The following is a 230,686-nucleotide window of genomic DNA, read 5'->3' on the forward strand; positions in this document are numbered from 1 at the left end:
TTCCATTGCAACAGTAAGCGGAGCAAGATTGCTCATTGCTGATGAGCCTACTCCCGGATTGGATGAGGCGGTAATACAAGAGACGCTTCTATCGTTCAAGGAGCTAGCTACGAGAGGATCGGCTATCATATTCATTACGCACGATCTGGAAGCGGCGCTGAAAATCGCTGATCGAGTAGCCGTGTTTTATTCCGGCACTACGGTGGAAGTAGCTCCTTCGACAGACTTTGAGGGAATGGGAGAGAATCTGCGTCACCCGTACACCCAGGCATTATGGAATGCATTGCCACAGAATCAGTTTTCCGTCCTGCAACAAAATTTCGGCGGAAAAGGGGAACCTCTCTCTATCAATGGTTGTATGTTTGCAGATAACTGTGGCAGTGCGACATACGAGTGCAGTCAGATATTTCCGGAATTACGACCTTTACGCAATGGGATGGTGAGATGCTGTCATGCAACTTGAGGCCAGAAACATAAGCAAGCGTTACGGAAAAGATCAGTGGTTATTTCGTCATGCGACCGTTCAGGTTCACAGTGGTGAAGTGGTTGGAATGATAGGTCCAAGCGGTTGCGGCAAAACAACCTTCTGCCGCATCCTTGCAGGCTATGAAGCCGGGAAAGAAGGAGATGTTCTATTAAACGGACAAGCTTTGCCTAGTTCGGGCTATCGGCCGATTCAACTCATCTTTCAGCATCCTGAACGGGCAATAAATCCGCGTTGGAGAATCGAGCAGATCCTCAATGAGGGCTGGAATCCGGACGAAGAATTGCTTGAGTTATTAGGAATCAGTCAACGCTGGTTCGGACGTTGGCCTTCCGAGCTTTCCGGAGGGGAATTGCAGCGAATTTGTATTGCGCGAGCGCTTGCTCCGCAAACCCGATTTTTTGTTGCGGACGAGATGACGACGATGTTAGACGCGATAACGCAAGCGCAGATATGGAAAACGGTGCTTGAGGTCGCTGAGAAACGTTCTATGGGATTGCTGATCGTCAGTCACGACAGACATCTTATCCATCGAATTTGCACTAGAGTCGTTGATTTCACTCAATTTCTAACAAATTAAGAGGTGATGAAATGAGAAAATATTGGAAGAGAATCGGAATGCTTCTTATCGCGTACCTTGTGCTCGCCGGACATTCATCTTGTGAAGATATAAAAACGCGTCCTGGACAAGAGAAAATTGAAGAAGGTACGCTGGATTCTGAAAAGATTCCTGCAGACGCTCAAAAACCATTTCAAAGTTACAAGGAGAAGGAGAGGGGGCAATAACGTGGATATTATAAATAACGTGGATATTATGCTGCACGAAGGTAATCACGGTATTTTAACTCGTCATCATCATAATAAGAATAATCCCAGGGGCAATTACCGGCCATTAGGCGGGGGAAACGAGCCGGATGATGACGATTATAACGATTCCGATAAGAATGAAAGGAAAGATGGCAGCGAGGTCAGAAATAAAATCATCTCAGCCGTGATCGTGATCGTCTCGTTGAGTTGTTATATAGTCTGGGAGTTTGGTCAGCTATGAACATGGAGCGAATTCGAAAAATTTATATTTGGTTTTTGCCGGTCGTGGTCGGGTTTGCATTGTTGCTTTCATATATTCCTAGCGTTGGAAACATAGCAGGATTTCCCCCAGCCTTCTATGCGATGCTGATGGGGGGCGGCATTATCGCGTACCGCGCTTTGTTGGCAATTCTGGACACGCGCACGATAACGGCCGGAACGCTGGTTGTAATCACGATGGCAGGCTGCGCTTATCTAGGATTTTACATAGCAGCGGCGCTTGTTGCACTTATGATGCTTATCGGCGAGCTACTGGAAGAAATTACTCTCTATAGAACGAGACAGTCTTTTGATGAATTGCTGGCGATGGTTCCTGACGAAGCTACCGTGTGGAGAAATCATTCGTGGGAGCGAGTACCTACCGACATGCTGACGGAAGGCGACCGTGTACTCGTCAAAGCCGGGGAGCGCATCCCTGCAGACGGCGTTGTTGAAGCGGGAACCGCATCTGTGAACGAATCTGCCTTGACCGGAGAGCCTATGCCTCAAGATAAATATATAGGCAGCACAGTGTTCCAAGGAACGATCAACGAATTCGGGTCCATGGAGTTCACGGTTCAAAAGACGGGTGATCATACGACGATGGGGAAAATCATCACGTCAGTGCTTGAGGCGCAAGAAACGAAAGGCTCGATGCAACGGCTGGCAGACAGGTTTGCAGTATATTTCACGCCGTTAATTCTGGGTATTGCTTCGCTAGCTTGGCTAATAACGGGCGACCTGATCCGAACAATGACTGTGCTGGTTATCGCTTGCCCTTGTGCGCTCGTCTTAGCGACACCTACTGCAGTGGTCGCCAGCGTCGGAAACGTAGCGAAGCGAGGCGTGCTTGTGAAGGGAGGGCGTGCAATGGAGGCGCTGTCCAAAGTCACTATTGTTTGTTTCGACAAAACGGGCACGCTTACCGAGGGGAAGCCAAAGCTGAAGAAGATTGTGCCCTTCGGCAATTACACGGAAGCGGAGTTGCTTCGTTATGCGGAAGGGGCCGAGCGTTACTCGGAGCATCCGATCGGCCATGCGATACTAGAGTCCGCCAGGGCCAATGGTTTCGTTTGCGCTGAGGAGCCGCTGGATTTCACTCAAGAAATAGGGGTAGGCGTAAGAGCGAAGATCGAGGACAAACTGGTTTGGGTAGGCAATGAAAGGCTGTTGAAGCATATCGACGGTATTTCGGAAGAAGCGAAACTCTTTCTGCAGGAACATAGAAGCGGGACCGCATTACTGGTTATTGCGGAGGGCGCCGCGATCGGGGGGCTTGTAGTTGGCGATACGGTAAGGGAAGGCGCCGTCAAAGCTCTTGAGGACATTCGCAGGCTCGGTGTTTCGAAGGTCGTTCTGTTAACCGGCGACAGCCATGGGGCGGCTGCGGAATTACAACGTGATTTGAAAATGGATGAAGTTCATGCGCGTCTCCTACCTAACGATAAGCTTGCCGTAATAAAACGATATCAACGGGAAGGACATACGGTATCGATGGTCGGCGAGGGGATTAATGACGCTCCTGCGCTCATGGCTGCAGACGTTGGAATTGCGATGGGAGCGGCAGGGACGGACCTTGCGATCCAATCCTCGCAGGTTGCACTTATGGGCGATCGTTTAGAGAAACTGCCTGAGGTTATGCAAATCAGTCGTAGAACGATGTTTATCGTCCGACAAAATATTTGGATCTTTGCCGTAGCGTTTAATGTAGTCGGCATATTGCTTGCCGCAGCCGGCTTCATCGATCCGGTCGTCGGAGCAGCCATCCATAACGTTGCTTCTCTGTTCGTCGTCATCAACTCCGCCAGATTAATTCGATACGGCCCGAAAAATAATCCCCTGAACAAAGGTAAAACGTTACTTGGGAATAGAACAAATTATGTGTGAGAATAAAGTGAAACCCTTGAGGCATCGAAATACTAATGAATCAATGTCCAAGCCAGCATGTTCATGGAACATTATCTAAAAGGTTACAATTTGGAATGTTCCATTGATTATTACTTGCTAAAGCAAATCCCCAAGTTCAGACCGCGGAGGAGTTTTTCAAAGGATTTCATATCGATACATTTTTTATGAGTATCAGCGGCATTTCGTTGACGGAAGGACTAACGGATTACGGATTAGGTGAATACCAAGTAAAAATGAAGATGCTGGGGAATTCTCGAAATTGGTCTTAGCAGACAGCAGCAAATTTGATGTTGTATCCTTATTGAAGGTTTGCCAGTTTGATAGGATTGACCGTATTATTTCCGATTCCAAGTTGTCGGAAAAAGTATTGCAGAAGTACGAAAAAGAAGGAATCGAGATCGTAAATAAATAGAAATGATATAATTTTACGTTGAGGAAAAGTGAATGTTGGCTTTTCCTCTTTTTATTTGGTTAAAAATGTGAAAATGTGATTATTTGTGTTAATTAACACTAAAATCAAAATAGGTGGAAACGGGTCAGTTCATGGTACTGTGTCTATTACTGCCTCTCTTGATTTGGCTGCGAAGGTTCCCATGGTATCGTAAAATGATGATCTCAATGTCTTGCCTTATTTTTGTTTTAGCATTTTATTGGTTGATTCAACGCCTGCAGTAAACCATAGCCCAAAACATGAAAAGATTGCCAACCATATGGCCGGGAAGGCTCGAGAAGTGAAATCTTTTTATTTTGTCTATGTGGTTACCCTGCAAATTGAGCCATTCCTATGAGGGGATGCGTAATGCAAGTTTACAATGCGTTTGTTATTTTGAATATTCGTTAAATCCTGTCTACACAGGATTTAAATTTTGGATTATATAGCTATAACAATATATCAATATTACAAAATATTTACGTTGGATTTACACTCTGTTAAAATGTGTCACTTACTATTAAGCGGATAAGCAAATTTGATTCTGGAGGGGGTGGAAATCTTGTAGAAAGAGTTGTATAGGATCAATGCTTACGAATTTAGCTCAAAAACTTTACGACGAGGGAGGGACAACAAGATTCGACGTTAACGGGGTTTCGCCTTCAAAACGCGAATTTTTCCAGCTAAGCGATCAAGTAATAGAAAATCCTGATTTTCAACCCCTCTAAGGGACCCCTTAACGGGCTAAGCAAGACGACAAACGGCCATTTCATATTGAGTATTACAAAGAATAACAGGAGGTTTAATTATGCTATTTCTTAAAAGGTTAAAAATTCTAACACTAACGATGATAGCTATTCTAGTAGGCCTTAGTGCTGTGCCTTTTCAGGGAAAAAGCTATGCAGAAGGGACAGAAAACACTACGGAAGAACCTATCTTCAGCTTCATGTCAATGTCGGACACGCACAGCGATACGGGTAAAACGGCTAAAGCTGTAACGGATGCTAAAAATAATAATGCAAGTGCAATCGTTTTAGTCGGGGATATAACCAATCTCGGGGATAGCGGTGAATATGACGCCATAAAAAGGGCTATCGATTCTGTAAAAGATCATCCGCCGGTGCATTATACAATGGGAAATCATGAATATGATTGGCAGTCGGATTATAATGTGGCGAAGAACAGATTTATACAAAAGGCAGGAATACCAGAAAATAAGGTGTATTACCACCGGGAAATACAAGGCTATGACTTCTTATTTTTAGGGTTTGATAGGAAACCGGCCAATATCGCGTATATGTCCGACGAACAGTTAGCCTGGTTGGAAAGCAAGCTTGCTGAAAATGCTGAACCGGACAAGCCGATTTTTGTGTTCACGCATAATCCTATTTACCAGACCGTATCCAAGTCATTTTCGGATAATTATGGTCAAAATATGATACAGGAACAGAAGTTCAGAAATATCCTTGAAAAATATCCACAGGCTATTTTAACAACAGGACATCTTCACGACGATGTTAAGATACAAGGCAACATGTACACCAATAGATTTACTGCATTAAGAGATGGTGCCGTTTTAAATAGTCAAGCTATGATGTTTGATGTATATAAAGACAAGGTGCATATAAAGGGAAGGGATGTAACTACACAAAAAACCATATGGGAAGGTACTATGAGTCTGCACCCGAATACAACCGGCATGTATGAAGCCGAGGATAGTGTATTCGCATATGCAACCTCTGGCGACGACATAAATCCGTCCGGCGGCAAGTATGTGAATATGAACAATGGAAAAGCATATATCGAGTCGCTCAAGGTTGACGGAGGAGCTTCTGGCGGCAATAAAATATTGAAAATAAGGTATGCTACCGATGCTGCCAATGCTACCGAGGGATTATATGTAAATGGAGCCAGAGTACAGACGCTCAGCTTTCCGACTACCGGAAGCATGAGTTCGTATAACGAATTGGCGGTACCTGTTGAGCTGAATCCGGGTTCAAATAACAAGATCGTCATAAAAAGCGATGGCAACGCAGCGGGCGTGAACATAGATAAATTCCAAATTATAGATAGTGCCGATCCCAGCACGATGTGGGGATTTAACGGCAATGGCAACGACAGTATCAAGAATGGGTTTAATGCAACCTTGCATGGAAGTGCTGCCTATGATACGACGGATAAAATGGAAGGTTCCGCTTCGCTCAACCTGAACGGTGCTGACGGTAATTATGCAAGTGCAGATCTTGTATCCACAAAAACAGACAATGTAACGCTAACAGCCTGGGTGAAGTGGAATGGCGCAGCTTCGAAATCGCAGCGGATCTTGTCCAATGGCGATGGCGATGACAACGGTTATTCTATTATGCTGGATCATGCCAATGGGGATAAGGTATCACTCGTGGTCAACGGTAAGCCGATTGCGAGATCGGAGACTGCTTTGACTGCAGGACAATGGACCAATATTACTGCGGCAAGAAGAAGCGGTACCTGGGAGCTTTATATCAATGGCAACAGCGTACCAGTAACCAATAAGGAAGCAACTCCTGCCACACCTACAAAGGGAACGTATATCGGTGCAAACAGTCAAGGCAAACAAAGCTTCAATGGACGTATTGATGCAGTAAGGGTTTACAATCAAGCATTGTCTACCGATCAGATCATGGCAATGGCCAACGAGACTTCTAACGTTAAGTTACAAAGCATCGAAATAACTAAACTGCCAACAAAGTTGAATTACCTGTATGCAGATGCGCTTCTTTTAAATGGGCTGGTTGTGACAGGCACTTACAGCGATGGAACAACAAAAGTGGAGAACGTAACGGGTGATCATATTACCGGCTTTGATAACGCCAATCTTAAAGCAGGATTGCCACTGACTGTGACTGTAGGTGGAAAGACAGCCAGCTTTAATGTAAATATTTTAGATGAATTGCCTGGTTCAGCATCGGTGCCAGGAAGGATAGAAGCTGCAAACTACAATAAGAAACAGGGTCTTGTATTTAGATATCAAGGGACTAATGATGGCGGACCCGCATATCGAGTGAATTATATAGAAAAAGACGACTGGATGGAATATAACGTAGATGTGGCAAAATCGGGATTCTATCAATTAGATTACAAGGTGGGAACAGCACCGGGTAAAACGGGAGAGGTTGAATTCGAGGTAGATGGAGTACCTCAAACGAGAACCTCATTCTCAACCGGGGGTTGGGACAACTATGTTATTAAATCCGAAACGGTCGCACTGAGTGAAGGCTCACATAAAATAAGGCTGAATGTAACTCAACCTTTTTGGGTTTTTCGCTGGTTTGAATTGACAGAGGTTCAAGAAAAAAAATTGAACAGCATCACTGCGCCTGCTGACATAGACGCAGCCATCGGAACGGCGAAGACAGCGGACGCCCTTGGACTGCCAAAGACAGTAGACTTGGTTACCGATTCAGGCAGCTTGAATGGGAAGGCCAAGGTGACATGGAATGTAGATGCTTCAGACTATGATCCTACGGTAAAGACTGTACAGACCTTTACTGTAAATGGAACTGTAACTTTGCCAACTGGGGTGGCAAATCCCAATAACGTGCCTTTGACAACAAGCATTAGAGTAACTGCTAATAGGATCCCAGTGGGGACCGCCGCAGTTACCGCTTCATCGATTTACAATGCCAGTTTTACTCCCGACAAAGTGTTTGATGGCATAGGGCAAGCGGTTAATGGCGAATGGGCCTCCAAGGGAGAAAAGAATCCATGGATCCAGGTGAATTGGACGACGAATCAAACGTTCAACAAGATTATCTTCTATGATCGGCCTAATTTAGTGGACTGGGCGACCGGCGGAACGCTTACCTTCAGCGACGGAAGCACTTTGACGGTTTCAGGAATCCCGAATGACGGGAGCGCTTATTCTGTAACTTTCCCTGACAAGACGGTGACATGGGTCAAATTCCAGGTATCCGGTGGAAGCGGATCAAATGTCGGTTTGTCGGAAATGAAAATTTTAGCGCCGGTGGATAAGTAAGTTCCTGAGGTCGAGATGACCGTACTGGGAGACAACAGCATTTATAAAGATTCCGTGGATTTGACGTCTAAGTTTGCATTAACCGACAACCTGTCGGGGGTCGATAACAGCAAAACGACGATGACACTCGATTCGCATTTTTACAAAATCGGAATGACGATCCCGCTTCAATCTAAAGGGCTTTGTGAATGAATTGAATGCTCAAAGCGGGAAGCACATATCAGGTGCGGCAAAATATTTGCTACGGGACGCTCAATATTTAGACGCTCAATATTCATTGACACAATTACGATTCGCTCAAGGGATTAGATTTAAACTTTGATGAAAAGAGGTCCCGCGGCAAAATATTTGCTGCGGGACGCTCTATATTTAGACGCTCAATATTTATTGACACAATTACGATTCGCTCAAGAGATTAGATTTAAACTTTGATGAAAAGAGGTCTCGCTTTGAAAATACGTGCATTCCTGTCCTTGTTCATAGTCACATTAATATTTTGTGCGAATGCCAGCACTTCATTTGCCCATACCGACAAAAGTAGGGGTTACTCGATTTTAAACATTAAAGGGAATACGATTGACTATGAACTTTTTCTTGATCAAATAGACATGCTGGAACAATTTGATACCGACAAGGATAAACATCTGGAGAACGAGGAACTGTCCTCGCAGAAAGAAAGAATCGAATCGGTATTACAGAAAGATCTTCGTATAGATGTGGATTCGAAGCCATTAACGATGGAAATACTTTCGATGGAGTTGGGAGAAAAGGCTTCCACGATCGGCGTAATGTTTAAACTAAGGTTAACCGCCGATGAAGCGATCGAACAATTTAATCTTCATTACAATCTGATGTTTGAAGGTGCGCCTCTTCATACGAATGTACTTTTGGTCCATGCAGGGGAATATTTCTATCAGAATATTCTTGATACCAAAAAAAGAGATGTTCAGATCACCATTGCTCAGCCTGAAAATATTGCTCAGCCTGAAAGTGAATCCGTCCTATGGAAATACTTTGTACTTGGAATCGAACACATTTTGACCGGGTTCGATCATATGCTGTTTTTGTTATCCTTAGTATTAATCGCATCTCGCTTCAAGGATGCGTTGAAAATTGTTACTGCTTTTACAATCGGCCACAGCATAACACTATTCTTGGTGACCACCGACCGTATTCAGGTCAGTTCGCATTGGGTCGAAGTTTTTATAGCGCTGACCATCTGTTATGTGGCAGTAGAAAATATGTTTGTTCAAAAGGTGAAATGGCGGTGGCTATTGACAGCCATATTTGGCCTGATTCACGGTATGGGTTTCGCCGGGGGTTTGACTGAAATAGGACTTCCAAAGAGCAATCTGATTGGCACACTCCTTTCGTTTAATTTAGGCGTGGAAACGGGTCAGTTCATAGTACTGTGTCTATTACTGCCTCTCTTGATTTGGCTGCGAAGGTTCCCATGGTATCGTAAAATGATGATCTCCGCGTCTTGCCTTATTTTTGTTTTAGCATTTTATTGGTTGATTCAACGTCTGTAGTAAACCATAGCCCAAAACATGAAAAGATTGCCAACCATATGGCCGGGAAGGCTCGAGAAGTGAAATCTTTTTATTTTATCTATGTGGTTACCCTGCAAATTGAGCCATTCCTATGAGGGGATGCGTAATGCAAGTTTACAATGCGTTTGTTATTTTGAATATTCGTTAAATCCTGTCTACACAGGATTTAAATTTTGGATTATATAGCTATAACAATATATCAATAATACAAAATGTTTACTTTGGATTTACACTCTATTAATATTTATCACTTATCATTTAGCAGAAAAGCAAATTTGATTCTGAAGGGGGGGGAAATAATGTTCGGCCGTTTGTAAAAAAGTTGTACCGTTTATAAAAAAGATTGATTAAAATACAGTACATATTTTATAGAACGTTGATAAAACAAGATTTATGAACATTTTTACTCGAACTTTATTCTAAAATATATAGTCTGAAACATCAGAGGATTAAAAGTTTTTGATCAATCTTTTTTCCAAAAATAAAACTAAGTCGTACTGATAAATCAACGTTCATAGCGTATTTTTAATCAAAATTTTTTATAAGGCAACACTTACTAGGCTTACGGGTCCGTCCTCGGTTCAGATAGGATCTTCATTCAGCACAATTTCGGCTTTGATAATGATTCTGATAGCGCAAATTCTGTGGTACATGTGGCGGATATCTTATTAAGCTTTGGTACCAATGCCATTGATTTTATATCGGTGGAACCGTTAAAGCCCGGATTTACAGTGTCGAATAATAGCTGCTAGCCAAGGCGTAACATTTTGTTACTTAATCCTTACAAAATTTCAATTAATGCTTAAAGTTCCCAAGTTAAACTACTAATAGATAGAAGAAACATTCATGAGGAGGAATATTTATTATGGAAAATCAAACATCTAAAAATGGCTTGAACAGAAGAGATTTCTTAAAAGCGGGAGGAATGAGCACACTTGCTCTTACCCTAGGATCAACTGGTGTGTTATCACTCGGTTCAAAAGTATTGGCAGATACTACTGATAATCCAACCAGTGGTTTTGGCGGTTATGGTCCTTTGGTTCCAGATCCAAATGGTATTCTTGATCTTCCAGAGGGCTTTCATTACAAAATTATTTCTAAAGAAGGCGGTCTAATGACTGATGGGCGAAAAATCCCTGGAGCCTTTGATGGAACGGCAGCTTTTGAAGGTCCTAACAATACGACCATCCTTGTTCGTAATCATGAATTGGGGGCAGGCGCAGCATTTGGAAGCAATCCTTATGATGCCGCTGCTCAAGGTGGTACAACGGCTGTAGTTGTAGGTCCAGATCGCGAAGTTATCGAAGAATATGTCACCTCTTCAGGTACAATCCGAAATTGTGCTGGTGGAGCGACTCCTTGGGGCACTTGGCTGACTTGTGAAGAAACACGTTCTGCGACACATGGATATGTGTTTGAAGTGGATCCGACACAGCCGGAGAACGAAATGTCCAGAACTCCAATCAAGGAAATGGGACGCTTTTCACACGAAGCCTGTGCAATTGACCCAGCGACAGGATATGTATACTTAACAGAGGATTCAAGCCCAAGTTACCTTTACCGTTTTATCCCAAATGACTTAAGCCAAAAACCGGGCGCGTTACAAAAAGGCGGTAAGCTTTATGCGGCGGCGATTGAAGCGGTAACTGATCCATCAGCAAGCACATTTAAAACAGGACAAAAATTTCAGATTGTTTGGAAGGAACTAGATCCTCATCTCTGCCGTGAGGATGCCGCTAAACATAAATGCATTCAGTTCAGTAGACTAGAGGGAGCGTTCTTCCAAGCGGGTGTCTTCTGGTTCGATGATACCTCTGCCGGCGAGAAAAAACTTGGGCGTATTTACCGCTATTTCCCAGCAACCAATACCTTGGAGCTTTTCTATGAGGGAACGGATGCACATGACATGGAATATCCAGATAATATCTGTATGACTCCTTGGGGCGACCTTTGGTATGCAGAAGATGGTTCAGGACAAGATCGACTTATGGGAATTACCCCAGAAGGCAAAGTCTATCCTTTTGCCGCCAACCGTCTTAGTGATACTGAATTGACAGGCCCGACCTTCTCGCCTGATGGAAACACGCTTTTTGTCAATATTCAAAGCCCAGGTCAAACCTTTGCCATTTGGGGACCGTTCCAACGCAGAAACTCTGCGCGCGCAAGGGAAATGTCCTATGCTGCTCCTGCGAAGCAATTTGCACCGCAAGTTTCGGACAAACTGGCTCAAGTTGCCGAGAGTCAAGGGATGTCCATTCTAGAAGCTGCAGCATTTGAGCGCCACGGAGTAAAGATGATTTAAACTGTTTTACAGGATTCATCCATAAAAAGATGTAAGCCGGCCCGCGTTAAAGAAAACCAATCTTCTTGATAAAAGAAAGGTGTAAATGGGTGATCTCGTTTACACCTTACCTTATTTAGTATGGGAGGGGCACCTCAGATGATGTTTGCTTGTACAAAACACGTTAAGGAAGCTTTAAAGATGATGTATCTTCCACACGTTCTTGTCATCTCGAACCAAGATAAATTAAGTGAGAGTGTCAGATGTCATATTTGTGGTTATAAAGCTCATTATAAGTTGTTTAACTATCTCTCTCAAAAGAAGCGGGATTTGAAAAATGTTCTATAAATAGGAGGTTAATTATAATGTTACAAAACATAGGGATTCCTGGTTTGATTTTAATACTTGTGATTGCTTTAATTATTTTCGGCCCCTCCAAGCTGCCGGAAGTCGGACGGGCTTTTGGACGCACGTTAACTGAATTCAAGAGTGCGGCCAAGGGGTTAGTATCCGATGAAGAGAAAGAGGAAGCGAAAAAGCCTGAATTAACAGCTGTTGAAAAGAAGCAGGAGAAATCAGCAGTTTCATAATCATAGGTAGACGAGGCAACTCGTCTATTTCTTTGTGATGTTCTTAACGAAATTAGGGATTCTTAACCCAATCAGACTGGCTAAAGCGAGGAAACTCTCATATTTTGCTCTTATTGTAGTATCGATCTTGATTACGCCACCTGAAGGCACAAAACGGGAAACACATTTCAAGAAGCTGCAACCATTTTGCTGCGAGACGCTCAATATGTGTTGTCACAACAATAGCGTATTTATGAAAAGATAGAGGAAACGGATTCCAGCATGACTTGAGTTATAAACTTAATATCTACTCATTATTATTAATATTGTGAAAAATAATACTTTGTTAGAAGGGAAGAATATTCAATGAAAAAAATTATGAAAGACCAAAACGTATTAAACGAAGAAGTAAAAACGGTAAAAAATGATCCTTTTAATGTGGAAATGGATCGCCGCACCTTTTTGCAGAAGACCACGATTTTTGTTGGAGCTGCTGCCATAGGATCGACTCTAGTAAACTCAATTCCTGGTTTACCAGCTAGTGCGGCATCTAGTGCAGCATCTAGTTCATCCATCATGAATTCACCTAATATGACATTAAATGTGATCAGTGACTTACACATTACTAATCAACAGACTTATGAAAAGTTTTCGGCTGCACTTCAAGATCTTTACGAAATCGACCCGGAAGTAGATGCCATGGTTATCAATGGAGATATGACGAATTACGGTACAGATAAGGAATATTCAAAATTAAGAGAACTATTAGAGCAATCTCCTAAACCAGAGAAAACGTATATGACCATTGGGAACCACGAATTTTTTAACAGACAGGGCAACGAAGTGAATATTAAACGGTTTACAGACTTTATAGGTGAAGATCACGTATATTATGAGAAAATGGTCGAAGGTTATTCTTTTATTTTTCTTGGCTCTGAAACCTGGGGACCAGATGGGCCATTAAAAGACGCAGCAAATTTAAGCGAGGAACAATTGAATTGGCTGGAAGATACTTTGGAAAAACGTAGTAAAAACAAAAAACCTATTTTTGTATTCCTTCACCAACAAATGGAAGAGACTTTTGATTGTCCTTTGCCAATTCTAATAATTCAAAATAAAGAACTGAACGATATTCTCTCGAAATACCCACAGTCCATTTTATTCTCAGGTCATACCCATCAAGATCTACATCGTCCAAGTATAATCCAGAAGGATTTTACAATGATTAATACTGCATCTGTCTATTATACAACTTTTTATGGTCAGGAAAGCCAAGGTTGGCATTTGGAAGTTTACGATGACAAGATCATCGTCAAAGGACGGGATTTCTACCGTAAACAATGGATTCCAGAAGCACAGTACACGATTGATTTTCAAACAAAAATAACCAGCCTCACTGCGCCTGCTGACATAATGGTGGCAATCGGAGCGGCGAAGACAGCGGACGCCCTTGGATTGCCAACGACTGTAGACTTGGTTACCGTTTCAGGCAGCCACCCCATTCGAGCCAAAGTGACATGGAATGTAGATGCTTCAAACTATGATCCCACTTTAAAGACTGTGCAGACCTTCACTGTAAATGGAACTGTAACTTTGCCAAATGGGGTGGAAAATCCCAATAACGTGCCTTTGACAACAAGCATTAGAGTAACTGTAAAGCCTGCCGAAATAGTAGCCCACTGGAAGTTCGATGAAGGCTCCGGTACAACCGTCGGCGATTCTTCAGGCAACGGCAACACCGGAACTCTGGTTAACAACCCGACTTGGACCGATTCGGGCAAAGGCGGAGCGCTTGCTTTCAGCGGCGGCTCAAGGGCCGAGTTCAACTCTTCGACAACTTTGAATAAAACAGGTGACGAGTCCGTGTCGTTGTGGTTCAAGACTTCTCAGCCTGCAACCGGCACCACGAGCATTTTCCGTCACAGTAATCGTTTCACGGCCCTTCAGTTGACAAGCGGGGGTCAAGCTCGCGTGGCCTATTGGCCCAATGCTTCAGCCGGTTATACAGCGCTGGCATTTCCATGGACCTACAACGATAACAATTGGCATCATTATGTGGCTTCCTACAATCATTCAACTGGGCTGAAGATTTATGTCGACGGTAACTTAGTGGCAAGCGATACAACGAATCTCGGACCGCTTTCGACTGTGACGAGTAAAATCGTACTGGGAGCCACCGAAACCGGCGGAGAAGCTTACAATGGACTGCTGGACGACGTTCGCGTATTTGACCTCCCGTTGACTCAGGACGAGGTAAGGCAATTGAGTGATCAACAAGCTTCCAAACCATTCACTGTTGGCAGTAAAGAATAGTATAGCAATATTTTAATCATTTCTTAAAATAGGATCGTATGACAAATTTAGGTTAATAGATCATAAGTCTACAATCAACAATAGGAGGTCAACTTTATGTTACAAAATATAGGGATTCCCGGTTTGATACTAATCCTTGTTATTGCATTAATCGTTTTCGGTCCATCAAAATTGCCAGAACTAGGTCGTGCAGTCGGTTCAACATTAAAGGAATTTAAAAAGTCAACACAAGATCTGGTTTCAGATGATGAGCCAGAACAAGAGCAATCGAAAATTAAGAACGAAAAAAGTATGTAATAATATAAATCTAGTAAGATGTGAGTATATCATTTAACTCGCATCTTCTTTTTTTAACTAGGGGTATTACTAATGGGCATATATGAAATGAATCTTATTGCCATTTTGATGAGATGTGCAAACGACACATCATTACCTTTGGTTACTTCTTTCTGTACTACCTCATTAGTGGCCTTTATCGTTTATCCCAACATAAGAAACAAAGCAGATCGAACTCATATAATTAATTTTCATACCGTCTCATTTGCGTCACAGTTTGTGTCAACTCGTTACTGAGGCTGCCTTTTTCTTATGGTAGGGAATGCCTCATAAATCCTTTATTTATAAGGCGACTCAGTAACTCTTGGTTTCCTGAATAATACCTTAGCGTATGTTTTCAGCGTTTTGCTGGTAGGACCCCATGCCCATCAAGCTAAGGTAATTTAATACCCCAATAACGAAAAAAACACGATTCTTTCTGTAATTACGATAGAAATTATTGACTCATAATAATGTTGATTCATTTCTTATGCAGATAACTGAGCAGGATAGAGAAGGAATATTGGAATCACTAACGAAATGTTCAATGAGTGGCGAGGGTGTCGGCTATTCAATAATATTTTTCAGGAGATGATTGATTTGAAGTTGTTGCAAATAAGACTTTTGGTCAAAGATTTTAAGAAAAGCGGCATGTTTTACCGAGATTTATTGGAGTTTCCAGTAAGTTGGTACGATGAAGACATGGAATATGCGCTATTCAATAATGGGGAAACAAAAATTGAGCTTGTATCTCGAAAAGTTATGGCCGAATTGGTCAGAGAAGAAAATAAGCCTTTAGAAGCTGAGTCTCAATCAAGATTTTTACTTCAATTTCAAGTAGAAGATGTCGATAAGACGTATAACCGTTTCAGAGAAAAAGAAATTGAATTTGTTAATGAACCTCATGATCGCAAGGAATGGCAAGCGCGTGTTGCACATTTTCGTGACCCTGATGATAACTTAATTGAAATATATAAAATGCTGTAATTGATTGGTCAAAAGATAGGACTAGGCCACAGACTGAGCGGTAAGGATGAATGTTGACGATTAAGGTTTTATAATCTCACTCAAAAATTGAATGTCATTATAAAGATGCTTTTTTACCTGTATATCCTCGCATCTTTTGAAAGCTTTAATAAACAAATTGATTTCCTTAATAGAAATATCATTTTTCATTAGAAATCATTATTATCTCCTTAGGCCATTATTAGAAAGTACAGAATGGCTATAGGTCACTAGAACCTAGAGAATTTGGGTATTAACTTTGGAACGAAATTAGAGAAAAAATTCTATTATTTGCTTCAACATATTAACAAAATGAAAAATCAACTTAAATAAACGTTTGTTTAAAACTTATAAGTATAAAAATGAGGATTCTTTTTCCCTATGAAGATGCCAGATGGCAGCATAGCCTTTTTTAGTTCTACTTGACAGGGATAAGTCCATAGAGCAAAGGGGCATAGCCCCTTTGTTTATATAACATTAAAGTGTCGGTTTATGAAATTGATAAACCTATACAGATGGAAGAAAAAACATTCGTTTTGTATTTTATATGGCATAACTGCAACATCAACCTTTATCATTCCATTTTTTTGAATAACCTTGATGGTACAACTTCATTTTTTGTTCCCTTCCCATTCTTAATCTCCTTGGACATAGGTCAAATATCCTTATTTATCATATTTCATATAGTTCATTTATTATTTTTTTATGCTGCATTTCTTTACGTTAAATTAATGATAGATTAATATTTTTCTATTATTTTAAAGATATCGTCGAATTTTAAACAAAATCCCCGAAATTTGACGAAATACATTTACGATGGAGACTCAAAATGAGGAAAAATTGGAAAAAAAGGCTAGTACTCTTTACCCTATCTTTTGTTTTGGCAAGTAGTATCATTTCCCCAAGCTTTGCATTAGCCTTGGGCAATTTCGATTTAAGCTCTGTTGTTGTACAAACACCTATCAACGAATATCAAGCTGATCTAGCACCGGGTGTAAAAGAAAAGCACTACAGTTTTGAAGGAAAAGACGGAAAAATGATTGAGAGTTTCGTAGTAGATGTTGATACAGATAATCCGACGGTATCTATAGAAGCAGGCACACCTGATGACGGAGAAGCATTTGGTCTTCAGCCTGTTAGACAGCAAGCGAATGCAGCCAATGGGGAAAATCATAAAGTCGTAGCAGCTGTGAATGCAGATTTCTATAATATGGCCACAGGTGAACCCGTTGGTGTTGTTTACAAAGATGGAAAAGCTGTAAAAGCACAAAGTGGACAAGAGTGGAATTTCTTTGGCATAAAGAAAACCGGGGATGCAGTCATTGGTAACAATGCGGAATATGAAGGAATGAAGGACCAATTACAGGAAGCTCTTGGCGGAAATGCAATTCTAGTAAAAGATGGCCAAATCTATCAGACTCCACAAACAGGAGCAGACAAAGAGCCGCGAACGGCTGTCGGCATTAAAGAAGACGGCGATGTTTTTTTTGTTGTAATTGACGGGAGACAAGAGCCTTATTCAAGTGGAATCTCTATGCCAGATTTGGCACAATTGATGATCGATTTAGGAGCAGTAAATGCTTTAAACCTTGACGGTGGAGGCTCTTCTACCTTTACAACTCGTGAACTAGGCGGTGACGATCTCGAGGTAGATAATAAACCATCCGACCGTAATGAAAGAAGTGTAGCAAACACTTGGCTGATTGTTTCTAAAGAGCCATCAGATCATCTTTTCAAATCGGCTCATATCGAACCGTATGATAAATCCTTTACCCCTGGCTCAACCATTCAATTCAGTGCTAAGGGAAGAGACAATTCTATGGCATCTGCTCCTCTGCCTGCATCTGGTTTAACTTGGGAACTAGCCGATTCTTCATATGGTACAATCGATGAAAATGGAAAATTTATTTCAAACGGGAAAACTGGTCAATTTTATGTTTTATTGAAACATGAAGGTAAAGAGGTTGGAAAAAGTATTATTGAAATCGCCAAGCCCGACGAGATGTACTTCACCTCATCTGAATTAACAGTAGCTAGAAATAGTGAGACCTCGTTAAATCTAGTAGCAAAATTTCAAAAGAGATTTGTAGACTGGAGTTTACGAGATATTGAATTTGAAATTCCAGAAGGTATGGGAACAATTGATGAATCTGGAATCCTGCACACAGGAGATCAAACTGTTTCAGGGACAATCACAGCTCGCTTAAAGGACTCAAATCATACAGCTCAAATGAATGTTTCTGTTGGAAAGCTTCCTGAAGTTTTATTTGACTTTGAAAAAGAGCTTGGCGGATGGAAGACATCGACTGCAAATCGCGGTGAAAAAGGGACGCTGAGTTTAACTAAATATCCTGCACCAGTAAGATTTGGTGATCAGTCATTAAAAATGGATTTCGATTTTACAAATGCACAAACAGGAACAACACTTGGTGTTTATGCCGGCTCTGGTACAAATACAGACATTGATGGAGATCCATCAAGTATAGGAATGTGGGTTTATGGAACTCCAGAAGCTCAAGGCTATTGGCTGAGAATGTTAATAGTAGATGGAAATGGTAAAAGTCAGACACTTAATCTTACTCAGGAAAAACCAGGTATTGACTGGACTGGATGGAAATACATTGAAGCGGAAATTCCTGAATCGTTTACAGGCCCTTACAAATTATCTGGGACCCAAGCGATACGATTGATGTCTACAAAATCTGGAATTACCGGACCTATGACAAAAGGCTCCATTTATTTTGATAATATCCGGGCAGTTTATGGAGAAAAAGTGGATGATCTATATCCTCCAGTTATTGAATCCATTAACGTAGACGGAAAAGAATTCACGAGAAATGCTGTCAATCTGACTGCAAAGGTTCATGAGTATGAAGACGATCCTTTTAAAACAGGAATTGATTGGGATAAGATTAATATTTTCGTAGATGGGAAAGATTATTCCAAATCGGAAGGTCATTTTTCATACGATATGGATGGATCTGTCTCATTAAGTGGTTTCAAATGGGCGGATGGAACACATAAGATCACGCTTATGGTTCCTGATAAATTTGGAAACCAAGCGATTAAAACTGGCTATTTTACAGTCAATACAGGTTCAGCAAAGATTGAAGTCATTAAGAAACAAGAGCAAGCATTCCTAGGGGATGTATTTGAACTTGCAGTTAAAGCCACGAATCCATCGGAAATCTCGGGGTCTGCTATAAAAATGCACATTGATAAAAACTATCCAGTGGAAGATATCAAGTTTTCTAATGGATTTAACACAAGTACTTCAAGCTATGAAGCTGAAACAGGCATCCTTACATTGAATCTGGTGAATAACGGTGAAACAGCTGTAACTTCAGATGCTGCAACCATTCAGATTAGAATTCCTGAATCGATGAAAGAAGACAGTAAGTTAAGCTATGAAATAATGGAAGCAAACTTAACCTACAAGGATCCTAAAGAAGAAAACTTTGTCACCACTTATTCAATGGAACCAACTAGCGTGGCAATTGAAAGTGCTTACGACATTATTCCACAGCCTATATTAATCGGGAAGCCAGTTGTCATAACTGCAAAAAATATCCATAACGAATTAGTAAGTGATATGGAAATCTTCGCAATTATTGAAGGCAGCACAGAACCGGTTTTTCTAGGAAAAACGGACAAAGATGGTACCCTTCGTGTTGATTCGATCACTAATGATGTAAAGAAAATCGCTTTATATGGAGTTAAAGATGGGAAGTATTCGTTTAAAGTGAACACGCAAACTTATCCATCTCTTACAACTGCAACAGAGATAAAAAATGTAATTTCAACTCCTACAGGTGACCCTTATAAGTCAAAAGGCTTCACATGGATGTCGAGTCCTTTAGGAAAAGAAAATTCATCCTTCATTCAATATGCAAGAAAACAAGACTATTACAATAAAGGTGAGGAGTCCCTTCGAACAGTCGCTGCTTCCTCAAGTGACCAGGTATTTTCTGGTGAACAGGATATTACGAAAAATGGAATTGTCAGAGTGAATGAAGTGACATTAAAGCTTTTACAGCAAGATACGACATATGTTTATCGTGTTGGTGACGGAGTGAACTGGTCACAAATGCAAGAGTTCACCACATTAAAAAGGAAGAATAGCTTTGAGTTTGCAATTTTAGGTGACACTCAATCACCTTCTGATTTAAGTCTCTTTCAAACAATACTAGGAGATTTAGATAAAAAAGATTTATCGTTTTTGATTCATGTTGGAGATCTTATTGATGAATCCGCTAAATTCAAGCAATGGGATGATACACTAGGTATCATGAGCCAATATACCAATATTCGTTCAACAGATCTTGTTGCGACTCTCGGAAACCATGAATACATGGGAGATCCGGATGGACATTTAGCTAAAGCCATTTTTAACTCTCCTGAGAATGGACCAGATGTCGACAAAGGCGGTACGTATTCTGTTGATTACAATAATATTCACATTAGCGTTTTAGGGTATACAAGTGATAGCGAGGATCTTGACAAGCAGCTTGAGTGGCTTAAACAAGATGTGAAAAATTCGGACAAGCCTTGGAAAATACTTGTAACCCACAAGCCGCCTTATTACACAAATCCGTTTGGCGGGAATGAAATTATTAAGGAAAAATTACCGCCAGTCGTCGATGAATTAGGGATTGACATCGTTTTCTCCGGCCATGATCATGCCTATGGCAGAACGAAGAAACTGAAGGCTGGCAAAGAGGATCCAAACGGAGCTGTTTATGTTCTCGCTGGTACGAATGGAACTAAACACTATGATGCAGTTGCAGATGAGAAATTTGAATTTGTAAACATGGAAAACATTGCCGTTTCAATAACTGCAAAGGTTGACAAAGATCAAATCACCTTTACAACAACGACTTCTGACGGTGTTACAATTGATCAATTTACTGTTGTAAATGAAGATTATGATCTTGAAGAAGTGCAATAAATAGTGAGTGTGTGCGAGGTACCATCTAAAATAATGGGTGGTGCTTTGCACTTTTTTTATCAATCAATTTTAATCAAAAAATTTGGCTCTGTTAAAGATTACTGTTGATTTCTTATTAAACTAACAAGGCAGAGTTTTAGAAGGATTTATAATAGTCTACATAGAATTCCTTTATTCTATTGTTCCAATATTTTAGAAGGCTCCAAAATGTGTACTAAATACTGTAATCTCTTCAACTTAGAAGAGGTTATTTTTAATGAGCGTAAAAGTGATTCCTTTTAGTTGTCTAAGCTAGTGAGGCGAAGAGAAATGATAAGGATCCCCTGAACCCCGTTCGCAAAAGTACACTTTTTCGAACGGGGTATTTTTTAGGTATCCACTGGAAAGTATCTTGCCTATGGTAAGTCTGAACCACGCAATATTGCTTGGAATTGATCATGAAGTCGGCAGACTAGACGTTGGAAAAAAGCAAATATCGTCCTTATTGATAGTCAATTAAATGCAACGTTTATCAATGGACATTTAGTTTATATGAATGAGGAAAATATGTGTTGCGAAGAAAGATGATTGAAAAATAGTTTTTGTATTTAACCTAAAACGTAGAGTCCCATTTTTTAAAAGCCGCCTTTAGGCGTGCTTTTTGTTTTTATCCCTACTGATCTAATATCTTCGTAAAATAATTGGAAGGAAATGTACTATTCAACTCTAAACAAATACGAAAAAAGTCCTTAACTTATCCTATTTCTATATGTAAAGTGAGGGCATAATGCCTATTCCCATTATCTTGCTATCCAATTACAGTAAACATATTAAATGAAGCACTTATCATCGTCTTGACAGCATAAAAATCCAATTAAAAGGAGTGGCAGGTTTGAAAAGGAAAAAGTTGTTGTACTAGGTTCTATCGTTGTTATTGATTGGGTTCATAGGACATACGGTGTATGCTACAGGCCAACAGGAGACACTTAAAGCCCAAGAAAATAACGAATTAAAGGGAAAATTCCACCTTGATGACGAGGTGAAAATTCATGTGCCTTCCGCCTATAATGTGGACCAGCCTATTGATAATCCCCCCTTATGTAAATCAATCACTCGAGACCTTCTCGAAGGTATTCGGCGGAGCAACAGCTATTGAAGGAAAAGGGGCCTAGGGAGAAGGTAACGATCAGCTAGTTAAAGAAAAAGTCACTATTGGTGTATAGTTTTACCGAAAAGTTAAACAAGAAGAAAATAAACGAAGTAGTAACTTATGCAAAACCCTTAAAAGCAGAAATTAAGCAATCTTCGTGTCACTTGAAGTGTTATATAGACCGATATAGTAAAATAAGGATAAAAAAAGTCCGAATTTTGCAAAAAGTTTGATGCGATAGGAGGCTGCAATATGGAAGTGCTGATTGAAGAGTACATTAAAAGTCTATAGTTAGAAATTTACAGAAAGAAATGATTCCTATGTCGTTTATTACTGGGGGGTTGGTAAAGCTCTCAGAAATGCTTCCGATGCTTCCGCCATCCGAAAAAAATAGCAGCATTATTTTAGAGAGCCGGCGAGAGACCATTAACTTACATTTTATCGTTATTCCAGAGAGAAATACGCTTACTCGGAAACAGATATGGAGATTTAATTTTGTAATACCTATTTGTAAGCGCTCTCTTTAAATTCTCATCTGCTTTTAATTTGAATCTTATTACTATTTTGAGGAAGACTCCAAAAGTATACGTACAATTCCTTATCCTATTTGACTTTGATTCTGCCATTTTCAGTAACCTGATAATATTAACATTATTACTGAGTCATCAGATTAAAGAAATTGAAATTCTTTAGACAGAAATAACAGATAAGTTTTTAAACATAATAGGAGGTGAAAGCACTTGAGGAAAGGTAAGTTTTTTTGGAAGCTTTTTTCATCTTTTATTATTATTATCATTATCTATACTCTTGTTTCAGTGTTTATTTTTAACTTTAAAAATAGTCAGATAGCTGAAAATGAGAGAAGATCAAAGTATAAGACAATGATCATGCAAACAAAAGAACAAATTGACAGAACAATGGAAATGGCATTGCTTCAGCTTATACAAATAGAATCTAATCATGAATTTATACAATATACAAAAAATACAGACGAGAATCCAGATTACTATGATATATCAAGAGTTTACAATCTATTGCAACAAGACATAACCTCTTTTTCAAATTATGAATATAAAATTTCAATTTATAAAAATAAGACAGGCCTTGTCATAACACCGAATGCAACTATGTCGTACCATCAATTCCTTAGTAATTTAAAGCTACCAAATAAAGAACAAAAGAAATTAGACCAATATCTTGAAAAGACGAAAATAAACTACCGTAATCAGGAAGCATTAGTTCTACCCAATGAGCACCCTAAAGATTCTTTTACAATCATAAAAAAAGAATTACTTGATACAAACAAAGATGTGGTGTTTTTTGTAACGTTCAATACCAAAGGATATTTTCCATATTCAGAGTTAAACAATAATGATTCCTTTTCCATTTTTTACGATAAGAATCATATATTTAATTCTTCAAATACAACATATCCTAAGAATATATTAAATAAAGTATCGAAAGAACTAGAGGAATATCAATATATTGAGAATAAAGAAAATCAATACCATTTGATACCCTCGGATACGATAAATGAGATTAATTATGCGATTAAATCTCCCGTTGTAGAAAATGGTATTATTCATCCTCATTCGATTACTAGTCTGCTATTTTTATTAGTGATTTTATTGACGGTAGGATTTGTTCTATCTTTTATGTTTATTTCTAGATCCTATCACCCTATTAAAAAAATAGCAGAGATGTTCTCTTCACATCCTGAAAAAGATGAATTAAGCCATATTGAAAAATCCATCTACAATTTAAAGAATACAAATGAAAAGTTAATAGAAATCATACAAACGAATGAACAATCTTTAAGAAATAATTTTATCCGTGAGTTACTAATGGGTATATTAACGTGTCAAAAAGCTGATTACTTTATTAGGAAGTATGATGTAACGGTTTTAATGAAGCCCTTCAGGATTATTATTTTTGAATTGGATTTCCAAAGAGAGCTCCATGATACTACCTTCCAAGAACGATATACAGTCTTAAAGGTGAAGGCAATTTCCTATTTAAAGGATTTATATAGCAATCACAGTGATTTTGAAATTGTGGAATTAAGTAATAATCGATTTGTTTTACTAATGTGCGATCAAGGTTTATCTGATATGAAAGAATTGATACAATCTTATATTCTTGAAATGGAAAAAACGTTAAAATTACCTGTAATCGCTTCGATTGGTACCTCAGTGAATACCATTGAAAAGATTGAAACTGATTTTCAAAATACTTTAGAATTACTGGAATATAAGTTTTCTATTGAGAAGAAAACGATTATTGCAAAGGAAGATGTTCAGCATCTTGTAGAAAGCAATTATTATTATCCTTTAGATTTGGAAAGGGAATTTATCTATTTTTCAATATCAGCAAAGGAAAAAGCAGAAAAAATAATCGACTTATTAATAAAAGAGAACTTGTATGAAAGAAAATTACACCAAGACACATTAACTTATTTTGTAGCTGCGCTCGATTCAACTATTCAGCGGATATTACAATCTAGGAATGAAAGGATTGAGAACCATGATAAACATAAATTATTTATTTCGCATGAATTATCTAGATTAGATAATAAGGAAACGTTAGAAATCATCATCAGAGACAAGTTCAACCAATTATTTGATATCATTACGATAGGAAAAGAAAAAGAAAGTTCCACGATGACCGAAAAACTTGTTCAGTATATCTATGATAACTACGAAAAAGATATATCTTTAAACGATCTAGCGGAGAATTTTAATTTGTCTTCTAGTTATATTAGTACCTTGTTTAAAACACATATCGGACAAAACTTTAAAGAATTTTTAAACCGTTACCGAATTGAAAAATCCAAAGAAATGTTCAAAAATCATCATTTCAAAGTACACCAAGTTTCGGAAATGGTTGGTTTTAATAATGTACAGACATTTATTAGGTTATTTAAAAAATATACAGGGATATCACCTGGACAATATAATGAATAAATAGAGTATGAATCCCAGATTATCAATTGTTGTGATGATAATCCGGGTATTTTTTGTTTTGCAAAAGAAAGTTTAGGAAATATTCATATACTAAATATTTATAATTTTTCGAATTTATATACAAAATTTTAAAAAATGATATTTTTTATCACGGATTTAAAAAAATGAAAGTATTCGCTTTCCATATTCTAATGTAAGGTAGGGACAGAAAGCGATTACAAAACAGTTATTTACAAGGAGGGGGGGGGGACATTTTTGAAAAGTCCATTGTCTACAACTAGAAAAATAATTCTTAATTTTCAAATGGAGAAAACAGCAAGTAAATGGTATTTAGTTAGAAGGAAGATTGCAAGAGATAAATATCTCTACTTATTATTGATCCCATTTATTTTATGGTTTTTAGTATTTGCGTATAAACCGATATTGGGATTGCAGATTGCCTTTAAAGATTATAGCTTGTTCAAAGGTATAAATGAGAGTCCGTGGGTAGGATTTGAAAACTTTGGACGATTCTTTGGATCTGAATATTTCATTAGAACATTAAGAAACACAGTACTAATCAGTTTATACAGTTTACTTTTTGCTTTTCCTGCACCTATTATTCTAGCGCTCACATTAAACGAAGTGAAAAATGAGTTGTTTAAACGATCTGTTCAAACGATTACGTATTTACCTCATTTTATATCAGTTGTAGTCATTGCAGGAATTGTGACCAACTTCTTATCCCCAACTAGTGGTATCATAAATCATTTCATTGAAATGATTGGGGGCAAGAGCAAGTATTTTCTATCTGAACCTGAATATTTTAGAACCATTTATATTTCTTCCGTTCAAATTTGGAAAGATGTTGGTTTTAATGCCATTATCTATCTTGCGGCGATTGCTGGTATTAATCCGGCATTATATGAAGCAGCAAAAATGGATGGGGCAAACAGATGGCAGCAAATGATTCATGTTACGATTCCAAGTATAATTCCAACAATTGTTATCTTGTTCATTATTAATATCGGCAATTTTTTGGAGGTCGGCTATGAGGCGATCATCTTACTTTACCAACCTTCTACCTATGAAACGGCCGATGTCATTAACACATATGTCTATCGAGCTGGATTAATGGAAGGTCAATATGAAGTTGCAGCTGCAGCGGGATTGTTTAATTCTGTGGTAGGCCTCATTTTAGTCGTTTTTGCGAACACAATGAGCAGAAGAATCACAAACAATGGGTTATGGTAGGTGTTAAGCTATTGAAAAATATCAATATTTTGGGTCGAATAAGCTCAATTTTCATTTATTTAATCCTGGGAATCCTAGCAGTTGCCTGCTTGTATCCTTTCATTTATGTTTTATCTGCTTCCATTAGTTCAGGAGATGCTGTTAGAACAGGAAAGGTCTTGTTGTTCCCAAAAGATATAAATTTTGAATCCTATGTCAGGGTTTTAAGTGAGCCAGGAATTTGGAAAGCATACGGGAACACCATTTTTTATACTTTGGTAGGTACCTTTGTGAACCTAGTGCTTACTACTTGCGGTGCTTACCCGCTATCTAAAAAAAGGCTCTCTGGAAAAGCTTTTATTGCTTTTTTCGTAGCGTTTACCATGTGGTTCAATGCCGGGATTATCCCAACTTATCTAAACTTCCGGGAATTAGGCCTTTTAGATTCTCGGACTGGAATCATTGTCGGTTTTGGGATTTCGGCTTTCTTGGTGTTTATTTTAAGAACATTTTTCCAGTCTATTCCCGATTCTCTTGAAGAGTCCGCGAAAGTAGACGGAGCAAACGACTTACAAATTTTATGGAAGATATTTTTACCTTTATCCAAACCTGCCCTCATTACTGTAGGTTTATACTATGCCGTTAGTAGATGGAACGGGTATTTTTGGGCAATGATACTCTTAAAAAATGATGATCTTATGCCTTTGCAAGTATTGTTGAAAAAAATGATAGTCGAGTTAAGTGTAAAAGAAGAGTTTATGACAGGCGTGGATTTATCTACGAAATTTTCTACTGAAACAATTATTTATGCAACAATTGTCATTTCCGTCATACCAATTGTTGCTGTCTATCCCTTCCTTCAAAAGTATTTTGTTAAAGGAACCATGATAGGCGGCATTAAAGAGTGAAAATCATTTCTTGAAAAATGGAGTTTGGTTGCCAATAAGCAATCTTCAAATAATTGAGTGGGGGTAGAACATGAAAGGGAGAAAATTTATTATTCCAATCTTACTTACTTCATTGCTGATGACGGGTTGTAACATGATGGCATCAAATGAAAAAAAGAACGAAACAACAGAGGAAAAAGTTGACCCAAATAAGCCATATTTAGTGTCCAAGAAACCATCCGAGTTAACGATTCACTACAATTATTTGGATGGGAAATACGTTTTTAATGATGATTGGGCAGCGTTCAAAAAAATTAGCGAATTAACTAATGTGTCATTAAAAGGGGTTAGTTCTAAAACATCAACGAACAGTCAGGAAGCTTTTAACTTAATGATTGCATCTGGGGAAATTCCAAATCTAGTGTATGGGTCAAAAGATGACATTAACAAATATTCAGTTGAAGGCGCTTTTTTACCTCTTGATGGCCTTATAAAAGATCACGCGCCAAATATTCAAAAGTATTTTAAAAAATATCCAGAGCTTAAAACACTTGCTGCATCGGATGGGAAGATTTATATGATTCCATTTATCTATAGTGAAGGTACGGCAGAAGGATATTTTATCCGTCAGGATTGGTTAGATAAACTGGGTTTAAAGATGCCTGAAACCGTTGAGGACTATTATAAAGTTCTTAAAGCATTTAAAGAAAAAGACCCGAATGGCAATGGGAAAAAAGATGAAATACCATTTTTTATGAGGGAAAACTTTGCATTTAATCAGCTTGTGACTTTATGGGGAGCAAGTGAAGGGTTGTATATAGATGATGATAAAGTTCGGTTTGGTCCAATGGAAAAGGAATTCGGAGAAGCAATGGAAAACTTAGCTAAATGGTATAAAGAAGGATTGCTAGACCCTGAGATTTTTACGCGTGGAAGTGCTGCAAGGGACTATATGCTGGGTAATAACATCGGTGGATCCACACGCGATTGGTTCCCGAGTACGTCTGCGTTTAATGGTAAATTACCTGAAAAGATTCCTGGTTTTCATTTTGTGACGATGGCACCTCCAGAAAATCCAAAAGGGGAACGGGTAGAGCCAACATCTCGCAGCCCATTAACAACCGAAGGGATTGCTATTGGTTTTAAAACAGAAGACCCAGCTATAGCCATAAAATATCTTGATTTCCTCTTTACAGATGAAGGAAGAAAAATCATGAATTATGGTATTGAAGGTGTCACATATGACCTCAAGGATGGAAAACCGGTCTTAAAAGAGGAAATATTGAATAGTGAAAGTATCCCTGAATCCCTAAGGGAATATGGTGTTCAGCACTCATTCGTCTATCATCATGATTCTGAATACGAAAAACAGTTTTTGCATGAGGAAGGAGTTAAGGGTGTCGAGCTATATGAAAAAGGTAAATACATGAGAGAAGCTTTCCCAGTTTTGAATTTTAATAATGAGGAAGAAAAAATTGTTGCTGACAGTGGTGCCCAACTTACAACCTATATTGAAGAAACCATGCAAAAATGGGTGCTGGGAAAAGAAAAAGTAGATCATAAAGGCTTTGTGGAAAAGTTAAAAAAACTAGGAGTCGAGAAATATATAGATGCCAATCAAGACGCTTATAACAAATATAAGAAAAATATGTAGAGAATCACCACATCCTTGTGTGTAGTATTATATGTCTACTTTTCATCAGTTTAAAATCAATCTAATAAGATGCCTGAAACAGGGATTCCCGAAAGGGTCAGTTCTTTTGAGGCATCTCTGTTTCATAGAAAGGGATACAAAATGACAAATGCTTTACAAGAGCTTCATTCCAACCCTTTAAAAACAAAACAAGATGTACAAAGAATTCTTTTGACCCTTATCAAACCTTTTGAAAAGCATTATTCAAGCGGTCATACCCGCATTCATTTAGGCGAAACTGGAGCAGTCCATTCAAGGGAAATAGCAGGTATGGAAGCTTTTATAAGACCATTGTTGGGAATCGTTCCCTATCTTGCAGGCGGTGGGGAGCCCCCTAATTCCCTAAGTGGGATACTAAGAGGGATTGCCAATGGAACGGATCCAAATCATTGCGAATATTGGGGGGACCCAAAAGATTATGATCAGCGTGTAGCGGAGATGCCCATTATTGCATTGGCATTAGCCTATCTTTCAAAAAAAGAGTTGAAGGAGCTTTCCGAAGGGGATAAACAAAATATTTATCGATGGTTATATAAAGCCAATCAAGTAAAAGTCGTTAATAACAATTGGAACTTCTTTAAAGTTGTTATTAATTTAAGTTTAAAAGAATCTGGATTTCCATTTGACCAAAATGTGATGGAAAAAAGCCTCGAAAACATTGAAGAGTTTTATTTGGGTGACGGGTGGTATTCTGATGGCCTAACGGAGCAAAAAGATTTTTATGTTCCGTTTGCGATCCATTTTTACAGCTTGATCTATGCAAAGTTCATGGAAAAAAGCGATCCTCAAAGGACACTGCTTTTTAAAGAAAGAGCGTTACAATTTTCAAAGGATTTTATATATTGGTTTTCAGAAGATGGTTCAACATTTCCATTTGGCAGAAGTATGACATACAGGTTTGCGCAAGGTGCTTTTTGGAGTGCACTTGCATTTGCAGAAATTGAAGAATTCAATTGGGGTATGTTGAAAGGAATGATATTGAGAAATTTGCGTTGGTGGTTCGAACGCCCGATATTTACTAGAGATGGATTGTTATCCATTGGTTACGGATACCCGAATTTAGCCATGGCGGAAAACTACAATGCCCCAGGATCTCCCTATTGGGCTTTTAAAATTTTTTTAATATTAGCTCTTCCCGATGATCATCCTTTTTGGACTTCACAAGAGGAGAAGATGCCTGATTTAAATGAAAAGTCCGTACAAAAGCATCCTGGTATGATCATTTGCCGTGATTCAAAGCATAAACACGTATTTGCCTTAACCTCTGGGCAATATGCCGATTTTGAACCTCATCATTCTGCAGAGAAATATTCGAAATTTGCGTATTCCAATGTTTATGGTTTCAACATTTCCAAAGGTGCTTATGGAATAACGAATACAGCACTTGATTCAATGCTTTTACTCAGTGAAAACGATGACAATTATAGGATGAGAAGAAAATGCGAAAAAGCTGAAATATACGAAGATGTGTTATTTTCAGTGTGGAAACCTTGGCGTGATGTTTGGATAAGCACTTGGTTAATTCCGGTCTCTCATTGGCATGTCCGGGTTCATCATATTTCCACCAGACGGATTCTGAACTCAATGGAAGGCGGTTTCGCCATACCTAATGATGAAATTGAAATTTTTAAAGATAAGAATAGCTTATATGTAAATACACAACTTGGTGCTAGCGGAGTTTTGAGTCTATATGGAGATCGGAAGCCTATCGAAAAACATGGCCAGCCTAATGCTAATTTAATAGATCCACGAATAACTTTAATACCGACACTGACAGGTAATATAACAAGTGGTGAAGCAACACTTTCTATGGCTGTCCTAGCCAATCCAGATAATGCCCTTTTCGATCATTATTGGGTGAGACCACCGAAATTTATAGAAACAAATGATCATTTCTACATTCATAATGCAGAGGATGATCTTGTATATAAAATTGGAAAAAAGGAGCTGGGTTTATGTCACAACTTATGAATGAATCCTTATTTAAAAAAATCCAGGATGAAGGGATTCAAAATAAAGGGCTTTTAGAAAGGCAATCAAATTTATCCCAAAAACAAGTTGAAGAAGCAATTCGATATGTCTTAAAAAAGATTGATGAAAATCTTTCTACATTCACACACAAATTCCCTTCATCATCTAGTGAACATTTGAACTACCGGGCAATTGAAAACATTGATTGGACGGGAAGCTTTTGGACTGGAATGCTGTGGTTGGCTTATGAGGTGACAGGAGACAATAAATATCGTGATGTTGCAGAGATCCAACTTGAGAGTTTCAGAGAGAGACTCGATAAAAAAATCCATTTGAATCATCATGATGTTGGCTTTTTATATACCTTATCTGTTGTAAGTGCTTATAAACTCACTGGGAACAAAGAGGCAAAACAAATAGCACTAGATGCCGCTGATTTACTTATGACCCGATATTATGATGAGGCGGGGATTATTCAAGCTTGGGGTGATTTAAATGACCCGAAACAACGAGGAAGGATCATTATTGATTGCAATATGAACCTCCCTTTACTTTATTGGGCATTTGAAGAAACAGGCAACCCAAAATATTACGATGCGGCATATAGTCATATTCAAAAAGCGGCAAATTATATCGTTCGTGATGACGCCTCTACGTACCATACCTTTTATATGTGCCCTGAGACTGGAAAACCATTAAAAGGAGATACGAAACAAGGTTATTCTGACGAATCTTGTTGGTCGAGAGGACAGGCATGGGCTATGTACGGCTTCCCGCTAAGCTATCATTATACCAAGGATTGGCGTTTAATCGAAACGGCAAAAAAAAATACCAACTATTTTTTAAATCGTTTACCAGATGACCTTGTTTGTTATTGGGATCTAATTTTTACAGAAGGAACAGAAGAGCGGGATAGTTCTGCAGCGGCAATTGCAGCATGCGGCCTGCTTGAATTATCTAAATATTTGCCATTATCAGATGATAATAAAAGGGTTTATGAAAATTCTGCATTAGGAATTATGAGTTCATTAATGGATCGGTATACAACAAAGGATAAACAATCAAACGGGATTTTATTACATGCTGTGTATCACAAAGGTGGAAACCTTGGCGTTGATGAGTGCTGCATTTGGGGCGACTATTTCTATTTTGAAGCATTAGTACGTCTTTCAAAAGATTGGAATTTATATTGGTAAGATCAATACTTTAAAGAGGGTGATAGATTTGAAAAAAATAAAAATTCCTGTTTTGGTATTAATAATCAATTTACTTTTCTTACAGTGTATATTTTCGATGGATCTTTCTTTTCCAAATAAGGTAAGTGCAGTTGAGAACTCCAGCTTCTTTTCAATATCATCAAAGGATTTAAAAGTAACATTGGATTCGGAGTTTCCGAGGGTCATAGAATATGAATGGCTAGCAAATGGAGCGAAGCTTTATGGTCAAAGTGAGAAATTATCGACTGTAAAAATAAATGGGGAAGAATATGACCCTGAAGTAAAAGTAAGGAAAAAGAAAAACCAAGCAGAGTATACGCTCTATTTTGAACCATTAAAAGTCGAAATAAATATGATCGTCCAAGTAAAAAATAATGTATTAGAAATAAAAGCACAAAAAATAAAAGAAAAAGGGTCCTTCAAAGTAGAGACTATAGAGATTCCTAACCACCGTCTATTATCGATTCGCAGCAACCAAGAAGAAGCGAAGGCGGCTACTGTTGACATAAAGTCATGGAATGGAACAGATGAAAAGTTTTTTGATTTGAAAGATTATAATCCAGATCCATCACCTGTTCCAAAAACATATATCATTTTAAATACATCAGAACTATCGGCTTCCATTTATAACAATGCATTTGACTTGCTTCCGGAAGATAACAAAGAGGCTTCAAATATATATGAGAAGCGATATTACTATCAAGTTTTACAAAAGGACAACTATAAGGAACTTGGGGTTTGGAATTATCCGTGGACGTATCGTGAAGTCCACAATGATAAGGAAGAAAAGATAGAACTTCCCTATTCCCGGATCGTCATTACAGCAGATCAAAATAAAGATGGAGATGTTTCTTGGCAAGATGGAGCCATTGGATACAGAGATATTATGGAAAAGCCTAAAGGAGCCGATGTAATCAGAAATACAATCCCTCATATTGCCTATACTCGTGCAAGTCTTGCACAATGGCCATTTACAAGAACATTAGATATGGTCAAAAAGCAATATCTATACACAGATGGCTTCGGTCAATTGCTTCAATATAAAGGGCACCAAGCGGAAGGACATGACTCTAACCACCCAGATTATGGGGTTAATATTAACCCTAAAGCAGGTGGATTAAAAGATTTTAATACTTTAGTAAATGTCGCTGAAAAGTACAATACTTATGTTGGTGTCCATTTAAATCACACTGAAATATATCCGGAAGCGAAGTATTTTTCATATGACTTAGCACGTCCGGTGGATGGTTGGAATTCACTTGATCTCTCTAAGAAAATTAATCGTTATAACGATGCTCTTGATTCAGGACCAACTGGTTTTGCCGCAAGAGTAAAAGAATTGAAAGATAATGTTCCAAACTTAAAATGGATTTATTGGGACGTCTACGATGGTGTAGGATACTCCCAATGGAAACTGGCAAAAGAGGTCATGGACAATGGACTGTTTATGGGAAGTGAGTTTGGCGGCGCCCTTGAGCGATACAGTATTTGGTATCATGTTCCGAAACAAACTAGTAAAGTTACTCGGTTTATAAAAAATCATGTAACAGATTCGTATTTCTACGATCCTATGCTATTGGAATCTAGACATGCAGGATCAATGGGATATGGGGATGACAAGAATGAGGACCAAGGGGTAACAGGACAAACAATAAATGAACAAATAGCTATGTTCTATACAAATAACTTAATTTTTAAATATATGCAGCATCATGAGATTGAGAAGTGGACCGAAAATCAAGAAGTTCTCTTTAATGAAGGACTACAGGCAACGGTCGTTGATAAAGGTCAACCAGAAGAAACAAAAGAATATCAAATGATAAATCCGATTGTTGAATTAAAGAAAGACGGCAAACTGATTGCAAAGTACCAAAAACAATTTAAGCGCTTTAAAGACAATAAGGGTGCCTTAACTTTGAATAAGGAAACCATACCTCAGTTCACACAAATTTTCATCCCTTGGAGCCCAGAGGAAGAAAATAAAATTTACCATTGGAATTCGGAAGGTGGAACAACGACATGGGAACTTCCTGAGAGCTGGAAGAAAGAGAAAAAGGTTACGCTGTATCAATTAACAGATACGGGTAAAAGGTCAGTGACTAAGATTGATGTAAAAGACCAAAAGGTAACAATTGTTGCGCAAAAGAATACACCATATGTTCTTTATAAAGAAAAATCTAATGACCCTATTCGGTCTTTAGAAAAAACTAATTTTGGCGAAGGTGGCCTTGTTAAAGACCCAGGGTTTGACAGTAGAACATTCGATAATTGGAAAGTGACTTCAACAAATGATAAGAAAGACCATGTACAAATCAAGACAAACGCAGCCGGAGATGCTTATCTTGAAGTGAAGGGGAATAATGGAGAGGGTGCAGTATTGGAACAAAAAATAAAAGGGTTAAAAGGAGGGAAAACATATCAGGCATCCGTTTGGGCTGAAGTGGAAAATGGAAGAACGGCGACTATTGGTGTAAAAGATTACGGTGATAAAGAAGTTTATAATGTAATGGAAAAATCAGATATTCCGAATGGGTACTATAATACGTTAATGTATTCTGCGAAAACAAAGCTGCAACGATTAAAAGTCGAGTTCACAGTTCCAAAAGGTCATGGTTCTGCTTACCTTTATTTAAAGGCTAATGCAGTAGGTGATTCCAATAGTGCATCAGCCAGCTTTGATAATATCAGAATAATCGAAATTGACAGGACGGCTAAAGGAGAACACTATTTCTTTGAGGACTTCGAAAGTAATGAAGAAGGATGGGGTCCATTCGTACCTGTGAAGTATGTGAATAGAGCGCATCTATCTGAGACGCACACAGGCTTCACATCGGATACGATCAATGGAAAGTATTCGTTTAAATTCCGTGAGACAAATGCGAATCCTGAGACAAGTGAAGCGGTTCGAACATTGCCAATCAATGTAAAGCTTGAACCAAATACAACGTATACGGTCTCATTCCCATATTGGCTAAAGACGGACAAATCTTATAGTATCGCTGTTACAAGCGGTTTTGGCAAAGAAGCCAAAGACTTATTTGAAGATAAATTAGATTACTCAAAATTTTATTATCATAAAACATTTACGACAGGACCTGAAGGTGACTATGTTTTCAGGATATTAAAGAATGTAACAGGAATGCATGATTTTGTCTTAGATGACTTCACAGTAGATAAAGGTTCTGTAGAACTGCCTAAGGAAACAGTACCTGATCAAGACTTTAACGATGGAGATCTCAAAGAGTGGACTGTTGCATATGGAAATGGAGATATTGAACCAGAAAATAATAAAATGCTGGTGAAGACAGACCGATATCAGACCGTTGCATTAGATGCCAATACAAATGATATTGCAGATGGGGAGGTTGATTTTACCCTCTCGCCAAAAAATAAGAGTATGTCGGGTGTCATTATCCGGTACACCTCCCCTGAAAGTTATACCCGAATCGGATACGATTCTGAATCTGATGGATGGAGATACTGGGATGCACAAGGTCATACAGGAATATTGAATATGCCTGGTATCCCGCTCAAATATGGGATTGAGCATAAAATTAAGCTTAAATATACTGGTAGCCATTACAAATTAGTCGTGGATGGAATTACCTTGTTTGATGGCGAGATTCCTGAGTTAAAAACCACACCTGGACGGTCAGGGTTTGAAGTGCGCAACAAGTCAGAAGTCTATATAGATAATGTCACGATAAAAAATATAGGCGAAGACACAGGGAAAGCAACCCCAATTACGCATGTTCCGATCGAGATCATCGATGAAGATGGTAAAATCAATATCGATTCAAGTGATGATGCTTTTGTCCGTGACGGGGGATTTGCCAGTATCAACTTTGGTTCAGACAGTAAAATGGAATCGAAGCTAGATAGCCCAGGTTATGTTAGAGAATCATTCGTAAAGTTTAATATTAGTCAATTAGAAGCAAAAAAAGATCGTATACTATCGATAAAATTAAAACTTTACATGACGATTGTCGGACAGAATTCGCCAAATCAACAAATAATGCTATTAAATAGTGATCAATGGGACGAAAGCACGTTAACATGGAGCAATAAACCGGAATCTATGGGTACTACCATTGCCCAGCTTATTCCGAAACAGGGAATACATGAAATTGATATAACACAACAAGTAAATGAGGCTATTCAACAAAATGATAAGGAATTGTCTTTCCGTTTATCTGGAACTGAGACAAGAGGAGGAGAGTCCTTCGTATTTTATGGTACTTTTGAAAACTCTAACAAAGAATTTAGGCCTGTGATAGAAGTGAAATTGAAAGAGTAATAGCTTAGAAGGAGGCAACATTATCTTTGTTTGCCTCCTCTCTATTAGATAAAACGCGGAGGAACATTTTATGGAAGAACAGAAAGTTTTAGGTGGTCTTTATATAATAATGAACTGGATTTCAAAGTTATTTATTCTACAGGTCTGCTGGCTTTTGTTCATTTTAATTGGTTTGGGTATATTTGGTATTTTTCCTGCGACTGCAGCCATGTTTGCTATTAGTAGAAAATGGATTCAAGGCGAACGAGATATCCCCATTTTTTATACCTTTAAAAAGTATTATTTTAATGATTTTTCCCATGCGAATTTTTCAGGTTGGAGCATGGTAACAGTAGGGTTTATTCTATTTTTTTATCTAAGGCTATTCAAGGGGTTAGATGGAGTGATCTTTGATTTATTATTTTTCAGTATAGTTATTCTGTCGAATATTTACATCTTCATGTGGTTACTTTGGGCACCTGTGTTTGTCCATTTTCAATTGTCAATTATCCAAATGTTTAAAACATGTTTTCTGCTTACGTTAGGAAACCCATTCCATGCAATCGCAATGTTATCAAGCTGCGGACTATTTTACCTTTTGGTGAAGATGATACCTGGTTTAATTCCTTTCTTGAGTTTTAGTGTACTCGCTTTTGTACTCATGTGGTTTTCCTTTCAAATATTTAATAGAACGAGACACAGCGGAGAAGGAATAACGTAATATGCCGGAGGAGATAGATTTACTGTTGAATAATCAGTGGTTATTAAAATAGAACCTATTCTAGGACTGAGCTAGGGAAAATTTATAGGACCATTAATATTTATCAAAAAAGGAGGATACAAATAATGGAAAGACGTTATTCGGTTCATCCAGAACATGCAAGAACTTTTAATACAGAGGAGCTTCGAAAACACTTCCTCGTCGAAGATTTATTCATCTCAGGTGAAATTAAGCTAACTTATTCAATGGAAGATCGCGTGATTATTGGTGGAATCACACCTTCTACTGAAGCACTTTATTTAAAGGGAAATGATGAGATTAAGGCTACTTATTTCCTGGAAAGACGTGAAGTTGGAATAATAAATGTGGGTGGAAGAGGTTCTATCAAGGTAGATGGAGAAGAATACGTTCTTGAAAAAAAAGATTGCTTGTATATCGGCCTTGGGAAAAAGGAATTGGTTTTCTCCAGTGATTCAGAGGATCAGGTCGCGAAATTTTACATAATATCTGCTCCAGCACACAAAGAATATCCAGTTCAAAAAGCATCCTTTAAAGAAAACCATGGAGATGAGTTAGGTACGAGAAAAAATGCCAATGAGAGAGTCATCCGTCGTATGATTCATCACGAAGGTATTCAAAGCTGTCAAGTGGTAATGGGTCTAACGCAACTGAGTGAGGGGAGTGTTTGGAACTCGATGCCGACACATGTTCATGACCGTCGTATGGAAGTGTACTTATATATTGATCTTGATAAAGAATCAAGAATGTTCCACTTCATGGGAGAGCCAGATCAAACACGTCATATTGTGATGAAAAATGAACAGGCTGTGATTTCTCCACCATGGTCGATTCATTGTGGAAGTGCCACTAGTAACTATGCGTTCATCTGGGGAATGGCTGGTGAAAACAAAACATACACCGATATGGACCTGGTGAAAATGGATGACATCCGTTAAATGATACTCTCCCTTAAACGAGAATAAGTTTGATTAAAAAAATGAAATCCGATCCTAATTTAGGAGGAGTTAAAGTATGGACTTAACAGAGTTTTCGTTAGACTTATTTAAATTAGATGGTAAAGTAGCCATTGTAACTGGTGGAGGGACAGGACTCGGTCAAGGATTTGCAGTTGCACTAGCAAAAGCTGGTGCCGATCTTTTTATCGTAACACATAAACACGAATGGGAAGAAACAAAGAGATTAATAGAATATGAGGGTTGTAAAGTAGAATTCCACCAAACGGACTTAAGTAAAAAAGAAAATATTGATGTTGTTGTGAAGCATTGTATGGATGTATATGGGAGGGTAGATATACTCGTTAATAATGCTGGAACGATTCGTCGCGCTCCTTTGCTAGAATACCAAGATGAGGATTGGAACGCTGTCATGGATCTTAACTTAAATGCTGTATATTATTTAAGTCAAAGAATCGCGAAAATCATGAAAGAGCAAGGTGGCGGAAAGATAATTAACATTGCCTCTATGCTGACGTTTCAAGGTGGGAAATTTGTGCCCCCTTACACGGCGAGTAAACATGGTGTAGCTGGATTAACCAAGGCCTTTGCGAATGAATTAGCGGAACATAATATTCAAACTAATGCAATTGCGCCAGGATACATTGCCACATCGAACACAGAACCTATTCGTCAAGATGAATCTCGTAATAAAGAAATTCTCTCTAGAATTCCAGCAGCGAAATGGGGTAATCCATTTGATTTATTGGGAGCTGTTGTTTTCTTATCTAGCCGTGCTTCAGATTATATGAATGGTCACATACTAGTTGTTGACGGTGGCTGGTTAGCGAGATAGTGAAATTGATGACCAGTGTAACGCTGCCTAAATCTATTCTGCTGCTATAGGAATGGATGCATTAACACATGCTATAGAAGCTTATACTTGCAAAGTTTCTCAACCTATCACAGATGCACTCAGTCTTTATGCAATTGAATTAATTGCTAAGTACCTTCCTTTAGCTGAAGAAAACGGTAATGACCTAGAGGCTAGGAAAAATAATGTTATTTAGTGTAAAAATACTCTGGGGATGAGATATTCTCCAGAGTATTTTTTCTTTATGGAAAGTTATAGGTTTTCACATAGGCTAATTACTATTGTTCTTGACGTAAACAATATGAAAAAAGTTGAGAGTAAGTTCCGAATCCAATTCATCTTGAATGAAGAATTTCTTTTCGTAGGGATCAAATTTAGTAATCAATCCGAATCTTGAAGTAAAAAATCCATCTTTCCATATAGTAGTGTTTTCCCACTAGGATTTCGGATAAAAGTCGTTCAAAGTCTTCAATTTGTGTTTCGTCCAGTTGAGGTTTAGCAGTTTTTACTCTTGGCCAGCATCCTTCAGCATTTTTATGTATTCCGGGCATGAAGGACCCTTGCCATTTCATCTTCCCACGGTCACGAAGAAAGCATCCATTCTATACTTATTTATCGATTGTCAGCCTCTTGGATAATAAGTGTCATAGAGGCCATGCATATTATGAAAAAAGGGCAAGTTCACCAATGGGTGAACTTGCCCAAAATGAAGTAGAATTCATACATAAGTTGTTTGGAATGGCATCATAACTCACAATTCAGCAGGTAATATAGGTTCTATTTTCTTATCAAATTATTTCCGCACCAGAACCCTTATCATATCCACCTGGCATTCCATATTGGAAAGGATTAATTAATGAGATTAAAGATATCTACGTGGATATGGGGCTAAAAAACGCTATTGATTTTAGTCTAAAACAGCATGACTTTCGGTTATTATAATAGGTTGATTCGGAGAAAACCGTAAATACAACCTCTACTTCAGGAAGATCAAAATTCATTATATATGCAGTAAGTGTTTGAGCAAATTGATCACGAATTTCCTGTCCACGCTCGAACCATTTAACCTCAATAGGAGGAAAGGCCTCTGTTTCTTCTCCATTAAATACAAATGTAGAGTTTGGTAGTTCCAATGTAATATTATCCGTTCCACATTCGCAAATCTTTGCGAGATCTTCTACTAATGGTTTGCTTATATTCTTTAATTGTTCGATAGTAATTGCAAGAAATACAATATGCGGTAAGTAAATCCCCTTCGTAATCTTCCTTCTAATTTTTATTTAATAATTGGGTGAACTAGGAATATTGATTACTTTATTTTATTTAAATATCTATAAATAGTAGCTTCTGATGCATCTAAATATTTTGCAACCTCACATACCCCGCCTTTAAGTAAAAAAGCTCCTCTTTCATTCAGTTTTTTTACCACATCTATTTTTTCTTGTGGAGACATCCGTTCAGGTGGAATATCATACTCAGATAAAACCCCTTTAATGAGAGATCGTAGAAGCTCTTCAATATTTTCTTCAAAATTCTCAAGAAGATTTGGGTGAAAAGCAGAATTTGATTGCTCAACATGATCATTTTTTTGATGATCAATCATGATAACATTATCCAAAATGTCTCGCGCTTTTATAAAATCAGTGATATCAATATTAACACAAATCATTCCGATAATTTCATTATTTTCATCTTTTATGAAATAACTGGAAGAGCGGAAGGTATTATTCGTTTTTGAGCTGCTTTTATAATTGCAGATGTAATTTCTATCTTGATAGCTTTTTTCTTTTAATATTTTCAAAGCAAGATCGGTTATTGGACTATTAATCTTTCTTCCGCTAATATGTCCGTTTACGATTTCAATAACTGAATTGTCAGGGGTTGTTACATCGTGCAAAACAACCTCACAATTTTCCCCTAATATATCAGCAATAAAATGCACCATAGGAACATACTTTTTTAGTTTTTCCATATTTTTCATCATTAAATCACACCTTTTTCCATTTTTTTCTTTAGTTTAACAACGATTCTTCAAAATTCAACAATTTTCTGAATTTTTAGTTGATGTTATGATAATTATATTGTATCATGAATAAAAAATATCATCATAATAATTTTTTATTAACAGGAGGTTATATACTATGTACTGCACGATTTCAACAAAAAATGCCCCAAGTGCAATTGGTCCTTATTCTCAAGCTGTAAAAATGGGAAACTTTCTTTTTGTATCTGGACAACTCCCGATTCATCTAGAAACAAATAAAATACCTGAAACAATTGAAGAACAAACGAAACAATCATTGGAAAATGTAAAAGCAATTCTAGAAGCTGCTGGAAGTGATTTAGATCATGTAGTGAAAACACTCGTCTTTATAAAAGATATGAATACTTTTTCGACAGTAAACGAAGTGTATCAAACCTACTTTACAAAAAATTATCCTGCAAGGAGTGCAGTAGAGGTCGCACGTTTACCAAAGGACGCTTTAATTGAAATCGAAGTTATTGCATCTGTTAAGTAATTGGGCAGCTGCTAAGTTGCTTAATATCTTCTATCTATTTATTAGGGGGTGAAAAAGTTTTTTTAAACGATTTATGAAAGCACTTTCATCTTATCTTTTGACAATTTAATAAGGAGGGGTTTAAATTGAAAAATCGAAATAGCAACACGAAGAAATGGTTTACCCTTGCTGTACTAATACTCGGTGGAGGAACGGTTTTTAAGCTGCCTTGGTTAAAAGATGCTTTCTATATCCCAATGATGGATTATTTTCATTTAACACACACACAAATCGGTTTTACACTGACTGTTTACGCTTTTATCCAAACCTTTGGCTACATCATATCTATGTATGTAGCTGACAGGTTTTCCAAGAAGAAATTAATGCCGGTATCTTTAATCGGGATTGGATTAACGGGATTTTACTTGACAACATTCCCAAGTTATTACGAAATCTTAGTCATTTGGGGACTTTTTGCTTTATTCGCAGAAATTGCTTTTTGGCCAGTATTAATCAAATCTGTAAGATTACTGGGAGATTCGGATGAACAGGGAAGAATGTTTGGAATCCTAGAAGCAGGAAGAGGAATCGTAGATACGGTAATCGCATTTACTGCTCTTGGAATCTTTAAATGGCTGGGAGAAGGAGCTGCAGGGTTAAGAGGTGCAATCATCTTCTTTTCTATAACAATGATTGTTATTGCGATTATATTATATTTTCTTCTTGAAGATGATGAAATTAAAACGGTTGATGAGGAAGGCAATAAAATCAACAAAAATAAGGTCGCATTGGAAGGTGCTTTAAAAGCAATAAAAATGCCAGAAATATGGGTAGTTGCATTTACTATTTTTTCAGTATACTCCGTCTACATCGGCTTAACGTACTTTATTCCATTCTTAAAAGAAATCTATGGAATTCCTGTTGCTTTAGTTGGAGTATATGGGATTATTAACCAATATGGTTTGAAAATGTTAGGCGGACCGATAGGCGGATTCCTGGCAGATAAAAAGTTTAAATCTTCATCTAAATATTTGAGAGTGGCGTTTGCAGCATCGATTATAGGGATGATTATATTTATTCTCCTGCCGCATCAAACACTTAATGTATATGTGGGCGTAACCTTTACTCTTGCTTACGGTGCGATCATCTTTTCTCAAAGGGCTGTCTTCTTCGCTCCTATTGAAGAAGTAGGAATCCCGCGAGAAATCAGTGGAGCAGCAGTTTCAATAGCCTGTCTAGTAGGATATGCTCCTTCTATGTTTGCATTTACTCTATATGGAAGTATGTTAGATCGATCACCAGGAATGGAAGGTTACAGACATGTATTTTTGACAATGATTGCGTTCGCGGTTATCGGTTTCATTATTAGCAGTTATTTAGTTAAAATCGTAAACAAGAAAAAACAAAGTCAAGAAAATTTAGAAGCCAATGATATCAATACTTAATTAAAGGTGGGTAAAAAAATGAAAATTGGATTAGAAACAGAAAGCTTTCACTTGCAGTTTATTTCAGGCCGAATGGATATTTTCGGTTTTATCAGAAAAACAGCTGAATTAGGATTAGATGGGGTCATGATCAATATTGTTCCATGGCCTGGATTGCCAGGATGGGGCACGTTAGAATCTTTTGAACCGGAGTATTTAGAGAGAGTAAGAAAAGAAATTCAAAAGTATGGATTTTTCGCTGAAATCGACACAAATGGAACAGATCCAGAACATCTAAAAAAAGTAATTTATGCAGCCCATAGAATAGGAGCAGATGTGATTCGCACATATGCATGTATGGGGGAGTATGATCCTGAAAAACTGAAAAGAGCACCTGAAGATATCAAACAAATTGTACCTTTATTAGAGAAATACAGAATAAAGCTCGCTGTAGAAAATCATGAGGAAGAGTTAACAGATGAAGTTATTCAAGTGATTGAGGAAGTCAACAGCCCTTGGGTAGGTGCTCATTGTGATGTAGGAAACGGAATGATGGCATGGGAGGATCCGGTTGAAGCGGTAAGAAAATTAGCGCCTTATGCATTTACAACCCATTTTAAAGATCATATTATCGTTCATGATGGTGAGGAATACAGGGTATGCGGCGTACCTGTAGGGACAGGCAATATCAATACGGAAGAAAGTTTTAAAATACTGGTTGAGAAATCTACTTTAACTAGAATCAACGTTGAAATGTGCTTCCCATACGCTATCAATTTTAAGAGAGAGCTTGGTGCGGGCGGAGTCTTTACGGTTGGTGAAGGAGCTTTCAAAGTTGAACAACCTCCTTATGATTTAAATGTCATTAAACCATTGGATTACTACTATCCTCCAAAAGAACTGTTAGAACAAATGATTGAAGATCAAGAAAAAGGTACAGAACAATCGGTTAAGTATACACTGGCTTTACGCGATAAATATTGCCGATAATAAAACTAGGATGTTTTTGCAAACTTTGTTACTTTTAATACCCTAAAAATATTAGTTATACACCAAACTTACGAGCTTATGTGCCAAAATAAATAATATATGCTAAATTTTGATTTTATGCGTCAAATCCTATAATGTTCACAAATTTATGCGTATTTGTAATTAGAGGTGAAAAAACAATAATCTTCTATAATAAGCATAAAATTCTGTATCTTAACTTTCTTATCAATTAGGACAAAACAAAAGGCTGCCTGCAAATGATGTGACCCCCAAAAGTTAAAGTTTTATATTATGCTGCTAATTGGCTGGTGTGGATACGGTATTGAACCGGACTCATGCCTGCCAATTTCTGCTTTATACGTTTGTTATTATAATAAATAATATATTCTTCAATCTTCTTTTTTAAATCTTCAAATGAACATCGTACCTCACCGTGATACATCTCTTGTTTCAACAGGCCAAAAAAGTTCTCCATAGGTGAATTATCAATACAGTTTCCTTTTCTCGACATACTCTGAAATACCTTGTTTTCTCTCAGTGTCTTTACCCATTTTATATGTTGATAGTGCCAACCCTGATCAGAATGTATAGTTGTCCTGTATTTTGAGTCTTTTACGATTTCAAGGGCTTCCTCGAGAGGTTTTAACGCAAGTTCTAAGCTTGGGCGCATACTAATCCCATACGAAAGAATTTCACCATTAAACATATTCATGATTGGATTTAGATACAATTTCACACTATATAAACACTTAAATTCTGTGATATCTGTTGTTAATTTTTGATGGCTTACATTTGTGTGAAAACGACGATTAATACGATTCTTCGCAATTGCTCCAACCGTTCCTTTATATGAACTATATTTGCGTGATTTTCGCCTGAACTTTTCACCTTTGAGTCCAAGTTTCTTCATTATACGTTGAACCTTTTTATGATTTACCTTTAAACCTCGGTTTCCTAATTCCAAATGGACACGACGATAACCATAATTGCCGTGGTTTTCTTCAAAAATTAATTGAATGCATGCTTCTAGTTCTTCATCAGGATTCTTCTTCTTCATCATTTTTATGTGATAGTGAAAAGTAGATTCTGGAATACCAACTATTTGTAAAACATCTTTTAATTGGAATTTTTCTTTGAGTTCGAATGATAGCGCTGCTTGTGCTTTTCGAGATAGCCTTCCGGATCCATCTGAAAAGCCCGCAACTTTTTTAAGTAATCTACCTCTAAACGAAGAAGTTCATTTTCTCTTTCCAACTTTTGTTCATAAGTCATTTTCGTTTCTTCTGTTGGTTTGTTCTGTCTTTTCTTAGTCTTATCAGACATAGGTGGCCGTCCTTTTGGTCTTTCCAGAAATTCAGCACCACCCTCCAGAAAAGCTTTTTTCCAAGAAGCGATCATAGGAGGATTTGTTAACCCGAATTGAAGAGCTGTTTCCGTTTCTGAAGAACCTGTTCATTTCATAAAGCTTAATACATCAAGTTTGAATTGAACAGAATAAGTTTCTCTATGCTGCTTTTTTGTCAATCCCTTTGCTCCAAACTTCTCGTATATATCTATCCATCTCTGAACTTGTGAATATGACTTTATACCATGTTTCTTAGCTAAAAGCTTGTGTCCAAGTTTTCCTTCTTGATACTCTCTTACAACCATAAGTTTGAATTCATCACTATACTTAGCCATAAAATAAAAACACCCCAAAGTCAGATTTTACTCTAACTTTTGGGGTGCAGTACCAAAGGTAGCCTTTTGTTTAAAAAGTAGTGCCAGCTTGATGACATGTTTGACGGGAATCCGTAAAAATCATCCCCCTTTGGGGAACATCAGCGCTTCGGCTTCAAAAGGGACAACCCAAGATTAAAAAGAAGAGGAGGAAAGGAAACAACCTAAAAAACACTCAAGAAAGAAGGAAAAGCAAAATCCAAAATCAAAATAACAAAGGGGAATGAAGAATGACTTTAGAATCTATTTTTGAAGTGGTACGAATCAGACAGGAAATCAGGGAAGCAAAAGAAGTTTTTGCCGCTTACAAAATAACTTCCCCAATGGATACAGAGAAGCTTGCGGCAAATGAGGACAGAGATGTATGATTGTGTCGAAAAATTTTATTACAATATAAGTAATATATTGTAATAAATCTATTACATTTTATCCGGTAAAAAAGTATAATATAGAAGTTTGCTAGATTACATACAGGGGGATCTTTTATGAAAAAAACAATTGTATTATCAGCTCTATTTGCTTTGAGCCTTCCTTTTGCTCAGGTAAGCGCAGCTGAAACAGCGCCTACTTACCGTTATGCAGGAGAGGACCGCTTTAAAACATCAGTTGCTCTTGCTGATGAATGGGATGAGTCAGATGTTGCTGTACTTGCTACTGGAAGAAACTACCCGGATGCCTTGAGTGCTACTCCGCTTGCAGCAAAGCACGAAGCTCCATTGCTTTTAACAGATACGAATGCTGTTCCAGGCAGCGTAATCACAAAATTAAAAGAACTTGGTGTGACAAAGGTTTACCTGATCGGCGGAACTGGCGTCATCTCAACTGCTGTTGAGACTCAGCTGAAAAATGCAGGAGTAAAAACCATTACACGTATTGCCGGGACTGACAGATACGATACGTCTGTCAAAGTGGCGAAGGAGGTAGGAATGGAATCAGGAGGTCTTGTGGTAGCTTCAGGTGAAAATTACCCGGATGCCCTATCCATTGCTCCGCTTGCCGGGATTATTCAATCCCCGATTCTGTTAACTCGAAGCACAGATCTTCCGGGTGCCGTTAAGAATTATGTCAAAGCAGCAGATGCAGATTTCGCCATTGTTGCAGGAGGATCAGCAGTCGTATCAGAGAAGGCTACAGAAACGTTACCGGAAACAATCAGATTGGGCGGAAGCAACCGTTATGCGACGAATAGCCAGATTGTAGATTTTGCTGTTGATGCAGGTATCTATGATATGGATTATCCTTTCATTGCGACAGGCACTAACTTCCCGGATGCTCTTTCTGCCTCTGCAGTTGCAGCAGGCTGGTTCAATGGTGTGATTCTGACAGATCCAAACGAGCCTAAAGCGACAACAAAACAGACTGTACAGAAATATGCAGACCTTGCTGAAGAATATGAAATCGTCGGTGGCGTACAAGCATTGCCTGACAGCACGATTGCAAAACTATTCCAATAATCTCGCTTAAAAAGCCCTGATTCTTATCAGGGCTTTTTATCTTTTGTTTCGATAAAAATACCTTTCCAGATAAAATGACTAATCGAATAAATTCATATTTTCTAGTAATAATTACATAACCTCACCTTATCCTATTACAATTGTGTTGTATAAAAAACGGTCATTTTTGTTACAAACTTATATACTTGTAACCTACAGCTTAAAAATCTAATAAAACGTGTAACAAAAATGTGTAACAATATAAAATGTAACTTTTTGATGTTTTGAGTATTTTTGATACAATATAAATAAAAAGGAGACACTAACTGGTGAAATTTGGATATATGCGTGTTTCTACAATGGATCAAAATCTTGACAGGCAAAAGAATCAATTGGAAGAGTTTGGATGCAAGAGAATCTTCTTCGAAAAAATCACTGGCACTAAACGGGACAGACCAGAACTGAATCGGATGCTGGAATTTTTGAGATCAGGTGATGAAGTGGTCGTTACAGATTTAACCCGTTTATCGAGATCAACAAAAGATCTGATTGAAATTACCGAAAAGATTTCAAACAGAGGAGCTCATCTAAAAAGCTTAAAGGAATCATGGCTGGATACAACGACTGCACATGGAAAAATGTTGTTCACTATTTTCGCTGGTATTGCCCAGTTCGAAAGGGACTTGACGTCAGAGCGGACAAAAGAGGGAATACTTGCAGCCAGAAAAAGAGGAAAACATCCTGGAAGACCCAAAGCAGATAACGAGAAAATACAATATGCGTTATATCTCATTTCTCAAGGCCACACCCACACTGATGCTGCAGAAAAAGCTGGCATTTCCCGAATGACATTGTACAGAAAATTACAGGAAAAACAGTTAAAATAATTTTATATTATAATAGTAGAAACACGTCACAAATCGAATTGATAAATGTTATTTCAATATGCAATTTGATGTATAATAAGCTTAAGGAGCACGATATGAAGAGACTTAGACCTTTAAATGATTTTATCTTTAAGAAGTTATTTGGTGACAATCAAGATAAAGAGCTATTAATAGGATTTCTTAACGCCATATTAGATGATGAGGTAAAAGATCTTTACATTGTGGAAGAGAAATTAACAAAAGAAAAGATTGATGACAAACAAGGAATTTTGGACATAAAGGCCATCTGTTACTCAGGAGAAAAAATCAATATAGAAGTTCAATTAGCCAATGAATACAATATGAAAGAAAGAACCTTATTTTATTGGTCAAAGTTGTATACAGAGAATTTTAAGGCATCTGAAAAGTATTCGGATCTAAATAAAACAATTACCATTAACATTCTTGGGTTTAAATTGCTGGATGAGGTTGAATCTTTTCATTCAAGTTACCACATATATGAGGATCATACTAAAAAACTTCTTTCTGATTTACTTGAAATTCATTTCATTGAGATGCCAAAATTTAATGAAGAAGAAGTTGACTTGCATAATCCACTCCATAGATGGTTATTATTTCTAAGAGGAGATACGGTTAAGCAGCCAAATTTAGAGGAGGTGTTTATCTTGGATCAGTTAGTAGCAAAAGCAGAAGATAAACTACGCCGTTTAAGTGCTGATGAGGAAACCATCAGGATGTATCAGCTAAGGGAAAAATTTATTGCGGACCAAAAAACACAAATTGATGGAGCAAAGAATGAAAAGGCGATTGAGATTGCTAAGAGCTTACTGAAAGTTCCTAGTATGTCGCTATTAGATGTTGCAAATCATACAGGCCTTCCTTTTGATATTGTGAAGGAAATTGCTAAAGATATAAGATAACGATAGCTATTATACTGACCAATCTTAAATGATTGGTTTTTTTGTGCTAAGAAATATTATATATGTTAAAATTGACATTATTTTTAATGTTAACATATATGTTGTAATATAGTTAACGCTGTATTTTAATAAGAAACAAAAATCATATTTTTTTTGCAAATCAAGGTAGAATAATGAATATTTATGTTAAATTGGAAATAATAGTTATTCCATTAAAGGGCAGTTTAACGGAGTAAGTGGATTCTGAAGTTCTTCTACAAAAGGGCCATTTAATGGAATAAGGGTTTACCTACGAAAAATCGAATATTCCCTTACAGAGCTCGGAAAATCTCTAGAACCCATTTTATCGGAGCTTTATAAAAGGGGTGGTAACTACTCGAAACTATTACTAGTTTTGTATAGGAATACAAGAATAGAAGAGAATTTGATCGCTATATATATCCATCAAATTCTTATAAAACTGTTTATCATAAAAAAACTTAAAAATCCCCTCAATCAAATTTCTTTTCTCAAATCCAACTTAAACAATATAAAATGTTTTGTTTGTTTTGTTTGTTTTACTTTTTTTAAGTGGGATTTACATATGATTTATATTTCATTAACATTTCCCATTTACAATTAGGTACGTACCAATAAAGTCTCATTAAATTAGGAGGATAAATTATTGTTATAAACATCAAGTTTTAACTTAAAATTATTTTCTGAACATCGACGAAATGAAACTGATGTATCTTCCTGCAGTTGAAATGGTTAAGAATTTATGATGAAAAGAGGATTAACATTATGAAAAACGACAAATCACAGAAAAAAATTAATAATAGTGGTGTTTTTGAAAAAGAAATGAATCGACGAGATTTTTTACAGGGGACAACGAAAACAGCTGGACTTGCCCTCGGCTTCTCGCTTCTCCCGTTTGGTGGTCTTCAATTGAATGGAGGGCAAACAGCCCTTGCTGCAGCCAATAGTAATGTCATCACGATAACGAATCTTGAACAAGGGACAGGCTTGTTCAAAGTTAACTTCCAAGGTACAGGATGGGAACATTGGTCCTCGCACTCTGTTAACAATAAAACAGGCGCCTACTTTGAATTTGAATTTATAGGAGATCAATTCCGTCTACTGGGAGAATTAGATGCCGGAGACGGGATTGCCGCTATCTCTATTGACGGGGGACCGGAACAAAAAGCAGACTTGTATGCACCTAGTAGACAAACAGGTGTTTATTATGAAAGCCCTGAACTTGAAGCGGGGAAACATAAAGTAAAAGTAACTGTTACCGGGGAGAAGAACGCAGTGGCAAGCAATGCGTTTGTCAGCTTAAGTCAAATTGAAGTGGACATTCCTGCGGATATTTCTTTCATCCACTTAGTCCAAGCCGATGTTCAGCATGCTGGATTTATTGAGGAGGGTACCCATACTCCTGTCATGATTCGATTGAATGAAGTATACAGCGATTTTGTACCGAAAAGCATGAACATTCATTTTGATACATCCATTCTCGAGGTTACCGATGTGACAGGAATGCAAGAGGGATTGCAAGCACAGATGACGGAAGTCTCCAAAAATAAAGTCGTAGTCAACTTCACAACTGGAAATCCTTTAAAACAACGAAAGACGGTCAATCTTGCGAAACTAAACGTACAAGCGAAAGGTAAAGTAGGTAAAACTGGCAGCATCACGATTAAAGACCTTGTCGTAGCGGATGCCAATGGTCGGGAAACTGTTATTTCGGAATTGAAAGTGGACATTTCCATCACGAGAAAATCCATCATGACTTTCAACGTCATTAGCGATACTCAAGGGGATACCGTTGATTTTGATACCGCATTGAAGCAAATGAATATCATCAACCCTTATTCCAAAGCGCTGGTTATTAACGGTGATATTACAAACTACGGCGATCCCAAAGAATTTGACGCGGTACGCAATATAATAAATAACAATGCAGTTCCTTTCAATATCATTCCTGCCATGGGAAATCATGATTTGTACAGAAGACAGGATAGCGTAGAGGTCAGGTTTCAGCGTTTTTATGATTTTGCTGGAGTGGACAAGCCATACTATGAGCGCAAAGTTCGAGGTATTCCATTTTTAGTGTTGGGTAACGAAAACCATGCAAATTTCAGCACAGACCAAGTATATTTTAGCGATGATCAATTGAATTGGTTGCGCGATCGATTGGAAAAGTATTCGAAAGAAGCCAAACCGGTTTTTATCGCGACCCACCATGTCCTTCGCGACACCGTCTCGGGCTCGTACAAAACGTATTTGGGAGACTATCTGCGGCAAGCAGAGTTTATGGATATTATCGGGGATTACCCGAATGTATTCGTGTTTACGGGCCATTCACACTGGTCTTTGGAATTGCCAGATTGGGCGGTAAATGTTAAAGTACCGGGCGGTAATAAGAAAGGCATTACAGTCGTTAACGCCGGTGCCATTCAAACCGGATGGATGCCGAAGAATCCGGAACCTGGAGAAATGATACACCCAGAAGGCGGCGCTTTTAGTCAAGGCTTGCAAGTACATGTATTTGAGGATGAAGTTGTCATCAAAGGCCGGAATTTTAGAACCAACAGTTGGATGCAGGAGTACATTGTGCAAATCGATAAATAACAGTTTGAAAAATGTTATATAAATAGGAGGAAATTAGAATGTTACAAAACATAGGGGTTCCTGGTTTGATTTTAATACTTGTGATAGCGTTGATTATTTTCGGACCTTCCAAGCTGCCGGAAGTCGGACGGGCTTTTGGACGCACGTTAACTGAATTCAAGAGTGCAGCCAAGGGGTTAGTATCTGATGAAGATAAAGAGGAAGAGAAAAAGGAAGAAAAAAAGCCTGAATTAACGGCTGTTGAAAAGAAGCAGGAGAAATCAGCAGTTTCATAATCAATATGTAGACGAGGCAACTCGTCTATTTCTTTTTTTCAAGATTGTTTATAAGAAAAAGCTTATAAGTAATTACTTCAATATAGGATATATCCCAATGAACTAAGAAAATATATAATAAAGCATTTTAATAATGAAAAGTCTCCAGTTTATTTAGGGGATATTAATTGAGACCTTGTTCAACAATCGGGCGCTATTCTTCGATAAGACAATATAAATGATATTCAACAATCGGGGGCGATTGCTTAACAAAGTGTCGCCTCTTCTTATTAAGGTAAAGGACAGGATTGTGGAGGATTCGATTTTCTATCTTCTTTAGTTAATGGACCAGATTGTTGAGGAACGTTTTTAATGAAATTAAATTTTCATCACTGAAATATATGGCTGACAAATATGAAGAAATATACAAAAAACTGCTGAAAAAAGCAATGTTTTCAGGATTAAAGGGAGGAAAAACTATGTCCAATAATGAAAGTCCAAGAAGAATAATTTTAGATTTAGCAGTTACTTTAGATGGATTTATTGAAGGGCAAAAAGGAGAAGTTGATTGGTGCATCATGGACTCTGATATGGAGTTCATTAATTTCTTAAATCATATTGATACTATTTTATATGGAAGAAAAAGCTATGATTTATGGGGACAATATACTCCAAAAAATGATGACTCTAATACCGAAAAAGAAATTTGGGAATTAGTTCATAGTAAAGAAAAATATGTTTTTTCCAGAACACAAAAAAGGACTGATAATAAAGTAACATTAATAAATGATAATATTTTTGAAGAAGTAAATAAATTAAAGAATAAGCCTGGTAAGGACGTCTGGCTTTATGGAGGAGCAAGTCTTATTACAACTTTTATAAACTTAGGACTTGTTGATGAGTTTAGATTATCTGTTCACCCTGTTATTTTGGGAGAAGGAAAACCCTTGTTTATTGACATAAAGCAAAGGTTGAATCTAAATCTGGTTAATACAAAAAGGTTTTCCTCTGGCGTTGTTCAACTATGCTATCACCTTAATGAGAAGAATCATAAGCATAATGATATACAAAATCCAAGGATATAGAAAAAAAGTAATATTAATTGTGAGATTGTTATATTGCATATATAAAAATTAAAAAAGGTGTAATTGCATTTCATATTTAACGGTTTCATTAAAATTTTTAAATGTCTTGTTAAACTAAAGGGCAGATGTTATTAGCACCACGCCAATTAAAGGGAGGAGTTGGAATATGTCTGATTGTTGTACTATACATGAACAAGTTCCTGAAAGTAGTGGTTCTGAGTTATGTCCGTCTTGCAATGTAAAAGGGAAAATAGTAAAAATAATTACGTTGAAATCAATGCTAAAACCATCTTCATTTGAAACATTTAATGCTAAAGAAAATCACTATTTTTGTTCAACCAAAGATTGTGATGTAGTTTATTTTAATACGAATAATAAAACGTACCTTGTATCTGATATAAAAGTACCTGTTCATCAAAAAGATGACTCAGCAACTACACCGATTTGTTATTGTTTTGATTGGACTAAAGAAAAAATTAAAAAATATGTAAAAATAGGAGTTACTCCAAATCCAGTAGAACATATTCGTGAAAACATAAAAGAAAACCGATGTGGTTGCGAGGTAAACAATCCTCAAGGTAGTTGTTGTCTAGGAAATGTTACAAAGTTTATTAATCAATTATCATAGGAGGGTTTTATGGGTTATTGTGAAGATATAAGAGAAATGATTGGAAATTCCCCACTGATAATAGTCAGACCAAGTGTAGCTATTATTAATAATAAGAGAGAAATTTTATTATGTAGATTTTCAGGTGCAACTTGGGGATACCTGGTGGAATATTACAATTAAATGAGTCAGTTGAAGATTGTATTAAAAGAAATGTTCAAGAAGAATTAGGATTAACGTTAAATTCATTACAATTATTTGGTGTTTATTCTGGTCTTGAATTATATAGGAAGCCAGAGAATGATGAAGATGAATATCACATCGTTGCAATAGGATATTTATGTACTGACTTTGAAGGAAAAGTAGCGCCTGATGAGAATCAAGCGATTGAAGCTGGATTTTTCAAATTAGACCAATTACCTGAAGAAACAGATTCTTTTATAAAGAAAAAGTTAGTTGAATTAAAAGTGCAACTTGAAAAATATTGATTTTAAAGGTCGATACTTTATGGGTAACGACACAACTCTTTTCATATTGGATAAATTTTGGTGGTAGCCTTATTAGGCTAAAGCAGCTAATAGAAGTTCCTCTGTTATTCAATTATAGGGGGCTTTTCTTGAATATCAGCTGGCCAAAAAAGTGGGTTTTGTTCAAAGGACGAGTAAGTATCAAGCCAAAGATTTAATAGCGTTGTGCGTGTGGGTAAGTCAAAAAGTAGCGAGTACTTCCTTGACTCAGCTATGTAGTTCTTTAGAATCTTCAACGGGTGTCTTGATAAGTCCTGAAGGACTCAATCAACGATTTAATTCTTCGGCTGTCAAGCTTCTACGACATGTATTCACTTCCTTGCTTACTCAAAAGCTATATACCTCTCAGGTTCTTCCTTATCGTTATGCTTCTCAGTTTCAGCGTATACGAATCTTGGATTCTACGACCTTTCAACTTCCAGATGTGTTTGCCTCAACTTATCAAGGATCTGGAGGGAGTAGCCATACGGTTGGCGTAAAGATTCAATTAGAATATGATCTTCTCAGTGGCCAATTCATGCATGTTCACTCAGGACCAGGTAAACAAAATGATCGAACCTACGGTTCTACTTGCTTACAAACAGTACAAACAGGTGATTTATGTATACGTGATTTAGGTTATTTCGACCTGAAAGATCTCCATCAAATGGATGAGAAAGGAGCCTATTATATCTCTCGCTTAAAATTAAACACTCGGATTTATTTAAGGAATCCTGCTCCCGAATACTTTAAAAACGGAACAGTCAAAAAGCAAACCGAGTATACTCAATTAGATTTGGAAGAGATCATGCATCAATTAAAGCCGGGGCAAACCTATGAGATCTCTGAAGTTTACATTGGTCATCAAAAGTTGCCGGCTAGAGTTATTATCCACCGACTTAAGGAAGAACAAACCCGAAAACGTTAGAAAAATCAAGAGCTAAAGGAGAAAAAGAAAGGGGTTGTTATGAAGGAACGGAGTAAACGATTGAGTGCTATGAATATATACATAACTAATGCGTCATCCAAAGATGTTCCAACGGAACACGTTCATGATTTTTACTCATTACGTTGGCAAATCGAATTACTCTTTAAAACATGGAAATCCTTCTTTGAAATCGATCAATGTAAGGAGATCAAAAAAGAGCGATTAGAATGTCATCTCTATGGCCAACTAATTGCCATCCTCCTTTGTTCTTCTACCATGTTTCAAATACGGCAGCTACTCCTCACCAAGAAAAAACAAGAACTCAGCGGTCTCGCCTGTACTTTCTTCCAGATTTACGCCTCTGCTTTTGACGGTTTTCTTCCTTATTATATAAAGAAGGTTTTCAAACTCATCTTCTGTTAGCACGTAAGGGTAGAGGGAGTACTTTAGTCTCTTTTCGGGAAAATTCACTAATTTTTGAAAATAAGCAAAAAAGTGAAAAAATGAATTGATTAGTGATTGACCTAGTAACATTTCTTTTTTTTAATAGATAACAAGAATTCATAATCTAAAGAATTCATAATCTAAGGAGGGAATGGACTATGCATTCATTCAAATATAATACGGAAAGTTTTATTTATGATGGAAAACCAATTACCATTATTTCTGGGGCGATTCATTATTTCCGCGTTGTACCGCAATACTGGAAAGACAGGCTTTTAAAGCTGAAAGCGTGTGGTTTTAATACAGTTGAAACGTATATTGCTTGGAATATCCATGAACCTAAAGAAGGGGAATTTCATTTTGAAGGAATCGCTGATCTTGTAAAGTTTATTAAGACAGCAGAAGAGGTTGGATTATTTGTTATTGTCAGACCAAGTCCATATATTTGTGCGGAATGGGAATTTGGAGGATTGCCGGCTTGGCTCCTAGCCGATCCTGGAATGCGTCTGAGATGTTTTCATAAGCCTTTTTTGAACAAAGTTGACGCTTACTATGATGTATTGCTGCCGAAATTACAGCCCTTGTTGTGCACAAATGGAGGGCCGATCATCGCCATGCAAATTGAAAACGAATACGGCAGTTATGGGAATGATACGAAGTACACTGAATATTTAAAAGATAGTATGCTTAAAAGAGGCATTGATGTACTTTTGTTTACTTCAGATGGCCCGACAGATTCTATGCTTCAAGGAGGTATGGTCCCAGGGGTGCTGGCGACTTTGAATTTTGGTTCAAGACCTCAAGAATTTTTTGGAAAATTGGATGAGTATCAAAAAAATGCACCCCGAATGTGTATGGAGTTTTGGAATGGATGGTTTGATCATTGGGGGAACGAGCATCATACTAGAGAAGCCGACGATGTTGCCCAAGTTTTCAACAAAATGCTTGCAGCTCAGGCATCGGTTAATTTTTATATGTTTCACGGTGGAACGAATTTCGGCTTTTATAATGGGGCAAACTACTCCGACAAATATGGGCCAACGATTACAAGCTACGACTATGATTGTCTCTTGGATGAGTCAGGAGAACCAACTGATAAATATTTTAAGGTTCGGGATGTCATATCGAAATATAAAGATTTAGAAGAATTAAATTTACCAGAGCCTATCCGTAAAAAGAGCTATGGAAAGGTTAGGATAACAAATCAAGTACAGCTCTTTGAAGCACTTGATTCATTATCTGTACCTGTTGAAAGGACTTGTCCCGAACCAATGGAGCAGCTTGGGCAGAGTTATGGATTTATTCTCTACACAACAAGAGTATCAGGACCGAGATTTGAATCAAAACTTACTTTACAGGATGTGCATGACCGTGCGCTGATTTACCTTAATGGTGAGTACAAAGGAGTTATTGAACGCTGGAACAAGAATGATCAGATTATTTTAACGATCCCTGAAGAAGGAGCGGAATTACAAATACTCGTAGAAAATATGGGCAGAGTAAATTACGGGCATATGCTGAGGGACCCTAAAGGTATTACAGAAGGAGTTCGTTTAGGAGGGCAATTTTTATTCCACTGGACGATTCGTTCTCTTCCTTTAGATGATCTTTCGAGACTCTCATATAAATCTATTAATGATATCGGTAGTAATCGGCCAGTATTTTATAAAGGTGTTTTCCATGCCGAAGAGCTGGCTGACACATTTTTGCAGTTTGATGGCTGGAAGAAAGGGGTGGCCTATATAAATGGTTTTAACCTTGGTCGCTATTGGGAAGTTGGGCCACAGCAAACCTTATATATACCAGCTCCGCTTTTAAAAGAAGGAGAAAATGAAATTGTTTTATTTGAATTGCATGGAACAAAAAAACAGGAGGTATTGCTAATAGATTCACCTAAGCTAGGGTAAATTCATATGAATTTAAAACGGGAGGGAAGCTAGTGAACTAAAACCCGAATAATAGATAAATAAAAATAGTCCTTATCGGGTTTTTGTATGTTCATAAAGAACACTCCGGCTAACCGGAGTCACCTTCTTATACAGTAACAAAAAATTTTAATGTGTTTAAAAGAGGGTTATAGCTCATAACCTTCTTTCTCGTTTTTTTCTTTAACATGAATGCTTAACTTCTGCTTTATCCTATACTGACTAGGAGTAACACCAGAGTACTTCTTAAACATGCGGTTAAATGAATTTAAATTGAGATATCCTACTGCTCCGGCAATTTCATTAATTTTCATTTGTGTATCAAGTAATAGCTCTTTCGCTTTGTTAATCCGCACCTGATTCACATAATCCAAAAAGTTGGATCCCGTTTTTTCTTTAAAGTAGGTAGATAAATAACCTCCTGTAATATTAATTTTCTCAGCTAATAGATCAAGAGTGATTTCATTTGAGTAATGGTTTTCAATATAATTCTTTACAAATCCTATGAGATCATCTTTATTTTCGGTAGTTTTTCTTATTTGGGTGCAAGCGTTGGTTAACAGCGTCTCAATAAATTGCTCCAATTCATCAACTGTATATAAGCTAAAGCTTTCAGACTTAGGTAATTGATCATAATCAAGGTTTAATGAGTGAAACTGTTTTTTTATCTTGTTTTCGATTTCCTCCTTAAATTGGTTAAAGCTTATCGAACTTAGATTTTTTTTCTCCATTTGGCCCACTATCCGCCTTAAAAGCTGCAAAAGTTCATTTAGGTTTCCTTCTTTTAGGTTTAGATCCAATTCCTTTTCATAATTATAAGGCAGCACATAGCTTGTCTTGATTGGAGCTTCTTCAAAGCAAATAACTGTATTTTCATTAAATGGACGATACTTTGAAAACTCAAGCACTTGTTCATAGGCAACTGTTAGCTCAGAGGAGTTTGCATGCAGAGAACTGACAGTAATCGTAAAGAAATAAAAGTCTGAATCTCTTTCAAGCACATTTTTAATTTCTGCCAATGTTTGTTCAAGTTGTTTAACATTATCATCCATGTAGATAAGTGATAAAATTTCCCTTCTTTCAATTTGGAGGGTATGAGAATCTCGAAACTCCTTTCCTATAACATGCTTAATGTATTCTTTAAAATATTGTAAAGCTTTATCTTCTTCCCCATTCATGTCAATTTTAAATCTCCTTTTAAAGGAAGGCTTAAAAAGGACGATAAGAAACGGTTGATTTTTTTCCTCTAGCTCCTGAAGCTCTTGAAAATCTGCTCTCACCTTTTTTAAGAGATTCATGTAAGCATAATAACGTAAAAGGACTTTTTTTTCTTTTAAGTCATCGTGTACTTCTTGATTTGTTTTTAGTATTAATTCAATGTTATCGCGAATTAAATCAAATTCATTTATATGATGTAAGGGCAATTCACTATCATTCAAAGGCTTCATAGATTTCACAATTCTTTTTATAGGGTTATTGAATCGTGAAGTAAAGAAGATGGATGTAGCAATCCCTAAGCCTAGAGATAAAATGAGAATAATAGCTAAAATAATGTTTAGGTGAGAAATTTGTGAGGAAATTGCTATATCTGGAACGATATTGATATAGGTGAAATTCGATTTGTTCCCATGATTATAAAAGTAATATTTCTCATCGTTTTTTACCCAGCCATCTTCAGCCTTAAAGGACAGAAGCTGATTTTCCTCGATTGAGCCTGATGAATAGAGAGGATCCCCTAGTTTGTTCAAAATGTAAAAATTATTATTTATTGACTGATGAAAATCATGAAAGATTCTTTCAGCATCAAGGAAAGCAACCATAACAAAATCTGGGTACAACTTGCTTTTTATTATTAATGGCAGCACTTTTGTTTTTGACTGGCTATTCTCTTTTGAAAAATAGGCTGCAGGATAAGCTCTTGTAAATTTACTATCAGTGATTTCCTTATCCCAAAATTCATGGGAGTATTTGGAGCTGTGGTAATGTTGGGTAAATACTTCCTTTATGTTTGTACCCCTGCCTTGTCCAAGGACAATCTGATGTCTCTTATCATATAAAAAAAGATTATCAAGATAAAATGATTGGTCGGAAGAAATTTCTCCTAAATCATTGATAATTTGATTTACTGCAGCATAGTCCAAAGGGGTCTTTTTTAAATTTTGAAGTTCATCATGAAGAAAAAAGCGAACGGCCATATTATATGTTAATTGGAACTGGTTCTCAAAATCGCGAGAAGTCCGTTCAACATTCATTTTATTGTATTTAATGATTTCATTTTGAATGTTGCTTTTGAAAAAGGAAAAGGAAAATAGATTAAATGAAACAACAACTAAAATTAAAACAAAAAAGCTGGAAAGCAATTTAACAAAAGTAGATTGATAATTAAATTTATGCTTTAGAAAATTCCTCATAATCGGCCTCCTTTATTGGATAGTCTACTTTATGAAACTTTCACAATTCTTCGGAAATATGAAAATCACTGGAGTAGTGAAACTATTGACGATTGATTAAAACGTTTACATTTATTTAAATATTCATAATAGTAACAATTTTAATCATAAGGGATTAATAATTTATTTCCAAGCCTTGACTTATACAACAACAACACCATTTTTTTAGGAGGTGATCAAGTGGAACCAATTGATAAGAAGATGCTTCTCTATGATATATGAAAATTCTTTCATAAAAGAAATCGTATTTGAGAAAGAATTTCAGATAATAGGAAGTGAACAATAATATGGAGGATTTACAAAGAAACTTAGAACCGAACGCTAGTTTTCAGGAAAAACCAATTTTACTTATTAAAAGAAAGAACAAAATATTGAAGAGGTTATGGAAAGAGCGTTATCTCTATCTATTGCTATTGCCGGGACTTCTTTATTTTATTATCTATCGATATATCCCTATGGCTGGGAACATTATTGCTTTTCAAGATTTTAGTGCTTTTCAAGGGTTTTTCCACAGTGAATGGGTTGGACTTAAGCACTTTAAAACCATTTTTGATGATCGAGAAGTAATTCGGGTCTTATGGAATACATTATTTTTATCTTTTCTCCAAATTTTATTCGCTTTCCCAATTTCTATTATTCTCTCGATTATGCTGAATGAAGTAAGAAGCAGTTTATACAAGAGAGTAATTCAGTCGATTGTATATTTACCTCACTTTTTATCATGGGTAGTAGTAATCGGGATTGTCACGATTTTAATGAAATCAGATGGAATCGTTAATAAAATAATTGGAAGCGTTTTTGGAATGGATTCGATTGCTTTTTTACAAGACCCTAATTGGTTTACGCCACTGGTTGTTCTAGAAGTAATTTGGAAGGAATCCGGTTGGGGAACAATCATTTTTCTTGCTGCTCTTTCAGGTATTAACCCAAGTTTATATGAAGCAGCAGCTGTTGATGGTGCCAATCGCTGGCAGCAAATTTGGCATATTACATTGCCTGCTCTAAAAAGTACAATTATTATCTTATTAATATTAAGATTAGGAAGTGTTTTGGACGTTGGCTTCGAACAAATTTACTTAATGTTAACTCCTTTCACGATGGAGGTTGGTAACGTGCTTGATACTTTCGTCTACTTTAAGGGGATTCAAAACTCAGATTTTAGTTTTGCAACAGCGGTTGGATTATTCAAGTCTGTGATAGGACTTATATTAATTGTTGCTGCTAATCGTTTAGCAAAACGGTTCGGCGATGAAGGTGTCTATTAGAAAAGGAGGGAGCATGTGTGCTAAAAAATAGGAAACCATCGGAGAAAATATTTGATATTACCAATATTATCCTGCTTGGTCTGATCGCATTAACTATGCTGTTCCCATTTTATTATATGTTTGTTGTTTCTTTTGCAACCTATGAAGAATTTGTAAAGACGGATTTACTGCTTTTTCCAAAAACGTGGGCGCTGGATGCTTATGGATATATTTTAGGTTCTAAGGAGTTCATTCGTTCTCTTGGAGTAACCGCCTATGTAACAGTGGTAGGTACCTTGGTTAGCTTGTTGTTGACTGCCATGATGGCCTATTCATTATCTAGAAAAATTCTTGGACAAAAAATATTCGTTTTTCTAGTTTTATTCACATTTGTGTTTGGAGCTGGGATGATTCCAACTTACATGATTGTTCAAGCAACGGGGTTGATGGACTCCCTTTGGTCACTCATTATACCTGGAGCCATCAGCTCGTTTAATCTTATTGTCATGAGACAATTTTTCATGGGCTTGCCAATGGATTTAACGGAAGCTGCCATTATCGATGGAGCAAATGATTTGCAAATTTTCACAAAAATTATCCTCCCATTATCGAAGCCAGCGCTAGCAGCCTTTGGATTGTTTTATGCGGTTGGAATATGGAACTCGTATTTTACGGCTCTTCTTTATTTAAGTGATCCAGCTAAATGGACAGTCCAAGTTGTACTTAGGCAGCTTGTTATATTAAATCAAGGAAATCTGCTAGATGCTGGGATGCAGGTAGGGATGGAAAATCCGCCACCGGCAGAAACAGTTGGTATGGCCGCAATCCTAATCGCAACAATTCCTATACTGATTGTTTATCCATTCCTTCAAAAGCATTTCGCGAAAGGTGTGATGCTTGGATCAGTAAAAGAGTAGGCATTCATTCAGATTGTAGATTTCTTTAACGAAAAGAAAAATTGCACAAGGGGGAAGGGTTTTGATGAAACGTTTTTTGTCCATGACATTATCGACTGCCCTTTTAGCGGGAGCGCTTGCTGCCTGTTCGCCAAAGGGTGAGAAAGCCTCTTCAGATGAACAAGATAGTAAAAATGGGAAAATGTCAATCACATGGTTTAATGGTACTTGGGAGCAGCCTGTTCCAGAACCTGCAAGTGAAGCAGTCAAAAAATTAAATGAAAAATTTAACATTAATTTTCAGCCACAATTCATTCCATTTGACTTATATGAGGATAAGCTAACGGTAAAAATGGCTTCTGGCGATATCCCTGATGTGACTGGGATGGAAGGTGTAGATTCTAACTATGTAAAGTGGGCCGAACAGGGTGCATTTTTACCATTAAACGATTATGTTAAAAAGTTTGAAACATTTAAAGCTATACCGCAATCCGTTTGGGATGTTGTGAGTGTAGACGAAAAAAAATATGCGATACCGCTTTATTTTCCAGCAAGAGGCGGAAAAAAGCCGGTTATTCGTCAAGACTGGCTTGATAAGCTAGGGTTAAAGGTACCAACGAATTATGAAGAATTAAAAGAGGTAGCGATTGCATTTGCAACAAAGGATCCTGATGGTAATGGTAAAAACGACACAGTAGGTTTAGGACTTGCAAAAGGGATGGTATACGACCCGGCATTTGGAGCGTATTGGAGCAGCGCTTGGTACCACAAAAATAAAGATGGACAATTAATACCTGGTACGATTTCCGATGCCAATAAAGAAAAAATTCGCTTCCTAAATGAAATGTATGAGGCAGGTGCCCTTGACAAAGACTGGGCCATTAAACCTTATAATGATGTCTTTAAAGATTTTAATGCGGGGAAAGTCGGGATTTGGTATGAACAGCCTGGTATAGATAAGGGGGCTCAACCACAAAATCTTGATTTAGCAACCTTAAGAAAATCTGCACCGGATACAAAAATTACCGCGATTCCTCCATTTGTGGCTCCAGACAATTCAAAAGGGTACGTGTCAGGCGATGGGTATTATACAATTTTGACGCTAAGTTCCAAATTAAAGGATGACCCGAAAAAAGTCGAGAAAATATTAGAAATGATCGATTATATGATGAAGTATGTACCAGCCGATCAACAAACGCCGGATAACGAATATTTTGACTGGACGATGGGCGGATCTGGTAAAGGTTATAACATCGTTGATGGAGCACCGGAATTAACAAAAGAATATAGTAAATATGCTCCACTTGCTCTCTTTACACAAAAACAAGGCGGATGGGCAGAGGGAGATCAATCCATGGAGGATTATGCAAAACAATCCAAGGCACCAGAATCGAAAGAATTTAATACAATCATGGTATCTATGCTATCCAAATCCGATTTCTACTTAAGTCCTGTCAGCCGGATCCATTCACAGGTATATAATGATAAGATGTCTGCATTAAATGAATTTGCTACGAATGAGTTAACGAAAATGGTGGTAGGACAACGGCCAATTTCCGATTGGGATAAATTTGTTGATGAGTATTTGGACAGAGACGGAAAAGATGTCATTGAGGATGTTAACAAGCTGATAAAAGAAAATAAAATTAAAGGTGAATGGGTGGAAGCGAAATAAGATATTAAATAATGGCCCCCTGATATCGCTGGTATAAAAGTCGTTTTGAATGGAACCCAGAAAATGGTCCGATTGTAAAGGTTCGTTTTGATCTTATGAGTAAAGGGTGTTTTTGGGTCAATGGCCACTGTTTAGGACGGTACTGGAATATTGGACCGCAGGAGGAATATAAGATACCAGCCTCGTTGTTAAGAGCACAAAATGAAATTGTAATTTTTGATGAAGAGGGCTTGAAGCCGGATAATATTGTGATTCATTCCTACCATCCTATATTACAACAGAAAAAAAGCAGATTGTCACGAGTTGACCATCAACGGAAACTTCAAAAATCTTTCTGAGCAACCATAAAAGCAGATGGCATAATAGGTGAAGACAAATTTATTGTTAATAATGGTTGCTCAAATGCGTGGTGATTGTTTAAGCATTTTAGATCATCCTGTCGTTGACACACCTAACCTTGATCAACTAGCCCGAAACGGGGTTCTTTTTAAGAATGCCTATACCGCACCCCCCTCCTGCGTTCCCAAATGGAAAGCACCTTTAAAGAACATAAACAAAACCAAGGAATAGTTCAATGTCCATCTTGTGAAGGTATGATCGTAGAGAAGAAAGCGAAGAAAGGGAGTAGCTTTTAGGGTTGTTCCAATTATAAAGAAGGCTGCAAGGTAACTTATCTAAGTAAATTAGCAGGAAAGTCACTCACTTATGAATGACGCCAAACAAAGTGATTATAGTTCTTATAATCATATATTTAGTTTGCAGGAGGTAATTTAAATTGTTCAGTTACAGATCAAAAGCAAGAAAAGCAATGGTACTGGGGGTTCTAATTGCGATGTTTGTTAATTTTGCGCCTTATGCTAGGGCTGCAGACAATGGAAATGGTACATACACCAATCCAATTATGTGGGGAGATTATCCGGACAATGACGTGATCAGGGTGGGTGACACATTTTATATGTCATCAACGAGTATGCACTTATTTCCCGGCAGTCCAATCATGAGTTCCAAAGATTTAGTGAATTGGACATATGAGAGCTATGCTGTGGACAGAATGGAAGGAGACATGTACGACCTAAAGAATGGACTGAGTGCTTATGATGAAGGTCCATGGGCAACAAGCTTAAGGTATCATAACGGTAAATTCTACTTGATGTACAACATCAATGGAGATGCTGCATACGTAAGTATTGCAAATAACGCAAAAGGCCCTTGGACGATTTACAAGTTAGAAGATGAACTATACGATCCCGGACTATTTTTTGATGACAATGGAAAAGTCTATGTTGTACATGGTCAAGGTCAACTTTATCTAAGTGAGTTGGAAATTGTGAATGAAGAAACAGGCGAACTTTCTATAATTTCTAAGAGAGAGCCTGGAGCATCAAGAAATGGAAAGATGATATACCATTATAAGGGTGGCTATTTTAATGAAGGATCACATGTATACAAAATTGGAGAATACTATTACATCCTAAGTACTCCGACCTGGGATAAAGGTTCAAAGAAGGAAATAGCGATCAGAACAAAAGACTTGGCTAATGGTCCTTACGAAGTACAGGATATCATGACAAGCTTTATGAATTTTACAGGCAATGGTATACACCAGGGTGGTATTGTAGATGTTCCTCAGGGTGAAGGAAAGGAATCAGAATGGTGGGCGGTCATATTCCAGGATCGAGGAAAGCTGGGACGTGTTCCAACTTTGCAGCCAGTGTACTGGAAAGATGGATGGCCATATATGGGAGAGCTGGATGGAGAAAAAGCGGTTGTTACTTTAAAGAAACCCAATATACCAGGTTTGGGTTCAACGGAGCCAAAAGCACCTGAAACATCAGATGATTTCAGCAGCAGCGAGTTAGGTCTGCAATGGCAGTGGAATCACAATCCAGATAATGATAAGTGGAGTCTTACGGAAAGACCAGGATATATAAGACTTAAGACATCTAGTGTATCAAATTCTTTAGCATATGCAAGAAATACACTTACGCAGAGAATCATTGGTCCGGACTGCATAGGAACTGTGAAGATGGATATAAGCCATATGGCTGACGGTGATCAGGCTGGATTATCTGTCATACAAAAAGATTCAAACTTCATTGGAATAAAGAATGAAGATGGAAAGAAGAGAATCGTTGTTCAGGACTTATGGACAGAAGAGGCATCCATTGATCTCCCGGAAGGTACAACTAATATTTGGTTTAGAGCTGAAACCCCAAGATTTGAATATAGAACAGAGTTTTCATACAGCCTAGATGGAGTGAACTTTACTAGATTAGGCGGAAGATATGAGATGCGTTACGGAACATACGTCGGTATGCGGTTTGGTATTTTTAATTATGCAACAAAAGCCCTTGGCGGATATATTGATGTTGATTCATTTGAACTGACTACGACTGAAAATCAAGGGAATTTATTTAATGTAAATAAGAAGATTGATGCTGAACGTTATGATGATCAAAACTATGTTACAGATAAAAATCTTACGATAAACGCTAAAACGGTGTGGACAAATGATGATGTATACGACGGATATGACCAAAGTATGGCGAATATCAAAAATGGCGACTGGCTGCGTTATGATCAAGTTGATTTTGGTAATGGAGAGGCAAAATGGTTTAACGCAAGAGTAGCAAGTGATAAACCAAACGGTACTATTGAGGTTAAACTAGCTGATGCAGAAGGAAATCCAGCTGAAACGATAGCCATACTACAAATTCCAAATACAAGTGATTTGAATGAGTATGTAAATGCCAAAGCAGAGCTTACAAAAGAAGTTACAGGTAAGCAAAAGATATTCTTAGTATTTAACGGCGCTGATACGGAAATATGCAAGCTAAACTGGTTTATGTTTGGTTCTGGTGTTTATCCGGAGATTGCAGAAGCTCCAGCTAATGTTCAAGTGGATTCACCAAACAGCTCAACGATTGATATCGCATGGGATGCTGTATCCGGAGCATTACAGTATGATATCAAGATTGACAATAAGATCATAAGCAACGCAACAAGCCCATTTTCAGAAACAGGGTTACTCGCTGGATCCACTCATACAGTACAGGTTAGATCAAAGAACTTTGCTGGTTTCAGTGAATGGAGTGAAGGTGTAACTATAACAACAGAAGCCGACCCTGAAATGATTCCTTCAAGTGGCTTGACGGTAACTGCTTCAAGTGAAGAAACGCAAGCCGAAGATAATAAAGCTGCAAATGTCATAGATGGAAACATAGATACAATATGGCATACAAAATGGAATGGTGGAAATACGCCTCCTCACACATTGGATTTCAACTTAGGTGAAACCTATGACGTTTATAAGCTTAAATATATTCCAAGACAGTCAGGTGGAGATAACGGTATTGTAACCGAGTACAACATCTACACAAGCATGGATGGTGTAAACTACACCTTGGTCAAGGAAAAAGGAACATTTGTAAGCGATTCCATGCCAAAAACAGTTACATTTAGACCTACGCAGGCTAATTACCTAAGATTCGAAGTATTGGCTGGTAAAAATGGATTCGGATCCGCCGCTGAAATTAACATTTACCAAAATGCAGATCCAGCAGAAGAATATGAAGTAGTCGTAGAAAATGGTTCAGGCAGTGGAAATTATGCTAAAGGAGCCACTGTTGCAATAACAGCAAATGAAGCACCAGAAGGCCAAGAATTTGACAAATGGATTACGGATAACAGTAGCGTAATATTCGAGGATGCAAGTACAAAAACTACTACATTTGTAATGCCTGATGAAGCTGTTAAAGTAACAGCAACTTATAAGGACGTAACACCAGCAGACGAAACTGCACCAACATGGTCAGAAGATAAAGCATTAATGACTTCAAATGTTGGTAGAACTAAACTTACACTTTCTTGGACAGCAGCAGCAGATGATACAGGTGTAACAAGCTACAAAATTTACAAGAATGGAAGTGAACTAGTTACATTAGCAGGTGATATCACTAGCTATAAAGTCAAAGGCCTGTCATCTGACACGAAATATACCTTTAAAGTTGAAGCAGGCGATACAGCAGGAAACTGGAGCATGAATGGTCCTAGTGTAGAGGTGACGACTAAAGCTAAATCTCCGGGTGGTGGCTGGACACCATCACCAGATCCAAAACCAATACCGATCCAAAGCGCCTACACCAATACCAAAACCAGGAGATGATAATAAGAAATGAAATAACCAGAATGAATTAGTCGTTATTATCGTTCGTGACTGGGTCTTGAAGTAATTTCATTGAACACAAAAGAGGTGATGCTGACTTAATGGCAATTGCACTAAAGATTAATTAAAAGCAATTGAAAAGTAATGGATTAAACCTAGAGGAGGTAAATCATGTCACTGTCAAAGATAATTAAAAACTTAGCAATTGTGGTAGCATCTGCACAGATGATTAGCATTACAATTCCAGCATTTTCAGGAACTGCAGATGCTGCAGCTTATGATGGAATAATAGCATCAAATCAAATGAAAGTTGAGGTAGATCAGAATTTTCCAAGAGTAATAAAGTATGAGTTAAACAGCAAAGTATTAAATGGCTCAGAAGATGTATTAAACACAATAAGAATTAACGGAACAGACTATGTACCGAAAGTAACCTACACAGAAGCAGCAGATAATAAAGCTGACTATGTTCTAACCGTTGATGAGTTAAATGTAGTAATATTTCTATCCATAACAGTAGAAGAGAATACACTTGATTTTGAAGTAACAAAAGTAGAAGAAAATGGTACAACAAGAATACACACCATTGAAATTCCAAACCATAGCTTGGCATCTGTAAGAAGTACAGAAGCGGGCGCAGAATTTGCCGGTTCCAGAATGGAAAACGCTGTTTATAAAAAAGGTGATGTGTATCAACCTGTATCAGGTACTCCTACGGTAGATCTTACACCAAAAAACTATATGTACGCGTTCATTAACAATGATGAATTGGCAGCAGGTGTTTGGTCAAATGCATTTGGTGATTCAAATAAAGATGCAGACAATGACAACCACCGTATTGTTAAGCAGACTACAGAGAAAACGGGTTACTCTCGTACAGCTTTGTGGAGTGCTTCATGGGTATATCGTGGAAATGAAATGCCTGATGATATAACGGAGCCATTACCACACGCTAAAGTAGTGATCACAGAAGATGCAAATGGTGATTATCAAATGGACTGGCAGGATGCAGCTATTGCATACCGTAATATTATGAACAATCCTGTTGGCAGCGACAGAATGTCCGAACTTGTTGTTCACCGTATACCAATGAACTTTGGTAGCCAGGCAACAAACCCATTCTTAAAAACATTAGATGAAACAAAAAAAATATATTTATCAACTGACGGGCTTGGACAGTTTGTGGAACTAAAGGGTTACCAAGCAGAAGGTCATGACTCGGCACATCCGGATTATGGCGGACATATAGGTGTACGTCAGGGCGGACAGAAGGATATGGATACACTTGTAAGAGAAGCACAGAGCTATAATGCTTTCATGGGTGTACATATTAGTGGTACAGGCGCTCACCCAGAAGCAAAGGCTTTTGATGATCAATTAGTTAATCTCAACAAAGGCGGTTGGGACTGGCTTGACCAATCATATGACTTTGATGACCCAACATACCGTAGAGAAGTTTATACTGGCAACAGAATGAACCGTTTACAGATGTTAAAGGACGATGCACCAACACTTGACTTTATTTATGCTGATGCATGGTATGAACAGGGCTTTAATGGAAGAAGATTTGCAAGAGAAGTGAATTCTTTGGGATGGACCCTTACTACTGAGTTTCCAAATGTATTAGAAGATGAAGCCGTTTGGAATCACTGGTCAGTTGACTATGATTACGGTGGAAAAAACATAAAGGGCTACAGCAGTGACATCGCAAGATTTGTAAGAAATAACCAGAAGGATACTTGGATAGCTCGTCACCCAATCCTCGGTGGTACTGAGGCAAATGATGCTGAAGGATGGCAGGGTAGAGTAAATTATGATGAAATGATCGATGTTGTATTCAAAACAAATCTACCAACCAAATATCTGCAAAGCTTCCCAATGACGAAGTACGATGTAACCAATAATGTGGGACGAGCTGAATTTGAAGGAAATGTTGTCGCTGAAAGGACAGAAGACGGAAAAAGAGTATTCACAAAAGATGGAAAGAAACTTCTTGAAGAAGATGTAACAATACAACAAGGAACAAGTAATGGTAACGTTTATGATGATGTAAGATTCAATAACCTCCAATATTTGTTACCATGGTCGCCCAATGCCGATATTACAGAAAGCGAATTGGCTGGTGCTGAAGAAAAACTATATCACTATAATGAAGTTGGCGGATCATCTACTTGGGAACTTCCAAATAGCTGGAACAATGTATCAACAGTTAAGTTATACACATTAACAGATACCGGTAAGAAAGATGAAAAAGTATTAAACGTAGTTGATGGCAAAATCACGATTGATGCAGAACCAAAACAAGCTTACGTTGTATACAAAGGTGATGTTTCTGTAACTGCTGAAGATATGGAGTGGGGATTTGGAATGCCTACAAAGGATCCAAGCTTCAACAGCGGAACATTAGATCACTGGAAAGTAAAGAGCGGTGCTGCAACAGTAGAACGTAACAATCGTGGACAATATGAATTAGTAGTAAAAGAAAACAATGAAGAGACTGTATTAGAAACTAAATTATCAGGATTGAAGCCAGGAACATACTCAGCTTCAATATATGTTCAGGTTGGCAATACACCAAACCGTACAAATGCTAGCGATCCAAACACTGCAGGAAATGCAAAACGTAAAACGACTATTGGTGTTAAAAATTTCGGCGGAGCAAACATAACTAACTATACTGAAAGTTCACCGCTTAAAAACTATATCTCAGCTGACTCAAAGCACAGCACAAATATGCAGAGAATGAGAGTAGTATTTGATGTAGCAGAAGGACAGGAAACTGCAAAATTATACTTGCAAGTAGCTCCAGGGACAGCGACTGTAACATTTGACGATGTACGCTCTGTACCTACAAAGAGAGTTGTTCCAAAATCTTCAGATGTAGTATTAGCTGAAGATTTTGAAAATGTTGACCAAGGTTTGACTCCATTTGTTATAGCAGATGCTGACGGAGTAAGTGATCCACGTACTCATTTATCAGAATTACACGCTCCATACACTCAAAAAGGTTGGAATGGAAAAGCAGTTGATGACGTATTAAATGGCAAATGGTCCATTAAGTCCCATAAAACTGGTAGCGGTCTCATTATGAGAACATTACCGCAGACTTTAAGATTCGATAAAGGAACAACTTACGAAGTATCATTCAAATATGAAAGTCAGTTTGATAAGAAGATTAATTTCGTTGTTGGTAAGGGTACTAAGGAAGTGATGAATGTACCAATGCCACAGGCAACCGTTCCTACACAGTTCACTGTTAAATTTACAGCAAGTACGGAAGATTTCTGGATCGGAGCAAGAAATACGGCCGGAAGTTCAGCAGGAGACTTTATCCTTGATAATCTAGTGGTTAAGGAAGCAAAGGATGCTACAATTGAACCGCTGCCAATTACACCTGTTGACTTATCTGTTATTCCTGTAGATGGTATCAAAGCAAGTGCAACTGGTTATCAAGAAGGTGATAACCCTGAAAATGTTCTTGATGGAAACACAGGTTCATTGTGGCACACAGCTTGGGATGGAAGCGATACATTACCACAATCTATTACTCTTGATTTAGGTAAAGCTTACAATGTAAACAGATTAGATGTAACGCCAAGACAGGAGACTAATAGTAGAGGAGAAGCAAGTGGTAATGGCTTCATTACAAAATATGACCTATATGTTAAGTATGCAGATGCTGAAGACTTTGCTAAAGTTGTTTCAAGTGGAACATGGGAAAGAACAGTTGCTACAAAACAAGTAGCTATTGACAGTTCAAAGCCTATTACTCACGTTAAGTTAACTGCATTAGAAGGAATCAACCGATATGCTTCTGTAGCTGAGATGAGAATTGCTCAAGAAGCTCCATCCATAACTGGACCAGATACCGTTGAGGTCAGCACATCAGTGGGAATGCACCCGGAAATGCCTTCAACAGTAAAGGCAACATTGAGCAATAACACAGAAATGGAATTGCCAGTTCAATGGCCAGCAATTGCCCCTTCAAAATATGCTGAAGAAGGATCATTTGAAGTAGTAGGACACATTAATGGTGTTGAAGCTGCAGCTATTACAGCTACTGTAACTGTAACGGCTAGTGAAGAAGTTGATATAGTAGATGCAAAAGTGATGAATGTTTACACTACAGTAGGAACTGCACCTGTTATGCCAGAAACTGCGAAGATGATCACATCAAATGGTACAGTTATAAATGTACCTGTAACTTGGGATGAAATAGCTGAAGATAGCTATAAGAATGTTGGATCATTCAGCGTAAAGGGTAGGGTAACAGGAACTAAAATAAAAGCTCAGGCTATTGTTATAGTTACAGATCCAAGGGCTACAATCCACTGAAATTCCTGAAGTAAAAGTAAGTACAGTAATTGGTAAAACACCAATACTCCCAAGCATGCTTGAAGTAAAATTAAGTGATAATACAAAGACTTTTGTATCTGTTACATGGGGCAGCATTTCTTACAAAGGGTGATGATTTAATTACTTAGGGAAATGTAAGGTACGAGGAAATTTCTGTCGCTCATATCATCTTTTAAACTCATAGAATTTTGTCTATGAGTTTTTTTAAAAACTAACTTATACCAACCACCCATCTATACATGGGTGGTTACATCTTCATTTTTTTAAAGGAGAAGATTGAAAATGGTGCAGGGATGTTTAACTTCCGAGAAGCATGGCCAGATCGGCGTAATGTGGAAAACTGTTTCTGAGGCTTGTAATCTCGCATGCGACTATTGTTATTATAGCAGCTACGGCGGGCAGCCGGGAAAAATAGACAAAATTGATTCGGCCGTTCTTGAAAAATTTATCAAAGAATACACGGCCCTTTCCAGTGAAGTTGCATCCTTTGCTTGGCAAGGCGGGGAGCCTTTACTATCAGTACGTCTACCAGGGGGCTATATGCATGTCATTTAATTTTTTGACATATCCAGATGCAGCAAAAATATTTAGGACAATTATTTACAATAACAATTAATAAGGTGTTGGAAAGAATGACAATTAGGTATGAGGAAAGTGCCAAAATATTTCATTTGAAAACGAGATCTTCTTCCTATCTATTTGGGTTAAATCGAAAAAAAGGCTACATCACCTGTATTGGGGAAAAAATAAGAAGTGAAGATTGTGAATTTTTACTAAAGACATATGCTCATTCTTCCTTCGACCCTGAAGTGAAGAGGGAACGAGAAGAATTCAGTCCGTGGGGCGGTTTTTGTTATATAGAACCAACTCTAAAAGTTAAATTCCACGACAATGTAAGAGATTTACAATTGGATTTCGAATACTTTGAAATAAGACAAGAAAATGAAGTAGACATACTCAGCATTCATCTGATTCTGAAATCGTATATAACATTATGAATTATCTTTATTGATTAATTTTAAGCAGAAGTATAATAAACGAATGTTTATTAAAATGCAGGTGAAACCCTAACCGAAAGGGGAGATTCATTTAATATAGGAAGATCTGTTGATTTCTATTAATTTGAAATAAAAGCTAAATGTTCTTTAGAGGGTTATATGAATCTAACATTGCTCCCATCCAATCTTGTTAAGAAAGGTGATACTATGACCATCGAAGAACTAATAAAAAAACTAGATAATATTTGGTACCACTATAAAATTCATATTATATACGGGCTCTTTATTTTAATGGCTATAATACCTCTCATCTTTTTTAATGAGGGAGAAAAGCCATCAGCCTTAAATGTAGCTGTCATCGGAAATACAATAGATATAAAAGAGCAGCAAGCTCTTCAAGATAAGGCTACTTCTGCGGTATTAGAGGGTCAGTCAAAATCAGAAATTAAGCTGAACATATGGCCAATGAACGGAAGTCTCACGTCATCTTCTAACAATTCAATATATCAAAAGCTTCTTACACAAATAGGAGCTAAAGACATTGATATTGTAGTGCTGGATAAGAATGATTTTCTTTTAATGGCACAGCAGGATGCTTTTTTTAGAATGGATAATAACAAAGAAATCTCTAATTTGTTAAATAATAAAGAGATTGATACAGTAAGCCTAAATAGGGAAAATTCCATTATTGGTATTGATTTTACTGACAACCTTTTACTTTCAAATGCAGGATTTATAACGGAAAATAAAATAATCGGCATTCTCACAAATTCAGAAAATAAAGAAACAGCAATTAAATTTGTTAAATGGCTTGTGAACAAGGGTTAGGAGCTGGATTCCCTTAAACTATAGTGTTAAAGGATTGCTTGCCGGCTCTGTGAAAGGTTAAGAACACATAATATAAAAGTGTCGCCTCTTTTTATTGAAGTAAAGGGCAGGAATGTGGAGGATTCAATTTTTTATCTTCTTTAGTTAAAGGACTTTGAGGAACTATTTTAATGAAATTGGATTTTTATGAAAAATTACATCGTGGAATTTGTGAAGGTTTTTACTTAAACTAACTTAACATGTTAGTTTAAGTAGGATTGTTGAATCTAGTTGCCGAATTGTTTAATTTACCCGATCTTGCTGTTCGAGTTACTCCAGACTGTGTGTGGTGTCCATCTTAGCCGCAAAACGACTGAGGTAAAAAATAAATAAAAAAATTGATCGAACGTTCGATCATAATTGTTTAGTCTTTGAATTTAAGGAGGTAGAGCTTATGAAAAAATCCAGTATTATTTTCTTTGAAAGAAAATTTCCAAGTGCAAACATGATCCTTATTAAGGCTCAGCTACCGATCCTTATTGATACTGGTTTTGGGAGTGATGCGAAAGATACAGAGCAATTAATTCTAGATGTAGGAGTTTCACCAGAAGAATTACACCTTATTGTGAACACGCACTATCATAGTGACCATGTAGGAGGCAATTTTCATTTTCAAAAAAATTATGGGGTTACGATTGCTGCTCATAAATGGGAAGCCGATTTAATTAATTCTTGTGACCCTGAAGCCTGTAGTGCAGAATGGTTAGATCAGCCAGTAGACCCTTATCGAGTGGATACAATGCTCTCAGATAACGATGAAATTAGTACAGGAAGTAGAACCTTGAAAGTCTTGTACACACCGGGGCATACATTAGGGCATATTTCTTTATATGAACCAGAAGATGAGATATTAATTTGCGGGGATCTCTTTCACAAAAATGATATCGGATGGTTAAACATCTTTCGAGAGGGTGTTACATCTATCCAACGATCTATAGAAAGTTTGGATCGATTGTCCATGCTCCGGATTAAACAGGCATATTCAGGACATGGACCTCAAATGGAGAATCCTCTGGCTGCCATTGATGCAGCAAGGGAGCGGTTTGAAAAGTGGCTCAAGATGCCAGAAAAAGTTTCATGGCATGCCTGCAAGAGGATTTTTTCATTCACATTAATCATTAAAAACGGATTGGCAAAAGAAGAAATCGATAACTACCTACTAACGTGTGGCTGGTTCCAAGATTTTGCACGCTACTCTTTCCAGCTTCAGCCTGAAGAATTTATTCAAATCTTGCTCGATGAAATGATTCGTTCCAGAGCAGCAATTTGGCACAATAATTATTTAATCGCCACAACCCCATACCAATCACCACAAAAGAAATGGATTAGTAAGAACATTAAGCCGAAAGATTGGAAACCTCAAGATTTTCTCACATAACTAAAAGGAGGGGGAAGTGAATGGAAAACTGTTGAATCCCGCCTGATAACAATAGGAGAAGCTTTATATAATCCTGCAATAATATACTATATGCCATGTAATCTTAAGATGTACAATTTATGAGAATACCTTGAAAGGAGTTTTCCTCATGAATATTACATCTTTTTTAATTTACTGTTTTAGTATTACTTTTACATCAGTACCTACTAATATCGTCATATTATCCACAGTGCATAATTTGGGGACAAAAGGCAATGGAATATACATTTAGCAGGGCTTGATTATGTTATATATTGAGCCACAACTTCTTTTAGAGGTTATGGAGAAAAAGGATATAGTGCGTTTTTCCACCCCTATTGTGTATGATTATAGACTTGAATAAAGAATATTAAGTCTTTCGAATGCAATTTTAGGCGGAAAAGATGAAGCGTTGTGCAGTGAATTACTGTTATCACTCGCAGACAGCCTTATGCATTCCAATCTTTCTACAGACTATAAAAAAGATGACGCTCTAATTAGAAAAGCAAAGGATATGCTTCATACCAATTTAGAAAATGTAATGAAACTTGACGAGAGATGCAAAGAGCTTCATTTATCAAAATTTCAGTTTATCAGATTATTCAAGGCTCATACTGGAATTTCCCCATACCAATACTTTCTTAACTGCAAGATAGAACGTGCAAAGAAGTTGTTAGAGAAAAATGGAGATATTTATTCAGCAGTAGCTGAATGTGGTTTTGTTGATTTAACTCATTTAAATAAACATTTTAAAAGCGTATATGGAACAACAGCATATGAATAGATGTCGCATTTAAATTGAGGCGGGATTTTTACTACTAAGTTTTAAATGGATTTAAAATAAAATATAGGGGGGGATAAAATTGTCTTTAAAAATAGGTGATATTATTACATTTGAACGCACTTTCACAGCAGAAGATGTGGCATTGTTCATCAAGATTTCAGGTGATGAAGGCTCTCACCATGTTACTCCTGATGAACGGGGAAGACTTGTAATACAGGGATTACTAACCGCTACATTGCCGACAAAAATAGGTGGCGATAACAATGTACTCGCTCGTACAATGAATTTTGAGTTTTTAAGACCAGTATTTACTGGTGATACAATAATTTGTGAAGTAACAATTGAGCAATTCGAAAAGCAAAATAATCGAACACATATTACTGCCTCCTTTTTATGCAAAAATCAAAATGAGAAGGAAGTGCTGAGAGGGGATTTTTCAGGAGTGATCCTATGAAATCTTCTTGAACTTATCCTGCACTAACTTATACAACGAACGATAGAGAACTTGGAAAATCTCCAAGTTCTTTTTATTTAAATTTTGTCTAGCCTGTAAGGTTATAAAGCCATTCCATTATGTACCGAATAATTGTGAACAGTTTCACTTAAACTAACTGGTACGCTAGCTCAATAAGAAAGGAGAGTCCCAAAAAACTGTTTTTAAGATAAAAATCTAAAGATATATAAATGTGATTCTTAGCCATACTAATAAAGATTAAAATTTCGTTAGGAGGCAATATTATGGGAAGATCAAACAATCAAAAACCATCAAGCAGTAAAAATTCATTACCTCAAACTCCCAAAAACTTAAAAATAGAACCGGATCGTGTGGATGAAGAGTTTTCTCGTGAGCTAGGTGAAAGTGGGGAAATAAGAGCTACAAGACCTAAATGAAACTACAAAAAAGTACATATTGATTCTTTTTAATTTTTTGTAAAACAGATACAAAAGAGGCCACCCATAAGTCATTCTGGTTTAGAACCAAATGAAAAAACGGAAAAGGCCATCCAGCAGCTGCTGAAATCGGAATGTCCTGTCATAATTGATGCAGGAGCGCTATCTCAGCGTACGTATGATGAAAGACAGGCACCTGTTATTCTGACTCCTCACCCAGGTGAATTTTCAAAATAACGGGGGCAGAAGTGAAAGAGCTTCAGCAAAATCGTTCTCATTATGCTTCTATTTGGGCGGAAAAGCTTGGTGTCACGATTGAAGAAACTAAAAAGAAGTAACACTCTTCCCTTAGGTTAGAGTGCTACTTCTTTTCCTGTTGTGAAACATAAAAATTAGGTCGGTGACTAGCACCAAAAACTAAGAGATCGTCATATTTTCCTCAGCTATGACACCATTTGATTCTGCCTTTAATGTGATTTCTCCTTTTTGCAATCCAGTAAGTGTTCCAGTTGCCGTATCGAAAACAGCATTGTATTTGTTTGATTGTTTGGCTTTATTTAAAGCTTCACCTGTTCCGATAAAGACATTTTCACTACCACTCCAATTGACGCTTGCTGGGTATAGCAGTGGGAAGTTTAAATTTCCGGCTTGATGTCCGGTTGCTTTGATTTCAACTGTTTTATCAATGGCAACGGATTGCGGAGCATCCATTGTCACTTCTTCAAGGAGAGGGTTTACTTCTGCTCGTATCCATTCTGTGTCATTAATTGGACTCTGTTCGCTAGATTTTTCTGGTCCATTCGCTTTTGACGGAATAGGTGTTGGGTCGACTCCGAACATTGCTGGCTATTTGGAGAACTTCCGCCAAATTGACTGTCAGACATTACGGCGAACTTCCAACGCTCTTTTCCAATATCAGCATTTTGCATGATAAGAGAATCCGCTTTTTCCGGCACGACTGGTACCTCAACGGTCGGGCTTATCTTTACAATCAAATCATCATATACAAGTTCATCTGTGTATTGGTCTGTATTACTTGTTTCAATGGCTCCAATCGTTCTTAACTCAAGCGGAAACGTAACTCCTGACGGTACAGGAATCTCAATTTTTTTCCATCCTGTCCAGGTCACGTAAGGTCCGTAAAGATAATGAGTGCTTCCATCAGCACCCCGTGTTGTAAATGACATCCATTCACCTTTGCCGTTTCCCTTGACCCATAAACCTATTGATTGCGGCTGACCAGGTAAGATGATCGGATTAACAGGATGTATATTTGCAGTCCGAGTTCCGGTCGAGTCAACGGATTTACCGTCTAGATGCAGAGTACCGAAAAAAAGTGAAACAAACAAAACGTAACTCCAAAATAAACAACTTTTGTCGTATATTTTAGATTTACTTGACGTTTACTAACAAAAAACCGGCACTGGCAAAATGGAAAAATGATCCACTAGCCAAACACCGGCTGTCGCTAACCTTATATGGCAGCGCACAATACTAGTATAATATTTGATTCTTCATTTGCCTGCTCATCAAATGTTGTAATTGTAATAGTCTTTTGTCGTAGACCATATAGAATAAAAGATATATATGGAATCCCGTCACATGCATCAAGCTAGTGGCTACTTTTTATATAAAAGGCTACTTTTTGATGTGACCCCCAAAAGTTAAAGTTTTATATTATGCTGCTAATTGGCTGGTGTGGATACGGTATTGAACCGGACTCATGCCTGCCAATTTCTGCTTTATACGTTTGTTATTATAATAAATAATATATTCTTCAATCTTCTTTTTTAAATCTTCAAATGAACAAGCGGACCTCACCGTGATACATCTCTTGTTTCAACAGGCCAAAAAAGTTCTCCATAGGCGAATTATCAATACAGTTTCCTTTTCTCGACATACTCTGAAATACCTTGTTTTCTCTCAGTGTCTTTACCCATTTTATATGTTGATAGTGCCAACCCTGATCAGAATGTATAGTTGTCCTGTATTTTGAGTCTTTTACGATTTCAAGGGCTTCCTCGAGAGGTTTTAACGCAAGTTCTAAGCTTGGGCGCATACTAATCCCATACGAAAGAATTTCACCATTAAACATATCCATGATTGGATTTAGATACAATTTCACACTATCTAAACACTTAAATTCTGTGATATCTGTTGTTAATTTTTGATGGCTTACATTTGTGTGAAAACGACGATTAATACGATTCTTCGCAATTGCTCCAACCGTTCCTTTATATGAACTATATTTGCGTGATTTTCGCCTGAACTTTTCATCTTTGAGTCCAAGTTTCTTCATTATACGTTGAACCTTTTTATGATTTACCTTTAAACCTCGGTTTCCTAATTCCAAATGGACACGACGATAACCATAATTGCCGTGGTTTTCTTCAAAAATTAATTGAATGCATGCTTCTAGTTCTTCATCAGGATTCTTCTTCTTCATCATTTTTATGTGATAGTGAAAAGTAGATTCTGGAATACCAACTATTTGTAAAACATCTTTTAATTGGAATTTTTCTTTGAGTTCGAATGATAGCGCTGCTTGTGCTTTTCGAGATAGCCTTCCGGATCCATCTGAAAAGCCCGCAACTTTTTTAAGTATTCTACCTCTAAACGAAGAAGTTCATTTTCTCTTTCCAACTTTTGTTCATAAGTCATTTTCGTTTCTTCTGTTGGTTTGTTCTGTCTTTTCTTAGTCTTATCAGACATAGGTGGCCGTCCTTTTGGTCTTTCCAGAAATTCAGCACCACCCTCCAGAAAAGCTTTTTTCCAAGAAGCGATCATAGGAGGATTTGTTAACCCGAATTGAAGAGCTGTTTCCGTTTCTAAAGAACCTGTTCTTTTCATAAAGCTTAATACATCAAGTTTGAATTGAACAGAATAAGTTTCTCTATGCTGCTTTTTTGTTAATCCCTTTGCTCCAAACTTCTCGTATATATCTATCCATCTCTGAACTTGTGAATATGACTTTATACCATGTTTCTTAGCTAAAAGCTTGTGTCCAAGTTTTCCTTCTTGATACTCTCTTACAACCATAAGTTTCAATTCATCACTATACTTAGCCATAAAAAAAAACACCCCAAAGTCAGATTTCACTCTAACTTTTGGGGTGCAGTACCTTTTCAGGTAGTCTTTTGTTTTGTTCCTTTATATTGTTCAGAAAGTCAAGAGTAAAGAAAACAGAGCTTTACTCTATGACCCTGTTTTCTTAATTTTATTTATCAGCGATATTTATCTTGTAAAGCAAGCGTATACTTGGGGTACAACCGCGGTCGTACCCCATAACCTACATTTTTATGATGCCATAAACACCCTGTACCTTTTTATTCCACTTTAATAATAATGATCGGAATAGTACTTTTGTTTTATGTAGGTGTAGTACCAATTGCTACAAAAGTTACTTCTATTGTTTAATTTTCAGAAAAGTAGGAATGTGGGATGATAAGGATTGAATCGTAGTTTACTAGTTTCATGAATTCTTTTTTAAATGACTTGTTTGTAAAAAACAATAGTTTAGGAGAGAAAAAAACAATTATATTAGACAAGGGGAGGTATGAAGGGGAAAAAATCAGTAAGATTCTTACAGGAGCGCTAGCTGGTGGTATGTTATTATCTCAAGATGCTCCATTTCTGGGGGGGAGAAATATGAAGTACAGAAAAAAGTTTAGTAAGAGACAAGCAAAGAAAGTATTTTTGTTGTTTGCGTTAAGTTCAATGCTATTAAACATTGCATTACCTCAGGCTTTAACACATGTACATGCTGAAACTAAACCAAATCAGCAAATTTTATCCAGTGAAACCTTTAATGCAAAAGAAGTAAACCGTATTCTTGACGGGCTTACTCCTGAGCAAAAGGCAAACATTAATAAGCTCACTGGAGCAGATAACGCTCAAAAAATCCATGTGGACCAAAAAGATTTACGTAGTTTAAAAAATATTAACGTGATTGTTCAATTTAAAGAAGACCCAGCTAAGATACAAATCATTAAGCAATCGTTAGCTAAAGGTGGAGCAACTGTAAATAGTAAAGCTTTTGCCAGCGAATATTCCGACGCACAAAAAAAGGTTAAAGATTCTCATGCTAAATTTAAAAGCTTTGTGAATACGCAGCCTAAAACGCAAATAATTGGCGGGAAATCTGTTAAAACGGCTATGAGTATTACGCGAGAATATTCAGAAGCATTTAATGGAGTAGCTTTATCACTACCTGCAAAATCAGTTGAAAATATTGCCAAAAATCCAGAAGTTGCTTCTGTTTGGTCTCAAGTAGAATATACGGCTGCTGAAGGATCAACTACAAAAGCTTCAGTGACAAGTGAATCTGTAGGCAAGCCTACGACAGGGCTTTCTTTATTGGGATTAGATAAACTTCAAGCTGAAGGCCATACAGGTATTATTAAATCGGGTCCTCGCGCAGGCCAAAAAGTTAAGGTTGGTGTATTGGATACTGGTATTGACTACAATCACCCTGATTTGAAGGCTGTATATAAAGGTGGACATGATTTGGTCAATAATACAGGATTCGATGCAAATGGAAATGTCATTTATGTGGATGACCATGATCCAATGGAAACCATTTATGATGATTGGGTAGCTGCGAAGGCGAATCCAGATGCAATTGTTGGACCACCTCCTGCAGATTATAAGCAGTATATTACATCTCATGGAACTCACGTTTCAGGGACAATTGCTGCGAATACGACAAATAATAACGACGTATATTCAGCAAATGGTGTAGCGCCAGATGTGGACCTTTATGGTTATCGTGTACTAGGACCAGGTGGACGTGGCACATCAGACTCAGTTTTGAAAGGTATTGATCAAGCAGTTAAGGATGATATGGATGTCATCAATCTTTCGCTTGGTGCAACGATTAATGATCCGCTTTACCCAACCAGTATCGCTATTAACAACGCTACTTTAGCCGGTGTTGTGTGTGATGTTGCAGCAGGTAATAGTGGTCCGGGTGCAGCTACTGTAGGTTCTCCAGGAACTTCAGCACTAGCCATAACGGTTGGTGCAAGTACGATTCCGGGAGACATTCCAGTGATGACCCTTAAGAATGGTTCAGCTTCCTATCAAGCTCGTTTGTTTGGTAAAAACTTCGCACAAGCAGACGATGCATTTAAAGGACAAACCTTTCCAATTGTTGATGTCGGTTTAGGTAGTGCGGCAGATTACAATGGATTAGATATGTCGGGTAAAATTGCTCTTGTGAAACGTGGCGGAGATTTTTTACAGACAAAAATGGCAAATGCTAAAAAAGCCGGCGTAGCAGGTATGATTATATGGAACAATACTGACGATGCAGATAACCAAGGTTATATAACAAGTTTCTTGGGAGTTAGCATGGATAATGTTTATTCTGTTTCATTGACTCAAGCGCAGGGACAAGCTCTATCTGATGCCATTTATAAGAATCCTAAATCAGCAACGATTACGTTCCCAATTACACTTGATACTCCTATTGCAAAGAAAGGCGACGAGTTGGCAGGCTTTAGCTCAACGGGACCGGTAAAAGATTGGTCAATCAAGCCAGATGTTGTAGCTCCTGGTGTTGACATTTCGTCCACCGTTCCATATGACGTTTGGGAGCCACAAGACGGTGTAAGCGTAGAAAATAGAGATTATAAGTATGCTTATCAATTAATGTCAGGGACTTCAATGGCAACGCCTCACGTTGCAGGTATTTCAGCATTGATTTTAGCTGAAAATCCTGAATATACTCCGGCAGATGTCAAGTCGGCATTAATGAATACAGCAAAGGATATTAACACAGATTCAAAGACTTATAGCGTATACCAAGTCGGGGCTGGACGTGTTGATCCTGCACGTGCGATTAAAGAGGATGTAAAAATCCAAATAGTAGATAAAGCATATACCCTTGATTCAGATTCAGAGTTGAGTCAAGTTGATAATCTTACAGGAAGCATGTTCTTTGGCTTTAAAGGCAGAGGAGAAGGCGCAACGAACGGCTCTGATGATGTAATTTCATCAAAAGACTTTAACGTAACCAACCAAGGAGCTAGCAGTAAAACATTTAATGTAAGTACTCAATTTATTTCTACAAAATTTGCTGGATCCAATAAAGTAGGTCCTGGCACAGGAAATGATGTCAAAATCGATTTTTCTGCCGCTGGTAAAAACGTGACATCCATTAATGTTGACGGTGGCAGTACTGTTAAAGCAACAGCAAAAATTACGGTTCCGTCAAACGCATTAGAGGGCACTTACGAGGGTTATATTTATCTTGTAAATGCGGCGGATTCATCGGAGTCTTATCGTATTCCGTTCACTATTACCGTTGCGGAAAAAGGAATTAATTCTTTTAAAGTGGCTATCAAGGCAATGACCATGCCAGGTGGAACATCTGCCTATAACTTCTCGATTAACAGTGCAATGGAAAACTTCTATATTGTATTAAAAGATAAGAATGGAAATTATTTAGGAGTAGCAAATACTTTAGGTAGTGCTAGTGGGATTTCACCAGGTGTCCAATACGGTCCTATTTTAACGCTTTATAATGGACTATATCTTCCATTTACAAAGCCATATGAGGGTTCATTAGATCAATCTGGAATAGCAACAGAGCCCGAAGTGATAAAAGAAGGTGCTTATTCTGTTGAAATGATTATGACTGATGCAGCTGGAAAACGCTACACAGCAGAAGATACAGTCTATGTAGACAGTACACCGCCAACGATTTCAATGGACAATGATTCAAAGCCAGGAATTTATGAAATCGACCCTACAGGCTACCAACCTGGTCAAGAGATTAAAGGATTTTATGGTTCTGTCTATGATTCTAACGTCGATGTCATGAAAGATAATGGCGAGACTTCGGTGCCAAGCCCTAAAGATGGTAGAACGCCTGTGCCTGTCGATCAAGCATTGAACGGGGTTGTGGGCTACCAAGATAGTTATTTCCCAACTGTACTCTTCGATACAGATACGAAAGGCCGTTTCCACTTTGGAGTTACTCCTGAGGACTTAACTTCAAAATTTGGCAGCTATTTTTGGATCTATCCATATGACTATTCTGGGACAGGAGATCCATCTACAACTAGACAGGAATATTATTTTATCAAAAAAGGTAATCCATATGTAACACTTACCTCTTCTGGAGGTGTAGATGCAGGTCAAGGCAATGAAGATAAGGTTGTAGTCGACGCGAATAAACCGTTCAAGACGACAATCGCTACGAAATATGGAAAAGGAATGACAGGCGGTAAAATTATTCTCAATGATGCGGGTGTTTACGCATTTAGCAATATCAGATTGACAGATGAGTATAAAAACTATCTCATCGGCAAAGGGATCGACCCTTCTACGGTACTAACTGTAGGTGAGCCATATAAACATCCAGTCTATGGAAAAGGTAAAAACACGGATGTTACGATATCTGGAATTGGGTCAAATGGTGCACTTGACCATGATATGAATATTATAGAAGCAGATGTGACCTATACAAACATCGATCCGGTTGTTGGACCATTTGAATTTCCGTTATTAGAAGCGCCGACTTTAACCTTGTCAGGTGCAGATACCAAAGTGGCATGGTTCCCAACAAATGTACCTTTTGTGCGACAGTCAACATCCATGCTTAGAGGTCAATTGGCGGCAGAAGCTTTCGCAAGAAACAACGTAAACAATAACTATCCTCAATTTACAGTAGATTCAGGAGCCAAGGTAACGGTTAAAGATGATAAGGGTAAAACTTTTGAAACGGATAATCCTACAACTCCAAATAACACAATGGCTTATGCGTTTATCAACCCGTATTATGCCGTTACCATGGATGTAAGTGATTCGCCGTATTCCGTCGAAGCGAGTGTACCAGGGCATTTCAAGGGATATGAACAAACACCAATCATTGGTGAAAATAAATTTGGATATCAATCAGGAACAGTAAAAGATCTTCGAGGTCTTTTCCCGATTCTTTTAGGTGGAGATGTCAATGGGGATAACGTCATCGACATGAAGGATTTGACGGATGAAATCAATGTCTATTATCAATATAAGAACCTAAATACACCTAGTAATCCAGCAAATACGTTAGCCAACAAAACGGCATTCCTTAACAGCAACAGAAATGCGGATATTTATTGGATTAAGCCAGGAACGATAGGTTATGGAATTGATTATAATGACTTCTATTTCATCTTCAAAAACTTTGGTAAACAAAATCAAAGTGCGATCGATGCAGGAATTACCGTTCCGGCTGCCCAACTGACGGTGGATAAAGATATTACCTTTACGACTCAGTATGGCGGATCCATCACGTTAAACGCGGGAGACACACTGCAACAAGTCATGCAAAAGCTAAATTTTGCAGGACCAAAACAAAAAACGTTAGGAAAGACTATTCCAAAATTAGAAGAATTACAAAATGGTGCGTCCATTTCCATCATCCCATTAAGCGATGTGTTCGTAGATGATGTGGTATGGAGAAAAGCGATTACAAAAGTTATGCTCGGTTCAACCGATGTAACAAGTGCAGTAAATATTAAAGAAGGCTATACGTATCGTAACCAAAATGGCGAAACACAGACGATGCCTTCTCAAATTATCTTGCCTGGTTCTTTATTCACGACGGCAGCAAATCACACGGTTACAATTAAGGCTGCTGACTATCAAGATGTAACTACTAGCTTTACGGTTTCAGATGTACCAATTCCGACGCCTACGATTCCATTAGTAACCGACCCATCAAAAGCACATGTAGGAAAGGATTTAACCTTTACCTTTACAGATGATGCGAATTGGCGTCAAGGAATTGATAATATCAAGGTGAAAACATTAAACTCAACTGTTCTGGATATCACAGATTTGACAGACGGTAGTGGCAACAAATTTTACGATATAAGCGTACCGGGGCAAATTACCTTTAAGGCTGATTTATTTAAGACGAATGCATCACCTGTCGATCGGACATCGCCAATCAATCCAGGTGGAACCAACTGGTTACCTCAGTTGTACAAGTTTGATATTAGTTCAACGGGTGCTGATGGTACGATTTACCCGCTTAAAACGATAGGTCTTGATTCAATTGGTCTTGCTCAACAAGCAGTTGGATATGGCATTACTTTTGATAGTCAAGGTGGTGCACCTGTTGCCCCAGTAGCGGTTGGATCCTCACCAGATAGAACCAAAATCGGAGATCAATATATTTCCAATAGTGTTGGAAATATTATCAATCCTAGTACAACTAGGCCTGGATATAAATTTATCGGTTGGTTTAACGATCCAGCAGGTACAAGTCAGTGGGATACAGGTACCCTAAATGCAGATAAAACCGTCTATGCTAAATGGCAAATGGGTTACACACAAAACTATTCCCCTGTTGACATATCGAAACCAAATGGTCTTAAGTTCGATGGAACAAGTGGAGTAAGCGGAATTGGTTGGGTTCTTGGTGAAGGAGATCTTAAAATCAATATTCCAGATTATTCAACGAATATCCCTTGGTTAACAAGTAAGGATAAAATTGCCAAAATCGATGCAACTTACTATAAAATCAAGAGTGATGGAACAACAGAGACTACACCTACAACGTATACGTTAGATCCAAGCACATATGACATGTCAACTAACGATAGAATTGGAACGCTTTCATTTACGACTGCGACGGAAAGCTATTCAGAAGCACATCCAAATGAAACGTTTGCCTTTAGTGCAGCGCCAAGTTTAACAAATGCAGGAAACATCAAAGGTTATAAGCTAACAGTCACAGCAACGACTGGTGAAACGATTGAGATTCCTGATATTAAACTTGGTTATAGAAGTCATATTGACTTAAACGGCGGAACGTTAAAGAATTCAAATGATTTATACTTGGCTGATGTATTAATCAATGGTAAAGCTACTTCACCTAATATGCAAACAGCTGGTTCTCATGTAACAAATGGACTTTTATCGCTAAGCGATAAACTCTATTTGGACCGTGAAAACTCAAGTGATAAGATTGCTGATTTTTCAAAAAATGGTAGATTAACAGATAATGCAACTTACTATTTATGTTGGATTAAAACTCCTCCAACCGTTTTGAAAGATACAGTTGGAAACATTGTAGGCAGTGATATTACGTTAACATTTACAGATGATGGAACATGGAAAAATAATATCAAACAAGTGAAGATTGGTTCAAAAGAATTAGTTTTAGATGAAGATTATACGATTACAAATAGCTCCATTACGCTAAACCATGACTTATTCACAGCAGGACAAAAGGTCAATGTGGTGATTGTTTCTGAAGGTTATGCGGATGCAATCGTTACGGATCAAGTTATAGGATATAAAGTAACGTTTGAATCAAATGGCGGTGATCCTGTACCATCTCAAATCGTAGATCGAAGTGCAACAAAGCCAATCGATCCAACAAAGGTCGGCTATAAGTTCATCGGCTGGTTTACGGATCAAAATTTAACAACACCATATGATTTCTCAAACATTGTGACAAAACCAATTACGCTTTATGCAAAATATGCTTTAGTTGGATCTCTTGTTTTAACAGATATTACAGATAACGCTCTTGGAAACGATATTACACTTGAATTCATTGATTCTGAGTGGGCAAATTCTATTTCGAGAATTAAGGTTGGTGCAGTTACTTTAGATGGAACGAAATTCAAAGTAGATATGGCTGCACATACGATTACATTGGATAAGAGTGTCTTCACAAAAACTGGAGAATTCACTATCAATATTAGCGCAACAGATTATGCAGATGTAACCGTCACCCAAAAAGTAGTGAATGGATATAATGTGCATTTCGTATTGAAAGATAATGCTCCATTTGAAGTAAAAGACCAAATTGTAGCACGCAGAATAACAGCACCGACTGTTTATGGTTATGATTTAGCTTGGTTCGCAGATGAAGCATTTACAATTCCTTGGGATTTCACAAGCTCGATCTATTCTGCAAAAACACTTTATGGAAAATGGTCACCTACTAAATTCACTGTTATTTTTGATCGTCAAGATGGTGGCTTAGTACAGACTAAGACAGCAGAATATAATACAACAATCACAGAGCCTTCAGCACCAACAAGACCTGGTTATACATTCGTTGGTTGGTACAAGGATGCTGCAGGGCAAAATGCTTGGAATTTTGCGACAGATAAAGTAACAGAAAACACAGTTCTTTATGCGAAATGGAGTATTAACTCTTACAAAATTCACTATGATAGCAATGGTGGCAGTCAAGTGGCTGACAAAACGGCAAATTACAATAGCAAAATTACATTACCAAAACCAACAAGAGCAGGCTATACGTTTGTTGGATGGTACAAAGATGCTACATTAAAAATCCCAGTGGGAACTACTGTAACATTAAAAAGTAATATCACACTGTATGCAAAATGGAGTATTAACTCTTACAAGATTCACTATAATAGCAATGGTGGCAGTCAAGTGGCTGACAAAACGGCAAATTACAATAGCAAAATTACATTACCAAAACCAACAAGAACAGGCTATGCGTTCGTTGGATGGTACAAAGATGCTACATTAAAAATCCCAGTGGGAACTACTGTAACATTAAAAAGTAATATCACACTGTATGCAAAATGGGTAGCACTTCCAGCTAAACCATCCAATTTTAAAGCAACAAAGTACGGAAATTCTTCTGTTAAATTATCATGGTCAAGTGTGTCAGGTGCTTCAGGTTATGAAATTGTTAAATCAACATCAAAAACAGGTTCATATTATCACCTAAGCGATGTGAAAACAACGTCTTATACAAATAATGGATTAAGTAAAGGTAAAACATACTATTACAAAATCCGTTCTTTCAAATACGTTGGAGCGAAAAAAATCTATAGCGACTGGACAAGTGTTATAGCGTTTAAACTATAAGAATAAATTAAGAGTCAGTAGTAAAAATGTTAAAAGGGTGTTTAACGATATTGGAAAATTGAAATAAACACTCTTTTTGCAAGTAAAACGATTAAATCATCTTTTTTCAAAATACAAACTTTCCCTTAAAAATAATAAAAGACAAGAATACAATTTAGTATTCTTGTCTTATTTTTGTTCTGAGGCTGTTTATTTTTTAGGCTCTATACTATTAGTTGAGGTTATGAACACTTTTAAAAAAAGCTCATTTTTAATTAACATAGAACTTTCTCTCCTTTTGTGGTTTAATTATCGACCCAAATTTTTTATTAGAAACAATAGAAATAAAAGAATTAGAGTGAATAATTTTACATCGACCGTTTGATTTAATGGACTAAATTGATCAAAAATATTCATAAATATGTATAATACTCGTACTCTGTATTTGACAGGGTGGATATTGAATTTCCACCGGGCGTTGCTGAGTATTCCATAGCATGTCCTGAAGGAATTTATCTAATGGTTATGGAGCTTAAAGATATGTATAAAAAGGCAGTTAGTACGCCTGAATTTTACACAATTATTCTACGGGACTATGACGAGGTTTATTTGTTCCAGACGAAAGAGTACAACGACGATGTATTAAGCATCTTAAAATGGTACATCGGAAAACGATTTGATGTTTCTGCAGTTTTCAAAAATGCTATCCCTGTTGAAATGAAGGAATCATTATTTCAATCAAAAAAGAAACTTCAGGAAGAGCTGGAATGGAAGAAGCATTCTTATTGGTTTGATGAAGAAGGTGAGGAGCTAGAGGATAAGATCCGCCAGTTGATGGAAGTTATTTATGAGGAGGAAGCATAATGTGTGCTTGTGGCAGTGATAAAAGACCAGGCTTTAGACAATGTTGTGGCTCGTTAAAAATCGCAGAGAAGAAACATAAGGTGGCGAAGCTGCAGCAGTACTACAGAGAGGACCAATTAACTAATCATCCTCGTTTTGCAGAACTCATGTTAATGACATTGGATGATTTGGTTCCGCATTTAGATGATCACGGATTAAACATTCTTGCAGACAGAATCAGTTTATTACAACGAACTCATCCGAACTGGATAAAATAATAAACGATTAAGACCCCTAAACTGGGGTCTTATTTTTTTTCAGATTCCAATCCTTTTCTGGCTAACTCTAATAAAGCGCCTGTCCATGTCTGAACGCCTTTTTCTATTTGATATTCCTCTATCTTTTTAACAAGTGTTTCGGGAACTCTAATATCTTTTCTAATTGTAGTAATTTTCTTCAAGAAAACTTCCTCCATTGTACTTGACTTGTACGTGAATCGAATGTAACATACAAGTACAAACAAATTTGTACGTGATTTTACAGTATGATACATGTACATATTATTTTCGACAGCGAACCGAAAAATATACCTTGTATTATACCAAAAACACGTACATCTTTGTTCCTAATTTAAATATATTGAATTTTGAAAATTTAGGGGGAGATGATTAAATGAATGTAGATGATTTTCCTAAGTGTATTTCGAAGGCCATAATTAAAGAAGTAGATGTATTTATTAGAGCGAATAGAGACAAAGCCAAGGATTAATCCCTTGGCTTTTATTTTTTACCTTTTCTTACTTCTTACTGTTCTGACAATAAGCCAAATTACTAGACCTATTATCACGAACCAGAAGATTATCGGGAATATAGAACCAAAAGTTTCCTTACATCAACCTCCTAATAATGGTAGTTATTTACTGTTTTTCTTTGTACATGATTTTCACGTACAAATCACGTTGATTTATTTTCCAATTATATCTTATACTTGAAGTGTAGTACACATCAAAGCCTAAAAATAAGGCTATAGGAGGAAGATGATTGAATCTTAAAAAGACTTTATTAGCTGTCCCTCTGTCCCTTGTAATGCTCACTCCTGTCTATGCATCAGCGAACACTCACACAGAAACTACTACCATCCAAGAACAATCACAACTAGAAAAAGATCAAGAGAAATTATTTAAGTCAAAAGCTATGAATCCAGAAGAAGAAAAGAAAGAGTTAGCTAAGTTAGGATTTAAAGATGGGTCAATTAATATTTAGAATGGCGAAAAGGTAGTTTTGTTTTTCGATGACGGAAGTAGAATAGAATACTCAATGTCTGTAGCACCAACTCCTGCCGAAAGAATTCCTAATACTGTTTCTAGTGAATCGATTGGTGCGTTTGCTACCTACAAAACTTATAATGTTGGCAAGCAATATTTCTATGGATCTGCAAACGCCAACACTAAGCTTTATACCGATGTAAAGCATGACGGAAGATATGTTTATGTGAGAACAAACTTCCCATTCTTCCAAGGTACTCTTACTAGAAATGATTGGCAGAAGACTAGAACGATCGATAGTACTGGATACAACGCTGATTATGCTACAACTGAGTTGAATGGACAGTTTACTACTACTGCCCCGTATGCAGGTGACTATTACACTCGTACTTACTTGTATAGAATGGACATTGATCCTGCAGGCGCGGCTTACCTAAGGGTGATATATTAATGAAGAAAATGACGAAAGCTTTACTTGGTTGTTCTTTATCCTTGTCCTTGGCGTTAACTCCTACTCTAGCATTTGCAGAACGTTCTGAAACACCAACACCTAAGATAACTCAGAATGCAAGTAATGCAGTCAACGATGAATTTGCTCTTAATCTTGAGGGAGTAAATTACAATGTTAAAACTATTGACACTAAAAAATCTTTAACCGTTATTTACAATAGTAAAAAGGGTGTAGAAAAGCACGTAGTTGATAAAGCCACAGAAAATGTTTCGGCTACAAGTGATTTTTTAAGTAAGAATGAACTTAAAGATATTGAAAACCAAGTAAAAAATGTTTCGGTAAATTTGAATAAACAAGCCGTTAATCCAGTGCCAAGTAATATATCGTCAAGTCAATTAGCTACATCTGCAATAAACTCTCCTATTATTACTCCCAATGTTAGGGTTGGAGAGTGGGTATGGTCAGCTTGGAGTAATATGACAATAACCTTTGCAGACAAAGCCACTGTAACAGCAATTACTACTGCTATTCTAGCAAGAATCCCTCTTATTGGTTGGGTTGCTGGTGCTATGGCTACGGTTATTGTAGCTTACCAAATGAAAACTGGTTATTTTAAAGTCAGAGGTGCTTCTGCCTTAGATTGTGACCCTAACTATGCTTGGATGAAAAAACAAGTAAATTTATATACTAATAGTTCTCGTACAACCCTAAAAGCATCAAAGACAAATAGCCCTTTAAAAGTCCGTATGTACTAAGGTCAATAGATTGGTATATGATGCAAAGGTGGTGACCATATGAGGGGAGGATAGCGTATGACTTATAAGAAGGCTTTCAATATTGGTTATATTGTGTTTTTGATTATGCTAGCACTTATTTACTTTCTTGTTCCACACGAAAATGTTTGGGTAGCTATTATAATCCTATGTGTGCTTTTTGGTGTGTATCAAATAGTGATCGGATATGTATTGAAGCAAAAATAGAGATGTCCCACCATCTCTTCACAACCCTTTTTCCTTAAGATATCATTAACGATACTCTTGACTACTTTCTCAAGGTAGTCTTTGCTGAGTATCGTTTTTTTCTTGTGCAATTATTATAAACATGGAGGAGTCAAAATGACAGAACTAAACTTAGATCAATCCAATTTAAAATGGTTAGAAGATAGAACAATCATCTTATCTCCAACAGGCAGCTATGCTTATGGAACCAATACAGAAACATCAGATAAGGATTATAAGGGTGTATGTATCCCGCCAATCGAATATTACTTAGGACTGGATGCATTCAACGAATACAATACAACTGGCGGCAAGAACTTCCGCAACACAAAAGATGATATCGATGTAAGTATCATTCATATCAACAAATTTGTTAAAGATGCTATGCAGGGCGTACCTAATAACATCGAGATCCTTTTTGTCCGACCAGAAGATCTTTCAACAATTGAATAGGCAATACCTAACTCATGTCCAATAGATTTTGATCCCATTCCTTCATTTCGTACAACTGTATCTAAATGGAAAGCCTCGCAAAGAAATTATAAGTGAGTATGACCTGACTACCTCCTCACTAGATAAATGGATCAGTCAACAACGCAACTCAGGTTCGTTTAAAGAAAAAGATAATTTAACGCATGATCAAGTGAAATTGGCTGAGGTAATGAAGAGAAATAAACAGCTAGAAATGGAGAATGATATTTTAAAGCAAGCCGCGCTGATCATGACGAAAGTAAATGTGATTCGAAATAACGCCCACAAATACTCTGTATCAGTAATGTGTAACGTCCTCTAATGGCACCATAGTGTATCGACCTTCCTCACCCAGCCATAGAATCATTATTAACGGTTTTTATCCATTTTCATCCTCTGTGGTGCAGCGCTGATTTTGCGCTGCATGGTCGGCTAACGGGTGCGTGTGCGGCCGAGCCTAGGTCGTATCATATAGCGGGTGGGATTCCCGTCGAGTAAGAACTAGCCATTCGCTCGTAGCGAGTCTTGGAGGGCTAAAGGTAACTTTAGTCTTTAAGCGTAGACAGTTAGGTGGAGCAGCCGTCAAGGCTGAAAATCTAATGGAGTGAAAGTCTCCTGTCATCAATTGGTCGATTCAGATGACTAGCATATCCAATGCGTGGGGAGGTAACAAACCACGTTCTGCTTGGAAGTAGAAGTCACGGCGGCCTGTTCTACACAGAGGGAACAGGGTCGGAACAGTCTGCGTGGCGAGCAAACACAGAGGCCAGAAGGTTTTAACGAATACTGCAGTCCCGAAATCTACGCCCCTCATTAGAAGCTGTTGGAGGGATTGTTGCTGGTATGTCACAAGTGTAGATTTAAAATTAAATTAAATACAGTAAAAGAAAAAGGATGCAAAGACTGCATCCTTTTGTTACGAATTTTCACAAGATGAGTACCATGATAATAAAGAGAGTACTTTTATAGCGGGCGTTTGGGGGAATTCTCCTAATGGTTTCGTTAAACTCTTCAAAGAAACCTTCTATTGGATCTCCATTAGCGATACTTTCAGCATAATCATTCATACGCTCAAAAAAGGCAGGGTTTGAAGATACAAATACATTTTCAATATCAGGATCTGTACCTTTTACTTTATCAGCTATTTGTTTTTCAAGTTGATTTGTTACTTCACCTTTTGCTCCATTACTTAACATAACTGCAACATACGCGTTTTCGTCCGTTACTATCACGTTTGCTCGTTTGACGTCATCTATAGCTGTCACCTGTTTAGCTGCAACGTCATCTTCTTAAGAAATATTTTAACCGCGCTCATATAGGGAACAGCAAAAAATCCTACAGCGCGTATTAGTAAGAGATTAAAAAGGACATTCCCTTTAGTAGAGCCAGCCATCTGAATTAATGGTCTCTATTATCCTCATCTTGGATATCCTCTGGATCTTCTATTGGATCTTCTATTGGATCTTCTGGATCTGGATCGTAAGTACATATTGATTCTTTTTATACCAAAAAATCTTGCTGTTTTTTTAATAATTTCTTATAGAACTACCATGAAAACGAACACCTGTTCCAACAATGTTCACAGCACTTTATGCTATCAACATAAGAACAAAACAAATCACTTTTCCGAAGCAGAATGAACTTGATGAAGATCTTCAAGTTGTTGGTTCAATTCTTACTTGGTTTAGAAAGAAGGAAAAGGATTATCAAGACGATGTATGGGTGTAGGATGGTTTAAGTGGTCAAGATCATTTATGGATTAAGAATGTTGATTCAGCTCTTATCTTTTTTCGCTGAATTGAAGGTCTTGAGAAAATTAGCAATCGAGTATTATTCAACAATCGGGGGCGATTGTATAACAAGACAAATCAAAAAAGTCGATTCCTTTAAATTTTAGGAATCGGCTTTTTAGGTTGAAAATCCGCTAAGCGTAAAAAATTTCTGCATAATGTTGTCGTACCTATACCTATACCCATACCCATCCAAGCTAAGGTAAATCATTTCCCTAAAAACGAAAAAACGCTATTCTTTCTGTAATATGATGGAAAGGAAGGTGTTTTTAAAATTATTTACTACTGTTTCAAGCGATACAAAAAGCACCAAAGAGCTATCTCAATCTATATTGGATATTCAATGTTAAGGCTACTGAAAAAAATATAAATTTGCACATTGACTCCCGTTTATATTCTATTACGTAATCTAGAAAAAGCCTTGGGCTTACAAAAGTTTCAAGCTTCTTTTTTATCAACATCTTTCAACAGAAAAGATTATGGATTTGATGTCATTGCTTTATGCAACTCTCCCTTTCAATAAGAACTGTAGGAACCGTTACTTTTATTGCAATTTCCCGTTTCTTTTCAATCCGTTCTAAAAGCAGCTCGATTGCTGTTTCCCCCATAAATTCTGTAGGAACTTGGATGGTTGTTAAAGGTGGAGAGGTAAGGGCGGTGAAAGGATGCCCGTCCAAACTCACTATGCTGATTTCTTCAGGTACTTTAATCCTTGCTTCATTAAGTGCTTTTAAAGCCCCAATGGCGATCGGGTCATTTGCGATAAAGAAAGCGGAAGGTATTTTTTTAGATTGAATAGCTTTTAACATTAAATCATAGCCACTCTTTTCTCCAGGTTCTCCAATATAAACAATGGAAGAATCGAGTCCTTCATTCCGTTCCATATAACGTGTAAAAATAACAACACGACGATCCTCATCGGGAATCGCTATGTGCTCATTAGCACCAATGTATCCAATTGTTTGGTGACCTTGTTCTTGAAGATATTCTATTCCTTGTAGAACAGCCATTCTTGTATGAAACCAAACAGAATCAAATTTACTATCATCAGGGCAATTACCAATAATGACTACATGTTTTGTTTCAATACCTTCTAAAAAACATTCAATTTCATGTTTTGAATAATTACCTAAAATAATGACACCATGTAATTCTGTTATTTTATCATGAGATGTTACAAGATTGTTTACTAGTTCAATATTGTATTGTAAGCAAAGATGTTCAATTCCCTTTCTTATTGAGAAGTAATAATCACTATCGAAAAAATTATTAAAAATGATTGGTTTAAATAAGAGGCCAAATCGATAAAACACTTTCTGTTTTTGATGATGTCGTTCAATTAATGTTTTGTAACCCAATTCTTTAGCTATGGATAAAATCTTGTTTCGAGTCTCTTCAGAAACAGAAAATGATTCGTCACCATTTAATACCCTTGAGACCGTTGTACTAGAGACATTTGCTAATTTTGCTATTTCTTTAATCGTTGCCATATTAGACACCTTTCTAAATGAAAAAATTCTCCTAACTAAATCCAATGTAATTATACTATACATTATTTAAAAAAGTAAAAATTAAACTAAAATATTTAGTTAATATTAGTTAAAAAACACACAGAAAATCAGTTTTTTTGTATGTTTATCATTGGTAAGATAAAAAAAATTGTATATTTACATAATATTTACGTTTTATCCATTCTGAATTAATAAAAAAACAGTATATTTTGTCATGTAAGACAGTGATGAATTTATTTAAAATAAGTAAAAGTTTTACTTAGCTGTAATCAAGAGTTATTAGGAGGTGGAGCATCCTTTAACGGAACAAAAAGTCATTAAGGCTGAAATGCTTTTTGTTAAGGATTTCGTGCCGAATGATAGTTTCAAAATAACTAGAATAACAGATTCTGTAGGAGTGATTTCATGTCTGTTGCGTTATTGGGAGTGATTGCTGGCATTCTTACCAGCTGCTCTTTTATCCCGCAAGCATACAAAGTAATTAAATCAAAAAGAACTAAAGATATATCGATACCTATGTATAGTTTGTGTACCTTAGGAGTATTTTTCTGGATAATTTATGGACTGATGATTAAGGATTTAGCCGTTCTTTTAACGAATATTGTGACGTTTGTACCGACAGTTATCATTCTGATTCTTACAGTAAAATATCAAATTAAGTCTCAAAATTCTCCTAACTAAAATATGCAAAACTACACATCTAGGTGGTAAATGACTAGTACCGGTACATATGAACACATTTTGCATTTTACATTTGCTAGTATCTCGAATTTGGTAGAAGTAAGTTGACTTTTGTACTCGATTTTCATTATATAAATGAAAACAAATTGGGTGAATTCTATAAAAAACAGGGGTGATAATATAAACAATAAAAAATATAATGCATACAGTTTATACCAATTTAAAGGTATTTTATGTAAGAGTAACAAAAAAACTATTAATAAGGAGAAAAATAATGAAAGCAAAAAAAACATTTCTACTCGTAATGGCATTTATGCTGGTAGCAAGTATTTTAGCAGGTTGTATGGGAAATAAATCAACAGAAACAGATTCAGGAACAAAAGTAGAAAACAAATCTCTTGTTGTTTATTCAAACTCTTTATCTGACGGTCGTGGAGAATGGTTAACTGAAAAAGCTGCTGAAGCTGGTTTTGAGCTTGAGGTAGTTCAAGCTGGTGGTGGAGACCTTTTAAATCGTGTCGTCTCAGAGAAAAACAATCCTTTAGCCGATGTTATTTTTGGTTTAAACCAAACAAATTTTGAAACATTAAAAGAAAATGACATTCTTGTTCCATACGAACCTGAATGGACGAATGAACTTCCAGAAGGTTCACGTAATAAAGATAATTTCTATCATCCACTTGTCGAACAAAGAATTATCATGCTCTATAACAAAGATGTGTATACAGAAGAAACTGCACCAAAAGATTGGACTGACTTAATTGAAAAAGAAGAATTTAAAGGGAAATATAATATTCCAATAGACCTAGGTGGAGCAACAAATCAAGCGGTATTAAACGGCATATTAATGAGATATGTAGATGCAAATGGAGACTTAGGTGTGTCTGAAGAAGGATGGCAAGATATTAATAAGTTTTTTGACAATGGATATAAAACACCAGAAGGTGAAGATGCCAACGCAAACCTAGCATCAGGAAAAGTTCCGATTTCATTCACGTATTCAAGCGGTTTAGAAGGTATCGAAGAGGAATTTGGATTTGAAGCGGGGATTGTTTCTCCAGAAATTGGTGTACCAACTTTAGTGGAGCAAGTAGGAATCATTAATAAAGGGAAAGATCAAGATACATCTGTAGCAGAAGAATTTGTGAACTGGTTTGGTAGTGCAGAAATTCAAGGGGCATGGGCTGAACAATTTGATACTCTACCAGTAAGTGAAAAAGCACTAGAAAAAACTTCAGAGAAAATGAAGTCAATTCATGAAAACACGACAATTCAAGATATCGATTATACCTTCATTTCTGAACATATTGACGATTGGGTAGAAAAAATTGAATTAGAAATATTTTAATGATAAAAGCGGAAGCGCCTTGATTAGTCTTTTGGTTAATCAAGGCAGGACTGGTCGAAAGTGTTCAATATGTCTTCTAATCAGTCCTGCCTTGTGATGGACAGCTGTTAGCCTGAAAAAATTTATTCATTATTACCCCCTATTAAACAATAGCCTTATAAACCGAAGAACCATAATGGATTTGGCGGTTTTCAGGATGAAGGAGGAAGCCACGTGATTCATTTTCAAGATATACAAGTAAAATTTGATGACTTTGTTGCGATACAAAATTTAAATCTAGACATAAATGAAGGCGAATTTTTTACATTTCTTGGACCGTCAGGCTGTGGGAAAACAACGACATTACGAACATTAGCAGGGTTTATAACTCCCACTAAAGGAAAAATTACCGTAGATGGCGTGGACATTACAAATACGCCGATTGAAAAAAGACAAATTGGCATGGTCTTTCAAAGCTATGCTTTATTCCCAACCATGTCTGTTTACGAAAACATTGCCTTTGGATTAAAGGTTCAAAAATATAAAAAAGACGAGATGAAAAGACGCGTTGAAGAAATCGCAAAGGTTGTCGATTTAACAGAGGATAAGCTGATGAAAAATGTATCCGAACTATCCGGTGGACAACAACAGCGTGTGGCTATTGCCCGAGCATTGGCACTTGCCCCAAAAATCATCGTTTTAGATGAACCACTATCAAACTTGGATGCAAAGCTACGAAAACAATTAAGAAAAGAACTTAAAAAACTACAGCTCGAGCAAGGTATTACAACGGTTTATGTGACACATGACCAAGAGGAAGCGTTAACATTGTCAGATCGCTTGGCTGTTTTTAATAATGGAGTGGTTGAGCAAGTAGGTACGCCAGAGGAAATTTACAACCAATCGAAAACAGAGTTTGTATGTAATTTCATAGGCGAGGCGAATTCAATCGGCAAAGAAATAGTAGAAGAAATCTCAAAAAAATCAGGCAAACTAGATTCAGAAAAAAAATATTATATCCGATCAGAAAAGATAAAAACGAAAGTACAAGCTGGTGATCATCATTCTGTTGCCCTTCAGGCAAAGGTCGTTTCAAAAGAATTTTATGGCACATACTCTCAATATAAATATGAGGTAATTGGTTCTTCTCTAATCAATATCGAGAAAGAAGATGGGAATTTTCAATATTCTGAGGGCGACGAAGTAACCTTGTTTATAAATCCAAAAGACATACTTCAATATTAGGAGAATCATAATGAAATTTATAAACACTCATATTCAAAATAAACTCTATCTTTTACTAGTCGGGATTATTCTCACTTGGTTCATTGCAGCCTTTCTCATTCTCCCAAATGTAAATATTCTTTATACAACATTTTTTGCAGAGGGTGCCTTTTCATTAGAGCCATTTCAAAAATTATTATCATCTGAAAGAGCAATGAAAAGTTTAGCTAATAGCTTTCTATTAGGGATTACATTGGTCTTCACTGTAAACATGGTTGGGATTTTTCTAGTGTTAGTCACAGATTATTTTGACATCAAAGGTGCCAAAATCTTAAGACTCGGTTATTTTACCACGATGATCTATGGCGGACTCATTTTAGTGGCGGGTTATCAATTTATTTATGGGAATACTGGATTTTTAACGACTTTATTAGTGAAAATCTTTCCTGCGATGAATCCAGATTGGTTTATCGGTTATCCCGCGGTTGTGTTTGTGATGACCTTTGCTTGTACGACGAATCATATCATCTTTCTTTCAAATGCGATCAAAAGCATTGATTATCAAACGGTTGAAGCGGCAAAAAATATGGGTGCTTCACCTTGGAAAATCCTTACCAAAGTTGTTTTTCCTGTTTTAAAGCCTGTATTAACAACGTTATCCGTGTTGCTATTTGCAACAGGAATTGGTGCGATGTCTGCACCGTTGATCGTAGGGGGAGAAAACTTTCAAACGATTAGCCCAATGATTCTAAACTTTGCTAATAGTATGAGTTCAAGAGATCTTGCCGCATTGTTGGCGATCTTTTTAGGGGTTACACAAATTTTGTTACTCTACGTGATTACAAGATCTGAGAAAAAAGGCTTTTATATGTCGGTATCAAAAGTAAAAACGAAAATCGTAAAGCAGAAAATTGAAAATAAGGCTGTCAACGTTATTGTCCATTTTTTTTCATATGTTCTATTTTTCATTTATGTGTTGCCGATCGCTGCAGTCATTCTTTTTTCATTTACCGATACGTTCAGTATCAGTACTGGTACACTTTCATGGGAGCATTTTACATTAGAAAATTACATCAAAATTTTAACAGATTCTTCAGCATATGAACCATTTGTTATTAGTATTATCTATTCTGGATTAACAGCCATCATTGTCGTAGGTGCCATGTTATTTATTTCTCGATTAATCCACAAATACAATAATAAACTAACAACAACTTTGGAATATTTATTTCATATTCCTTGGATAATACCTGGTATCTTAATGGCTTTAGGATTAATTATCACCTTTGATAAACCAATGCCTATTATCGGAAATATCGTTTTAACGGGGACATTAAGCTTATTGTTAATAGCTTATGTGATTGAAAAAATTCCATTTACCTTGAGGATTCTAAAAGCAGCCTATTACTCATTCGATGGCTCACTTGAGGATGCAGCTAAAAATTTGGGGGCTAGACCCATTTATACATTTATTCGAGTAATTTTGCCAATTGTGTTACCGACAACACTAGCAATACTCGCGTTAAACTTTAACAGTCTATTAGCTGATTATGATTTAACCGTATTTTTATATCATCCACTTTATCAACCGCTGGGTATTGTGATTCGAAATAACACAGATCCAACTGCTTCTATTGATGCGAAGGCAATGAACTTTGTCTATTCTGTTATTTTAATGGCGATATCAGCGCTTGTGATTTACTTTGTATATGGTAGAGGAAGCAATAAGAAAAATATCTTATAGAAGAGGTTTAATGGACCAGATATTATGACGCAAATGATTGTGTGTCAAATCAACAATGTATTTGAGTTATGGAATATTAAGATAAGAAAAAATAAATTCAACAGTTGTATGAAAGGAAAAATGATTATGAAATATACAAAAGTACTAGGTAAACTATTAAGAGAAAATGAAGTTTTAATTGCATGTCACCAAGGTTCAGCAGGTGGAAACATTGCATATAACACATATAGATCAATGTTAAATGCTATTAATCAAGGTGCTCATATTGTTGAATTTGATATTAGTAAAACAAGTGATGGAGTATTTCATGTTTTTCATGAAAATGAAGAATCAATTCGTTTTAACAGAGATGAGAAGTTTAGGACATTTACTGCTGAAGAAATTAAAGAGCAAACATTATTTAATATGAACATGCAAGCAGTAGAAGCTCCACCTACATTAAAAGTTTTCATGGAAAATATGAAAAAACACCCAAATATATTGTTGCATTTTGACCACGTGCAAAAATGGGGTAAAGAGTTATTGGAAGACTTAGATCAATATGAAGATCAAAGACAATCAATTATTTTAAAAACTGATGTTGCTGCAACTGAATGCTTAGAAGCATTAGCAGCACACGATGTTAAATATATGACTTTACCTAAAGTTTGGAATCAAGATAATTTTAATAAAATCATGGAATATAAAGACAAAATAAACATTGTTGGTTTTGAAATGATTTTCGATGATCCAAATGCTGATTATGTTTCAAAGGAAAAATTAGAGCAATTGAGACAAATGGGATATCACACAATGATTAATGCAATTGTTCTTTGGAATGATCGTCAATCTCTTTGTGGTGGATTTGATGATGATGTCTCATTATTAGAAAATCCTGAATTAGGTTGGGGGAAATTATTTGAGATGGGATTTGATATTATTCAAACTGACTGGCCGTTACCGTTAAAAAATTACCTTGAAAAAAAAGGAGTAAAGTTAGTTTATGAAAACAGCAAGTCAAAAATCTCGTTATGATTTTGCTCTAGAATTAATTGAATCATGTAAAATTGTATTAGAAAAAGAAAAAGTTTCTATAGTAGAAGAAAAGGAAAATGAAAAAGATTTAGTTACCAATCTTGATAAAACTTTAAATAATCATATTGTATTGGCAATATCCAGTGCTTTTGATGATGATATTGTTGGTGAAGAGCAATCAAAAGAAGGTAATAAAAAAAATACATGGTATATTGATCCTATTGATGGAACAACTAACTGTATTTATCGAAAAAGAGAATATGCTATTTCAATAGCATATGAAGGGGAAGAAGGTAGATTTGGTTTAATATTTGATGTAGAAGCTGATAAATTATATCACGCTTATACTGAACTTGGTGTATTTATTAATGGGGAGCCATTTACAAGACCTGAAACACCTGAATATGGAATTATCCATATTTCACCTTCTTACTTAAAGGAAAAAAAATACGATGACTTTGCTGATAAATTTAAAGGCATTAGGTATTTAGAAGTTTGTTCAATTGAAATTATTAGAGTTGCAATTGGTGAAGCAAGTTGTTTCTATCGTAAAAATCAAAAAGTTTGGGACTATAAAGCTAGCGTTATTTTTGCTGAAATAGTAGGTTTACACGTAGAAATATCAGAAGACCATATTGTGTTGGTGGGAACAAAGTTTGATTAATAGATGATTGTAAATTTAGGCGTGTTATTAATAGATCAATATTAATATATATTAAGAGGTAGTTATAATGAACAAATTAATAACTAATTATTGGTAGTAAGAGATAGTCATGATACACCCGGTTCTGGTGCAAGTAATCTCTAAATCTTGGACATACCTGTTGGAATTGGAGAAAGTTGGGTATTCGGTGAAGTAGAGTTTAAAGGGGGACCCTAAAATCCCCCGAAAATTAAAATTACTTCATATTAGAATCATGATCAGTATATTTATTTTGTATTAAATTTCTTCTAGAAACATTTTAGGCATCTAATCCCTTTTGGTTTAGCAACGATGCACCATGCTAAATTAACGAGAGAGAATAACATCTGAAATGAGAGGTCGATGGTCTGATGCTAGTGATTCGATAATTTCTGATGATTCGGTTTGAATACCATGAGTTGTTAGGATATAGTCAATTGTTCGATTGGGTTGATTTGCTGGGAAGGTGTAACCTTCATGATCATGTACTTCTTTCCATGTATCCTTGAATGTTGAAAACAACGGCGCTAATTCTGGAGATGTTGGTATTGCATTCATGTCACCAATTAAGATTTGCTCTTTATTGCTTTCAGACATTATGTTTAACATATCTTCTACTTGCATTTTTCGTATTTTCGGATCGGGTCTATAATCTAAGTGAGTAGAATATACGTTTACTTTAATTCCCTTTACGTTAATTAATGTTTCTGCGAATCCAGGTAACAACTCAGGTTCTGAAGTGGATCCTTGTGTAGAGAGACGCGTAATTTGTCGATTTTCTGCTTTAAGAATTGGATATTTACTTAGAATTGCAACCCCAAATTGACGATTAGGCTGTCCTGCCTGATCTGATGGAAAGTCATAGATTGGAGCGTAAAAATAATGCATATTAAGAGATTCTGCAAGTATTTTGATCTCGTTTTCAAAATGACTTCGATCTGCCCAATGTACATCTACCTCTTGCAATCCAATAATATCTGCTTTCGATTCACGAATAACATTAGCAATGGATTCTAAGTCATATTGATTATTCATATTATGCCCGTAATGGATATTGTAGCTCATTACCCGAAGTTTTTCGGATTTTCCATTATTACCTTCTGCGGCATACGGAGTAGGTTGTAGAGATAAAAATGTGATAAACAACAACATTACTGCTAACCCAAATTTTTTTAACATATTGATTCTCTTTCCTCCTTTAAAAAGATTGATAAAAGTCAATTACAAACATTATGATATAGCTGCCAACTTTTTAAGTCTATATAAGAAGTGAGAATTTTACTTATTATTAACGATATTTACAATGCATCTTCATAATCCTTATACATTTATACTGGATATGTCAAGGCCGATTATAACTTCACCAAAATGTCCGGTTTAAAAATCCCCAGAAGGAATTCTTACGAACCCTTCTGTTTTTCCATCTGCAGTTTTTTTTCTTTCATACGATAACTTTCTCCGTTTAGGTTAAATATTCTTGAGTGGTGTAAGAGTCTATCTAACATAGCGGTCGCGATGATTGGATCACCAATAATATCTCCCCATTCTCCAAATGACTTGTTTGATGTTAAGATAATTGAACCTTTCTCATACCGTCGGGCAATGACTTGAAATAAATAATGAGCACTATGATGATCGAGTTTCATATAACCCATTTCATCAATGATTAGAAGACTAGGTTTTACAAAAGAACGCAGTTTCTTTTCCAACTGCTGATCAAGGTCAGCTTTCCTTAATTGTGATACTAAGTCATGTGCGGAAATAAAGTATGTTTTGTAGCCTTGTGATATAGCTTGCAGCCCAATAGAAACTGCCAAGTGAGTTTTCCCAATGCCTGATGGACCTAGAAAAATAGGATTCTCATGATTCTTTAAGAATGATAATGTCATCAGTTCTTTTACTCTCCGTTCGTCAATTGAAGGTTGAACAGTAAAGTCAAACTCATCCATCGTCTTTCGAAACGGGAGTTTTGAAAGTTTTATCAGTGTTTTAGTCGTTCTTTGCTGTCTTTCAATAAATTCTGCCTCTAATAGGCTGAAGAGAAACGAAGAATATGGTACATTATTTTTAGCTGCTTGATCGGCAAGCGTTGACCATTGTTCTGCGATTACGGACAAGTTTAGCTTCTGGCAATACTCATTCATTTTCTCGTTCATGATTCACCTCTCAAGAGGTCATCATAAACTGAGAGAGGACGAGTATTGACGGATACTTCGGGAACAGAATGCGGGGCGGCAACCACGGCACTCTGTTTCTTTTTTATTTGATCAGCTAATGAAATGACCGATGCTGGTGTTTGAAATGCTGTAATCTCTTCACCTTGATAAAAGAAACGAAGTACTCCAGATAATGATTCTTAACCAGGATATCCTTTAACGCATATTCCTTTGAAAGTAGCCACTTGTTTCCTTTATAAGATAGGGTGCTATCAAAATGAGTCTTACGATAGACACGATAGCTCGTGTCATAATTGATTTTTGGTAATGAACTAAGCTTTTCTTCCGACCAGCGTTCTTGTGGAGGGACACCTGTGGTATCATTCTTTTTGCGATTGCCGATTCCGTCAAGCCAACGTTCTACTTGAAGATTAATATCTTCAATGGAATCGAATATTTAGCCCTGTAGGGCTTGCAGGCTTTAGGAATAAAATCATAATAAGCTGCAAATTCCGCAAATCGAGCGTTCCATATCACAATTCCTTGTTCACGTCCATCTGTCACTGTTCGCATATTATCAAACAGTATTTTCTGCGGAACTCCGCCAAAGTACTTAAAGCTATTAATCAAACATTGGAGGACATGTTCTTGATCTTGAGACGTTGTAAACTCCGCATATTTCATTCTGGAGTAACCTAATGTTGCGACAAACATAGAAAGCTTTATTCGCTCTCCGCAGAGAATAATTTCCCCAATCTCTTTCCAATCCACTTGCATCTGTTCGCCAGGTAAAGTTTCATACCGTACAGAATACTTCTTTTTCTCCTTATCTCTAAAGGGCTTAATGTAATCTTTTAAAATCGTTTATAAGCGTTCACCGTTAAAAACGCCATCTTCCAGCATCCGTTGATGAAGGTGTTCTTTGTATGAATCCAACTTACTTTTTGTCTTTTTTCTCTTTTGCTTTGAAGGAGCCGAAGAAGAGTTTATGTATTTCCTAACCGTTCCACGATCTAGCTTTAGTTCTCTCGCAATATCAGAAATAGACATTCCTCGCTTGTACATATCTTTAATCATAAAAAAATCCCCTCTTGTAATCATGAACCATAGCTCCTCTCAAACCTATGGTTCTATTTTAATTGGGGATTTGGATAGTCTACACTTAGTTGGACAGAAAATTTAAGGTCAAGTAGACTACAGTTAACACTTTAGAGGAGAATCTACTATGCCTAAAAAAGAACGTCGAACGTTTACAGCTGAATTCAAGCATCAGATCGTACAACTGTACCAAAACGGAAAACCAAGAAAGGATATCATTCGTGAGTATGATCTAACTCCCTCTTCATTCGATAAATGGGTGAATCAGAGTCAACATTCTGGTTCGTTCAAGGAAAAAGACAATTTGTCCCCAGAAGAAAAGGAACTGATCCAGCTACGGAAACAAAATAAACAACTGCAAATGGAGAATGATATTTTAAAGCAAGTCGCGCTGATACTAGGACGAAAGTAAATGTGATTAAGAATAATCAACACAAATACTCGATATCAGCAATGTACAAAGTCCTCCAACTTCCAAGAAGCAACTACTATTATGAAGCAAAAGAAAGAGCTGCAGAGGACGATCTGACCACGACCATTATTGAGATCTTCCATGAGAGCCGTCAAAACTATGGAACTCGAAAAATTAAAGCGGAATTACAAAAGAGAGGTCTTCAAGTATCCAGACGAAGGATTGGCCGCGGTAGTAAGTGATTTAACATATGTAAGAGTCGATCAAAAATGGCATTATATATGTGTCTTTGTTGATCTCTTTAATCGAGAAATTATTGGTTTTAGCACGGGTCAGCATAAAGATGCGGCTCTGGTTTATCGTGCTTTTGCGTCCATTAAAGAAGACCTTCGCAAGATTGAGTTTTTCCACACAGACCATGGAAGCGAGTTTAAAAACAAGCTGATTGACGAGGCGCTGGAGACATTTAATATCAAGCGGTCATTAAGTATGAAGGGCTGCCCATACGACAATGCAGTAGCAGAAGCCACATTTAAAATCATCAAAACAGAGTTTGTCAGAGGAAAACATTTTACTAGTCTAGAAGAGTTGGCAAGAGAATTTCAAGACTATGTCCATTGGTTTAACCATATTCGAATTCACGGAACATTAGGATATTTAAGCCCGATTGCTTACAAACTTGAACACCTTAAAAAAACTGTCTAGTTTTGTGTTGACAATCCACATTTGTAAAAGGTGAAACAAAAGCAGCGAAGAGTAGGGTGAACATCAATCCCCATTTTTTCATAGACTGTTACACCTCATAATAGTCTGATTTCACCTACAATATTAAAGTAAAAGATCTATGTTTCGAATCGTTCTGCCGATTTTTCACAAAAATTAACTATGTATTAATAAAATATTAATAATTTAAAGATACTGAAACAAAAGAAATACTTACATATGAGCCATTTTTCATATTTTACCAATATTTGTTAAAGTGTATAAACAAGTGAAATGTTCATTAAAAAATCCAACTATATAAAGCTTCCTTCTTATTAATCGGGCCTTATGAGGGATAATCGATAGATATTATCGAGGTGTGAAATAATAGAAAAGACTCACGTTTCTTTGATGGGTGAAAAGTAAATCTAGATTCTATCGAACTATTTTTTAAAAAACACAGGAAAAATCTACTGTTTTTTCAATGTTTACTGTTGTTTTACGGCAATATTAAAGTTTCTTAATAACCATTCCCTAAGATTGAAAATGGAAATATTACGAGGGAGTGATTAAAATGAAAAAAATTGATCTTCAATCAGAAATGCTAGACCGTAGAAATTTCTTTAAAAAGACAGGTAAAGGAGTGGCTATTGCGCTAGGTGCTTCGCTTATTCCTACATTGTCAATGAATGTGGCAGCGGCGGAATCCACATCCAATGAATCTAGCAATATCGCTTATCCTTTTACACTAGGAATTGCTTCAGGTGACCCGCTGCCAGATGGGGTTGTTTTGTGGACAAGACTTGCCCCAGATCCATTGAATGGAGGGGGCATGCCAAACCATCCATTCCCTGTACAATGGGAGGTTTCCCTTGATGCCAATTTTATCAATGTCGTGAAAAGAGGAACGGAACTTTCTAAACCTCAACTAGCTCATTCTGTCCATGTTGAAGTGGATGGCTTAGAACCTGCTACATGGTATTATTACCGTTTTAAATCTCAATCCGATTTCAGTTCAGTAGGCAGAACGAAGACAGCGCCTGCCTATAATAGTCAAGTAGACGAGCTAAAATTCGCATTTGCTTCTTGCCAAAGCTGGCCAATTGGCTTTTACACAGCTTATCAGCATATGGCCAAGGATGATCTAGATTTGGTCATTCACTTAGGGGATTATATTTATGAAGGGGAACATGACACAGCGATTCGCCCAATCGATCAAGTTTTTCCAGAAATTTATACGCTTGATGACTATCGTAACCGTTTTGCCTTATATAAATCAGACAGTGATTTGCAAGCGGCTCACGCGAATTTCCCGTGGATCGTAGCTTTTGATGACCATGAAGTAGATAACAACTGGGCTGGAGAGGTTCCCCAAGATCCTCATAAACAATCACGAAAAGATTTCTTAGAACGGAGAGCTGTGGCCTTCCAAGCTTATTACGAACATATGCCGCTTCGCCGGACGTCTTTACCAAATAGAAGCGATATCCAACTTTATCGACGACTATCCTTTGGTAATTTGGTCGATTTTAATGTATTAGACACACGTCAATACAGAGATGACCAAGCCAATGGGGATGGACGGAGTCCACAAACACCTGAATCTTTGGATCCAGCACGTACCATTTTAGGTGAACAACAGGAGCGTTGGTTACTGGATGGCCTTGCTGAGTCACAGTCCAAATGGAATGTTATGGCCCAGCAAGTAACCTTTGCCCAAAGAGAAGTTCAAGAAGGACCTGGCGAGCTTTATAGTATGGACGGATGGGACGGATATCGTCCGAACCGCGATCGTATATTATCTTTTATTAAAGAGAACGGAATTTCTAATTTTGTCGTTCTGACTGGTGATGTACACTGCAATTATGTAAATGAAATCAGAGAGGATTTCAGAGATCCGAACTCGATCAATCTCGGAGTTGAGTTTATCGGAACATCGATTACATCTGGTGGGGACGGGTCCGATGTAAGACCTGACACTCCAGTTATACTAAAAGAAAATCCACATACTAAATTTGTTAATAACCAACGCGGTTACGTTCGCTGCAAACTAACCCAGGAAACTTGGCAAGCGGATTTTATGGTCGTTCCATATGTATCGAGACCGGGCGCACCAATCTCAACACGTGCATCTTTCATAATTAAAGATGGAAAAGCTAGTGTGCAGCAAGTAGCAGGAGAAGCGGTTTTAAGTTAAAAATGAATCATTCAAATGGATTTTCGAATAACTTTTCGCACTAATTTTTCAATAATAGGTTTAGGATGATACGAGGAAATTAAGAATGAATTTTCTCCACACCTGCCTCGTACATCCCTTTTGCTAGATTACTAAATTTTAATATATTACTAAGTGAGTGATCCATTCTAAAAAAATGGGATATTGTTATGAAAAAGAGAAAAGGCTTTGCTATAGCTTTATGTAACTTTATTCATGTATCCACGCACAATGATGGGTTCTGCAGGTAACGTTTTCGCTTCTTATTAGAATTCGTAAATCCATATGCTTCAGTAGATTGGGATCCTATGGACAATACAAGGCAGATTTTCACTCACATACAATCGAAAGTGATGGCAACAACACTCCAGCGGAAATGGCGGAAGACTTCTATGCAAATGGTTTTGATGTGTTTGCCATCACTGACCATAATTTTACAAGCTCCACATTGGATAGGACAGATAGGCCAGCAACAATAATTGACAACTTCGTAATCCATTAAATGTCCCTACCCAACTAGGATTTTTTTTCGTAACTAAGAGGTAGAAGAGTGAAGTTGAATTAGCAATGCAAAAAAGGATCTTCAGTTTTGATATTATCCCCTTATAGTAGACAGTAAAAAGAAAGGTTTGTACTGTTTATTTTGGAGGGGATTTTTTCATGGGGAAAATTAGAAAGACTTATACAAAAGAGATTAAATTAAAAGCAATTAATTTGTACATAAATGATATGGGGATTAGATCAATTTCTAAAGAGTTGGGTATAGGATATACAACTATCCAAAGATGGATATCTCATTATAAAAGTGAAGGAGTCCAAGGCTTAGAGGAAAAAAGAGGAACATCACGTAGCCAGTTTAAAGGTAGACCTAACAAAGATTATGAAAGTGAGGCAGAAAAAATAAATCGATTAGAAGCAGAAAATGCCTTTCTAAAAAAGCTCTTAGCTGCGAAAAGGGGGATGTTAAAAGAAAAGAAAAATCGTTAGTATATAGAATAATCCATGAACTTAAAAAACAATTTAGTATCATCACCTTATGTAAAATAGCCGGTGTTTCAAAGAGTGGTTATTATAAATGGTTTAAACGCCAAAATAACCCTTCAAAAAAAGAGCTGGAAGATCAATCAATTGTAACAAAAATTATTAAATGCCAACAAGATCCTGATATTAATTGGAGTTATGGTGGATAGTCTACACTTAGTTGGACAGAAAATTTAAGGTCAAGTAGACTACAGTTAACACTTTAGAGGAGAATCTACTATGCCTAAAAAAGAACGTCGAACGTTTACAGCTGAATTCAAGCATCAGATCGTACAACTGTACCAAAATGGAAAAACAAGAAAGGATATCATTCGTGAGTATGATCTAACTCCCTCTTCATTCGATAAATGGGTGAATCAGAGTCAACATTCTGGTTCGTTCAAGGAAAAAGACAATTTGTCCCCAGAAGAAAAGGAACTGATCCAGCTATGGAAACAAAATAAACAACTGCAAATGGAGAATGATATTTTAAAGCAAGCCGCGCTGATACTAGGACGAAAGTAAATGTGATTAAGAATAATCAACACAAATACTCGATATCAGCAATGTGCAAAGTCCTCCAACTTCCAAGAAGCAACTACTATTATGAAGCAAAAGAAAGAGGTGCAGAGGACGATCTGACCACGACCATTATTGAGATCTTCCATGAGAGTCGTCAAAACTATGGAACTCGAAAGATTAAAGCGGAATTACAAAAGAGAGGTCTTCAAGTATCCAGACGAAGGATTGGCCGGATCATGAATGAGCAAGGCCTTGTTTCAACGTATACAGTTGCCCAGTTCAGACCTCATTCAACAACGTGCAATGAATCTACTCAAAGAAACGAATTAAACCGTGAGTTTAACCAGGATGAAGAGTTGGCCGCGGTAGTAAGTGATTTAACATATGTAAGAGTCGATCAAAAATGGCATTATATATGTGTCTTTGTTGATCTCTTTAATCGAGAAATTATTGGTTTTAGCACGGGTCAGCATAAAGATGCGGCTCTGGTTTATCGTGCTTTTGCGTCCATTAAAGAAGACCTTCGCAAGATTGAGTTTTTCCACACAGACCGTGGAAGCGAGTTTAAAAACAAGCTGATTGACGAGGCGCTGGAGACATTTAATATCAAGCGGTCATTAAGTATGAAGGGCTGCCCATACGACAATGCAGTAGCAGAAGCCACATTTAAAATCATCAAAACAGAGTTTGTCAGAGGAAAATTTTACTAGTCTAGAAGAGTTGGCAAGAGAATTTCAAGACTATGTCCATTGGTTTAACCATATTCGAATTCACGGAACATTAGGATATTTAAGCCCGATTGCTTACAAACTTGAACACCTTAAAAAAACTGTCTAGTTTTGTGTTGACAATCCAATTTTTATTCCGGCTATATTGTGGATTTTAACATCGGCTTTAACAGGATAAGCCATAAACTTCTCCTTTCCTCATTATTAAAACGAAAGCCACCCATTACTTTAATAGAACATTATTTATTAAGTAACACCCTTTCCTATTATTCGTTCTCAAAGATGCGTCTTAAACGATACCGATAAACCATGTTTGTCCAGGCGTCTTATCGTATAATATCCTCATCTGTCCACACTACCTTTAAATGATGAAATGGAGAAATTCAAAATAACTATTCTAAGTTGTTTGCACGTTTCTTTCTAATCTCCATATATAAAGTTGCTTTAGGTACACTAGTGAGTTTCACATCTGTTGGCCGAAGGAATAAAATTATACAAAAATTGTACACAGTTATGAAACACTATAAAGGCTATAATAAAAATGAGAACAGGATATATTTGGGGGAGGATGAGGTATATGTTAACTTTTTTCTCAAGAATTGTAGTACCTTATGATGGTTCTGAATTAAGTAAAAAAGCATTGGAAACGGCCATAAGGCTGGCAAAACAAGATGAAGGAACCGAATTAAATGTTATCACGGTTGTGGACCAACCAACTAACATGGCTTTCTACGCTACTTATAATTTAGATACGTTACGTGAGGCTAATTTAAGTGCAGCAAAAGAAATGCTTGATGAAGTAGAGCAAAAGCTGAAAAATTTACCAAACAAGACAGGGACATTCATTTTGGAAGGAAGCCCTGCTTATGAGATTGTGGATTTTATAAAACAGGATGACGCCGATCTGGTTGTAATGGGAAGCCGCGGATTGAGCGGATTAAAAGAACTGTTTCTGGGCAGCGTTAGCCATTATGTGGTGCAAAAGGTCACGTGCCAGGTTTTTATCGTTAAATAATAAGGTAAATCAGTGACGAGGCTTTCTTATTTTTAGGAGTTTGCTATTTGTGCTTCACAATAGAGCGTTTAGTTACAATAAAGTTGTTAATTGTTCTTTTAGACTAATTAGGAAGCGTTAATGGCGTTTTGATAGAATATGAGCTTTCAGTCTGATAACAGTCTTTAAATGGTACCGTCATTTGTGGTCATAGTTAATAAAATCATTCATGTGTGATCCCCATACATGGATTAAAAGAGGGTTAAAGAGTTTGGTTAACTTATCTCAACCATGCCCCCTCAGGAAATGGGCTTCTAAATGTCTAATAACGACAGATGGAGGCCCTTTTGTTTTTTAATTTTACCTACTTTTCTTGAACATTATGCAGTTTAATAGCCCTGGAAAAACAAAAATATTTAGAAAAGGATTGTAAGATATAAAAAAGTGTTGTTCTAACAATGCATAAAATGAAAACCTGGTGAAAGGTTACTACTACCTTCCGCCAGGTTTTTGGTTATAGATTTAGTTCTTAAAAAATTCAATAACAGGATCTAATAGACCTGTAAACTTCAGAGCAAGGAAAATTACACAAAAAATTGTAAAACCTACACTTAATTTCTGAAGAATTGTTTTTTGTTTTTGATCTGCGTTTGCCATAATCTATTCTCCTTAAGATCAAGATTTGTTTTGGTACTTTTATAAAACATTCCAATTACAATAGCTATGATTGAAATTAGAATGGTATTTGCTTGAAATGATAATGTGCTATTCTCTAGGATTCGTCTTAAATACTCATGTATTACGCTAAAAAAGACGAGGAGTGGAATATTCCATACAAATATATAATATATAAGAGGTTTAACTATTTCCCCATTATACCTGTAACCTCTTGAATCTTTGTTGCTCCTTTTTATTACCCGTGATAATATCACTTTGGATGAAATATAGGTTAGAATAAGTAATTGACAAATACCATAGATAATTACTTCAACTCTTACAGACTCTAGGATACATATAGTTAGTATATAAGAGCCTGCTACTAAAAATGACAAAATGTGTAACAAGGTACTTCTTAGTTTAAATAACTCTTCGATGTCGAAAGGAGTAGAAAACAAAAGATTTTGGTGTTCTATATCATCTGATAAAAGGATATGTAAGGTGACAGTTGTAATAACAAGAGCAAAGACATTAATTAAAATAGTTAAGGATATGCCTGAGGAGGCAAATTGATTCCTAAATTCAATTACACTTGTAAACAGGATAGGTGAAACATATACTGAGAATAATTTTGGTGATCTTATTAAATATAATAAGTCTTTTCTCACGAAATAGTTTTTTATGTACTTGTGTAAAATTGATGAAATTTTAATAGAGTAAAATGACTTCTCTAAATCTCTTAAGGAAACAGTTAATAATCCTCTTTTGTAACAAAAGTTGGTGATCCAGTAGGCAATGGGTATAAGACATAAAGTGTTTATCGTAATGAATACTGTAAATAACCCAGCATCTATAAGATTGAAATGGTTATCTAAAAGGTATTTTGGATACTGGAACAAAAGATACAGCACGCTTTCAGAAATATCATTCTGAATTAACAAAAAAGATTTATAATCGTGAAAATAGACAATAATGGTTATAACCCCTACAGAGGCAAAAGTCATAATGGAGTAAGCAACGGTTTTTAACCCTTTTCCTTTTGAAATGATATAGGCAAAAGCGAATAGAATATGTGAAACTGCGCTAAAAAAAATGGAACTAGCTACGATTTGCGGAATTGTAATTAAAACGATTTCTAAACTCACGTTGCCTGCAAAATAATTTGCTAAAGTGAAGGGAAATAAAAAAATTGTATGGAAAAAGACTACTTCTAATGAAACGATAAAAAACCTTGATAAAATAACTTGAGAGTTTTTAATTGGGGCAATAAGTAAGATTTCACGCTCAGGGGAGAGGAAATACTCCTTATAGTATTTTTTAGTAGAGGCTGATATTGAAATTAAACAAAGAAAAGCAAAAAGTCCAAGAATATATTTATTCATGTTTTCTTGAATGTTTTGAGATAGTGAGTTAACAATTAAATATAAAATTGTTGTTAAAGCCACATACAAAATTAAAGCCCCTAGCCACTCGGCGAGTACTTCTTTTCCAGACCCTTTAGGTTTAAGTCGTGTGATTTTATACTTAAAAGATAGGTACTTGATGAAGTTCATTTTAGATCATTCCCGTCCTTCTACAACAGATAATAAGTAATCTTCTACACTGGTCAATGTTCCTCGAATCTGACTTACAGATATGTTTTTCTTTAAGATCACTCCATTGTTTATAATAGTAACTGTATCCGCAATTTCTTCAATTATATCTAATGAATGGGAGGACAAAAATACAGTTCCTCCATTTTGGGTATACTCTTTTAACAATGATTTAAACTGTCTAATGCTCAATGGATCTAAACCAAGGGTAGGTTCATCATAAACTAAAAGAGCAGGGTCGTGAATAATTGATGAAATGATGGAAATTTTTTGTTTGTTCCCTCTAGATAGGTTCTTAATTAGTGTATTTCTATATTTCTCTACTTCAAAGTGCTTTAAGTATTTCTCGATTTTTTTTTCAATTTCTTGAACATTAGTCAGCCCATATAAATAGGCTATAAAATTCAGGTGTTCCAATACTGATAGTTTTTCAAAAACGGCAGGATAATCTGGGCAATAACCGATGTATTTTTTATGAGTAGGAGTTTGATAGTTGATTTTTTCATTTTGGAAATGAATTTCACCATCATCAGGCGTTAAAATACCCATGATAATTTTAATAGTGGTGGACTTACCAGCTCCATTTTTACCTAAATAACCGCATATTGTCCCAGTTTTTATGGAAAGAAAGTCAATAGATAAAGCACATTCCCCATCATAATTTTTCTTAATACCTTCCATACTTAAAATATCCAAAGTTATAGTTCCCCTTTATATAAAACTGTTAAAAATTAGGTTTTACGAGACCATCATAGCATTGTTATTAAAATTCAACAAGGAAAAGATTACCAACGTAGAAATTAGGTTTTCTAAGTTGGTAATCTTTATCTCTTATATTATTGGGAGATATTAACCAAGAATGATTCTAATAACGTCGTAGACAGTATAACCTTTCAAGAACCAGTCAACGATCTTCCCAGGATTAGCTTTGATGTAATTAAGAATTTTAGTTGCTTGAGCATATGTTTTTCCAGCAGCAGCCGTAGCTAGATTCCATGCCCAAGTTAAGAATGATGCAACTTTGCTCCAAGGGATTTTACTTACTAGTGCTTTTAGTGCGCTATAAATTGCTGATAACATTGATATTCCTCCATGGTATATATAATTTTTTTCCAAAGGCCTTTGGTTAATTTCATAATAATTCCAATAAACGTTATTTTCAATAGATTCTGACAATCATTGCGTAATTCCGAAATGTATCTTATAACTCAATTGGTTATTTGTAGAGTTTATTTATCATTATCATCAGTTACCGTAATTCCAACCTGAATTTTGATGCTAATTTTCAACGGGTCTATTGATAAGGTTGTTTCGTGAAAATACTTTATGAGTGTCATGATGAATTTTAGGAAGACTACGCTCATAAGCACAAATAAAGCCGACTTCTTTTACATTGAGCAAAGAAGTTCGGCTTTTTTGTTTCGCCCCTTAAGAGTTATTAATGTGATGAAAAGTTAGCTTTACGGTAGTGCCTATATTTTTCTTACTCATGACTTCAACTTCTCCGTTATGGGCGATCACCAATTGATAGGCAATAGCCATTCCTAAGCCAGAGCCATCATCTCCTTCTTTCGTGCTCCCTCCACGATAATACCGGTTAAAGAGATTGCTTACAGTTTCTTCATCCATACCGTTTCCGTTGTCTTCAATAAAAATAAAGGTAGATTTATCTAACTGATTGAGCTTAATATTAATGACTGTCCCAACAGGATTGTGTTTTATCGCATTTAGCAAAAGGTTGTTAATGATTCTAGTAAACCATTTTGGATCTATCTCAAGAAAGATGGAATGAGATGTACTGTCAATAAATATTGTATTTTCTTGTGACTTATATTGGGCTATTAACTCTTTTAAAAAAGAAACAATTTCCCTTTTCTCTTTATTTATTGGTAGAGCATGGCTTTTTAGTCTATAAGTTAGATTAAGATCCTCAATTAATTCGCTCATATACTCTGCTTTTTCTTTAATGGTATGTCCAAAATCTCTGGTTTCATCTTGAGACCAATCATATGTATTAGATTCTAAAAGAGTTGAGTATCCATAAATAGAGCTTAAAGGAGTTTTTAAATCGTGAGAAAGTCCAGTAATCCATTCCTCTCGTGTCTTATCCGTCTTTATTTGGAATTCTTCATTTTTTCTCAAGGTTAATAAGAGTATTTCTAAAGACTTTAATACATCTTTAAAGACTACATATTTCTTATCTAGTATCCCAATTTTATTATATAGAGGATTTTGTCCTTTCTTATTCATAGGTTCAGAAAGATTTCCTTCAGACATATTATTAATCCACCGCATCATATGCAACAAGGGCATTCCAAATTTTTTCCCATACCAGATTGCAAGTCCAATGATCAGGATAACAAGTGATATAGAAACTAAAACAAAACTTTTTATAAACGAACGATTAATAACTCTATCTGTAATAGAGTCTGGACTATAGTACACATTTTTAGTACCAACTAAATAAAGGAATTCTTCATTCTTATTAAGATATGTAGAAATATCGAAAGGTGAATTCCATGGTTCTTTTTCAGTTTTCAATAATTCATTAAAGGTATATTTTAATTTTTCTGGAGCTGCATAACTGTTAATGATTTCCCCTTTTTCACTATAAACCTGCATCCATGCATTATGTTGTTTTAAATATTGTTGAGTTTTTTCATTTATATTTGGAAAGCTATCCATGGCCATTAGTTCAGTCAAAATTTGTTTACTTTTTATTTTTTCTCCGTATAAAACAATTAATTTGGAATCTGCTTCTTTTTTGATTTCCCAATGGTATGTTTGGTAATCTTTCAAATCAATAGATAAAATATCAGTAAAATTATAGGAGTCTGGCAGTTTTTCGGGTGTATTATATTCACCAATTACTTCTCCAGTTTCGGCAATAATCTGAAGCCATCCACCTTTTTTTGTTACAGATTCTTTAACAGCTTTATTTAGTGTAGCCTCATTTTCTTCAATGGTTATAGCGTGTTCTAAATATTCTTTAGAGACCCTCGTAAAGTCTGCTTTCATTTCTGATTGAGTAATTACAAATGATAAAGACACAAGAGCAGCAATAATAAGAGAAATAATTACAACTAGCATCAAGATAAAATGAAGCACAAAATGAAAAGTTAGTTTTTTTCTTAAATTCATTATTATGTACTCTCTTCATATACAAGTTTATAACCAAGACCTCTAACCGTTAGTAAGTAACGAGGCTTACTAGGATTTTCTTCAATCTTTTCCCGTATCTTTCTTATATGTACCGCGATAGTGTTTTCATCTGCAAAAAGATCGTCACCCCATACCTGAAAATACAATTGTTCTTTTGAGAATATTCTATTAGGATTCTTACAAAAAAAGATTAGAAGTTTATAAATTTGAGCTGAACAAGAAACGATCTTCCCTTCAACCACCAGTTCGGCAGATTTAGTAATAAGTTTAAACCGTTTAAAGTCAATTATTTCTTCTTGTTTTTCAATATTCATTGAAAGATATCGCTTTATTTGAACCTTTACTCTTGCAACAACCTCTAGAGGATTAAATGGTTTTGTAATATAGTCATCTCCACCGTGGGCAAAACCAGTTAATATATCAAGATCTGAGTTCCGAGCTGAAATGAAAAATATGGGAGCGTTTGTTATTTTCCTTATGGTAGAACAAATATCAAAGCCATACATATCGGGAAGCATAATATCTAGTATGATGAGATCATAGACATTGGATTCAATTAACTTGATAGCTTCTCTTCCTGTTGTACAAGTTTCAATTGAAGTAAACCTTTCTTTTTGTAATACAATCCTTAGCATATTTAAGATGGAAATTTCATCATCTACAATTAAAATTCTCCCTTTTTCCATTTAAAAAAACTCCTTTTGAGTGTTTAAGGTTATATTAAGAATTTCTTTAACCCTCATTAATCTTCCATTATTATACTATGTTGGAAGGGAGAGGTGTTAAATGTGGGCTATATGCTTCAATGAATTCAAAGGACATTTTAAAAGTGTAAAATCATTTATCGTCATTGCAATAATTTTTGGAATAACCTATTTACTCGCAGATTTTATGACAAGGGCTGCTGATCAACTAGATGTGGGAATAGGCAAGGATGGATACGCCATTGGAACATTATTTGTTGTATTTGGATTAGGATTTTTATTCATTACAGGTCTTTCTCACGATTTAATTAATCGAGAAGTCAGCACTAGAACAATAAGATTTCTCGTAACCAAAACTACTCGAACAAAAATTTTATTTGGGAAATATTTAGGTGTTTGGTTATTTTGGTTTTTTTGTATATCTGCATCCTACATTTTGATCTCGTTTGTATCGAAAAATTTTTTATGGTTAGGCATCATTGACTGTATGACTTTTATCTCTGTAGCTTTAGCTTTAAATTTAATCTTTTCAATTCTCTTATCAAAACCGCCCGTTTCCATGTTTTTTGGGATTATCTTTGCCCTGATTTTTCCTGCCATTAGCTTTTGGTCTATTTATGCAGACAGTATTTATATTAGCTGGTTTAAATTTTTCACCCCATACTATTATTCAACTTTAGGAAGCTACTTCATTTTAATAAACGTTGCTTATGCTGCTGCTCTAATGTTTATAGCGATGGAACTTTTCAAGAGGAGAGATTTATAATGAATGTAATAGAGGCAACTGGTATTACAAAAAAATTCGGATCAAAAGCAGTGGTGAATAAAGTTAATTTAATTGTAAAAAAGGGTGAAATTTACGGTTTCTTGGGAAGAAATGGGGCAGGTAAATCAACTTTTATTAATATGATTACAGGGGTTACTAGACCAACTTCAGGAGAATATAAATTGCTGGGAGAATCAAGTCTTGAAAAAGTTTATAACCGTATCGGGGTTTTGCCAGACTATTCAACATTTTACGATTCTTTAACAGCTCTCGGACATCTAAAATATTTTGGGAAAATTAATGGGCAAAAGATTTCTACAGAAGAAGGAAAATCTGTTTTAGAGCGAGTAGGTCTTTTAGGTGATGCGAATAAAAAGGCAGGAAAGTTTTCATTTGGAATGAAAAAAAAGCTAGGAATAGCTCAGGCAATTGTGCATAACCCGGATTTAATCTTTTTGGATGAACCTACATCTGGAGTAGATGCGGAATCTGGATTGAGCATACAACAATTAATACTTGACTTAAAGGAAGAGGGAAAAACAATTTTTATGACTTCCCATAATCTAAATGAAGTTGAGAAGATTTGCACCCGTATGGCCATTATGAAAGATGGAAATATCTTGAATGAGGGAACATTAGAGGAATTAAGAGCACATTACAAGTCCTCTATTCAAGTTCAAATTAAGCATTCTAATTTCTCTAGTAAAAAGGACGACATCATTCCTCAATTTCTTGGTTCGATTGGAACTGAGATTAAAACAGAAGACAATAAAACGTCTATGGTGATAGAATCAGAAGAGAAAATTCCGTTCATTGTAAGAGCATTTACAAATCATAAAATTGATATCTTTAGAATAATTGTTAATGAACCCTCGTTAGAAGAGATTTTTTTAAAGGGAGGGTCAGAACACCAAGTATTTTAATGTTTTAAGTTCGATATTTTACTCAACGTTGAGCACCACAAAACCTCACTTGAAAATGGGCTTTTTATTATAATGATTTTATATCTTGTAAGAGAAGTTGTAATTGGATTTTTGGATAACAAATCTAAAAATTGTGAAGGCGGATCTTATCATGTAAGAGATTATCAAAGGGAAGTATTTATTGAGTTTCTTGAAAGGAATCAGAGAGAAGAGGGTTGAGAGTTCTTAGACTTAAATTTTCTTCGTATACATACACAAAAAAGACGGCAGATTACTGTGCCGTCTTTTTTGTGTATGTTATTAGATTAATATTTTGTTTTTGTATGCTTTAACAATAATTCCTACTCTTGTTTGGACATTGAGCTTTTTTGTAATTTTGTTAATATGGTATTCTACCATTCGTTGTGAGTAATTCAGTTCCAAAGCTATTTCCTTATTTGGCATTTCACTAGCAATCATTTGGATAATTGTACTTTCAATAGTATTTAGTAATATACCTTCTTCTACTTTCAAACAATATACCCCCCAATGTCTTTACTCATTAAAATTCTACCAAGAAATCTAAGTATAAATTTAACTTTGGCTTATTAGGTATATAATGGGGAAAAAGAGATGTAAAATTAACCATATTTTGCACTTTTTTGTAAATATTTATATTTTTTACAAAAATATTATAACTTTTTACAATAAATTATGGTAAATTTAATAGGGACGAAGGAGTGAGTTTTTTTGCACTTTTTTACGATTTTAGGAGGAATGTTAGAAACTTTCTTAATTATTATTGTTGGATACACTTTAGTAGGAATAGTTATTAAAGATAAAATTATTCCTTTGTTAGTTGTAAGTTTTTATGGAAGTGTAATTTTGACCATGGTGAAAGAGAATGTATCGGTCTTCATTTATTTATTTGCACTTATATTGTCAATTGGCGTTCTTCTTACATTTGTCGTTAATGTAAATATAAAAATATCATTAATTGGCTTAGTCTCTGGAGCGATCTTGCTATTATTATCTGAATTTTCAAGCTTTTTAATACTTTATCAAATCCAACTATTACTAAATATCGATATTATGGGAATGCCGCTTATTTTATTAGCAATTCCTCATATGTTAATTATGCTATCTCTCTATGTAATATTTAATAAATATAGACTACAAATATATTGTCTAAAAAATGGTTGTAAAAACAGCAATTATAAGTTTTATTCTACATTATTTGTTTTGTTTGGATTACTTTTTCTCTATTATTCTGTAATTTATAAAAGTAGTTCTTATGAATTTTTCAACAACATTACTTTTGCAGTTTTTCTAGTTTTAGTAACCTTAGTTGCTTTTTCTGTTATTCGTCATCAGTTAAAGGTGAAGCTAGAAGACTTATCATTAATGTTAAATGATCAATATGAAGAAGATTTAAGCACCTATATTAGTACTATTAAACTACAAAGACATGATTTTATTCATCATTTATTAGCAACTAAGAAAATGTTGGATAGCGGAAGTTTTGATGAGTGTAAGAAATATTTAGAAGACGTACTAGATGAGACATCAGGTGTTAGTGAAATTTTACCACTTTCTTCAGATGCTGTTGGCGGTATGTTACTTTCTTACAAAGAAATGGCTATTAAAAAGAATATTAATATTCACTATAATATTTACGATAATTTAAGTGATATTCCATGCAGAGTATACGAACTAAATAAAATACTAGGAAACCTAATCTTGAATTCAATTGAAGCGGTAGAATTTCTGGAAGGATGCAAAAAGCATGTAAATGTAAATATCGGTAAAACTGCAACAGATTATTATTTTGAGATAAGTAATCCTACTAATGTTTTAGAATTTGAAAAGAACTTAACTGAAATTTTCACGCAAGGATTTTCTACAAAAGGCAAAGTGAATAACCAGGGTCAAGGATTAACCATTGTTCATTCAATAGTAGAAAAGTACAAAGGATACATTTACCCTGAACTATTAGATGACACGGTTATTTTCATTGTGAAAATACCTTACGGAGGTAGAAATGCAAAATTTATTACCTAATCGTATTTCTGTCAATTTAGCAAATCTTATAATAGTACATAATCCTGAATTAATAGATAAAAAAGACGAAATTAGATATGGGCTTGAATGGATTATCTCAGGATTAAATCAAGTAATTCTAACAGTGATGGTAGCCCTTCCTTTTGGATTAGTTTTGGAAGCATTGTTTACCTTGCTAAGTGGTGCTTTTCTAAGGATGTTTTCCGGTGGTGCTCATGCAAGAGGGTACTTTAAATGTTTACTTATTAGCATGTTTCAAGTTTTAATAATTTCCTTTATTGCAGCATCTTACTCTTCATTATTAGAACAGCATATATTTGTTTTGTGCTTTATGTTAGTTTTTAGCTTTGGATTAGTTTACATAAAGGCACCAGTATTGATGAAAAAGAAGGAGCTATTTAACTCTAATGATAAATTGAAGTTAAGATATCTCTCTTTGTTGACGTTTGTTATCTGTCTTCTTATTAGTTTTTTACCTGAGATTTCTGAGTTTAAGTACTGCATATGGCTTTCTTTAATAATACAAAGCCTATCATTAACAAACACTTTGGAAAAAGCTCTTACTTATTTGAGGCTTTAAATAAATAACTACCAACAAGGAGGAGGAATCATGATTAAATTTGTTACCTTAACTATTGGAACAGTAGCTTTATTTTTTAATTCTGTCACATCGCTAAGCAGTTGTTTTTGGTTTGCTTATGAGCCCGAACTTCCAGAAAATAGGTCAAAGGAGTAATCTTTATCTACCTTAATATTGCTGTAATAGACGATGAAATAACTATATTACATCAGGTGACTGAAATTGTAGAAAAGCTTCCAAAGACTAATATAGTTCTTGCTACAACAGATATAAATGAATTATTTTCGCTAATAGATAAAAAAGGTGCAATAAATGTGGTTATCTTAGATATCAATATGCCTGTAGCTAATGGCTTTGATATTGCTCAATATATAAGAGAAAAGACTTCTTCAATTAAAATCATTTTTATGAGTGCGCATCCTGATTTTGCTTTACAAGGATATAAATATTATCCTGAAGATTTTTTAACAAAACCAATCAATTTAGTTCGCTTTAAACAAACGCTAGAGCGCCTGCAGTTAACGGGCATTAGAAGGAGGAAAATTGGTGTAAAAGAACAGGGTAAGTTATGTCTAGTCGAGACTTCCTTAATTCTATACATAGAGAGGAAAGGGAAAAAAACATTTATTCATCTTGATGATCAAACAACCATTGTCTGTAGTGAAGGTTTAAATAAACTGGAAGATATGTTAAAAGAAGAAATGTTCTTTAGAACACATCAATCATACTTGGTTCCATTAGATAAAATTGAATCTATTGAACAAGATACTTTCATGAAATCTTATAATATTAGATTAAAGAACTGTAACAATTTAGTTAATTTAAGTAGACATAAATATGGTCAATTTAAATTAATTATGGCATCCTATTTTTCTTACATTTGAAATAATATAGGCCTGAGTTTAAAGAATAAACGTGTTCTTTTCACTTCAGTCCTTTTTTTTATCTAAAATATGGGATTTAGCGTATTTGATCAGTTTTTTAACCTGATTTTAGATTTTGTTTAAATAACGTTGGAAAAAGTGCACTTTTGCACACATGGGAAAAGTGACAGCTTTAACTATTATACTGAACTAATTGTATAAAAATACTTATTTAAATGCTTGAGGGAACGGATCTCAACGCAGGGGAAAGGAAGGTTAGGGCAACCTTTTATATAATAAGAAGTTGAGTAAGATTGTACATTTAAAAACTGTATTGTCTGGCAATTGCTAACTTTTCTAAAATAAAAGACTAGTCGCTAAAAAATTAAGAAACAGTAGAAGAGTTGCTGTCTCACTTGCTGAAGACTAAATCATAATGGTTGATAAAGCTGAAGCTGATCTATACATCAAAAAGAATTAATGATGTCAAACAAGAGTAAAATTCACCCAATAACGAAATGATTCAAAATTATTTTCTAGTTAAATAGAATGGTTATTGTAGGTAATTATCCTTAAAACGGTAAAAGTAGATAGATAAATATTTCCAATTTTAGTAGAGTGAAGAAGTACCCGCATACAAATAAAGGTACATATATTTTTGAAGAGAAGGGAGGGGGATCTTATGGAACTTACAAGTTATGCATCTCCTAAAATGGAGATGGACAATACGCAAACGGTTGAAGATCTTGTAGCATTTTTTATTGTAGCTGGTTATGTATTATTAGCGCTTGGAGCTACACTAATTCTAGGTGCGATTGCTTGGTGCTTTATGTACGCGCGCAGCAGCTTCGAAGGAACTCTTGAGCAAGTTAATGGTGGCGGCTGGAAATTTAAAATTGGATGTAAATAATTTCAATAAGGGGATGACAAACCAACAATTCGACCTGGTGTTTTGTTATCCTCTCTTTACATTTTCACCAATTTAGATTTTAGCATTTATACTAAATAAAATCCAGTAAAGAGGTTGAAAAAGCGTGAAAGATGTCTTAAAGGCAGACAAGATTTCTAAAGTTTACAATAAAAAGGCTATAGCTGTAAATCAGGTATCTTTTACAGTGAAAACTGGTGAAATCTATGGACTAATCGGTCCTAACGGTTCAGGAAAAACGACAACAATAAATATGATAACCAATTTTTCTAGGGCAGATACCGGTGAGATAACAATAAATGGATTAAAATCTTCTTCTTTAGCCGCAAGAAAACAATTCGGCTATGTTCCAGATGAATTATTAATTCCCGAAACGCTAACAGGGTTTGAATACTTGTCCTTTATGATGAAGATATATGAAGTTGATGATGATTTTCCGATGAAAGAATTGGTGAAGATATTCAGAATCGAAGATGCAATGCAGTCATTAGTTGGGGGCTATTCTCATGGAATGAAGAAAAAACTGCAGTTTATAGCAGCTATTCTTCATAAACCAAAGTTGCTGATTCTAGATGAACCTTTTAGAGGATTAGATCCTGAGGCAGTGATTATCTTTAAAAAGCTTTTGGGACATTACAAGGCGAAGAATACAGCTATTCTTATTGCCACACATGATCTGCTTTCTGCTCAATCTTTATGTGATAAGGTTGGAATTATCTCAAAAGCTGAACTGGTGGAAGAAGGAAAAATTAAGGATTTATTACGCAAGTATTCAATGAATCATCTTGAAGATGTATTCATGGCAGCCTCAGGTTTATCAGAAAGAGGGATTGAAATTGATAAAGTCATTGGAAATCTCTAAGATTATCTACCTAACTTGGAAAAATCATTATAAACAGCTGATCGTTCAAAATCCTTTCTTGAAGTTTTTTATTCCAATGACGGCCATACTCTTATTTGCACTTTTACTTTTATTAACAAATCAGACTTTATATCCATTTATAGAATCATTTGGGTTAACGGATCCAAGGATGATTCCAGTTATTTTTGTTGCCTTATTTATAAATCTATCGTTGCTAACGAGCATTACCCTTAATATGCTCCTGCTTATTTCACCGGAACGAAATAGTATTGAGCTCAGTATGCTATGGCTGCCTTTAACTTCTTTTCAGAGAAAAGCTGGATATTATCTTCCGCTGCTTATCATAGTGACTTTTCTATTATCCGTTTTTTATGTGCCAATTCTTTTAACAATGACTTTAGCGCTTCAATTTACATTTTTTCAAACAATCGTGTTATTTGGCAGCATGTTTTTACAGATTGCCATGATTATCTTTATAACATTAATTGTTTTTGAAGGTGTGAATTATCTGACAGGCCACTTGCTGAATCTCCCATTTAACAGAGCACTCAGCGTGTCGGCATCAGGGTTTGCCATTTTGGGGATCTTATTTTTTTCGCTTGATTTAAATATGTTTCAGGATTTATATGTAAACATGGAGTACAACTTTTTATATCTTATGCTTATAAATATGACTTTTGTTACTGATCTGTTCGGTGAATTCCAAACAGGTTATGTAGTCATAGTCCATGCATTATTCTTGCTGATTTTTCTAGTGTTTCTCGGCAGTGCACTGTTGCCCGCAGTTTTAAGAGATTCATCGGGGATTACATTTCTTAAACGTCTTCCTTTTTCAAAAAACAAGTTTCTCTCATTTGCTGTTAAAGAATGCAAGGAAACCATCAGAAACTCTGAAAATATCTTGTATGTTATCGTTTTGGCAACAATTTGCCTGTTTCTATCTTTCGTCCTGGATCTCAGCAGCTATTCTGCTCTTTTGCCTTTGCCAATTTGGATCATGAGTGGCTTCTTGAGCTACAGCTCTTATGGAAGAGAACAAAAGTCCTTTTTAATGTGGAACGCGATTCCATATTCCTCAAAAAAATGGATATACGCAAAGTTGATTTCTAATGTTTTCCTTTCTGTCGGGCTGGCAACAATCTTGTTTATTCTTTTTATAGTGTCATATCCTTTATCAATACTAGAGTTTTATAAATATTTGCCAATCGGTATATTGGTTACAACGGGAGCTTATATGATTGGTGTCATTTTCCCCTATTCACCAAAACATCCTTATTCTACTGCATTTACAGCAGTAGGGGGAAGTCTGATTGCAATGCCTGCATTCTTGCTTATTTATAAGGGACTCGAGTATGTCCCCCAATCGATTTATCAATATATCATTCTTTTTTTAATTGCAGTCTTTAGTTTATCTTTATATGTCATTGATGGGTGGAAGAGAAAATATGCTGACTAATAAAAGCATTCCAACGTTTCCTGTTGATGTCGTGCTGCAGGAGAATTGTATTGAGGATTTAGGTTTGGAGAAACAACATAAGATTGACCGTATGGCTTTTTATATGCTCTCCAAGATAGATGGAAAGAAGACAATTGAGGATCTGATTGAGGAAATTCATGATCATTATTCTGATGTGAAGAAAAAACAAATTGAAATAGACTTAATGAATGTGTTCAGACTGCTCGAACAGCATCATCTTATAAACTTTGCTAATAAGCTCCAGGATATACTTTTGTCTTACTTTGTGACTCTATCAAATCGAAAATATATTCCATCTGCTAAACGATATAACATCCAAACCCTTTCGTTTCCCGCAATGATTTTGTTTGTTTTAGTAAGATGTACAGCACAGCTCTTTCCTCTTATGATAATAGTCACGCTGTTAAGTTCTATTCCATTTTTAGTCAGCAAGGAAGCTGAAGCGCTGACTGTGATTTTTTACAGTCTTTGCATATTTTTTGCTATCGTGGTAAGCATCAGTATCCATGAAACCTCACATCTTTACTTTTTGAGGCGCAGCTTACAAAAAAAATCTATTGGTTTTTTAAAGATTGGTTTTATGAGTTTTAAGATCGTTCGTCCTGCGGTAAATGAACAGCTTATTGTGGCCGTCAGCGGACCAATGATAACAGGAGGATTCGGAATAGTCGAGGCCTGGGCATGTTTGTTGATTTCCGATCCCTTTTTCCATTTAGTGGGTTTGATTTGTTCTGGCATTTTTTTGATTCATTTGTTAAATTTGCTGCCTTTCTTTAATGACGGAAGTAAATTATATAATGAAATTTTTGAACCGCGTAACAAAATTACTTTGTCTCCTTCTAAACTCAAAAAAAAGCGCTGCTCATTTTAGTTATACGAAACGGGGAAAGAGAAATGAAAATGTATACGAAAGTTTTATTTTCAGCTGTGATAGTTTCACTCATATTAATGGCCATTTTCTTTACAGTTATTACGCTATATTCTCTTTTTACTTTTCAATCATTCAGTCTAGGTGATTTTTATAAATTGGAAATTACCAAAGAGCCTGCAAGCTTTGATTTGGAAGCCTCAGAGGGAATGTTATATCTGTTTGGAATCACAACCTTGTTTTTCATCCTCTTGTTTTCTATCTCCCAGATAATTAAATCCAGGATGACTAAAGCAAATGAAAAATAAAAAGATAATAGCATGTCTCATTTTCATTACAATTCTCTTATTTATAGCAGGAGTTGGCAATCTATTAATGTCTTCAGATTATTCGGTAGCTTCAACAAAAATAAATAATGAAAAATTAATTGAAAATGGATATGCTTTCGGTGACTCGGATGCCCCAATAAAAATGATAGAATATACTAATTTTCAATGTACATACTGCAAAAATCAGCATTCAGAACTTAAGGAAGAAGTGGAAAGACTTATTAACGATGGGCAGCTTTACTATCTGATGAAGCATGTATCTATTGAAGATAATAAAAATGCTGAAATTGTAAATGAAAGAGTCAATGCTATTTCAGATAAGGACAGCCAGCTCAGTGCAATAAATAGGGTGTTTATAGAACAGGAACAATGGAGCGAAAAAAATGCAGGTGAACTTGAAAGGTATTTGGAAAACACAAATCTCCAAGAAAAGAATACTGTCAAAATTAAAGGAATATTGGCATCTGAAGTAAAGAACCTCGGGATTTCAGCAACTCCGACAACAATTATTAATGGACAAAAGTTTCAAGGGGCAATAAAAAAAGAGGAGTTTCTGAAATACATTGAAGCAGAATTGGAATAATCTTAAAGGTTTGTTTCTCTTGAAAAAATTAACCTCATAGTCTTCGAAAAGGGGTAAACTCATTGTTCAGCCTAGAAATAATGAGTTGACGTGGTGTTTGCAAATGCTTAAGTGAAGAGAAAGAAAGGAGGAAATAAAGATATCCATTCAAGTATTTCTCTGCATCGTTTCTGGTGGAATTGTGGGTCTTGTACTTGGCTTGCTTGGTGGTGGAGGATCCATCCTTGCTGTTCCTCTTTTACTTTTCGTTGTTGGTATTAAAGATCCTCATGTTGTGATTGGTACTACTGCTTTGGCGGTTGCTATAAACGCTTGCTTAAATCTCATTTTGCACGCACGGGCTGGTCATGTAAGGTGGAAATCCGCGATAGCTTTCGCCATTCCTGGCATGATCGGCGCTTATCTCGGATCGTTTGCCGGAAAACTAGTACCTGGAAAGCAACTATTATTTCTCTTTGCAATTTTAATGATAGTCATGTCTGTAAAAATGGTTATACAAAAGAAAATGAAGAATCAAAAGGAGGATTCCGAGGAGCATTTCAAATTGCTGCGGGTAATCGTTATTGCTGTTCTAGTGGGATTGTTGTCGGGTTTTTTCGGAATTGGCGGCGGATTCCTAATTGTTCCAGGCCTGATCTTCGCAGCGAGGATGCCGATGATTACGGCCATTGGGTCCTCACTTTTATCAGTTGGTATGTTTGGACTTACGACGGCAGTAAACTACAGTTTATCCGGTTTCGTGGATTGGTGGGTGGTGCTGGAGTTTGTCGGAGGAGGAATTTTCGGCGGAATGTTAGGTGTTTGGGTAGTGAAGCGTTTAAGCAAGCAGCGTCAGACTCTGAATTATATATTTTCTGGTGTCGTTATGACAGTGGCGATTTATATGCTAATCATTAATGCTGAAGTCTTGAATTTATGACTCGTTTACTCGGCTATTAAATAGAACGAATGGAGATGACAAGGATGAGCTATAAGGCACATTACAAAATTGTGATTGTGGGTGGTGGAAGTGGTGGAATTACAGTTGCAGCCCAACTTTTGCGTAAATCACGAGTTCTCAGAGGCGACATTGCTATTATTGACCCTGCCACAAAACACTATTATCAACCTTTATGGACTCTTGTGGGCGGTGGTGCCGCCCGCAGGGAGGTCACGGAACGTGAGCAGGCATCCGTAATTCCGGACGGAGCGGAATGGTTAAAGGATGCGGTTACAGAATTTTACCCAGATGAAAATCTTGTTATCACGGCGTCCGGGAACAAACTGCGTTATGACTATTTAGTTGTTGCTACAGGAATTCAAATAGATTGGCATAAGGTAAAAGGGTTGAAAGAAAATATCGGAAAGAACGGGGTATGTAGTAATTACTCCTACGACTTTGTTGAAAGTACATGGGAGAATATTAGCAATTTTAAGGGGGGAACCGCGATATTTACGAATCCGAACACACCAGTTAAATGCGGGGGAGCCCCTCAGAAAATTATGTATCTGGCGGACGATTATTTTCGTAAATCAGGTGTTCGATCCCAATCAAATATCATTTTTGCCTCAGGTGGAGCGACCATTTTCGGTGTGAAAAAATATGCAGATGCATTGAACAAAGTGATTGAAAGAAAGAAGGTCGAGACATGCTTCAAGCATAATCTCATTGAAATCGATGGTGAAAAGAAGCAGGCAGTATTCGAAAACCTGGACACGGAGGAACGCGTGACCATGCAATATGACATGATTCATGTAGTACCGCCAATGAGTGCTCCCAATTTCATCAAAAAGAGCCCACTTGCGGCGAGAGATGGATGGATCGATGTAGATAAGTACACCCTGCAGCATAAGCGTTTTCATAATGTCTTTGGGATTGGCGATTGCACCAATCTGCCCACTTCTAAAACAGGCGCTGCGATTCGTAAACAAGCGCCAGTGCTCGTGCAAAATCTTTTATGTCAGATGAATGCAATGCCAGTTATACATGAATACAACGGTTATACCTCATGTCCGCTTGTCACGGGTTATGGTAGTTTAATACTGGCTGAGTTTGATTATGATTGCAATCCAGATGAGACATTTCCGTTCGATCAATCTAAGGAAAGGCTTAGTATGTATCTTTTGAAGAAAGAGCTTCTTCCCGTCATCTACTGGAATGGTATGCTCAAAGGTTTAATGTAATGACAACTTATATATAGTGATATGCCGAGAAGAGGGGGCGTTACCATGTCGGTAAAAGAGTCTCATTTACTTTCCAATATCGAACCACTATTGTCTATTTTAAGTCAGCCAGAGATTCAAAATAGCTTGGTTACAGCACTGGAAAAAGTGCCAAAACTGTTGGAACAGTACTCTACCATTGAAAGAAAGGTGAGTTTTGCTCAATCGGTTTTGAATAATCGAAAATCGTTGGAATATTTATTCGAGGGATTGAAGATGGACGTACCGCTTATCACCTTAAAATAGGGGTACTTTGGAAGTAGTTTTGGTGTTAATCGATAAACTGCCCAAGTTTGTTGAGTATGTCTACCTTGTAGAACAATTAATTGATGTGACCCAAACCGTGTTGTCGGATAAAGAATCCCTTCAGCATCTGGTTAAGGGGGCACAGGAACTTGCAGAACCGATCCAATGTAAAGTCAAGGATGGGATATCTTTAATGGAGGAAGCAAAGGAACGAGCAGAATAAGACAATTCCAAAGTGTCCGTCTTTTCTCTTATCAAACTACTGAAGGACCCTGCCATTCAACAAGGTGTTCATTTCGTCAAAGCTTTACTGACCGTAATGTCTGAACGCAATCAGAACAAATCTTAAAATTATAGAACAACTCTTGTTTATGAAGTATTCAATTGTGTTTTATGTTTGCTTGATATGCGGAGTTTGAAGGAGAGGTTAGGTATGTTACTCAAATATTTTTATGATGACAAATTGGCACACGCGTCGTACTTAGTGGGATGTCAAGCTACGGGTGAAGCTATTGTTATTGATCCATCGCGCAATATTGATCCTTATTTGAAAATGGCCAAAGAGCAAGGGGTTCGAGTTGTAGGTGTAACAGAGACGCATATTCATGCTGATTTTGTATCTGGTTCACGGGAGTTGGCTTCAAGGGTGGGTGCAAAATTGTATCTGTCCGACGAGGGTGGACAGAACTGGAAATACCAGTACGCACACGGGTACGAACACTATTTTTTGAAAAATGGGCATTCCTTCACCATTGGCAATCTCAAGTTTGAGGTAATGCACACGCCAGGGCACACACCAGAGCATATTTCATTATTATTAACGGACGGTGGTTCTTCAGTAAAGGAGGCAATTGGTATATTTACTGGAGATTTTGTGTTCGTTGGAGATGTCGGTCGTCCTGACCTATTAGAGAAATCTGCCGGAGTACGCGGTTCAACAGAAGAAATGGCTCGTAAGATGTTTCGCTCTTTACAACAATTTAAACAACTTCCAGACTTTCTTCAAGTATGGCCAGGCCATGGGGCGGGCAGCGCGTGTGGCAAAAATTTAGGAGCAGTCCCTTCGACAACTGTTGGCTATGAGAAAATAGTGAATTGGGCATTACAACATAATGACGAGGAACGCTTTATAGGAGCATTACTGGAAGGACAACCTGAGGCACCAAAATACTTTGCCATGATGAAGAAGATAAATAAAGAGGGAGCAGGACTGTTACAAGAGTGCGAGGCACCAAAACGGATCGAGCCGTCGCCTTCCTTAGCTACTGTTCAGGAATGGATCGAACAAGGTATTGTAGTGGATACACGCATACCGAGTGAATTCGCAGAAAAGCATATACGTGGAACCATCAATATTCCATACAATAAATCGTTTGTCACGTGGGCTGGCTGGCTATTAGATTACAACCGTCCTGTTTTTCTGCTGACAAGTGAAGATCGTATTCGGAATATTCTAAATGATTTACAGTCAATTGGATTTGATAACGTTATTGCAACAATGAATCCTAGTGTCGTTAACCAATTAGAAGAGTTTGACGCTAGCACAATAAGCTACGAAGAAGTAAAACCCGATGCGGTCATAGATGCCGTCCTTAATGAAGAAATGCATGTCCTCGACGTTCGAAACACCATTGAATGGGGAGAGGGACATATTTCCAACGCGAAACATATTATGCTCGGGTATTTGCTGGACAGGGTAAAGGAAATCGAACAAAATAAGCCGATTCTGGTGCATTGTAAATCAGGTGGAAGATCTGCCATCGCCGCTAGTATTCTTCATGCGCAGGGTTTTAAAGATGTTAGAAACTTAATAGGTGGATTTGATGAATGGGTAAAGCAGGGATACCTTACAGTAAAGTAAAGGATTAAATTGATATAGTACTTCTAGCTTGACGCCAAAAATTAACGTTAACTTAAGTTTACACGTTTAATCAGTATTGAGAGTTAACCACTGTTTTTGGTGTTGAGTCCATTTATTTACTCATTATTGTTGTATTGCCGATGGTAGCCTCCCCAGAATTCAAGACACATTACATCAATATTACACAACTCAATGGTACAACCGATAAAAAAACTACGCGATTTTTATTCTAATCCATATAAAGAGAAGGGCAATTGCAGCAGGACCTGGTTTAGAACGGAAAAGGCCATCCAGCAGCTGCTGAAATCGGAATGTCCTGTCATAATTGATGAAGCGTACGTATGATGAAAGACAGGCAGCTGTTATTCTGACTCCTCACCCAGGTGAATTTTCAAAAATAACGGGGATAGAAGTGAAAGAGCTTCAGCAAAATCGTTCTCATTATGCTTCTATTTGGGCGGAAAAGCTTGGTGTCACGATTGTTCTTAAAGGAAATGAGACGTTCATCGCTTTTCCGTATGGTGAAGGCTGGACAAATCCGACAGGGAACAGTGCGCTTGCGAAGGGCGGAACCGGTGACACGTTAACAGGGATGATGGAAGAGGTTTGAATAACAAAGAGCCCGGCTTAGGAGCCTGGCTCTTGAAGAAACTAAAAAGAAGTAACACTCTTCCCTTAGGTTAGAGTGCTACTTCTTTTCCTGTTGTGAAACATAAAAATTAGGTCAGTGACTAGCACCAAAAACTAAGAGATCGTCATATTTTCCTCAGCTATGACACCATTTGATTCTGCCTTTAATGTGATTTCTCCTTTTTGCAATCCAGTAAGTGTTCCAGTTGCCGTATCGAAAACAGCATTGTATTTGTTTGATTGTTTGGCTTTATTTAAAGCTTCACCTGTTCCGATAAAGACATTTTTACTACCACTCCAATTGACGCTTGCTGGGTATCGCAGTGGGAAGTTTAAATTTCCGGCTTGATGTCCGGTTGCTTTGATTTCAACTGTTTTACCAATGGCAACGGATTGCGGAGCATCCATTGTCACTTCTTCAAGGAGAGGGTTTACTTCTGCTCGTATCCATTCTGTGTCATTAATTGGACTCTGTTCGCTAGATTTTTCTGGTCCATTCGCTTTTGACGGAATAGGTGTTGGGTCGACTCCGAACATTGTCCAAGCATAGAAACCTCCGTTATCAGCAGGGCCATATGGAGCCTTACCAGCAGGACCAACGACCATGTAAGGAACTCCGTTTACTCGATCAACATTCACAGTATGAGCATGTCCGGAAAGATAAACGACTCCTTTTCCACCCGATTCTTCTCTGAATTTTGTCAACCATGTTTCAATTAATTCTGCTTCTTTGCGATCACTTAACTGACTATTTTGTGTTGAAAGCGGATCTCTTGTTGGATGGTGACCGAAGACAACAAGATTTTTAATATTCGGATCACTTGCTGCTTTTTCTAACGTTTTTTTGAATTCTACTAATTGATCAAAATCTGAGGTGCGGAAGCTGCCTGTTGATGAATCGAGAAGAGCAAATTGTGTACCTTCATGAGTGAAAAAGTACTTGTTTTTGTTAAATGTTTTCATGAAATTGTCTAAGTTGCCTGTGCCCATTATTTCATGGTTACCAGGTACATAATAAATTGGGAACTTGTCGCCAATTTCTTCCTCTAATATTTTCTTTGCCAGCTCAAAGTCTTCAGGGTAAGCTGTATCAACTAAATCGCCACCAATAATTAAAAATTCAGGGTCGTTCTCGACGATTTGCTTTAAGCTTTCTCTAGCAAGACGTACTTGCTGGCTATTCGGAGAACTTCCGCCAAATTGACTGTCAGACATTACGGCGAACTTCCAACGCTCTTTTCCAATATCAGCATTTTGCATGATAAGAGAATCCGCTTTTTCCGGCACGACTGGTACCTCAACGGTCGGGCTTATCTTTACAGTCAAATCATCATATACAAGTTCATCTGTGTATTGGTTTGTCGTACTTGTTTCAATGGCTCCAATCGTTCTTAACTCAAGCGGAAACGTAACTCCTGACGGTACAGGAATCTCAATTTTTTTCCATCCTGTCCAGGTCACGTAAGGTCCGTAAAGATAATGAATGCTTCCATCGGCACCCCGTGTTGTAAATGACATCCATTCACCTTTGCCGTTTCCCTTGACCCATAAACCTATTGATTGTGGCTGACCAGGTAAGATGATCGGATTAACAGGATGTATATTTGCAGTCCGAGTTCCGGTCGACTTCGTAAAATCAAAATTCAATTTGATTCCGTTGTTACTTCTTCCAGCAGCTGATTCAATCGTTCCTGAACCACGAGCAGAGGAAAAGCGCCATTCTGGCAAAGCTTCCATTTCTGAAACAGTCTCAGTTTTTAACCCCACAGTTACAGGAAGATAGGCTTTTTTATCATTTACTGTCGCTGTTATTAATGTAGAGCCTTCGATTCCCTTCGAAATTGTGGAAAATGATCCGTTATCATTCTTTTTCACATCAATTAGTGATTGGTCATAATCTAAGCTAACATCATCGGGTTCGATTGGTGCAGTGTATCCATTTTTGTCATACCCATTTAGATGAAACTTTCCAGTTGCTTCTTCAGTTAATCCAAGTCTAGGAAGATTCATTTCTATTTGCTCAAGCTCTCCTAAAACGGTAATAGGAGTTGTTCCTTTTATATCTTTCGATTGTGCTTCTACATTTGCTGTACCGGATTTTGCAGCACGGAAAATTCCATCCTTTTCAAACTTCCCTATGTCTCCGGGCAGGGTTTTCCAGCTTATTTCTCCAGCTTGAACGGCATTATAAGCGTTATCATAACCTGCTGCAGTAAAATCCCTTGTTAATCCAGGGAATACACGATCTGAATGTTCGATTTTTGATTGCGTAGATACGTTAAAACCTGTAACGATGCCATTTCCTTTTGCAGTAAAAATACCAATTCCATTCGGAACTGCACGTTCTACACCATCTGATGGATTATTTTTGATTTCAGCTAGATCTTCGCCAGGTGTACGTGCAACCATTGTTGAAGATCCACCGCCATCTAGATTAAGAGCATGATAGGCTCCGAATTCTTTCATTAGCTCTCCCATTTCGAAAAGAGTCATTCCGCGGCTGCTAGCTTGTCTTCCATCTACAACAACTAGGTACATCTTTTTTCCATCAGCAGAATAACCAACCGCAGTCCGGGGCGCTGTTACTGAATCATCCACCGGTTGAACTTCTCCTTCTTTTACGAGTACTGGATTTCCGCCGATGGCAAATTTAAATGGTTGTCCATTGGAAGCCTTAGGAGCATACTCAACGGTAACCTCATCTCCTGCTTTCAATTGCTGCAGGGTTTTTGCGCCTGCTTCACGACCAATCAGTATAAATGAGTTTTCAGGAATATCGCTATTGGTAATACTTGTACCACTTTCCACAACTTTCCCGTTTTCAATCATAACTTCTTGTACTGAGTTACTCCCATTTGCGACTTTGCTTCTGGAAGCATCACCCCAAAGGGAAGAATAAAAACCAATTCCATTTGTAGGTATGCTGCTTTGGTTTAATGCCTTAAGTGAATGCTTGCTCCCATTAAAGGTTACGCTGCCATCTAAGAGAATTTCTGCAAGCTGTCCAATGCCGTCAACTGTAATTCCTGCAGACTTCTCCCTGCCTGGCTGAGCACCTTTGACAAGCTTGCCATTATCAATTTCTACGCCAAGCGGGGCTTTGGTGTTATTAATGTCAAAGAAATCACCATTCACACCAGCTATTGCACCTTTGCGATTGGCTGATTTAGATATACCCTCAGCCTTTGACACCACTCCCGGATGAAGAAGATCAGCAGAAACGGATGGGTTACTCAAATCTACTTTCAACAATTCTCCGTTAAACCAGCCACGACCATCAAAACGTTCAAATGTCGTCAATTCGACACCATTACCAATCTGTTCCGTGTGATCATTGGTAACAAGTGTTGAACCCCTATCGCTTTCAATGATAGTCTGCGGCTCATCCTTTTTCGATGATTGAGCAGAACGCTCATCAAGGATAGATGATGGGTCAAGATTATTAGGTGCTGATTCTGCTAGTGCAGGTGAGACAACTCCAAATACTAAAGAAATAACCAGAGACCAAATTGATAAAAATCTCCACTTCATCAACACCACTCCTCTTCGTAATAGATTGATCTTTCCATATTAAACTAGCAATTATTTTTTAACTATATGTGCATATTTTGTTAGAATTTTGTAAACGTTTAGGTAAATACGAATAATAAATATATATCCCTACATGTTTTATAGGTGCATAGTCATAACAGCACTTGTTTGGAGTGCCTTCACACCTTGAATAACAATAAGAGGTCGTCTTTATCTTAGTTTATATTAAATGAGTAGCATAATAGTTTTAAGCAAACGTTTGTATAGGAATCATTCAATGTATAAAATAATGTCTAAGAATTCTCCTGCAATTTACTATTCCTGTCAAAATTGGGGGAGCCGAGTAATTCGGGTGGTGACGTTTGCTTCTACCGTAATTAAAACAAGCTGACGGCAGTTAGCACCAGCTTGTAAATTAGCATGTACAAAAGGACACTTTGATATAGTGAATTTTTTAATCTCTCAAGGTTGTGATTTAAACTTAAATATAGATGGCTACACCCCGTTACACTTGCTTTTATTGAGGATCTTCAAATAGCTACAACTCAAAATGAGATTATAAAGGCTCAAGAAGATTTAATTACCCGTATTACTAAATTCGATGACTCGGTTAACGAAAATGTAAAGATATATAAATATGGCAGAGAATTCTAATGGACCGCATTTTGTGGTCTTTTTTTGTTCTGAAATTTCAAAAATGAAGGGATGAATTACTATGTCAATGGAATTCGATAAGGATAAAACCGCTGTTAACGGCAACTGCTGAAAATGAAAACTTCATAAAAAAAGAAACTCCTGCAGAGCCAGCAGCATCCCCGAAGAACTAGCTGAAGGAGAACAACTTGATCTTCTTAAAGAGAAGATACAGTCTTCTGAACTTATGCGGATGAGGGCTTCAAGGGAAGACCTATATAGGAAGCGTAGGCGATGTTTATCCTGATATCTTAGAGGACACAGAATCTAGTAGACCAACTCAGGCTTGTGGAACGACCGTCGTTAATAACCCACAGCGCATGCAATGAAACAGCAGCACTTGTTATGGCTGGTTATATGAATACTATTCTTGGAGAAGGCACAATCCTTTCTCATTTCACCAATTTCAATGCTAGAACCATGCTTATAAATCCGAGGTTTATTCCAAAAGATTTTTTAGAAAACGTTATATGATACGCCTTTTATTGGGCGTGTTTTTATTATTTAAAATTGAATTTTCGTCTTTTTTTATATTAATGCCTTGTATAACTGGCTATTAATTAGGTTAAATTAAAGATATTGTAATTAATAATCATTTTTATTGTACTTTATTGTCGAAATTGCTGTTTTTTTGCATTAACATAAAAATATCATTATCCTTATTTTCATTTTGATGATATTATGATGATAATATTCACTGTGAAGGAGGGGACTTTATGAATTATGAAAAGCTAAGTAAAGTTTTCTACAAAGAACCAGAAGAGTATGAACTTGAATATCAAAAGAGATACAATGGTTATGGTTCATACAGAACAAATTTACAGATTAAACCTGTATTAAAAGGGCGGCATCTTGATGAATTGGTTGAACTATTTATAGTAAATATCGATCCTTTAATGAAATTACAAGAAGAGATATTTATTAACAGCATCACTATCAGAGATATGGTAAGAAAAATGCCACCTGCAGCAGTTCAACCTTACTTTAATAAATTGCTCATTAACGAACTTCAAAGCACCAATGAAATAGAAGGAATCAGAAGCACAAAAAAAGAGCTATCGGAGATTCTTTTGCATCTTAATGAGAAAAAGCAAACCAGTAAGGTTAAAAGATTCAACGGCTTATTAAAAACATATAAATATATAGATAAAATTCAATCATTTGAAAAAATTGAGGATTTCAGAAAACTCTATGACGATATAGTAGCTGATGAAATACCAGATAAAGAACAACCGGATGGACACCTCTTCCGGAAAGAATCAGTAAATATAACAGATGGAAATAGAGCTACCCACGTGGGAGTATATCCTGAATCCAGTATTAAAGAATATTTAAGTAACCTTTTAATTTTCTTGAAAACATCAGATACTCCTGATTTGTATAAATATATGATAGCTCATTATTACTACGAGTACATCCATCCATTTTATGATGGTAATGGTAGAACTGGACGTTTGTTCGTAAGTAGTTATATCAAAAAGAAACTAGACCCATTTACAGCAGTTTCTCTATCTTACACAATTAATCAAGATAAGCAGAAGTATTATAAAGCTTTAGAGGAACTCTCGAATCCCAAAAATAAAGGCGAAGCCACATTTTATTGTCAATCAATGCTTGAAATATTAAAGGATGGTCAAGAATCATTAATTGAAGATTTAAGCTTGGGCTTGGAAAAAGTTAAAAAAATACACAGTCATTTAAAAAGCCTTGAATGGGCAGATGCTGATACAAAAAAAGTACTGGGAACGCTACTTAATATTAATATTTTTGCAGGTCACGTCAAGCTTTTGTCAAATGTTGAGTTACAAGAAAATTTACAATTCAAACGGTATAAAATCAATAGAATTCTTAAAGACCTAGAAACAAGAGGGATAGTAAAGAAATTGAGACAGCGGCCTACTATTTTTGACTTGGAAGAAGATTTTGTTGAGGAAGTATTGAGCTGATATTGGCATTTGAATGCTTATAGAAAAGAATAAGGAACTATGACACGCCACTTTTGGCGTGTTTTTTTATTTTTAACGGGAGTGACATCATGAAGAAACTATTAGAGGCATTAAAGGCTTAGAGGAATTAAAAGTGTAAAAGGGTGGTTGAGATCTTCAAAACGTGCAACAACTATTCTAGGTTGTTTGCACGTTTCTTTCTGATTTCCAAATATAAAGTTGCTTTAGGCACACTAGTGAGTTTCACAATGTCTTTCACACTTAATCCATTCGTGTTTCTACTATATCCTCGCATTGTGTACTAATGGTTTTTGCTCCTCTATCTTCTCTTCAAAATTTATAGAAGGGAAAATTTATTTAATTGGTACTAATATAACAAAATATCTTACTACTTCAAGTCGGATTTGAATTTTTTCAAAATACAAGAATGATCGTAACATTTTTAGCGATGGAACAAAGCTAAAAGAAGTCGAAGTTATTTAAAGAAGATGAATATCATTAAGTAATATCTTTTAGGATTTTCTATGTCAATTTTATTAGGAAACTTGCTTCGAATTTTTAACTAATCTCATTTCCTGATCTTTTTTTGTGGACTTTTTCACCCAGTATGTGGCAATCAAAGGTCCAGAAATATTGTGCCACACTGAGAAAATCGCACTTGAGTCAATTCTTCCAAGTGTCTTTTACATGCCCTTTCTTGCAATGAAGTGGCGACGCAGACCGGTTGATGTTAGTTGGCTTAAAGTTCAATTCCATAATATTTCTCTCCTTAATAAATAACGTTTGTTGAAGAGGTCGCCGTATGCATTTCATTTCGGAAATTCTGTTCACAATGAGCTATCAGATTGTAGAACTTGACAAGAATATACGGTCTTAGTAGATGAATACATGGGGCGTAATCACAAAAATCATGCTTGATTTTAAAATATGTCTTAATCTACACCTTTCCCGTCTTGATACGGTAAACCCAATGTATAATATTCCGAATGGATTATAATTTATTCTCTTCCTTCTTGCATATCAAAATGCTTTTCTTCATTTTGTTCTTAGATTTTCAATAAGTGAAACTGCATCATTGATGTACAAATTCACATTACATAAGATCAGATTCCATTAGGAATTATATACCTCTTTCAAATAAATACAATCTTTGCACCAGAACCTTTAATTTTATCTTATAATAAGTATTTAATCTCAATCTATTAGATGGAATATAAATAGTGAATTTTGAAAGGGGATACATAATTTTGAACGCAAAATATCTAGATTTACTTGCCCAAAAATATGATTGTGAAGAAAAAGTGGTAACTGAAATTATTAATCTTGAAGCCATTCTTAATTTACCAAAGGGGACAGAACATTTTGTCAGTGATTTACACGGGGAGTATCAAGCCTTTCAACATGTGTTAAGAAATGGTTCGGGGAGAGTAAAAGAGAAAATAAGAGACCTTTTTAACGGTGGATTATACGAAAAAGAAATTATTGAATTGGCGACATTAGTTTATTATCCTGAAGAAAAATTACAGATAATTAGGAATAATTTTGACAATGAACAAGAATTAAACCAATGGTATAAAGTAATCATCGATCGTATGATTAAGCTTATTTCTTATGCCTCCTCCAAATATACACGCTCGAAATTACGGAAAGCATTGCCTAATCAGTTTGCCTATATTATAGAAGAGCTGCTATACAAAACAGATGAATCCGCAAATAAAGAACAGTATTACACAAAAATTGTCCAGCAAATTATTTCCCTTGGACAGGCTGATAAGCTTATTACTGGTCTTGCTTACAGCACTCAGAGATTGGTTGTGGACCATCTTCATGTCGTAGGGGATATTTATGATCGCGGACCCGAACCTGATAAAATCATGGAAACTCTAATCAATTATCATTCAGTTGATATTCAGTGGGGAAATCATGATGTACTATGGCTAGGTGCCTTTGCTGGTTCAAAGGTTTGTCTCGCTAATATTATTCGTATCAGTGCTCGCTACGACAATTTGGATATTATTGAAGATGTGTATGGAATCAATCTTAGACCACTTCTTAATCTTGCGGAGAAATATTATAAGGACAATCCAGCCTTTCGACCAAAGAGACATTCAGATAAAAAACTATCTGATCATGAACAATTACAAATTACTAAAATTCATCAAACGATTGCCATGATTCAGTTCAAACTTGAAATGCCGATCATAAAGAGACGACCGAACTTTAATATGTCAGAAAGGCTTTTGCTAGAGAAAATTGATTATGACAAAAATGAAATAACGATTCATGGGAAGACGTACCCACTAGAAAATACTTGCTTTGCAACGGTTAATCCAGAACAACCACATCAATTATCAGAGGAAGAAGAGCAAGTGATGGACAAATTGTTATTTTCTGTCCAACATTCGGAAAAGCTGGCCAGACATATGAATTTTCTTATGAAGAAAGGCAGTCTTTATTTAAAATATAACGGGAACCTATTATTACATGGCTGTATTCCTTTAGATGAAAAAGGAAATATGGAAAAAATGGAGATTGAAAATAAAACCTATGCAGGTCGTGATTTACTTGATATTTTTGAACATTATTTGCGACATGCTTTTGCACATCCTGAAGAGACAGATGATCTTTCGACAGATATGGTCTGGTATTTATGGACAGGAGAATATTCATCACTCTTTGGGAAAAGAGAAATGACAACCTTTGAACGGTATTTCATTAAAGATAAGGAAACTCATAAAGAGAGAAAGAACCCATACTACTATTTACGTGAACAAGAGGAAACCTGCCGCAAAATTCTAACAGAATTTGATCTTAATCCTGATCAAGGTCATATCATAAATGGCCATACTCCTGTTAAAGAAATTGAGGGAGAAAATCCAATTAAGGCAGATGGAAAGATGATAGTCATTGATGGAGGCTTTTCCAAGGCTTATCAATCAAAAACAGGTATTGCCGGATACACGTTATTATATAATTCCTACGGTATGCAACTCGTCGCCCATAAACATTTTAATTCAAAAGAAGATGTTCTCCTAAATGGAACAGATGTATTATCAGTAAAAAGATTGGTGGATAAAGAACTAGAGAGAAAAAAGGTGATAGAAACGAATGTTGGAGAGGAATTATTACAGGAAATCTCTATTTTGAATAGTCTGAGGGAATATCGATATAGCTAACGTTATAGTGAACGGTTCAGTAAGCAGATTAATGTTCACAGAAGGTGATGTAACAGGTAATACCACGCTAAACCCAACACAATCATGAGAGTGAAGCCCTGCAGGTGATTGTTAAGGAATCCGGAAAAGGGTGCTTCAATATTACCGTTATTTTCAATTGTCGCAATCATTATTATTGTTTCATCTTGTACACAATAGCATTGGCTATTTATTTGGGTACTTTGCAGGGAAGTTAACAAAGTTACCTGAGCAGGATTGTCGTACAAACGCAATTGAGGTTGGAATTCAAAATTCAGGTCTTGGAGTCACATTAGCAGTCACTCACTTATCACCGCTTGCAGCCTTACCAAGTGCTTTTGCTTCTGCATGGCAGGTTGTGACAGGTACATTCTTTGCTCAGTTCTGGAGTACCCGTGCACCATATGATGAAGAAGTGACAAGAGATGAAAAAACTGAAAAAAGTCTTAGTATATAAAGTAAAAACAGATACGTATACAAATGAACTGCACTCCAATTGTTTAAACGAAATTTTTACAATTGGGTGCCTTTTTTAATAATTTGATTATATAAATAACCATCTAATAACATATGTTTTCGATATGTTTATTATATGTATCAGTATATATAGGTTATTAAGGTATATGTGTCATAAATGATGTACCTGCTACTAGATCTCTCGGCATACTACTGTTTATTAACTTTATTAACTTTTTGAAGTATTAGTCGAGTAGCACAGGATTTGGAAAGAATGATAGTGTTATAAGCTCGGCCTACCCGCGGGGGTGGTGTAAATCATGATGCTTGAGTTGAATAAAGAGGGAGTTAAAAGATAAAATACTAAGAGCAAGAAATTGAGCAAAAGAAAAAGGATCAAAGTATTACACTCCTTCCCGAATCCAAAAAACGGAAAATCGCTAGAACGTAACCTCTTGATGGATATTGTAACATATGGGCAAGCCGTATTCCTAAATCAGACACGCATGGTTTGATAGGTCATGTACAGTTTGATAAGACACGCACGATTTGATAGGGTATATACATTATAATAATACACGCATAGTTTGATAATACACGCACAGTTTGATAAGACAAGAACAATTTAATAGAGAGTTCTACCGTCTTTTACCGTGTTTAATGAACTTCACTCATAGAAGTGGATCTTTAAACTTTCCTATAATATGTATTAAAGATAAATTGCTCATCCTTTTTCGAATAACTTTATTACGTTGTTGCGTTACTGTGAAATATGTTATATTAAGTAAGTCATTATTCGGCAAATTTTTATTGCCATCCTCACCTATTATTGGTGGGGATTTTTTACATCTAAAGAAATACATTTGTTCCTTTTAGTACGTCCGTAAAAGCAGATGAAAGTTCATGAACGTTCGTAAAGTCTTTTCGTATTTTTATGAACGGTGAAAACTGCCATTCAAAACGTGCAACAACTATTCTAAGTTGTTCGCACGTTTCTTTCTTATTTCCACATATAAAGTGGCTTTAGGCACACTAGTAAGTTTCACAATGTCTTTCACACTTAATCCATTCGTGTTTCTACTATTATATAGTCGTAAGGCTTCTTCTATATTCTTTCTCGGTTGTGAAGGACGACCCATGTGTTTTCCTATCAATTTTGCTCTTTCTCTACCTTCAGATGTTCGTTCAACTATTATATCTCTTTCAAACTGCGCAAAAGAACCTAAAACATTGAATAATAATGATTGTAGAGGGTTTGCTGTTTCATTAACCTTAAAAGATAAATTATCTTTGATAAAATAGATATCAACTTGTTTTTCTTGCAGTGTTTCTATAATTTTATTTAAATCTATAATCGATCTGGCCAAACGATCTATTTTTGTTACCATCACTGTATCTCCAGGTCTCACATTTTCTAATAACTTATTTAGCTCATTTCGGTTTTTTGTGGTCGTGCCAGTAATTTTTTCTACATAGATACGTTCGCAGCCATTTTCTTTTAAGATTTCTTCTTGAGATGCTAAATCTTGGCCAACTGTACTGACTCTCGCATAACCAATTTTCATTATTAAGCTCCTTTTGTCTATAAATTAACAATCTTTTATACTTTAAATTATAGACTATCTTTTAGACTGATTTCTACTAAAAAATATATAAAAAATAGCTTCTAAACATCAGTGTCTAGAAGTTACAACTTTTATACAAATCTTAATTGGTTATAAATGTAAATAAAAGAGGTGATTTGGATTATTCACCATTAAACAAATTTTTTCAATGGATATTTTTTGAAAGGAAACTTTTGCAAAAAGGAAAGAAAGTAGAGAAAAGAAAGAAAGTAGAGAAAAGAAAGAAGGTAGAGAAAAGAAAGAAGGTAGTGAAAAGAAAGAAGGTAGTGAAAATAAAGAAAGTAGAGAAAAGAAAGAGAGTAGAGAAAAGAAAGAAAGTGGAGAAAAGAAAGAAAGTAAAGAAAAGAAAGAGAGTAGAGAAAAGAAAAAAAGTAGAGAAAAGAAGGAAAGTAGAGAAAAGAAAGAAAGTATAGAAAGGAAAGGAAGTAGAGAAAAGAAAGAAAGTAGAGAAAGGAAAGGAAGTAGAGAAAGGAAAGAAAGGAAAGAAAGGAAAGAAAGGAAAGAAAGGAAAGAAAGGAAAGAAAGGAAAGAAAGGAAAGAAAGGAAAGAAAGGAAAGGAAAGAAAGGAAAGAAAGGAAAGAAAAGAAAGAAAAGAAAGAAAGGAGAGAAAAGAAAGAAAGTAGAGAAAAGAAAGAAAATAGAGAAAAGAAAGTTCGTAATTTTGTTTACATACTGGATAGCAGCAAAGATCAAAATGAAGGACGACAACTTCGCCATTTTGGAAAAAAGTCACAATGTCAGAGATATCCTTTTTTAAAAAGTGGAAAAAACTTCAATCGTTTTTAATATCTATTAATAAGACGTATGATCCAAAAATGATATGACCTTTACATTCTTCTTTGGGTCGTTATGGTTGTAGCAAAGAAGAAATCCTTTAGTAATGGAATGACATTAATAAAAATATCTAAGCTGATATTGTGGTGATGGATATGTCGTAGCTCGATACTACACAATATAAAGATAGTCTGGGTACTTTCATAGCAGATTTAGCTTTGCAGATATGGCATAAGAAGAACGAAATTGGATTCGTAAACGGCAGCGTGAGGGGATTGATGTTGCTTTAAACAATGGTGTGTTGTTTGGCCATCCAAAAGTTCAGACAACAAAAGTATTTAAAGGAGTCTATGATAGTTGGAAAGCAGGAGAGATGACAGCTGTTAGTACCATAGGAGAATTAGTCGTTAAAAAGATGACTTTATATAAGTTGGTTAAGTACTAATGAAAAAGACTTTAAAAAAGAACAGTATATATAATAGAAGAAACACGTCAAAGAATTAACAATTAACATTTGCATCATGTTTTACTTGTTTCTGTAGTCAACACACATGGAGTGCTGATCACTACTTGTAAGGAAAAATTAATAAGCATGTAACAGTGAGAAAAGAGTTTCCTGAGTTAGAAGTCTCTTTGTTTAGTTGAAATTTTACGTAGACGAAAAAGCATAACATGACCTCTACGCTGCCAGAACTGCTAGAATAATATTGCCAATATTTTTTGGTGCTACTGTCAATACTAAAAGCCTTGGTATATCAGTGCTTAAGTATATTGTGAATACCATTTAGTGAAGTTATGTTAAATCAATTAGAAATTTATGTTTGTGACATTGTGTGACATTTTTGGGGTGGGCTCTAATTAAATTAGTAACAGAAAAAAGTACTGTTAAAATAAATTATTCTATACTTTTTTCTGTTGATATTTTGAAGACTGTTATATTACTTTTCCATTTAAATATCGTCTATTAATCCAACTTCAAATCCTGGCTTACGATCATGACTAAATCTTTTTACAATATAGCCCATCAAATGCTGTTCTATTTCACTAGGTACATCATTGTCAACTATAATAATTTGGTGAATTTTATCGTCTTTTAATAATTCTTCAGATGTTTTAATAAAGAATTTATACATATTAAGGTATTTAGTTGGATCATTCATTTGCTCTTGTTTGTCTTCTCTATCATCAGTTTCGCTCATATATTTTTCTTTCGTTTTACCTAGGTATTTCCCAATTGTATCAATCATAAGTAGGCTTGGAAGGTTTGTCTTTGTATTTAGGCTATTTACTAATAAGCTTAAAAAGTAGCCGACAGATACAAGTGTACGAAGTCCTCCAGAGGTTAACTTTGTATATTCTCTATTTCTTACAATTGGTAGGAAAGTTTTTTCATTAATATTTATTCCAGTAGGATTTTTTATAGGAATAAATTCTAAAAATTCCTTTAGGATATTTTCTACGTTTTCTAAAACATTTTTTGGTGAGGGTTTTGAATCCTTTAAGACATCTAACTCTTTTTTCAATTCAATCAATTGTTCTGAAAGGGTATAAGAGTTTAAATCAATATCTTCTAACTTTCTCCGCAGCTTAAGCATATAAGTATACTGTTGCTTTTTTTCAATTATAGATGACTTTTCTGATATTAATGCGTCCCTATGTGAAATATAAGGAGAAATGAAGTTTGATAATGAATTATCGAGTGAATTTCTAATTTTTATTAATCTTGATGTAAATTCCTCTTGTTCTTTTTCCATAAGGAAAATTGAACTCCTAATATTATCTATTAATTTGTCTAACTCTTTAACTCTGCTTTTAAGGGTGCGTATTTCTATTAGTATAGATTCATTTGTATGTTGATGGTCTATTCCTTCATTTAAGACTAAACTATTATTACAAATAGGACATTTAACTTCATCGTTTATATTTTTAGGGAATTTTTCAGATATTTCAATTGCAGATTGAAGCTTCGATATGTCAATCTTATAATCCTTTTTTAAACTAATACTTCTATCTAGTTGTGTTTTTTTAAAGAATTTTTCTTTATTTAATTTATCAATTTCTTTTTCAAGGTAAATAATATTTTCTCGTATTTCATCAATTTCTATGTTATCTGACTTCATATTAGTAGTTATTGTTTCTATATCGTTTACTAAAGCATTAAGTTGTATATCTAACTCAATAATATATTCGTTAATTTTATCTATACTTTGTAGTTTTGTATCACTAAAAAATGAAGAAACTATTTTAAACTCATTATCACTTTTATTTTTTTGGCTAGTTTTTTTTGCGATTTCCTCTTCCAACTGAGTGATTTGATCATCAAGTAAATTATGTATTAATTTAAATGTTTCTTGATTTTTGATTCTTACTGCCCAATTTTGTAAATCTAAAATATTTTTATTACCTACATCATCCTGCTCAAGATAATTATATTTAAATATGTCTCTAAAGCTTACCCTTTTCATAGGGGATTCGACTTTTGTTGGTGCTTCCTTTACTTTAATTAATGGAATATTTAAAGATGAGAGCAAAAAATCAGAAAAAAACCCTGAACTGCCTTGTTTCTGGTAATTTGGTCCGTACTCTAAAGGAAAAACTGTATCAATTTCCTCTAAATTAGATTTAAATACTTCAATAAACTCATTGGAATTAAAAATATTTCTCTTTATAGTATAAATATTTTCATTAAGAGACACTTCAAGTAAAGCATATTTTGCTTTCAGTTCGATTTCATCATACATATAAACTTCACTTGAACCTAATAGATAATTTATAAGGTTTAAAATACTGGATTTACCTGTATCAGAGTCCCCATATATTATATTAATTCCAGCTGAGAAGGGAACAATATAGTCTTTATCATGTCCAACTAGAACTAGTCTATTAATTATTAGCTTTGGTGATTTATTCATGGTTATTTCCTTCCATAGAAAATTCAATCATTTGTTTTAATTTATTCGTTTTCATAGATCGAAATCTGTTCAATGATTTACATAATTCTTTCACTCTTAAGAAATATTCTGAGTTTAAATTATTTGAAAAATCTTTTCCAATTTCAGTTATATAATAATAAAAACTTTGATTGTAATTTTTCCCTTCAATAAATCTATAATAAGCTGCAATTTTTAATATTTGATAGAGATCTTCATAGTCAAAAAGAGAATCATTATTGGGAAATTTAGATTCTATACTTCCAACTTCATTTTCTAGCAATTCTAGTTCATCTTTATCGTTATTTATAATTTTTACCTTTTTTAAAAGAACGGGATATCTTACTAAAAAATTAAAAAGTGATAACTTCTCAATATCTAAAATAAGGTTTCCTTTTGTTGAATAAGATAGTTCACTAATAATAATTATTATTCTTCCTGTTCTTAGATAAATATCTTTTTCGGGTATTAAAAATTGTAAATTATTCATTGATGAAGCCCTTCTTTAAACTTATCTATCTGGTCCATAGATTGAGAATCTTTCCACCAAATTTCTTTATTAGGGTCATTAGCTAATTGGTGTAACATGCCCATTTTTTCAAGTTCTCCAATAATAGGAGTGAATGATTTTAAAAAGTCTTTGTCCTTTGATATTATTTCATCATAGATAGTAGTTATCAATTCATCACTATTAGTAATTCTTCCATTTGAATATTTAATAAAATTATTAGTATAAAGTTGTTCTATTTTATCGTAGAGTACATTCAGTTTTTCCAATTCAATATTTTGGGCAACTAATAACTTTTTCATATACTCTGCGTCAAAAAATCTATCTTTTGCATTTCTAATAAGAGAATCATGTATTTTTGAGATTAACATTTTTATAATGAATATTTCATCATCATATTTAACTTCATTCTTAAGAGTAGACTTATCAGGCGTTTTCTTTATTGACCATTCTTTTAGTGAAGCTAATATTTTATTTCGCACACCAAGATAAACTAAATCATCTTGATCCTCAGGCTTACAAATAGTGAAATGGTCATCTGCCGAAGTTACTTGATCTTGTTTTTCTACTTGATATCCAATAGCACTCTCTTTTGAAACAACCCGATCAGATTGACCATAAAAATAAACAATACGTGGAAGTCCGTTTTGTTGTTTAATCCACCGATTGTTAATTTCGTTTAAAGTACTGCTAGAAGCCCCTAAATCGATAATTTGTTCATTCCCCTTATAAAGCATGTTTCCCATGGTTGCCCAATCTACTCCATTATGAGGAACAGCTAGTGATAAGAATAATTGAACTTTACAAGAACCATCACTAAGTTCATTTAAGATATAAGATTTCGAAACTAGTCCTCCCATGCTGTGAGCAATGATTACAATTTTCTCATAATTACTACAATTGAAATCTACTATTGATTTTAACAATGAACTTAGATCATTTATTCCCACGTTTTTGTGTGATATCTTAGAAGGGAGTTTAAATACTCTTCTTAACCCATTAAGTGCGATTTTGGATTTTTCTAAGCTGAAGAATTTTGTAAAGTAGTTAACAGTTACAATATCAAAGTTTTCTCGAATATCAATATCCTTTTTTAACATATTAGGAAAAGATTGATGTTCTTTATTAGGGTAATTCCATGTGTTGGAATTACCTGTGAATCCATGAATAAAAAGTATTGCATGTTTATTATTATTTTTATGAATGAAATCAATATGACTCAAAATTAATCCCTCTATTTTTAAGAATCTTTTATTTTGTATAAAATAATTTTAACATTTAACTTGAATTAATTGTTATTTTATATGCAATATTTTCTAATAATACCATCCCGGATGGGAGGGTTGTTTAAATTATACTTAGATTATTTTTTTTAATTTATTAATATATTATTTACTATTATTAATAGAGGAGGAAAATCCTTATCACTATATAAATTACAACTATAGACAAAAAGAAAAATCCATTATCTATTTATCATCTTTAAATTAGATAATGGGCTTTCCTGTAGTCACAGTAGAATCTCCTTTTATCGTTGTTTTCGTTAGTCTACTTGACCTTAAAATAATTGTCTAACTTAGTGTAGCCGATTCAATGTTTTAGCTGTGGAAATTATAGAAGACTGGGACCCTAATATCAAAGCAATTTGGGAGGATATACATAGGGGTGTTAAAGAAAGGTTGATAATATAGTTTGGATCAGTCAATGGCGAGATAAAGCTTAAAAACCTCTCTGAAATAGGAGCTAAACCTTCTTCAATAATTGCTTACCACAATCGCTTTTTCTCACAAATAAGAGATGCCTATATCTTTGGCTCATATTATCCGTCATTAACGGGGGCTTGTGCTCTAGGAGAACGTATTTTTAATCAATTAATTCTTTGCTTAAGAGGCTATTATTCAGGAACTCCCGAATACCAGCGAGTTTATAGAAAACAATCCTTTGATAATTGGGATTTAGCTATTGAAACATTAGATGTTTGGAACGTCTTACTGCCCAATGCATTGGAAGCATTTAAACAATTAAAAGAGATTTGTAATAGATCAATACATTTTAATTTTTCTACGGAAGCGTAAAGGAGGATGCTTTTAGATCAATAAGTCTTATTACCACTATAATTGAAAATCAATTCAGTTCTAGTTATAACGGTCAAGAATGGTACATACCTGGAATTCCTGAAGGTGCGGCATTTATAAAAAAAGAAGCAGAAAATCTGCCTTTTGTTCAGGAGGTACTAATTCCAAATAGTGATTTGGTTGGATATAAGCATGTAATGGTAAACAAAGACGGAGTTCTTGTTCCGAATGATACATTTAAATATGATGATAATGAGGTTTCGGATGAAGAGTTTAGAAATTTGTATCTGGAAAACTTGAATAATTTAAACAATTAATATATTATTATTTCCATTAATCTACCATTTGATTTATGGCAACATCAAATGTTGCCATCTCAAACAACTTCTTAAATAGTTCCAGCTTAAAGATTGACTTTACCCACTTGGCTAACCCATAAACAATATTTTATTTGGTAGTATAGATGAAGATGAGGAAAAATATGTATATTCAATTAAAGGCATTAAAAGACAAAATTTAGAGGAATGAAAATATGTTTGAATACTCAATTGAGAGAAATGTGGAAAAAATATACATTTCAAAGACGAAGGAGTACTTTAAAGAAGTACTTAGTTCATATTCTATTGGAAATTATCGGTCAGCAATAGTAATGTTACATTCAGTTATAGTGGCAGACCTATTTTACAAACTAAAGGAATTAAGAGACCGAGATGAAGATGAAAAAGCTATCCAAATTTTAGATTATATCCAACAAGAAATGTCTAAAGAAAAGAAAAAATATTCTGAATGGGAAACGATGGTTGTTGAAAAAGTAGTATCCGATACTCAATTGCTAGAACCCGGTGCTAAAGTATATATTGATCATATTAAGCAGCTACGCCATCTTTCCGCACATCCAGTAATAGACTCTGAAGATCTTCTTGCTACACCAAACAAAGATACAGTGAGATCTGCCATGAGAAATGCATTAGATTATATATTAACAAGACCAGCTATGTATAACGAAAAGGTTGCATTAGATTTTATGGAGAAAATCCCTACGTATTCTTCATTAATTCTCAAATCGAATAATTATGAAACTTACCTTAAAAATAAATATTTTACTTATTTTACAGAGAAATTGGTTAAAAAAGCTTTTAGTTATCTTTGGATTGCAACATATAGAGGTCAAGATACTGAAGCTACTGAGTACAGGGAAGAATATTTTGATACGTTGAAAATAGTATATAAGATTTACAAAGGCATGCTTGATAATTATTTTATTGAAGAAAAGAATTTTTTTAACCGAATCGATCTAGGAAAAACTGAACAATTAAATTTTTTCATTGAATTCTTTTATACAGCACCTCATTTATATGAGTACATTTCACAAGATAATAAGGTTATCATTGAACATATGCTTGAGAAGAAAATTACATTATTCACGCGAGCATGGTTTATAACCGGAAATATGAAAGAACATTTAAATATTGTTTATGCCAAGTTTCTAAATCGAAGTAATGCACCTTTATCACATCAAATTCATGAAATGTCTGATATGGCAAAAGAGTGTGAAAGCGAAAATGAATTTCATGGTTTTTGTATAAAGATATTAAATAAAGGTAACAGATACACAGACTGTTTATCTAAATGGAAAGACTTTATAAGACCACACATTAATAACTATTCCAAAGAAAATATTTTGGAATTGTTGTCCGTTATTAATTCAAACAATTCCTTGTATAATGCTAACTGGTTAAAAGAGGAATATTTAATTCAAATAAAACAGAAGTTAATAAAAGAGAATATAACTATTAAAGATTGGGATACCACATATCCTAATTTAATTAAATATGACCAAATAAATTTAGAACAAATCGAATAAAAAAAGTCGCGCTTGTGACGCGACTTTTTTTCATTTTGAAAGAGAAAAGAGGTGTAGAAATTTAAACTTACTTTGCGTTAAATCTTAATTTAACGAATTATAATAATATTGGATGAAAAATATAGAAAAAATTGTTATGACGATATCTTATTTCATTCTACAACTTAACAGCTTACTATCATTCTAAAGTGCTGTTAAATTTTTCAAGAGAAATCTTCATTTGTTCTAATTCATGGCAGGTTAGAAAAAATTAAATCTGGAGATGATTTTAAATTTATGGAACTTACCGGATTAAAACCATTGTACAGTAGTATGATAGAGCTAAATCTAAAGCGAACCAAATTCAGTGTTATTATTAATAATGCTGTCTTTGAATTTATCTATTTTATAGACTCTCTCCCTCATTCTCTAGCAATTGGAGTTAGGAATAATAATCTGTATTATGAGATTGAAGTAAAAAATGGATTCCGTATTAACCCTTACTTAGGAGAAAAATACGCCCAAATTTATAAGATTTTAGGATTGTCACCAAAAGGCTCCTCTCCTTTTAGTCCAAGTAAATTCTATGTGGAAATTAACAAGAGAATCCCTACTTCTACTTCATCTACAAATATTCCAAAAACAAGTGATATTGCTCCTTTCCGAAGAAATGTAGAGGAACCTGATAAGATCTATTTCTATGGTTGGAGAGATAATACTACTAGGAAAGAAAATGTTAGTGCAGAGAATCTTAAAAAAACTAGACAATGGCTTGGTATAGAAGCATATGAAATGTGTAAAAAACACAATATTAGTAGTTGCTGGACTGCAGAAAAATCTAAAGAGAAGCTCTATGGAAAGCCAAGCAAAAAGGTTAATATTTAAACCAATGTGGAAAAGAAAATCCATTATATTAAAAAATGAAGAAAGTTTATCATCCCAGCCAAGTTTATGGATTTTAGGAAAATACTTAAGAGAACGCACTGCTAACAATTTCTAAAGAAAAGGATATAAACATTGAGGGTGGTAATAAAAGTCATTACTTGAAAAATTGTTGCCTTTGAAAAAATGTCCTTTGTTCAATTTCAATCGAAGAAACAGTTTATTGGGTGGGAATGAACGTTAGTATACTGGTATAAACTGCAACATAACGGACTTGTTGAACAATATTATTTGTACTGAATAACTATGTTTTCGAACCTGAATCTTTAAGCAGACAAATCAAAAGTGAAAAGGACACATTATTAATAGAGTTTGGAATTCACATTTAACAACAACATTGATATATATATCAATGTTGTTGTTAATACTGACCTTACTCCTCTTTCGATTTCTCCCAGCGCCCATCACTAGAGCTACAGCCGGAAACAATAGCTGCAGATGAGGGCGCAGGGGACAGAAGCGAGCTTAGGCTTCTTTGGAGTATTTACGTGAAGAGATTCTTGAATTTACTGAGAAAAACTCCAATGATTCTTCTTTTAGATCATAATTTTCGCCAGAATTATTTAGCCGGAATAGCTATTCCTAATTTTTCTATCTTTCGATATAAGGTTCTAACACTAAGCCCTAAATCTTTAGCTGCTTGCATCTTCCCTACATAATCATAACCATATTGAGCTAGCTTTTGCATAATAACATCTTTTTCTGATTCCTTTAAAACAGCTTGTTCTCTTTGAATAGGTTGAATATTTGCATTTAAATCACATAAAAAATCAGGCAATGATGATGCAGTCAGTTCCATGCTCCTCTCCATATTCATGCTATATTCAATAACGTTTTCTAACTCGCGTATATTTCCAGGCCAATGATATTGTTTTAGTCTCTTCAAAAAGTCCTTATTGTACGTTTGAATGAATTTCCCGGTTCGCATTTGTAATTTGTCCATTAAGATTTTAAGTAAATCCTTTAAATCCTCTTTTCGTTCCCGTAATGGTGGTAAATGGAATGGAATAACATTGAGCCTATAATAAAGATCTGAACGGAACTGTTTAGAATCTATTAATTTTTCTAACGGCTGATTCGTTGCTGCAATGATTCGTACATTGATTTTCTTCGAATGAGTTCCACCAATTCTGCGTACCATTCCATCTTGCAGCACTTTTAAAAGCTTTGGTTGCAGATGAATTGGAAGGTCTCCAATTTCGTCTAAAAAAAGAGTGCCTCTATCAGCCAACTCAAAAAATCCTGGCTTGCCTTTTTTTCTTGCCCCTGTAAACGCTCCTTCTTCATAACCAAACAATTCACTTTCAAATAATGTTTCAGGAATGCTAGAACAATTTATTTCAACAAAATCACCTTTTCGAAACATACTCTGCTCATGAATAAGCTTTGCTAATAAGCTTTTTCCTGTTCCCGTTTCCCCTGTTATAAAAATGGAAGAAGAACTATTTTTGATATTTTTAATATTTTCCTTTAATTTTTCCAACGTATAGCTACTACCAAGTATGTACTCTGTTTTTTCTTTTTTTGGCGGGAATATGCTCTCGAAATTATCTATGTCTTGTAGAATCCCCACAATAATATCGCTTATTTGTGACATCCAATAGCTATACTCCTTTTGTCGATCTATCAGTTTCTCTTGACCATCTTGAGAAAAACTCACAAAAGATAGATAGCCGTAATGTTTGCCATGCCGCACTATGCTAAGCACAATTTCAGCTGTTGAAGGGCACTTTTTCTGAAAATGACAACCAAGACAAATACTCATATGGCCTGGTTTTTTTACAAAGTTAACGGGATACTCATATTGTTTTTGAAAAAAAGGTAAATGAACACGATTTCCTTTTTTAAGCTTATACTCTTCTGTTGATACCGTTAATACACCTTTCGGATCAAAGTAAGCGATTTCAATTTGTAAAAGGTCTGCAAAAGTTTGTATCGTTTTACTGACCACAGTGATTGAAGACAATAAAAAATCCTCCCTTTTATAAAAAATATAGTAGTTTCCTAAAGTTCAAGTTATAAAAAAAGAAATCGCCTGATAGCTACTTGTATTTTTACAAGTATAAGTAAATAAAATATTTTTTGTCAATTTTTTTATATTTTTGACAAAAATGTCAAATTAAATTACTTTCAATTACTAAAGCTTGTTGATTTATCAACTATATTAAGTTGGCATATAAATTGCATTACATAATATCAACACACCTTAAGGAGGTTATTATATGGAAAAAGACTATATTCAATTAAAAGATAAAGTCTCAGTAGTTACTGGGGCAGCATCTGGGATAGGCTATGCCACAGCAGAGCTTTTAGCCGAAGTAGGATCTAACGTTATTCTTTTAGATATTGATAAAGAGAAGGGAAACCTAGCTTCACAAAGTCTGAGAGACAAAGGCTTTAACGTAAACTTCTTAAAATGTGATGTAACAAACGCTCGAGATTGTCAGCATGTAAGTGAACAAATTAATCGTGAATACGGGAACGTTAACGTACTTTTTAATAATGCTGGCATCATAAAACGCAAAACCGTAGTTGATTTAGAAGAAAATGAATGGGATGCAGTTCTAAATGTTTCATTAAAAGGTGTGTATCTCTTATCTAAATATATTATTCCTATTATGGCTTCTCATGATGGTGGAAGTATTATCAATACAGGTTCAGGTTGGGGATTAAAAGGTGGAGATAAAGCCGCAGCATATTGTGCTGCAAAAGCTGGTGTAGTTAATCTGACAAAAGCAATGGCAATCGATCATGGTCCACAAAATATTCGTGTCAATTGCATATGCCCAGGAGATACAGATACACCGTTATTACGAGATGAGGCAAAACAATTACAAGTAGAGGAAAGCGTATTTCTTAAAGATTCGGCAATAGATCGCCCACTTGCAAGACTAGGAACTCCTCGTGATATTGCAAAAGGCGTCTTGTTCTTGGCAAGCGATTTATCCAGTTGGATGACAGGTACAGAGCTAGTTATTGATGGTGGCGGTTTAGCTTAATTATTTAAATTTACTAGGAGGTATTGCTATGACAAAGAAGGTCCATCCTTACATACCTAATATGGTGCCAGAGGTAAAAGCGGAAATGTTAAAAGAGATTGGCGTTGAGTCGACAATGGAATTGTATTCATGTATTCCTGAAGAACTTCTCTTCCAAGGAGAAATGAATATACCGAAAGCCTTAACAGAACATGAACTTCGCCGTCATATTGATGGATTATTAAATAAAAATGTTAGTGCTAATGAGTATTTAAACTTCTTAGGAGCTGGCTGCTGGCAGCATTTTGTACCTGCTGTATGTGATGAAATCAATCAAAGATCCGAATTTTTAACGGCATATGCTGGAGAACCATATGAAGACCATGGTCGATATCAAGCATTATTTGAATATCAAAGCTTATTAGCAGAACTTGTAGATATGGATGTCGTAAATGTTCCTACATTTGACTGGGGGCAAGCTGCAGCTACATCTCTAAGAATGGCGGGACGTATAACAGGAAGAAAGAAAGTTCTTTTAGCAAAAACAGTCTCTCCTGAAAGAGCGAAAATTATCATCAATTATGGTACTCCTGAACTTGAATTTGATTTTGTTGGTCATGACCAAGATACGGGACTTCTACAATTAGATGATTTAAAGAAACATATTTCCAATGACATAGCAGCCATCTATTTTGAAAACCCTTCCTATTTAGGCTTTATTGAATCGCAAGGAATTGAAATCTCAGAGATTGCTAAACAACATGGAGTACTAATGGTCGTGGGTGTTGATCCTATTTCATTAGGGGTACTAACTCCGCCAAGTCGTTATGGAGCAGATATAGTTTGTGGTGATTTACAACCACTTGGCATGCACATGAACTATAGTGGCGGGCAGGCTGGATTCATCGCAACAAGAAACGAAGAAAAATTCGTTAATGAATTTCCTTCTCGTCTATTTGGCATCGTGCCAACAGTGAAAGAAGGAGAGTATGGATTCGGTGACGTAGCATATGACCGAACATCTTTCGCTTTAAGGGAAAAAGGAAAAGAATCAGTTGGTACACAAACAGCTTTATGGGGCATTACAGCAGGTGTTTATTTATCTTTATTAGGCCCAAATGGCATGTACGAGTTAGGGCAAACCATTATGCAAAATAGCCAATATGCAGTCAAAAAGCTGAATGAAATTCCTGGAATAAAAGGTTCAAGATTAAATTCACCTTTCTTTAAAGAATTTATCGTTGATATTAATGGAACAAATCTTTCAGTTGAAACGATTAATGAAAGATTGCTAGAAAGAAAAATTTTCGGAGGTAAGGATCTTTCTAAAGAGTTTCCTGAGTATGGTCAAGCCGCACTTTACTGTGTAACAGAAATTCATAGTCAAGAAGACATTGATCAACTAATTGCTGCTCTAGAAGAAATAGTGAAAAACTAAAACGCAATATTGAGGAGAGGGGATTCTAACACATGAAAAAAATAAAGAGAAACAATAAAGTTCGTGACTTTCATCAAGCGAAATGGAATGAACCAATTATTTTCGAGCTTCATCAACCAGGAGAAGTAGGTGTTGAAGCTCCATCAGCTAATCAAACGATTGTTTCAGAAGTTGGAGATGGTGTTTCTGCAATTCCAGCTACAATGTGTAGACCGGAAAAACCTAATCTTCCAGAAATAAGTCAAGCACGTGTATTAAGACATTATGTTCGGCTTTCTCAAGAAACGTTAGGTTCAGATTTCAATGTGGAAATTGGTCAAGGTACTTGTACGATGAAATATATCCCGAAAATTAATGAGCTATTAATACGAAATCCTAAAATGATGGCATTACATCCTCTTCAAAATGAAAGCACGGTTCAGGGTATGCTAGAAATCATTTATCAATTGGATGTATGTATGAGAGAAATATCTGGAATGGACTACTTCTCTTTTCAGCCAAGCTCTGGAACTCAAGCCTTGTTTGCAATGGCTTCCATTGTTCGAAAATATCATGAATCTAGAGGAGAAGATCAGCAACGTGATGAAATCATCACAACTATTTTCTCCCATCCTTCACAAGCTGCCACAGCAGCCGTAAAAGGCTATAAGATTATTACACTCCATCCCGATGAAGATGGATTCCCTGATATCGAAAAATTAAAAGCTGCCGTATCTGAAAGAACAGCTGGTTTTGTTGTTGCAAATCCAGAAGACACAGGCATCTTCAATCCTAAAATTATAGAATTCACCAAAATTGTTCATGAAGCAGGTGGTGTTTGTTATTACGATCAAGCAAATGCCAATGGTCTCCTAGGTATTACTCGAGCTAAAGAAGCCGGATTCGATATGTGCTTCTTTAATCTCCACAAAACCTTCGCTGCTCCACATATGTGCGGTGGCCCTGCAACGGGTGCACTTGGAGTCGTGGATGAACTCAAAGAATTCTTGCCTGGACCAATTGTTGAGTTTGATGGAGAGCAATATCATTTGAATGATAATCTGACTCACTCGATTGGAAAAGTACGTGCATTTCATGGTGTAGCTCAAACGATTCTACGCTCCTATGCTTGGATTCGTGCATTAGGTTCAGAATGCTTAAAAGAAGTAGCTCAAACAGCAGTGCTTAATAATAACTATCTGTACCACAAGATTCAAAAGATTCGTGGTGCGAGTGCACCATACGTAAAAGGTCAGCGCCTTGAACAGGTTCGCTATAGTTGGGAACAGATGACAAAAGAAACAGGAGTCACAACAGAAGACGTCCAAAGACGAATGACAGACTTTGGTCTTCATTATTGGACCAGCCATCACCCGTACATTGTACCGCAGCCATTTACACTTGAGCCAACTGAATCTTATTCAAAGGCAGATTTAGATGAATATATTGCGGCACTTGAACAAATTTCAAATGAAGCATATGAAAATCCTGAAATCGTTCAAAATGCTCCATATAACAGCACCATTCACAAATTAGATGAACAAGATTATCTAGATAATCCAGAAGAATGGTGTATTACATGGCGATCCTATATCAAAAAATCTATGGTATCTGAATTGATTTAGAAAGTGGGTAGGGCAAGCAAGCTTCGGTTTGATTGCCTCCTTCTCTTACTTTCTAATGAGAGATTCATTCTACGTTTTGATTCCAAAATGAAATAGATAAGGGGGTTAATGAGTTGAATAATGAGAGATATTCAGACAGTCTACGCGAAAAACGAGTAGTCATTACTGGCGGAGCAAGTGGAATTGGATTAGCAACTGCCATACGATTTGCTCATGAGGGCTCTATCGTTACCATTTTAGACCGGAATGAAGAGCAACTTTATAACTCGCTTCGGGAATTTCCATCTATCGCACATGGTGTCATCGTCGATGTAAGTAACCCGTTTGAAGTTAAACAAGCATTTGAAGAGATTGATTCATTGACCAATGGAGTAGATATTTTGATTGCTAACGCTGGCATCAGTGTCAGAGCTAATTTTATCGATATTACCCCAGAGCAGTGGAGAAAAGTACTTGGTATTAATCTAGATGGTATTTTTTATACGGCTCAAGAAGCTGCGAAACGTATGCTAGCCCAAGGAGAAGGCGTCATTCTTATGACAGCGTCAACCAATGGGTTAGTAGGTCATCCCTATTATGCTGACTACAACGCCTCTAAAGCTGGAGTTAATCTATTAGCTCGAACAATGGCAATTGAACTTGCTCCAACGATTCGCGTGAACACTATTTGTCCAGGTTATGTACTTACACCTATGCAAATGGCGGAATATACACCTGAAATGCTGAAACAAACCGATGAAAAAATCCCATTAAAACGGCATGCACAGCCTGAAGAAGTAGCTAACTTATATGCCTTTCTCGCATCTCAAGAGGCAGCCTATATAACGGGTCAACATATTCCAATTGATGGAGGAGAACTAGCTTAGTAGTTTGGGCGTTATTTATCGAAGAACAAAAGACTTTTAAGAGAATAAATTTTTTCAAAGGGGTGCTGGGAAATGATTTCGTCGTTTACATGTCGTGAAGAAGTATTAAAGTTTACAAATGAATTAGTAGCTGTAGAAAGTATTGTTAACACCACTGGGGAAATTGCCATTTCAAACTTTTTATATCTCAAAATAGCTTCTTTTCCTTATTTCAAACAAAATCCTTCCTATCTAATACTTTCTCAAACAGAAAATGATGAGGTAGAACGTTATAATGTATTGGCTTTTGTAAAAGGAACGAAAACGAAAAGCGATAAAACAGTTATTCTAATGGGTCATACAGATACGGTTGGTATCGATGACTACAGTCATTTAAAAGATAAGGCATGTTTCCCTGAAGAATTAATGAAAGCCTTACACGATGAACCATTACCTGACTTGGTAAGGAATCAATTAGAATCGGGTGACTGGTATTTTGGTAGAGGTACCGTCGATATGAAAGGCGGTGTCGCAAGTCATCTCTATATACTGAAATACTACTCTGAACATCCTGAAGAACTATCTGGAAATCTATTAATATTTGCTGAATGTGACGAAGAAGATAGCTCACACGGCGTTTTATCAGGATTAAAAGATTTAAAGAAATTACGTGAAGAACATCATTTTGATTATGTTGCGCTTATTAACTCCGATTTCGTTGCTCCTCGCTATGAAGGAGATGAAAATCGCTATATTTACAAAGGTTCCATCGGAAAACTCCTCCCTTCTTTTTTCATTACGGGAGCAGAAACACACGCTGGTTCTTCCTTTGAAGGGCTAGACCCGAACTATATAGCTGCTGAGTTAACACGTCAAATCAGCTATAATCCAGATTTAGTTGATGACTCATTAGGTGAATTTCCGGCACCACCAGTCTCATTAAAGCAAACAGATTTAAAACCGACTTACACCATCCAAACGGCTCTTTCAGCGTATGTTTATTATAATTTCTTTATCCAGTCATGGTCTCCAAAAGATGTCATGATTAAACTGAAAGAACAAGCAGAAATCGCTTTTGATAGAGCATTACAAACACTAACAGAACGGTACCAAACGTTTTGTGCTCGAAGTGGTGAAACGTATAACGAATTGCCATGGAAAACAAGAGTGATTATTTACGAAGAAATGAAGCAATTACTAGAAAAAGAACATGGCGACCGATTTATCCAACATATGAAAGCCTTTAAGGAACAACTAATGCTAGATAAGAGCATAGACACTCGGATGTTTGCAGCACGTGTTGTTGAAGAAGAATGGAACTGGATGACAGATAAAAGCCCAGCCATTACTATTTTCTATTCGTCTCTTTATTCATCACGCGTAGATGTTACAGGGAAAAATGAGAAAGAACAGCACCTACTGGATGCATTACAAAAAGCCATTGAGCAAGTTCAGCCGACCTATCCTCATCCGATTGTAACGAGAAACTTCTTTCCTTATGTATGTGATATGAGCTGTGTCGCACTAAGTGATGATGAAGAAGGAATACAGGCAGTTTGTAATAACAATCCAGGCTGGGGTACGAAACATTTTGTTAATTATCAAGATATCCGAGATATTAATGTACCTGCTATTAACATTGGACCATATGGATATGACGCACATAAGAAATATGAGAGAATGGAGCTTACATTTTCAACAGAAATTGTACCAGCATTAACAAATGAAGTTATTAGCCATTTATTAAAGTAGAATCTTACGAGTAATAAAAGTTATGAGAAAGTGGCTGAAATACTCTTTCAACCACTATGAAAACTGAATATTCAATTATTTGTACCCGTAAGGAGGGAGCGACCAATGAAGTACTTATTAAATAAGAAAGTAAGGCAAATACAATTTTCTGGGATAAGGAAAATTGCTAATATAGTGGCTCAGTATCCAAATGTTATCAACCTTACAATTGGTCAACCGGATTTTTCAACTCCTAAACATATAAAAACTGTTGGAAAAACAGCGATTGAAGAAGATCGAACAACGTATACTCATAACGCCGGATTAATAGAACTTCGAGAAGCTGCATGTGATTATATGTTCCAAAAGTATAAGCTACTTTATCAGCCCGTTGACGAAGTCATCGTTACGGTGGGTGCAAGTGAAGCACTTGATATCACTTTCAGAACTATTCTAGAAGAAGGAGATGAAGTGATCCTTCCCTCACCTATTTACCCTGGTTATGCACCGATTATAGAATTATGTGGCGCTATTCCAGTGTATGTAGATACATCAACAAATAATTTTAAGTTAAGCGCTGAATTGCTTCATAAAAAGTTGTCTGACAAAACAAAGTGTATCATTCTACCATATCCATCCAATCCAATAGGAAGTACGTTAGATCAAAAAGAACTAGATGAAATCTCTAAATTACTGTTAGATAAAGAAATTTTTATCGTTTCTGATGAAATTTACAGTGAATTAACCTATGAAAAAAAACATACGTCTATGGCCTCTATTCCCGAAATGAGAAACAAAACTATTGTTATAAATGGGCTTTCTAAATCCCATTCGATGACAGGTTGGAGAATCGGTTTCGTCTTTGCACCCTCATATATTGTCGAAGAAATGCTAAAAATTCACCTTTATAATGCAACATGTGCAAGCTCCATTAGCCAATATGCAGCGATTGAGGCGCTTATCCATGGAAAAGATGATCCGATATCCATGAAAGAAGAATACCTAAAAAGAAGAGATTTCGTCTATAAACGTTTACTTTCTATAGGTATGGAAGTTAGCAAACCACAAGGAGCATTTTATATATTTCCATCAATAAAACACACGAATAAAATGTCAGCTGAATTTGCCTTAGAACTACTTGAAAATGCTGGAGTAGCAGTCGTGCCGGGAGACGTTTTCTCAAAAGCTGGTGAAGGATATATACGAATCTCCTATGCAAATGATATGAAATTATTAGAAGAAGGAATGAACCGGATTGAACAGTATGTTAATTCCATAAATCGTAAAGGGGAGAAGTAGTATGCAAATTATAAAGACAATAGAAAAAGTACCAGGTGGCATGATGCTCGTACCTCTTTTGTTAGGAGTCACTCTTCATACCTTTATACCTTCAATGGGAGATTTCTTTGGTTCTTATACAGGTGCACTCTTTAATGGAGTACTACCAATGCTTGCTATCTTTTTCGTCTGTGTGGGATCAACAATTGATGTAAAAGCAACTCCTACAATCTTAAAAAGAGGAGGAGCCCTTCTTATTGGAAAAGTTGGAGCTTCAGTTATTGTTGCGTGGATCGCTTTCCAAATTATTGGTGAAGGATCCGTTCTTGGAGGACTTTCTGTTTTAGCGATTGTCGCTTCTATGAATGATACCAATGGAGGATTATTTTTAGCCTTAATGCATCAGTATGGAAAAAAAGAAGAAATCGCTGCCTATCCTATTATGACAATAGAAGGAGGACCATTCATAACGATGGTAACGCTTGGCATCGTAGGTCTTTCTGCAATCCCATGGCAAACACTAATTGGTGCGATTTTACCTCTAGTGATTGGCATGATTCTTGGAAATCTAGATAAAGACTTACGTGCATTATTAAGCAAAGCTGTACCTGCCTTAGTTCCTTTCTTTGCATTTGCACTAGGGTCTGGTCTTAATTTTAAAGATGTGATTGATGCAGGATGGATTGGATTAATAGTTGGACTATCTGTCATTCTTTTTACAGGAACTATTCTGTTTATTATGGACCGATTAGCTGGAGGAAATGGGGTAGCAGGATTAGCTGCTGCATCAACTGCAGGAAGCGCAGCCAGTGTTCCAACTATTGTGGCTGCAGCCAATCCAGTCTATGCACCAGTTGCTGCTTCCGCAACAATTATCATTGCATCAAGTGCTATCATTACGGCTATCTTAGTACCAATTATTACGGCATGGTGGGCGAAGCGTGTCAATCCACAAATAGATCATACGTTAAGTGTGTAAGAACCTCCTGAAGAATGTTGCATCACATACACATTTAAACTTGGAAATTGATTAAGAGGTTCTTCAAGCTGTGCATGATTGTTATCACACTTGAAATGGAGGTCAAGAGATGAGCAATGTTGAGTTAGATACACAAGTGATATCAAACTCTACCCAAAGTGGTAAATTAAATCGTGGTTTAAGGTCTCGACATATAACGATGATTGCCGTTGGAGGTGCAATCGGCACCGGCAACATATGCCTCAACTCGAATGCTTTGGTCTCTCGCTAAAAGTCGAAAAGCTCCAAAATTGTTTATGAAAGTTAATGCAAAAGGAGTTCCTGCTATAGCTCTTTATACAAATATCATTTTTGGCTTTCTTGTTTTCCTCTCTTCTTTCGTTGGAGATGGTGTTGTTTATATTTGGCTCCTTAATATGACGGGTTTAACCGGATTTTTAACATGGGTTGGAATCGCAATCTGTCATTACAGATTTCGTAAAGCTTATGTTAAACAAGGAAGAGATCTGAATCTATTACCCTATAAAGCAAATTGGTATCCATTTGGTCCTTTATTTGCTTTAGCGCTATGTATCGTTGTTATCTTAGGCCAGGGCAGCCAAGCCATTTCTGAAGGGTCTATTAACTGGTATGGTATGCTCGTTTCTTATATTAGTTTACCTGTATTTATTATTCTTTGGCTTGGTTATAAATTCATTAAAAAGACAAAGGTAGTGCCTCTTGAGGAATGTGACTTTAGTAGGGATGATTTGTAAACGATTACATCACTAATACTCGATTAACCATCCTATCCGAAGAAAGAAAAGTAATAATATTAATGAGAGGTGTATTTTATGAAGAAGAGAGTAGCATCTTTAACGGTACTATTAGGTTTATCCTTACTTTTTGTATTGAGTGGCTGTGGATCCAATGATTCTAAAGTATCTGGATCAGTGGACAATAAGGAAAAAATGGAGCTAGTAGACGAAGGCAAATTAACGTTTGCAATGAGTGGTTTGCTTAAACCTCTCAACTATAAGGAGAACAACAAGCTAGTGGGTTTTGATGTTGAAATTGGCCAAGAAATTTCTAAGCGCATTGGTTTAAAAGCGAACCCTGTTACAAATCCGTGGGAAACCATCATCCAAGGTTTAAAGGGTAAAAAATATGATGCCATTATCGGAAGTATGACAGCTACAGAAGAACGTTCTAAACAAGTCGATTTCTCCGATCCTTACTATATTTCTGGCGCGCAAGTCTTTGTAGCAGCATCCAATGATACTATACAAAAGAAAGAAGACTTAACGGATAGAAGAATAGGTGTTATGCAAGCAAGTACGTATCAACAAGATGCCGAAAAATATACAAAAGATATTAAAAATTACCCAAGCGATATTTATGCTCTACAAGATCTTGAACCAGGACGTGTTGATGCAGTCATTACAGATAAAATTGTTGGTATCTCTGCAATGAAAGAAGCGAATTTAAAAATTAAAAACGTAGACAATGTACTTAAAAACGAAAATATAGCAATTGCGGTTAATAAAGACAATCCTGCACTCTTGAAAGCAATCAATAAAGCCATTAAATCAATGGTTGAAGATGGTACTTACGAAAAAATCAGTAAGAAATGGTTTGGAGTAAATCTACTAGAAAAATAAAGACTTAGCCTTTTTATTGAACTGAGGAGCTGAAGTGTTTATGAATTTTATAAATAGCATATATTCTATTTTCCAAACACATGGTATTGAATTTTTAAGAGCGACCTTAATTACGATAGAATTGACCGTTGTTTCACTCTTGATTGCAGTAGTAATCGGATTGATTTTTGCTTTTTTTAAAGTCTCTAACATTACCATTTTACAAAAGATTGCCGACCTCTATATTTTTCTAGTACGTGGCATGCCTTTAATCGTACAACTTATGTTTTTGTATTATGGAATATCGAGTGTATTAGTATTATCTGATTTCACCGCAGGCGCACTCGCCTTGGGGATTCACTCTGGTGCCTATATAGCTGAAATTTTCCGAGGATCCATTCAATCCATTGACCGTGGTCAGATGGAGGCAGCTCGTTCCTTAGGAATGCCATATTCCCTATCGATGCGCCGTATTATACTACCTCAAGCCTTTAAAAGAGCCATTCCTTCTTTAAGTAACCAATTTATTATCGGATTAAAAGATTCTTCCCTTGTCGCATACATTGCTGTAACAGAGTTATTCAACCACGCGCTTTCTGCTCAAGCTGAGAACTATATGCCATTTGAAACGTATTTCGTTGTAGGTATGTATTATTTAATTCTTGTTCTAATTTTCACTCTAATCTTTAACAAATTGGAAAAGAAATTAGACGTTAGCAAGAGTAGGGGAGGTAGTGGATTTGATCAAAGTAAGAAACTTATGCAAAACGTTTGATAACTTAGAAGTGTTACGAGATATTTCCTTTGAAATTAATAAATCAGAAGTTGTGGTGCTAATCGGAGCTAGTGGTTCAGGCAAAAGTACTTTGTTAAGATGTTTGAACTTCTTAGAAATAAAAGATATTGGAGAAGTTGAGATTAATCAAAAAGTAATCGATGTTAATAAATCAGATTTAAACAAAGTAAGAGAAGATATGGGTATGGTATTTCAGCACTTTAATCTATTTCCACATATGACAGTACTTGCTAACGTGATTGAAGCACCTGTTCATATTAAAAAGAAAAAGAAACAAGAAGCAATCAATAAAGCAATGGAGCTATTGCATAAAGTAGGTTTAGCTGATAAAGCCCACTATTATCCTGAACAATTATCTGGTGGACAAAAGCAACGAGTTGCAATTGCCAGAGCACTAGCCATGGAACCAAGCGTTATGCTATTTGATGAACCTACATCTGCGTTAGATCCGGAGCTTGTAGGTGAAGTGCTTGAAACAATGAAGAATCTCGCAAAAGATGGAATGACAATGGTGATTGTCACACATGAAATAGGCTTTGCAAGGGAAGTAGCAGACCGTGTAATTATGCTGGCAGATGGAAAAATTATCGAAGAAGGTCCCCCAACAATATTCTTTACAGAACCTAAGGAAGAAAGAACACGTCGATTTTTACAACAAGTCTTGTAATTACTTTTGGTTTTATATAAAAATAGTCCCAATTAAAACGGTGGCCACTGCAAAGGTCCACAGCTTAACTAACAGGAGTCCTTAATCTTATATATTGTAGTTAAAGGGGTAGCGTCACATACCCATCAAGCGAAGTTAAAATCATACCCTCAAAATGAAAAAACGCTATGCTTATCGTAAGAGGTTTACGAGAAAGGATGGTGTTTTTGATGAATCCTATCATTTCAAATGAACTAAATCTTTTCGCACAAGAGCTACAATACTTTTACAGGAAAGTTTCATTAGGATAAGTAGATGTGGTGACGAATATGGATTTCAAAGCTATCAAAAAACGGGAAAGTCAATGGAAACAAGCTTTTGAAGAAGAATTAAGCGAAAATGAGTTTAAAGGCGCCAAAAAAGCTATTTATAAATAATCTATCACTCATATTAAAGAGATGCCGCGCATACATTGTACAAAACAATAAGAAAGCGCGGTGTTTTTATGTTTACAAATGCTGAAATAATTAATAGTGAATCAGTAAATGGCCGGATGCAGCTCACTATTCAAGGGATTTTCCATGCAATTGAAAATATTGAGTGTTATGAAAGTAAATTATACATTCATTTCGATAGAATAAATAAGACTAGGAGAATGACTGAAATGGTGCTTCTCAATAAGGCTTCAGGTTCGTATGAGTCAGTTAAAGGAATGTATGACGAAGAATTTGAAGAGAAGATTGTCGAAGCTGCAATAAATAAAATACATTTTAAGCAATCTGCTTAATTCTTTCTAAATTTAAGAATAAACATAACCCAGGCTCTTCAATAGAAGATCCTTTTTTGTGTTCATCCAAAAAAAATATCAGTAAAACAGATTAAGATGAAACTAACAAACCAGTAATTATTTACCCATTATTCATGAGGAAATTCGTTACTTATGTAAACTAAAGATGTATATGGTATACAAAGAGCTTTTACCTAATTATTTTATATTAATTAAGGGTATATATGTTTTGAGACATGTAAAGATTGGAATTTTAAAAAGTGTATTAGAATAAAGAAACTATCATTGACATAAGTTATTGCTAGGTTTAATATTCAACTATTCAATAGATTGCTTGAATAGTTGGATAGAGGTGATTTATATGTTAAATGAACGACACTTAAAAGATTTATTGTATCAAGGGTTAGCGAGAATAGGTAAGAGCTTATCTAGTCCAAAACGATTAGAGATTCTGGATCTTTTATCTCAAGGTCCAAAATCTGTAGAAGCTTTATCAAAGGCAACAACTATGTCTGTTGCAAACGTATCCCAACACTTGCAAACTCTTATTAATTCTAGGTTAGTAAAGTTTCAGAAGAAAGGAAATTACGTTATATACGAACTAGCTGATGAAGCCATTACGGACTTTTTAGCTGCTTTGCACACATTATCCGAAAAACAATTTGTAGATATCCAGCAAATAAAACAAGAGTTTTTAAATGACCAATTTGATATAGAAGGCATTTCTCTTTCAGAACTTAAAGAGAGAATGGATAAAGGTGAGGTTTTATTGCTAGATGTGCGACCTACTGAAGAATATGAAAAAGAACATATTCCCGGTGCTGTTTCTATGCCTATTGAAGAATTAGAAGAGAAATTAGCTTCTTTACCGCCTAATTGTAATGTGGTTGCGTATTGTAGAGGAACTTGCTGCTTAATGTCAGTAGAAGCTGTTGAACTTTTAAAAAGTAAGGGTATTAATGCATTTCGTTTGGAAGAAGGAGTGTACGATTGGAAAAAATCAACTGACAATTAAACGATAGTAGGTGTTTAACATGACAAGCAGTATTGATCATTCCACAGAGAGTTATATAAATTCTCCGGAAAAACAGAGAAAGTTATACAAACGTACGTTACTCATTGTAGGCATTTCACAAATCTTTGGTGGTGCAGGACTCGCTGCAGGAATTACCGTCGGGGCGCTTCTTGCTCAACAAATGCTTGGAACAGATGCATTTGCAGGACTACCTACGGCTCTATTTACTTTAGGATCAGCAGGTGCTGCTTTAGTAGTAGGGAGACTTTCTCAACGTTATGGACGTCGTGCAGGTCTTGCGACAGGTTTTATAGTAGGTGGAATTGGAGCAATTGGAGTTGTGATTGCAGCAATTATAAATAGTATTTTTCTCTTATTTGCTTCGCTCCTTATTTATGGAGCAGGAACAGCTACTAATTTACAAGCTCGTTATGCAGGGACAGACTTAGCAAATACGAAACAACGAGCAACTGCTGTTAGTATGGCAATGGTTTTCACAACATTTGGGGCAGTTGCAGGACCGAACTTAGTGGGCGTAATGGGTAAAGTAGCTGTTGCTATTAATGTTCCATCTCTTGCAGGGCCTTTTATTTTATCAGCAGTCGCGTATATTTTAGCAGGTCTTGTATTTTATGTGCTGCTTCGTCCTGACCCATTAATAGTGGCAAGAGCAATAGAAGCGAATAACCAAGAACATGACAATAAAAAGATTTTAACAATTTCTGAACAAACCAAAAACAAAAGAGGCGTGACAGTAGGTGCTACAGTTATGGTACTTACTCAAATTGTCATGGTTTCTATTATGACCATGACACCTGTACACATGGAACATCATGGACATGGTTTAAGTGAAGTAGGAGTTGTTATTGGTGCACATATAGGTTCAATGTACCTTCCATCACTTTTTACAGGAATTCTAGTTGATAAGATTGGCCGAACTGCCATGACTATTGCCTCTGGAGCCACATTACTTCTTGCAGGTCTGGTTGCAGCCATGGCACCAAGTGATTCGATGGTTCTCCTTGTTATTGCTCTTTCTTTACTTGGATTAGGATGGAATTTGGGTTTGATAAGTGGGACTGCTCAAATTGTTGATTCTACGGAACCTTCAACACGTGCTAAGACTCAAGGAACGATAGATGTTTTTGTTGCATTAGCAGGAGCTTCGGGGGGAGCTTTATCTGGAATGGTTGTCGCTAATTCAAGTTACGCAACGTTATCATTAACTGGAGGGATTTTATCTTTGTTACTGATTCCAGTCGTAATATGGGCTCGTGGCGGAAAAGAAAAAAATACATTTAAGTCTTATAAAGAAATTTAAGTAAGACAAAGAAAATCAGCTAAATTTAGAGGAGGTGTTTATCTTGGATAAATTGGTAGCAAAAGCAGAAGATAAACTACGCCGTTTAAGTGCTGATGAGGAAGCCATTAGGATGTATCAGCTTAGAGAAAAATATTTATCTGATCAAAAAACTCAAGTTGATGGTGCGCGAATTGAAATTGCTAAAAGTTTGCTTAAAGTACCGAGTATGTCTGTACAAGATATCTCAAAACACACAGGCCTGCCTTTAGAGAAGGTTAAAGAGTTGGAAAAAGAAGTACGTTAACATATTACAATTTAGAAAAAAGAGAATGATCTTAAACGATCATGCTCTTTTTTTGTTGTATCAGCAGCTGTTATTAATTCTGATTAGAATTTTCCACCTATGTTTTGCTGAGCGAACTTGCTGAAATTAACAAACTAAACTATCAAGACCTATTACCTATTGTTCTATTCCAACCCGATCTTCCTCAGCGTGGAAGATAAGCACCATGAGGATTAATCTGAAAATAAAAGGCCTTTATCTTACTTGGGATGATTAGGGAATACGCATTAGTTTTAGCTCTACATGTTACATTTAATATTCATACTCGACAAAATAAGGAATTCGGAGCAAGTCATTCCTTATCTAGTTACATATTTTAACAGTTGCCTATACTTTGGTTCTAGTTAAACAAACATATCATTTTCTTCTTGGATAAGCGACCGTGCGAAATGATAGAAGGCTTTCCGGTCATTCAGTGTTGTTCCAGTTTCTCGAAGCTCCGCAAATCGCAATCGATTCCCTTCCTTTACGGAACATATTCAGCCAAGTTCTAATTTGATCAACATATTTCACATTGATGATCTTAAGTCTCTTGTTTTGGAAAAAATATTTAAAAAGGTATCCCCCTTGATTCCACAGGTGACCAATGGTTATAAAAGCAATCGCGAGAAAACCCCCTCATAATTATCTAAAAACTCACAAAATTTATAAAATTTTAAATTTTATATTGAAAAAGAAGGTAAACTTGTAATATAATGATAAAGAATTATTAACTTCAATTTCAAATGAGGTTTAAAGTAACTACTTCAAAAAGGGTGGGGAACCATGAAAATTTTGATTGGTCAAATTGCGCATGAGACAAACACATTTTCTAATGTGAAAACAACCGTTGAGTCGTTCAAACAATGGGAATGGCTGCATGGAGATGAAATCATACTTAAACATCGAAAAGTAAGAGATTATTTAGGTGGTATGATTGATCATGCTGAAAAAATAGAACTAGAAATTGTACCGACATTTTCCGCTTTTGCTATGCCCTCCGGGTTGATTACTCGTGAAACGTATGAAAGGATCATTAATGAATTAATTGATGCAATCAAAGTTGTATCAGATTATGATGCGATTTGTCTTGCGCTTCACGGTGCCGGTGTAGCTGAAGATCTTGACGATCTTGAAGGAGGAATATTACTTGCGCTTAGAGAGGTGGTTGGCTATGATATCCCGATCGTTGTCACACTAGATCTTCATGGCAATATAACCGATCAAATGGTTAAGGAGGCAGATGTCCTTTTAGGTGTTAATTACTACCCGCATGTCGATTCTTATGAAAGAGGAAGAGAAGCAATTGATATAACGAACCAAATTTTGTCTGGTAATCTTCAACCAAAGATGAGCCTCAAGAAAATTCCACTTATGATCCCAACTTCTACTACAAATTTATCACCAGCAATGGATATCAATAAATTGTGCTGGGAACGCGAAGAGCACAACTCAATTATTGACTGTACTTTCTTTCATGGTTTTCCATATACGAATATTCCGGAACTAGGTGTATCTGTATTAACAGTAACAAATAATGATCAGGAACTTGCAAGCCAAACCTCAGAAGAAATTGCAATTGAAATATGGAATGCTAGAGAAAAATTTTTCCCTCATATAGATAACCCAGCTGAAGGAATTAATAAAGCATTAAAAATTGAAGGTAATCCGATTATTATCAACGAAACTTCTGACAACCCCGGAGGTGGTACACCTGGAGATGGAACACACTTACTTTCGGCGATGTTAGAGGCTAAACTCGAAAATGCTTGTTTTGGATTTATATATGATCCAGAAGTGGTGAACATCGCACATACAGAAGGAGTAGGTGCTTTGATCGAAGTAAAACTCGGGGGAAAAACGGATGATATGCACGGGGATCCTATACCAGTTCAAGCTTATGTTAAATCTCTTGCAGATGGTCAGTTTATTCAATCTTCTCCAATGGGAAAGGGAGAAAAAGTGGATTATGGAAAGTCTGTAAGATTAGTAGTAAACGGTCTCGATATAGTTGTTTGTTCAAAAAGATCGCAAACATTGGATGAACAAATCTTTGTTTTAAATGGAATTGATGTAACAAAATATAAAATCGTAGCCTTGAAATCGAGTCAGCATTTTCGGGCAGGATTTGAACCACTGGCACACACAATAATCTCAGTAGATTCTCCTGGGCTAAGCAGTTTCAATCTTTCATCAATTCATCACACCAGACTTGTAAAACCAGTATATCCATTTAACAAAGAAGTGAATTTTTTACAAAAGCACGAAATTAGTAAAAAATAGGGGGGATTGAAGGTGAAAACAAAAAAATGTCAATTTCTAATAATCTTTTTACTTAGTTTTATGTTGTTAATAACAGGGTGTAATCCAAAAACAAATGAAAAAAGCTCTGGAAGTGTTAATGGAGGAAGTACATCCGGCAATACATTAGTCATATCTTCTGTGAGGGAGCCAGATACTATAGACGTTCATAAGTCAACATGGGTGGATGATTCCAATGGTCATATTTATGAAACTTTGCTAAAAAGGGATTTGGAAGGGAACCTGATCCCCGGCTTGGCTGAAAAATATGAAACCTCGGAAGATGGGAAAGTGTGGACGTTCTATTTAAATAAAAACGCAAAATTTCATTCCGGAGAACCTGTTACGGCGGACGCTGTTAAAAAAACATTCGAAAGGTTTCTTCAACATTCGGCAGTTAAATTTATTGCTGGTCCAGTAGATAAAATCGAGGCTGTAGATGCACAAAAATTAATGATTTATTTCACAGAGCCTTTTGCACCGTTCGCAAGTGGACTAACAACTGCTTATTTAGCGCCAATGGACCCTAAAGCTGTGAGTCAGTATGGAGATGATTTTGGCGAACATCCGGCAGCTGCAGGAATATTTAAATTCGCAGAGCGTAAACGAGGATCATCCATAGAATACGCGAAAAATGATGCCTACAATTGGGGTCCTTCCTTCGTAGAAAACAAGGGTGCACCAGCATTTGATAAATATGAATTCCGCTTTATTACAGATGACGATACAAGAGTGCTTGAGTTCAAGAAAGGTACCACGCAAATTATGACAAAGGTGCCACCAACCTATGTTAAAGATCTCAAAAATACAGAAGGTGTATCGATTGATAGCATGTATGAACAAGGAATTACTTACCTAGGATTCAATAACAAAAAGCCGAAATTTAAGGATAAACGAGTTAGACAGGCCATCGCACTCGGTATCGACCGTAAACCGATTGTAAAATTTGCTTTGGAGGGATATGCAAAACCGGTATTTGGTCCGTTGCCTCATACTATACCTGGTTATAGTGAATCGGTTGAAGTGTCGGCACAAGAAAAGTATACCCGTAATATTAAAAAGGCCAAGTCACTATTAGCAGAAGCGGGTTGGAAAGATTCCGATGGAGACGGAATTGCTGACAAGGACGGTAAACCATTCTCATTTGAATTATGGTTATCTGATGAACCAGTTATGCAAAGAATTGCCCAAGTTATTCAAGGCCAATTAAAGGAAATTGGTGTTGATGTGAAAATTTCTGTTCAAGAAGCCGCCTCAATTTCTGCCAATACACCAAAAGGATTACACGAAGCGCTTTTGACAGCGTACGGATGGTCAGATCCTGATATCTTATATATATATTTTGCAAAAGGCAGTTCAATCAGAATGCATTATGAATCTGAAGAATTGCACAACATGCTGACAAAAGGACGTCAAACCATGAATCCGGAAGAGCGAATGAAGATTTATGAAGAAGCACAACAGTATTTAGTGGAAGAATCACCTTGGGTTCCATTATTTGTACGTGAAAACATCACAGCTTACCGTGACATTGAAAGGTTTAAACAAAATCCATTTTCACAAACCATTATTTTCAATGATATCCGTCCGAAATAAAACCAATAGATACAGTTAGAGATGATCTCATTCCTAACTGTGTTATTCAATAAAGGAGGGATTGGTTTTGTCAAAATATATTATGCAACGAACGTTTTCAATGATAGTTACATTGATTGGTGTCTCGTTTTTAGTCTTTCTGATGATGCATCTAATCCCGGGTGATCCAGTTACCTATATTTTAGGCGATTTTGCAACGGAAGAATCCATAGCCGAATTAAAAAGAAGTCTTGGTCTCGACCAGCCGCTTTTTTTTCAATACATTGATTACTTAAAAAATGTTTTCCAAGGGGACTTAGGTACTTCCTATGTAACTGGACTGACGGTAGTTGAGGAAATTTATGCCCGATTTCCAATTACCTTTCAATTAGCGGTTTGTAGTCTTTTAATTGGGTCTGTCGTTGGAATTGTAATGGGAATATTAGCGGCTGTAAAACAAAACACAATTTTTGATCAGTTAGCAATGGTCATCTCATTAATTGGAATCTCTGCACCAGGGTTTTGGATTGCTCTATTTCTTATTTGGATTTTTTCTTATCAATTGAACATTTTCCCTATTTCCGGATATGAAGGATTTTATTCATTAATCCTTCCTTCTATTACGCTTGGTTTAGGTTCAGCTGGAAATATTGCAAGAATGACAAGGTCAAGTATGCTCGAGGTCATTAAACAAGATTTTATGAGAACCGCCAAAGCTAAAGGTCTTGCATTAATCCCGATGATTTTTCAACATGCACTCCAAAATGCCATGATACCGATCATTACATTAATAGGATTACAGTTCGGCTTCTTACTAGCCGGTGCTGTTGTTATTGAAACGGTATTCGCACTACCTGGGTTAGGGAGTTTTTCAGTTGAAGCAATCTCAAAGAGAGATTTGCCAACTGTACAGGGTCTAGTTCTATTTATGGCATCTCTATTTATTATCACAAATTTAGTTGTAGATATCGTATACAGCATTGTTGACCCTCGCATTAAATATTAGAAAGGGGTGCTACATTTTGAGCAGTTCAGCTCCTAAACTCACAAAATCCGCAAACAATTTCATACCTCAACAGAATAGTGAACTGGAAGCAACAAAATCCAAGTCCTACTGGGCATTAGTTGGAAAAAGGTTGATAACGAATAAAAGTGCCGTTATTGGAGCTATTATTTTATTATTTTTTGTTACGGTATCCTTACTTGCACCATTGATTGCACAGTATCCGATAGACGTAATGGAAATTGAAAAACGGTTCTTGCCTCCAGGAGGCGAACATCTATTAGGAACAGATGAGTTTGGAAGAGATATCTTTTCAAGAATGTTATATGGGGGACGGGTTTCATTAATGGTGGGTCTTGTTGCTGTACTGATAGCAGGGATGATCGGAGTGATTTTAGGTATTATTTCTGGCTATTATCGGAGAATTGATATTTACATTATGCAGTTTATGGATATCTTGTTGGCCTTTCCATCCCTTTTGCTTGCGATTGCGATTATAGCGGTACTTGGTGTCGGTTTAACAAATGCGATGATTGCTGTAGCAATCTCGGTCGTACCCTCTTATGTAAGGGTAGTCAGAGGAACAGTATTATCAATTAGGGAAAAAGAATATATTGAGGCTGTAAGAGCTCTCGGTGTTTCGGATTTAAAAATAATAGTAAAACATGTATTTCCAAATGTATTATCTCCAATCATTGTGTTATCAAGTTTACAATTTGGTACAAGTATTCTTGTGGCTGCAGCATTAAGCTTCTTAGGACTGGGAGCACAACCGCCAACTCCTGAATGGGGGGCAATGGCATATGTTGGAAAATCTTTTTTAGGGCAGGCGTGGTGGATGTCACTTTTCCCTGGACTAGCTATTATGTTAGTCGTACTTGGATTTAACCTGCTAGGTGACGGCCTGCGGGATGCACTAGATCCAAGGCAAAAATAACTGCTTGGGAGTGATTATGATGTCAAAAGTCCTTGTAGAAAAGGATCAACAACTTCTTAAAGTGGAAGGACTTTCTATTAAATTTAAAACAGGGAAAAAAGATTTTGTAAACGCTGTCAGCTGTGTGGACTTTACGATCCATAAAGGTGAAACGGTTGCCCTGGTTGGTGAATCAGGCTGTGGTAAAAGCGTTACGTCCCTATCGATCATGAGATTGATTGCAAACAGCATTGGGAAAATCGACGGAAAGATTATATTAAAAGATAAAGACCTGAATCTTATGTCCGAAAAGAAAATGCGTTCCATTCGTGGAAAAGATGTTTCAATGATTTTTCAAGAACCCATGACATCGTTAAATCCTGTCCATAAAATTGGAAGACAAATTAGTGAAGTTATAAAACTTCATATGGATATTTCGGGAAATGAACTAAAAAAACAGACTGTTGAGATGTTAAAGAAGGTTGGAATTCCACGTCCTGATAAGGTCGTTGATGAATATCCTCACCAACTGTCGGGCGGAATGAGACAGCGGGTAATGATTGCAATGGCGATGGCCTGTAATCCTAGTCTATTAATTGCGGATGAGCCGACAACTGCGCTTGATGTCACTATCCAAGCCCAAATCCTTGATTTAATGAATGATCTTAAAAATAACAATGATACAGCGATATTGCTGATTACTCACGATTTAGGTGTTGTTGCAGAAATGGCCGATCGGGTTATGGTCATGTACTACGGCCAAATAGTGGAAGAAGCTGATGTGAAAACTATTTTCAAAAACCCGCAGCATCCGTACACAATTGGTCTGTTAAACTCGATCCCCAGTCTTGAAGATGAGCTAGATATGTTACAGCCTATTGAGGGAAATGTACCTAATATCGGCGAAGTGACGAAAGGATGTCCATTTTTCTCAAGATGCACCCATGCAATTTCCAAATGTCTGGAACAAAATCCGCCTCTTGTAAAAAAGAATAAAGAGCACTCTGTTAGATGTTGGTTATATCTGAATGAGGAGGCGTTAGCATGAGTGAAGTACTGCTAGAGGTTAATGAACTTAAAACGTACTTTCCTATTAGCACTGGTCTCATCTCACCCAAAAAAGACTATGTTAAAGCGGTCGATGGGGTTTCTTTCAACCTGATAAAAGGTGAAACCTTAGGAATTGTTGGAGAAAGCGGCTGCGGTAAGTCCACAACGGGAAGGAGCATATTAAAATTAATTGAACCAACAAGCGGAGAGATCAAGTTTGAAGGAAGGGATATTTTAAAATTAAATAAAAGTGAATTAAGGAAGCTCCGTAAACGAATGCAGATTGTTTTTCAAGATCCCTTTGCCTCATTAAATCCGCGTCTGCGAATTTCTTCGATATTAGAAGAAGCATTGGCAACACATAACATAGGAAAAAATGGGAAAGAACGAAAGCAAAAAATGTTAGAAATACTGAAAATGGTAGGATTAAGCGCTTATCATGCTGACCGTTATCCACATGAATTCAGCGGAGGACAAAGACAACGAATAGGGATCGCTCGCGCTATCGCTGTAAGTCCCTCCTTAATTATTGCGGATGAACCAGTTTCTGCACTGGATGTATCGGTTCAAGCACAAATTCTAAACTTATTTCAGAATCTTCAGAAAAAGTTAGGCTTAACATACATTTTTATTGCGCATGATTTGAGTGTCGTAAAGCATATAAGTGACAGAATCGGAGTTATGTATTTAGGGAGAATTGTTGAGTTTGCTGATAAGAAACAATTGTTTTCAGAACCATTACATCCATATACAAAAGCCCTGATGTCATCTGTACCTGTTCCTAATCCTGAACTTATTAAAAAAGAAAGAATCATTTTAAAAGGAGATGTACCGAACCCGGCAAATCCTCCGAAAGGGTGTTCGTTTCATCCACGGTGTTTTGCCTGCATGGAAGTGTGTAAGACGAAAAAACCTCGAAATATCGAGGTTAATCCAGGCCAGTTTGTAGCTTGTCATTTGTATGATTCTGAATTGATACAAGGCTACTAAAGTTCAAAAATAATTATAAAAAGGAAGGTCCGGCATGGATATAAATCAAATTTCATTACAACGCATAAAATTACCCTTAAAATCTCCATTTTCAACAAGCTTCGGCAAAGTGACAAAAAAGGATATTATCATTGTTAAGGTATTTAGTGGCGAACAAGTAGGTTTTGCTGAAAGTGTTGCGATGCCGTATCCAATCTACAATGAAGAGACGACCGGCACAGTATGGCACATGCTTGAGACCCATTTAATTCCGCAGCTTTTAGATAAAAGAATTAATAAGCCCCAAGATGTTTCAGAAATGTTTTCGTATATACGTCGGAATAACATGGCAAAAGCAGCGGTTGAAATGGCGGTCTGGGATTTATATAGCAAGCAAAATGGACTGACACTTTCTGCTGCATTGGGCGGCAATCGTAAAGAAATCGAAGTCGGTGTAAGCATCGGAATAGCAGACAGTATCGATAAGCTATTAGAACAAGTAGAGGGCTTTTTAGAAGATGGATATAAAAAGATCAAAGTAAAGGTTAAGCCAGGCTGGGATATAAAACCAATGGAGGCCATTCGTAAAAAATTCGGAGATCAGATTCCGCTTATGGCTGATGCAAACTCTGCTTATTCCCTTAATGACAAGGAGTTGTTAAAGGAATTTGATCAGTTTAATTTAATCATGGTCGAGCAGCCATTAGCCCATGATGACATTTTTGATCATGCTAAACTGCAAGCAGAAATGAAAACACCCATTTGTTTAGATGAAAGCATTCATTCTGTAGAAGACGCTAGAAAAGCCATCGAAATAAATGCCTGCAAAATAATCAATATCAAGATTGGTAGAGTTGGTGGATTAACCGAAGCAAAAAAGATGCACGACTTATGTGAGGAAAAAAATATTCCTGTATGGTGTGGCGGTATGCTTGAAGCAGGGATTGGAAGGTCCCATAACATTGCTATAGCTTCATTAAGCAATTTCTCTATTCCTGGAGACACATCTGCTTCCAGCCGTTATTTCCACGAAGATATTATTTTACCAGAGGTAACTTTATCAAAACCAGGAATAATTAGCGTACCGGAACAGCATGGTATAGGTTTTGATATTAATAATGAGGTTATTAATGAGCTAGTTTTTGATGAAAAAGTATTTAAAAGAGAAGCTATAATTCGTTAAGTATATGCCCCAAGTTTCAATAAATTATTGCAATTAAAGATTGGGGGATTACCAATGGTATTAACACAACAGATCGTTTATAAACAAATAGAAGATTTAAAGGAAATGCAAGATGTAGTTTATTTTCAAGAAGAAATCTGGGGCAATGCTGTAGTCACTCCACTTCCGCAGCTTATAGCTGCTTCTCACCATGGTGGGATAATAATTGGAGCATTTAATGAAGGTGAATTAATTGGCTTTACCTATGGTTTTTCGGGTTATAAAAATGAAGAACATTATTTGATTTCACACATGACGGGTGTCCGTCAAAATTACCAGAATTATGGGATTGGTTTAAATTTAAAGTTAAAACAAAGGGAATTGGCAATTGAATACGGCTATAAAAACATAAAATGGACTTTTGATCCTTTAGAAGCTAGAAATGCATATTTTAACCTCAATAAATTGGGAGCTTACGCAAAGACCTATTTTAATTCTTATTATGGAGAAATGGGTGATAAGCTAAACACTGGCCTACCTTCTGACAGATTTTTAGTAGAATGGGATATTTGTTCCAATCGGGTAACAGAAGCACTTTTTGGACCCCAAAAAGGGTCTTCATTTAAAAATTATCATCCGCTACTCACCTGGAGTGACTTTGGTGACATTCCGTTACCGCTTGATGAAAAACCAATTGAAAATGAAATAGGGTATTTAGTGCCCGTTCCTGCAAACTTTCAAAGCTTGAAACAAGTGGACAATGGAGCTGCAAAAGCCTGGAGATATAAGTTCAGAAATGTAGTATCTAAAGCAATATCAAAAGGTTATAAAGTTACAGGAATCATAAAGAATACAACCAACGTCCATTTTTATATCATTGAAAACAACGTGGAGGCTTTACATGATTGAAAGAATTCAAAATTGGATTGATGAAAATAAAGAATTAATAACCTCGACCTATCATCATTTTCATTCAAATGCTGAGATTAGCTGGAAAGAAGAAAAGACAACTGAGTACATATGCAAACAATTACAGCTCTTGGACATTCCTTTTGAAATATTTGAAGATCATACCGGAGTGATAGGATATTGGGGAAACAGAGAAGAAGGTCCAACAGTTGGAATCAGAGCAGACATTGATGCATTGTGGCAGCTAGTAGATGGCGAGTGGAAAGCCAATCATTCTTGTGGCCATGACGCGCATATGACCATGGTTCTCCATGCCATTTCTTGCTTAAAGGATTTAAACTTTCAACCTAAAGGATTAATAAAAATCATTTTTCAGCCTGCGGAGGAATCCGGTAAAGGTGCAATGAAACTTATTGAAAAAGGAGTAATTGATGATATTGATTATTTGCTGGGAATTCATGTGCGTCCCATTCAGGAATTACAATATGGCCAGGCTTCCCCCGCTATATATCATGGATCGACCACCTTATTACAGGGTAGGATTCACGGAATTCAGGCGCATGGTTCAAGGCCAAATCTTGGTATAAATGTTGTTGACTCATTAGGAGCAATCATCCAGGCTGTTAACTCAGTGAAGAAGGACCCGACCATTTCCGCATCCGCAAAAGTTACGATTGTTCAGGCTGGCGGAAAAAATATCAACATTATTCCGGACTATGCTGAGTTTGGAATCGATGTGAGAGCACAGCACAATGAAGTTATGGATGATCTCTTAAAACAGGTGCACCATGCTGTTGTTTCAGCCGGTTCAGCTAATGGGGCCAAAGTGGAATTGAAACAGGTTGCAACAATGGTTGCTGCCGAATCAAGTCCAAGTTTGGAGGAATTAGTTAAAGAGGCCATTATTGAGGCACTGGGTCAAAATGCTCTTGTTGCTCCTCCAGTGACACCGGGTGGGGAAGATTTTCATTTTTATAAAAATTCTTTTCCTCATTTGAAAGCAACGATGGTGGGACTTGGCTCAGATTTAAAACCCTCATTGCATCATCCAAATATGAGTTTTAACTTAGATTCTTTACAAAATGGCATAAAAGTATTATCTCTTGTCACTCTAAAACTATTAAAAGAGCAAGCAAAAACAAAATTACTAAAGTAATCTCACTACTATTTTTACTACCAAATTTCATAAATCACGTTCCTTGCTTTCTAAATATTTGATAAGGAGACATGAAAATGAGTTTACGTACTACTTTACCAGAAGATATAAATAATTTTCAGTGGCCAAGCAATCCCACGATTTCCCCGGATGGACAAAAAGTGGTTTATGAAAGAACAGTTGCGTGTGTTAAAGATGACAATTATGAAACACATTTGTATTTTACAGATATCCAAGGAAAATCGAGTAGAATTTTGACAACCTATGGTACAAGTAACCTCAATCCAGTCTGGTCACCAGACGGTAAAACAATTGCCTTCATCTCGAACCGTGCTCACGGGAAGCAAGTCTGGCTTTTACCTCTTGACGGTGGCGAGGCACGTTGTTTGACGAGGTTCCGCCATGGAGTTAGTTCTTTTGTTTGGTCGCCTGACGGAAAGACCATATTTTGCATAGTCCCAGTTGCTCAAAATGCAGAAGTGGAAATTTTTGTTGAAAACAAGACGGTAAAAGAGACCAAAGATGAAATAGATCGTGAAACAAAAGAATGGCATGGAGGACCGAAGCGCTACAGTTTGCTTTATTACAAAAACGATGGAAGCGGCTTACAAAAACCACTTAGTCTGCAAATCGTGGCAACTAATGTAAATACGGGAATATGTGAACAGTTAACAAGTGGAATAAATGACGTCTCTGAACCTGTGGTTTCCCCTGATGGAAAGTTTATCGCGTTTAGCTCGAGCAGAGAGGATGAAAATTTTCTGTTTGGGGGACAGATTTACCGCTTAACGGTTTCTAGTGGAAATGTGGAATTGCTGTACGGTGATACCAAAGCCAGCTCGCCATCTTACTCACCTGATGGAAAGTGGCTGGCGTTTTTGAGTACTAAAGTGGACCAAAAGCAATTGTTGGTTATTCCTGCAGATGGTGGAAACACAAGGTGCCTAAGCCAACAATATCCAGATACACTCGTTGATATGATCTTTACGGATATGCGCTACCTTAGATATCCACTGCGTCCTCAGTGGTCAAAAGACAGCAGCTATGTTTATGGTCTAGGCACACGGGAAGGCCGTAATGAAATTGTGAGATTCTCGATTGATGAAAGCGATGAACATGCAGTAGTTGTTATTGGGGGAGACCGGACAATTTTTCATTATGCTTACGATGGAGATGAAACGTTTGCCGTTGCTTACTCGACAGTTAATCATCCGGGAAAAATTGCTTCGATACAAATTGATGAAACAAATACAGTTGAGTGTAAGTTTCGAGATCCGAAGGAAACTTTCTCTAATATCCAACTGCCGCTCTTTCCTGAAACCGAGGTTCGTCTGGATGACTGCAACGACAAGTTGATATCCGAACTCATCGTGGTCGAACCGGAAGTGTTTACTTACAGATCAGAAGATGGTTGGCAAATACAAGGATTCTTGCTGAAGCCGGCTAACTTTGATGCCGAAAAAAAATATCCCGTTCTATTGGATATACATGGCGGCCCGCATTCTGCGTACGGTTTCACTTATTTTCATCAAATGCAGTTGTTCGCTGCGCAGGGATATGCAGTAATTTATACGAATCCTCGAGGCAGTTCGGGATTTGGAGAGGAGTTCACCAATGCAGTACATGGAGATTATGGCGGCAAGGACATGGCCGATATTTTGAATGGATTGCAAGAAGCGCTTCGGCGGTTTGATTACCTTGACGAAAACCGGGTGGCAGTTAACGGAATCAGCTACGGCGGCTTTATGGTGAATTGGCTCGTTACTCGTACAAACCGATTTTTTGCCGCAATTTCTGAAGGTTGTATTTCCAACTGGATTTCTATGTACGGTACAAGCGATATTTCCCCCTATTTTGTTGAACAAGAATTTTTAGGGAAAACAGACTTGGAAACGCTTTGGAAGTTCTCTCCGCTCGCCTATGTGGACAATGTGAAGACACCACTTTTGCTACTCCATAATGAAAATGATTTAAGATGTCCAATGGAGCAGGCTGAACAGTTTTATTCTCATATTAAGCGCCGTGGAGGAGAGGTAGAATTAGTTCGAATTCCTAATGCCAGCCATGGTCTTCTGCAATATGGAAAGCCTGCGTTACGCATTGCTAGATTAAAAACGATAATTGATTTTGTTAACAAACATTTACAAGTAGAAAAACTCGAAACATCAACCCATTATACCTGAAGATTATGACTAACAGATGAAAAAGTTGGGGATTTGTTAGGCCAATGATTAGAAAGCCATATAAAGGAGGAAATGATATGAAAAATGGATTGAGTTTTCAAGCATTTGAGGAGTCTGCTCAAAAATTAGCGCAAAAACACCTGATTCCAGGTACTTCTATAGCAATCGCACAAGAAGGAGAGATAGTTTATTATAAAGGATTTGGTTTCCGTAACGTAGAGGAATCACTTCCTATTTCAGAAGATACCGTTTTTGGTATCGGATCCATTACAAAATCATTTACTTGTGTGGCTATTATGCAGTTGCAAGAAGCTGGAAAATTAAATGTATTGGATCCTGTAATCAAGTACTTGCCAGAATTCAAGGTTAAAAATGAAAAGACGTTAAAAAAGATAAACATACACCATTTTATGACACACTCATCAGGATTACCTCCAATGTCTTCTCTATTCTATGCAATGAAAAGGTCAATGGAAAATGACCCTTCTGTAGATAATTATCCAGGTTTGCAAATAGAGCAAAAAGAGCATGAACCAATCGACACTTATGAACAACTCATGCAATTTATTGCAGAAGAGGAATTTGAATTATTAGGTGAGCCCGGAACACATTTCAGTTATTCCAATGATTCATATGCTTTATTAGGAACAATAGTTGAACGAGTTAGCGGAAAAAGCTATGAGCAGTATGTGTATGATCATATTCTTAACCCTTGTGGTATGAAAAACAGCTTCTTTACGATCGATGAATATGGAGACTACGAAAATATTACAACTTGTTATGCACTAGAAAATTGTGACGGTACGAAGCGTGTTATTACTGCGCCTATTTGGTGGGACTCTCCATCCATGCGGGCAGCAGGCTTTTTGAAATCTACTGCGAAGGACATGTTAAAATATGCAGAAATATTCCGTAATGGCGGGATTGTAAATGATAAAAGAATTCTATCCGAAGAAAGTGTAAATGAAATGATCAAACCCCATATCCAAGCACTGCCAGGACGGTTTTACGGATATGGTTTAATGATTACGCCTAACTATTTTGGAACAATACTAGTAGAACACGGTGGTGGGTTAAAAGCAATCTCTGCCCAATTGAGTATTTTGCCTGAAAAAGGAATTTCCGGTGTTGTCTTAACAAACTTGGCGGGTGTTCCGGCTGCACGGATTATGCAGCTTGCGTTTAACAATTATCAAGGAAGGGAAGTAGATGCAACTCATATTTCTTTTGAAGAATATGATTTATCTACCGAACTTCTTGATCTGTATCAAGGAGAATACCGGTCTAATGAAGGAATGAAAGTAGCCATTGAAATTAAAGATGGAAAACCAATTCTTACTTCTCAAAATGCAGAAATTCCAATCACATTTGTGGAAAAAAATATATTTATTGCTTTTGTAAACGACACTACAGAAATAGCTGAAATCTTAATGGATGAAAATGGTCATCCATACGGCATTTCTTATCATTTTAGACAATTTCCTAAGGTAGCCAGTAAGCAAGTTATTTAACGTATATTTGTTAGGCATAAAAGTAGTAATAAAAACGAAAGGATGTTGACTATGAGTTTACAGGATCGGTTGGAAGAAGTTTTACAGGATACTTCTGGTACCTTTGGAGTTTTTGTGAAACATCTGGAATCCGGAGAGACTGCTGCAATTAATGAAAATCGATTTTTCCAAGCAGCAAGTGTTTTTAAGGTTCCGATTTTGGCCACAATATACCGTGATGCTGAAATAGACAAGGTGAACCTGCAAAAACGTATTCGTTTAGAAGAAAAAGACTTAGTAAATGGATCTGGTATTTTTAGAGAGTTAATCCCTGGTATCGAGGTTACAATTAAAAATTTAGCAACTATGATGATTATTGTAAGCGATAATGTGGGAACTGATAAAGTTCTACAGATTGTCGGTAAAGAAAATGTTAATCAATACATGAAAGAAATAGGTTTGAACAATACCTTCATTCGTTTTAGTTGTTGGGAACTTCTTTGCTCATGTGTTGGACTGCCGCCACAAAGCTTTTCTCATGAAATTTTTAATGAGATTGATCGTCGTTTTAAAGAAGGTGAAATCGATTATAATTCGATCGTTTTTCAGGAAAGCATTGAAAACAATGTTACAACAGCAGCTGATATGGCACTATTGTTAGAATTAATTGCTCGTAAGAAACTTATCTCGGTGAGTGCTTGTGATGATATGTTTGAAATACTTGCCAAACAACAATTTCGAAATAGAATTCCTCACTTATTGCCAGTAAATACAGTTGTTGGCCATAAAACAGGTACCATTGCAAGTGTCGTTAATGACGCAGGAATTGTTAAACTTCCAGATAACAAAGGTACATTTATCATTACTGTTTTTTCTAAAGACAACAAAACGGAAGCAGAAAGCGCAATGAAAATCTCAGAATTATCGAAAGCTACTTTTGAACACTTTCTTAACAAGGTTACGGTGTAATCGGAAGAATGAAATTCTATGAGTTGTTACCCTGATTCTGATTCAAGTCATTTTATATGACTAAATTTCTTTTAATTAATTCAAAAACCGTATATTATGGAGAAGTGCACCTAAAATCCAATATATAGGAAAAATCAGGTTGAACGTTACAGATGTAACGTTCTTTTTTCTCAGGGGTAACTCTGGTTTTATTCGGGTGAAACACATTTAAACAACTCCAAGTTAAGGACATAAGGAAGGAATAGCTCTATGGATAATTTTAAAGAGAGAATTAGAAAGCAATTTAATGAACTAACAAAAAGGCAGAAATTAGTTGCAAAATATATTGTAGACTTTCCTAAAGAGGTTGCTTTTCAAACTGCAAAGCAAGTCGGTACAGCAAGTAAGACTAGTGATACTACAGTGATTCGTTTATCATATGCGTTAGGCTATTCTGGATATAGCGAATTGCAGAAAGAAATTCAATCTTCTTTACTGAAAGACTCAGCACAAAATAGCGGTCCTATTGAAAACTTCCGAACCACTTCCAAATCTTTAAAAGATTTAAACTTGATACAATATGTAATTGAGCAAGATAATGCCTACGTTCGGGCAACCTTAGAACATTTAGATCACTCCCAGTACAAAAAAGCTGTTAACCTATTGATTACTTCAGAAAAGCGTATTGTTATTGGATTCCGTTCATCTTATGGTCCTGCTAACTGGCTAACCTTCAGCCTGAATATTGTAGTTGGAGATACTCTTTTATATAGGGGGGAAATTGAAGATGCCAATTACTTATTATCTCAAATAGATCATAAAACTTTAGTGATTGCAATCTCGTTCCCACGATATATTCAAGAAACTTTTTCTTTTGTAAAAGCCGCCAAGAAAAAAGGAGCAAATGTGTTAGCGATAACAGATGATGAATTTTCGCCAATAGGACCTTTTGCTGATATTTTATTTCAGGTTGTTGCCCCTGCTCCGATTCCCTTAAAAGGGGTAACGCCGACTTTTGCTTTACTTAATTTACTTGTTACCAGTGTCGCAGCATCACAGGATGCTAAAGTTCAAAAGCGAATGGAAGAATATGACCAATCAAGTGAAGAATTTTTTCCTTTTACGAAACGTGATTAATGGGGGAAACCTAAATGGCTATCACTACATTAAAAAGGAAAGATTGATGATTCAATTTTTCCTTTGTTCATAATTTTGCTCAAATCCTAGTATCACCAAGGTTATATGGGCATTATGTCCAAACAGATACTGTCTACATTTTGAGCGTATTGAACTTTATCGTTATCGCAACATAATAGCAATAGCTGTAAACACTGTCGTACCTTTTAGCATTAAAAGTTCTCTTGTTTTACTGCCACAATAATATTTAATCTATTACTCACAAGTTTAAATTATATTAATTGTTTCTTGTGGCCTGTTCAAGTTAAATTTTTATAGAATACGAGAGGTAATATGAGCCGAATCAGGGTTACTTCAAATAATAAATACTTTATTCTTTTTATTTTATTTACTAGTTGGATGGTTGCTTATTTAAATACTAGTTAAATGAGGATAAGGATGCTTTTTTGATATGTATAGCAAAAGAGACTTCTACTAAAAAGGGTAGTTTGAATTCTATTAAAAAACAGGGAGGAATTACAATGTATGATTTTATTATTAGAGGCGGTAAAATCTATGATGGAACTGAAAACCCCTGGACTAAATTGGATTTGGGGATCAAGGATGGGATTATCAGCAAAATCGGTGACCTAAGCCAGGAACAGGCAGAAGCCGAAATTGATGCCAATGGATTAGCGGTTTCACCGGGATTTATTGATACTCATGTTCATTCGGATTTACTTTGTACCAAACCTGATATACATCATATTAAAGTTTTACAAGGTGTCACGACGGAGTTATTTGGTCAGGATGGCATATCTGTTGCTCCCGTATCAGAGCAAACGAAGCCGTTATGGCAAAAACAATTAAAAGGACTAAACGGAGATATTGGCGATTGGCCTTGGAATACAATTGATGAATACCTTAAGTTTCTTGAAAATTCCAACATTGCAGGCAATGCTACTTACCTTGTTCCCCACGGTGCTGTTCGAACACTTGTGATGGGATTTGACGGTCGTAAGGCCACGCAGGAAGAAATGAAACAAATGCAGTTTCTAGTGGAAGAAGGAATGATACAAGGTGCTGTTGGGGTGTCATCTGGCTTAGTTTATCCTCCCAATGTTTTCTCAAATAAGGAAGAGTTAATTGCATTATGTAAAGGTGCTGCTAAATATGACGGCTGTTTTGTTGTTCATATTCGAAACGAAAGCAACCATTCATTGGAAGCCCTGGATGAAGTAATCGACGTCGCGCGGCAATCAGGTGTACGCCTACATGTGTCTCATTTTAAGGTAGCCGGTAAAATCAATCGTGATAAATTTGAGATTGCCCTTGAAAAAATGGACGCGGGCCGAAGAGAAGGTATCGAAATAACATTTGACCAATATCCGTATACTGCAGGCTCAACCGTTTTTCATGCGATTTTACCCCCTTGGATGCATTCCGGTGGCACATCAGAGCTGCTTAAGAAGCTAGAAGAGCCGGTCAATCGAGAAAAAATCAAGGAAGAGTTTAAGAGTAATGAAAACTACGAGAATTGGGTTCTTACTTGTGGTTGGGAAAATATCACTTTAACCTCCGTTTCAACAGAGCAAAACCGCTGGGTCGAGGGAAAAAATCTGATTGAAATCGCAAAAAGAAGAGGAGTTGATCCTTCTGATGCTGCACTTGATTTACTATTAGAGGAAAATGCCGGTATTACCATGGTTGTTCATTGGGGCGACGAGGAAGATGTAATCCATGGAATGAGACATCCACTTCAAATCGTGGGATCCGACGGTATTTTTGGAGGGAAACCACATCCTAGATTATATGGTACTTATCCTCGAGTACTTGGTCGTTACGTTAGAGAAAAGAATGCACTTTCCCTTGAACAGGCAATCCGTAAAATGACCGGTGCTCCTGCGCAATTGTTGCGTCTAAAAGACAGAGGCCTTATTCGGGAAGGTTACGCAGCAGATATCGTGATCTTCAACCCAAAAACGATAGCAGACCAATCAACATATGAAAGCCCATTGGAAGAACCTACTGGAATTTCCTATGTTCTAGTGAATGGCAAATTGACTGTAAAAGAAGGCAAATATATCGGTACAACTGCTGGAAAAGTGTTACGACGGGAAAAAAGCTATGCTTGCAAGGTTCACATTTAATGTTATAGAAGAATATGATTAGTTGACTAAAAAATTGGTTTAGGGAGAAGAGGTTATCGCATCTCTCCCCAAATGGTTGCCGCCAATCGTAACGGTGGTGTGGTCATTGGTGCCTTAAATAATGAAACCACAAAACAACTTATAGGCTTTTGTTATGGATTTTCTTGATTTATCAGCCTAAGAAAACGCACTATTTATGCTCTCATATGACGCTAATCTATCTTATTACCATAACCAGGGAATAGGGAAGTTTTAAAATTCAAACAACAAGACTAGGCTCTATTATGGTTATGAAAATATAGTTTGGACCTTCCTCACACAAATTAGTGCAGCCTTTTCTTATGGCTACTTGTAACTGGAGTATTCTGAAAAAAGGAGTCATTTTCACTAAAACTGAAAAGATATGTTCTTGTAAAAAGGTTAAATTAAAATGGAACTACTTAAATAAAGGTACACATGATGAAGAAAGAGAATCTGAATTCGACCCAATTGTTGTAAAGGAAATATTTACATTGTTAGAATTGATGATTTAATAATGGACAGAGTTTTAAATTAACTTGGCATGAATCTAACAAAATAGATATTTTGTTAGATTCGTAAAATCACTGGAAAATGACTGTAACCCTTGTGATTCAAGGGTTATTTTCTTTTTATGGGAACTCTTTCAGACTGACTAAAACCTTATTATCTTCTAAATTTGCAGGTATGGTCCAGCAATTGAGAATCATCTCTCAGTTTTCAGCAAATTATTAGAATATGGATTTCCTCAAGTGTTAAATTCACACATGTTTAATGAAAAAGTGGTAAATAATATCCAAAGTATCCTAAAGAAGTCTTCTTTCAAAATTTTCGAATCTATAGCATTAGACTAAAACTGGTTTTTCTATTTCAAAATATACAATATTATATATGTTTATTTTGTTGTTGTAACATATGTCAATATATACAAAAGAGTATAATATAGCTATTACCTGATTCCATTTTTAAATGTGGATTAACATAAAGATTTTCAAAAACGCCATTCGTGTTATTCAATTAAGGGGCCAGATTTAGATCCTCATCAGACTTTTTTTATGGTATGTGAGAGTTTTTTTCGTAAAAACATGTTAGACTTTTTATGAAGAAACTACAATTCTTGCTAATACAGCCATTTCCAACTTTCAGCAGTAATTTAGTGAATCTTTCCCAACACTATTTGCAAACAATCATTGAAATTAAGGGAAATAAGGCTTAAGACAAAAAAGGAGATAATACAAAGATGAGTGAAGCAATTAATTTACATAGAGACGCGAGAGACATGTTAAAGGCAACAAGCCGGACCTTCTTTATCCCTATCAGTCTTCTATCGCCAGGATTAAGAGAAACTGTTACATCCGCCTACTTATGCATGAGAGCTATTGACGAGATTGAAGATCATCCTCAACTCGATTTCGAAACCAAAAGTAATCTATTACGTTCAATCAGTCAACTCTTGCAAAAACCCTTTAATAACAACGAGTTAATGGATATTTTTCATCCGTACAACTCCCTTCTTCCGGATGTTACCTTACGTCTTGGTGATTGGATCAAGCTTTGTCCACCGACAATTGTAGAGAACGTTTTGCATGCAACATCCACTATGGCGAAAGGGATGGGGGACTGGGTTTTAAAAGAGTGGCGGATTAAGAATGAAGAGGATTTGAATCAATACACATTCTACGTGGCTGGTTTGGTTGGAGTCATGCTCTCAGATATTTGGAAGTGGTATGATGCTACTGAAACAGATGAGTCTCTAGCCATAGCCTTTGGCCGTGGCTTACAGTCCGTCAATATTCTTCGTAATCGTGCAGAGGATTTAGAGAGAGGTGTAGATTTCTTTCCCGATGGGTGGGAGTTAGAAGATATGTTTATGTACGCCCGACGTAATCTAGCTCTTGCTGACGTTTACTTGGAGAATATTAAACCTGGTCCAATCCTTAATTTTTGCAAAATCCCGATAGCACTTGCTCATGGTACGCTTGACGCTTTAACAGAGGGAAAGGAAAAAATGAGTAGAACTACCGTAACTGAAATTGTGAGTCAAGTAGTAAGCAAACAATAATATTCCATGAACTAAGGGGCATGGCATAGTTTGTGTTGATTATGCTGTTCCATCTTCGATACTCTAAACAAAAACGATTAGACGTATTGATTCTTATATACAAAAAAACCTCCCGTTATTGCTACGGGAGGCGATTGTCAATGAAGAGGAATTTGAGGGAGCAATAATGGATATTGCTATAAATCTTGTATATCTTAAGAAAATTGCTTAACTATACACAAAAACATAGGTACAAATACTTTCATAAGTACTTGTGCATTTTTTTTGCTTTTTTAGTGATTAATAATCGACATATATCTATACCTATTATCCGTTTTAGAGACAAGGACAATTACTGCAAGGCTACAGGAAAAAAGCCTACTTAAACTAACAGAAGAAGAACTCGATAATTTTAGAATTGAATAAATAAGAAAAGAGCAGATCTTGAACTGCTACCCGAATAATGGACACTTAATAAAAAGTGCCCATTATTCGGGTTTTTCTATGTTTTTTTCCATAATCAAGTCAAACTCTCCGATGAGGATTTAGTATATAGAAAAAAGTAAACATAACTTTTTTCTAATTTCAATTTTTATCGTTTTTCCGAAGTAGACTCTCTAATAATTAACTTCGTTGGTAACAGGATCTCCTGAATCGGCTCTTCTTTGTTTTCCATTCTCCAACAAAGCTGTTCCACTGCCTTTTTACCATAATAACTTAAATCAATATCCATTGTTGTAATCTTTGGGGTTAAAATTTGTGATAATTGTCCATTGTCAAAGCTGCATATAGATACATTCTCAGGTACTTTGAAACCTCTTTGCTGTAAAACGGATGAAACGAGGAAACCATGACCATCATTCACACAAAACCATGCTGAAGGCTGGTCTTGAAGGTTATCGAGGAATAAACTGATTTCAGCTTGATTTTCCTGTGTGTTTGTTAACATAAAGTTTTCATTAGGCTTTATCCCATATCTATTTAAAGCAAGTAAGTATCCTTCTAATCTTTCTTGATAGCTTGGAGAAATGTCAACATTGCCTACAAACGCTATATCACGATGTCCTAATTGGATTAAATGTTCTACAGCCATAAACGCCCCAAAGCGGTTATTTGTTAAAATTGAATCGGCCTGCAGATATGGTGAGTGATGATCAATTAAAACAGTAGGGATGCCTGTACTAATAATTTTTGAAATATATTCTGTACTAATATGAGATAAAATTAAAATTCCATCAATTTCATGGCTCGATAACACAGAAGGTAAAGTTAGATTCTTTTTTGATTCGCTATCAATCGGTTCAATAAACAAATTCATGCCACGAGCCCGAACTTCTTTTTCACTACTTAAATAAATTTCACCAAAAAAGCTTTTAAGTGAAAAAGCATAATCAGAAGCGATTAACGCGATATTTCTGGTCATCTTTTTATCCGCTAGTTTTTGTTTTCGGCTATTTGAATAGTCATAACCTAATTCATTTGCTGTATCTTGTACAAGCCTTCTTGTCACTTCGCTAACTCCGGGTTTTCCAGTTAAAGCTTGGGAAACAGAGTTTTTCGAGATATTTAGGTGATCCGCTATATCCTGCATCGTCACTTTTTTTTTCATATATATTAACGTTCTCCTTTGATCTAAGTTCGTACTTATTAAGTTTGTAATTTCATTGTAACGTTACAGGATAGAAAATACAATAGCGTCATTTCAATATATAACGGAAAAACTTTATAATTTTGTCGAAACAGTAATTGACATTACCAAAACTAGGTGTAATAATTATTTTGCAAGGTTAATAATAACGTTATTTAACAATTATTATTTGTTTTTGTAATTATATCTATCTTTGTGGAGAGACGGGGGATTAGTAAAAACAACTTATTTTTTACATTTGGTTAGATACATTAATACAATTTTTGAAAAGAAATGATAGCGCTCCCACATGTGAGATTAGCCATTTTCTTGTAACTTACATTTGTTTTATTAGATTTATAATAGTGTTACCCTTCAGGGAAATACTATTTGTTTGTGAGGTATGTAAAAGATAATTAGTAATTGGAGGAATTTGGGATGAAGATAAAAAAAGTAGCGTCGATCTTGTTTGCAGCTTCACTTACAGTTTCCGGGCTTGCTGCCTGTAGTACAGGTAATAAAGAACAAAACAGCGGCACAAAAGATGGGGTAACAACGATTGAATTTTGGGCTGCTCCAAACCCAACACAGCAAGTGTATTGGAAGGAAGTAGCGGAAGAGTTTACAAAAGAAAATCCTGAAATAAAAGTTAATGTTAGTCCAATGAAGGAAAGCCCAACTTCTGAAGCAGGTATTCAATCTGCGATTGCTGGTGGAAGTGCGCCTACAATGTCTGAAAACATTAACCGTGGTTTTGCCGCTCAGTTAGCAGATAGTAAAGCCCTTGTACCGTTAGATGAATTAGATGGATGGGATAAAGTAAAAGAAAGCCGTAAGATGGAAAATACGATGAAGGGCTGGGAATTTGCTGACGGCCACCAATATGTATTACCAATTTACTCAAATGCGATGTTGTTTGGTTGGAGATTAGACATTTTAAAAGAACTTGGTTATAACGAACCACCAAAAACTTACAGTGAAATGTTAGATGTGGCTAAGAAATTAAAAGAAAAATATCCTGATAAGTATGTGTGGGCAAAAGCAGACCTTGCTGATCCAACACCTTGGAAGAGGTGGTTCGACTTCTTCATGTTGTATAATGCGGCATCAGACGGTAACAAGTTTGTTGAAGGTACTAAATTTACAGGCGATGAAAAAGCAGGTGAACAAGTACTTGGCTTTATGGATGATTTACGTCAAGCAGACGCATTATTAACAAGGCAGTCAAAAGATCCGTTTGAATCTGGTTTAGGAATTTTCGTAGATGTTGGTCCTTGGACTATTCCATACTGGGCAGAAAAATTCCCAGAAATGAAATATAACGAAACTTATACATTAACCCCACCTCCTGTTCCAGATGATATGGATCCAAAAGAAGTTAAAACATTTGCTGATTCAAAAGGTTTAGTCGTTTACGCTACTGCAACGAAAGAACAACAAAAAGCAGCTATGAAATTCATTAACTGGGTTTACTCAAACCCTGAAAATGATTTGAAATGGCTTGAAAAGACGAACTTACCACCAGCACGTGACGATTTAACAACAAATGAAACATTTAAGGCGTTCCTTGATAAAAATCCAGCATTACAACCATATGCAGCAGCCGTTCCAAATGCGATTCCGCCAATGGATAACGCTAAATATAATGATATTCAAACGTTTATTGGTCAACATGCTTTCAATCCAGTGGTAAAGGGTGAGAAAAATCCGAAAACTGCTTGGAAGGATATGGAAGAGGCCGTTGAGGGGGCTCTGAAATAATGAGCACAAAACAAGGAAGAATGGGCTGGCTTTTTGCCAGTCCTTATCTTTTATACGCAATCGTTTTCTTTCTAATACCACTCGTTTGGTCATTGTTTTTATCTGTGACTGATTGGAATTTAATAGCACCTACTTTTAGTTTTGTTGGATTAGAAAATTATGCAGAGGCTTTTCAAAGCCCAGGTGTCCAAAGTGCATTTTTCGTGACTTTTAAATTTATGGCTGTTTTTGTTCCATTAGTTATTGCGTCTTCAATCATTGTTGCCTTAATCGTTCAGGGGTTACCTAAATTTAAAGGACTGTTTTTAATTGGATTTTTTCTGCCTTACTTAGCATCAGGGGTTGTTTCCTCACTCATCATAAAAGGACTATTATCTTACAACAGTCCGATTAATGAATTTTTACGAAACGCCTTTGGCTTAGATATTAACTGGCTTGGTTCACCATTTGGAGCACTCTTCGTTGTCGCGGTGATTATCGCCTGGAAATTTACCGGGTACTATGCGCTGATTTTGACATCCGGGTTTGAGAGCATTAATAAGGAAGTATATGAAGCGGCGATGATCGATGGGGTAAATGCTTGGCAGCGTTTTTGGAAGATTACCTTTCCGCTCCTTTACCCTGCTTTATTTACGGTTTTAATTTTATCGATTGGTGTTACGTTTGGTATTTTCACAGAGGTTTACCAATTAACAGGCGGAGGACCAAATTTTGCAACTAATACATGGCAAATGGAGATTTTTACAAGAGCGTTCTCAAATCTTCAAGCAGGTTATGCTTCAGCGATTGCGGTTATTGCTTCCGTTGTAACGTTTATTTCGATTTTTATCATTCGAAAACTCTTAGAAATGTGGGGGAAACGATATGGGTGGAGCTAAGAAAAATGGATTATGGTTACGTTACCTAATCGCCATTGTTCTCTTACTGATTATGATCTTTCCGTATATTTATATGGTGCTAAATTCTTTTGCTGATTGGAATCAAGTAGATAAGAAGCTGATTCCGACAGAATTCACTTTGAAATCGTATCAATGGCTGTTAGGCGGAGGAGAAGCATTAATTCCAAGGCCATGGATTAATGCGTTTTTTAACAGTTTTATCGTCTCTGCTGGTTCTACTCTGTTAATGATGGTCTCTGCGGTTATGGTTGCATATGCACTAGCAAAAATTCCGTTTAAAGGAAGAGACACCATTAATAACTTTATTTTATTCCAAATGTTCTTTCCGGCGATTATATTGCTAATCCCAACGTTCCTTGTCATTCAAAGAATCGGAATGTATGACTCATATTGGGGAATGATCTTGCCGAAAGCAATGAGTCTATGGGCTGTATTTATGTATACGAACTTTTTCAAGGCGATTCCAGAAACTTTTATTGAAGCCGCAAAATTAGATGGTGCAAGCGAATGGCAAATTATGTTCAAAATCGTCATGCCAATGTCAAAATCGATTACTACTGTTATTTTCTTATTCCTGTTTATGGAAAGATGGACAGAGCTATTATGGGATATGTTAGTTGCGAAGAGTGACGATATGCTAACCCTGAATGTCCTTTTATCCCAAATGTTCGGTCCATATGGCGGTTATCCAGGCCCGATGTATGCCGCATCTGTTTTATTAACAATGCCAATCATAATTATTTTCTTGCTTTTCGCGAAAAAGTTCCAAGAAGGTATGCAATTTACACTTAAGTAATCCAGGACTGGAGTTCTTACACAATGGTTAATTGGTGGAAACAATCGACTTTTTATGAAATCTATATGCCAAGCTTTAAAGACGGAAATGGCGATGGAATTGGTGATTTTGCTGGAATCACCTCCAAACTTGACTATCTAAAAGAGTTAGGGATTGATGGACTGTGGCTCACTCCCTTTTATCCTTCACCAAAGGTCGATAACGGTTATGACATTTCCGACTACAAATCGATTGATCCTGATTATGGAACGATGGAGGATTTTGAGGCTTTCATTAAGGAAGCACATCAGCGTGGAATCCGAGTAATTGCCGATTTAGTTTTGAACCATACCTCAACTGATCATAAATGGTTCCAAGAGTCAAAGTCGTCAAAGAATCATCCGAAACGTGATTGGTATATTTGGAGAGATGAGCCGAACAATTGGGAATCGTTCTTTGGAGGCTCTGCATGGGAATATAATGAAGCGACAAACCAATATTATTACCACGCGTTTGCGAAGGAACAGGCTGATTTAAATTGGGCCAATCCTGAAGTGAAACAAGCTATGTTTGATGTCATGAAATTTTGGCTTGAAAAGGGAATCGATGGTTTCCGGCTTGATGTCATCAATTTCTTAAAGGTCAATGATTCTTTCAAAGACAATCCATATGACTTTGAAAAGAATGAACAAAATCACTTATACGATAAAGACCAAGAAGGTATTTTACCGATTATTACAGAAATCGCTGAGTTTGTGCATCAGTTTCCCGATAAATTCCTTGTTGGTGAGGTTGGTTCTGAGGACCTGAGGATTCTAAAACAGTATTCTGGTCTTAACAAATTTGATGTTGTGTTTAATTTTAATATTGGGAGTATCGGAGAGTTTGATTCGGATAAAATCTTTCAGCAATTAGAGGAAACGGAGCAAGTTTATCATCCAACTCAAATTCCAACCTTGTTCTTTTCAAGTCATGATATGTCTCGGCATATTTCAAGGTTTGGCGGCGATGAGGACCGAGCCAAACTAGTTGCTGCTTTGATGCTTACGGCGAAGGGTGTTCCTTTTATTTATTATGGAAATGAAATTGGGATGAGAGATTGGGTAGCCGATGACATCGCGAAAATGAAGGATGTCCAAGGAATAATGGCTTATGAGCTAGAAATTCAGTCAAAACAGTCGCATGAGAAGGCATTAGCTGTAGCTAATGAGAAATCGAGGGATAAGTCACGTACCCCGATGCAATGGAATTCACATTCTAATGTAGGGTTTTCAGAGACTTTGCCCTGGATTACGATTCCGGCTCATGCTTACAAAATTAATGTTGAAAATCAGCAAAATGATCCGAATTCAATGCTTTCTTTTTATAAAAGGCTGCTGAAGCTGCGAAAAGCACATTCTTCATTAGGTTTAGCGGATTATGAATTTTTACGTAATGAAAATGGAATGATTTACTTCGTCAGAAAAGATCAATTTGAAAAGATATTAGTTATCTTGAATTTTTCTGATCAATCAAAATCTCTCAATCTAGCTGCTTGCTTTTCCTCGGATATAGAAATGCTGCTTTCATCAAAGCGAACGAGCTTAGAAAGTGGGAACGTGGTAACAATTTTAGCAAATGAAGCAATGATCCTAAAGGGGGATATAGGAGATGAACATGTTAAGTAAAGGGAATGCTCAAACTTGTGAACAGCTATTAGAGGAATTCACTTCAAAAGCTCAGCCAACCAATCCTGAAAAAATTGTATTCTCTGGTATTGGTGTAAATGATGTCTATAATATTAGCGCACCATTTGAAGATGAAGGGGAGCTTGTGATTGCAGGACGAGTTGAATCACGTGACAGTGAACACTCTAATGTTTATTTTTTTGTCAAGAGAAACGGTGAGTGGGTGCCAAGAGAAAATGCACCTGTTCTTGAAATGCAAGATCCTTTCTTCACTAAAATAGCAGGAGAGTTAGTATTGGGAGGCGTTCAAATCTTCCCTCATCCAACACTCGAAGGAAAACTTGGCTGGCGAACAGTTTTTTATAAAGGCCGATCGATTGCTAGCTTAAAAGAGTTTGCTAAAGGCCCAGATGGAATGAAAGACCTTCGACTTATTGAGCTTGAGGATGGAAGTATTGGTGTATTAACAAGACCTCAAGGAGAAAAAGGCGGAAGAGGAAAAATTGGCTGGACCCGTATCTCTTCATTATCTGAATTGACAATTGAAGTGATCGACGAAGCGCCTTTACTTGAAGACCAGTTTATTGACGAACAATGGGGCGGTGGGAACGAAGCGCACCTTTTAGCTAATGGTCTCATAGGCGTACTTGGGCATATTGCATCTTTTGATGAGGAAGGAAATCGCCACTACTATCCAATGGTATTTGTACTTGATCCGGAAACAGGTGCATTTTCTGATATGGAGCTAATCGCAACAAGAAGCCAGTTCCTTCATGGTCCATCGAAGCGCCCAGACTTAGCAGATGTTGTGTTTAGCGGCGGTTTAGTTCGAAAATCAGATGGCACGGCTGATCTTTATGCAGGCATTAGTGATGCTGAAGCTCAAAAAATCACCATAACCGATCCGTTTTTACCATACGAGCAAAAATTCAGCATTAAGGAGAAATCAAAATGAACGTATATAGATATGAAGAGAACCCATTGGTCACACCAGCACATGTAAAACCGCATCGACCTGATTTTGAAGTGATTGGTGCCTTTAATGCAGGGATTGCAACATATAATGATGAAATTATTATGCTGCTCCGTGTAGCTGAACGCCCAATTAGTGAAGACTTAAATATTGTAAAAGCGCCTATTTATCGTCCACAAACGAATGAACTAGAGATTTTAGATTTTAATTTAAATGATCCTGCTTATGATTTCTCTGATCCGCGTGTGATTCGGGAAAATGGTGATAAACAAGGTTTTAAGTACTTAACTTCTTTGTCGTATTTACGTATTGCACGAAGCAAAGATGGTCATCAGTTCACCATTGATGACACCCCATTTGTTTACCCATCCAATGAATTAGAAACCTTTGGAATTGAAGACCCGCGGATTACACAAATAGAAGATACCTATTATATTTACTTTAGTGCTATTTCACCAGTTGGCGTTGGAGAATCAATGGTTTCCACTAAAGATTTTATAACGACTGAACATCATGGGATGATTTTTGCGCCGGAAAACAAAGATGTTTTAATCTTCCCTGAAAAAATAAACGGAAAATATTATGCTATTCATCGTCCAGTACCGAGAAGTGTCGGAGAGCCAGAGATGTGGATTGCTGAATCGACCAATCTCTTACACTGGGGAAATCACAAGCATTTACTAGGATTACGTGAAGGTATGTGGGATAGCGCGCGTATGGGCGGAGGAGCCGTTCCTTTTAAAACGGAAAAAGGCTGGCTTGAGCTTTACCATGGTGCAACCAAAGACCATCGCTATTGTATGGGAGCTGTTTTACTTGATTTAGAAGATCCGACAAAGGTCATTGCTCGCTCCGATCAGCCGATTCTGGAACCTGAAGCTGATTATGAAGTAGAAGGGTTCTTTGGAAATGTAGTCTTTTCATGTGGGGCTATCGTTGAAGGCGATGTTGTCAAAATGTTTTACGGTGTTGCAGACACATCGATGGCATGTGCTGAATTAAGCTTACAAGAAATTCTAGATTCATTGATTTATATTAAAGAGTGAGCTTTTGTTGTGAGGATGACTCAAAGCAAAGGGACAGACCCCTCAACCCACAATATACTGAGTTACCACTTTTATTGTGATTGGTGAGGAGTTGTGCCTTATTGAGTCATCCTCTTTTTCTTTTAAATGTAAATTAACAAGGCAGGTGACGTTCCTATGAAAATAAATGAAAACTGGAAAATAAGACAATTTGATGTGGGGACTGCTCGTGACCTGGAAGTGGCTTCTCCTGAATATATTGATTATTTTTGGATGACAGCATCTGTACCTGGTGATGTTCATTCAACCTTAATTGACCGAAAATTGATTGAGGACCCTTTTTACGGACACAATGATCTCAAATGTCAGTGGGTAGAAGAAAACGTGTGGTGGTATCGCAACACCTTTGAGTTCTATGATGACATTACGAAAGACGACCGCTATGAGTTGATCTTCGAGGGACTTGATACGTTTGCTACGATTTATTTAAACGGTGTGGAGCTGGGTTCAACAGAAAATATGTTTATTAGTCACACCTTTGAAGTGGCAAGGGAGCTGAAGAAAGGAAAAAATGTTCTGGCCATAAAATTTGATCCAGTACATGTTCATGTAAAAGAAAAGGTCCAATATTATTGGTCAGGATTTAGCAAGAAACGGATCTGGACACGAAAAGCTCAAAGCCATTATGGCTGGGACTGGGGCCCGCGCTTGGTTGCTGCAGGGATTTGGAAAGATGTTCATTTAAAGAAAATAACCTATGCCAAAATTGATAATGTGTTTGCGAAAACAAAATTTATATCACAAGACAGAGCGATTGTCGAAGTGGAAGTAGAAGTCGATTCATTTAGGAGAGAAAAAGAATATGAAGTCTATGTGAATCTTTCCTATGGGGAAGAAAGGTTTGCAACCAAAGTTAGAGTGGATCGCAAAAAAGCAACAGCTGTATTGGAAGTGGAAAATCCTAAGCTGTGGTGGACACATGACATTGGGACGCCTCATCTATATCTACTAACTGTTGAATTGTTTGCAGATGGTGTGAAAGTTGATGATAGACAGGAAGAGTTCGGGATTAGAACCATTGAAGTGCTTCGAAAAGATGAAGAAGGAAATCATTGTTTTACCTTTGTTTTAAATGGAGAAAAGGTATTTGCGAAAGGCGCTAATTGGATTCCGATTGATAGTTTCATTGGAGCAGTCCCGGATTCTCGTTATAAGCATTTAATCAAGATGTCCAAAGACGCGAATATGAATATGCTTCGCGTATGGGGCGGCGGCATCTATGAAAAAGATGTGTTTTATGACGAGTGTAATCGACTTGGCATTTTAGTCTGGCAGGATTTTATGTTTTCATGTGCTCTTTATCCCGATTACAATATGAACTTTATGGCTAATGTCAAAGAGGAAATTATTCATGTTGTTAAAAGGCTTCGGAATCATCCTAGCTTGGCTTTATGGTGCGGTAACAATGAAAATGACTGGCTGTATGAAGCGTTGTTTTCGTCAGGGGAAATTAACCATCCTTTTTATGGTGAAAAAATCTATCATGAATTAATGCCGGAATTGTTAGAAGAACTCGATCCAACTCGCTTGTTTTGGCCAAGTTCCCCATTTGGAGGAAATGACCACAACTCTAGAGACCAGGGAGATTCACATAATTGGCAAGTTTGGCATGGTAATATTGAGCCGAGAACATTTGGTGAGCCACAGACGGTGGATTACAGTATCGAAGGGTTGTCATTTAAAAATTTTAAAAATGATACCACAACCTTTGCAAGTGAATTTGGTATGCACGCTTCTTCCAATCGCTATACATTAGAGCGAAATATCCCTAAGGATCAATTTTTCTGGGGAAGCGAAGAAATGGCGTACCGCAATAAAGATATCCATCATCCAAAAGGAATTTTGTTAATGGAAGGATATACAGGAGTTCCGAAGGATTTAGATGAGTACATTGCTTTTTCGATGTTAACCCAGGCAGAAGGATTGAAATATGGAATCGAACATTATCGACGGAATAAACCACATACAAGCGGCGCACTATTTTGGCAGCTTAACGACTGCTGGCCGGGTACAAGCTGGTCGGTCATTGACTATTATTTATTGCCAAAGGCTTCCTATCATTATGCTAGAAAATTCTACAGCCCAGTTCTATTGACGGTGGATTATATCCCAAGGAGAGATTTATCTATTTGGATTGTTAATGATCGCTTAGAAACCTATCAGGACGAAATTGAGCTGGCTGTTTATCAATTTAATGGAGAAAAAGTATTTTCAAAGCAATGGATGGTTTCAATTGAGCCAAATGTGTCTAAACAAGTGGCAGCAGTTTTGGAACAGGATGCTTTAGGCAGACTTCAACCAGATGAAGCTGTTTTCGTCATCCGCTCTAAGAATGATAAAACCAATGAAAACATCTATTATTTCCGCGATCAAAAGGATTTGAAACTTGGTGATTCAGAATTAACAGTCTCCATAGACCAAGAGAAAAATGAGTTGACCGTTTCCACAAATGTGCTAGCACGGATGGTAACGATTGAAATGGATATGGAACAATTGGTAATCGAGGATAATTTCTTTGACATACTTCCAAATGAGAGCAGAACTCTTAGGGTCGGGCAGGCAGAGGGAAAAGAAGTTCCTTGGGAGACTTTGAGAGTGAAGGCTATTAATAGTGTGAAACCAAAGGGGTCATTATTATGAAAGCAGCGGTTTTACAAGGAACAAAGCAAATAGAAGTGATGGATTGGAACTATCGATCACCATCCCCGAAAGAGGTGATCGTAAGAGTAAAAAGCTGCGGTATATGTGGAACAGATCAGCATATTTACCATGGCCATCCTGGTTCTGCTGAAGTCAATCCACCGATCGTTCTTGGGCACGAATTAGCTGGAGAAGTGGATGAGGTAGGTACAGAAGTATCTATCTTACAAAAAGGCGACCGTGTTTCGATTGATCCGAACATTTATTGCGGGACATGTGAGTATTGTCGCAGCAACCGAGCTCATTTATGTATTCATCTTCAGGCAGTCGGTGTAACAAGAGATGGTGGAATGGGAGAGTATTGTGTAGTACCAGCAGCTAATTGTTACAAGATCCCAGACCATATGACGTTCGAAGAGGCTGCTCTTGTTGAGCCATTAGGCTGTGTTATACATGGTTTTAAGAAAATTCACTTGTCATCCTTAAGTAAGGTACTCCTTATTGGTGGCGGTTTTATTGGACAATTATTTTTACAATTGGTGAAACAACAAAATGTTCAATCCATCTTAGTAAGTGAACCTGCTGATAACAAAAGGGAGCTTCTATATAAGTTGGGTGCCGATGAAGTGATCCATCCAATGAATGCTGGAAGGTTAGAGGCAGACGTGGTAATTGAATGTGTGGGCAGACCGGAGAGCATGGAATTGGCTGTCAAATCAGCAGCAAAGGGCGGCCAAGTGTTACTTTTTGGAGTTTCTGCACCCAATACAATGATTTCGGTTTCACCCTTTGAAATTTTTTCAAAGGAGCTTTCCATAAAGGGCTCGTTCGTGAACCCATTTACGCACGAAGAAGCTATTTCACTTATTGCGAAAAAAGTGGTAGATGTCGGGTCGCTCATTTCTCATCGTTTTACAATTGAAGAGTTATCAGCAGAAATGGCTAACTTCCAAAATCTTAACGTTTCAAAAGCGATCATTAACCACTAGTTGCAGTAGTTTTCGGCCTAAAGGGCCGACTCTACTGCAAAAGGAGTTTAAAAGAATGTTTCAAATTTTCAAGTCTTTTTCTACGGAATTAAAATTTTATTTACTCATGAATACCCTTTTTTCCTTTGGCGGTGCATTATCAGGTATCTTTCAAAGTGTGTTTCTGTGGAAACTAGATAAAACTTATTCACTGCTTGCCTATTATAGTTTATATTGGTCCATTGCAATCATTTTTTCTTTTGGGCTTTGTGCGTGGATTGCTAGGAAAACAAGCCCGATGATTACGATGCGTTTAGGGTTTATCTTTTATCTGATTACTTATTTAATCATGCTTATTTTTCATAACACATTAAGTGATCATATCATTTTGTTGGGAAGCACAACTGGCTTGGCAATGAGCCTATACTATGTCGGCGTGCATATGGCTGTATTAGATTTAACAACAAATGATAAGCGGGATCAATTTTTATATGTACAAGGAATATTACTTACCATCGGAGGAGTAATCGCGCCGCTTCTATCAGGGATTTTAATCTCGCAATTTCAAGGTATGATTGGTTATTATGTCGTTTTTATTGCTACATGTGTATTCTTTTTTATTTCTTTTTTAATCTCACTAAAAGTGAAAGGAATTCCAGTTACAACAAAAAGTTATTTTTGGGATGTCATCAAGAATCCATCACGAGAATGGAAGAAGATGTACAAGGTTATGTTTGCCGATGGAATTGTATCCGGAGTGTACTCGACCTTTTTGATTACGATGATAACGTTCAAAGTAGCTGGTGGAGAATTGAGCTTAGGTGTTTATAATACAGCAGCTGAGATTGTTGCAATTGTTGCTTTCTATTTGCTCGCTAAATTCTCTAATCAGAAATATCGTCTGGCAATTTTTGCGATTGGTTCGGTTAGTATATTTTTGAGTTCTGTTTTACTATCAGCCCTTCCTGTATTCATTTCGTTGGTTATTTTTGGAGTCGTCTCGCCTGTAGCAATGAATATGATTAACACCTCGATGAATGCAATGATTTATGAGTCAATTGAAAAGGATCCTCAATATAAGGAAAAGAGACTGGACTATATTATTATTCGAGAAATTCCACTCGGTGTTGGAAGAATCATCGGTGTATTTTTGTTTCTAGCTATGCAAAAATACTTTGATATAGAGGCGCTTTTACCTATTTCGTTTAGTTTCTTTCCTATTGTATATGTCATAATAATTCCATCACTATATTTTATCTGGAAAAAACCAAAAAAGGGACCCGTGGTTAGTTCTAGTGAAATATAGAAAAAAGGAAATTTGGAAGGATAATAGGATATATTTTCATTTGGAGGGATTTGAGTATGTTAGGTGCAATCGAAGCGGGTGGGACAAAGTTTGTTTGTGCTGTTGGTGATGAAAATGGTAAAATTTCAGATCGAATTCAGATTTCAACCACTGTACCAGCGGAAACTATGCCAAAGGTGTTTGACTTTTTTAATAAATATCCTGTTAAAGCGATTGGGATTGGTTCATTCGGGCCAATCGATGTAAACCGAGATAGTTCTACTTACGGATATATTACGTCGACGCCTAAATCGGCATGGGAATATTATCCTTTTGTGCAAGCATTAAAAGACTCCTTTTCTGTTCCGATTGGATTCAATACAGACGTTAATGCTGCAGCCTTGGGAGAAGCTACCTTTGGCGCTGCTAAAGGATTGGACAGCTGCTTGTACATTACTGTTGGTACAGGAATTGGAGCAGGAGCTATTGTTCAGGGGAAACTCCTTCAAGGGCTTTCGCACCCTGAAATGGGACATATCCTTGTGAGGCGACATCCGAATGATGAGTATCAAGGAAAGTGCCCTTATCATCACGATTGCTTAGAAGGTCTTGCTGCCGGACCTGCTATTGAAGCTCGATGGGGCGACAAAGGTGTTAACCTTGTTGATCGGATGGAAGTTTGGGATTTGGAAGGCTACTATATTGCCCAAGCTCTCATGCAGTATATTTTAATTTTATCACCAAAAAGGATTATTCTTGGTGGAGGAGTCATGAACCAGGAGCAAGTATTCTCTAATACTTACAAGTATTTAAAAGAACTAGTTAACGAGTATGTTACTTTACCTGAGCTTTCTGAGTATATTGTTCGTCCAGGTTTTGGGGATAACGCAGGAATTACTGGAGCCCTTATACTTGCTCATCAAGCATTTCTAAAAGAAAAGCAAAATTAAACCTACTTCAGGAGGAAATAAAAGTGCAGCCTTTATTTTTAAAACCAGTTTTTAAAGAACGAATTTGGGGTGGAACAGCCTTACAAACAGAATTTGATTACGATATTCCAATTAATAAAACAGGTGAATGCTGGGCAATTTCCGCTCATCCAAATGGACCTTCTATCATAGAAAATGGTCTATATGCTGGTATGGCGTTGGACGAGCTATGGCGTGAGCATCCAGAGCTTTTTGGTAACCCGAAGGAAGAAGTTTTTCCACTATTAACGAAGATATTGGATGCAAACATGGATTTATCCGTTCAGGTCCATCCAGAGGATGCCTATGCTAAGGTACACGAAAGTGGAGAACTTGGTAAAACGGAATGCTGGTATATCCTTGACTGTAAAGAAGGAGCCGACATGATCTTCGGCCACAATGCAAAAACAAAAGAAGAATTAATCCAACAAATTAATTTAGGTAACTGGAACGAACTACTGGGCAGAGTGAAAATCAAGCCTGGCGATTTTTTCTATGTACCAAGCGGAACCATCCATGCATTATGTGAAGGTACGCTTGTATTAGAAACACAGCAAAGCTCTGACACAACCTACAGAGTGTATGATTACAATCGTAGAGATGCAGAGGGCAATTTGCGAGATCTTCATTTAAAAAAAGCGATTGATGTGACAACTGTGCCACATCATGACACTGGGGTTGCGCCTAAAGTTCAGAAGCAGGAGAATATAACAATTACTACTTTTGTAGAATCAGAATTTTTCTCAGTGTACAAGTGGGATATAGAAGGGAAAGTTACTTTTTCATTTAATGATCAATATATACTTCTAAGTGTGATCAAGGGTGATGGAACTCTAGTTCACAATTGTGAGAAATATTCTCTTAAAAAAGGTACACATTTCATAATTCCAGTGGGATTAGGAGAATTTGAATTAGATGGGGATTGTGAATTGATTGTTTCCCATCCGTAGCATTACACATGCACACCGATTTTGTCGAAGATTGAAAATGGAACCAGAGTTAATCGCCCTGGTTCCTTTACTTTTTTAAGGTTGTGTTCGCAAAAATTGTTGTGTTCCGTAGATAGACATATACGTCTATCATAAGGAAATTGTGCTCTTTTCTATTAAAAATCGCTCGGAGAATTCCCTAATATAACGAGAGAACAAACTAAATAATATTGAAAAGCTCAATGTTTATACTTGGCTTTCACCTTTAGCGATTTCAAGGCCAATGACTGTACCCATAAAATAACACTTTACTAGATTACCGGCAGCAATTTAAACAGTCTAAAGAACAAATGGAAGAATAATGGCATTCTGCTGTACGTGATGTCTCCTTAATTGAAAAAGCAGTTCTTTCACCTGTAGAGACAATCCTTTTAATGACTGGGGATATTTTTACGATTGAGCATTGTGTAGAAATGAGTAGAAAACACAACAAGTCTATTTTCTTACATGTTGATTTAATAAAAGGGATAGCTAATGATCGAGAAGGAATAAAGTACTTGTCGAAAAAGGTAAAGCCAGATGGGATTGTTTCAACAAAAAATCAATTAATTCAAGCTGCTAAAAAAGAGGGGTTATTAGCTGTTCAGCATTTATTTATGATTGATACACATGCATATGAAAATGGGGTTAAGAATATTGTAGATGTAAAACCCGATGCAATTGAAATAATGCCAGGATTGATGCCAAGGGTCATCCGTGAGTTTTACGACAAAATTGATTGCCCTATTATCACAGCGGGATTAATTAAACATGCACATGAAGTTAGAGAAGTTGTGGAGGCTGGAGCCCATGGAGTAGCCATTGGTGAACCTGAGTTATGGGATCTAATACTATAAGTACTATTTTGAATATGACAAATAGTAGGTAGAATAAACTAATTATTAATAATAATTAATAAATTATTAACAAATTAACAATACTATTTTAATCTAAGAGTCTTAGAATTAAGTTATAAATTTCGAATGCCTAACCACTACAAGAAATTAATAATTATATATTGCTAACTGCCAAGGGTGGAGTTAATGGAGAAAACCCAGGTATAGCTACTAGTTCTACAAAAATACACGAATGCTATTTAGGCATGTGTTTTTTGGGACTGGCTATACTTGGGTTTTTTGTTATTCTTTTCTAGTCAGCGGATTTAGGGGGTGGGAATGATTACCGAAAACCAACTAGAGGAAATGAAAGTGAGTTTAGTAACAAAGCTATTTTTATTAAACTAAGTGTCTGTTTACTTATCTATCATCTTACTAAGCCTGCTTACTCATACAAAAAGAATTAGATGGTGATGTTCAAACTAATGATAGATCAACTACTAACTATTATGAGGAGGGTGAGGAAAAATGAAATTCTTAATGGCTATCAGCTAGATAGACAATTTCGTGCTTAGGTACAGATGGGAAGTAAGGTCTCTGGTCATGAGCGTGTATTATCTAAATCATCAAATTTACTACCCAAATACTATTTTAATGCAGGGGGTGGGGGTAGAGGCTCTGAGAATTTACTATTTGATCATCTTTCTCATTTGCTAACGTAGCTCCGCCCCTTTTTTCACTGCAAATTTAGATGAAAGGTTTGAGCAACTGTGAATAAAATTATTTCATGCTTTGCACTGTTTATATGCTGTTTTATGATGATGCTTATCCCTTTTAAGGTTATGGCCCACACAGATAATAGTGAAGGTTATTCAAAGATTACAATGGATCGAGAAAATGAAGAGCTACATGTAGAACTTTCTATTGATTATTTTGAAATGGGAAGGTTGATTGATTTTGGGGTAAATCCAGGTTCTTCTTCGGCTCAGCTCAGTAAGGCATTAGAAGAGAAACGTGATGCTTTATCAGAGTATCTTTCATCACATTTTGAAATTTCGGTGGATGGAGAAAGGGTGGACGGAGAGCTCATCTCTACAGAAGTAGAAAAGAGACTGGATCGAGATTACGCAAAGATATCTCTAGATCTTCCTATAACTGATTTAGATTCGGCGATTCAAATTCATTACAATATCTTCTTTGAGGATAATGACCCAATGCATAGAAACATTATGACATATGAGATTGGAGAGAAAAAAGGGCAGTTTGCTTTTCAAGCAGAAGAGAGGGAACTTCAGATTGGTGAGGAGACTCTTGTTAGCCAAATCATCCGGTTCATTGAAATTGGTTTCCACCATATTATGATAGGTATCGATCATATTTTGTTTGTTATCGCACTTGTTTTGGGGACTCGAAAATTTTCAGATGTATTGAAAGTTATTACAGTCTTTACAATAGCCCATAGTATCACAATTGGACTAACAGCTATGAAATTTCTCAATCTACCACCAGAGATTATTGAGCCGCTCATTGCGTTAAGTATTGCGTTTGTAGCTGTTGAGAGTATCCTTGGATTTTCATCAAAATTCAGGTTTGCCGTTGTGTTTCTTTTCGGGTTAATCCATGGAGTTGGATTCGCAGGTGCTCTACTGCTAAATAATGAAATAACATGGCAATCTTTATTGTCCATCCTCTCATTTAATGTAGGTGTTGAAGTGGGACAAGCTCTAATTATTGTGCTTTTGTTTCCTCTGCTTCTTTATATCCGAAAATACAAATGGTCTTTTTACATTCATGGAGCGACAACGATGTGGATCTTAGGAATGGGATTATTTTGGTATTTTGAGCGCATTTTAGGATAATACTTGGGCCGAAATAGGAGGTGGTGCTTTCATCTAGTTAGGTTTTTAAAAGAAACATGAACTCAAGAATTGGAGGAGAAACGATGGAATTTTTAGAAGGAAAAGGGAAAATAACTAAACAAAAACTTAAAGTAATTACCGCTGTTATCATGTGTGGACTAGCTGTTGCTGCTGTAACTAAGCCGGTTATTGCTGAAAACACTAATGTAACCGTTAAGGGTGTTGTGTTTGTTGATAAAAATGAAAATGGAACCCTTGATAGTAACGAACAAGGGATTCCTAATGTTTCCGTTTCAGATGGGAAGACTGTTACTGTTTCAGACGAAGAAGGAAATTATACATTAACTACAAGTACAGATAGACGACAAACGGATATTGTTTTTGTAACTGTTCCTAGCGGATATAGCGTACCAACAGATGAGAACAAAACACCTCAGTTTTATAAACTGCTAGGCAACCTCAAAGCAGGTGAAACAAGTGAACAAAACTTCGGTTTGTTACATACGCCGGACAATAAAAATCCGAACTTTAGCTTTGTCAATATAGCAGATGTTCACGTAGAAGCTGGGAGCACTAATAATCGCGAACGGTTTACAAATCAGCTTTCTCAAATCAACGAATTAACAGGAGATCCAGCCTTTATTGCTGTAAGTGGTGATTTGACAAACCGAGCAACAGATGCTGAATTCCAGGATTATACAGCGAGTACAGCTACATCTACTCTTCCGGTATATCCTGCAATGGGGAACCATGATTTTGCACCTGGCTCCGACTACAAAACAAGAGTTGATCGTTACCGAAACTATTTAGGACCAGAGTGGTATTCATTTGATTATGGAAATCGACATTTTGTAACATTGGAGAACAACATAGGCTTTTCAGAACCAGAACAATTAGAGTGGTTGAAACAGGATCTTGCCCAAAATGCAAAGGACAAGGAAGTCGTCGTATTTGTTCATAAGCCATTAAATACACCACAAACTCCATCAGCAGATAGTACTAAGCAGTTTATAGATCTTCTTAGTCAATATAATACACGCCTTGTGATGGTAGGACACACGCATGTAAATGATGTAGCACAAGACACCATTCCTGGTGCAGACCATGTAACATCTGTTTCTAGTGCTTACACGATTGATCAATCACCTAATGGATTTAGAATGGTTACTTTCCAAGGTGACGAACAAGATCCGAAATTTAAAATGTATGATGTGAAAAAAAGTGCTTCTATTGTACATCCGGCAAACAATAGTGAAATAGCTCAAGATAAAATCAACATATTGGTAAATGCTTATAACACTTCAAGTAATGTTAAAAGAGTAGAATACCGTGTGGATGGTGGTCCATGGAAAAAGCTTAAACAAAGCAGCGGTATGAGTTGGTATGGCACATGGGATGCCCGTAAAGCAAAGTTAAGAAAGCATCATATGGAAGTCAGGGTGACTGATGATGCCGAAAATGTTTGGTCAAGAATTTCACAATTTTCAATTGTAGATGATGACAAAAAAATTACACCAAAGAGCGGAACTGACTGGACGATGTTCCACGGTGATGCTCAGCATACGGGTTATACAAAGGATACACTTGAAGCAGGTCTGAATTTTAGCTGGACTTACCGTACACCAGGAACAATTCTTACTTCTTCACCAGCAATTGTAGATGAAATTGTTTATATAGGAACACGTGATGAAGACAGCAATGAACATCATGCCATTCATGCGGTGGACCAAAAAACTGGCAAAAAGCTGTGGCAGGTAAAGGCTGATGCTCAAGTACAATCTTCTCCTGCAGTTGCCGACGGAATCGTATATGCTTCGTCTATCCGAGGTACTTTATATGCAATGGATGCAAAAACAGGAAAAATAATTTGGGAGAAGTCAGTAGGTAAAAATGAAGTGCAACGTGCATGGATGTACTACTCTCCAACAATCGACAATGGAGTCGTGTATCAGGCATATAGTACGGGCAGTGGTGGAGCGATGATGGCACTTGATGCTATTACGGGAGAAGAAATATGGAATGCACCTTTAGCGGGAGGCTGGATTGTTGAATCAACACCAGTTGTTCAAGATGGAAAAGTTTATGTTGGTGCAGACGGAGGTTGGTTGATTGCCCTTGATGCCTTAAATGGTAAGGAAATATGGAAACAAAAACCTGCGGGAGGCTGGATGCATTCAATGCCATCCATCTCAAAAGGTCGTGTTTATATGGGATATCAAGGTGGATTAGTAGTTGCACTTGATTCTTCAACAGGTAAAGAACTGTGGCGCTACAAGAGCTCAGACTCATCTTATATTCACGGAGGGGCAACTGGGTCGTCTGCTGCAGTCGCTGATGACGTTGTTTATATGGGATTCCCAGATGGAAATGTGGTTGCCTTAGATGCAACAACAGGTTCATTGAAATGGAAGTACCGAACACAAGGTGGTATCATCTCATCTGCAGCAGTCAGCGGTGATGTAGTATTTATCGGATCGAATGATGGAAACCTTTATGCATTTGATCGTAGTACAGGACAGCCTTTATGGCAGCATGAAATTGGAGCTTGGGTAGCATCATCTCCAGCTATTTCAGGAAATACTTTAGTTGTCGGTGCCCTTGATGGAAACCTGTATGCTTTCACTCCTGGAGGGAAAAAGGTTCAAAAGTGGCCCCGAGCTACTGGAAAAGTAAGTGATGCTATTACAGGAAAACCTGTTAGTCGAGCTACGATCGTGGCAACAAACGGTGCAGGTGAAACTAAAACGACAGTGGCAAATGATAATGGTGAGTATGTTCTTGGTCTACAGCCAGGAAAATATACTCTCACAGCCAAACGTAGAGGGTTCTTGAATGGTACTTCAGCTTCTACTGAAATGGTAACTGGTCAAGTTGAAACAATTGACTTGGAACTAGATGAGATTACCGAGCCAGTTGCTGGTAAGTCCCAGGAGACACCTGATTTTAATTCAGGGAGCCCACGTTTGGACACAACGAATGGTGAAGAATATCACTATATTATGAATAATCGAATTCAAGCAACTATTTCTTCAACGATTGGTGCTAACAACGTTGCGGGAACTTTCCAGCCTGGATGGCTATCAGATATCGCTTTACTAGATAATAATGCATCAGAGACGCTGGATTGGAGTGAGTGGATCCTTTCCAAAACAATGAATGATCCGAAACTGCCTTGGAATCGTCAGGGACAATGGTTATCTTTACCCAATATCAACGTTGATGGTGATACAATTAATGCATCAGGACAAGCGCAAATTGATCCTGCAATTAAAACGAAAGTTACTTACAAAGCTTTGCCGAATGCACCAGTAGCAAAGTTTACTTTACAGCTTGATAATACAGGAACAGAAGATTTTAAGGGGTATTTTCAGTATTTACTAGATCCTGACAGTTCTGACGACACTGCATTTGTTCCAGGAATATCAGCTGCAAATCCTGGCTTCATTACATCAGGATGGGCAGGAAACTACATTTATGACGGACCAAAAACAGCTATTTCTAGCCCGGCCCATGGAATTGCTTGGGTTAACGATCAGCCGACTGGATTAAGTGCTTTTGGTTATATTTTTGGGGTATCATTTGATGCAAGTGTAGCAGCAGGTGAAAAGAAATCTATTAGCTGGTACCACATCACTGATTATCCTGCTAATGGAAGTAGCCCAGCATCAACTATTGCCAATTGGGCTGCAAATCTTGGTACTTTAGATCCTGAAGCAGCAGAGCAATCTCGTATTCAGGGAAGTGTCACTGATTCTAGTACAAATAAGCCAGTTGAAGGAGCTTTAGTAGAGGCTCTAAATAAAGAAAATAAAGTAGTTGCATCTTCAACTACCAATAATGAAGGAAAGTATCTGTTTGCTTTGCAGGACCCCGGAAGTTATTCCGTTCGCGCAAGTCGCCTTTCTTATGAAAATGCGACAATTACTACTATAATTAGTGAAGGAGAAACAAAGTCTGTAGATGTTTCTCTAAAGCCAGTAACAGTTAACGCAGGTACTGGAAAGATTCTACCAGGTCCTGTCTCTGAAGGATCTATTCAGGACATTATGATGGAAAACAGCAGATTAGCTATGACGATTGCTGCAGTTACCCAGGACGCACAGCTTCCTGGAGTGACGAAAGGAAAGCCAATCGATATTTCAGCTAAGGGCTTTCAAGATCAAGTGGACTGGTTTAATCTTCCTTATATATCGACAGCTCAACCATTGGGTCCAGATGCATGGAGGCAATTAACTGTAAAAAGTGAAGAAGTAAAAGTAATGGAATCTTCTTCTGAACGTGCTGTGGTAAGTGCGATCGGTACATCCACAGAAGATCCAGAAATCAAAGTAGATACTACTTATACGATTTTACCGGATCAAGAGTGGATAACAGCTAAAACAGTGTTTTCCAACACTGGTCAGGATTCCAAATCTGTTTGGATAGGTGACGCTTTGGATTATGATGGAGCTGGACAAAAAAGCGGTGTAGCCGGACACGGTACGATTACGCTAGCCTATTCTGATCCGCAGGAGTTCACGCCAACTGAACCATGGATGGGAATGTCTGGTACAGATAGGCAAACGATTGGTCTCGTTTATTCAGGAATTACTTCCGGGTTAAAAGTTTATGGTAATGGAAGCTGGATTATGAGCCGACAAAATGTAGAACTAGCTGCAGGTGGTAGTCATACGATGGAGCGAAAAATCGTAGCCGCACCTAGTGGCACAGAAGATCCGTTTTCAGTTCTGAATTCTATTAAGTAAGAATTCTTTCACTCTTTTAAAAAAATCAGTTGTAACCTTGAATCGAATATAAAACTCAGGTGGTGACACACATAGTGTTGCTACCTGCAATAAATAAATTGAAATCAGAAAATCCATTCGTTACTAATTCTTTTCCTAGCGAAAATATAAAATTAACAATAATGTGCTAAATTATATATAGAAGAAATTGCAACAGAAATTTTATATAGCATACTAAAAAACTACCAAGGGTGGAGTATTGGAGAAAATCCAGGTATAGTTCTTAGTCCGTTATGACATAAACTCAAAGAGTTTGTGTTTATTATGACTAACTATATTTGGGTTTTTTCTGTTTTTAAAAGGAGGTTACTTATTGGACGAAAACTAGCTTATCAAAGTATCTATTACTTAACAAAAAAAGATAATTAAGTAGAGGCTTTATGTACTAATAGCAACAAGACTAGGTTAAGAAAAGGCAGTGAATGATAAAAATGACAATGAATATAGCGAAATGCACCACATTTATTTTTGATTTGGATGGATCTGTTTATTCAGGTAGTCAGATGTACCCAGGAGTGAAGAAGTTACTACGATTATTGCATTTTAATCAAAAACAAATTTACTTTTTAAGCAATAATTCAACCGATACTGCTGAAACTATTCGAGAAAAGCTGAGTGGAATGGGCCTAGCTGTTCAGGAATCTTCTATACTAGTAGCCACAGAATTAGTAGGAGACTACTTGCTAGAAAAGTACGGTGTCGTTAAAGTGAAAACGTTTGGCACTCCTGCACTCCAACATTCTATTAAATCTGCAGGTCACATCATTTCACAGGTAGGTTGTAAGGATCCTTGTGATGTAGTAGTGGTGGGGCGCGATCCTTCCTTTACATATGAAAAGCTATATGATTGCGCAAGAACCCTAACAGTTGGTGTTAAACTAGTGGCAGTTAATCCTGATCTTTATCATCCGGGAGAGGATGGAAGTAGGGTACCAGAAACTGGGGCACTTATCTCAGCAATACAGGCGGTATCAGGTGTTACGGAGTTAGAATCTGTAGGGAAACCCTATTGTTATTCATTTAAAAAGATTAAGGAACTATCATCTGTTGAACCTCAGTCTTGTATCATGATTGGGGATAACCCTTACACAGATATTCAGGGAGGATACTTAGCTGGAATGCATACAGTTTGGATTTCCCATGGACAACCATTTCCTCTAGATCTTGGGTTCAAGCCTGATATTACAATACCATCCATTGGTGAATTAGTTCATTACTTATAATTAGGAGAGGTTTATGGGCGCTCAAGGTTATATCGGGATAAAAAGAATAAAGTATCTCATTTTGGTGTGCTTTTTTAGAAGAAAGTATAATCTGGTCTATATAAGTAAAAGGGGAATTTATACAATAATTATATAAAGTAAAATGGTATGTCAACACTAAACTAGACAGTTTTCCTAAGGTGTAAATTTTTGTATTCTCGTGGGCTTAAATAACCCAATGTTCCATGAATTCTTGTTCCATTAAACCAGTTCACATAATCAAATAGTTCCCTCTTTAAGTCGGATAGTGATTCGAAGTGGCGTTTTTTTACAAACTCTGTCTTGATAATTTTAAATGTTGCCTCCGCAACCGCATTATCATATGGGCAGCCTTTCATACTCATAGAACGCTTGATTTCAAACGTTTCTAAGGCTTCGTCAATCAATTTATTCTTGAATTCACTTCCACGATCCGTGTGAAATAACTTGATCTTGTTTAGATCAATTTTTATCGAAGAAATCGCTTGATACACAAGCTTTGCGTCCTTCTGTGGACCAGCACTGTATCCGATAATTTTCCGATTATAAAGATCAAAATACACATATGTAATGCCATTTTTTCTCGACTCTCACATACGTTAAATCACTGACAACCACGTCGTAAGCTGCTTCTTGTCTGAACTCACGGTTTAGCTCATTCTTTTGCTTCGATTCATTACACGTTGAGACATGGGGTTTGAACTGGGCAATGGTATAAGTGGACACTAGGCCTGTTTTTGATAAATCACAGCAAAGAGAGGGTATCTTCGGGGAAATTCGTATTTCCAATAGTAAAAAGCTCAATTTCCCTATTTTAATTCAGAGAAATTGAGCTTTTTCATTACTCCATAAACGCGCCCTTTAATTGAAGAAGGAGTCTTGCTTTTTACGGTTACTTTAACTCATATGAATGTCTGTACCATACTGAAGAAGTTTTAGTTTCCTTGCCACAGATTGGGATGCAAAGTTGTCCCACGAAGTGCTATATAGAGCAATTCGTCCTTGTTTTTGTACCTCTGCTGCCCAAGCATTTATGACATCTATACTGTATCCTCATCCGCGGTAATCTTCATGTGTGAATACACTTCTTCGTCTGCACGATATTATTGGGGCAAATAATAGTGGGATTGACTCAATTGGAGTAACTTATGGATATGGTTCATTCGAAGAAATAAGTCACTCTAACCCTACTTATATTGTCGAAAGTGTTGACCAATTAAAAGATATTTTGATGGGAAGTCGAGTAAAATAAACATATATCGTTCTTCCATTAAAGGGGGCTTTTCTTGAATATCCTTGCAATGTGGATGTTCCAGAACGATCTTCAACAATAGGGCGCGATAGCCGAAGATTCAAGTAATGGTCTCCGGCTATTCTCTCTTTTAAGGTTTGGGCAGCAATAAATTGAAAAGAGGTTATAAAGAATGAAAAAAACAGCAGTGTTACTATATCCTCAATTTAGTGAATATGAACTAAGTGTAGCATTATCAATCTTAATGCAAGGAGAGAAACCTGTAATTACTGTCGGAATAAGTAATCAACCGATTAGAGGGGAATCTGGATTAACTTGTTTGCCTGATACCACTATTGATAATCTTAACTATGATGACATAGATAGTCTCTTATTAACAGGATGTATGGATATATTCTCTTTAGAAGGTGAAAGAAAGCTATTTGAGTTTTTGCAACAAATAGAAAGTAAAGTATCTGTAATTGCCAGTATTTCGAGTTCTCCTTATCTTCTAGCAAAAGCAGGGATATTAAAAGGGAAAAAATATACTATTGGTATGACAAAGGAAAATCGGGAGATGACGGGTGTTTTTGAAAGAGAAAATTATTGTGAATCACTAGTAGTCCAAGATGGAAATCTAATTACTGCAAGAGGAAGAGGATTCATTAGATTTGGAACTTTATTTGGAAAAGCACTAAATCTTACATTTGATGATAATTGGTACAAAGAGTGATATCTTCCCAATCGGGGGCTTCGAATTATTCATGCAGCAGTGATGTTCCAAGATGATCTTCAACAATCGGGCCATTTAATGGAGTACAGGGCAGGAATAGACTATTCTTTGTTATCATGAACTGTGACAAGGTGTTTTTTGTTTGGAAGGGATTTGTAACTTTTTAATAGAATAATTATGAAGATGATCAGATAATAAATTTTTACACATAAGGAGATAAAACTATGGCAAAAAACAAATTACTAAGAATGGACAATGTCGGCATCGTTGTAGAATCCCTTGATGACGCAATCTCTTTCTTCGAGGAGATTGGCTTGAACCTCGAAGGGCGAGCCACTGTCGAAGGTGAATGGGCTGGTCGCGTAACCGGATTGGGTTCTCAGTGCGTAGAAATTGCTATGATGGTTACCCCAGATGGCCACAGCCGACTTGAACTTTCGCGATTTCTCACCCCACCTACTATATCAGACCACCGGACTGCTCCTGTAAACGCCCTCGGTTATCTACGCGTCATGTTCACCGTTGAAGACATTGACGAAATGGTATCCAGACTCACTAAGTATGGTGCTCAGCTCGTTGGCGAAGTGGTTCAGTACGAGGACTCGTATCGGCTCTGCTACATTCGTGGAACCGAAGGACTTCTAATCGGTTTGGCGGAACAACTCGGTAACAAATAAGTAAGTGACGTTTTATAAAAAGCCTTTACTGCTTTATTCAGCAATCGGGCGCGTTTATTTAGGAACGCGTCTTTTTCGTGTATTGGGCCATATTGTGAAGTAAGGAGGGAGTTTAAAGGGGACATCTCGAAATTGTAATTTATTCCATTAAAGGGCAGTTTAGTTTGAAGAAGGATATATATATAAAGAAAGACCGATTATCGGTTCGGTCTTCGACTGTTATTCTCATCTTTTTTACATTATTTTCGAATTCCAACACCTAAAACTTTTTTAGAACTTTTATCAACATATACAGCAATTGGACCGAGATCTCCGTTATCATCTGTTGCAAATTTAACTTTAAACACTGGGATATCTTTTATGTTAGTTAATTTTTCTACTTATTAACAAATTACACCTCACCAACTTTAATAATAGCAGGGAAAAAAGATATATTCTTTCCTGAAAGTAGATTAAATAAAGTTGCAAAAGAAATCATCACAAATTTAACAGCATTCAAATCCTACGATATAGGACATTTCCCTTCAGAAGAATATTTAATAAAAATTAGACTTTTTAAATGACCATTATAAATAATACCGTTATTCGATTTTGTCTATTGTTTCGATATGTGCGGAAAAGGCACCGCCGCCCATTTGCTAAATACCTGTTACATGTTAACTGGAGACTGTTCATCTGAAGTATATCTAAATAAAAAAATTGAAGAAAAGCACGCTGGGAGAGCGTGCTTTTCTTTGTTTATGCTATTTACTAACAGACTTTAGTTTAAGCATTATTCACTAGCTTTAACTTGTAATGGAGGCGGAATCAGCCAACCCTTTTCTTTATTAAGTTTTAACATTTTAGCACCAAATTGAGCTTTTGCTAAATGAAATTGACCATACATCACTCCAATATCTTCTCTTATTGATTGACCTATTACTTGACTGCAAGCAACTAGACCAGCAGCTACATCCCTAGAGACAGAAGCACTAATTTCTGGATCACTAAATCTTGCTCCAACAGGGATATCTTCTAATTTAGCAATAGGGCGTTCTGGTGGTGCAGGGGGTAAACCAATCCCATTCGCTTTAAGAAGTTCTTCTATTTGTTTATTTTCATTTTTTAAACCTTCAATTGCTTCTTCAATTAGCTTTTTTAGATCCTGATCACCAGTGTGATTAATAAAAGCCTGATAGCCTGCAATTAAGCCGTTATTTGTTAAAAGGTTAGTCCATGTACCAAAAATCTCTCCGTAATGCATTGGTTCATCTTTTGGGTTACCACTTAAAATTCCCATAACTACACTCCTTATCGTCTTTTGAAAATTCATGATTTTCTCCTTTAAAAGGATAGTGAACACAGGGAATATTATTAGATACTATATTTGAATTTATTCAAAGGTTGTTTCGACTTACGATAGCAATTTTTCTCAAATTCAATAAGTATAAAAAAATGTACAAAAGGGAGAATAACCTTGAGTATGAAAAAAAATTAAAAGGAGAATTACAATGATAAGAAAACAATTAGTAATTATTACAGCCCTTGTTCTTTCATTAGGACTTTTATTCGGTGGGAATAATGCTTCAGCAAATAATAATGACAATAATAATGATACAAACATGACAAGAAATGTTGCAGCAACAAATGATGACGATGATGATACGGATTGGGGATGGATCGGGTTAATTGGTCTGGCTGGGTTATTAGGTCTAAGGAGAAGAGACGACCGAAAAGACTAATTTAGACTTGAATTTTGATATACACTTTTTTACTTCAATAAATTCAAAACGCAAAAAGACAGCCGGCATTTAAATTGGCTGTCTTTTTGCGTTTTCTATAAAAGCTGATAACGGCTCAACAATTTCTGGAGGGTTATTAGTTAGGGCGAGTTATAAAGCTGCTTCTGACTTTTCATTCTTAATAGCACTTCCGATAATGGTTGGGGCTACAGGATTAGACCTTTTTAAAAGCTAGAATGAATTGAGTATAGGTGATTTACCTATGTTTGCAGTTGGTTTTATTACTTCTTTTGTGGTAGCTCTTATGGCAGTTGTTACTTTTGTGAAATGGATTAGTAAAATCGGTTTAATTCCCTTTGCTTTTTATCGTTTTGTTTTAGCCATTGCATTTTATATTTTCGTCTTGTACTGAATCCCTTATTCAACAATCGGGGGCTTTAATGGAGTAACATAATTATTTATGGACTGATCGGTTTTTACCGATTAGTCCATTTTTTCTCAATAAGGTTAACCCTATTGAGAAGATAGTGATTTATTAATTTTCAAGGCTTTAAATCTTCTCAAATACACTTATCAAAATTATTAAATGGCATTACCTCCATAGTGGCCCCTGAAATCCAGAATCGTTTCCATACCCCTTATAGGGTGTATAACATTCTCACCATGTTCATTCAACTCAAGCGCCATGATTTACACCACCCCCGCGGGTAGGCTTTCATCAACTTAACCTGGTACGGTAAATTCTCACGCCTTTTCGCCGAGCTTATAACACTATCTTTCTTACTAATCCAGTGCTATTCGACTAAGAGAGAACCCTTCAGGGCGTTACCCCATCATTTGATTCTTCGATATAATCCTTCAGTTCCGAAAGGAACTGTCTAGCCTTTACCTGAGTAATGTGACCACCCTCAATTTAAGCTAGAAACATTTCGCACAATTAAATAGCCCTTTAGTGGAGTAACATACTGGAGTTTTACAACATCGACAAGAACATAAAAATGAAAATTTTGTTTAAATAAATACAGGATTTTAATCAAACCTTATTCAAAATCATGATTGGTGAAAATGACATCGCCATAGAAATTAATACTTCTGGTAAAACGAAAGATGTAGGGGGCTGGTATCCTTCAGACGACATTTTGGAATTAGCATTGCACCATGGAGTAAAAGTAACCTTTGGTTCGGATGCACATGTTCCGGATCGAGTGGGGGATGAGTTTGAACTAGTTCATAAACACCTTGTGGAAATTGGTGTGACCGCTAAGTAAGATTGAACACTTTTCTGCTCGATAAGACTGAACACTCTCTTCCAGGTCAAAGCACCCGCTTTACATGGAGAGGCGTGCATGATAGGCTAGTCAGCTGTGCGAAATCCCTTGTAAGATGCGGCTTCGCAGGGACATCTTGCACGCAGAGGCTCCGTGTCAAGCGACTCTGGCGTACCTCCTATTTCCCAAAAGTGTGTTAACTGTTGATTAGCAAAAAGTGTTCAATTCTGTTAGGCGGTCACAATTGGCAATAAAGAATGGGTTTATTTTAAAGAAAAGAAGAGAATTCCGGTCAGTTTATAGAAAAAATTCATATATTTGGACCTAACATGGCTAGGTCCTTAAAGTTTGTCAATCAAAAAATATGAGTCTTTAATTCAACGCCAATATTTCCTTTAGTTGCTTTCGAAAATGGACAAACTAGATGTTTTTTTCAACTATTGCTTCGGCTTCTTTAAGTTTAATACCATAAATAGCAACTGAAACTACTAACGCTAACTTGAATCCTCTATAAACGTAAATCAATGATTATTTTATGCTTATAAGCTATTAAAGATTATTCCTAATTAAGTTCTCTTTGTCGCGATCAAGGCTACTGCTGCAGCTAAAAATCCTGCTGTAAGTTTACCGACAACTAATGGAATAACAAAGCTCTTTTCTAAGCCGGCTACAAAGCCTAAGTGACTACCAAATACAAATGCACCACTAACGGCAAACGCAGTATTCACGACTTTACCACGGTTATCCATGTCGTGCAATGTAGCAAACATAGGAATGTGATGAGCGAAGGATGCGATAAAACCACCTAATGCTTGTTGATTCATACCTAGCTTATTTCCGAGTAGTACAAAAGGCTTCTTTAATACTTTTACTAACACAAATACAAACGGAAACGCACCGGCAAGCATGATGGTTATTTTTCCAACTGTTACAAAGCCTTCTGAAAGCGGCAACATACCAGGAATAAGAACTATACCTGTTAAAGTTTCAATGATAATCGAGACAAGACCAATGATAATAACTATTTCAATCCCTTTACCAAACCATTTAAAACCACGGATCATCACGGATTGAGCGGATAACATCCCAATGCCGATCAAGACAGAAATGAGGATAGAAGGAAGCAGATTTTTCAACATCCATATCAAGTCAAATCCTGCTACGAATCCTCCCGTTAAACATCCAAATGGAATAGTCATGAGCCCAATTAAAATTCCTTTAGCAAAAAAGGGATGATCATTTTTATGAACGATGCTTAAAGCAACCGGAATGGTAAAAACAATAGTCGGCCCCATCATCGTTCCTAAAAACACCCAAGAAAATAAAGCAGCATCACTCGATTGAGCCATTTCATTTGCTAAAGAGTATCCACCCATATCAAGAGCTAAAAACGTGGATGAAAACATCGATGGATCTGCTCCAAGAAATTGGTAGACAGGGGATACAATCGGTGTTAACCATTTTGCCAATACAGGCGATAGTGAGATCATTCCAACCATTGAAAGGGCTAGTGCTCCCATGGAATGGAAGGCTTCCTTAAATTTTTGTCCGACTCCATACCGATTACCCAACAGATAATCTATTGCTCCTAGAACCATAAATCCTGTCATGATAAATATGATGATTTCATTCATATCGAATACGACCTCATTCAAAAGAAAGGTCATCTTTATAAAAATTCCTTGGATGACCTGTTCAATATTTTTATAAGATAATTAATTGCTTAGGAGAATGGGTAATGATTTCATAACCATTCTCTGTTACTACAATATCATCTTCAATCCGGCAGCCACCCCATCCTGGGATATAAATTCCTGGCTCGACGGTAACAACCATTCCAGTTTGAAGAATTTCTACACTTTTGTCAGAAAGCCGGATTGGTTCGTGAACTTCCATACCTAACCCATGACCTGTTGAATGTCCGAAACGATTTCCGAAGCCTTTTTCTGTAATATAGTCTCTCGTTAAATCGTCAATCGTTTTCGCTTTTTCACCTGATCGAATTCCTTCTGTTCCACGTTTTAGAGCTTCTAATACGATGTGATAAATGTTGCGGAACTCATCCGAGCAGCTCCCGACGGCGATTGTTCTCGTAATATCAGAGCAATAACCATTGTACAATGCACCAAAATCAAGGGTTACCATGTCACCATGCTCGATCACTTTTTCGGAAGCCACTCCATGCGGTAGGGCAGCCCTCTTTCCAGAAGCAATAATGGTATTAAAGGATGAGGAGGTTGCACCTTGCTTACGCATATAGAATTCCAGCTCATCACGGATTGCTAATTCCGTAACCCCTGGTTTAATGACATTCAAAATATAATCAAACGCCTTATCTGCGATCTTAGCTGCCGTTCTCATTAATTCTAATTCTAACGGCTCTTTGATTTCTCTAACCTTTTCAACGATATTTTCCAATTGGATCCATTGTACATTTCCATACTCTTGTAGAGTTGAGAACGTTTTTAATGTCATGGCATTTGCCTCAACAGCGACCTTTTTAAGACCTTGACGTTCGATTTCATTGGAAACTTCTTTTTCAATATTACCGTCATGGACGATAATCTTAGCGTTTTTCACTTCATTTTGAGCTTGTTCAGCATAGCGGAAGTCAGTGATAAAGGTAGCACCATTTTTTGAAATTAGCACCATACCTGCTGATCCTGTAAAACCTGTCGTATATCTACGATTTTCACTCTTTGTAATTAATTTTGCATCGACATTGTTCTCTAAAAGCTGTTTCTGTATTTTTTCGATTCGGTTCATTATCGTTCAGCTCCTACAACCATTAATTTTTTTGGAAACTTCGTTAATACTTCATACCCATTATCCGTAATGACAACATCGTCTTCAATGCGAACACCACCAAGGCCATTAAGATAAATGCCAGGTTCAATGGTGATGACCATTCCTGATTTCAATAACCCCTCATTAGCATCGTTCATAGAAGGTGCCTCATGAATATCAATTCCAAGGCCATGACCGATTCGATGTGGAAAAAAATCACCGTAGCCAGCCGCTTGAATGACGCGTCTTCCAGCGATATCAACATCACCAATTCTTGTTCCAGGTTGAGAAGCATCCACCCCAGCAAGATTGGCTTGTAAAACCGTATTGTAGATTTTATCGAGTTCGCTATTGGTATTACCATAAATGACGGTTCTTGTGATATCAGAGCAATATCCCTTATATTTCACACCTAAATCAAATAGGGCAGTATCGCCTTTTTTTAACTTATTGTCTCCTGAAGCGCCATGTGGGTTACTTGCATTTTGGCCAAACAATACAATGGGAGGGAATGACATGTCTTTAATCCCTTTTTTCTTTAATTCAAATTCAATTTTCCCTAATACTTCAAGTTCTGTGATTCCTTCTTTTAATGCTTCAATACCCACTTGTACGCCGTAATCAGCAAAAGCGGCGGCTTCACGTAATATTTCAATTTCATCAGCATCTTTTACTAGTCGCATTTCAGTTAGTATTGGATCTAGTGATGCAAACTCTACTTCACCAAAAATCTGTTGCAGACTTTCAATGTAAAAATAGGAGATTTCATATTTCTCAACAGCAAATTGTTTCATTTTGTTTCTGCTTTCGATCACGTCACGAACAAGTGCCCACGGGTGATCGGAATCTGTGTAACTTAGGATTGGATGGTTCCAGCCTGCTTCCTTTATCATTTGAACTTCCATTGCCGGTGTAATAAAAATGGGTTCGTCATTCGGGAAGACAAAAATACCTACAAACCGTTCGTGCGGATTGTAATCAAAATTCGATAAATAAAAAATATTATGGCGCGATGTGACTAAGCCACCTGGAATACTTTGTTTTTGTAAAAAGGTTTGCAATGCTTGCAATCGCTTATTCATGATCAATTCCCCTTTAATGTATGGATTAAAATAGACATGAAGTATTGATGCAAGTTATGTGCCATTTTTATAATCTTTTATTTAGGGGCTAGTTTAGGTAATGGTGTAGATGTTTTTAGACATTGTGTAGTGCTGAGTGTCAAAGTATTTAGACAGTTGGAATTTTGACAGAACAGTGGAACATCCTATAAGTGGAGTTTATTTAAAGGTAGGGAGCTTACTTACGGGTAGAGGAGCAAAACTTTCGGTAATGGAAGATAACTCGCGACTAACTGAGTATTACTTGCGTCTACCTTTGATTTCCAGCTTCTAAATCAGCCCAGGAGCTTCTTACGCTCGTCTGAACTAATTTAGGCGCATATGCTATTTGTTTTTAAAGCTCAATCTTTAATTTTTTCATTTTATTGTATAAAGTAGCTCGAGATATTCCTAGTTTTTTTGCTGCTGCTTGCTTGTTGCCATTCTCCGTTTGAATGGCTTCCATGATTTTATTTTTTTCAAAATCATTTAGGTCATCTTGCAAGGAGTCATCAAGGTATCCAGTCGATGACAATGTAGATTGTAACAGCTTTGGCGGTAAGGCTCCGACAGAGATGGTTCCTTCTCCTGACAATAACACTAATCGTTCAATAACATTTCGCAGCTCCCTCACATTTCCAGGCCAATCGTATTGTAATAGGGCGGAAGTGACCTGAGGATCTACGATTTTAATCGTTCGATGATATAACAATGAAAACTCATATATAAAAAGATGAAGGATCTCCATAACATCTTCTTTTCGTTCTCTCAAAGGGGGAATCGTAATAGATAAAATGTTAAGTCGATAATAAAGGTCTTCTCGAAAGGTATTGGCTACAACCATTGCCTCTAAATCCTTATTTGTAGCAGCAATGATTCGGCATTGGGCTTTAAGTTGCTTTGTACCACCAACCCGATAATACGTTTTATCTTGCAATACTCGGAGTAACTTCACTTGCATATCCAACGGTAAGTCACCAATTTCATCAAGAAAAAGTGTTCCTCCATGCGCCAACTCTAGTTTACCTTTTTTACCTTTTGCATCTGCACCAGAAAATGCTCCTTTTTCATAGCCGAAAAATTCACTCTCAAACAATGATGGTGTAATCGCACCACAGTTTACAGCAATAAATGGAGAGTCTGATCCACGATAATAATGAATAGCTTTTGCGAAGACTTCTTTTCCAACCCCAGTTTCACCAAGTAATAAAATGTTCGCACTCGTTTCAGACATTTTCCTTGATAATGAAACTGTTTCTTTCATCAATTGACTCGAACCTTTAATTTGTTGAAAGGAATCATGTGACAATTGCAGCCTTGAAACCTCCTTCTGCAGTTGAAGAATTTTGGAGGAAGCATTAATAAGTTCTTGATTCATTAACACTTGACTCGTAATGTCTGTTTCTGCAGCAACCGCACCTACGATCCGATCATTGATGACGATCGGACTGCTATTAATCATGACAAAAAGATCCTCACGAGGTTTATGCTGCTTATGACGAAATGATTGACCTGTTTCCATCGTAACTTTATTTAATAACATTTCTTTTGGAAAAAACTGCTCCATTTCATTTCCGATAATTTCTTCTTTAGGAATTGAAAAAATCCTCTCAGCACCAGGAGTCCAAACAACCGTTTTTCCAGCTTCATCCACAATCGAGACTGACCCATCCATAGTATCAATCATCGTTTGAAAATAAGCATGTAAATATTGATATGATTCAAATAGTTTTGTAAGTAGGGTGAGTGAATCAAGGTAGCCTATGATAGTTTCTTCCTCATTTGTGATAACTATAACATCTGCTGCTTGCAGTTGTTGAACTACTTCTTGAATAGCAACATCAATTTTTAATACAGCTGCTTTTTTCCAATCATAAATATTCTCATGATGATGAAGATACTTATGTTTACTTAACTTCCATACTGTATTTTGTTCTTGTTTAAACACATATGTAGCTTCACATTCTATTTTTAAATCCGTATCGGAAAGCACTACAAAATCCGTGTGAAGTAAATTCTCTAAAAGAGGAAGAAGATGCTTCATGATAAATTCACCACCAAATTTATTATACTAACTATTACAATATCATTTTGGAAAACAGGTGTCGATTGTATGGGGGATAATGCCGGTGGTAGAAACAATCAAGTGATGAGGAAAAATTTTCATTATCTTAATAATTTCCAAACATGTTATAATTTTCCGATAATTAACTTTTTAATGAAGATGTGGTTATATGAACAAATTATATTCAAGTCTACTTATCAGCTTTCTTACGAACCATTTTGGTGTAAACCTATTTGTTCCATCAGAATTTATTTCTTCAGTTGATGAAATCGACTTAGCTAACATCAAACTTGAACCAATTTATGTGACGAAGTAAACGAACTTGATTGGGCTGTCGCACTACAGCAGTTAACAATCGGGGGCGTGTGCGGCCGAGCTTAGGTCGTGGGTGGGATTCCCGTCGAGTAAGAACTAGCCATTCGCTCGTGTCCAGATACCCTTATTTTCAATTGGACGACTTAGTAATGGACCAATTGTACTCATTAACACAAGTTCAGAAACTGTCAATTTAGAAATAGAGTTTCTTCCAGCTATTCTTAATAAAAGCGTTCCCATGATAACAATTAGCACTGCTTTCCAAACAAAATCAAGTTGCATATAATCATCCTTTTTAACTTAATGTTTCAAAGTGAGTTACAGAATATTCATTAATATTGACAGAGTGTGTGTAGGTTTCTAAAATCATTGACAATATCTCAGGAGAATTCTCAATTTACCATAAAGGAGAAATTCGTAAAGCTATTAAAGAAGAATGCGAAGGATTAGAAATAGCTGCCGTTTGGGAAGCGTAGCATATAATCGACAGAATAATAGTTAGTTCCTCCTCCTTTGCATTTGGATAAACAATAAAAAATCATCTGCTTTAATTGTGAATAGACTTCCAATTCTATTTTTTAGAATTAACATGAAAAACCGGCCTTTTCAGGCCGATTTTTTTAGTTTTAATAACTTATAATATCCACTTGAGAACCCATTCGAATAGGTAAAAGTGAATTGTATACCAAACTGTACAAACAGTGGTGTGAGAGGTTTGGTGTGGTACTACGCCGCAGACTCAATTACTTGAAAAGCTTTCCTTTTGTTGTGCAGGGGGGCAATTAAAAATTAAGCTGCCATTATCCTAAAACTGATTTATTACATTGGACACATAAGTGCAAAACCCAAATGGAAACTTGATCGTAAAAGATCACACAACTTGAAACAAGTATTTATATTTTTTTTTGCTTTAATGTGCAACCTAGGAGTATGGAAGAGGAAGAATGGAGGAGGATAAACGTTGGAAGCAAGTGTAATGAATGTTGTTCAACATGAACTATATATGATTACTATGGTTTTTCTTTTTGGATTAATAGCCATTAAAGCAGCAGAACGTATTAAGATCCCTGATGTAGCACTGTTTATGATTGTGGGTATTATGCTGGGTCCATCAGTCTTAAACCTAATAACCGCACCTATTGATTCAGTATCTTATCAATTCATTATTGTAATAGGTTCTATTTTAATCCTTTTTGAAGGCGGAAGAGCTATTCAATTTTCCATCCTTAAAAGAGTGTGGTTAACAATCTCCCTTTTATCTATAGTAGGAGTAGTTGTAACTGCAGCAGTAGTAGCATTTAGTGCGTATTATTTATTGGATCTTCCAGTTTTGTATGCCCTTTTGCTCGCATCTGTCATTGCATCTACTGATCCTGCGACTTTAATTCCTGTTTTTAAACAAATTACCATCAGAGAAAAAGTCAGACAAACGGTAGAAAGTGAATCTGCATTTAATGATGCATCAGCTTCTATACTAACATTTACCTTACTAGGGGTGATTCTTGGAGAAACACAATTATCATTTTCCTCAAGCCTATGGAGTTTCGTACGTGAAGCAGGAGGTGGAATTTTAATTGGGACGTTTATTGGTTTCATAGGAACTATTTTGACCGCTGAACATAAGTGGGGACTATTACAAAAACACAGCTCAATTGTAAGCATGGTTGTAGCAATCAGCTCTTATTTGTTAGCAGGATCTATCGAGGCTAGTGGATTAATGGCCACATTTACAGCAGGACTTGTTTCAGGCAATCCCCAACTGTTTCGTTTTCATATTTCAAAAGAAACCAATTTAACAACCTTTCACTTTTCAGAAACAATAACTTTACTGCTTAGAACGCTCATTTTCATGTTACTTGGAACCCAAGTTGATTTTAATATCTTAAGTAAATATTGGCTTCAAGGGACAC

The 230,686-nt window shown here is 36.5% G+C and carries 175 protein-coding genes and 18 pseudogenes (2 of these 193 cut by a window edge); 156 read left to right on the forward strand and 37 right to left on the reverse strand.

Annotated elements, in window-relative coordinates:
* The 26 genes and pseudogenes from LIT25_26685 to LIT25_26810 form a co-directional block, all read left to right on the forward strand.
* Window positions 1-463 carry the final stretch of an ABC transporter ATP-binding protein gene (locus LIT25_26685; GenBank protein ID USK36713.1) on the forward strand. It extends 473 nt beyond the left edge of the window, so only the last 463 of its 936 coding nucleotides appear in the window; the start codon falls outside the window, past its left edge; it ends in the stop codon at window positions 461-463.
* The gene (locus tag LIT25_26690; protein ID USK36714.1) at window positions 453-1,064 is read left to right on the forward strand and encodes an ATP-binding cassette domain-containing protein; all 612 of its coding nucleotides are present in this window, start codon (window positions 453-455) and stop codon (window positions 1,062-1,064) included. Before LIT25_26685 ends, LIT25_26690 begins: the two co-directional genes overlap by 11 nt.
* Before the next feature lie 11 nt (window positions 1,065-1,075).
* The gene (locus LIT25_26695) at window positions 1,076-1,270 is read left to right on the forward strand and encodes a hypothetical protein (protein ID USK36715.1); all 195 of its coding nucleotides are present in this window, start codon (window positions 1,076-1,078) and stop codon (window positions 1,268-1,270) included.
* A gap of 1 nt (window position 1,271) precedes the next feature.
* Window positions 1,272-1,532: a hypothetical protein gene (locus LIT25_26700; protein ID USK36716.1), complete on the forward strand. Its 261-nt coding sequence runs from the start codon at window positions 1,272-1,274 to the stop codon at window positions 1,530-1,532.
* Window positions 1,529-3,436: a cation-translocating P-type ATPase gene (locus LIT25_26705; protein USK36717.1), complete on the forward strand. Its 1,908-nt coding sequence runs from the start codon at window positions 1,529-1,531 to the stop codon at window positions 3,434-3,436. Before LIT25_26700 ends, LIT25_26705 begins: the two co-directional genes overlap by 4 nt.
* A 1,259-nt stretch (window positions 3,437-4,695) precedes the next feature.
* Window positions 4,696-7,902 carry a carbohydrate-binding protein gene (locus LIT25_26710; protein USK36718.1) on the forward strand — a complete coding sequence of 1,069 codons (3,207 nt, stop codon included), beginning with the start codon at window positions 4,696-4,698 and terminating at the stop codon, window positions 7,900-7,902.
* A 15-nt stretch (window positions 7,903-7,917) separates the two neighbouring features.
* Window positions 7,918-8,094, forward strand: coding sequence for a hypothetical protein (locus LIT25_26715; GenBank protein ID USK36719.1), 177 nt, complete (start codon window positions 7,918-7,920; stop codon window positions 8,092-8,094).
* Window positions 8,095-8,351: 257 nt separating this feature from the next.
* Entirely contained in the window at window positions 8,352-9,434 is a 1,083-nt protein-coding gene (locus LIT25_26720) for a HupE/UreJ family protein (GenBank protein USK36720.1), read from the forward strand.
* 886 nt (window positions 9,435-10,320) lie between these two features.
* The gene (locus LIT25_26725; GenBank protein ID USK36721.1) at window positions 10,321-11,757 is read left to right on the forward strand and encodes a DUF839 domain-containing protein; all 1,437 of its coding nucleotides are present in this window, start codon (window positions 10,321-10,323) and stop codon (window positions 11,755-11,757) included.
* 344 nt (window positions 11,758-12,101) lie between these two features.
* Entirely contained in the window at window positions 12,102-12,326 is a 225-nt protein-coding gene (gene tatA, locus LIT25_26730; protein ID USK36722.1) for a twin-arginine translocase TatA/TatE family subunit, read from the forward strand.
* Between the two features lie 34 nt (window positions 12,327-12,360).
* A pseudogene (locus LIT25_26735) lies at window positions 12,361-12,471 on the forward strand (twin-arginine translocase subunit TatC).
* Between the two features lie 296 nt (window positions 12,472-12,767).
* Window positions 12,768-14,618, forward strand: coding sequence for a metallophosphoesterase (locus LIT25_26740; protein ID USK36723.1), 1,851 nt, complete (start codon window positions 12,768-12,770; stop codon window positions 14,616-14,618).
* 96 nt (window positions 14,619-14,714) lie between these two features.
* Window positions 14,715-14,915, forward strand: a complete 201-nt coding sequence (locus LIT25_26745) for a twin-arginine translocase TatA/TatE family subunit (protein USK36724.1) — start codon at window positions 14,715-14,717, stop codon at window positions 14,913-14,915.
* A gap of 618 nt (window positions 14,916-15,533) precedes the next feature.
* Window positions 15,534-15,920 carry a VOC family protein gene (locus LIT25_26750; GenBank protein ID USK36725.1) on the forward strand — a complete coding sequence of 129 codons (387 nt, stop codon included), beginning with the start codon at window positions 15,534-15,536 and terminating at the stop codon, window positions 15,918-15,920.
* An 847-nt stretch (window positions 15,921-16,767) separates the two neighbouring features.
* Window positions 16,768-20,886: a phosphodiester glycosidase family protein gene (locus tag LIT25_26755; protein ID USK36726.1), complete on the forward strand. Its 4,119-nt coding sequence runs from the start codon at window positions 16,768-16,770 to the stop codon at window positions 20,884-20,886.
* Between the two features lie 1,869 nt (window positions 20,887-22,755).
* Complete coding sequence (locus LIT25_26760) at window positions 22,756-24,978, forward strand: helix-turn-helix transcriptional regulator (GenBank protein USK36727.1); 2,223 nt, start codon at window positions 22,756-22,758, stop codon at window positions 24,976-24,978.
* 303 nt (window positions 24,979-25,281) lie between these two features.
* Window positions 25,282-26,211 carry an ABC transporter permease subunit gene (locus tag LIT25_26765; protein ID USK36775.1) on the forward strand — a complete coding sequence of 310 codons (930 nt, stop codon included), beginning with the start codon at window positions 25,282-25,284 and terminating at the stop codon, window positions 26,209-26,211.
* 11 nt (window positions 26,212-26,222) lie between these two features.
* Window positions 26,223-27,098 carry a carbohydrate ABC transporter permease gene (locus LIT25_26770; GenBank protein USK36728.1) on the forward strand — a complete coding sequence of 292 codons (876 nt, stop codon included), beginning with the start codon at window positions 26,223-26,225 and terminating at the stop codon, window positions 27,096-27,098.
* A gap of 70 nt (window positions 27,099-27,168) precedes the next feature.
* Window positions 27,169-28,731 (forward strand): extracellular solute-binding protein, encoded by a 1,563-nt coding sequence (locus LIT25_26775; protein ID USK36729.1) that lies wholly within the window; start codon window positions 27,169-27,171, stop codon window positions 28,729-28,731.
* A gap of 141 nt (window positions 28,732-28,872) precedes the next feature.
* The gene (locus LIT25_26780; GenBank protein USK36730.1) at window positions 28,873-30,741 is read left to right on the forward strand and encodes a DUF2264 domain-containing protein; all 1,869 of its coding nucleotides are present in this window, start codon (window positions 28,873-28,875) and stop codon (window positions 30,739-30,741) included.
* Window positions 30,726-31,937 carry a glycoside hydrolase family 88 protein gene (locus tag LIT25_26785; GenBank protein USK36731.1) on the forward strand — a complete coding sequence of 404 codons (1,212 nt, stop codon included), beginning with the start codon at window positions 30,726-30,728 and terminating at the stop codon, window positions 31,935-31,937. Before LIT25_26780 ends, LIT25_26785 begins: the two co-directional genes overlap by 16 nt.
* A 28-nt stretch (window positions 31,938-31,965) precedes the next feature.
* Window positions 31,966-36,255 carry an endo-alpha-N-acetylgalactosaminidase family protein gene (locus LIT25_26790; GenBank protein ID USK36732.1) on the forward strand — a complete coding sequence of 1,430 codons (4,290 nt, stop codon included), beginning with the start codon at window positions 31,966-31,968 and terminating at the stop codon, window positions 36,253-36,255.
* Between the two features lie 70 nt (window positions 36,256-36,325).
* Window positions 36,326-36,955: a DUF624 domain-containing protein gene (locus LIT25_26795; GenBank protein USK36733.1), complete on the forward strand. Its 630-nt coding sequence runs from the start codon at window positions 36,326-36,328 to the stop codon at window positions 36,953-36,955.
* 125 nt (window positions 36,956-37,080) lie between these two features.
* Complete coding sequence (gene kduI, locus LIT25_26800; GenBank protein ID USK36734.1) at window positions 37,081-37,911, forward strand: 5-dehydro-4-deoxy-D-glucuronate isomerase; 831 nt, start codon at window positions 37,081-37,083, stop codon at window positions 37,909-37,911.
* Between the two features lie 76 nt (window positions 37,912-37,987).
* Window positions 37,988-38,764 (forward strand): 2-dehydro-3-deoxy-D-gluconate 5-dehydrogenase KduD, encoded by a 777-nt coding sequence (gene kduD / locus LIT25_26805; protein USK36735.1) that lies wholly within the window; start codon window positions 37,988-37,990, stop codon window positions 38,762-38,764.
* A 37-nt stretch (window positions 38,765-38,801) separates the two neighbouring features.
* Window positions 38,802-38,963: pseudogene (locus LIT25_26810) on the forward strand (iron-containing alcohol dehydrogenase).
* Between the two features lie 691 nt (window positions 38,964-39,654).
* On the opposite strand, the gene LIT25_26815 reads toward LIT25_26810, so the two are convergent.
* Window positions 39,655-40,032: a DUF1904 domain-containing protein gene (locus LIT25_26815; GenBank protein ID USK36776.1), complete on the reverse strand. Its 378-nt coding sequence runs from the start codon at window positions 40,030-40,032 to the stop codon at window positions 39,655-39,657.
* Window positions 40,033-40,091: 59 nt separating this feature from the next.
* Window positions 40,092-40,763, reverse strand: coding sequence for a PAS domain-containing protein (locus LIT25_26820; GenBank protein USK36777.1), 672 nt, complete (start codon window positions 40,761-40,763; stop codon window positions 40,092-40,094).
* A gap of 160 nt (window positions 40,764-40,923) precedes the next feature.
* Here LIT25_26820 and LIT25_26825 point away from each other — a divergent pair, with 160 nt between their 5' ends.
* The 3 genes from LIT25_26825 to LIT25_26835 all read left to right on the forward strand — a co-directional run bounded on the left by LIT25_26825 (window position 40,924) and on the right by LIT25_26835 (window position 43,694).
* Window positions 40,924-41,301 carry a RidA family protein gene (locus LIT25_26825; GenBank protein USK36736.1) on the forward strand — a complete coding sequence of 126 codons (378 nt, stop codon included), beginning with the start codon at window positions 40,924-40,926 and terminating at the stop codon, window positions 41,299-41,301.
* 125 nt (window positions 41,302-41,426) lie between these two features.
* On the forward strand, window positions 41,427-42,725 hold the full coding sequence (locus LIT25_26830; GenBank protein USK36737.1) for an MFS transporter: 1,299 nt from the start codon (window positions 41,427-41,429) through the stop codon (window positions 42,723-42,725).
* 18 nt (window positions 42,726-42,743) lie between these two features.
* Window positions 42,744-43,694, forward strand: coding sequence for a sugar phosphate isomerase/epimerase (locus tag LIT25_26835; protein USK36738.1), 951 nt, complete (start codon window positions 42,744-42,746; stop codon window positions 43,692-43,694).
* Between the two features lie 289 nt (window positions 43,695-43,983).
* Here the strand turns inward: LIT25_26835 and LIT25_26840 are convergent.
* The 3 genes and pseudogenes from LIT25_26840 to LIT25_26850 form a co-directional block, all read right to left on the reverse strand.
* Window positions 43,984-44,910: pseudogene (locus LIT25_26840) on the reverse strand (IS3 family transposase).
* Window positions 44,811-45,017, reverse strand: coding sequence for a hypothetical protein (locus LIT25_26845; GenBank protein ID USK36739.1), 207 nt, complete (start codon window positions 45,015-45,017; stop codon window positions 44,811-44,813). The pseudogene LIT25_26840 and the gene LIT25_26845 overlap by 100 nt, the downstream one beginning before the upstream one ends.
* Window positions 45,018-45,146: 129 nt before the next feature.
* A complete protein-coding gene (locus LIT25_26850; protein USK36740.1) occupies window positions 45,147-45,374 on the reverse strand; it encodes a transposase in 228 nt (75 codons plus the stop codon).
* A gap of 269 nt (window positions 45,375-45,643) precedes the next feature.
* Between LIT25_26850 and LIT25_26855 the strand changes: the two genes are divergently transcribed.
* The 12 genes and pseudogenes from LIT25_26855 to LIT25_26910 all read left to right on the forward strand — a co-directional run bounded on the left by LIT25_26855 (window position 45,644) and on the right by LIT25_26910 (window position 57,000).
* Window positions 45,644-45,781: a hypothetical protein gene (locus LIT25_26855; protein ID USK36741.1), complete on the forward strand. Its 138-nt coding sequence runs from the start codon at window positions 45,644-45,646 to the stop codon at window positions 45,779-45,781.
* A 117-nt stretch (window positions 45,782-45,898) separates the two neighbouring features.
* Entirely contained in the window at window positions 45,899-46,867 is a 969-nt protein-coding gene (locus tag LIT25_26860) for a cell wall-binding repeat-containing protein (protein USK36742.1), read from the forward strand.
* 308 nt (window positions 46,868-47,175) lie between these two features.
* The gene (locus LIT25_26865) at window positions 47,176-47,733 is read left to right on the forward strand and encodes a recombinase family protein (GenBank protein USK36743.1); all 558 of its coding nucleotides are present in this window, start codon (window positions 47,176-47,178) and stop codon (window positions 47,731-47,733) included.
* Window positions 47,734-47,801: 68 nt separating this feature from the next.
* The gene (locus LIT25_26870) at window positions 47,802-48,653 is read left to right on the forward strand and encodes an Rpn family recombination-promoting nuclease/putative transposase (GenBank protein USK36744.1); all 852 of its coding nucleotides are present in this window, start codon (window positions 47,802-47,804) and stop codon (window positions 48,651-48,653) included.
* 298 nt (window positions 48,654-48,951) lie between these two features.
* The gene (locus tag LIT25_26875; GenBank protein USK36778.1) at window positions 48,952-49,275 is read left to right on the forward strand and encodes a winged helix-turn-helix transcriptional regulator; all 324 of its coding nucleotides are present in this window, start codon (window positions 48,952-48,954) and stop codon (window positions 49,273-49,275) included.
* A gap of 161 nt (window positions 49,276-49,436) precedes the next feature.
* Window positions 49,437-51,269, forward strand: a complete 1,833-nt coding sequence (locus tag LIT25_26880) for a DUF4073 domain-containing protein (protein USK36745.1) — start codon at window positions 49,437-49,439, stop codon at window positions 51,267-51,269.
* A 38-nt stretch (window positions 51,270-51,307) separates the two neighbouring features.
* Window positions 51,308-51,544 (forward strand): twin-arginine translocase TatA/TatE family subunit, encoded by a 237-nt coding sequence (tatA, locus tag LIT25_26885; GenBank protein ID USK36746.1) that lies wholly within the window; start codon window positions 51,308-51,310, stop codon window positions 51,542-51,544.
* A 458-nt stretch (window positions 51,545-52,002) separates the two neighbouring features.
* Window positions 52,003-52,608 carry a dihydrofolate reductase family protein gene (locus tag LIT25_26890; GenBank protein USK36779.1) on the forward strand — a complete coding sequence of 202 codons (606 nt, stop codon included), beginning with the start codon at window positions 52,003-52,005 and terminating at the stop codon, window positions 52,606-52,608.
* A gap of 166 nt (window positions 52,609-52,774) precedes the next feature.
* A complete protein-coding gene (locus LIT25_26895; protein ID USK36747.1) occupies window positions 52,775-53,236 on the forward strand; it encodes a (2Fe-2S)-binding protein in 462 nt (153 codons plus the stop codon).
* Window positions 53,237-53,367: 131 nt separating this feature from the next.
* Window positions 53,368-53,703, forward strand: coding sequence for an NUDIX domain-containing protein (locus LIT25_26900; GenBank protein USK36748.1), 336 nt, complete (start codon window positions 53,368-53,370; stop codon window positions 53,701-53,703).
* A 139-nt stretch (window positions 53,704-53,842) separates the two neighbouring features.
* Window positions 53,843-54,976: pseudogene (locus LIT25_26905) on the forward strand (IS4 family transposase).
* A 275-nt stretch (window positions 54,977-55,251) separates the two neighbouring features.
* A complete protein-coding gene (locus LIT25_26910; protein USK36749.1) occupies window positions 55,252-57,000 on the forward strand; it encodes a beta-galactosidase in 1,749 nt (582 codons plus the stop codon).
* A 167-nt stretch (window positions 57,001-57,167) separates the two neighbouring features.
* Here LIT25_26910 and LIT25_26915 read toward each other — a convergent pair whose 3' ends face one another.
* Window positions 57,168-59,270 (reverse strand): helix-turn-helix domain-containing protein, encoded by a 2,103-nt coding sequence (locus LIT25_26915; protein ID USK36750.1) that lies wholly within the window; start codon window positions 59,268-59,270, stop codon window positions 57,168-57,170.
* A 485-nt stretch (window positions 59,271-59,755) separates the two neighbouring features.
* Between LIT25_26915 and LIT25_26920 the strand changes: the two genes are divergently transcribed.
* The 16 genes and pseudogenes from LIT25_26920 (at window position 59,756) to LIT25_26995 (ending at window position 76,977) form a co-directional block, all read left to right on the forward strand.
* Entirely contained in the window at window positions 59,756-60,733 is a 978-nt protein-coding gene (locus tag LIT25_26920) for an ABC transporter permease subunit (GenBank protein USK36751.1), read from the forward strand.
* Window positions 60,734-60,750: 17 nt separating this feature from the next.
* Window positions 60,751-61,629, forward strand: a complete 879-nt coding sequence (locus LIT25_26925) for a carbohydrate ABC transporter permease (GenBank protein USK36752.1) — start codon at window positions 60,751-60,753, stop codon at window positions 61,627-61,629.
* A gap of 64 nt (window positions 61,630-61,693) precedes the next feature.
* On the forward strand, window positions 61,694-63,283 hold the full coding sequence (locus LIT25_26930) for an extracellular solute-binding protein (GenBank protein ID USK36780.1): 1,590 nt from the start codon (window positions 61,694-61,696) through the stop codon (window positions 63,281-63,283).
* A 390-nt stretch (window positions 63,284-63,673) separates the two neighbouring features.
* Window positions 63,674-63,808 (forward strand): annotated as a pseudogene (locus LIT25_26935) (sulfatase-like hydrolase/transferase).
* Window positions 63,809-64,058: 250 nt separating this feature from the next.
* Window positions 64,059-67,448 (forward strand): family 43 glycosylhydrolase, encoded by a 3,390-nt coding sequence (locus LIT25_26940; GenBank protein ID USK36753.1) that lies wholly within the window; start codon window positions 64,059-64,061, stop codon window positions 67,446-67,448.
* 171 nt (window positions 67,449-67,619) lie between these two features.
* Window positions 67,620-71,783, forward strand: coding sequence for an endo-alpha-N-acetylgalactosaminidase family protein (locus LIT25_26945; protein USK36754.1), 4,164 nt, complete (start codon window positions 67,620-67,622; stop codon window positions 71,781-71,783).
* 1 nt (window position 71,784) lies between these two features.
* Window positions 71,785-71,916 carry an Ig-like domain-containing protein gene (locus LIT25_26950; protein USK36781.1) on the forward strand — a complete coding sequence of 44 codons (132 nt, stop codon included), beginning with the start codon at window positions 71,785-71,787 and terminating at the stop codon, window positions 71,914-71,916.
* A 170-nt stretch (window positions 71,917-72,086) separates the two neighbouring features.
* Window positions 72,087-72,359, forward strand: coding sequence for a hypothetical protein (locus tag LIT25_26955; protein USK36755.1), 273 nt, complete (start codon window positions 72,087-72,089; stop codon window positions 72,357-72,359).
* A gap of 77 nt (window positions 72,360-72,436) precedes the next feature.
* On the forward strand, window positions 72,437-72,802 hold the full coding sequence (locus tag LIT25_26960; protein ID USK36756.1) for a hypothetical protein: 366 nt from the start codon (window positions 72,437-72,439) through the stop codon (window positions 72,800-72,802).
* Window positions 72,803-72,961: 159 nt separating this feature from the next.
* Complete coding sequence (locus LIT25_26965; protein ID USK36757.1) at window positions 72,962-73,630, forward strand: hypothetical protein; 669 nt, start codon at window positions 72,962-72,964, stop codon at window positions 73,628-73,630.
* Window positions 73,631-74,063: 433 nt separating this feature from the next.
* Complete coding sequence (locus LIT25_26970) at window positions 74,064-75,047, forward strand: MBL fold metallo-hydrolase (GenBank protein USK36758.1); 984 nt, start codon at window positions 74,064-74,066, stop codon at window positions 75,045-75,047.
* A gap of 148 nt (window positions 75,048-75,195) precedes the next feature.
* Window positions 75,196-75,297: pseudogene (locus LIT25_26975) on the forward strand (LysE family translocator).
* A 30-nt stretch (window positions 75,298-75,327) separates the two neighbouring features.
* Window positions 75,328-75,849, forward strand: a pseudogene (locus LIT25_26980) (AraC family transcriptional regulator).
* A 79-nt stretch (window positions 75,850-75,928) separates the two neighbouring features.
* Window positions 75,929-76,303, forward strand: a complete 375-nt coding sequence (locus LIT25_26985; protein ID USK36759.1) for an enoyl-CoA hydratase — start codon at window positions 75,929-75,931, stop codon at window positions 76,301-76,303.
* A 284-nt stretch (window positions 76,304-76,587) separates the two neighbouring features.
* On the forward strand, window positions 76,588-76,740 hold the full coding sequence (locus LIT25_26990; GenBank protein USK36760.1) for a YfhD family protein: 153 nt from the start codon (window positions 76,588-76,590) through the stop codon (window positions 76,738-76,740).
* 66 nt (window positions 76,741-76,806) lie between these two features.
* Window positions 76,807-76,977: a hypothetical protein gene (locus tag LIT25_26995; protein ID USK36782.1), complete on the forward strand. Its 171-nt coding sequence runs from the start codon at window positions 76,807-76,809 to the stop codon at window positions 76,975-76,977.
* A gap of 180 nt (window positions 76,978-77,157) precedes the next feature.
* Here LIT25_26995 and LIT25_27000 read toward each other — a convergent pair whose 3' ends face one another.
* From LIT25_27000 to LIT25_27020, 5 genes are all read right to left on the reverse strand, one after another.
* Window positions 77,158-77,451: a hypothetical protein gene (locus LIT25_27000; GenBank protein USK36761.1), complete on the reverse strand. Its 294-nt coding sequence runs from the start codon at window positions 77,449-77,451 to the stop codon at window positions 77,158-77,160.
* Window positions 77,452-77,474: 23 nt separating this feature from the next.
* A complete protein-coding gene (locus LIT25_27005; GenBank protein USK36762.1) occupies window positions 77,475-78,089 on the reverse strand; it encodes a hypothetical protein in 615 nt (204 codons plus the stop codon).
* A 328-nt stretch (window positions 78,090-78,417) separates the two neighbouring features.
* Entirely contained in the window at window positions 78,418-78,561 is a 144-nt protein-coding gene (locus LIT25_27010) for an IS3 family transposase (GenBank protein ID USK36763.1), read from the reverse strand.
* The gene (locus tag LIT25_27015; protein ID USK36783.1) at window positions 78,539-79,345 is read right to left on the reverse strand and encodes an IS3 family transposase; all 807 of its coding nucleotides are present in this window, start codon (window positions 79,343-79,345) and stop codon (window positions 78,539-78,541) included. Before LIT25_27015 ends, LIT25_27010 begins: the two co-directional genes overlap by 23 nt.
* Complete coding sequence (locus LIT25_27020) at window positions 79,246-79,809, reverse strand: helix-turn-helix domain-containing protein (GenBank protein ID USK36764.1); 564 nt, start codon at window positions 79,807-79,809, stop codon at window positions 79,246-79,248. The genes LIT25_27015 and LIT25_27020 overlap by 100 nt, the downstream gene beginning before the upstream one ends.
* A gap of 630 nt (window positions 79,810-80,439) precedes the next feature.
* Here LIT25_27020 and LIT25_27025 point away from each other — a divergent pair.
* The 3 genes from LIT25_27025 to LIT25_27035 all read left to right on the forward strand — a co-directional run bounded on the left by LIT25_27025 (window position 80,440) and on the right by LIT25_27035 (window position 89,699).
* On the forward strand, window positions 80,440-88,599 hold the full coding sequence (locus LIT25_27025; protein ID USK36765.1) for an InlB B-repeat-containing protein: 8,160 nt from the start codon (window positions 80,440-80,442) through the stop codon (window positions 88,597-88,599).
* A 519-nt stretch (window positions 88,600-89,118) separates the two neighbouring features.
* On the forward strand, window positions 89,119-89,442 hold the full coding sequence (locus LIT25_27030) for a hypothetical protein (protein USK36425.1): 324 nt from the start codon (window positions 89,119-89,121) through the stop codon (window positions 89,440-89,442).
* Window positions 89,442-89,699, forward strand: coding sequence for a hypothetical protein (locus LIT25_27035; protein ID USK36426.1), 258 nt, complete (start codon window positions 89,442-89,444; stop codon window positions 89,697-89,699). The genes LIT25_27030 and LIT25_27035 overlap by 1 nt, the downstream gene beginning before the upstream one ends.
* A 29-nt stretch (window positions 89,700-89,728) precedes the next feature.
* Here LIT25_27035 and LIT25_27040 read toward each other — a convergent pair whose 3' ends face one another.
* Entirely contained in the window at window positions 89,729-89,881 is a 153-nt protein-coding gene (locus tag LIT25_27040; protein ID USK36427.1) for a hypothetical protein, read from the reverse strand.
* Between the two features lie 580 nt (window positions 89,882-90,461).
* On the opposite strand from LIT25_27040, the gene LIT25_27045 reads away from it, so the two are divergent.
* The 5 genes and pseudogenes from LIT25_27045 to LIT25_27065 all read left to right on the forward strand — a co-directional run bounded on the left by LIT25_27045 (window position 90,462) and on the right by LIT25_27065 (window position 92,924).
* Entirely contained in the window at window positions 90,462-90,683 is a 222-nt protein-coding gene (locus LIT25_27045) for a hypothetical protein (protein ID USK36428.1), read from the forward strand.
* Between the two features lie 228 nt (window positions 90,684-90,911).
* On the forward strand, window positions 90,912-91,136 hold the full coding sequence (locus LIT25_27050) for a hypothetical protein (protein ID USK36429.1): 225 nt from the start codon (window positions 90,912-90,914) through the stop codon (window positions 91,134-91,136).
* Window positions 91,136-91,891, forward strand: coding sequence for a hypothetical protein (locus LIT25_27055; GenBank protein USK36430.1), 756 nt, complete (start codon window positions 91,136-91,138; stop codon window positions 91,889-91,891). Before LIT25_27050 ends, LIT25_27055 begins: the two co-directional genes overlap by 1 nt.
* Before the next feature lie 360 nt (window positions 91,892-92,251).
* Window positions 92,252-92,587 carry a nucleotidyltransferase domain-containing protein gene (locus tag LIT25_27060; protein USK36431.1) on the forward strand — a complete coding sequence of 112 codons (336 nt, stop codon included), beginning with the start codon at window positions 92,252-92,254 and terminating at the stop codon, window positions 92,585-92,587.
* A 25-nt stretch (window positions 92,588-92,612) separates the two neighbouring features.
* Window positions 92,613-92,924: pseudogene (locus LIT25_27065) on the forward strand (IS3 family transposase).
* 607 nt (window positions 92,925-93,531) lie between these two features.
* Here LIT25_27065 and LIT25_27070 read toward each other — a convergent pair.
* Window positions 93,532-93,870, reverse strand: a complete 339-nt coding sequence (locus LIT25_27070) for a YhcN/YlaJ family sporulation lipoprotein (GenBank protein ID USK36432.1) — start codon at window positions 93,868-93,870, stop codon at window positions 93,532-93,534.
* A 1,016-nt stretch (window positions 93,871-94,886) separates the two neighbouring features.
* Window positions 94,887-95,885, reverse strand: a complete 999-nt coding sequence (locus tag LIT25_27075) for a LacI family DNA-binding transcriptional regulator (GenBank protein USK36433.1) — start codon at window positions 95,883-95,885, stop codon at window positions 94,887-94,889.
* A 426-nt stretch (window positions 95,886-96,311) separates the two neighbouring features.
* On the opposite strand from LIT25_27075, the gene LIT25_27080 reads away from it, so the two are divergent.
* The 6 genes from LIT25_27080 to LIT25_27105 all read left to right on the forward strand — a co-directional run bounded on the left by LIT25_27080 (window position 96,312) and on the right by LIT25_27105 (window position 102,560).
* The gene (locus LIT25_27080) at window positions 96,312-96,587 is read left to right on the forward strand and encodes a SemiSWEET transporter (GenBank protein ID USK36434.1); all 276 of its coding nucleotides are present in this window, start codon (window positions 96,312-96,314) and stop codon (window positions 96,585-96,587) included.
* Window positions 96,588-96,861: 274 nt separating this feature from the next.
* Window positions 96,862-97,935: an extracellular solute-binding protein gene (locus LIT25_27085; protein ID USK36435.1), complete on the forward strand. Its 1,074-nt coding sequence runs from the start codon at window positions 96,862-96,864 to the stop codon at window positions 97,933-97,935.
* A gap of 213 nt (window positions 97,936-98,148) precedes the next feature.
* Window positions 98,149-99,159 (forward strand): ABC transporter ATP-binding protein, encoded by a 1,011-nt coding sequence (locus LIT25_27090; protein USK36436.1) that lies wholly within the window; start codon window positions 98,149-98,151, stop codon window positions 99,157-99,159.
* Between the two features lie 10 nt (window positions 99,160-99,169).
* Complete coding sequence (locus LIT25_27095; GenBank protein USK36437.1) at window positions 99,170-100,882, forward strand: iron ABC transporter permease; 1,713 nt, start codon at window positions 99,170-99,172, stop codon at window positions 100,880-100,882.
* 126 nt (window positions 100,883-101,008) lie between these two features.
* On the forward strand, window positions 101,009-101,896 hold the full coding sequence (locus LIT25_27100) for a glycerophosphodiester phosphodiesterase family protein (protein ID USK36438.1): 888 nt from the start codon (window positions 101,009-101,011) through the stop codon (window positions 101,894-101,896).
* Window positions 101,865-102,560 (forward strand): inositol monophosphatase family protein, encoded by a 696-nt coding sequence (locus tag LIT25_27105; GenBank protein USK36439.1) that lies wholly within the window; start codon window positions 101,865-101,867, stop codon window positions 102,558-102,560. The genes LIT25_27100 and LIT25_27105 overlap by 32 nt, the downstream gene beginning before the upstream one ends.
* Window positions 102,561-102,905: 345 nt before the next feature.
* Here LIT25_27105 and LIT25_27110 read toward each other — a convergent pair whose 3' ends face one another.
* The 3 genes and pseudogenes from LIT25_27110 to istA form a co-directional block, all read right to left on the reverse strand.
* The gene (locus LIT25_27110) at window positions 102,906-103,757 is read right to left on the reverse strand and encodes an endonuclease/exonuclease/phosphatase family protein (protein ID USK36440.1); all 852 of its coding nucleotides are present in this window, start codon (window positions 103,755-103,757) and stop codon (window positions 102,906-102,908) included.
* A gap of 221 nt (window positions 103,758-103,978) precedes the next feature.
* Entirely contained in the window at window positions 103,979-104,734 is a 756-nt protein-coding gene (gene istB, locus LIT25_27115) for an IS21-like element helper ATPase IstB (protein ID USK36441.1), read from the reverse strand.
* Window positions 104,731-105,835: pseudogene (istA, locus tag LIT25_27120) on the reverse strand (IS21 family transposase). The gene istB and the pseudogene istA overlap by 4 nt, the downstream one beginning before the upstream one ends.
* A gap of 124 nt (window positions 105,836-105,959) precedes the next feature.
* Between istA and LIT25_27125 the strand changes: the two are divergent.
* From LIT25_27125 to LIT25_27145, 5 genes and pseudogenes are all read left to right on the forward strand, one after another.
* Window positions 105,960-106,949 (forward strand): annotated as a pseudogene (locus tag LIT25_27125) (IS3 family transposase).
* A 571-nt stretch (window positions 106,950-107,520) separates the two neighbouring features.
* Window positions 107,521-109,143 carry an alkaline phosphatase D family protein gene (locus LIT25_27130; GenBank protein ID USK36784.1) on the forward strand — a complete coding sequence of 541 codons (1,623 nt, stop codon included), beginning with the start codon at window positions 107,521-107,523 and terminating at the stop codon, window positions 109,141-109,143.
* Window positions 109,144-109,821: 678 nt separating this feature from the next.
* Window positions 109,822-110,148 (forward strand): helix-turn-helix domain containing protein, encoded by a 327-nt coding sequence (locus tag LIT25_27135; protein USK36442.1) that lies wholly within the window; start codon window positions 109,822-109,824, stop codon window positions 110,146-110,148.
* 273 nt (window positions 110,149-110,421) lie between these two features.
* A pseudogene (locus LIT25_27140) lies at window positions 110,422-111,540 on the forward strand (IS3 family transposase).
* A 468-nt stretch (window positions 111,541-112,008) separates the two neighbouring features.
* On the forward strand, window positions 112,009-112,446 hold the full coding sequence (locus tag LIT25_27145; protein USK36443.1) for a universal stress protein: 438 nt from the start codon (window positions 112,009-112,011) through the stop codon (window positions 112,444-112,446).
* A 590-nt stretch (window positions 112,447-113,036) separates the two neighbouring features.
* Here the strand turns inward: LIT25_27145 and LIT25_27150 are convergent.
* The 5 genes from LIT25_27150 to LIT25_27170 all read right to left on the reverse strand — a co-directional run bounded on the left by LIT25_27150 (window position 113,037) and on the right by LIT25_27170 (window position 118,522).
* A complete protein-coding gene (locus tag LIT25_27150) occupies window positions 113,037-114,635 on the reverse strand; it encodes a hypothetical protein (GenBank protein USK36444.1) in 1,599 nt (532 codons plus the stop codon).
* A 6-nt stretch (window positions 114,636-114,641) separates the two neighbouring features.
* The gene (locus LIT25_27155; protein ID USK36445.1) at window positions 114,642-115,370 is read right to left on the reverse strand and encodes an ABC transporter ATP-binding protein; all 729 of its coding nucleotides are present in this window, start codon (window positions 115,368-115,370) and stop codon (window positions 114,642-114,644) included.
* A 153-nt stretch (window positions 115,371-115,523) separates the two neighbouring features.
* A complete protein-coding gene (locus tag LIT25_27160; protein USK36446.1) occupies window positions 115,524-115,754 on the reverse strand; it encodes a hypothetical protein in 231 nt (76 codons plus the stop codon).
* Window positions 115,755-116,102: 348 nt separating this feature from the next.
* Window positions 116,103-117,815: a HAMP domain-containing histidine kinase gene (locus LIT25_27165; protein ID USK36447.1), complete on the reverse strand. Its 1,713-nt coding sequence runs from the start codon at window positions 117,813-117,815 to the stop codon at window positions 116,103-116,105.
* Between the two features lie 2 nt (window positions 117,816-117,817).
* Window positions 117,818-118,522 (reverse strand): response regulator transcription factor, encoded by a 705-nt coding sequence (locus LIT25_27170; GenBank protein USK36448.1) that lies wholly within the window; start codon window positions 118,520-118,522, stop codon window positions 117,818-117,820.
* Window positions 118,523-118,622: 100 nt separating this feature from the next.
* Between LIT25_27170 and LIT25_27175 the strand changes: the two genes are divergently transcribed.
* Both LIT25_27175 and LIT25_27180 read left to right on the forward strand, forming a co-directional pair.
* Window positions 118,623-119,306 carry a hypothetical protein gene (locus tag LIT25_27175; GenBank protein USK36449.1) on the forward strand — a complete coding sequence of 228 codons (684 nt, stop codon included), beginning with the start codon at window positions 118,623-118,625 and terminating at the stop codon, window positions 119,304-119,306.
* Window positions 119,306-120,229: an ABC transporter ATP-binding protein gene (locus LIT25_27180; GenBank protein USK36450.1), complete on the forward strand. Its 924-nt coding sequence runs from the start codon at window positions 119,306-119,308 to the stop codon at window positions 120,227-120,229. Before LIT25_27175 ends, LIT25_27180 begins: the two co-directional genes overlap by 1 nt.
* Window positions 120,230-120,529: 300 nt before the next feature.
* Here LIT25_27180 and LIT25_27185 read toward each other — a convergent pair whose 3' ends face one another.
* Window positions 120,530-120,742: a LuxR C-terminal-related transcriptional regulator gene (locus LIT25_27185; GenBank protein USK36451.1), complete on the reverse strand. Its 213-nt coding sequence runs from the start codon at window positions 120,740-120,742 to the stop codon at window positions 120,530-120,532.
* A gap of 216 nt (window positions 120,743-120,958) precedes the next feature.
* On the opposite strand from LIT25_27185, the gene LIT25_27190 reads away from it, so the two are divergent.
* The 17 genes and pseudogenes from LIT25_27190 to LIT25_27270 all read left to right on the forward strand — a co-directional run bounded on the left by LIT25_27190 (window position 120,959) and on the right by LIT25_27270 (window position 133,666).
* Entirely contained in the window at window positions 120,959-122,269 is a 1,311-nt protein-coding gene (locus tag LIT25_27190) for a GHKL domain-containing protein (protein USK36452.1), read from the forward strand.
* Entirely contained in the window at window positions 122,250-122,849 is a 600-nt protein-coding gene (locus tag LIT25_27195) for an accessory gene regulator B family protein (protein USK36453.1), read from the forward strand. Before LIT25_27190 ends, LIT25_27195 begins: the two co-directional genes overlap by 20 nt.
* Window positions 122,850-122,879: 30 nt before the next feature.
* Window positions 122,880-123,005, forward strand: a complete 126-nt coding sequence (locus LIT25_27200; protein ID USK36454.1) for a cyclic lactone autoinducer peptide — start codon at window positions 122,880-122,882, stop codon at window positions 123,003-123,005.
* Between the two features lie 26 nt (window positions 123,006-123,031).
* A complete protein-coding gene (locus LIT25_27205; protein ID USK36785.1) occupies window positions 123,032-123,733 on the forward strand; it encodes a LytTR family DNA-binding domain-containing protein in 702 nt (233 codons plus the stop codon).
* 661 nt (window positions 123,734-124,394) lie between these two features.
* A complete protein-coding gene (locus LIT25_27210; protein ID USK36455.1) occupies window positions 124,395-124,622 on the forward strand; it encodes a hypothetical protein in 228 nt (75 codons plus the stop codon).
* Window positions 124,623-124,746: 124 nt separating this feature from the next.
* A complete protein-coding gene (locus LIT25_27215) occupies window positions 124,747-125,502 on the forward strand; it encodes an ABC transporter ATP-binding protein (GenBank protein USK36456.1) in 756 nt (251 codons plus the stop codon).
* The gene (locus tag LIT25_27220) at window positions 125,477-126,958 is read left to right on the forward strand and encodes a hypothetical protein (GenBank protein ID USK36457.1); all 1,482 of its coding nucleotides are present in this window, start codon (window positions 125,477-125,479) and stop codon (window positions 126,956-126,958) included. Before LIT25_27215 ends, LIT25_27220 begins: the two co-directional genes overlap by 26 nt.
* A complete protein-coding gene (locus LIT25_27225; protein ID USK36458.1) occupies window positions 126,948-127,850 on the forward strand; it encodes a PqqD family protein in 903 nt (300 codons plus the stop codon). The genes LIT25_27220 and LIT25_27225 overlap by 11 nt, the downstream gene beginning before the upstream one ends.
* Before the next feature lie 29 nt (window positions 127,851-127,879).
* A complete protein-coding gene (locus LIT25_27230; GenBank protein USK36459.1) occupies window positions 127,880-128,155 on the forward strand; it encodes a hypothetical protein in 276 nt (91 codons plus the stop codon).
* Window positions 128,145-128,759 carry a DsbA family protein gene (locus LIT25_27235; protein USK36460.1) on the forward strand — a complete coding sequence of 205 codons (615 nt, stop codon included), beginning with the start codon at window positions 128,145-128,147 and terminating at the stop codon, window positions 128,757-128,759. Before LIT25_27230 ends, LIT25_27235 begins: the two co-directional genes overlap by 11 nt.
* A 133-nt stretch (window positions 128,760-128,892) precedes the next feature.
* Window positions 128,893-129,678, forward strand: coding sequence for a sulfite exporter TauE/SafE family protein (locus LIT25_27240; protein USK36786.1), 786 nt, complete (start codon window positions 128,893-128,895; stop codon window positions 129,676-129,678).
* 44 nt (window positions 129,679-129,722) lie between these two features.
* Window positions 129,723-130,922 (forward strand): NAD(P)/FAD-dependent oxidoreductase, encoded by a 1,200-nt coding sequence (locus LIT25_27245; GenBank protein USK36461.1) that lies wholly within the window; start codon window positions 129,723-129,725, stop codon window positions 130,920-130,922.
* A 45-nt stretch (window positions 130,923-130,967) separates the two neighbouring features.
* Window positions 130,968-131,207 carry a hypothetical protein gene (locus tag LIT25_27250; protein ID USK36462.1) on the forward strand — a complete coding sequence of 80 codons (240 nt, stop codon included), beginning with the start codon at window positions 130,968-130,970 and terminating at the stop codon, window positions 131,205-131,207.
* Window positions 131,208-131,229: 22 nt separating this feature from the next.
* Window positions 131,230-131,430 (forward strand): hypothetical protein, encoded by a 201-nt coding sequence (locus LIT25_27255; protein ID USK36463.1) that lies wholly within the window; start codon window positions 131,230-131,232, stop codon window positions 131,428-131,430.
* Between the two features lie 12 nt (window positions 131,431-131,442).
* On the forward strand, window positions 131,443-131,556 hold the full coding sequence (locus LIT25_27260) for a hypothetical protein (GenBank protein USK36464.1): 114 nt from the start codon (window positions 131,443-131,445) through the stop codon (window positions 131,554-131,556).
* An 84-nt stretch (window positions 131,557-131,640) separates the two neighbouring features.
* Window positions 131,641-133,068 (forward strand): MBL fold metallo-hydrolase, encoded by a 1,428-nt coding sequence (locus LIT25_27265; protein USK36465.1) that lies wholly within the window; start codon window positions 131,641-131,643, stop codon window positions 133,066-133,068.
* Window positions 133,069-133,347: 279 nt separating this feature from the next.
* A pseudogene (locus LIT25_27270) lies at window positions 133,348-133,666 on the forward strand (NAD(P)H-hydrate dehydratase).
* Window positions 133,667-133,812: 146 nt separating this feature from the next.
* Here LIT25_27270 and LIT25_27275 read toward each other — a convergent pair.
* Entirely contained in the window at window positions 133,813-137,229 is a 3,417-nt protein-coding gene (locus tag LIT25_27275; GenBank protein USK36466.1) for a phosphodiester glycosidase family protein, read from the reverse strand.
* A gap of 442 nt (window positions 137,230-137,671) precedes the next feature.
* Here LIT25_27275 and LIT25_27280 point away from each other — a divergent pair, with 442 nt between their 5' ends.
* The 4 genes from LIT25_27280 (at window position 137,672) to LIT25_27295 (ending at window position 143,519) form a co-directional block, all read left to right on the forward strand.
* The gene (locus tag LIT25_27280; GenBank protein USK36787.1) at window positions 137,672-137,767 is read left to right on the forward strand and encodes a hypothetical protein; all 96 of its coding nucleotides are present in this window, start codon (window positions 137,672-137,674) and stop codon (window positions 137,765-137,767) included.
* A gap of 871 nt (window positions 137,768-138,638) precedes the next feature.
* The gene (locus tag LIT25_27285) at window positions 138,639-139,868 is read left to right on the forward strand and encodes a Fic family protein (GenBank protein ID USK36467.1); all 1,230 of its coding nucleotides are present in this window, start codon (window positions 138,639-138,641) and stop codon (window positions 139,866-139,868) included.
* A 1,247-nt stretch (window positions 139,869-141,115) separates the two neighbouring features.
* The gene (fbp, locus tag LIT25_27290; GenBank protein USK36468.1) at window positions 141,116-143,044 is read left to right on the forward strand and encodes a fructose-1,6-bisphosphatase; all 1,929 of its coding nucleotides are present in this window, start codon (window positions 141,116-141,118) and stop codon (window positions 143,042-143,044) included.
* 130 nt (window positions 143,045-143,174) lie between these two features.
* On the forward strand, window positions 143,175-143,519 hold the full coding sequence (locus LIT25_27295) for a hypothetical protein (protein ID USK36469.1): 345 nt from the start codon (window positions 143,175-143,177) through the stop codon (window positions 143,517-143,519).
* 970 nt (window positions 143,520-144,489) lie between these two features.
* On the opposite strand, the gene LIT25_27300 is transcribed toward LIT25_27295, so the two are convergent.
* Complete coding sequence (locus tag LIT25_27300) at window positions 144,490-145,083, reverse strand: recombinase family protein (GenBank protein ID USK36470.1); 594 nt, start codon at window positions 145,081-145,083, stop codon at window positions 144,490-144,492.
* 176 nt (window positions 145,084-145,259) lie between these two features.
* Between LIT25_27300 and LIT25_27305 the strand changes: the two genes are divergently transcribed.
* Window positions 145,260-145,556 carry a hypothetical protein gene (locus tag LIT25_27305; protein ID USK36471.1) on the forward strand — a complete coding sequence of 99 codons (297 nt, stop codon included), beginning with the start codon at window positions 145,260-145,262 and terminating at the stop codon, window positions 145,554-145,556.
* Window positions 145,557-145,812: 256 nt separating this feature from the next.
* Window positions 145,813-146,362: pseudogene (locus tag LIT25_27310) on the forward strand (recombinase family protein).
* Window positions 146,363-146,867: 505 nt separating this feature from the next.
* Here the strand turns inward: LIT25_27310 and LIT25_27315 are convergent.
* From LIT25_27315 to LIT25_27325, 3 genes are read right to left on the reverse strand one after another with little or no spacing between them, the layout of a single operon-like run.
* The gene (locus LIT25_27315) at window positions 146,868-148,829 is read right to left on the reverse strand and encodes a hypothetical protein (protein ID USK36472.1); all 1,962 of its coding nucleotides are present in this window, start codon (window positions 148,827-148,829) and stop codon (window positions 146,868-146,870) included.
* Entirely contained in the window at window positions 148,822-149,337 is a 516-nt protein-coding gene (locus LIT25_27320) for a hypothetical protein (protein USK36473.1), read from the reverse strand. Before LIT25_27320 ends, LIT25_27315 begins: the two co-directional genes overlap by 8 nt.
* Window positions 149,334-150,578 (reverse strand): hypothetical protein, encoded by a 1,245-nt coding sequence (locus tag LIT25_27325; protein USK36474.1) that lies wholly within the window; start codon window positions 150,576-150,578, stop codon window positions 149,334-149,336. Before LIT25_27325 ends, LIT25_27320 begins: the two co-directional genes overlap by 4 nt.
* Before the next feature lie 1,384 nt (window positions 150,579-151,962).
* Between LIT25_27325 and LIT25_27330 the strand changes: the two genes are divergently transcribed.
* Together LIT25_27330 and LIT25_27335 are read left to right on the forward strand one after the other, a co-directional pair.
* Window positions 151,963-153,294, forward strand: coding sequence for a hypothetical protein (locus LIT25_27330; protein USK36475.1), 1,332 nt, complete (start codon window positions 151,963-151,965; stop codon window positions 153,292-153,294).
* Between the two features lie 276 nt (window positions 153,295-153,570).
* A complete protein-coding gene (locus LIT25_27335) occupies window positions 153,571-154,158 on the forward strand; it encodes a DUF6037 family protein (GenBank protein ID USK36476.1) in 588 nt (195 codons plus the stop codon).
* Window positions 154,159-154,774: 616 nt separating this feature from the next.
* Here the strand turns inward: LIT25_27335 and LIT25_27340 are convergent.
* Window positions 154,775-156,181: a sigma 54-interacting transcriptional regulator gene (locus LIT25_27340; protein USK36477.1), complete on the reverse strand. Its 1,407-nt coding sequence runs from the start codon at window positions 156,179-156,181 to the stop codon at window positions 154,775-154,777.
* Between the two features lie 256 nt (window positions 156,182-156,437).
* On the opposite strand from LIT25_27340, the gene LIT25_27345 reads away from it, so the two are divergent.
* The 30 genes and pseudogenes from LIT25_27345 (at window position 156,438) to LIT25_27490 (ending at window position 192,564) form a co-directional block, all read left to right on the forward strand.
* The gene (locus LIT25_27345; protein ID USK36478.1) at window positions 156,438-157,214 is read left to right on the forward strand and encodes a glucose 1-dehydrogenase; all 777 of its coding nucleotides are present in this window, start codon (window positions 156,438-156,440) and stop codon (window positions 157,212-157,214) included.
* 28 nt (window positions 157,215-157,242) lie between these two features.
* Entirely contained in the window at window positions 157,243-158,631 is a 1,389-nt protein-coding gene (gene gcvPA, locus LIT25_27350; protein USK36479.1) for an aminomethyl-transferring glycine dehydrogenase subunit GcvPA, read from the forward strand.
* Window positions 158,632-158,663: 32 nt separating this feature from the next.
* On the forward strand, window positions 158,664-160,235 hold the full coding sequence (gcvPB, locus tag LIT25_27355) for an aminomethyl-transferring glycine dehydrogenase subunit GcvPB (protein ID USK36480.1): 1,572 nt from the start codon (window positions 158,664-158,666) through the stop codon (window positions 160,233-160,235).
* 113 nt (window positions 160,236-160,348) lie between these two features.
* On the forward strand, window positions 160,349-161,101 hold the full coding sequence (locus LIT25_27360; GenBank protein USK36481.1) for an SDR family oxidoreductase: 753 nt from the start codon (window positions 160,349-160,351) through the stop codon (window positions 161,099-161,101).
* Window positions 161,102-161,173: 72 nt separating this feature from the next.
* Window positions 161,174-162,832: a M20/M25/M40 family metallo-hydrolase gene (locus LIT25_27365; protein ID USK36482.1), complete on the forward strand. Its 1,659-nt coding sequence runs from the start codon at window positions 161,174-161,176 to the stop codon at window positions 162,830-162,832.
* Window positions 162,833-162,937: 105 nt separating this feature from the next.
* On the forward strand, window positions 162,938-164,110 hold the full coding sequence (locus tag LIT25_27370) for an aminotransferase A (protein ID USK36483.1): 1,173 nt from the start codon (window positions 162,938-162,940) through the stop codon (window positions 164,108-164,110).
* Window position 164,111: 1 nt separating this feature from the next.
* On the forward strand, window positions 164,112-165,068 hold the full coding sequence (locus LIT25_27375; GenBank protein USK36484.1) for a 2-keto-3-deoxygluconate permease: 957 nt from the start codon (window positions 164,112-164,114) through the stop codon (window positions 165,066-165,068).
* Between the two features lie 230 nt (window positions 165,069-165,298).
* Window positions 165,299-165,823, forward strand: a pseudogene (locus LIT25_27380) (amino acid permease).
* A 78-nt stretch (window positions 165,824-165,901) separates the two neighbouring features.
* Window positions 165,902-166,708 carry an ABC transporter substrate-binding protein gene (locus LIT25_27385; GenBank protein USK36485.1) on the forward strand — a complete coding sequence of 269 codons (807 nt, stop codon included), beginning with the start codon at window positions 165,902-165,904 and terminating at the stop codon, window positions 166,706-166,708.
* A gap of 40 nt (window positions 166,709-166,748) precedes the next feature.
* Complete coding sequence (locus LIT25_27390) at window positions 166,749-167,462, forward strand: amino acid ABC transporter permease (protein USK36486.1); 714 nt, start codon at window positions 166,749-166,751, stop codon at window positions 167,460-167,462.
* Entirely contained in the window at window positions 167,428-168,150 is a 723-nt protein-coding gene (locus LIT25_27395; protein USK36487.1) for an amino acid ABC transporter ATP-binding protein, read from the forward strand. Before LIT25_27390 ends, LIT25_27395 begins: the two co-directional genes overlap by 35 nt.
* Before the next feature lie 484 nt (window positions 168,151-168,634).
* Window positions 168,635-168,916: a hypothetical protein gene (locus LIT25_27400; protein ID USK36488.1), complete on the forward strand. Its 282-nt coding sequence runs from the start codon at window positions 168,635-168,637 to the stop codon at window positions 168,914-168,916.
* A 361-nt stretch (window positions 168,917-169,277) separates the two neighbouring features.
* Window positions 169,278-169,931: a metalloregulator ArsR/SmtB family transcription factor gene (locus tag LIT25_27405; GenBank protein ID USK36489.1), complete on the forward strand. Its 654-nt coding sequence runs from the start codon at window positions 169,278-169,280 to the stop codon at window positions 169,929-169,931.
* A 19-nt stretch (window positions 169,932-169,950) separates the two neighbouring features.
* On the forward strand, window positions 169,951-171,252 hold the full coding sequence (locus LIT25_27410) for an MFS transporter (GenBank protein USK36490.1): 1,302 nt from the start codon (window positions 169,951-169,953) through the stop codon (window positions 171,250-171,252).
* A gap of 43 nt (window positions 171,253-171,295) precedes the next feature.
* Window positions 171,296-171,538, forward strand: a complete 243-nt coding sequence (locus LIT25_27415) for a hypothetical protein (GenBank protein ID USK36491.1) — start codon at window positions 171,296-171,298, stop codon at window positions 171,536-171,538.
* Between the two features lie 804 nt (window positions 171,539-172,342).
* Window positions 172,343-173,839, forward strand: coding sequence for a M81 family metallopeptidase (locus LIT25_27420; GenBank protein ID USK36492.1), 1,497 nt, complete (start codon window positions 172,343-172,345; stop codon window positions 173,837-173,839).
* 12 nt (window positions 173,840-173,851) lie between these two features.
* Window positions 173,852-175,453 (forward strand): ABC transporter substrate-binding protein, encoded by a 1,602-nt coding sequence (locus LIT25_27425; protein USK36493.1) that lies wholly within the window; start codon window positions 173,852-173,854, stop codon window positions 175,451-175,453.
* Window positions 175,454-175,520: 67 nt separating this feature from the next.
* Window positions 175,521-176,438, forward strand: coding sequence for an ABC transporter permease (locus LIT25_27430; protein ID USK36494.1), 918 nt, complete (start codon window positions 175,521-175,523; stop codon window positions 176,436-176,438).
* A 16-nt stretch (window positions 176,439-176,454) separates the two neighbouring features.
* Window positions 176,455-177,372, forward strand: coding sequence for an ABC transporter permease (locus LIT25_27435; GenBank protein ID USK36495.1), 918 nt, complete (start codon window positions 176,455-176,457; stop codon window positions 177,370-177,372).
* 19 nt (window positions 177,373-177,391) lie between these two features.
* Entirely contained in the window at window positions 177,392-178,399 is a 1,008-nt protein-coding gene (locus tag LIT25_27440) for an ABC transporter ATP-binding protein (protein ID USK36496.1), read from the forward strand.
* Window positions 178,396-179,391, forward strand: a complete 996-nt coding sequence (locus LIT25_27445) for a dipeptide ABC transporter ATP-binding protein (GenBank protein ID USK36497.1) — start codon at window positions 178,396-178,398, stop codon at window positions 179,389-179,391. Before LIT25_27440 ends, LIT25_27445 begins: the two co-directional genes overlap by 4 nt.
* A gap of 34 nt (window positions 179,392-179,425) precedes the next feature.
* Window positions 179,426-180,553, forward strand: coding sequence for an o-succinylbenzoate synthase (menC, locus tag LIT25_27450; GenBank protein USK36498.1), 1,128 nt, complete (start codon window positions 179,426-179,428; stop codon window positions 180,551-180,553).
* Between the two features lie 54 nt (window positions 180,554-180,607).
* Window positions 180,608-181,441, forward strand: coding sequence for a GNAT family N-acetyltransferase (locus LIT25_27455; protein ID USK36499.1), 834 nt, complete (start codon window positions 180,608-180,610; stop codon window positions 181,439-181,441).
* Window positions 181,434-182,597 (forward strand): M20 peptidase aminoacylase family protein, encoded by a 1,164-nt coding sequence (locus LIT25_27460; GenBank protein USK36500.1) that lies wholly within the window; start codon window positions 181,434-181,436, stop codon window positions 182,595-182,597. Before LIT25_27455 ends, LIT25_27460 begins: the two co-directional genes overlap by 8 nt.
* A gap of 77 nt (window positions 182,598-182,674) precedes the next feature.
* A complete protein-coding gene (locus LIT25_27465; GenBank protein ID USK36501.1) occupies window positions 182,675-184,780 on the forward strand; it encodes a S9 family peptidase in 2,106 nt (701 codons plus the stop codon).
* Window positions 184,781-184,857: 77 nt separating this feature from the next.
* Window positions 184,858-186,291 carry a beta-lactamase family protein gene (locus LIT25_27470; GenBank protein USK36502.1) on the forward strand — a complete coding sequence of 478 codons (1,434 nt, stop codon included), beginning with the start codon at window positions 184,858-184,860 and terminating at the stop codon, window positions 186,289-186,291.
* A gap of 51 nt (window positions 186,292-186,342) precedes the next feature.
* Window positions 186,343-187,239, forward strand: coding sequence for a class A beta-lactamase-related serine hydrolase (locus LIT25_27475; GenBank protein ID USK36503.1), 897 nt, complete (start codon window positions 186,343-186,345; stop codon window positions 187,237-187,239).
* Window positions 187,240-187,488: 249 nt separating this feature from the next.
* A complete protein-coding gene (locus LIT25_27480) occupies window positions 187,489-188,355 on the forward strand; it encodes a MurR/RpiR family transcriptional regulator (protein ID USK36504.1) in 867 nt (288 codons plus the stop codon).
* Between the two features lie 521 nt (window positions 188,356-188,876).
* Window positions 188,877-190,484, forward strand: coding sequence for a D-aminoacylase (locus LIT25_27485; protein ID USK36505.1), 1,608 nt, complete (start codon window positions 188,877-188,879; stop codon window positions 190,482-190,484).
* A 1,258-nt stretch (window positions 190,485-191,742) separates the two neighbouring features.
* On the forward strand, window positions 191,743-192,564 hold the full coding sequence (locus LIT25_27490) for a phytoene/squalene synthase family protein (GenBank protein USK36506.1): 822 nt from the start codon (window positions 191,743-191,745) through the stop codon (window positions 192,562-192,564).
* A 571-nt stretch (window positions 192,565-193,135) separates the two neighbouring features.
* Here LIT25_27490 and LIT25_27495 read toward each other — a convergent pair.
* Window positions 193,136-194,152, reverse strand: coding sequence for a substrate-binding domain-containing protein (locus LIT25_27495; GenBank protein USK36507.1), 1,017 nt, complete (start codon window positions 194,150-194,152; stop codon window positions 193,136-193,138).
* Window positions 194,153-194,608: 456 nt separating this feature from the next.
* Here LIT25_27495 and LIT25_27500 point away from each other — a divergent pair, with 456 nt between their 5' ends.
* The 15 genes from LIT25_27500 to LIT25_27570 all read left to right on the forward strand — a co-directional run bounded on the left by LIT25_27500 (window position 194,609) and on the right by LIT25_27570 (window position 216,861).
* Window positions 194,609-195,931: an extracellular solute-binding protein gene (locus LIT25_27500; GenBank protein USK36508.1), complete on the forward strand. Its 1,323-nt coding sequence runs from the start codon at window positions 194,609-194,611 to the stop codon at window positions 195,929-195,931.
* Complete coding sequence (locus tag LIT25_27505) at window positions 195,931-196,809, forward strand: sugar ABC transporter permease (GenBank protein USK36509.1); 879 nt, start codon at window positions 195,931-195,933, stop codon at window positions 196,807-196,809. The genes LIT25_27500 and LIT25_27505 overlap by 1 nt, the downstream gene beginning before the upstream one ends.
* Window positions 196,796-197,626 carry a carbohydrate ABC transporter permease gene (locus LIT25_27510; GenBank protein ID USK36510.1) on the forward strand — a complete coding sequence of 277 codons (831 nt, stop codon included), beginning with the start codon at window positions 196,796-196,798 and terminating at the stop codon, window positions 197,624-197,626. Before LIT25_27505 ends, LIT25_27510 begins: the two co-directional genes overlap by 14 nt.
* Window positions 197,627-197,649: 23 nt before the next feature.
* Window positions 197,650-199,272 carry an alpha-glucosidase gene (locus LIT25_27515; protein ID USK36511.1) on the forward strand — a complete coding sequence of 541 codons (1,623 nt, stop codon included), beginning with the start codon at window positions 197,650-197,652 and terminating at the stop codon, window positions 199,270-199,272.
* Window positions 199,262-200,227 carry a DUF1861 family protein gene (locus tag LIT25_27520; GenBank protein USK36788.1) on the forward strand — a complete coding sequence of 322 codons (966 nt, stop codon included), beginning with the start codon at window positions 199,262-199,264 and terminating at the stop codon, window positions 200,225-200,227. Before LIT25_27515 ends, LIT25_27520 begins: the two co-directional genes overlap by 11 nt.
* A complete protein-coding gene (locus LIT25_27525; GenBank protein ID USK36512.1) occupies window positions 200,224-201,291 on the forward strand; it encodes a glycoside hydrolase family 130 protein in 1,068 nt (355 codons plus the stop codon). Before LIT25_27520 ends, LIT25_27525 begins: the two co-directional genes overlap by 4 nt.
* Window positions 201,292-201,447: 156 nt before the next feature.
* Window positions 201,448-203,970: a glycoside hydrolase family 2 protein gene (locus LIT25_27530; protein USK36513.1), complete on the forward strand. Its 2,523-nt coding sequence runs from the start codon at window positions 201,448-201,450 to the stop codon at window positions 203,968-203,970.
* Window positions 203,967-204,959 (forward strand): zinc-dependent alcohol dehydrogenase family protein, encoded by a 993-nt coding sequence (locus LIT25_27535; GenBank protein USK36514.1) that lies wholly within the window; start codon window positions 203,967-203,969, stop codon window positions 204,957-204,959. The genes LIT25_27530 and LIT25_27535 overlap by 4 nt, the downstream gene beginning before the upstream one ends.
* Before the next feature lie 55 nt (window positions 204,960-205,014).
* The gene (locus LIT25_27540; GenBank protein USK36515.1) at window positions 205,015-206,244 is read left to right on the forward strand and encodes an MFS transporter; all 1,230 of its coding nucleotides are present in this window, start codon (window positions 205,015-205,017) and stop codon (window positions 206,242-206,244) included.
* 56 nt (window positions 206,245-206,300) lie between these two features.
* Window positions 206,301-207,173, forward strand: coding sequence for an ROK family protein (locus LIT25_27545; protein USK36516.1), 873 nt, complete (start codon window positions 206,301-206,303; stop codon window positions 207,171-207,173).
* 17 nt (window positions 207,174-207,190) lie between these two features.
* Window positions 207,191-208,141 carry a mannose-6-phosphate isomerase, class I gene (gene manA, locus LIT25_27550; protein ID USK36789.1) on the forward strand — a complete coding sequence of 317 codons (951 nt, stop codon included), beginning with the start codon at window positions 207,191-207,193 and terminating at the stop codon, window positions 208,139-208,141.
* Between the two features lie 371 nt (window positions 208,142-208,512).
* The gene (locus LIT25_27555) at window positions 208,513-209,016 is read left to right on the forward strand and encodes a glycerol-3-phosphate responsive antiterminator (GenBank protein ID USK36790.1); all 504 of its coding nucleotides are present in this window, start codon (window positions 208,513-208,515) and stop codon (window positions 209,014-209,016) included.
* 749 nt (window positions 209,017-209,765) lie between these two features.
* Entirely contained in the window at window positions 209,766-210,854 is a 1,089-nt protein-coding gene (locus tag LIT25_27560; GenBank protein ID USK36517.1) for a HupE/UreJ family protein, read from the forward strand.
* 83 nt (window positions 210,855-210,937) lie between these two features.
* The gene (locus LIT25_27565) at window positions 210,938-215,599 is read left to right on the forward strand and encodes a PQQ-binding-like beta-propeller repeat protein (GenBank protein ID USK36518.1); all 4,662 of its coding nucleotides are present in this window, start codon (window positions 210,938-210,940) and stop codon (window positions 215,597-215,599) included.
* Window positions 215,600-216,069: 470 nt separating this feature from the next.
* On the forward strand, window positions 216,070-216,861 hold the full coding sequence (locus LIT25_27570; GenBank protein ID USK36519.1) for an HAD-IIA family hydrolase: 792 nt from the start codon (window positions 216,070-216,072) through the stop codon (window positions 216,859-216,861).
* Window positions 216,862-217,022: 161 nt separating this feature from the next.
* Here LIT25_27570 and LIT25_27575 read toward each other — a convergent pair.
* A pseudogene (locus tag LIT25_27575) lies at window positions 217,023-217,608 on the reverse strand (IS3 family transposase).
* Window positions 217,609-217,969: 361 nt separating this feature from the next.
* Between LIT25_27575 and LIT25_27580 the strand changes: the two are divergent.
* The 3 genes and pseudogenes from LIT25_27580 (at window position 217,970) to LIT25_27590 (ending at window position 219,520) form a co-directional block, all read left to right on the forward strand.
* A pseudogene (locus LIT25_27580) lies at window positions 217,970-218,131 on the forward strand (HAD hydrolase-like protein).
* Between the two features lie 172 nt (window positions 218,132-218,303).
* Window positions 218,304-218,843 carry a DJ-1/PfpI family protein gene (locus tag LIT25_27585; GenBank protein USK36520.1) on the forward strand — a complete coding sequence of 180 codons (540 nt, stop codon included), beginning with the start codon at window positions 218,304-218,306 and terminating at the stop codon, window positions 218,841-218,843.
* Window positions 218,844-219,067: 224 nt separating this feature from the next.
* On the forward strand, window positions 219,068-219,520 hold the full coding sequence (locus tag LIT25_27590; protein ID USK36521.1) for a VOC family protein: 453 nt from the start codon (window positions 219,068-219,070) through the stop codon (window positions 219,518-219,520).
* 772 nt (window positions 219,521-220,292) lie between these two features.
* On the opposite strand, the gene LIT25_27595 is transcribed toward LIT25_27590, so the two are convergent.
* Complete coding sequence (locus LIT25_27595; protein ID USK36522.1) at window positions 220,293-220,799, reverse strand: DUF3231 family protein; 507 nt, start codon at window positions 220,797-220,799, stop codon at window positions 220,293-220,295.
* Between the two features lie 214 nt (window positions 220,800-221,013).
* Between LIT25_27595 and LIT25_27600 the strand changes: the two genes are divergently transcribed.
* The 3 genes and pseudogenes from LIT25_27600 to LIT25_27610 all read left to right on the forward strand — a co-directional run bounded on the left by LIT25_27600 (window position 221,014) and on the right by LIT25_27610 (window position 222,509).
* Window positions 221,014-221,241: a WGxxGxxG-CTERM domain-containing protein gene (locus LIT25_27600; GenBank protein USK36791.1), complete on the forward strand. Its 228-nt coding sequence runs from the start codon at window positions 221,014-221,016 to the stop codon at window positions 221,239-221,241.
* Between the two features lie 112 nt (window positions 221,242-221,353).
* Window positions 221,354-221,653: pseudogene (locus LIT25_27605) on the forward strand (undecaprenyl-diphosphatase).
* Window positions 221,654-222,293: 640 nt separating this feature from the next.
* Window positions 222,294-222,509, forward strand: a pseudogene (locus tag LIT25_27610) (phosphoesterase).
* A 566-nt stretch (window positions 222,510-223,075) separates the two neighbouring features.
* On the opposite strand, the gene eutH reads toward LIT25_27610, so the two are convergent.
* The 4 genes from eutH to LIT25_27630 all read right to left on the reverse strand — a co-directional run bounded on the left by eutH (window position 223,076) and on the right by LIT25_27630 (window position 228,440).
* Window positions 223,076-224,143 carry an ethanolamine utilization protein EutH gene (gene eutH, locus LIT25_27615; GenBank protein ID USK36523.1) on the reverse strand — a complete coding sequence of 356 codons (1,068 nt, stop codon included), beginning with the start codon at window positions 224,141-224,143 and terminating at the stop codon, window positions 223,076-223,078.
* 70 nt (window positions 224,144-224,213) lie between these two features.
* Window positions 224,214-225,275: a Xaa-Pro peptidase family protein gene (locus LIT25_27620; GenBank protein USK36524.1), complete on the reverse strand. Its 1,062-nt coding sequence runs from the start codon at window positions 225,273-225,275 to the stop codon at window positions 224,214-224,216.
* Window positions 225,275-226,378, reverse strand: a complete 1,104-nt coding sequence (locus LIT25_27625; protein ID USK36525.1) for a Xaa-Pro peptidase family protein — start codon at window positions 226,376-226,378, stop codon at window positions 225,275-225,277. The genes LIT25_27620 and LIT25_27625 overlap by 1 nt, the downstream gene beginning before the upstream one ends.
* A 373-nt stretch (window positions 226,379-226,751) precedes the next feature.
* Window positions 226,752-228,440, reverse strand: coding sequence for a sigma 54-interacting transcriptional regulator (locus tag LIT25_27630; protein ID USK36526.1), 1,689 nt, complete (start codon window positions 228,438-228,440; stop codon window positions 226,752-226,754).
* 190 nt (window positions 228,441-228,630) lie between these two features.
* Here LIT25_27630 and LIT25_27635 point away from each other — a divergent pair, with 190 nt between their 5' ends.
* Window positions 228,631-228,777: a hypothetical protein gene (locus LIT25_27635; protein USK36527.1), complete on the forward strand. Its 147-nt coding sequence runs from the start codon at window positions 228,631-228,633 to the stop codon at window positions 228,775-228,777.
* Between the two features lie 95 nt (window positions 228,778-228,872).
* Here LIT25_27635 and LIT25_27640 read toward each other — a convergent pair whose 3' ends face one another.
* Window positions 228,873-229,058, reverse strand: coding sequence for a hypothetical protein (locus tag LIT25_27640; protein ID USK36528.1), 186 nt, complete (start codon window positions 229,056-229,058; stop codon window positions 228,873-228,875).
* Between the two features lie 679 nt (window positions 229,059-229,737).
* Between LIT25_27640 and LIT25_27645 the strand changes: the two genes are divergently transcribed.
* On the forward strand, window positions 229,738-230,686 hold the 5' portion of the coding sequence (locus LIT25_27645) for a cation:proton antiporter (GenBank protein ID USK36529.1). The gene runs 311 nt beyond the window's last position; 949 of the gene's 1,260 nt are visible here — the first part of the coding sequence; it begins with the start codon at window positions 229,738-229,740; its stop codon lies beyond the right edge, outside the window.

It is taken from the genome of Bacillus sp. F19, from assembly GCA_023823795.1.
GTDB lineage: Bacteria > Bacillota > Bacilli > Bacillales > Bacillaceae > Bacillus_P.

What these genes read in the sequence shown, in the direction of transcription:
- LIT25_26690 (USK36714.1), top strand. Translation starts at nt 453, where the DNA reads ATGCAACTTGAGGCCAGAAACATAAGCAAGCGTTACGGAAAAGATCAG.
- LIT25_26695 (USK36715.1), top strand. Translation starts at nt 1,076, where the DNA reads ATGAGAAAATATTGGAAGAGAATCGGAATGCTTCTTATCGCGTACCTT.
- LIT25_26705 (USK36717.1), top strand. Translation starts at nt 1,529, where the DNA reads ATGAACATGGAGCGAATTCGAAAAATTTATATTTGGTTTTTGCCGGTC.
- LIT25_26710 (USK36718.1), top strand. Translation starts at nt 4,696, where the DNA reads ATGCTATTTCTTAAAAGGTTAAAAATTCTAACACTAACGATGATAGCT.
- LIT25_26715 (USK36719.1), top strand. Translation starts at nt 7,918, where the DNA reads ATGACCGTACTGGGAGACAACAGCATTTATAAAGATTCCGTGGATTTG.
- LIT25_26725 (USK36721.1), top strand. Translation starts at nt 10,321, where the DNA reads ATGGAAAATCAAACATCTAAAAATGGCTTGAACAGAAGAGATTTCTTA.
- tatA (USK36722.1), top strand. Translation starts at nt 12,102, where the DNA reads ATGTTACAAAACATAGGGATTCCTGGTTTGATTTTAATACTTGTGATT.
- LIT25_26745 (USK36724.1), top strand. Translation starts at nt 14,715, where the DNA reads ATGTTACAAAATATAGGGATTCCCGGTTTGATACTAATCCTTGTTATT.
- LIT25_26755 (USK36726.1), top strand. Translation starts at nt 16,768, where the DNA reads ATGAGGAAAAATTGGAAAAAAAGGCTAGTACTCTTTACCCTATCTTTT.
- LIT25_26765 (USK36775.1), top strand. Translation starts at nt 25,282, where the DNA reads ATGGAGAAAACAGCAAGTAAATGGTATTTAGTTAGAAGGAAGATTGCA.
- LIT25_26775 (USK36729.1), top strand. Translation starts at nt 27,169, where the DNA reads ATGAAAGGGAGAAAATTTATTATTCCAATCTTACTTACTTCATTGCTG.
- LIT25_26780 (USK36730.1), top strand. Translation starts at nt 28,873, where the DNA reads ATGACAAATGCTTTACAAGAGCTTCATTCCAACCCTTTAAAAACAAAA.
- LIT25_26785 (USK36731.1), top strand. Translation starts at nt 30,726, where the DNA reads ATGTCACAACTTATGAATGAATCCTTATTTAAAAAAATCCAGGATGAA.
- LIT25_26795 (USK36733.1), top strand. Translation starts at nt 36,326, where the DNA reads ATGGAAGAACAGAAAGTTTTAGGTGGTCTTTATATAATAATGAACTGG.
- kduI (USK36734.1), top strand. Translation starts at nt 37,081, where the DNA reads ATGGAAAGACGTTATTCGGTTCATCCAGAACATGCAAGAACTTTTAAT.
- kduD (USK36735.1), top strand. Translation starts at nt 37,988, where the DNA reads ATGGACTTAACAGAGTTTTCGTTAGACTTATTTAAATTAGATGGTAAA.
- LIT25_26820 (USK36777.1), bottom strand. Translation starts at nt 40,763, where the DNA reads ATGAAAAATATGGAAAAACTAAAAAAGTATGTTCCTATGGTGCATTTT.
- LIT25_26825 (USK36736.1), top strand. Translation starts at nt 40,924, where the DNA reads ATGTACTGCACGATTTCAACAAAAAATGCCCCAAGTGCAATTGGTCCT.
- LIT25_26835 (USK36738.1), top strand. Translation starts at nt 42,744, where the DNA reads ATGAAAATTGGATTAGAAACAGAAAGCTTTCACTTGCAGTTTATTTCA.
- LIT25_26845 (USK36739.1), bottom strand. Translation starts at nt 45,017, where the DNA reads ATGTCTGATAAGACTAAGAAAAGACAGAACAAACCAACAGAAGAAACG.
- LIT25_26850 (USK36740.1), bottom strand. Translation starts at nt 45,374, where the DNA reads ATGGCTAAGTATAGTGATGAATTCAAACTTATGGTTGTAAGAGAGTAT.
- LIT25_26855 (USK36741.1), top strand. Translation starts at nt 45,644, where the DNA reads ATGACTTTAGAATCTATTTTTGAAGTGGTACGAATCAGACAGGAAATC.
- LIT25_26860 (USK36742.1), top strand. Translation starts at nt 45,899, where the DNA reads ATGAAAAAAACAATTGTATTATCAGCTCTATTTGCTTTGAGCCTTCCT.
- LIT25_26870 (USK36744.1), top strand. Translation starts at nt 47,802, where the DNA reads ATGTATAATAAGCTTAAGGAGCACGATATGAAGAGACTTAGACCTTTA.
- LIT25_26880 (USK36745.1), top strand. Translation starts at nt 49,437, where the DNA reads ATGAAAAACGACAAATCACAGAAAAAAATTAATAATAGTGGTGTTTTT.
- tatA (USK36746.1), top strand. Translation starts at nt 51,308, where the DNA reads ATGTTACAAAACATAGGGGTTCCTGGTTTGATTTTAATACTTGTGATA.
- LIT25_26890 (USK36779.1), top strand. Translation starts at nt 52,003, where the DNA reads ATGTCCAATAATGAAAGTCCAAGAAGAATAATTTTAGATTTAGCAGTT.
- LIT25_26895 (USK36747.1), top strand. Translation starts at nt 52,775, where the DNA reads ATGTCTGATTGTTGTACTATACATGAACAAGTTCCTGAAAGTAGTGGT.
- LIT25_26910 (USK36749.1), top strand. Translation starts at nt 55,252, where the DNA reads ATGCATTCATTCAAATATAATACGGAAAGTTTTATTTATGATGGAAAA.
- LIT25_26915 (USK36750.1), bottom strand. Translation starts at nt 59,270, where the DNA reads ATGAATGTTGAACGGACTTCTCGCGATTTTGAGAACCAGTTCCAATTA.
- LIT25_26920 (USK36751.1), top strand. Translation starts at nt 59,756, where the DNA reads ATGGAGGATTTACAAAGAAACTTAGAACCGAACGCTAGTTTTCAGGAA.
- LIT25_26930 (USK36780.1), top strand. Translation starts at nt 61,694, where the DNA reads ATGAAACGTTTTTTGTCCATGACATTATCGACTGCCCTTTTAGCGGGA.
- LIT25_26945 (USK36754.1), top strand. Translation starts at nt 67,620, where the DNA reads ATGTCACTGTCAAAGATAATTAAAAACTTAGCAATTGTGGTAGCATCT.
- LIT25_26955 (USK36755.1), top strand. Translation starts at nt 72,087, where the DNA reads ATGGTGCAGGGATGTTTAACTTCCGAGAAGCATGGCCAGATCGGCGTA.
- LIT25_26960 (USK36756.1), top strand. Translation starts at nt 72,437, where the DNA reads ATGACAATTAGGTATGAGGAAAGTGCCAAAATATTTCATTTGAAAACG.
- LIT25_26965 (USK36757.1), top strand. Translation starts at nt 72,962, where the DNA reads ATGAATCTAACATTGCTCCCATCCAATCTTGTTAAGAAAGGTGATACT.
- LIT25_26970 (USK36758.1), top strand. Translation starts at nt 74,064, where the DNA reads ATGAAAAAATCCAGTATTATTTTCTTTGAAAGAAAATTTCCAAGTGCA.
- LIT25_26990 (USK36760.1), top strand. Translation starts at nt 76,588, where the DNA reads ATGGGAAGATCAAACAATCAAAAACCATCAAGCAGTAAAAATTCATTA.
- LIT25_27000 (USK36761.1), bottom strand. Translation starts at nt 77,451, where the DNA reads ATGGATGCTCCGCAATCCGTTGCCATTGATAAAACAGTTGAAATCAAA.
- LIT25_27020 (USK36764.1), bottom strand. Translation starts at nt 79,809, where the DNA reads ATGGCTAAGTATAGTGATGAATTGAAACTTATGGTTGTAAGAGAGTAT.
- LIT25_27030 (USK36425.1), top strand. Translation starts at nt 89,119, where the DNA reads ATGTATAAAAAGGCAGTTAGTACGCCTGAATTTTACACAATTATTCTA.
- LIT25_27035 (USK36426.1), top strand. Translation starts at nt 89,442, where the DNA reads ATGTGTGCTTGTGGCAGTGATAAAAGACCAGGCTTTAGACAATGTTGT.
- LIT25_27055 (USK36430.1), top strand. Translation starts at nt 91,136, where the DNA reads ATGAAGAAAATGACGAAAGCTTTACTTGGTTGTTCTTTATCCTTGTCC.
- LIT25_27060 (USK36431.1), top strand. Translation starts at nt 92,252, where the DNA reads ATGACAGAACTAAACTTAGATCAATCCAATTTAAAATGGTTAGAAGAT.
- LIT25_27075 (USK36433.1), bottom strand. Translation starts at nt 95,885, where the DNA reads ATGGCAACGATTAAAGAAATAGCAAAATTAGCAAATGTCTCTAGTACA.
- LIT25_27080 (USK36434.1), top strand. Translation starts at nt 96,312, where the DNA reads ATGTCTGTTGCGTTATTGGGAGTGATTGCTGGCATTCTTACCAGCTGC.
- LIT25_27085 (USK36435.1), top strand. Translation starts at nt 96,862, where the DNA reads ATGAAAGCAAAAAAAACATTTCTACTCGTAATGGCATTTATGCTGGTA.
- LIT25_27095 (USK36437.1), top strand. Translation starts at nt 99,170, where the DNA reads ATGAAATTTATAAACACTCATATTCAAAATAAACTCTATCTTTTACTA.
- LIT25_27100 (USK36438.1), top strand. Translation starts at nt 101,009, where the DNA reads ATGAAATATACAAAAGTACTAGGTAAACTATTAAGAGAAAATGAAGTT.
- LIT25_27105 (USK36439.1), top strand. Translation starts at nt 101,865, where the DNA reads ATGAAAACAGCAAGTCAAAAATCTCGTTATGATTTTGCTCTAGAATTA.
- LIT25_27110 (USK36440.1), bottom strand. Translation starts at nt 103,757, where the DNA reads ATGTTAAAAAAATTTGGGTTAGCAGTAATGTTGTTGTTTATCACATTT.
- istB (USK36441.1), bottom strand. Translation starts at nt 104,734, where the DNA reads ATGAACGAGAAAATGAATGAGTATTGCCAGAAGCTAAACTTGTCCGTA.
- LIT25_27130 (USK36784.1), top strand. Translation starts at nt 107,521, where the DNA reads ATGAAAAAAATTGATCTTCAATCAGAAATGCTAGACCGTAGAAATTTC.
- LIT25_27135 (USK36442.1), top strand. Translation starts at nt 109,822, where the DNA reads ATGGGGAAAATTAGAAAGACTTATACAAAAGAGATTAAATTAAAAGCA.
- LIT25_27145 (USK36443.1), top strand. Translation starts at nt 112,009, where the DNA reads ATGTTAACTTTTTTCTCAAGAATTGTAGTACCTTATGATGGTTCTGAA.
- LIT25_27150 (USK36444.1), bottom strand. Translation starts at nt 114,635, where the DNA reads ATGAACTTCATCAAGTACCTATCTTTTAAGTATAAAATCACACGACTT.
- LIT25_27160 (USK36446.1), bottom strand. Translation starts at nt 115,754, where the DNA reads ATGTTATCAGCAATTTATAGCGCACTAAAAGCACTAGTAAGTAAAATC.
- LIT25_27165 (USK36447.1), bottom strand. Translation starts at nt 117,815, where the DNA reads ATGAATTTAAGAAAAAAACTAACTTTTCATTTTGTGCTTCATTTTATC.
- LIT25_27170 (USK36448.1), bottom strand. Translation starts at nt 118,522, where the DNA reads ATGGAAAAAGGGAGAATTTTAATTGTAGATGATGAAATTTCCATCTTA.
- LIT25_27175 (USK36449.1), top strand. Translation starts at nt 118,623, where the DNA reads ATGTGGGCTATATGCTTCAATGAATTCAAAGGACATTTTAAAAGTGTA.
- LIT25_27180 (USK36450.1), top strand. Translation starts at nt 119,306, where the DNA reads ATGAATGTAATAGAGGCAACTGGTATTACAAAAAAATTCGGATCAAAA.
- LIT25_27195 (USK36453.1), top strand. Translation starts at nt 122,250, where the DNA reads ATGCAAAATTTATTACCTAATCGTATTTCTGTCAATTTAGCAAATCTT.
- LIT25_27200 (USK36454.1), top strand. Translation starts at nt 122,880, where the DNA reads ATGATTAAATTTGTTACCTTAACTATTGGAACAGTAGCTTTATTTTTT.
- LIT25_27210 (USK36455.1), top strand. Translation starts at nt 124,395, where the DNA reads ATGGAACTTACAAGTTATGCATCTCCTAAAATGGAGATGGACAATACG.
- LIT25_27225 (USK36458.1), top strand. Translation starts at nt 126,948, where the DNA reads ATGCTGACTAATAAAAGCATTCCAACGTTTCCTGTTGATGTCGTGCTG.
- LIT25_27230 (USK36459.1), top strand. Translation starts at nt 127,880, where the DNA reads ATGTATACGAAAGTTTTATTTTCAGCTGTGATAGTTTCACTCATATTA.
- LIT25_27235 (USK36460.1), top strand. Translation starts at nt 128,145, where the DNA reads ATGAAAAATAAAAAGATAATAGCATGTCTCATTTTCATTACAATTCTC.
- LIT25_27245 (USK36461.1), top strand. Translation starts at nt 129,723, where the DNA reads ATGAGCTATAAGGCACATTACAAAATTGTGATTGTGGGTGGTGGAAGT.
- LIT25_27250 (USK36462.1), top strand. Translation starts at nt 130,968, where the DNA reads ATGTCGGTAAAAGAGTCTCATTTACTTTCCAATATCGAACCACTATTG.
- LIT25_27265 (USK36465.1), top strand. Translation starts at nt 131,641, where the DNA reads ATGTTACTCAAATATTTTTATGATGACAAATTGGCACACGCGTCGTAC.
- LIT25_27275 (USK36466.1), bottom strand. Translation starts at nt 137,229, where the DNA reads ATGAAGTGGAGATTTTTATCAATTTGGTCTCTGGTTATTTCTTTAGTA.
- LIT25_27285 (USK36467.1), top strand. Translation starts at nt 138,639, where the DNA reads ATGAATTATGAAAAGCTAAGTAAAGTTTTCTACAAAGAACCAGAAGAG.
- LIT25_27300 (USK36470.1), bottom strand. Translation starts at nt 145,083, where the DNA reads ATGAAAATTGGTTATGCGAGAGTCAGTACAGTTGGCCAAGATTTAGCA.
- LIT25_27315 (USK36472.1), bottom strand. Translation starts at nt 148,829, where the DNA reads ATGAATAAATCACCAAAGCTAATAATTAATAGACTAGTTCTAGTTGGA.
- LIT25_27320 (USK36473.1), bottom strand. Translation starts at nt 149,337, where the DNA reads ATGAATAATTTACAATTTTTAATACCCGAAAAAGATATTTATCTAAGA.
- LIT25_27330 (USK36475.1), top strand. Translation starts at nt 151,963, where the DNA reads ATGTTTGAATACTCAATTGAGAGAAATGTGGAAAAAATATACATTTCA.
- LIT25_27335 (USK36476.1), top strand. Translation starts at nt 153,571, where the DNA reads ATGGAACTTACCGGATTAAAACCATTGTACAGTAGTATGATAGAGCTA.
- LIT25_27345 (USK36478.1), top strand. Translation starts at nt 156,438, where the DNA reads ATGGAAAAAGACTATATTCAATTAAAAGATAAAGTCTCAGTAGTTACT.
- gcvPA (USK36479.1), top strand. Translation starts at nt 157,243, where the DNA reads ATGACAAAGAAGGTCCATCCTTACATACCTAATATGGTGCCAGAGGTA.
- gcvPB (USK36480.1), top strand. Translation starts at nt 158,664, where the DNA reads ATGAAAAAAATAAAGAGAAACAATAAAGTTCGTGACTTTCATCAAGCG.
- LIT25_27365 (USK36482.1), top strand. Translation starts at nt 161,174, where the DNA reads ATGATTTCGTCGTTTACATGTCGTGAAGAAGTATTAAAGTTTACAAAT.
- LIT25_27370 (USK36483.1), top strand. Translation starts at nt 162,938, where the DNA reads ATGAAGTACTTATTAAATAAGAAAGTAAGGCAAATACAATTTTCTGGG.
- LIT25_27375 (USK36484.1), top strand. Translation starts at nt 164,112, where the DNA reads ATGCAAATTATAAAGACAATAGAAAAAGTACCAGGTGGCATGATGCTC.
- LIT25_27385 (USK36485.1), top strand. Translation starts at nt 165,902, where the DNA reads ATGAAGAAGAGAGTAGCATCTTTAACGGTACTATTAGGTTTATCCTTA.
- LIT25_27390 (USK36486.1), top strand. Translation starts at nt 166,749, where the DNA reads ATGAATTTTATAAATAGCATATATTCTATTTTCCAAACACATGGTATT.
- LIT25_27400 (USK36488.1), top strand. Translation starts at nt 168,635, where the DNA reads ATGTTTACAAATGCTGAAATAATTAATAGTGAATCAGTAAATGGCCGG.
- LIT25_27405 (USK36489.1), top strand. Translation starts at nt 169,278, where the DNA reads ATGTTAAATGAACGACACTTAAAAGATTTATTGTATCAAGGGTTAGCG.
- LIT25_27410 (USK36490.1), top strand. Translation starts at nt 169,951, where the DNA reads ATGACAAGCAGTATTGATCATTCCACAGAGAGTTATATAAATTCTCCG.
- LIT25_27420 (USK36492.1), top strand. Translation starts at nt 172,343, where the DNA reads ATGAAAATTTTGATTGGTCAAATTGCGCATGAGACAAACACATTTTCT.
- LIT25_27440 (USK36496.1), top strand. Translation starts at nt 177,392, where the DNA reads ATGTCAAAAGTCCTTGTAGAAAAGGATCAACAACTTCTTAAAGTGGAA.
- LIT25_27445 (USK36497.1), top strand. Translation starts at nt 178,396, where the DNA reads ATGAGTGAAGTACTGCTAGAGGTTAATGAACTTAAAACGTACTTTCCT.
- menC (USK36498.1), top strand. Translation starts at nt 179,426, where the DNA reads ATGGATATAAATCAAATTTCATTACAACGCATAAAATTACCCTTAAAA.
- LIT25_27455 (USK36499.1), top strand. Translation starts at nt 180,608, where the DNA reads ATGGTATTAACACAACAGATCGTTTATAAACAAATAGAAGATTTAAAG.
- LIT25_27460 (USK36500.1), top strand. Translation starts at nt 181,434, where the DNA reads ATGATTGAAAGAATTCAAAATTGGATTGATGAAAATAAAGAATTAATA.
- LIT25_27465 (USK36501.1), top strand. Translation starts at nt 182,675, where the DNA reads ATGAGTTTACGTACTACTTTACCAGAAGATATAAATAATTTTCAGTGG.
- LIT25_27470 (USK36502.1), top strand. Translation starts at nt 184,858, where the DNA reads ATGAAAAATGGATTGAGTTTTCAAGCATTTGAGGAGTCTGCTCAAAAA.
- LIT25_27475 (USK36503.1), top strand. Translation starts at nt 186,343, where the DNA reads ATGAGTTTACAGGATCGGTTGGAAGAAGTTTTACAGGATACTTCTGGT.
- LIT25_27480 (USK36504.1), top strand. Translation starts at nt 187,489, where the DNA reads ATGGATAATTTTAAAGAGAGAATTAGAAAGCAATTTAATGAACTAACA.
- LIT25_27485 (USK36505.1), top strand. Translation starts at nt 188,877, where the DNA reads ATGTATGATTTTATTATTAGAGGCGGTAAAATCTATGATGGAACTGAA.
- LIT25_27490 (USK36506.1), top strand. Translation starts at nt 191,743, where the DNA reads ATGAGTGAAGCAATTAATTTACATAGAGACGCGAGAGACATGTTAAAG.
- LIT25_27495 (USK36507.1), bottom strand. Translation starts at nt 194,152, where the DNA reads ATGAAAAAAAAAGTGACGATGCAGGATATAGCGGATCACCTAAATATC.
- LIT25_27500 (USK36508.1), top strand. Translation starts at nt 194,609, where the DNA reads ATGAAGATAAAAAAAGTAGCGTCGATCTTGTTTGCAGCTTCACTTACA.
- LIT25_27505 (USK36509.1), top strand. Translation starts at nt 195,931, where the DNA reads ATGAGCACAAAACAAGGAAGAATGGGCTGGCTTTTTGCCAGTCCTTAT.
- LIT25_27510 (USK36510.1), top strand. Translation starts at nt 196,796, where the DNA reads ATGGGTGGAGCTAAGAAAAATGGATTATGGTTACGTTACCTAATCGCC.
- LIT25_27515 (USK36511.1), top strand. Translation starts at nt 197,650, where the DNA reads ATGGTTAATTGGTGGAAACAATCGACTTTTTATGAAATCTATATGCCA.
- LIT25_27520 (USK36788.1), top strand. Translation starts at nt 199,262, where the DNA reads ATGTTAAGTAAAGGGAATGCTCAAACTTGTGAACAGCTATTAGAGGAA.
- LIT25_27525 (USK36512.1), top strand. Translation starts at nt 200,224, where the DNA reads ATGAACGTATATAGATATGAAGAGAACCCATTGGTCACACCAGCACAT.
- LIT25_27530 (USK36513.1), top strand. Translation starts at nt 201,448, where the DNA reads ATGAAAATAAATGAAAACTGGAAAATAAGACAATTTGATGTGGGGACT.
- LIT25_27535 (USK36514.1), top strand. Translation starts at nt 203,967, where the DNA reads ATGAAAGCAGCGGTTTTACAAGGAACAAAGCAAATAGAAGTGATGGAT.
- LIT25_27540 (USK36515.1), top strand. Translation starts at nt 205,015, where the DNA reads ATGTTTCAAATTTTCAAGTCTTTTTCTACGGAATTAAAATTTTATTTA.
- LIT25_27545 (USK36516.1), top strand. Translation starts at nt 206,301, where the DNA reads ATGTTAGGTGCAATCGAAGCGGGTGGGACAAAGTTTGTTTGTGCTGTT.
- LIT25_27565 (USK36518.1), top strand. Translation starts at nt 210,938, where the DNA reads ATGGAATTTTTAGAAGGAAAAGGGAAAATAACTAAACAAAAACTTAAA.
- LIT25_27570 (USK36519.1), top strand. Translation starts at nt 216,070, where the DNA reads ATGACAATGAATATAGCGAAATGCACCACATTTATTTTTGATTTGGAT.
- LIT25_27585 (USK36520.1), top strand. Translation starts at nt 218,304, where the DNA reads ATGAAAAAAACAGCAGTGTTACTATATCCTCAATTTAGTGAATATGAA.
- LIT25_27590 (USK36521.1), top strand. Translation starts at nt 219,068, where the DNA reads ATGGCAAAAAACAAATTACTAAGAATGGACAATGTCGGCATCGTTGTA.
- LIT25_27595 (USK36522.1), bottom strand. Translation starts at nt 220,799, where the DNA reads ATGGGAATTTTAAGTGGTAACCCAAAAGATGAACCAATGCATTACGGA.
- eutH (USK36523.1), bottom strand. Translation starts at nt 224,143, where the DNA reads ATGAATGAAATCATCATATTTATCATGACAGGATTTATGGTTCTAGGA.
- LIT25_27620 (USK36524.1), bottom strand. Translation starts at nt 225,275, where the DNA reads ATGAACCGAATCGAAAAAATACAGAAACAGCTTTTAGAGAACAATGTC.
- LIT25_27625 (USK36525.1), bottom strand. Translation starts at nt 226,378, where the DNA reads ATGAATAAGCGATTGCAAGCATTGCAAACCTTTTTACAAAAACAAAGT.
- LIT25_27630 (USK36526.1), bottom strand. Translation starts at nt 228,440, where the DNA reads ATGAAGCATCTTCTTCCTCTTTTAGAGAATTTACTTCACACGGATTTT.
- LIT25_27635 (USK36527.1), top strand. Translation starts at nt 228,631, where the DNA reads ATGAACAAATTATATTCAAGTCTACTTATCAGCTTTCTTACGAACCAT.
- LIT25_27640 (USK36528.1), bottom strand. Translation starts at nt 229,058, where the DNA reads ATGCAACTTGATTTTGTTTGGAAAGCAGTGCTAATTGTTATCATGGGA.